This window comes from Neobacillus sp. D3-1R (genome assembly GCF_052180215.1).
Taxonomy (GTDB): domain Bacteria; phylum Bacillota; class Bacilli; order Bacillales; family Cytobacillaceae; genus Pseudoneobacillus.
Genome location: NZ_CP197471.1, coordinates 3,458,609 through 3,689,294, shown reverse-complemented (window position 1 = coordinate 3,689,294; position 230,686 = coordinate 3,458,609). Strand labels below are relative to the sequence as shown.

At 37.3% G+C, this 230,686-nt stretch carries 221 protein-coding genes, 21 tRNA genes, 3 rRNA genes, 3 pseudogenes and 5 riboswitches (2 of these 253 cut by a window edge); of the genes and pseudogenes, 179 read left to right on the top strand and 69 right to left on the bottom strand.

Translation table 11 applies throughout. From position 1 onward, the window contains the following. Window positions 1-758 carry the 5' portion of a substrate-binding domain-containing protein gene (locus tag ACSBPO_RS18975; RefSeq protein ID WP_442596049.1) on the bottom strand. The gene continues 178 nt to the left of window position 1, outside the view, so the window shows 758 of its 936 coding nt (coding positions 1-758); the start codon lies at window positions 756-758; the stop codon falls past the left edge of the window. Window positions 759-966: 208 nt separating this feature from the next. Between ACSBPO_RS18975 and ACSBPO_RS18970 the strand changes: the two genes are divergently transcribed. Together ACSBPO_RS18970 and rodA are read left to right on the top strand one after the other, a co-directional pair. Further along, the gene (locus ACSBPO_RS18970) at window positions 967-1,728 is read left to right on the top strand and encodes a DUF4931 domain-containing protein (RefSeq protein ID WP_442596048.1); all 762 of its coding nucleotides are present in this window, start codon (window positions 967-969) and stop codon (window positions 1,726-1,728) included. A gap of 92 nt (window positions 1,729-1,820) precedes the next feature. After that, a complete protein-coding gene (gene rodA / locus ACSBPO_RS18965; protein WP_442596046.1) occupies window positions 1,821-2,993 on the top strand; it encodes a rod shape-determining protein RodA in 1,173 nt (390 codons plus the stop codon). A gap of 86 nt (window positions 2,994-3,079) precedes the next feature. On the opposite strand, the gene ACSBPO_RS18960 is transcribed toward rodA, so the two are convergent. From ACSBPO_RS18960 to ACSBPO_RS18945, 4 genes are all read right to left on the bottom strand, one after another. Then, complete coding sequence (locus ACSBPO_RS18960; RefSeq protein WP_442596044.1) at window positions 3,080-4,156, bottom strand: Ger(x)C family spore germination protein; 1,077 nt, start codon at window positions 4,154-4,156, stop codon at window positions 3,080-3,082. Continuing rightward, the gene (locus tag ACSBPO_RS18955) at window positions 4,153-5,241 is read right to left on the bottom strand and encodes a GerAB/ArcD/ProY family transporter (protein WP_442596042.1); all 1,089 of its coding nucleotides are present in this window, start codon (window positions 5,239-5,241) and stop codon (window positions 4,153-4,155) included. Before ACSBPO_RS18955 ends, ACSBPO_RS18960 begins: the two co-directional genes overlap by 4 nt. Before the next feature lie 21 nt (window positions 5,242-5,262). After that, window positions 5,263-6,759, bottom strand: coding sequence for a spore germination protein (locus ACSBPO_RS18950; protein WP_442596040.1), 1,497 nt, complete (start codon window positions 6,757-6,759; stop codon window positions 5,263-5,265). A 121-nt stretch (window positions 6,760-6,880) separates the two neighbouring features. Further along, window positions 6,881-7,849 carry an ABC transporter substrate-binding protein gene (locus tag ACSBPO_RS18945; protein WP_442596038.1) on the bottom strand — a complete coding sequence of 323 codons (969 nt, stop codon included), beginning with the start codon at window positions 7,847-7,849 and terminating at the stop codon, window positions 6,881-6,883. 247 nt (window positions 7,850-8,096) lie between these two features. On the opposite strand from ACSBPO_RS18945, the gene ACSBPO_RS18940 reads away from it, so the two are divergent. From ACSBPO_RS18940 to ACSBPO_RS18920, 5 genes are read left to right on the top strand one after another with little or no spacing between them, the layout of a single operon-like run. Next, on the top strand, window positions 8,097-9,101 hold the full coding sequence (locus ACSBPO_RS18940) for a FecCD family ABC transporter permease (RefSeq protein ID WP_442596036.1): 1,005 nt from the start codon (window positions 8,097-8,099) through the stop codon (window positions 9,099-9,101). Continuing rightward, window positions 9,098-10,153, top strand: coding sequence for a FecCD family ABC transporter permease (locus tag ACSBPO_RS18935; protein WP_442596034.1), 1,056 nt, complete (start codon window positions 9,098-9,100; stop codon window positions 10,151-10,153). Before ACSBPO_RS18940 ends, ACSBPO_RS18935 begins: the two co-directional genes overlap by 4 nt. Window positions 10,154-10,207: 54 nt before the next feature. Further along, the gene (locus ACSBPO_RS18930) at window positions 10,208-11,026 is read left to right on the top strand and encodes an ABC transporter ATP-binding protein (protein WP_442600410.1); all 819 of its coding nucleotides are present in this window, start codon (window positions 10,208-10,210) and stop codon (window positions 11,024-11,026) included. After that, the gene (locus ACSBPO_RS18925; protein WP_442596033.1) at window positions 11,019-11,834 is read left to right on the top strand and encodes an IucA/IucC family C-terminal-domain containing protein; all 816 of its coding nucleotides are present in this window, start codon (window positions 11,019-11,021) and stop codon (window positions 11,832-11,834) included. The genes ACSBPO_RS18930 and ACSBPO_RS18925 overlap by 8 nt, the downstream gene beginning before the upstream one ends. Further along, entirely contained in the window at window positions 11,791-12,042 is a 252-nt protein-coding gene (locus ACSBPO_RS18920) for a YusU family protein (RefSeq protein ID WP_442596031.1), read from the top strand. Before ACSBPO_RS18925 ends, ACSBPO_RS18920 begins: the two co-directional genes overlap by 44 nt. Before the next feature lie 49 nt (window positions 12,043-12,091). Here the strand turns inward: ACSBPO_RS18920 and ACSBPO_RS18915 are convergent, their stop codons facing one another. After that, window positions 12,092-12,436: a spore coat protein gene (locus tag ACSBPO_RS18915; RefSeq protein WP_442596029.1), complete on the bottom strand. Its 345-nt coding sequence runs from the start codon at window positions 12,434-12,436 to the stop codon at window positions 12,092-12,094. Window positions 12,437-12,448: 12 nt separating this feature from the next. Continuing rightward, window positions 12,449-12,721: a hypothetical protein gene (locus tag ACSBPO_RS18910; RefSeq protein ID WP_442596027.1), complete on the bottom strand. Its 273-nt coding sequence runs from the start codon at window positions 12,719-12,721 to the stop codon at window positions 12,449-12,451. A 268-nt stretch (window positions 12,722-12,989) separates the two neighbouring features. Between ACSBPO_RS18910 and ACSBPO_RS18905 the strand changes: the two genes are divergently transcribed. Next, window positions 12,990-13,904 (top strand): proline dehydrogenase family protein, encoded by a 915-nt coding sequence (locus ACSBPO_RS18905; RefSeq protein WP_442596025.1) that lies wholly within the window; start codon window positions 12,990-12,992, stop codon window positions 13,902-13,904. A gap of 94 nt (window positions 13,905-13,998) precedes the next feature. Here the strand turns inward: ACSBPO_RS18905 and ACSBPO_RS18900 are convergent, their stop codons facing one another. Continuing rightward, window positions 13,999-14,967: a proline dehydrogenase family protein gene (locus ACSBPO_RS18900; protein WP_442596023.1), complete on the bottom strand. Its 969-nt coding sequence runs from the start codon at window positions 14,965-14,967 to the stop codon at window positions 13,999-14,001. A 185-nt stretch (window positions 14,968-15,152) separates the two neighbouring features. Then, window positions 15,153-15,284, bottom strand: coding sequence for a YuzL family protein (locus ACSBPO_RS18895; protein ID WP_442596021.1), 132 nt, complete (start codon window positions 15,282-15,284; stop codon window positions 15,153-15,155). A gap of 204 nt (window positions 15,285-15,488) precedes the next feature. Between ACSBPO_RS18895 and ACSBPO_RS18890 the strand changes: the two genes are divergently transcribed. From ACSBPO_RS18890 to ACSBPO_RS18755, 28 genes are all read left to right on the top strand, one after another. Beyond that, complete coding sequence (locus ACSBPO_RS18890) at window positions 15,489-17,870, top strand: 3-hydroxyacyl-CoA dehydrogenase NAD-binding domain-containing protein (RefSeq protein WP_442600409.1); 2,382 nt, start codon at window positions 15,489-15,491, stop codon at window positions 17,868-17,870. A 52-nt stretch (window positions 17,871-17,922) separates the two neighbouring features. After that, a complete protein-coding gene (locus ACSBPO_RS18885; RefSeq protein WP_442596019.1) occupies window positions 17,923-19,098 on the top strand; it encodes an acetyl-CoA C-acetyltransferase in 1,176 nt (391 codons plus the stop codon). Between the two features lie 255 nt (window positions 19,099-19,353). Beyond that, window positions 19,354-21,138 (top strand): acyl-CoA dehydrogenase family protein, encoded by a 1,785-nt coding sequence (locus ACSBPO_RS18880; protein WP_442596017.1) that lies wholly within the window; start codon window positions 19,354-19,356, stop codon window positions 21,136-21,138. Between the two features lie 193 nt (window positions 21,139-21,331). Beyond that, window positions 21,332-21,688, top strand: coding sequence for an arsenate reductase family protein (locus ACSBPO_RS18875; RefSeq protein WP_442596015.1), 357 nt, complete (start codon window positions 21,332-21,334; stop codon window positions 21,686-21,688). Between the two features lie 98 nt (window positions 21,689-21,786). Beyond that, window positions 21,787-22,170: a glycine cleavage system protein GcvH gene (gene gcvH / locus ACSBPO_RS18870; RefSeq protein WP_442596013.1), complete on the top strand. Its 384-nt coding sequence runs from the start codon at window positions 21,787-21,789 to the stop codon at window positions 22,168-22,170. Window positions 22,171-22,287: 117 nt separating this feature from the next. Further along, the gene (locus ACSBPO_RS18865) at window positions 22,288-22,533 is read left to right on the top strand and encodes a YusG family protein (protein WP_442596011.1); all 246 of its coding nucleotides are present in this window, start codon (window positions 22,288-22,290) and stop codon (window positions 22,531-22,533) included. A gap of 166 nt (window positions 22,534-22,699) precedes the next feature. Next, window positions 22,700-23,050 (top strand): toprim domain-containing protein, encoded by a 351-nt coding sequence (locus ACSBPO_RS18860; protein WP_442600408.1) that lies wholly within the window; start codon window positions 22,700-22,702, stop codon window positions 23,048-23,050. A gap of 5 nt (window positions 23,051-23,055) precedes the next feature. Continuing rightward, complete coding sequence (locus ACSBPO_RS18855; protein WP_442596009.1) at window positions 23,056-23,367, top strand: thioredoxin family protein; 312 nt, start codon at window positions 23,056-23,058, stop codon at window positions 23,365-23,367. 724 nt (window positions 23,368-24,091) lie between these two features. Then, window positions 24,092-25,345: an MFS transporter gene (locus tag ACSBPO_RS18850; protein ID WP_442596007.1), complete on the top strand. Its 1,254-nt coding sequence runs from the start codon at window positions 24,092-24,094 to the stop codon at window positions 25,343-25,345. 136 nt (window positions 25,346-25,481) lie between these two features. After that, the gene (locus ACSBPO_RS18845) at window positions 25,482-25,847 is read left to right on the top strand and encodes a hypothetical protein (RefSeq protein ID WP_442596005.1); all 366 of its coding nucleotides are present in this window, start codon (window positions 25,482-25,484) and stop codon (window positions 25,845-25,847) included. A 68-nt stretch (window positions 25,848-25,915) separates the two neighbouring features. Then, a riboswitch (SAM riboswitch) is annotated at window positions 25,916-26,015 on the top strand. Between the two features lie 85 nt (window positions 26,016-26,100). Then, on the top strand, window positions 26,101-27,417 hold the full coding sequence (locus tag ACSBPO_RS18840; RefSeq protein WP_442596004.1) for an O-acetylhomoserine aminocarboxypropyltransferase/cysteine synthase family protein: 1,317 nt from the start codon (window positions 26,101-26,103) through the stop codon (window positions 27,415-27,417). A 139-nt stretch (window positions 27,418-27,556) separates the two neighbouring features. Beyond that, a riboswitch (SAM riboswitch) is annotated at window positions 27,557-27,664 on the top strand. A gap of 143 nt (window positions 27,665-27,807) precedes the next feature. Continuing rightward, on the top strand, window positions 27,808-28,833 hold the full coding sequence (locus tag ACSBPO_RS18835; RefSeq protein WP_442596002.1) for a methionine ABC transporter ATP-binding protein: 1,026 nt from the start codon (window positions 27,808-27,810) through the stop codon (window positions 28,831-28,833). Then, window positions 28,826-29,494 (top strand): methionine ABC transporter permease, encoded by a 669-nt coding sequence (locus ACSBPO_RS18830; RefSeq protein ID WP_442596000.1) that lies wholly within the window; start codon window positions 28,826-28,828, stop codon window positions 29,492-29,494. Before ACSBPO_RS18835 ends, ACSBPO_RS18830 begins: the two co-directional genes overlap by 8 nt. A gap of 14 nt (window positions 29,495-29,508) precedes the next feature. Further along, a complete protein-coding gene (locus ACSBPO_RS18825; protein WP_442595998.1) occupies window positions 29,509-30,354 on the top strand; it encodes a MetQ/NlpA family ABC transporter substrate-binding protein in 846 nt (281 codons plus the stop codon). 117 nt (window positions 30,355-30,471) lie between these two features. Next, window positions 30,472-30,843, top strand: coding sequence for a carboxymuconolactone decarboxylase family protein (locus ACSBPO_RS18820; protein WP_442595996.1), 372 nt, complete (start codon window positions 30,472-30,474; stop codon window positions 30,841-30,843). 320 nt (window positions 30,844-31,163) lie between these two features. Beyond that, the gene (gene sufC, locus ACSBPO_RS18815) at window positions 31,164-31,949 is read left to right on the top strand and encodes a Fe-S cluster assembly ATPase SufC (protein ID WP_442595994.1); all 786 of its coding nucleotides are present in this window, start codon (window positions 31,164-31,166) and stop codon (window positions 31,947-31,949) included. Window positions 31,950-31,966: 17 nt separating this feature from the next. Then, entirely contained in the window at window positions 31,967-33,277 is a 1,311-nt protein-coding gene (gene sufD / locus ACSBPO_RS18810) for a Fe-S cluster assembly protein SufD (protein ID WP_442595992.1), read from the top strand. Beyond that, window positions 33,277-34,506, top strand: coding sequence for a cysteine desulfurase (locus ACSBPO_RS18805; protein ID WP_442595990.1), 1,230 nt, complete (start codon window positions 33,277-33,279; stop codon window positions 34,504-34,506). Before sufD ends, ACSBPO_RS18805 begins: the two co-directional genes overlap by 1 nt. Continuing rightward, window positions 34,496-34,936, top strand: a complete 441-nt coding sequence (sufU, locus tag ACSBPO_RS18800; protein WP_442595988.1) for a Fe-S cluster assembly sulfur transfer protein SufU — start codon at window positions 34,496-34,498, stop codon at window positions 34,934-34,936. The genes ACSBPO_RS18805 and sufU overlap by 11 nt, the downstream gene beginning before the upstream one ends. Window positions 34,937-35,098: 162 nt before the next feature. After that, on the top strand, window positions 35,099-36,496 hold the full coding sequence (sufB, locus tag ACSBPO_RS18795) for a Fe-S cluster assembly protein SufB (protein WP_442595986.1): 1,398 nt from the start codon (window positions 35,099-35,101) through the stop codon (window positions 36,494-36,496). 193 nt (window positions 36,497-36,689) lie between these two features. Beyond that, a riboswitch (cyclic di-GMP riboswitch) is annotated at window positions 36,690-36,776 on the top strand. Window positions 36,777-36,824: 48 nt separating this feature from the next. Further along, complete coding sequence (locus ACSBPO_RS18790; RefSeq protein ID WP_442595984.1) at window positions 36,825-37,139, top strand: hypothetical protein; 315 nt, start codon at window positions 36,825-36,827, stop codon at window positions 37,137-37,139. Between the two features lie 133 nt (window positions 37,140-37,272). Further along, a complete protein-coding gene (locus ACSBPO_RS18785; protein WP_442595982.1) occupies window positions 37,273-38,121 on the top strand; it encodes a DUF72 domain-containing protein in 849 nt (282 codons plus the stop codon). Window positions 38,122-38,188: 67 nt separating this feature from the next. Next, entirely contained in the window at window positions 38,189-39,013 is an 825-nt protein-coding gene (locus ACSBPO_RS18780; RefSeq protein WP_442595980.1) for a sulfite exporter TauE/SafE family protein, read from the top strand. Window positions 39,014-39,119: 106 nt separating this feature from the next. Further along, window positions 39,120-39,422, top strand: coding sequence for a YunC family protein (locus tag ACSBPO_RS18775; RefSeq protein WP_442595978.1), 303 nt, complete (start codon window positions 39,120-39,122; stop codon window positions 39,420-39,422). A 208-nt stretch (window positions 39,423-39,630) separates the two neighbouring features. Further along, entirely contained in the window at window positions 39,631-40,728 is a 1,098-nt protein-coding gene (locus ACSBPO_RS18770) for an HD-GYP domain-containing protein (RefSeq protein WP_442595976.1), read from the top strand. A 449-nt stretch (window positions 40,729-41,177) separates the two neighbouring features. After that, window positions 41,178-41,942, top strand: a complete 765-nt coding sequence (yunB, locus tag ACSBPO_RS18765; protein WP_442595974.1) for a sporulation protein YunB — start codon at window positions 41,178-41,180, stop codon at window positions 41,940-41,942. Between the two features lie 285 nt (window positions 41,943-42,227). Then, window positions 42,228-43,742: a sodium-dependent transporter gene (locus ACSBPO_RS18760; RefSeq protein WP_442595972.1), complete on the top strand. Its 1,515-nt coding sequence runs from the start codon at window positions 42,228-42,230 to the stop codon at window positions 43,740-43,742. A gap of 1 nt (window position 43,743) precedes the next feature. Beyond that, window positions 43,744-43,845, top strand: a complete 102-nt coding sequence (locus ACSBPO_RS18755; protein WP_442595970.1) for a methionine/alanine import family NSS transporter small subunit — start codon at window positions 43,744-43,746, stop codon at window positions 43,843-43,845. A 184-nt stretch (window positions 43,846-44,029) separates the two neighbouring features. Here the strand turns inward: ACSBPO_RS18755 and ACSBPO_RS18750 are convergent, their stop codons facing one another. Further along, window positions 44,030-45,025: a M23 family metallopeptidase gene (locus tag ACSBPO_RS18750; RefSeq protein ID WP_442595968.1), complete on the bottom strand. Its 996-nt coding sequence runs from the start codon at window positions 45,023-45,025 to the stop codon at window positions 44,030-44,032. Between the two features lie 165 nt (window positions 45,026-45,190). Here ACSBPO_RS18750 and lipA point away from each other — a divergent pair, with 165 nt between their 5' ends. After that, window positions 45,191-46,111 carry a lipoyl synthase gene (gene lipA / locus ACSBPO_RS18745; protein WP_442595966.1) on the top strand — a complete coding sequence of 307 codons (921 nt, stop codon included), beginning with the start codon at window positions 45,191-45,193 and terminating at the stop codon, window positions 46,109-46,111. A gap of 51 nt (window positions 46,112-46,162) precedes the next feature. Here lipA and ACSBPO_RS18740 read toward each other — a convergent pair whose 3' ends face one another. Next, window positions 46,163-46,828: a YhcN/YlaJ family sporulation lipoprotein gene (locus ACSBPO_RS18740; protein WP_442595964.1), complete on the bottom strand. Its 666-nt coding sequence runs from the start codon at window positions 46,826-46,828 to the stop codon at window positions 46,163-46,165. Between the two features lie 135 nt (window positions 46,829-46,963). Here ACSBPO_RS18740 and ACSBPO_RS18735 point away from each other — a divergent pair, with 135 nt between their 5' ends. Beyond that, complete coding sequence (locus ACSBPO_RS18735) at window positions 46,964-47,239, top strand: YutD family protein (protein WP_442595962.1); 276 nt, start codon at window positions 46,964-46,966, stop codon at window positions 47,237-47,239. Window positions 47,240-47,613: 374 nt separating this feature from the next. Here ACSBPO_RS18735 and ACSBPO_RS18730 read toward each other — a convergent pair whose 3' ends face one another. Both ACSBPO_RS18730 and ACSBPO_RS18725 read right to left on the bottom strand, forming a co-directional pair. Beyond that, complete coding sequence (locus tag ACSBPO_RS18730) at window positions 47,614-47,910, bottom strand: cytosolic protein (RefSeq protein WP_442595960.1); 297 nt, start codon at window positions 47,908-47,910, stop codon at window positions 47,614-47,616. A gap of 85 nt (window positions 47,911-47,995) precedes the next feature. After that, window positions 47,996-48,262, bottom strand: coding sequence for a DUF3055 domain-containing protein (locus tag ACSBPO_RS18725; RefSeq protein ID WP_442595958.1), 267 nt, complete (start codon window positions 48,260-48,262; stop codon window positions 47,996-47,998). A gap of 246 nt (window positions 48,263-48,508) precedes the next feature. On the opposite strand from ACSBPO_RS18725, the gene ACSBPO_RS18720 reads away from it, so the two are divergent. Both ACSBPO_RS18720 and hepT read left to right on the top strand, forming a co-directional pair. Further along, on the top strand, window positions 48,509-49,813 hold the full coding sequence (locus ACSBPO_RS18720; RefSeq protein ID WP_442595956.1) for an EAL domain-containing protein: 1,305 nt from the start codon (window positions 48,509-48,511) through the stop codon (window positions 49,811-49,813). 62 nt (window positions 49,814-49,875) lie between these two features. Further along, window positions 49,876-50,316 carry a type VII toxin-antitoxin system HepT family RNase toxin gene (hepT, locus tag ACSBPO_RS18715; RefSeq protein ID WP_442595954.1) on the top strand — a complete coding sequence of 147 codons (441 nt, stop codon included), beginning with the start codon at window positions 49,876-49,878 and terminating at the stop codon, window positions 50,314-50,316. Between the two features lie 365 nt (window positions 50,317-50,681). Here hepT and istB read toward each other — a convergent pair whose 3' ends face one another. Further along, window positions 50,682-51,440, bottom strand: a complete 759-nt coding sequence (gene istB, locus ACSBPO_RS18710) for an IS21-like element helper ATPase IstB (protein WP_442594255.1) — start codon at window positions 51,438-51,440, stop codon at window positions 50,682-50,684. Next, window positions 51,440-52,723: an IS21 family transposase gene (gene istA / locus ACSBPO_RS18705; RefSeq protein WP_442594257.1), complete on the bottom strand. Its 1,284-nt coding sequence runs from the start codon at window positions 52,721-52,723 to the stop codon at window positions 51,440-51,442. Before istA ends, istB begins: the two co-directional genes overlap by 1 nt. Before the next feature lie 451 nt (window positions 52,724-53,174). Here istA and ACSBPO_RS18700 point away from each other — a divergent pair, with 451 nt between their 5' ends. Together ACSBPO_RS18700 and ACSBPO_RS18695 are read left to right on the top strand one after the other, a co-directional pair. Beyond that, window positions 53,175-53,819, top strand: coding sequence for a helix-turn-helix transcriptional regulator (locus ACSBPO_RS18700; protein ID WP_442600407.1), 645 nt, complete (start codon window positions 53,175-53,177; stop codon window positions 53,817-53,819). An 11-nt stretch (window positions 53,820-53,830) separates the two neighbouring features. After that, window positions 53,831-54,595, top strand: coding sequence for a TIGR01457 family HAD-type hydrolase (locus tag ACSBPO_RS18695; RefSeq protein WP_442595952.1), 765 nt, complete (start codon window positions 53,831-53,833; stop codon window positions 54,593-54,595). 227 nt (window positions 54,596-54,822) lie between these two features. Here ACSBPO_RS18695 and ACSBPO_RS18690 read toward each other — a convergent pair whose 3' ends face one another. Beyond that, a complete protein-coding gene (locus ACSBPO_RS18690; RefSeq protein ID WP_442595950.1) occupies window positions 54,823-55,323 on the bottom strand; it encodes a phosphatidylglycerophosphatase A family protein in 501 nt (166 codons plus the stop codon). Between the two features lie 196 nt (window positions 55,324-55,519). On the opposite strand from ACSBPO_RS18690, the gene yutH reads away from it, so the two are divergent. The 5 genes from yutH to thrB all read left to right on the top strand — a co-directional run bounded on the left by yutH (window position 55,520) and on the right by thrB (window position 61,058). After that, window positions 55,520-56,524, top strand: a complete 1,005-nt coding sequence (gene yutH, locus ACSBPO_RS18685; protein WP_442595948.1) for a spore coat putative kinase YutH — start codon at window positions 55,520-55,522, stop codon at window positions 56,522-56,524. 88 nt (window positions 56,525-56,612) lie between these two features. Next, window positions 56,613-57,599 carry a 2-hydroxyacid dehydrogenase gene (locus ACSBPO_RS18680; RefSeq protein WP_442595946.1) on the top strand — a complete coding sequence of 329 codons (987 nt, stop codon included), beginning with the start codon at window positions 56,613-56,615 and terminating at the stop codon, window positions 57,597-57,599. Between the two features lie 216 nt (window positions 57,600-57,815). Continuing rightward, entirely contained in the window at window positions 57,816-59,114 is a 1,299-nt protein-coding gene (locus ACSBPO_RS18675) for a homoserine dehydrogenase (protein WP_442595944.1), read from the top strand. After that, window positions 59,111-60,175 (top strand): threonine synthase, encoded by a 1,065-nt coding sequence (thrC, locus tag ACSBPO_RS18670; RefSeq protein WP_442595942.1) that lies wholly within the window; start codon window positions 59,111-59,113, stop codon window positions 60,173-60,175. The genes ACSBPO_RS18675 and thrC overlap by 4 nt, the downstream gene beginning before the upstream one ends. Continuing rightward, a complete protein-coding gene (gene thrB, locus ACSBPO_RS18665) occupies window positions 60,168-61,058 on the top strand; it encodes a homoserine kinase (protein ID WP_442595940.1) in 891 nt (296 codons plus the stop codon). Before thrC ends, thrB begins: the two co-directional genes overlap by 8 nt. A 67-nt stretch (window positions 61,059-61,125) precedes the next feature. Here thrB and ACSBPO_RS18660 read toward each other — a convergent pair whose 3' ends face one another. Further along, window positions 61,126-61,362, bottom strand: coding sequence for a NifU family protein (locus tag ACSBPO_RS18660; protein ID WP_442595938.1), 237 nt, complete (start codon window positions 61,360-61,362; stop codon window positions 61,126-61,128). Between the two features lie 585 nt (window positions 61,363-61,947). On the opposite strand from ACSBPO_RS18660, the gene ACSBPO_RS18655 reads away from it, so the two are divergent. Beyond that, window positions 61,948-62,277 carry a YuzD family protein gene (locus tag ACSBPO_RS18655; protein WP_442595936.1) on the top strand — a complete coding sequence of 110 codons (330 nt, stop codon included), beginning with the start codon at window positions 61,948-61,950 and terminating at the stop codon, window positions 62,275-62,277. Between the two features lie 82 nt (window positions 62,278-62,359). Here ACSBPO_RS18655 and ACSBPO_RS18650 read toward each other — a convergent pair whose 3' ends face one another. Next, window positions 62,360-63,421 (bottom strand): NAD(P)/FAD-dependent oxidoreductase, encoded by a 1,062-nt coding sequence (locus tag ACSBPO_RS18650; protein WP_442595934.1) that lies wholly within the window; start codon window positions 63,419-63,421, stop codon window positions 62,360-62,362. 297 nt (window positions 63,422-63,718) lie between these two features. On the opposite strand from ACSBPO_RS18650, the gene ACSBPO_RS18645 reads away from it, so the two are divergent. After that, a complete protein-coding gene (locus ACSBPO_RS18645; protein WP_442595932.1) occupies window positions 63,719-63,958 on the top strand; it encodes a YuzB family protein in 240 nt (79 codons plus the stop codon). A gap of 57 nt (window positions 63,959-64,015) precedes the next feature. Here ACSBPO_RS18645 and ACSBPO_RS18640 read toward each other — a convergent pair whose 3' ends face one another. Then, window positions 64,016-64,705: a DUF2225 domain-containing protein gene (locus ACSBPO_RS18640; RefSeq protein WP_442595930.1), complete on the bottom strand. Its 690-nt coding sequence runs from the start codon at window positions 64,703-64,705 to the stop codon at window positions 64,016-64,018. Between the two features lie 228 nt (window positions 64,706-64,933). Here ACSBPO_RS18640 and ACSBPO_RS18635 point away from each other — a divergent pair, with 228 nt between their 5' ends. The 6 genes from ACSBPO_RS18635 to ACSBPO_RS18610 all read left to right on the top strand — a co-directional run bounded on the left by ACSBPO_RS18635 (window position 64,934) and on the right by ACSBPO_RS18610 (window position 69,334). Beyond that, window positions 64,934-65,296, top strand: coding sequence for a HesB/IscA family protein (locus tag ACSBPO_RS18635; RefSeq protein WP_442595928.1), 363 nt, complete (start codon window positions 64,934-64,936; stop codon window positions 65,294-65,296). A gap of 384 nt (window positions 65,297-65,680) precedes the next feature. Continuing rightward, the gene (locus ACSBPO_RS18630; RefSeq protein ID WP_442595926.1) at window positions 65,681-66,907 is read left to right on the top strand and encodes an NAD(P)/FAD-dependent oxidoreductase; all 1,227 of its coding nucleotides are present in this window, start codon (window positions 65,681-65,683) and stop codon (window positions 66,905-66,907) included. An 83-nt stretch (window positions 66,908-66,990) separates the two neighbouring features. After that, a complete protein-coding gene (locus ACSBPO_RS18625) occupies window positions 66,991-67,479 on the top strand; it encodes an NUDIX domain-containing protein (RefSeq protein ID WP_442595924.1) in 489 nt (162 codons plus the stop codon). A 161-nt stretch (window positions 67,480-67,640) separates the two neighbouring features. Further along, complete coding sequence (locus ACSBPO_RS18620; protein ID WP_442595922.1) at window positions 67,641-67,766, top strand: YuiA family protein; 126 nt, start codon at window positions 67,641-67,643, stop codon at window positions 67,764-67,766. A 289-nt stretch (window positions 67,767-68,055) separates the two neighbouring features. Next, the gene (locus tag ACSBPO_RS18615; protein ID WP_442595920.1) at window positions 68,056-68,373 is read left to right on the top strand and encodes a YuiB family protein; all 318 of its coding nucleotides are present in this window, start codon (window positions 68,056-68,058) and stop codon (window positions 68,371-68,373) included. Between the two features lie 244 nt (window positions 68,374-68,617). Further along, a complete protein-coding gene (locus ACSBPO_RS18610; RefSeq protein WP_442595918.1) occupies window positions 68,618-69,334 on the top strand; it encodes a 3D domain-containing protein in 717 nt (238 codons plus the stop codon). A 35-nt stretch (window positions 69,335-69,369) separates the two neighbouring features. On the opposite strand, the gene ACSBPO_RS18605 is transcribed toward ACSBPO_RS18610, so the two are convergent. Further along, window positions 69,370-69,846 carry a divergent PAP2 family protein gene (locus ACSBPO_RS18605; RefSeq protein WP_442595916.1) on the bottom strand — a complete coding sequence of 159 codons (477 nt, stop codon included), beginning with the start codon at window positions 69,844-69,846 and terminating at the stop codon, window positions 69,370-69,372. Window positions 69,847-70,047: 201 nt separating this feature from the next. On the opposite strand from ACSBPO_RS18605, the gene ACSBPO_RS18600 reads away from it, so the two are divergent. From ACSBPO_RS18600 to ACSBPO_RS18535, 14 genes are all read left to right on the top strand, one after another. Further along, window positions 70,048-70,425, top strand: coding sequence for a DUF309 domain-containing protein (locus ACSBPO_RS18600; protein ID WP_442595914.1), 378 nt, complete (start codon window positions 70,048-70,050; stop codon window positions 70,423-70,425). Between the two features lie 69 nt (window positions 70,426-70,494). Continuing rightward, window positions 70,495-71,997: a leucyl aminopeptidase gene (locus tag ACSBPO_RS18595; RefSeq protein WP_442595912.1), complete on the top strand. Its 1,503-nt coding sequence runs from the start codon at window positions 70,495-70,497 to the stop codon at window positions 71,995-71,997. A gap of 235 nt (window positions 71,998-72,232) precedes the next feature. After that, window positions 72,233-73,270, top strand: coding sequence for a LacI family DNA-binding transcriptional regulator (locus ACSBPO_RS18590; RefSeq protein ID WP_442595910.1), 1,038 nt, complete (start codon window positions 72,233-72,235; stop codon window positions 73,268-73,270). 68 nt (window positions 73,271-73,338) lie between these two features. Continuing rightward, entirely contained in the window at window positions 73,339-74,385 is a 1,047-nt protein-coding gene (locus ACSBPO_RS18585; RefSeq protein ID WP_442595908.1) for a TRAP transporter substrate-binding protein, read from the top strand. A 131-nt stretch (window positions 74,386-74,516) separates the two neighbouring features. Further along, the gene (locus ACSBPO_RS18580) at window positions 74,517-75,032 is read left to right on the top strand and encodes a TRAP transporter small permease (RefSeq protein ID WP_442595906.1); all 516 of its coding nucleotides are present in this window, start codon (window positions 74,517-74,519) and stop codon (window positions 75,030-75,032) included. A 4-nt stretch (window positions 75,033-75,036) separates the two neighbouring features. After that, window positions 75,037-76,320 carry a TRAP transporter large permease gene (locus tag ACSBPO_RS18575; protein WP_442595904.1) on the top strand — a complete coding sequence of 428 codons (1,284 nt, stop codon included), beginning with the start codon at window positions 75,037-75,039 and terminating at the stop codon, window positions 76,318-76,320. A 57-nt stretch (window positions 76,321-76,377) separates the two neighbouring features. Then, on the top strand, window positions 76,378-77,343 hold the full coding sequence (locus ACSBPO_RS18570; RefSeq protein WP_442595902.1) for a sugar kinase: 966 nt from the start codon (window positions 76,378-76,380) through the stop codon (window positions 77,341-77,343). Between the two features lie 14 nt (window positions 77,344-77,357). Beyond that, window positions 77,358-77,999 carry a bifunctional 4-hydroxy-2-oxoglutarate aldolase/2-dehydro-3-deoxy-phosphogluconate aldolase gene (locus ACSBPO_RS18565; RefSeq protein WP_442595900.1) on the top strand — a complete coding sequence of 214 codons (642 nt, stop codon included), beginning with the start codon at window positions 77,358-77,360 and terminating at the stop codon, window positions 77,997-77,999. 14 nt (window positions 78,000-78,013) lie between these two features. Next, the gene (gene dgoD / locus ACSBPO_RS18560) at window positions 78,014-79,162 is read left to right on the top strand and encodes a galactonate dehydratase (protein WP_442595898.1); all 1,149 of its coding nucleotides are present in this window, start codon (window positions 78,014-78,016) and stop codon (window positions 79,160-79,162) included. Window positions 79,163-79,168: 6 nt separating this feature from the next. Further along, window positions 79,169-80,065, top strand: a complete 897-nt coding sequence (locus ACSBPO_RS18555; RefSeq protein ID WP_442595896.1) for an AEC family transporter — start codon at window positions 79,169-79,171, stop codon at window positions 80,063-80,065. Between the two features lie 43 nt (window positions 80,066-80,108). Further along, window positions 80,109-81,014: a dihydrodipicolinate synthase family protein gene (locus ACSBPO_RS18550; protein ID WP_442595894.1), complete on the top strand. Its 906-nt coding sequence runs from the start codon at window positions 80,109-80,111 to the stop codon at window positions 81,012-81,014. Window positions 81,015-81,149: 135 nt separating this feature from the next. Continuing rightward, a complete protein-coding gene (locus ACSBPO_RS18545; RefSeq protein ID WP_442595892.1) occupies window positions 81,150-81,341 on the top strand; it encodes a hypothetical protein in 192 nt (63 codons plus the stop codon). Window positions 81,342-81,646: 305 nt separating this feature from the next. After that, entirely contained in the window at window positions 81,647-82,264 is a 618-nt protein-coding gene (locus ACSBPO_RS18540) for a DedA family protein (protein WP_442595890.1), read from the top strand. Between the two features lie 184 nt (window positions 82,265-82,448). Continuing rightward, window positions 82,449-83,612 (top strand): cation:proton antiporter, encoded by a 1,164-nt coding sequence (locus ACSBPO_RS18535; protein WP_442595888.1) that lies wholly within the window; start codon window positions 82,449-82,451, stop codon window positions 83,610-83,612. Window positions 83,613-83,672: 60 nt separating this feature from the next. Here ACSBPO_RS18535 and ACSBPO_RS18530 read toward each other — a convergent pair whose 3' ends face one another. Beyond that, the gene (locus tag ACSBPO_RS18530; RefSeq protein ID WP_442595886.1) at window positions 83,673-83,852 is read right to left on the bottom strand and encodes an asparagine synthase; all 180 of its coding nucleotides are present in this window, start codon (window positions 83,850-83,852) and stop codon (window positions 83,673-83,675) included. A gap of 142 nt (window positions 83,853-83,994) precedes the next feature. Between ACSBPO_RS18530 and ACSBPO_RS18525 the strand changes: the two genes are divergently transcribed. The 5 genes from ACSBPO_RS18525 to ACSBPO_RS18505 all read left to right on the top strand — a co-directional run bounded on the left by ACSBPO_RS18525 (window position 83,995) and on the right by ACSBPO_RS18505 (window position 87,736). Next, a complete protein-coding gene (locus ACSBPO_RS18525) occupies window positions 83,995-84,381 on the top strand; it encodes a hotdog fold thioesterase (protein WP_442595884.1) in 387 nt (128 codons plus the stop codon). Window positions 84,382-84,428: 47 nt separating this feature from the next. Next, on the top strand, window positions 84,429-85,484 hold the full coding sequence (locus tag ACSBPO_RS18520; RefSeq protein ID WP_442595882.1) for a zf-HC2 domain-containing protein: 1,056 nt from the start codon (window positions 84,429-84,431) through the stop codon (window positions 85,482-85,484). A gap of 110 nt (window positions 85,485-85,594) precedes the next feature. Next, entirely contained in the window at window positions 85,595-86,167 is a 573-nt protein-coding gene (locus ACSBPO_RS18515; RefSeq protein WP_442595880.1) for an RNA polymerase sigma factor, read from the top strand. Beyond that, window positions 86,151-86,558, top strand: a complete 408-nt coding sequence (locus tag ACSBPO_RS18510; RefSeq protein ID WP_442595878.1) for a zf-HC2 domain-containing protein — start codon at window positions 86,151-86,153, stop codon at window positions 86,556-86,558. Before ACSBPO_RS18515 ends, ACSBPO_RS18510 begins: the two co-directional genes overlap by 17 nt. Next, window positions 86,558-87,736, top strand: a complete 1,179-nt coding sequence (locus ACSBPO_RS18505; RefSeq protein WP_442595876.1) for a cation:proton antiporter — start codon at window positions 86,558-86,560, stop codon at window positions 87,734-87,736. The genes ACSBPO_RS18510 and ACSBPO_RS18505 overlap by 1 nt, the downstream gene beginning before the upstream one ends. A 73-nt stretch (window positions 87,737-87,809) precedes the next feature. Here ACSBPO_RS18505 and ACSBPO_RS18500 read toward each other — a convergent pair whose 3' ends face one another. Together ACSBPO_RS18500 and ACSBPO_RS18495 are read right to left on the bottom strand one after the other, a co-directional pair. Continuing rightward, entirely contained in the window at window positions 87,810-89,135 is a 1,326-nt protein-coding gene (locus ACSBPO_RS18500) for an ArsB/NhaD family transporter (protein ID WP_442595874.1), read from the bottom strand. 149 nt (window positions 89,136-89,284) lie between these two features. Then, window positions 89,285-89,710, bottom strand: a complete 426-nt coding sequence (locus tag ACSBPO_RS18495; protein ID WP_442595872.1) for a hypothetical protein — start codon at window positions 89,708-89,710, stop codon at window positions 89,285-89,287. Window positions 89,711-89,907: 197 nt separating this feature from the next. Here ACSBPO_RS18495 and ACSBPO_RS18490 point away from each other — a divergent pair, with 197 nt between their 5' ends. Both ACSBPO_RS18490 and ACSBPO_RS18485 read left to right on the top strand, forming a co-directional pair. Continuing rightward, complete coding sequence (locus tag ACSBPO_RS18490) at window positions 89,908-90,474, top strand: DUF5366 family protein (RefSeq protein ID WP_442595870.1); 567 nt, start codon at window positions 89,908-89,910, stop codon at window positions 90,472-90,474. Between the two features lie 119 nt (window positions 90,475-90,593). Then, a riboswitch (FMN riboswitch) is annotated at window positions 90,594-90,757 on the top strand. A 158-nt stretch (window positions 90,758-90,915) separates the two neighbouring features. Continuing rightward, window positions 90,916-91,500, top strand: a complete 585-nt coding sequence (locus ACSBPO_RS18485) for an ECF transporter S component (RefSeq protein WP_442595868.1) — start codon at window positions 90,916-90,918, stop codon at window positions 91,498-91,500. 237 nt (window positions 91,501-91,737) lie between these two features. Here the strand turns inward: ACSBPO_RS18485 and ACSBPO_RS18480 are convergent, their stop codons facing one another. Further along, window positions 91,738-93,588, bottom strand: coding sequence for a transglycosylase domain-containing protein (locus tag ACSBPO_RS18480; RefSeq protein ID WP_442595866.1), 1,851 nt, complete (start codon window positions 93,586-93,588; stop codon window positions 91,738-91,740). A 207-nt stretch (window positions 93,589-93,795) separates the two neighbouring features. Here ACSBPO_RS18480 and kapD point away from each other — a divergent pair, with 207 nt between their 5' ends. After that, window positions 93,796-94,416, top strand: a complete 621-nt coding sequence (kapD, locus tag ACSBPO_RS18475) for a 3'-5' exonuclease KapD (RefSeq protein WP_442595864.1) — start codon at window positions 93,796-93,798, stop codon at window positions 94,414-94,416. A 42-nt stretch (window positions 94,417-94,458) separates the two neighbouring features. On the opposite strand, the gene ACSBPO_RS18470 is transcribed toward kapD, so the two are convergent. Beyond that, window positions 94,459-94,845, bottom strand: coding sequence for a kinase-associated lipoprotein B (locus ACSBPO_RS18470; RefSeq protein WP_442595862.1), 387 nt, complete (start codon window positions 94,843-94,845; stop codon window positions 94,459-94,461). 288 nt (window positions 94,846-95,133) lie between these two features. On the opposite strand from ACSBPO_RS18470, the gene ACSBPO_RS18465 reads away from it, so the two are divergent. The 5 genes from ACSBPO_RS18465 (at window position 95,134) to pgmB (ending at window position 100,246) form a co-directional block, all read left to right on the top strand. Beyond that, window positions 95,134-95,880: a peptidylprolyl isomerase gene (locus ACSBPO_RS18465; RefSeq protein WP_442595860.1), complete on the top strand. Its 747-nt coding sequence runs from the start codon at window positions 95,134-95,136 to the stop codon at window positions 95,878-95,880. Between the two features lie 106 nt (window positions 95,881-95,986). Beyond that, entirely contained in the window at window positions 95,987-96,202 is a 216-nt protein-coding gene (locus ACSBPO_RS18460; protein WP_442595858.1) for a hypothetical protein, read from the top strand. An 87-nt stretch (window positions 96,203-96,289) separates the two neighbouring features. Beyond that, entirely contained in the window at window positions 96,290-96,814 is a 525-nt protein-coding gene (locus ACSBPO_RS18455; protein WP_442595856.1) for a superoxide dismutase family protein, read from the top strand. A 447-nt stretch (window positions 96,815-97,261) separates the two neighbouring features. Beyond that, the gene (locus ACSBPO_RS18450) at window positions 97,262-99,556 is read left to right on the top strand and encodes a glycoside hydrolase family 65 protein (RefSeq protein WP_442595854.1); all 2,295 of its coding nucleotides are present in this window, start codon (window positions 97,262-97,264) and stop codon (window positions 99,554-99,556) included. 18 nt (window positions 99,557-99,574) lie between these two features. Then, window positions 99,575-100,246, top strand: a complete 672-nt coding sequence (gene pgmB, locus ACSBPO_RS18445) for a beta-phosphoglucomutase (protein ID WP_442595852.1) — start codon at window positions 99,575-99,577, stop codon at window positions 100,244-100,246. A gap of 399 nt (window positions 100,247-100,645) precedes the next feature. Here pgmB and ACSBPO_RS18440 read toward each other — a convergent pair whose 3' ends face one another. Next, window positions 100,646-102,919, bottom strand: coding sequence for a glycoside hydrolase family 65 protein (locus tag ACSBPO_RS18440; protein WP_442595850.1), 2,274 nt, complete (start codon window positions 102,917-102,919; stop codon window positions 100,646-100,648). Between the two features lie 153 nt (window positions 102,920-103,072). Here ACSBPO_RS18440 and ACSBPO_RS18435 point away from each other — a divergent pair, with 153 nt between their 5' ends. Further along, the gene (locus tag ACSBPO_RS18435; RefSeq protein ID WP_442595848.1) at window positions 103,073-103,825 is read left to right on the top strand and encodes a helix-turn-helix domain-containing protein; all 753 of its coding nucleotides are present in this window, start codon (window positions 103,073-103,075) and stop codon (window positions 103,823-103,825) included. 225 nt (window positions 103,826-104,050) lie between these two features. Here ACSBPO_RS18435 and ACSBPO_RS18430 read toward each other — a convergent pair whose 3' ends face one another. Together ACSBPO_RS18430 and ACSBPO_RS18425 are read right to left on the bottom strand one after the other, a co-directional pair. Further along, window positions 104,051-105,583, bottom strand: a complete 1,533-nt coding sequence (locus ACSBPO_RS18430; RefSeq protein WP_442595846.1) for a gluconokinase — start codon at window positions 105,581-105,583, stop codon at window positions 104,051-104,053. Between the two features lie 15 nt (window positions 105,584-105,598). Next, on the bottom strand, window positions 105,599-106,456 hold the full coding sequence (locus tag ACSBPO_RS18425) for a MurR/RpiR family transcriptional regulator (protein WP_442595844.1): 858 nt from the start codon (window positions 106,454-106,456) through the stop codon (window positions 105,599-105,601). A 171-nt stretch (window positions 106,457-106,627) separates the two neighbouring features. Between ACSBPO_RS18425 and gndA the strand changes: the two genes are divergently transcribed. Both gndA and ACSBPO_RS18415 read left to right on the top strand, forming a co-directional pair. Continuing rightward, entirely contained in the window at window positions 106,628-108,040 is a 1,413-nt protein-coding gene (gene gndA, locus ACSBPO_RS18420) for an NADP-dependent phosphogluconate dehydrogenase (protein ID WP_442595842.1), read from the top strand. Window positions 108,041-108,136: 96 nt separating this feature from the next. Then, on the top strand, window positions 108,137-108,397 hold the full coding sequence (locus ACSBPO_RS18415) for a DUF1871 family protein (protein ID WP_442595840.1): 261 nt from the start codon (window positions 108,137-108,139) through the stop codon (window positions 108,395-108,397). 35 nt (window positions 108,398-108,432) lie between these two features. Here the strand turns inward: ACSBPO_RS18415 and ACSBPO_RS18410 are convergent, their stop codons facing one another. Beyond that, window positions 108,433-109,287, bottom strand: coding sequence for an alpha/beta fold hydrolase (locus ACSBPO_RS18410; RefSeq protein ID WP_442595838.1), 855 nt, complete (start codon window positions 109,285-109,287; stop codon window positions 108,433-108,435). 160 nt (window positions 109,288-109,447) lie between these two features. Here ACSBPO_RS18410 and ACSBPO_RS18405 point away from each other — a divergent pair, with 160 nt between their 5' ends. Further along, entirely contained in the window at window positions 109,448-109,948 is a 501-nt protein-coding gene (locus ACSBPO_RS18405) for an Lrp/AsnC family transcriptional regulator (protein ID WP_442595836.1), read from the top strand. An 8-nt stretch (window positions 109,949-109,956) separates the two neighbouring features. Beyond that, window positions 109,957-111,120, top strand: a complete 1,164-nt coding sequence (locus tag ACSBPO_RS18400) for an aminotransferase (RefSeq protein WP_442600406.1) — start codon at window positions 109,957-109,959, stop codon at window positions 111,118-111,120. Between the two features lie 168 nt (window positions 111,121-111,288). Here the strand turns inward: ACSBPO_RS18400 and ACSBPO_RS18395 are convergent. Beyond that, window positions 111,289-111,480 (bottom strand): annotated as a pseudogene (locus ACSBPO_RS18395) (helix-turn-helix transcriptional regulator); the annotation flags it as partial. A 124-nt stretch (window positions 111,481-111,604) separates the two neighbouring features. Continuing rightward, entirely contained in the window at window positions 111,605-112,948 is a 1,344-nt protein-coding gene (locus ACSBPO_RS18390; protein WP_442595834.1) for a sodium-dependent transporter, read from the bottom strand. A gap of 184 nt (window positions 112,949-113,132) precedes the next feature. On the opposite strand from ACSBPO_RS18390, the gene yugI reads away from it, so the two are divergent. Next, entirely contained in the window at window positions 113,133-113,534 is a 402-nt protein-coding gene (gene yugI, locus ACSBPO_RS18385) for a S1 domain-containing post-transcriptional regulator GSP13 (RefSeq protein WP_442595832.1), read from the top strand. Window positions 113,535-113,587: 53 nt separating this feature from the next. On the opposite strand, the gene ACSBPO_RS18380 is transcribed toward yugI, so the two are convergent. After that, window positions 113,588-115,003 (bottom strand): sigma-54 interaction domain-containing protein, encoded by a 1,416-nt coding sequence (locus ACSBPO_RS18380; protein WP_442595830.1) that lies wholly within the window; start codon window positions 115,001-115,003, stop codon window positions 113,588-113,590. Between the two features lie 221 nt (window positions 115,004-115,224). Between ACSBPO_RS18380 and pruA the strand changes: the two genes are divergently transcribed. The 3 genes from pruA (at window position 115,225) to ACSBPO_RS18365 (ending at window position 119,453) form a co-directional block, all read left to right on the top strand. Then, window positions 115,225-116,772 carry an L-glutamate gamma-semialdehyde dehydrogenase gene (gene pruA / locus ACSBPO_RS18375; protein ID WP_442595828.1) on the top strand — a complete coding sequence of 516 codons (1,548 nt, stop codon included), beginning with the start codon at window positions 115,225-115,227 and terminating at the stop codon, window positions 116,770-116,772. A gap of 118 nt (window positions 116,773-116,890) precedes the next feature. Beyond that, a complete protein-coding gene (locus ACSBPO_RS18370; protein ID WP_442595826.1) occupies window positions 116,891-118,093 on the top strand; it encodes an ornithine--oxo-acid transaminase in 1,203 nt (400 codons plus the stop codon). Window positions 118,094-118,169: 76 nt separating this feature from the next. Beyond that, window positions 118,170-119,453: a Glu/Leu/Phe/Val family dehydrogenase gene (locus ACSBPO_RS18365; RefSeq protein ID WP_442600405.1), complete on the top strand. Its 1,284-nt coding sequence runs from the start codon at window positions 118,170-118,172 to the stop codon at window positions 119,451-119,453. A gap of 61 nt (window positions 119,454-119,514) precedes the next feature. Here the strand turns inward: ACSBPO_RS18365 and ACSBPO_RS18360 are convergent, their stop codons facing one another. Then, complete coding sequence (locus ACSBPO_RS18360; protein WP_442595824.1) at window positions 119,515-119,739, bottom strand: DUF378 domain-containing protein; 225 nt, start codon at window positions 119,737-119,739, stop codon at window positions 119,515-119,517. Window positions 119,740-119,893: 154 nt separating this feature from the next. Here ACSBPO_RS18360 and ACSBPO_RS18355 point away from each other — a divergent pair, with 154 nt between their 5' ends. The 3 genes from ACSBPO_RS18355 to ACSBPO_RS18345 all read left to right on the top strand — a co-directional run bounded on the left by ACSBPO_RS18355 (window position 119,894) and on the right by ACSBPO_RS18345 (window position 123,139). Further along, window positions 119,894-121,057: an iron-containing alcohol dehydrogenase gene (locus ACSBPO_RS18355; protein WP_442600404.1), complete on the top strand. Its 1,164-nt coding sequence runs from the start codon at window positions 119,894-119,896 to the stop codon at window positions 121,055-121,057. 223 nt (window positions 121,058-121,280) lie between these two features. Beyond that, window positions 121,281-122,630, top strand: coding sequence for a glucose-6-phosphate isomerase (locus ACSBPO_RS18350; protein WP_442595822.1), 1,350 nt, complete (start codon window positions 121,281-121,283; stop codon window positions 122,628-122,630). A gap of 110 nt (window positions 122,631-122,740) precedes the next feature. Then, entirely contained in the window at window positions 122,741-123,139 is a 399-nt protein-coding gene (locus ACSBPO_RS18345; RefSeq protein WP_442595820.1) for a YugN-like family protein, read from the top strand. 26 nt (window positions 123,140-123,165) lie between these two features. On the opposite strand, the gene ACSBPO_RS18340 is transcribed toward ACSBPO_RS18345, so the two are convergent. Next, the gene (locus ACSBPO_RS18340; RefSeq protein WP_442595818.1) at window positions 123,166-123,945 is read right to left on the bottom strand and encodes an ion channel; all 780 of its coding nucleotides are present in this window, start codon (window positions 123,943-123,945) and stop codon (window positions 123,166-123,168) included. A 379-nt stretch (window positions 123,946-124,324) separates the two neighbouring features. On the opposite strand from ACSBPO_RS18340, the gene ACSBPO_RS18335 reads away from it, so the two are divergent. From ACSBPO_RS18335 to ACSBPO_RS18325, 3 genes and pseudogenes are all read left to right on the top strand, one after another. After that, window positions 124,325-124,480: a Spo0E family sporulation regulatory protein-aspartic acid phosphatase gene (locus ACSBPO_RS18335; RefSeq protein ID WP_442595817.1), complete on the top strand. Its 156-nt coding sequence runs from the start codon at window positions 124,325-124,327 to the stop codon at window positions 124,478-124,480. A gap of 182 nt (window positions 124,481-124,662) precedes the next feature. Then, window positions 124,663-124,740 (top strand): annotated as a pseudogene (locus ACSBPO_RS18330) (YjcZ family sporulation protein); the annotation flags it as partial. A gap of 139 nt (window positions 124,741-124,879) precedes the next feature. After that, window positions 124,880-125,086 carry a zinc ribbon domain-containing protein gene (locus ACSBPO_RS18325; protein WP_442595815.1) on the top strand — a complete coding sequence of 69 codons (207 nt, stop codon included), beginning with the start codon at window positions 124,880-124,882 and terminating at the stop codon, window positions 125,084-125,086. A gap of 103 nt (window positions 125,087-125,189) precedes the next feature. Here the strand turns inward: ACSBPO_RS18325 and ACSBPO_RS18320 are convergent, their stop codons facing one another. Next, on the bottom strand, window positions 125,190-125,354 hold the full coding sequence (locus ACSBPO_RS18320) for a hypothetical protein (protein WP_442595813.1): 165 nt from the start codon (window positions 125,352-125,354) through the stop codon (window positions 125,190-125,192). A 156-nt stretch (window positions 125,355-125,510) separates the two neighbouring features. Between ACSBPO_RS18320 and ACSBPO_RS18315 the strand changes: the two genes are divergently transcribed. Next, window positions 125,511-126,269, top strand: a complete 759-nt coding sequence (locus tag ACSBPO_RS18315; RefSeq protein ID WP_442595811.1) for a TraR/DksA C4-type zinc finger protein — start codon at window positions 125,511-125,513, stop codon at window positions 126,267-126,269. A 44-nt stretch (window positions 126,270-126,313) separates the two neighbouring features. On the opposite strand, the gene ACSBPO_RS18310 is transcribed toward ACSBPO_RS18315, so the two are convergent. Together ACSBPO_RS18310 and ACSBPO_RS18305 are read right to left on the bottom strand one after the other, a co-directional pair. Continuing rightward, on the bottom strand, window positions 126,314-126,532 hold the full coding sequence (locus tag ACSBPO_RS18310; RefSeq protein WP_442595809.1) for a DUF4025 domain-containing protein: 219 nt from the start codon (window positions 126,530-126,532) through the stop codon (window positions 126,314-126,316). 55 nt (window positions 126,533-126,587) lie between these two features. Beyond that, window positions 126,588-126,839 carry a sigma-G-dependent sporulation-specific acid-soluble spore protein CsgA gene (locus tag ACSBPO_RS18305; RefSeq protein WP_442595807.1) on the bottom strand — a complete coding sequence of 84 codons (252 nt, stop codon included), beginning with the start codon at window positions 126,837-126,839 and terminating at the stop codon, window positions 126,588-126,590. A 217-nt stretch (window positions 126,840-127,056) separates the two neighbouring features. Between ACSBPO_RS18305 and ACSBPO_RS18300 the strand changes: the two genes are divergently transcribed. Next, entirely contained in the window at window positions 127,057-127,341 is a 285-nt protein-coding gene (locus tag ACSBPO_RS18300; protein WP_442595805.1) for a late competence development ComFB family protein, read from the top strand. A 106-nt stretch (window positions 127,342-127,447) separates the two neighbouring features. On the opposite strand, the gene ACSBPO_RS18295 is transcribed toward ACSBPO_RS18300, so the two are convergent. The 4 genes from ACSBPO_RS18295 to ACSBPO_RS18280 form a co-directional block, all read right to left on the bottom strand. Next, the gene (locus ACSBPO_RS18295; protein WP_442595804.1) at window positions 127,448-128,299 is read right to left on the bottom strand and encodes an STAS domain-containing protein; all 852 of its coding nucleotides are present in this window, start codon (window positions 128,297-128,299) and stop codon (window positions 127,448-127,450) included. A 153-nt stretch (window positions 128,300-128,452) separates the two neighbouring features. Continuing rightward, a complete protein-coding gene (locus tag ACSBPO_RS18290; protein WP_442595802.1) occupies window positions 128,453-129,559 on the bottom strand; it encodes a GerAB/ArcD/ProY family transporter in 1,107 nt (368 codons plus the stop codon). Window positions 129,560-129,596: 37 nt separating this feature from the next. After that, a complete protein-coding gene (locus ACSBPO_RS18285) occupies window positions 129,597-130,787 on the bottom strand; it encodes a Ger(x)C family spore germination protein (RefSeq protein WP_442595800.1) in 1,191 nt (396 codons plus the stop codon). Continuing rightward, window positions 130,784-132,436, bottom strand: a complete 1,653-nt coding sequence (locus tag ACSBPO_RS18280) for a spore germination protein (protein ID WP_442595798.1) — start codon at window positions 132,434-132,436, stop codon at window positions 130,784-130,786. Before ACSBPO_RS18280 ends, ACSBPO_RS18285 begins: the two co-directional genes overlap by 4 nt. A 482-nt stretch (window positions 132,437-132,918) precedes the next feature. Between ACSBPO_RS18280 and ACSBPO_RS18275 the strand changes: the two genes are divergently transcribed. Beyond that, the gene (locus ACSBPO_RS18275) at window positions 132,919-133,476 is read left to right on the top strand and encodes a hypothetical protein (RefSeq protein WP_442595796.1); all 558 of its coding nucleotides are present in this window, start codon (window positions 132,919-132,921) and stop codon (window positions 133,474-133,476) included. 47 nt (window positions 133,477-133,523) lie between these two features. Here the strand turns inward: ACSBPO_RS18275 and ACSBPO_RS18270 are convergent, their stop codons facing one another. After that, window positions 133,524-134,054 (bottom strand): YceI family protein, encoded by a 531-nt coding sequence (locus ACSBPO_RS18270; protein ID WP_442595794.1) that lies wholly within the window; start codon window positions 134,052-134,054, stop codon window positions 133,524-133,526. 236 nt (window positions 134,055-134,290) lie between these two features. On the opposite strand from ACSBPO_RS18270, the gene ACSBPO_RS18265 reads away from it, so the two are divergent. Then, window positions 134,291-134,569: a hypothetical protein gene (locus tag ACSBPO_RS18265; protein WP_442595792.1), complete on the top strand. Its 279-nt coding sequence runs from the start codon at window positions 134,291-134,293 to the stop codon at window positions 134,567-134,569. Between the two features lie 196 nt (window positions 134,570-134,765). Here ACSBPO_RS18265 and ACSBPO_RS18260 read toward each other — a convergent pair whose 3' ends face one another. Continuing rightward, window positions 134,766-135,947 (bottom strand): chromate transporter, encoded by a 1,182-nt coding sequence (locus ACSBPO_RS18260; RefSeq protein ID WP_442595791.1) that lies wholly within the window; start codon window positions 135,945-135,947, stop codon window positions 134,766-134,768. 237 nt (window positions 135,948-136,184) lie between these two features. On the opposite strand from ACSBPO_RS18260, the gene ACSBPO_RS18255 reads away from it, so the two are divergent. The 5 genes from ACSBPO_RS18255 (at window position 136,185) to ACSBPO_RS18235 (ending at window position 141,735) form a co-directional block, all read left to right on the top strand. Next, the gene (locus ACSBPO_RS18255) at window positions 136,185-136,892 is read left to right on the top strand and encodes a winged helix-turn-helix domain-containing protein (protein ID WP_442595789.1); all 708 of its coding nucleotides are present in this window, start codon (window positions 136,185-136,187) and stop codon (window positions 136,890-136,892) included. Next, complete coding sequence (locus ACSBPO_RS18250; RefSeq protein ID WP_442600403.1) at window positions 136,888-138,291, top strand: sensor histidine kinase; 1,404 nt, start codon at window positions 136,888-136,890, stop codon at window positions 138,289-138,291. Before ACSBPO_RS18255 ends, ACSBPO_RS18250 begins: the two co-directional genes overlap by 5 nt. Window positions 138,292-138,464: 173 nt before the next feature. Beyond that, on the top strand, window positions 138,465-139,742 hold the full coding sequence (locus ACSBPO_RS18245; RefSeq protein WP_442595787.1) for a S1C family serine protease: 1,278 nt from the start codon (window positions 138,465-138,467) through the stop codon (window positions 139,740-139,742). A gap of 103 nt (window positions 139,743-139,845) precedes the next feature. Continuing rightward, the gene (locus ACSBPO_RS18240; RefSeq protein WP_442595785.1) at window positions 139,846-140,724 is read left to right on the top strand and encodes a foldase protein PrsA; all 879 of its coding nucleotides are present in this window, start codon (window positions 139,846-139,848) and stop codon (window positions 140,722-140,724) included. 105 nt (window positions 140,725-140,829) lie between these two features. Beyond that, on the top strand, window positions 140,830-141,735 hold the full coding sequence (locus tag ACSBPO_RS18235; RefSeq protein WP_442595783.1) for a hypothetical protein: 906 nt from the start codon (window positions 140,830-140,832) through the stop codon (window positions 141,733-141,735). Window positions 141,736-141,791: 56 nt separating this feature from the next. On the opposite strand, the gene ACSBPO_RS18230 is transcribed toward ACSBPO_RS18235, so the two are convergent. Continuing rightward, a complete protein-coding gene (locus ACSBPO_RS18230) occupies window positions 141,792-142,115 on the bottom strand; it encodes a winged helix-turn-helix transcriptional regulator (protein WP_442595781.1) in 324 nt (107 codons plus the stop codon). Window positions 142,116-142,276: 161 nt separating this feature from the next. Here ACSBPO_RS18230 and ACSBPO_RS18225 point away from each other — a divergent pair, with 161 nt between their 5' ends. Then, the gene (locus ACSBPO_RS18225; protein ID WP_442595779.1) at window positions 142,277-143,041 is read left to right on the top strand and encodes a DODA-type extradiol aromatic ring-opening family dioxygenase; all 765 of its coding nucleotides are present in this window, start codon (window positions 142,277-142,279) and stop codon (window positions 143,039-143,041) included. Between the two features lie 43 nt (window positions 143,042-143,084). Here ACSBPO_RS18225 and metH read toward each other — a convergent pair whose 3' ends face one another. From metH to ACSBPO_RS18205, 4 genes are all read right to left on the bottom strand, one after another. Beyond that, entirely contained in the window at window positions 143,085-146,534 is a 3,450-nt protein-coding gene (gene metH / locus ACSBPO_RS18220; protein ID WP_442595777.1) for a methionine synthase, read from the bottom strand. Beyond that, window positions 146,512-148,374, bottom strand: a complete 1,863-nt coding sequence (locus ACSBPO_RS18215; protein ID WP_442595776.1) for a bifunctional homocysteine S-methyltransferase/methylenetetrahydrofolate reductase — start codon at window positions 148,372-148,374, stop codon at window positions 146,512-146,514. Before ACSBPO_RS18215 ends, metH begins: the two co-directional genes overlap by 23 nt. Before the next feature lie 258 nt (window positions 148,375-148,632). Further along, window positions 148,633-148,746, bottom strand: a riboswitch (SAM riboswitch). Window positions 148,747-148,845: 99 nt separating this feature from the next. After that, a complete protein-coding gene (locus tag ACSBPO_RS18210; RefSeq protein ID WP_442595774.1) occupies window positions 148,846-150,042 on the bottom strand; it encodes an MFS transporter in 1,197 nt (398 codons plus the stop codon). Window positions 150,043-150,058: 16 nt separating this feature from the next. After that, window positions 150,059-150,475, bottom strand: a complete 417-nt coding sequence (locus ACSBPO_RS18205; protein WP_442595772.1) for a MarR family winged helix-turn-helix transcriptional regulator — start codon at window positions 150,473-150,475, stop codon at window positions 150,059-150,061. 198 nt (window positions 150,476-150,673) lie between these two features. On the opposite strand from ACSBPO_RS18205, the gene ACSBPO_RS18200 reads away from it, so the two are divergent. Then, complete coding sequence (locus ACSBPO_RS18200; protein ID WP_442595770.1) at window positions 150,674-151,984, top strand: uracil/xanthine transporter; 1,311 nt, start codon at window positions 150,674-150,676, stop codon at window positions 151,982-151,984. Window positions 151,985-152,049: 65 nt separating this feature from the next. On the opposite strand, the gene ACSBPO_RS18195 is transcribed toward ACSBPO_RS18200, so the two are convergent. From ACSBPO_RS18195 to ACSBPO_RS18170, 6 genes are all read right to left on the bottom strand, one after another. Next, window positions 152,050-153,666 (bottom strand): M20/M25/M40 family metallo-hydrolase, encoded by a 1,617-nt coding sequence (locus ACSBPO_RS18195; RefSeq protein ID WP_442595768.1) that lies wholly within the window; start codon window positions 153,664-153,666, stop codon window positions 152,050-152,052. Window positions 153,667-153,668: 2 nt separating this feature from the next. Beyond that, window positions 153,669-154,841 (bottom strand): aminotransferase class I/II-fold pyridoxal phosphate-dependent enzyme, encoded by a 1,173-nt coding sequence (locus ACSBPO_RS18190; RefSeq protein ID WP_442595766.1) that lies wholly within the window; start codon window positions 154,839-154,841, stop codon window positions 153,669-153,671. A 31-nt stretch (window positions 154,842-154,872) separates the two neighbouring features. Then, window positions 154,873-156,156, bottom strand: coding sequence for a TRAP transporter large permease (locus tag ACSBPO_RS18185; RefSeq protein ID WP_442595764.1), 1,284 nt, complete (start codon window positions 156,154-156,156; stop codon window positions 154,873-154,875). Continuing rightward, window positions 156,153-156,647, bottom strand: a complete 495-nt coding sequence (locus ACSBPO_RS18180; RefSeq protein WP_442595762.1) for a TRAP transporter small permease — start codon at window positions 156,645-156,647, stop codon at window positions 156,153-156,155. Before ACSBPO_RS18180 ends, ACSBPO_RS18185 begins: the two co-directional genes overlap by 4 nt. 105 nt (window positions 156,648-156,752) lie before the next feature. Next, window positions 156,753-157,787, bottom strand: coding sequence for a TRAP transporter substrate-binding protein (locus ACSBPO_RS18175; RefSeq protein WP_442595761.1), 1,035 nt, complete (start codon window positions 157,785-157,787; stop codon window positions 156,753-156,755). After that, window positions 157,784-158,452, bottom strand: a complete 669-nt coding sequence (locus ACSBPO_RS18170) for a GntR family transcriptional regulator (protein ID WP_442595759.1) — start codon at window positions 158,450-158,452, stop codon at window positions 157,784-157,786. The genes ACSBPO_RS18175 and ACSBPO_RS18170 overlap by 4 nt, the downstream gene beginning before the upstream one ends. Before the next feature lie 154 nt (window positions 158,453-158,606). Here ACSBPO_RS18170 and ACSBPO_RS18165 point away from each other — a divergent pair, with 154 nt between their 5' ends. The 10 genes and pseudogenes from ACSBPO_RS18165 (at window position 158,607) to ACSBPO_RS18120 (ending at window position 169,497) form a co-directional block, all read left to right on the top strand. After that, window positions 158,607-159,974 (top strand): FAD-binding oxidoreductase, encoded by a 1,368-nt coding sequence (locus tag ACSBPO_RS18165; RefSeq protein WP_442595757.1) that lies wholly within the window; start codon window positions 158,607-158,609, stop codon window positions 159,972-159,974. A 150-nt stretch (window positions 159,975-160,124) separates the two neighbouring features. Then, the gene (locus ACSBPO_RS18160; RefSeq protein WP_442595755.1) at window positions 160,125-161,570 is read left to right on the top strand and encodes an HD-GYP domain-containing protein; all 1,446 of its coding nucleotides are present in this window, start codon (window positions 160,125-160,127) and stop codon (window positions 161,568-161,570) included. A 253-nt stretch (window positions 161,571-161,823) separates the two neighbouring features. After that, on the top strand, window positions 161,824-163,122 hold the full coding sequence (locus ACSBPO_RS18155) for an arsenic transporter (RefSeq protein WP_442595753.1): 1,299 nt from the start codon (window positions 161,824-161,826) through the stop codon (window positions 163,120-163,122). Window positions 163,123-163,322: 200 nt separating this feature from the next. After that, on the top strand, window positions 163,323-163,484 hold the full coding sequence (locus tag ACSBPO_RS18150; protein WP_442595751.1) for a hypothetical protein: 162 nt from the start codon (window positions 163,323-163,325) through the stop codon (window positions 163,482-163,484). A gap of 83 nt (window positions 163,485-163,567) precedes the next feature. Next, window positions 163,568-164,565 (top strand): annotated as a pseudogene (locus ACSBPO_RS18145) (cation diffusion facilitator family transporter). A 284-nt stretch (window positions 164,566-164,849) separates the two neighbouring features. Continuing rightward, a complete protein-coding gene (locus ACSBPO_RS18140) occupies window positions 164,850-165,197 on the top strand; it encodes a metal-sensitive transcriptional regulator (RefSeq protein WP_442595749.1) in 348 nt (115 codons plus the stop codon). Window positions 165,198-165,211: 14 nt separating this feature from the next. Continuing rightward, window positions 165,212-165,418, top strand: coding sequence for a copper chaperone CopZ (copZ, locus tag ACSBPO_RS18135; protein WP_442595747.1), 207 nt, complete (start codon window positions 165,212-165,214; stop codon window positions 165,416-165,418). A gap of 82 nt (window positions 165,419-165,500) precedes the next feature. Beyond that, the gene (locus ACSBPO_RS18130; RefSeq protein ID WP_442595745.1) at window positions 165,501-167,915 is read left to right on the top strand and encodes a heavy metal translocating P-type ATPase; all 2,415 of its coding nucleotides are present in this window, start codon (window positions 165,501-165,503) and stop codon (window positions 167,913-167,915) included. Between the two features lie 13 nt (window positions 167,916-167,928). Then, window positions 167,929-168,783, top strand: a complete 855-nt coding sequence (locus tag ACSBPO_RS18125; RefSeq protein ID WP_442595743.1) for a hypothetical protein — start codon at window positions 167,929-167,931, stop codon at window positions 168,781-168,783. A 90-nt stretch (window positions 168,784-168,873) separates the two neighbouring features. Further along, entirely contained in the window at window positions 168,874-169,497 is a 624-nt protein-coding gene (locus ACSBPO_RS18120) for a nitrite reductase (protein ID WP_442595741.1), read from the top strand. A 37-nt stretch (window positions 169,498-169,534) separates the two neighbouring features. On the opposite strand, the gene ACSBPO_RS18115 is transcribed toward ACSBPO_RS18120, so the two are convergent. The 3 genes from ACSBPO_RS18115 to ACSBPO_RS18105 form a co-directional block, all read right to left on the bottom strand. Continuing rightward, a complete protein-coding gene (locus ACSBPO_RS18115; RefSeq protein ID WP_442595739.1) occupies window positions 169,535-170,281 on the bottom strand; it encodes an amino acid ABC transporter ATP-binding protein in 747 nt (248 codons plus the stop codon). Window positions 170,282-170,295: 14 nt separating this feature from the next. Further along, window positions 170,296-170,955, bottom strand: coding sequence for an amino acid ABC transporter permease (locus ACSBPO_RS18110; protein WP_442595737.1), 660 nt, complete (start codon window positions 170,953-170,955; stop codon window positions 170,296-170,298). A 72-nt stretch (window positions 170,956-171,027) separates the two neighbouring features. Continuing rightward, window positions 171,028-171,804 (bottom strand): amino acid ABC transporter substrate-binding protein, encoded by a 777-nt coding sequence (locus tag ACSBPO_RS18105; protein ID WP_442595735.1) that lies wholly within the window; start codon window positions 171,802-171,804, stop codon window positions 171,028-171,030. Window positions 171,805-172,065: 261 nt separating this feature from the next. Here ACSBPO_RS18105 and ACSBPO_RS18100 point away from each other — a divergent pair, with 261 nt between their 5' ends. From ACSBPO_RS18100 to ACSBPO_RS18090, 3 genes are all read left to right on the top strand, one after another. Further along, entirely contained in the window at window positions 172,066-172,911 is an 846-nt protein-coding gene (locus ACSBPO_RS18100; RefSeq protein WP_442595733.1) for an SDR family oxidoreductase, read from the top strand. A 76-nt stretch (window positions 172,912-172,987) separates the two neighbouring features. Then, window positions 172,988-173,872, top strand: coding sequence for an alpha/beta fold hydrolase (locus ACSBPO_RS18095; protein ID WP_442595731.1), 885 nt, complete (start codon window positions 172,988-172,990; stop codon window positions 173,870-173,872). A gap of 389 nt (window positions 173,873-174,261) precedes the next feature. Then, window positions 174,262-174,480 carry a hypothetical protein gene (locus ACSBPO_RS18090; RefSeq protein ID WP_442595729.1) on the top strand — a complete coding sequence of 73 codons (219 nt, stop codon included), beginning with the start codon at window positions 174,262-174,264 and terminating at the stop codon, window positions 174,478-174,480. A 67-nt stretch (window positions 174,481-174,547) separates the two neighbouring features. Here ACSBPO_RS18090 and ACSBPO_RS18085 read toward each other — a convergent pair whose 3' ends face one another. The 3 genes from ACSBPO_RS18085 to ACSBPO_RS18075 all read right to left on the bottom strand — a co-directional run bounded on the left by ACSBPO_RS18085 (window position 174,548) and on the right by ACSBPO_RS18075 (window position 175,747). Further along, window positions 174,548-175,054, bottom strand: a complete 507-nt coding sequence (locus tag ACSBPO_RS18085) for a DoxX family membrane protein (protein ID WP_442595727.1) — start codon at window positions 175,052-175,054, stop codon at window positions 174,548-174,550. Between the two features lie 190 nt (window positions 175,055-175,244). Next, complete coding sequence (locus tag ACSBPO_RS18080) at window positions 175,245-175,544, bottom strand: spore coat protein (RefSeq protein ID WP_442595726.1); 300 nt, start codon at window positions 175,542-175,544, stop codon at window positions 175,245-175,247. Further along, entirely contained in the window at window positions 175,541-175,747 is a 207-nt protein-coding gene (locus ACSBPO_RS18075; protein ID WP_442595724.1) for a hypothetical protein, read from the bottom strand. Before ACSBPO_RS18075 ends, ACSBPO_RS18080 begins: the two co-directional genes overlap by 4 nt. 160 nt (window positions 175,748-175,907) lie before the next feature. Between ACSBPO_RS18075 and ACSBPO_RS18070 the strand changes: the two genes are divergently transcribed. The 8 genes from ACSBPO_RS18070 to ACSBPO_RS18035 all read left to right on the top strand — a co-directional run bounded on the left by ACSBPO_RS18070 (window position 175,908) and on the right by ACSBPO_RS18035 (window position 183,685). Then, the gene (locus ACSBPO_RS18070) at window positions 175,908-176,117 is read left to right on the top strand and encodes a spore coat protein (protein WP_442595722.1); all 210 of its coding nucleotides are present in this window, start codon (window positions 175,908-175,910) and stop codon (window positions 176,115-176,117) included. Between the two features lie 17 nt (window positions 176,118-176,134). After that, entirely contained in the window at window positions 176,135-176,494 is a 360-nt protein-coding gene (locus tag ACSBPO_RS18065; protein WP_442595720.1) for a spore coat protein, read from the top strand. A 12-nt stretch (window positions 176,495-176,506) separates the two neighbouring features. Beyond that, on the top strand, window positions 176,507-177,646 hold the full coding sequence (locus ACSBPO_RS18060; RefSeq protein ID WP_442595718.1) for a zinc-dependent alcohol dehydrogenase: 1,140 nt from the start codon (window positions 176,507-176,509) through the stop codon (window positions 177,644-177,646). 556 nt (window positions 177,647-178,202) lie between these two features. Further along, window positions 178,203-179,231 (top strand): Bug family tripartite tricarboxylate transporter substrate binding protein, encoded by a 1,029-nt coding sequence (locus tag ACSBPO_RS18055; protein WP_442595716.1) that lies wholly within the window; start codon window positions 178,203-178,205, stop codon window positions 179,229-179,231. Between the two features lie 56 nt (window positions 179,232-179,287). Further along, window positions 179,288-179,740, top strand: coding sequence for a tripartite tricarboxylate transporter TctB family protein (locus ACSBPO_RS18050; protein ID WP_442595715.1), 453 nt, complete (start codon window positions 179,288-179,290; stop codon window positions 179,738-179,740). A gap of 42 nt (window positions 179,741-179,782) precedes the next feature. Beyond that, window positions 179,783-181,309, top strand: a complete 1,527-nt coding sequence (locus ACSBPO_RS18045; protein WP_442595713.1) for a tripartite tricarboxylate transporter permease — start codon at window positions 179,783-179,785, stop codon at window positions 181,307-181,309. Window positions 181,310-181,359: 50 nt separating this feature from the next. Further along, complete coding sequence (locus ACSBPO_RS18040; protein ID WP_442595711.1) at window positions 181,360-182,991, top strand: ATP-binding protein; 1,632 nt, start codon at window positions 181,360-181,362, stop codon at window positions 182,989-182,991. Further along, window positions 182,975-183,685, top strand: a complete 711-nt coding sequence (locus tag ACSBPO_RS18035) for a response regulator (RefSeq protein WP_442595710.1) — start codon at window positions 182,975-182,977, stop codon at window positions 183,683-183,685. Before ACSBPO_RS18040 ends, ACSBPO_RS18035 begins: the two co-directional genes overlap by 17 nt. Window positions 183,686-183,695: 10 nt before the next feature. Here ACSBPO_RS18035 and ACSBPO_RS18030 read toward each other — a convergent pair whose 3' ends face one another. Next, window positions 183,696-183,857, bottom strand: coding sequence for a hypothetical protein (locus ACSBPO_RS18030; protein WP_442595708.1), 162 nt, complete (start codon window positions 183,855-183,857; stop codon window positions 183,696-183,698). A gap of 97 nt (window positions 183,858-183,954) precedes the next feature. Further along, window positions 183,955-184,473, bottom strand: coding sequence for a YfiT family bacillithiol transferase (locus ACSBPO_RS18025; protein ID WP_442595706.1), 519 nt, complete (start codon window positions 184,471-184,473; stop codon window positions 183,955-183,957). Between the two features lie 204 nt (window positions 184,474-184,677). Here ACSBPO_RS18025 and ACSBPO_RS18020 point away from each other — a divergent pair, with 204 nt between their 5' ends. The 13 genes from ACSBPO_RS18020 (at window position 184,678) to ACSBPO_RS17960 (ending at window position 199,575) form a co-directional block, all read left to right on the top strand. Further along, window positions 184,678-185,817 (top strand): metallophosphoesterase, encoded by a 1,140-nt coding sequence (locus tag ACSBPO_RS18020; RefSeq protein WP_442595704.1) that lies wholly within the window; start codon window positions 184,678-184,680, stop codon window positions 185,815-185,817. 772 nt (window positions 185,818-186,589) lie between these two features. Then, on the top strand, window positions 186,590-187,420 hold the full coding sequence (locus tag ACSBPO_RS18015; protein ID WP_442595702.1) for a GNAT family N-acetyltransferase: 831 nt from the start codon (window positions 186,590-186,592) through the stop codon (window positions 187,418-187,420). 1 nt (window position 187,421) lies between these two features. Then, window positions 187,422-188,567 carry a M20 peptidase aminoacylase family protein gene (locus tag ACSBPO_RS18010; protein ID WP_442595700.1) on the top strand — a complete coding sequence of 382 codons (1,146 nt, stop codon included), beginning with the start codon at window positions 187,422-187,424 and terminating at the stop codon, window positions 188,565-188,567. A gap of 61 nt (window positions 188,568-188,628) precedes the next feature. Beyond that, window positions 188,629-189,495 carry a MurR/RpiR family transcriptional regulator gene (locus ACSBPO_RS18005; protein ID WP_442595698.1) on the top strand — a complete coding sequence of 289 codons (867 nt, stop codon included), beginning with the start codon at window positions 188,629-188,631 and terminating at the stop codon, window positions 189,493-189,495. A gap of 37 nt (window positions 189,496-189,532) precedes the next feature. After that, the gene (locus tag ACSBPO_RS18000) at window positions 189,533-190,543 is read left to right on the top strand and encodes a dipeptidase (RefSeq protein ID WP_442595696.1); all 1,011 of its coding nucleotides are present in this window, start codon (window positions 189,533-189,535) and stop codon (window positions 190,541-190,543) included. Window positions 190,544-190,588: 45 nt separating this feature from the next. Continuing rightward, window positions 190,589-191,728, top strand: a complete 1,140-nt coding sequence (gene menC / locus ACSBPO_RS17995; protein ID WP_442595694.1) for an o-succinylbenzoate synthase — start codon at window positions 190,589-190,591, stop codon at window positions 191,726-191,728. Window positions 191,729-191,746: 18 nt separating this feature from the next. Continuing rightward, window positions 191,747-192,583, top strand: coding sequence for a M55 family metallopeptidase (locus ACSBPO_RS17990; RefSeq protein ID WP_442595692.1), 837 nt, complete (start codon window positions 191,747-191,749; stop codon window positions 192,581-192,583). Between the two features lie 77 nt (window positions 192,584-192,660). Next, window positions 192,661-194,106, top strand: coding sequence for a serine hydrolase domain-containing protein (locus ACSBPO_RS17985; RefSeq protein ID WP_442595690.1), 1,446 nt, complete (start codon window positions 192,661-192,663; stop codon window positions 194,104-194,106). Window positions 194,107-194,119: 13 nt separating this feature from the next. Then, window positions 194,120-195,784, top strand: a complete 1,665-nt coding sequence (locus ACSBPO_RS17980; protein ID WP_442595688.1) for an ABC transporter substrate-binding protein — start codon at window positions 194,120-194,122, stop codon at window positions 195,782-195,784. After that, a complete protein-coding gene (nikB, locus tag ACSBPO_RS17975) occupies window positions 195,784-196,716 on the top strand; it encodes a nickel ABC transporter permease (RefSeq protein ID WP_442595686.1) in 933 nt (310 codons plus the stop codon). Before ACSBPO_RS17980 ends, nikB begins: the two co-directional genes overlap by 1 nt. A gap of 3 nt (window positions 196,717-196,719) precedes the next feature. Next, window positions 196,720-197,613, top strand: coding sequence for an ABC transporter permease (locus ACSBPO_RS17970; RefSeq protein ID WP_442595684.1), 894 nt, complete (start codon window positions 196,720-196,722; stop codon window positions 197,611-197,613). 25 nt (window positions 197,614-197,638) lie between these two features. After that, on the top strand, window positions 197,639-198,622 hold the full coding sequence (locus ACSBPO_RS17965; protein ID WP_442595683.1) for an ABC transporter ATP-binding protein: 984 nt from the start codon (window positions 197,639-197,641) through the stop codon (window positions 198,620-198,622). Then, window positions 198,619-199,575 (top strand): ABC transporter ATP-binding protein, encoded by a 957-nt coding sequence (locus ACSBPO_RS17960; RefSeq protein ID WP_442595681.1) that lies wholly within the window; start codon window positions 198,619-198,621, stop codon window positions 199,573-199,575. The genes ACSBPO_RS17965 and ACSBPO_RS17960 overlap by 4 nt, the downstream gene beginning before the upstream one ends. 517 nt (window positions 199,576-200,092) lie before the next feature. Here ACSBPO_RS17960 and ACSBPO_RS17955 read toward each other — a convergent pair. Together ACSBPO_RS17955 and ACSBPO_RS17950 are read right to left on the bottom strand one after the other, a co-directional pair. Continuing rightward, a tRNA-Ala gene (locus ACSBPO_RS17955) sits at window positions 200,093-200,165 on the bottom strand. 80 nt (window positions 200,166-200,245) lie between these two features. Continuing rightward, entirely contained in the window at window positions 200,246-200,941 is a 696-nt protein-coding gene (locus ACSBPO_RS17950) for an MgtC/SapB family protein (protein ID WP_442595680.1), read from the bottom strand. Between the two features lie 128 nt (window positions 200,942-201,069). On the opposite strand from ACSBPO_RS17950, the gene ACSBPO_RS17945 reads away from it, so the two are divergent. The 26 genes from ACSBPO_RS17945 to ACSBPO_RS17820 all read left to right on the top strand — a co-directional run bounded on the left by ACSBPO_RS17945 (window position 201,070) and on the right by ACSBPO_RS17820 (window position 211,013). Further along, window positions 201,070-201,990: a DMT family transporter gene (locus ACSBPO_RS17945; RefSeq protein ID WP_442595678.1), complete on the top strand. Its 921-nt coding sequence runs from the start codon at window positions 201,070-201,072 to the stop codon at window positions 201,988-201,990. Beyond that, the gene (locus tag ACSBPO_RS17940; protein WP_442595676.1) at window positions 201,987-202,493 is read left to right on the top strand and encodes a GNAT family N-acetyltransferase; all 507 of its coding nucleotides are present in this window, start codon (window positions 201,987-201,989) and stop codon (window positions 202,491-202,493) included. Before ACSBPO_RS17945 ends, ACSBPO_RS17940 begins: the two co-directional genes overlap by 4 nt. 774 nt (window positions 202,494-203,267) lie before the next feature. Beyond that, window positions 203,268-204,817, top strand: a 16S ribosomal RNA gene (locus ACSBPO_RS17935). A gap of 339 nt (window positions 204,818-205,156) precedes the next feature. Then, window positions 205,157-208,093 (top strand): 23S ribosomal RNA (locus ACSBPO_RS17930). A 142-nt stretch (window positions 208,094-208,235) separates the two neighbouring features. Then, window positions 208,236-208,351: ribosomal RNA gene (gene rrf / locus ACSBPO_RS17925) — 5S ribosomal RNA — on the top strand. Together the 16S, 23S and 5S rRNA genes with 20 tRNA genes alongside form the textbook arrangement of a ribosomal RNA operon. Before the next feature lie 11 nt (window positions 208,352-208,362). Beyond that, window positions 208,363-208,438 (top strand) — tRNA-Val (locus ACSBPO_RS17920). Between the two features lie 101 nt (window positions 208,439-208,539). Continuing rightward, a tRNA-Thr gene (locus tag ACSBPO_RS17915) sits at window positions 208,540-208,615 on the top strand. Window positions 208,616-208,653: 38 nt separating this feature from the next. Continuing rightward, window positions 208,654-208,729: transfer RNA gene (locus tag ACSBPO_RS17910), tRNA-Lys, on the top strand. Window positions 208,730-208,763: 34 nt separating this feature from the next. Then, window positions 208,764-208,845 (top strand) — tRNA-Leu (locus tag ACSBPO_RS17905). Between the two features lie 43 nt (window positions 208,846-208,888). Continuing rightward, window positions 208,889-208,963 (top strand) — tRNA-Gly (locus ACSBPO_RS17900). Between the two features lie 7 nt (window positions 208,964-208,970). Continuing rightward, window positions 208,971-209,059, top strand: a tRNA-Leu gene (locus ACSBPO_RS17895). Window positions 209,060-209,130: 71 nt separating this feature from the next. Continuing rightward, window positions 209,131-209,207 (top strand) — tRNA-Arg (locus ACSBPO_RS17890). A gap of 6 nt (window positions 209,208-209,213) precedes the next feature. Beyond that, window positions 209,214-209,290 (top strand) — tRNA-Pro (locus tag ACSBPO_RS17885). A gap of 22 nt (window positions 209,291-209,312) precedes the next feature. Next, a tRNA-Ala gene (locus ACSBPO_RS17880) sits at window positions 209,313-209,388 on the top strand. Between the two features lie 38 nt (window positions 209,389-209,426). Then, a tRNA-Met gene (locus ACSBPO_RS17875) sits at window positions 209,427-209,503 on the top strand. A gap of 7 nt (window positions 209,504-209,510) precedes the next feature. After that, window positions 209,511-209,587 (top strand) — tRNA-Ile (locus ACSBPO_RS17870). A gap of 14 nt (window positions 209,588-209,601) precedes the next feature. Further along, window positions 209,602-209,694: transfer RNA gene (locus ACSBPO_RS17865), tRNA-Ser, on the top strand. Between the two features lie 33 nt (window positions 209,695-209,727). After that, window positions 209,728-209,801: transfer RNA gene (locus ACSBPO_RS17860), tRNA-Met, on the top strand. Between the two features lie 10 nt (window positions 209,802-209,811). After that, window positions 209,812-209,887, top strand: a tRNA-Asp gene (locus ACSBPO_RS17855). 11 nt (window positions 209,888-209,898) lie between these two features. After that, window positions 209,899-209,974: transfer RNA gene (locus tag ACSBPO_RS17850), tRNA-Phe, on the top strand. Window positions 209,975-210,013: 39 nt separating this feature from the next. Then, a tRNA-Gly gene (locus ACSBPO_RS17845) sits at window positions 210,014-210,087 on the top strand. Window positions 210,088-210,091: 4 nt separating this feature from the next. Beyond that, window positions 210,092-210,168: transfer RNA gene (locus ACSBPO_RS17840), tRNA-Ile, on the top strand. Between the two features lie 50 nt (window positions 210,169-210,218). Beyond that, window positions 210,219-210,293, top strand: a tRNA-Asn gene (locus tag ACSBPO_RS17835). A 7-nt stretch (window positions 210,294-210,300) separates the two neighbouring features. Further along, window positions 210,301-210,391, top strand: a tRNA-Ser gene (locus ACSBPO_RS17830). 4 nt (window positions 210,392-210,395) lie between these two features. Then, window positions 210,396-210,467, top strand: a tRNA-Glu gene (locus ACSBPO_RS17825). Between the two features lie 162 nt (window positions 210,468-210,629). Further along, window positions 210,630-211,013 carry a hypothetical protein gene (locus ACSBPO_RS17820; RefSeq protein WP_442595675.1) on the top strand — a complete coding sequence of 128 codons (384 nt, stop codon included), beginning with the start codon at window positions 210,630-210,632 and terminating at the stop codon, window positions 211,011-211,013. Between the two features lie 55 nt (window positions 211,014-211,068). Here ACSBPO_RS17820 and ACSBPO_RS17815 read toward each other — a convergent pair whose 3' ends face one another. Then, entirely contained in the window at window positions 211,069-211,263 is a 195-nt protein-coding gene (locus ACSBPO_RS17815) for a hypothetical protein (RefSeq protein WP_442595673.1), read from the bottom strand. A 341-nt stretch (window positions 211,264-211,604) separates the two neighbouring features. Between ACSBPO_RS17815 and glgB the strand changes: the two genes are divergently transcribed. The 5 genes from glgB to ACSBPO_RS17790 are packed head-to-tail and all read left to right on the top strand — an operon-like array spanning window position 211,605 to window position 219,546. Beyond that, the gene (gene glgB, locus ACSBPO_RS17810) at window positions 211,605-213,545 is read left to right on the top strand and encodes a 1,4-alpha-glucan branching enzyme (RefSeq protein WP_442595671.1); all 1,941 of its coding nucleotides are present in this window, start codon (window positions 211,605-211,607) and stop codon (window positions 213,543-213,545) included. Further along, window positions 213,493-214,644, top strand: coding sequence for a glucose-1-phosphate adenylyltransferase (locus ACSBPO_RS17805; protein ID WP_442595669.1), 1,152 nt, complete (start codon window positions 213,493-213,495; stop codon window positions 214,642-214,644). The genes glgB and ACSBPO_RS17805 overlap by 53 nt, the downstream gene beginning before the upstream one ends. Before the next feature lie 30 nt (window positions 214,645-214,674). After that, complete coding sequence (locus tag ACSBPO_RS17800) at window positions 214,675-215,703, top strand: sugar phosphate nucleotidyltransferase (protein WP_442595667.1); 1,029 nt, start codon at window positions 214,675-214,677, stop codon at window positions 215,701-215,703. Next, window positions 215,700-217,151, top strand: a complete 1,452-nt coding sequence (gene glgA, locus ACSBPO_RS17795; protein ID WP_442595665.1) for a glycogen synthase GlgA — start codon at window positions 215,700-215,702, stop codon at window positions 217,149-217,151. Before ACSBPO_RS17800 ends, glgA begins: the two co-directional genes overlap by 4 nt. Then, the gene (locus ACSBPO_RS17790) at window positions 217,141-219,546 is read left to right on the top strand and encodes a glycogen/starch/alpha-glucan phosphorylase (RefSeq protein ID WP_442595663.1); all 2,406 of its coding nucleotides are present in this window, start codon (window positions 217,141-217,143) and stop codon (window positions 219,544-219,546) included. The genes glgA and ACSBPO_RS17790 overlap by 11 nt, the downstream gene beginning before the upstream one ends. A gap of 108 nt (window positions 219,547-219,654) precedes the next feature. On the opposite strand, the gene ACSBPO_RS17785 is transcribed toward ACSBPO_RS17790, so the two are convergent. After that, on the bottom strand, window positions 219,655-220,593 hold the full coding sequence (locus ACSBPO_RS17785; RefSeq protein WP_442595661.1) for a 1,4-dihydroxy-2-naphthoate polyprenyltransferase: 939 nt from the start codon (window positions 220,591-220,593) through the stop codon (window positions 219,655-219,657). 270 nt (window positions 220,594-220,863) lie between these two features. Between ACSBPO_RS17785 and ACSBPO_RS17780 the strand changes: the two genes are divergently transcribed. The 6 genes from ACSBPO_RS17780 to menC (ACSBPO_RS17755) all read left to right on the top strand — a co-directional run bounded on the left by ACSBPO_RS17780 (window position 220,864) and on the right by menC (ACSBPO_RS17755) (window position 228,356). Further along, a complete protein-coding gene (locus ACSBPO_RS17780; RefSeq protein ID WP_442595659.1) occupies window positions 220,864-222,273 on the top strand; it encodes an isochorismate synthase in 1,410 nt (469 codons plus the stop codon). Continuing rightward, window positions 222,270-224,024, top strand: coding sequence for a 2-succinyl-5-enolpyruvyl-6-hydroxy-3-cyclohexene-1-carboxylic-acid synthase (gene menD, locus ACSBPO_RS17775; protein ID WP_442595657.1), 1,755 nt, complete (start codon window positions 222,270-222,272; stop codon window positions 224,022-224,024). Before ACSBPO_RS17780 ends, menD begins: the two co-directional genes overlap by 4 nt. Next, window positions 224,021-224,830 (top strand): 2-succinyl-6-hydroxy-2,4-cyclohexadiene-1-carboxylate synthase, encoded by an 810-nt coding sequence (menH, locus tag ACSBPO_RS17770; protein ID WP_442595655.1) that lies wholly within the window; start codon window positions 224,021-224,023, stop codon window positions 224,828-224,830. Before menD ends, menH begins: the two co-directional genes overlap by 4 nt. Before the next feature lie 16 nt (window positions 224,831-224,846). Beyond that, window positions 224,847-225,668 carry a 1,4-dihydroxy-2-naphthoyl-CoA synthase gene (gene menB, locus ACSBPO_RS17765; RefSeq protein ID WP_442595653.1) on the top strand — a complete coding sequence of 274 codons (822 nt, stop codon included), beginning with the start codon at window positions 224,847-224,849 and terminating at the stop codon, window positions 225,666-225,668. An 86-nt stretch (window positions 225,669-225,754) separates the two neighbouring features. Continuing rightward, a complete protein-coding gene (locus tag ACSBPO_RS17760; protein ID WP_442595651.1) occupies window positions 225,755-227,251 on the top strand; it encodes an o-succinylbenzoate--CoA ligase in 1,497 nt (498 codons plus the stop codon). Continuing rightward, window positions 227,241-228,356, top strand: a complete 1,116-nt coding sequence (gene menC, locus ACSBPO_RS17755) for an o-succinylbenzoate synthase (protein WP_442595650.1) — start codon at window positions 227,241-227,243, stop codon at window positions 228,354-228,356. Before ACSBPO_RS17760 ends, menC (ACSBPO_RS17755) begins: the two co-directional genes overlap by 11 nt. Before the next feature lie 34 nt (window positions 228,357-228,390). Here the strand turns inward: menC (ACSBPO_RS17755) and ACSBPO_RS17750 are convergent, their stop codons facing one another. The 3 genes from ACSBPO_RS17750 to ACSBPO_RS17740 all read right to left on the bottom strand — a co-directional run. Continuing rightward, window positions 228,391-228,546 carry a DUF1540 domain-containing protein gene (locus tag ACSBPO_RS17750; RefSeq protein ID WP_442595648.1) on the bottom strand — a complete coding sequence of 52 codons (156 nt, stop codon included), beginning with the start codon at window positions 228,544-228,546 and terminating at the stop codon, window positions 228,391-228,393. A gap of 117 nt (window positions 228,547-228,663) precedes the next feature. Next, the gene (locus tag ACSBPO_RS17745) at window positions 228,664-229,710 is read right to left on the bottom strand and encodes a cytochrome d ubiquinol oxidase subunit II (RefSeq protein WP_442595646.1); all 1,047 of its coding nucleotides are present in this window, start codon (window positions 229,708-229,710) and stop codon (window positions 228,664-228,666) included. A 12-nt stretch (window positions 229,711-229,722) separates the two neighbouring features. Further along, on the bottom strand, window positions 229,723-230,686 hold the 3' portion of the coding sequence (locus tag ACSBPO_RS17740) for a cytochrome ubiquinol oxidase subunit I (RefSeq protein WP_442600402.1). It continues 398 nt past the right edge of the window; the window shows 964 of its 1,362 coding nt (coding positions 399-1,362); the start codon falls outside the window, past its right edge; it ends in the stop codon at window positions 229,723-229,725.

Here is a 230,686-nt window from a genome sequence, read left to right as displayed (position 1 = left end):
ATGGGGATAAAATCAAGTCCTAGCTGATCTGCTGCTGATTGAATTCCAAATGTGACATCTGCCGTCCCTTTACTGATATAGGAAGCAGTTGAAAGATGATTCCATTCTTCTTTTTCATAGCCTATGACCTCTTGGGGGGCAATTTCGAATTTAGCAAGAAAGGAATCAAATAAAAATCTAGTTCCTGAACCCTTTTGACGATTGACAAACCGGATATCTTTTCTGGTTAAATCATGGAAAGTATTGATCTTTTTAGGATTGCCTTTTCCTACAATAAAGCCTTGTTCCCTGGAAGCTAGTCTGATTAATGAGATGTCTTCATGAACAAAAAGCTGATGAATAAAAGGTAAATTATATTCCTGTGAAGAGGGGTCTAATAGGTGTATAGCGGCAATATCACACTGGCCCCGATAAAGCATCATTAATCCTTCTAAACTTCCTATATAGGTAGGTTGAATACGGACCGAGTTAGATTCTTGTGTAACCATTTTAATAAGCTGCTCAACTAGTAAATCATGACTTCCAGCAAGTCTTAGGGGATTAGATGGACCTTCCGCTTCATTCTGAATGGAAGATTGTTTCGTGACAGGGGCTTTCTGTTGCTCTTTAAAGCGATCAAGTTCCTGCTGTTCAATTCGCATTTTATTGCCAATCTTAAAGGCTATCAGTTCCCCGCGTTTAATTAATTCATAAACGGTGTGTTTGGAAATTTGGAAAATTTGTGCCACTTCATCTGGGGTATATACTTTCTCTTCCACGTTTACTCCACCTCCTTTTATATAGAAATCGTTAAGTTTCGTTAAGTTTTGTTTAGTTTCATTAAGGTTTATTCGACAAAATGATGATCATTTCCTTTATCCGCCAAAAATATTTAAAAAGAAAGATAGGAAATAAACAAAATATTTCTCAATTTAGTACTTTTTTTCTAAAATAGAAGAAATGACATAAGAATAGGGGAGACAGCGAATGGGAAATAGCCACCTTCATTTTAATACGAACATCGGGCGTGAAAAACCAAACAGCATTCGAAATAAACAGCAGGCATGCCCGTTTTGTGCAAGGGAAGAATTAACCGATATCATTGCGACAGAAGGGCCAATGATCCTATTAAAAAATAAATTTCCTGTTCTAGAAAATACCTTTCAGACCGTATTAATTGAAACAGATGATTGCCAAGGTGAAATCTCATTATATGAGGATGAATTTGTAGAGAAACTGATTGCCTTTGGGGTAAAGCTCTGGATGGAGATGGAAGAGAGTGGCCGGTATAAATCAGTCATGTTTTTTAAAAATCATGGCCCATTATCAGGAGGAACGATTGCCCATCCGCATATGCAAATCATTGGCTTGAATGATATCGACTATAAAGAGAAAATGAATAAAGAATGGTTTCATGGGATTTTGATTGACCAACAGGATGGAGTAGAATTTTCTCTCTCTACCCATCCGAAAATTGGCTTTTACGAGTTAAATGTCCGAATGACAGAGAAGGAGCAAATAAAAACATTTTCAAGTTACATAAAAAAAGCTGTAACGTATCTAATGCATCATTTTCCTTTTCAATGTTCGAGCTATAATTTATTTTTCTATCATATTGATGGGGAGATTTTGGTGAAAATCGTCCCGCGTTTCGTGACAACACCTATCTATATTGGCTATAGTATTCCGCAAGTTCCGAATAACTTATCTTGGATGGCAAAGGATATAAGAGAGCGTTTTTTTTTATGAAAAAGTATCCATTTTTACTCTTTGAGTTGTAGTTTAGGATAAATAAAAATATAATTAAGTTTTGAGGCTTTTGTTTTAAAAGGAGAATTAGGATGACAACAAATAAAGCATCTACAACTAAACTTGATTATAATCTTGTATTAATATTATTCTTACTATTTCTTGCAAGCTGCATTTCCATATATAGTGCTCAAAAAACAGGGCAATATAAAGAAAATTTCCTTATCAAACAATTGGTTTGGTATTTGGTAGGCTCTGGTATCATTGCAGCCGTTATTACTTTAGACTCGGACCAACTCAAGAAACTTTCCTGGTATGCCTATGGATTTGGACTCTTTTTACTAGGATTCCTTCTTATTGCACCAGAAAGTATCGCCCCAGTAATCAATGGGGCGAAAAGTTGGTTTAAGGTGCCAGGACTAGGATCACTTCAGCCTTCTGAATTTGTTAAAGTTTTTATTATCCTGGCATTAGCAAGGGCGATCGTGGAGCATCATCAAAAGTATCGGGTGAAAACCGTCCAAACGGATTTATGGTTAATGGCGAAATTAGGTCTGATTACGATGTTTCCATTGCTCCTTGTTATGCAGCAACCAGATTTAGGTACATCGCTTGTTTTTATTGCCATCCTTTTAGGGATGTTATTTATCTCTGGGGTATCATGGAAAATTCTCGTTCCTATTTTTAGTGTTGGCTCCGTTATCATTACGACTATTTTTTACTTTGTACTTTGGAAGCCAGAGGTACTAGAAAAGTATTTAGGTGTAAAAGAGTATCAATTTGGCCGTATATACTCTTGGATTGACCCTTACAACTATCAAAGTACAACAGGATTCCAATTAACAAGATCTTTACTTGCTATTGGTTCAGGAGAAACTACGGGTAAAGGATATGGACAAAGGGAAGTGTATCTCCCAGAAAGTCATACAGACTTTATTTTCAGTGTGGTGGGGGAAGAATTTGGATTTATCGGTTCTAGTATCTTAATTAGTTTATTTTTCTTATTAATTTACCAAATCACCAAGATAGGAATGGAAACGAAAAACGACTTTTATACCTATGTTTGTGTCGGTGTAATCAGTATGGTAACCTTCCACGTTTTCCAAAATATTGGGATGACGATTGGGATCCTCCCGATTACGGGTATTCCGCTCCCTTTTATCAGTTATGGCGGTAGCTCATTAATGGGAAATATGCTAGCACTAAGCCTTATCTTTTCCATTCGTTACCATTATAAAAAATATATGTTTTCAACTACTGAATAAAAAGAAGCGAGGGAAACAATCTCCCTCGCTTTTTCTATAGGATAAGAAAACTTTTTGGGACTTCGAAAATTGTCCAGCTCTAGATTTTATTCAATAACCCCAGATTCAACGATATCTACATAGGCTTTTACATGTACTTTAAGTGATTGATAACGTTCGCTATCTTCCCAATTGTTAAGATCAAAGCCCCTTTTCTTTGTTTTAATAAAGAATCCAAAGCCAACAGGGTCAATCTTTTTTTCTTGAAACCTTTTTACCAGTCCTTCACATTCTTTTGTTACTTTTTCGGACAATATCTTTTCCATTTCTTTTATTTCCATTGGAGTTAATCTTTGTCCAGTATATTCTTTTAATACCCCAGTTATTTTTATTTGAATATTAATGACAAAAGGGTTTTGACTAGCTATTTTCATCTTATTTTTAGATTTGATGCTTCTTAATACACCCTCATCATTCCCCATTTTAATTTTGTGTGCGCCTTCACTAAATTTGTCGGTTAATAGTTTAAAGAAAAACATTTTATCCACTTCAATGGTATCGACGATTCTCATTTCTTTTCCTTTAAACAGGCTAAGACCACTGACCTCCATCACTTTATCATTTATTTTCTTTAATTCAGGAAGGAAAGGTGTTTTTCCAAGTTGATAGTAATCATGAAAAAAAAGCTGCATATTTGTTTTGGGGATTTCTTCATGTTCCATGTTATGTTCGAGTAGAGTAGATATATAGATCGCATTCCCTCGTCTTCCGAAGTTGCCTTTTAATAATTCTTTAGCCTTACCATTAACGGTTGCAAAGTATAAACGCTCTCCGATGCTGGCATTCCTTTGAGGGGCATCAAGATAATCAGATATTCCATTCAAGGCTAGTTCTTTACTAAATAAGAATGCTTCAATACTACCTTCAGCCAAAGGATCAGGCGACTGTCTTTGCAATTTATTAAATAAATCGCGGCTTGTTGTTGCTTCTGCTGAAAAGGTAGTATTTTCAACGGATTTATCAGGCTGAACATTATATACTAAGCTTGTACCTTCTATAGTATCTTCATCAACCCAGTCATAAGCACGAGCCATTTCAATTCCAATATCATCTAATATTTCTTTTTCCACACAGCCTGAAAGGAAAAAGAGACAGGAGACTGTAACAATCATTCTATTTTTCATTTCTTTTTCACCTTCTTTGCAATTAAAACAGCAAAAAAAAGTATTGGAATGTAAATATAATGGAAGTAAAAGCCGATTTTACCCGTCATATCATTCAGGGTATTAATTTGATCACGATTATCAAATAGACTTACACCTACAAGACAAATAAGGCAAATAAGGATAACACCTTTTTTTTGCTGAAGCTTGACCGTTCGCTTTAATATCCGACTTGCACACCAAATTGAGATACAAATATTTGGTAAAATGATTAAACTCCAGTTTGCAATCCCTAAGTATTCAAAGCGTTCTACAAAGGGGAGCTCTACAATTTTCCACATAGTTAAGGTCGCCCAGACGGTCTTTTCTAACTGTTTATCGGAAAAATAAGAGAATGTTACAATAGTTAAAACAGTATAAAGTAACGTAGTGGAGATAATCGCTAAATGAGCAAACTTCTTTGATTTTTTCGGATTTTTTAGATATGGATAGTAAATCAAAAAGGTTTCATATCCTAAATATGTTAGTGACATATCTCGTGAAGCCTGCAAAAATTCACTAAATTTATGATTAAAAACTGGAAACAAGTTATGATAATCATCATAGGGAATGGTGTAGCCGAATGTAAGGATTAAGTAGCTCGGTAAAACTGTTCCGAAAAATGCGATTCCAGCAACGGTTCGAAATCCACCAAGAATAATATAGATAACCAAACCAAGGTAGGCCAATGAATACCAAAAGGTACTGAATTCTGGAAACATCCATACTTGAACCACTTCTATATAAGTTCTCAATACGGCAATCGCCAAAAGGATAAAATAAAATTGAAAGAAGAAACTCAGCAATCTCCCAAGCTTCTCTCCAAGTAAATAAGTATGGACACTTATAAAATCCCCATCAACAGTCTCTACGATCTTATACATCATAAAGATACTTACATGGATAGCAAGTCCGGCGACAATGACAGAAATCCATCCATCATAGCCAACAGACTTGGCAATAATTCTTTGAAAACCTAGAACCCCGATTCCAATCTGCATGGAGCTGATTAAATAGAAAACAAGGAAAGGTGATATTTTGGCTTTTTCAGGAATGGATACTGACATCAGAGTTCCCTCCCAGAAACATTATTCGTCGATGTCTTTCTTTTCGTTCGCTTTGGCTTTACTAAATTTAACAGGTTGCTCTGTTCTTAAATATTCGGGACGTTTTGAATTAAAATTAAATGGTAATCGAATCAAGGCATCCTTAAAATCCGTAAGTCTTGGTGGATAGAGCGGTTCTAAAAATGGCCTTCCCAATGAAGTCAATTTTAATAAATGGGTCATTAGGAGGCAAAAACAATAAACGATTCCTAATAGTCCCCATAACTCAGCAAAAACTAAGAATGGAAACCTCAATAAACGAATCGTATTACCCATTTTATAAACGGGTGTGGTAAAGGACGCAAGAGCTGACAAGGCCACGATAATGAGTAGGACATTACTAGTTAAGCCTGCTTCAACAGAGGCAGTCCCAATAACAATCCCGCCCACGATACCGATTGTTTGACCTACCTTTGTAGGTAGTCGAGCCCCAGCCTCTCTTAGTAATTCGATGGTTAACTCTAAAAATAACGCTTCTAATATAGGGGGTAGCGGGATTTCTCTCCTGGATGTAATCAATGTTGCCAGCAGATCTTTCGGAATAAGTTCATAATGATAGCTTAATGTTGCAACATATATCGGTGTAATTAAAATGGAGAATGCTACCGCAAATAAACGAATCAAACGGAAGAAAGAAGATAGCATCCAGTTTAAAAAATAATCCTCAAAAGAACCAAAGAACTCGACAAGCGTTGTTGGCGCAATCAAAGCATGGGGAGACCCATCCACTAAAACGGAAATTTTACCTTCAGCTAAAATCGCGGCTACACGGTCAGGTCTTTCCGTATCCAAAAGCAATGGAAAAGGTGAGTTATGATTATCTGATATCATTTGCACAATATAAGAACTATCTGTAATAGCATCAATCTCAATCTCTTTAATCCGTTGAATGACGGTTTGTAAATTATCCTGATTGGCAACGCCTTCAATGTGCATAATTGCAACTCTTGTTTTGGAAAGCTTTCCTACAGTAACTTCTTCAATAATCAGCTCTTTAACTGGAAGCCTTTTACGAATCATATTTAAATTTTGCCCAAGAGATTCGACGAATGCTTCTTTTGGTCCAATAACGCTGAACTCTACTTCTGGTTGTGTAACCGAGCGGACAACTTCTTTCTGTGTAGCGACAAAGGCAAACCTTTTTTCTTCAGTGTCAATATTAAGCAGGACATAGCCATTAAATATTTTCTGTTCAATTTGTGAGGCATCGTCACTTATTTGAACGTCGGCTATAGGCACAATGAGTTTTATATCCTCTAATTCACGAAAATCCTTTTCTAATAAATAAGGTAGAAGGCTTTCCTGGATGATCGTTTCATCGGTAAGGGTTGACATAAAAGAGAGGGAAAAACGCACATTCGTTTTTTGATTAAAATAAAAGATCTTTTGAAAATCATTCGAACGAATCGCATACTTTTCCCAATCCTTTTTATCCATATCAACCTTAGGTTTGCTTTTTTGGAAAAACCAATTCTTCATTCCTGTCACCATTCCTTAAAGGATTAAACATATTGTTTACCTAAAAAGGAAAGTTTATGAATCATGATATTTAATGTATAAAAAAAGAGCCTACTCATTTGAGTAGGCTCTCACTATATATTTATTTCACTAAGATTTTTTCTAAATCATCTAACATTAAATTAGCAGCTAGAACACCGCCGGCAGTGTTCCAGATTGTATCAGAAACTTTATGAATATTTCCTGCTTTTGCTACTTCTAAGTTTTGGAATAAAGGATCTTCAATCCATTCCTTTTCGACACCTGATGCTTTTCCGTCGCCTTCTTCATAAGTGAAATAGAAGAGGACATCTCCGTCCATTGCTGGAATACGCTCTTTTGTTACACCTTTTTCAGCAAAGTCATCGACATTTTGACTTTCAGGACGAGCAAAACCAAGTTGTTCTAAGATAACTCCGGAGAACGTATCCTTATGGTAAATACGAACATCACCAGCCATGAAACGAACCATAGATACTTCCATGCTCGTTTTATCACCTAATTTTTCTTTTAAGTCTGCAATATGATTCGAATAGTTATCTAATACTTCTTGACCTTTTTCTTCTTGATTTACTGCTTTTGCGTAAAGTTTAAAATTCTCTTGCCAGTCACCGCGTAATGTTTCTGCAAAAATAGTTGGAGCAATCGCTTTTAGTTGATCATAAATTTCTTCCTGGCGCATTTTATTACCGATAATTAAATCCGGCTTTAATGCTGCAATAGCTTCTACATTTACCTGGCTCTCTGTACCAACAACCTGTACATCTTTCATTTGGTCTGCAATATGCTCATACCAAGGGTTTCCAGTCCATGACTGAACAGCTCCAACTGGTGTGATTCCCATTGCTAATAATGCTTCTGTTCCTTCATTTGTAAGAATGACAATTCGCTCTGGATTTTTAGTCAATGTTTCAGTTCCCATAGCGTGTTCAACAGTATAGTTCACTGCTTCATCTTTTGTTTCTGTTCCTTTTTTCTCATCTGTTGTTTCTTTTCCAGTTCCACCGCAAGCAGCGAGGAGCAGAACTAACATAATGGTAAGTAAGCTTACAAGGGATTTAAATGATTTCATATTTATTTTTTCCTCCTATGTACTTGTTAATGATAATCATTTTCAATGACCACTTTATCATAATGGGGAGGGAGAGGGATTGTCAATAACTAATTGAAAATGATTTTCATAATCAATGACAGAAGTGTGAACAAAAAATAATTCACAAATGAAAATGATTTTCAAACTCATTGACACTTATTCTCAATTCCACTAGACTGATATTGTAAAATATATGGATATCTATTAAGAATAGAAGGGTTATACCATGTTGCTTAAAAACACAAGGGCCAAGTGGTTTGGACTTATGGCCAGCATTCTTTTGTTACTATTTATCATGTGCATCAGTATTGTCTATGGTTATACAGATACTTCTTGGAAAACGGCTTTTGAAGCCTTTAGAGATTATGATGCATCAAATGAACATATTGTTATACAATCTATTCGACTTCCGCGTGCTCTTATTGCAGCATCTGTAGGTGCAAGTATTGCCATTGCAGGAGCATTAATGCAAACGTTGACTAAAAATCCTTTAGCTGATCCAGGAATCTTTGGTATTAATGCCGGGGCTGGGTTTGCAGTAGTGGTGGCAGTTAGTATTTTTTCTGTTGCCAATCTTCAAGCATTTACATGGCTAGCTTTTTTAGGTGCCACAATTGCGGCTGTGGGGGTTTATTCAATTGGTTCGCTTGGTCGAGAAGGATTAACACCGATGAAGCTTACTCTTGCTGGAGCAGCAATGGCCGCCATGTTTTCTTCCTTTACACAAGGGTTACTTGTATTAGATGAAGCGGCTTTAGAACAAGTTTTATTTTGGTTAGCCGGGTCTGTACAGGGGAGAAAGTTAGAAGGACTTATAGCGGTTTTACCTTATTTAGGAATCGGTTGGATTGGCTCCTTACTTTTAGCTTCCAAAATGAATGTCTTAGCTATGGGCGAAGATGTTGCAAAAGGATTAGGACTAAAAACAGGGCTTGTTAAATTAGGGATCGGATTTATTGTAGTATTGCTTGCAGGTGGAGCGGTTGCGATATCTGGGCCAATAGGATTTATTGGGATCGTTATTCCTCATATTACAAGGTCAATCGTTGGTATTGATCACCGCTGGGTCATTCCCTTTTCAGGATTACTTGGTGCGATGCTGCTACTAGCAGCCGATATTACTGCTAGATATTTAATTATGCCAGAAGAAGTTCCTGTTGGTGTAATGACCGCCATCATTGGTACCCCGTTTTTCATTTACATAGCAAGAAGGGGGTTCAATGGTCGATGAATCAATATAAAGGTTTAAGACTACTTAAAGGGAAAATTTCCTTTTTAATTGATAAAAAAGCACTTATTACTTCTATAGTATTATTGATCATAGCCTTCTCTGTTTTTGTCATAAGTACAGGGATGGGAGATATGAAAATAAGTCCTTTTCATGTATTAAAGGTTTTTTTTGGTGGTGGGGATGACATGGAACGGCTTGTTATTCAATCCTTCCGACTCCCGCGAATCATCGTTGCTTTAATGGTGGGGATTTCACTTGCCGTTGCTGGAGGAATATTGCAAGGCATGATTCGAAATCCTTTAGCTTCACCAGACATACTAGGAATCACGGGTGGTGCAGCTGTAGCCGTTGTTGGATTTTTAGCCATATTTAGTGATGAAAATAATTCATTAACTGTTAGTATAAGTTGGATGCCTGTCTTTGCATTCATCGGAGCAGCCGTTATTGCTTTCTTAGTCTATTTTTTAGCTTGGAAAAATGGTGTTTCACCCATTCGCCTGGTATTGATTGGTATTGGAATATCTGCCTTGATGCAGGCGTTAACCACTTTAATGATGATTATGGGACCTATTTATCGTGCAAGCCAGGCGAATATTTGGCTTACTGGAACGGTCTATGGTTCAAACTGGAGTAATGTAGCCATCATAGTGCCTTGTACGTTAATTCTTTTTGCGATTATTATGATGCTGGCTAGAAATGTAAATGTACAAGAACTCGGTGATGAAATAGCTACAGGGGTCGGAAGTCACGTCCAAAAACATAGATTTTGGTTATTAATGTTAGCTACTGCTTTAATTGGTACCGCTGTCGCTTTTGCTGGGGGAATTGGATTTGTTGGATTAATGGCCCCCCATATGGCCAGACGATTAGTAGGATCAACTTTTGGAGCATTACTCCCTGTAGCTGCACTAATTGGAGGGATCCTGGTTATGGTAGCGGACCTAATTGGCAGAACAATGTTTTCACCATTGGAAGTTCCCGCGGGAGTATTTACAGCAAGTATCGGAGCCCCATACTTTATTTACTTACTATATAAAACGCGTAATTCTTAATAACCATAAAAATTAAACAACCAGATAAGAAAAGCAAAAGGAGTGAATGGTGTGATGCAAGCAATTGAGACGAAAAGCCTAACTTTATCATACGGGGATACATTAATAATAGATGAGCTTGATTTAAAAATACCCAAAGGCGAGATTACGGTTTTTATTGGTGGGAACGGTTGCGGAAAATCCACATTACTTCGCTCCATAGCAAGATTATTAAAGCCAGTTTCTGGTTCTATTGTATTAGAGGGGAAAGAGATTGCTAAGCAGTCAACGAAAGAAATCGCCAAAAAAATGGCGATTCTTCCACAATCTCCTTCAGCACCAGAAGGCCTTACTGTGTTACAGCTTGTCAAACAAGGCAGATACCCTTATCAATCTTGGCTAAAGCAATGGAGCGAAGAGGATGAGCAAAAGGTTAAGAATGCACTAAGGGCAACAGGTTTGGAGGACTTACAGGAAAGAACGGTAGACTCTTTATCGGGTGGACAACGCCAACGAGCATGGATTGCGATGACACTAGCACAAGATACCGACATTATCCTCTTGGATGAACCTACTACTTATTTAGACATGACCCACCAAATTGAAATTTTAGATCTGCTTTTTGAATTAAATGAAACAGAAAAAAGAACGATTGTTATGGTTCTTCACGATTTAAATTTAGCATGCCGCTACGCACACAATATTGTGGCTATCAAGGATAAAAAGATTTTTGCTCAAGGAAAACCAGAATACGTCATTAATTGTCATCTAGTAAAAGAAGTATTTGGTATGGATTGCCAAGTAACGGTGGATCCTTTGTTTGGTACCCCTCTTTGTATTCCTTATGGTAAGGGAAGATGTGTATTACAAAAGGCGGTTGTAGCCAATGGTTAATATTGATACCAATGATAAAAAAGATATCACCACACTTTTATGGTTTCGTTTAAGTGAAGACTTAAATAGCGAACCACTTACTATTGAAATAGATACCTTATTAAAGGGTGATATGAATAGCTATCTTCAAAAGGTAAAGAATGGAATATGTGCTCCTAATGAGAAAGTAGCAGCCTCTATGATCATAAAAAGATATGCCTTTTTTGCAGCTATGTCTTTTTTTACCATGTCACATTCGGACCGTGCGTTAAATGTAAAAACGAGCAATATTACACTTGTATCTCATTATGAGGACGGAAATTGGCTGCCAAAGTTTTATTTTAAGGATTTGTCTTTTCATCCGATGCAAGGTGATCGAAAGAAGTGGCGAGAGCAATATGTAAAAGACGTTTTTGCTCATCATATTTTCTTATTGATAGAAAAAATTTCAAAGACAGCCAAAATTTCAAAATTAATTCTTTGGGAAAATATAGCCGTCTATCTCTTTTGGTTATATGAAAACGTTCTTGAGAGCAACGCAGAACGGAAAGAAATCGTACGTGAAGATTTTAACTATTTGTTTTTTGAAGCACCAGGTCATCTGTTTGGTGCCTACAATCATAATCCACTATCTAAATATGATTCTAAAAAAATCTACCATCAGCAGACAGAAAAGTATATTCGGATACGGAAAACGTGTTGCTTTTCCTATAAATTAGAAGGTAGTAACAAAAGATGCAGCATATGTCCATGCTATCAACTAAGTGAAGAGGGTAGGTGTCAAAATGAACAAAGCTTTTGTTCAACAATTCGAAGCATTGATGAGTAAATATAGTGAATTGCTTGTGGGTGAATCAAGTGATGAAATCAAAGAAAAGGTTACCATGTGGGCCTTGTATTCCCATGTTGCTAAGTCTATGCCAGCCTTAGCTAAGCACTGGAATGAGCTATATCCTGAGGCAAAAGATGAAATGAAAAAAGTCATGGAAGAAATCAAGGAATTGAATGAAAAGCATCGTGCAGCAAATCGTAAATAAAAGGGTTTGGCCATTATGTGCCAAACCCTTATTTTTTGCCAATAATGAACTATTGCAGTGATTGACCGTTTCCATACGGGAATTGGTTTGTATAGCCTTGGAATTGCTGATAGGATTGCTGAAGCTTTTGTTGCTCCGCAGCTTCTAATTTGTACCAGCCTTTTTTGAACATCATGTTATAAAGATCACGCTGCATATTTTGTGTTTCTGTACAGATAGCCAATATATCTTGGTAAAGCCCATCATGGCTAGCTTCATTCATCGCAACACTATAAGCATCTGTAAAATACTTTTCCGTTTGTAAAATATCGTTAATAAAATCACGGTCGTTCATTTGTGGTGTTTTTTGTATAGGTGTTTCTGGGTTTTGAACTTTTTGTTGGTTTTGATTCATCTTTCTTACCTCCTATTGCATTCCCAAGGTTTGGTTTTGTAGATGACTATTCATGTGATTTAGGATTTGTTGATAATGGCGTTGGTGCATTTGTCCACATTGGTCAATAAGCGCTTTAATTTCTGGATCCTGACATTGTGCGGCAAAAAAATGCGCCTTCTTCGTTGCTAATAGATTCCACGATAGCATATCAACGATATAGTTGGAATCCTTACCAGTAATAACTGCAGGGGGGGTCTGCATTAAACCCTGTTGATTTTGCATGTTCATATTTTGTTGCTGCATTCTCAAATTCCTCCTTTGGAATAGTTTTTAGTAAAAGCAAAAAACCATTTTGTTTTTTTTATCTAAGAATGGAAGTTTACGAAAATAGGTTTCCTCAGTGAATAAATAACTATTCCAAAATCTTGATATTGTTGAAAACATTTCACAAAAAATTATTTTAGAAAACATATTCAAAAATGTATAAAAATGATAAAATGGGTACGGCATATATAATCATTTATTATTGAAGGAATAGTTTTTTGAAATCGTTTTCAAGGGGGAAGCGGGAATGGAACAATTAATGAAAGATTTCTTTCTATTTTTGTCACAAAATAAGACCTTGACGAAAGCTGCTAAAAAATGGGGTCTTCGTTTTGGGGCACAACGTTTCGTTGCTGGAGAATTGACAGATGATGCAGTTCGAGTAATTAGAGAATTGAATAAACAAGGATTAGTTGTAACAATTGATTATTTAGGGGAATTTGTTGAAACGGAACAAGAAGCAAATGAAAAAACGGAGCATTCGATTGCTACACTGGAAGCTATTGGCCGTGAAAAATTAAATTCTCAGCTATCCCTTAAAATGACTTCAATGGGTATGGATATTTCTGATGAAGTGATTATGCGCAACATGAGAAGAATTTTAGATACAGCTAAAAAATATAATATTTTTGTTACCATAGATATGGAAGACTATAGTCGTTATCATAAAACGCTAGAAATCTTCAAAAAGCTAAAGTCAGAATATGATAACGTGGGTACAGTACTACAAGCCTATTTATATAGCGTTGCCGACGATATTCAAGAATTAAATGCATACTCTCCAAATCTCCGTTTAGTAAAAGGGGCTTACAAAGAATCACCTGAAGTGGCTTTCCCTGAAAAGAAAGACGTAGATGAAAACTATAAGAAAATCATTAAAATTCATTTGTTAAATGGTAATTACACAGCCATTGCTTCACATGACGAAGCTATAATCGAATACACAAAGAAATTAGCTGAAGAACACAATATTCCTAAAAGCCAATTTGAGTTCCAAATGCTTTACGGAATTCGAAGCGACAGACATCTTGAACTAGTAAAAGAAGGCTATACCTTCCGTGTTTACGTACCTTATGGAAACGACTGGTACGGTTATTTCATGCGTCGTTTAGCAGAACGTCCTGCAAACGTTTGGTTTGTTTTAAAAGGAATGTTTAAATAGAATGATAGAAAAAAAGACAGATTAGGATAAAATCCTGAGCTGTCTTTTTTATATTCTAAAAAAACTCCCTCATTTGGAGGGAGTTGGGTATTTGTTATTTCTTTTTCGTTAATCTTCCTAATAGAAAGGCTCCGGCAGCTAAACCAATTACGGTGTTGGTTTTTGTATTAAAAACTTGTTTCGCTACTAGATTTAAATTTTGTGGTCTTTCAGCGAGACGTCTCATAAAATAACCGTACCAATCATGGCCAAATGGAACATACGTACAGAATTGATAGCCTTCTTTTGCTAATTTTAATTGAAGTTCTTTTCTAAAACCGTAAAGCATTTGGAACTCAAATTTATCATTAGGGATATTATTCTTTTTCACAAATGCTTTTACATGGTTAATGACAAGGTGGTCATGTGTAGCAATAGAAGTGAATTTTCCATTTAATAAATGCCATTCGATTAATTTAATGTAATTGGCATCGATTTCTGCTTTATTTTGGTACGCATACTGTTCTGGCTCTTTGTATGCACCTTTAACGATTCGAAGGCGATAATTTTTATATTTTTGGATGTTTTCTTCTGACTGATAGAAATAAGCTTGTATAACCGTTCCAACATTATCATATTCTTTGGAAAGCTCGTCCAAAATATCGAAGGACGGCTGTAAACGTTTATGATCTTCCATATCAATATTGATAAAAATATCGTATTGGTTAGCGCGTTCAACGATTTCCCTTAGATTGTCCAAACAAAATGAGTAATCGATATCCAATCCTAATTGTGAAGGTTTTAAAGAGATATGTGCATCGACTTTATGAGCATGGATAGCCTCAATCACTTCAATAATTTGTTCCTTAGCATCGGTCGCTTCTTCCTTTTTAAAGACGAATTCTCCTAAATTATCGACCGTACAGGAGATACCTTGAGCATTCAGTTCTTTGATGCTTTTAATTGCTTCATCTAAATTTGTTCCCGCTACGACACTTTGTGCGCCCATTTTTAAACCGTACTTTTTTGCGGTACTATTTAAAAATTGATTTTGGGATAGGCTCATAAATAGGTCTTTTAACATTTCGATTTACCCCTTAATGCTAATATTTTTTCGGGATAATTATAACATAATTTCATAATCTAATAGAAAGCAAATTATTGGATGGCATCATAGATTTTTCCCTACATTATATCCTGATAAGGGAAGTAATATAAAAAGCCCGGACATGAAGTTGTCCGGACCAGGTGCTTTCACAATACTTTTCATTATTTTTTATACTGATTGTTTTGGCTATTTACTTTCTTCTTTCCTTCACGCTCTTGGTTTGGACCAGCATCACCTTGGACACTTGCCGCACTTACACCAGCTTTAGAAGGATCTTTTTTCTGCTTTGCCATCAAATATCACCTCATGTTTTATCATGTCCATTTATAAAGATTTTTGTCTTAAAACTTTTCATAAAATTAGCAGTTTAGCATTGCAGAAATTTTCGAAATATTTTATAGTTAAGATAGTAACACTCATTCAAGGGCGAATATTTTTTTTAACAATAAAATGAATGAGTATTCATTCAAAAAGCATAAAAGGGGGAAATAAAGTTGATCCAAAGTATAAAAAAGGCTGCTGTTTTAGGCTCTGGTGTCATGGGTTCAGGGATTGCTGCCCATTTAGCGAACATTGGAATCCCTACTTTATTATTAGATATCGTACCTCGTGAGTTAACAGAGGCAGAAATAGCAAAAGGATTAACATTAGAAAACAAGCAGGTACGGAATAGAATTAGTTCTACTGCAATTCAAAAACTTCTTAAACAGAAGCCAGCACCGTTAACATCAAAAAGTAATTTGGCTTTAATTGAAGCGGGGAACTTAGAAGATGATATGCAGCGACTTGCAGAAGTAGACTGGATAATTGAAGTGGTTGTAGAAAATTTAGCTGTAAAAAAACAAATCTTTGATAAAGTAGATCAATTCCGCAAATTAGGAAGCATTGTAAGCTCTAATACTTCTGGTATAAGTGTGGAAGCGATGGTTGAGGGCCGTTCAGAAGATTTTCAAAAGCATTTCTTAGGAACACACTTTTTCAACCCACCTAGTTATTTAAAATTACTAGAGGTTATTCCAACAAAACAAACATCACCAGAAGTTCTTGCTTTTATTAAGGAATTTGGCGAAGACGTATTAGGTAAAGGTGTAGTAGAAGCAAAGGATACACCAAACTTTATTGCCAATCGTATCGGAACTTACGGCCTGCTAGTGACTGTTCAAGAAATGTTAAAGGGCGGTTACAGTGTCGGTGAAGTGGACTCTGTTACAGGTCCTCTCATTGGTCGTCCAAAAAGTGCGACCTTCCGTACTTTAGATGTCGTAGGGCTTGATACTTTTGCTCATGTGGCAAAGAACGTCTATGACCAAGTGGAAGGAGCCGAAAAAGAAGTTTTTGAAGTTCCGGCATTTATGAAGCAAATGCTTGAAAAAGGTTGGCTTGGAAGTAAGTCAGGTCAAGGATTCTTCTTAAAGCAAGGAAAAGACATACTTGAATTAGACCCTAATACATTAGAATATGGTCCAAGAAAAAAGCTGAAAACAGCAGCAACGGAATTAAGCAAGCAAGAAAAAGGCTTAGCGAATAAATTGAAAGCGCTTGTATATTCGGATGACCGTGCAGGACAATTATTATGGAATATCTTTAGTCCGGTATTAATCTACTCTGCGCATCTACTTGGAACCATTGCAGATGACATCGTTGCCGTTGATAATGCAATGAAATGGGGATTCGGTTGGGAATTAGGCCCTTTTGAAACTTGGGATGCGATTGGTTTGAAAAAATCGGTATCCAAAATGGAAGAGGGCAACCTACAAGTTCCAACATGGATAAAAGAAATGCTCGATAACGGCCATGAATCTTTTTATAAAGAAGAGAATGGACAGCTTTATTACTATTCAAATGGCGAATATAAACAAGTTTCGCAAAATCCTAAAGTAATAAATCTTAAAACCGTAAAGAAACAAAAAGAAGTAATTAAAAAGAATAGCGGAGCAAGCTTGATTGATCTTGGCGACGGGGTAGCCTTATTGGAGTTTACTTCTCCAAATAACGCCATTGGATTTGATATCATTCAAATGATTAACTTTGCAGTGGACGAAGTAGAAAAAAATTATAAGGGCCTTGTGATTGGAAATCAAGGTAAAAACTTCTGTGTTGGGGCAAACCTTGCCATGATCTTAATGGAAGCACAGGATGATAACTATTACGAAATTGATATGGTTGTTCGTCAATTCCAAAATGCCATGATGAAAATTAAATATAGTAAAAAACCAGTGGTTGCAGCACCGTTCGGTATGACACTGGGGGGCGGATCAGAAGTATGTCTTCCAGCTGCACAAATTCAAGCTTCTTCTGAAACCTATATGGGTCTAGTAGAAGTCGGTGTAGGCTTAATCCCTGGTGGCGGAGGAAACAAAGAGCTTTACATTAAACATTTAAACAATGCTCCAAAAGGTGTCGACTTTGACCTGCAAAAGGTAGCTAATAAGGTGTTCGAAACCATTGCGATGGCAAAAGTTTCTACATCTGCGGATGAAGCATTTGAAAATAACTTCCTAAATAGCAAGGATGGAATTAGTGTAAACGGCGACCACCTTCTATATGATGCAAAACAAGCCGTGCTATCACTTTACGAAAAAGGCTATAAAGCGCCAGTTCGTAAAAAGGTACCAGTTGTTGGTGAAACAGGCTATGCTACCTTACTTTCAGGTGCACATGCCATGTTCTTATCTGGTTATATTTCTGAGCATGATTTGAAAATTGCTAAGAAGCTTGCTTTTGTCATTGCTGGAGGAAAGGTACCATTTGGTACAGAAGTGGATGAACAATATTTACTTGACCTTGAAAGAGAAGCATTCTTAAGCCTAGTAGCGGAACCGAAATCACAGGCAAGAATGCAGCACATGCTCGTTAAGGGGAAACCATTACGCAATTAAATATAAATGTTTGATAGATTCGTAGCTGTAATAAGGGAAGGAGAGGATTCTTGTGAGAGAAGCAGTCATCGTTGCTGGGGCCCGAACACCAGTCGGTAAAGCAAAAAAGGGAACATTAGCAAATGTTAGACCTGACGATTTAGGTGCATTAGTTGTTCAAGAAACACTCAAAAGAGCGGGAAATTATGAGGGGAACATTGATGATTTAATCATTGGTTGTGCGATGCCAGAAGCAGAACAGGGTTTAAATATGGCTCGAAACATAGGGGCATTGGCTGGCTTGCCTTCATCAGTACCAGCCATAACGATTAATCGTTATTGTTCATCTGGCTTACAATCGATCGCTTACGGTGCAGAAAGAATCATGTTGGGTCATTCTGACACCATTATTGCCGGTGGAGCGGAATCAATGAGCTTAGTTCCAATGGTTGGGCATACGCCACGTTTAAATGTAAAAATTGTTGAAAATGTACCAGAATACTACATGGGAATGGGGCATACAGCAGAAGAAGTTGCTAGAAAATATGGCGTTTCTCGTGAGGATCAAGATGCTTTTGCCGTTAGAAGTCATCAAAAGGCTGCAAAAGCGATTCAAAAAGGTAAATTTGTGGATGAAATTGTACCTGTTGAGGTTATCCAGCGTTATGTTGATCAAAATCATAAATTAGTAGAAAAAAAGATCCTATTTTCACAGGATGAAGGTGTAAGACCCGAAACAAACCTTGCATCATTAGGAAAACTGAGACCTGTATTTTCAATAACTGGTTCGGTAACGGCTGGTAATGCATCACAAACAAGTGATGGTGCAGCAGCTGTGATGGTTATGGATAGGGAAAAAGCAGAATCACTAGGTTTAAAACCACTGGCTAAATTCCGCTCTTTTGCAGTAGGAGGAGTACCGCCAGAAGTAATGGGAATTGGTCCAGTTGTAGCCATTCCAAGGGCCTTAAAAATTGCCGGCTTAGAACTATCCGATATTGGGTTGATTGAATTAAATGAAGCCTTTGCTTCTCAAGCTATTCAAGTTATTCGTGAGCTAGGAATCGATGAAGAAAAGGTAAACGTAAATGGCGGCGGAATTGCTTTAGGCCATCCACTAGGCTGTACAGGTGCAAAGTTAACATTAACACTCTTGCATGAAATGAAACGCAGAAATGAACAATTCGGCCTCGTAAGCATGTGCATCGGCGGCGGAATGGGCGCAGCCGGAGTATTTGAACTACTTTAAAAAATAGATTGTTTTCGTAAAGTTTGTTGCTTTTAAATTATTTTTTATTTTGACTACTGAGTTGATTGGAGCGGAAGGCACTTGACTCCTGCGGGAAATAGAGGGAAGTGGGAGACCCCACAGGCGCTTGCGCCGAGGAGGCTCCCATCCCTCCCCGCGGAAAGCAAGTGCCTGGAGCGGAAATCAACGGGCTAAATGATGAAGTAAAACAACAATTTATGCGAAAAGAGCCTAAAAAAAAGGGAGGATATTTAAATGACAAACCAAACAGATCAATTAATTAAAGGCGGAAGCTTTTTAATCGATGATATTTCAAAAGATCGTATTTTCACACCAGAAGATTTCAATGATGAACAATTAATGATTGCTAAAACAACAGAAGATTATGTAGCAAACGAAGTATTACCTCAAGTAGAGCATTTAGAAAATCATGAATTCGATCGTTCTGTGAAGCTATTAAAGCAAGCGGGAGAATTAGGACTTTTGGGAGTAGATGTTCCTGAGGAATACGGCGGTCTTGGCCTAGATAAGGTGAGTTCAGCATTAATTGCTGAAAAAATGTCTCGTGCAGGTGGTTTCTCCATCTCTCATGGCGCCCATGTAGGTATCGGTTCTTTACCTATCGTATTATTTGGAAATGAGGAACAAAAGCAAAAGTACTTACCTGATTTAGCTACTGGTGAGAAGCTTGCTGCATACGCTTTAACTGAACCAGGATCTGGTTCAGATGCTCTTGGGGCTCGTACTACTGCTAAATTAAATGCTGAAGGAACTCACTATGTATTAAATGGTGAAAAGCAATGGATTACGAATGCTGGATTTGCAGATGTATTCGTCGTTTATGCAAAAATCGATGGTGAGCATTTCTCTGCATTTATTGTGGAACGAAATTACCCTGGAGTTTCTACAGGTGCAGAAGAGAAGAAAATGGGTATTAAGAGCTCCTCTACACGTACATTAATCCTAGAAGATGCACAAGTTCCAGTAGAAAACCTATTAGGTGAAGCTGGTAAGGGGCATATTATCGCTTTTAATATTCTAAATATTGGACGTTATAAGCTTGGAGTTGGAGCAGTCGGCGGTTCTAAAGCAGCATTTGAAATTACCGTAAAATATGCAAATCAACGTCAACAATTTAAAACACCAATTTCGCAGTTCAATTTAACAAAAGAAAAATTAGCGACAATGGCTTCTAAACTATACGCAGCGGAAAGTTCTGTATATCGTACAGTCGGTCTTTTTGAAGAGCGTATGAGCAAGCTAACAGATGAAGAAATAAAAAATGGTAAAGAAGTCGCAAAGTCCATTGCTGAATATGCGATCGAATGTTCATTAAATAAAGTGTTTGCTACGGAAACATTAGATTATATTGCGGATGAAGGTGTTCAAATCCATGGTGGATATGGATTTATGGCTGAATACGAAATCGAAAGAGTATACCGTGATTCTCGTATTAACCGAATCTTTGAGGGGACAAATGAGATTAACCGCTTATTAGTTCCGGGAACATTTTTACGTAAAGCCTTAAAAGGTGAACTTCCTTTATTACAAAAAGCGCAAGCTTTACAAGAAGAATTGATGATGTTAATGCCTGAAGAGCCAGGTGATGAGCCATTAGCACAAGAAAAGTATCTTGCAAAAAATGCAAAGAAGATTGGTCTTCTTGCCGCTGGTTTGGCTGCACAAAAATATGGTAAAGCATTAGAAAAAGAACAAGAGGTTTTAGTAAATATTGCTGACATTATTTCCAATGCATACGCAATGGAATCAGCTGTTCTACGCACAGAAAAGGCAATTGAAAAATCTGGCTTAGAAAAAAATAAACAGAAGCTTCTTTACACACAAATTTTCTGTCAGGAAGCATTTAATGAAATTGAACAGCATGCAAAAGAAACATTAGTTGCGACAGAGCAAGGTGATACGCTAAGAATGCTAATGTCAGCATTACGCAAGTTTACTCGCCACACGCCAATTAATGTCATTGTGAAAAAACGTGAAGCTTCCGAAAAATTAATTTCTGCAGAAAAATACGTTCTTTAATAGCCTCTTAAGTTCAAGGGCCCCCTATTTTAGGGGGCTTTAAAAATTTTAAGGAACAGAAGGATTTTTAAAATAAAGATAGAATTTTTAACAATGTATGTCTTTCATCTGACAATTGGGTTCCCAATATTGGAAAAGGAAGTTAAATATGCTAATATTCAATTGATAAGTTGTCGAATGGATGTGAAAGTATATGAGTTTAACCTTTTACTGGTATCCTAAATGCGGAACATGTCGAAATGCCAAAAAGTGGTTAGATGAAAAGGGCTTATCCTATAAGGAAATACATATTGTAGAAGCCCCACCCTCAAAAGAGGAATTGAAGAATCTATATGAAAAAAGTGGTTTAGATCTTAAGAAATTCTTTAATGTTAGTGGTCTAAAGTACCGTGAGCTTGGATTAAAGGAAAAGCTTAAAACAGCAACTAAGGATGAAATGCTTGAACTTTTGGCAAGTGACGGTATGCTAATTAAGCGTCCGATTGTCACAGACGGCAAGAAAGTTACGATTGGTTTCAAAGAAGAAGAATTTGCAAGCAATTGGTTATAAATAACTGGTAAATAAAAGAAATTTTTTAAAGTGCCAGTATGGAATGTGAATATCATGATTGATTATGATATATGAAATATTACATGGAGGGATTAGGGATGAGTATACCAAAGGAATTACGTTATTCAGAAGAACATGAATGGGTAAAAGTTGAAGGAGAACAAGTACGAGTTGGAATTACAGATTTCGCTCAACATGAGCTTGGTGATATCGTATTTGTTGAGCTTCCAGAGGTTGGAGATACTGTAACAGTAAATGAGCCATTCGGAAGTGTAGAATCAGTTAAGACTGTTTCTGAGCTTTATGCACCAGTAAGCGGTAAAGTAGTTGCTGTTAATGAAGAATTAAGCGATAGCCCTGAATTTGTGAATGAATCTCCATATGAAAAAGCATGGATGATCGTTGTTGAACTATCAGATGCTAGCGAAGTTGAAAACCTAATGACAGCTGAAAAATATGAAGCAATGATTAATGAAGACTAATATTTAATGAGCACCTCATTGTTGAGGTGTTTTTTTATATCCATCTTCATTATTTTTCCATACTTGCTTAACAAATTATGGGCATTCTAATCATAAAATACTATCAGAAGGGTGAGAATGATGACTTTACAGCCACAAAGAATGGACATTACTGACCGAGTAGTTGGAAAAATAAAAAATGGGAAGATAGAGCTTTATGTAGAAAATGAACCCATAGGAAAAGTGACCTTACCAGAAGGAAGCCAATTTGAATTAAATCATCACTACGAAATGGATCAACAACAAAGAATTTATCAGCATTACACCTCGACTACACAACCTGAAGCACGATATACCGACTGTGATGAGGGTGGTTGGTGCTAACTGATTCTTGAACAAGTTACAGGGTCTGTGGTGTAATAATCTACATACCCTGTCTAGATTTTTTAGAAGAAATGAGTAAAATCAAAAGATATTGCAAATCAGAAGGCCACACCCTTTTGTCTTACCTTGAATAAAGTATTGTAACCAATATTAACAATTATAGGTGATCATAATGTTAGACAAAGTGATTATTGTAGAGGGAACCTCTGATAAAAAAAAGGTTGAAAATATTGTGAAGGAACCTGTTGAGATCATTTGTACAAATGGTACAATGAGTCTCTCTAAAATGGATGAATTGATTGACTCTTTGTTGGAAAAAGAGGTATATATATTAGTGGATGCTGATGCAGCTGGTGAAAAGCTTCGAAAACAGTTTAAAAGGGAGTTTCCAGAGGCAGGCCATCTGTATATTGATCGCTCCTATCGTGAAGTAGCAACTACACCTAGCTATCATCTAGCAACCGTTTTAATGGCAGCTAATATTGATGTGCATTCGGAGCACCTAGAAAAAGGATGATTGTAATGAAAGAAATGAGCCAGGAAGATATAAGCCATTTTTTAGAATTAAATAGTACTGGCATCATTTATTTGTATACACCGCTATGTGGAACATGCCAAACCGCATCAAAAATGATGAAAGTATTAGAGAACCTCCTGCCCAATATCCCCATTTTGCAAGCTAATCTTAACTATGTCCCCGAAATAGCAAAAAATCTTTCAATAGAAAGTGTACCGTGTTTAATGGTCGTCATAAATGGGCAAATAAATGAAAAAATTTATGCATTTAACTCGGTTCCATATTTATATGAAAAACTACAAAATATGTTGAAATAAAAAAGATGCTTAAAAAGATTCTTTCAGACTGTAGACAAATTCGAAGAAATACGAGTTTGTCTACAGTCTTTTTTCTATTAAAATTAATTTATATACTAGAAAACCCGTTGATTTCCGTTCCGGGCGAACGCTTTCCGCGGGGTGTGACTTGAGCCTCCTCAGTCGCTATGCTCCTTGTGGGGTCTCAAGCTTCACACTATTCCCGCAGGAGTCGTCGCCCTCCACTCCAATCAACTAGTAACCGGATAAAATTTAAGAGTGATGTATAATAGGATGACAAGAAATCAATCAGAACGAGAACAATTAGAAATGTTGACGGTTGATACGTGTATTCGCTGATGCGAAGGAGAATAATGGTATGCGATAAACTAGCTTACTAGTTCTAAAAAAAGTCCAAGCAGGTGATGCTACTTTTGCTGCTATGAACTTAAAAAATTTGCAATTCTGACTTTGCAGCCTGCAAGTTAACATGTTTTTGTAACCAATTAGCTGATTTGAAAGCAAGCACCCGGAACGGAAATCAGCGCTTTTGACCATCCATTCTTTTCAAATAATCACGAACTCTCTCACTAGCTTTTGTCGACACTCTGAAAGATGCATAAAAGCATCTTTTTTGTATATTCTTTTTTTGAATATTTTAAGGATTGTCACATTTGTTATTTACAAAGATAACCAAAACAGATTATGATATTTAGGGTGGCGAAATATAAGGGGAGAAAATTATATGGCATTTTATAAAGAATGGGCGACCCAAATTCGTGGCTACAATCGCAATATTAGGCTAGCTCTGTTAAGCAGTGTGTTTATTCAAATCGGTATGGGTATTTTTATGGTTATTTATAATTTTTACATTAGAGGACTTGGGTTTTCTGAGCATGTGAATGGTCAAATTATATCGATGAATTCATTAGCAACTGCATTAATTTTAATACCAGCAGGCTTACTAAGTGATCGACTTGGAAGAAAAAATGTCATGATATTTGGTGTCGTTTTAACGGGAGCTTTTTTAATTTTTCGAAGCATCATTGAAATTCAGCATTTATTAGTCATGTTTTCATTTTTAACTGGACTAACAATGGCGTTTGTTCAGGTTTCTGGAATTCCATGGCTAGCTGAAAATTCGACACCAGCACAAAGGGTACATCTTTTTAGTATTCATTTTGCCGTCATGACAGGGGCCAATGTGATAGGAAATTTACTAGGTGGAGCATTTACCGACTTTTTCTCGCTTTTTTATACAGAAGTAGAGAGTATCCGTGCAACACTTCTCATTGGTGCACTCGTATTTTTAATTGGAATGACCCCTATTTTAAAATTCAAAGAAGTAGAGAGAAAGAAACAGGAAAAAGAGAAACCATTTAAAGAAAAAGTAAAATTACATAGCGATAGTATAAAGATTGTTTTACTTTTTGCATTTGCTCAGTTATTGATCGGTATTGGTGCAGGATTAGTCATTCCGTATTTAAATTTATATTTTTCGGACCGTTTTTCAGCATCTAATACCACAATCGGACTAATTATTTCTTTAGGTCAGGCAGCAACGGCTATTGCTATTATCATTGGACCGTTAGTGGTAAGAAAGATAGGAGAAGTCAAAGCGGTTGTTACACTTCAATTATTATCACTACCTTTTTTATTGTTAACAGCTTATACAGAACACCTATGGCTCGCTGCAATTGGATTTTTATTTAGGCAAGCATTAATGAATGCTGGGAATCCAATTCAAATGTCCTTAATGATGTCAAAGGTTGACAATTCCATGAAGGGACTTGCGAATTCTGTTAACCAAATGGTTTTCAACCTAGGATGGGCGATGATGGGACCAGTCTCAACCGGTATCGTAGTTAAGTATGGAACGTATTGGGGATATGCAACGGTGTTTTCCATTACAGCATCCTTGTATTTAGTTGGGTCCGTTTATTTTTACATTGTGTTCAAAAAATTAAAGGTGGAAAGATCTCTTAAAGAAGCTGTCTAATATTTGACATATTTCTCGGGAAATGTTTGACAATGCCGAATTAAATATCGGCATTGTTTTTTTTGTCGAGAGAAATAAGAAGGATTTTGTGTTAGGAGTAAGAATATGTTAGGGAGAAACTAGTGAGGTGTTGGCTTTGGAAATACTTTATTCATGGGGATCCTCTATAAAACAAAATTCGGCCGTCCAATTATTTATTGATTCACAAGAATTCATGATTACCTTTGAGATTGGTCATGAAGAAATGACTGTATTATTTCAAAATGGAATGATAGAAATAACCAAAATGGTGAAAGCACAAATACCTCAAATCTATATAAAAGGTAATTTAGAATCAATAGAAAAATTATTAAAAGGGCAGTGTTCATTAAGGGAACTCATTTCTCAACAATTCATTATTGTTGAAGCTACGTTTAGAAAAATCCTTTTCTTAGAAACATTATTTAAACTTGCGCATTCGGATTTTATTTCTGAAATTTCTAAAAATAACTTGACGGTATAAAAATTGGTGTGATAAGATTCAGTTAAATTTTATTTCATTAACATCAGTAATACATGAAAACTTAATATTTCTTATCAAGAGAGGTGGAGGGACTGGCCCTTTGAAACCCGGCAACCGGTAATAACACGGTGCTAAATCCAGCAGAGTTTTAACTCTGGAAGATAAGAAGAGATGACAGCTAACCTCTTCTTCGGAAGTGGTTTTTTTATTTTCTTCTAGACTAAAGACTAATAATTAGAAGGAGAGATTGAGAATGAGTGTAAATCAAAAAAATTATCGATTTGAGACATTAAGTGTTCACGGAGGTTTAACACCTGACCCCGTAACAGGGGCTAGAGCAGTTCCGATTTATCAAAATAATGCCTACCAATTTCAGAATACGGAGCATGCTGCCAATCTATTTGCATTAAAAGAGCCTGGTTACATATACACAAGAATACACAATCCAACGGTTACTGTATTTGAAGAAAGAGTTGCTTTGCTAGAAGGTGGTGTAGGGGCGCTAGCCGTTGCAAGCGGTATGGCTGCTATTACATTGGCGATTTTAAACATTGCTCAAGCTGGGGATGAAATCGTTTCGGCTTCGACGCTTTATGGTGGAACCTATAATTTATTTGCGACAACGTTGCCGAAGTATGGAATCACAGTTAGGTTTGTCGATCCCGAAAAGCCGGAGAATTTTGCAGCAGCTATCTCGGAAAAAACAAAAGCCGTTTTTGCTGAAACAATTGGCAATCCGAGTTTAAGAGTATTAGATATCGAAAAGGTATCTGAAATCGCTCATTCCCATGGGATTCCGTTAATCATTGATAATACCTTTGCAACTCCATACCTTTGCAGACCAATCGAATACGGAGCGGACATTGTGGTACATTCAGCCACAAAATGGTTATTAGGTAATGGAACTACACTTGGAGGAATTATTGTTGATGGTGGGAAGTTTGATTGGAATTCTAGCAAGTTCCCTGGATTTAATGAACCTGATCCAAGCTATCATAACTTAGTCTATAGTGAGGCGTTAGGATCCCAAGCTTATATTATTAAGGCAAGAGTTCAACTTCTCCGCGATCTTGGGCCATCACTAAGTCCGCAAAATGCCTTCCAATTCACACTAGGGTTAGAAACACTACATGTTAGAATGAAGGAGCACATTGCCAATACAAAAGTAATTGTACGTTACCTCGAGGAACACTCAGCAGTTGATTGGGTAGGGTATCCAGGTAATGAACCGCATCCTGATTATCACCTAGTCGAGAAATACTTACCAAAAGGTGCTGGGGCAGTGGTTGTTTTTGGCATAAAAGGTGGTAGAGAAGCAGGAGCAAAGTTAATTAATTCGGCTAAGCTCTGGGCACATGTTGCCAATGTAGGAGATGCCAAAAGCTTAATGATTCATCCTGCAAGCACGACGCATCAACAATTAGACAATGAAGGGTTAATAGCTTCAGGAGTTTCAGAAGATTTAATCAGACTATCTATTGGAATCGAAAATGTAGAAGATTTAATAGAAGACTTAGAACAAGCAATTGAAAATGCGACGGGTATACGTTCTATTTCATTACAGGTATAAATGTAAATTGAAAAAATACCCATAAATTATTCTAGAAAAATAGATTGACACCCTACTTTTTCCGTGATACGATATCAATCGTGATTACGAAATTCACTTAAATACATTAACGTGTTAATTAAATATAGTTTGTGGTTTGCTCTTATCAAGAGAGGTGGAGGGATGTGCCCTATGAAGCCCGGCAACCGTCAATATTCGTATTGAAATGGTGCCAATTCACGCAAAGCGTAGCTTTGGGAGATGAGAGAAAGGAAAATCGATGGATTGTGCCTTTCTGCTCATTTGCAGAAAGGCATTTTTATTTTCTTAGAATGATTTTCCCTTAATAACCCAACCCTATGTTTATATATAATTCGAGAATAATAATCCGGAAGTAAAGAGGGTGAAAAAATGATATCGATCAAAAATGTTCAAAAAGTATATTCGTCCAAAAAAGGTCAGGTTAGAGCAGTAGATGATGTGAATTTAGAAATCACTGAAGGCGAAATTTTTGGGGTCATTGGGTATAGTGGTGCAGGAAAAAGTACATTAATCCGTATGCTTAATGGACTTGAAATCCCATCAGCTGGGACCATTACAGTTGCTGAACGTGTCATTTCAAAAATCAAAGGCAGTGACCTTCGTAAGGCAAGACAAGAAATCAGTATGATATTTCAACATTTTAATCTCCTTTGGTCGAGAACAGTTCGAGAGAATATCTCCTTTCCGCTTGAAATTGCTGGGGTAACAAAAGCAGAAAGAATTCGCCGCGTGGATGAGTTGATTAAGCTAGTTGGTCTAGATGGAAGGGAAGATGCTTATCCATCAGAACTCAGTGGTGGTCAAAAGCAAAGAGTAGGGATTGCACGAGCACTAGCTAATAATCCTAAAGTTTTACTTTGTGATGAAGCGACATCTGCTTTGGACCCACAAACAACGGATTCTATACTAGATTTACTAGTTGATATTAATAATCGCTTAGGATTAACGATTGTCTTGATTACACATGAAATGCATGTAATTCAAAAAATTTGCCATCGGGTAGCTGTGATGGAAGGTGGAAAAATAGTGGAGTTAGGGCCGGTGTTAGAAGTGTTTAAAAATCCTCAGCAGCCCATAACAAAACGTTTTGTCCAACAGGTTACAGAACCGGAGGAAACAAAGGAAACAGCTGAGCATCTCATCGGTCGTTATCCAGAAGGAAAAGTCGTTCAGTTAACATTTGTTGGCGAAGCTACTGAGCAACCTGTGATTACGAATCTTATCCGCCATCATAATGTAACCGTTAATATTCTTCAAGGGAAAATTAATCAGACACAGAATGGCTCTTACGGATCATTATTTATCCATATTGATGGAGAGAGTAAAGAAATCACAAAAGCCATCGATTTTATTCGCTCTCAAGCTGTTGGAGTGGAGGTGGTAACAAATGGTTGAAAAGTTCTTTCCAAATGTAAACTGGGAACGAATGTGGCAGGCGACATATGAAACTTTATACATGACAGGGATCTCTGTGTTGGCAACGTTTGTTCTAGGTATTATCCTTGGCCTACTATTGTTTTTAACATCAAAGGATAATATATGGGAAAACAAAGTGATTAACACGATTATCAGCGCATTGGTAAATATTTTTCGATCTATTCCTTTTATTATTCTGATTGTATTATTAATCCCTTTTACTAAATTCATTGTAGGAACCATGATTGGGGAAGATGCTGCATTACCGGCGCTTATAATAGGGGCAGCACCTTTTTATGCACGAATGGTGGAAATAGGGTTAAGAGAAATCAATAAAGGTGTTATTGAAGCAGCCAAATCTATGGGTGCAAAAACGAGCACCATTATTTTAAAAGTTTTACTTCCAGAATCCATGCCAGCATTAGTATCAGGGATAACAGTTACGGCTATATCCTTAGTTGGTTTTACCGCAATGGCGGGTGTTATTGGAGCAGGGGGATTAGGGAATCTTGCTTATTTAGAAGGTTTCCAAAGAAGTCGATTTGACGTCACCTTAATGGCAACAATCGTCATTTTAGTCATCGTTTTTATTATTCAATTCATTGGTGATATTATCACCGCTAAATTAGATAAAAGATAAAGGAGAAATGGAACATGAAAAAATGGTTAAGTGTACTATTATCATTAGCAATGGCATTAGTTCTTGCAGCTTGCGGAACTTCTGAAGAAAAAACAGAGGGTGGAAATGCAGGTAAAGAAGATGGATTAAAGAAATTAGTGGTTGGAGCGTCTAACGTTCCCCATGCTGAAATTTTAGAAGAAGCAAAACCTCTATTAAAAGATAAGGGGATTGACTTAGAAATCACAACTTTCCAAGATTATGTATTACCAAACCAAGCATTAGAATCTGGTGAATTAGATGCAAACTACTTCCAACATATCCCTTACTTAAATGCTCAAATTAAAGAAAATGGATATGACTTTGTCAATGCAGGCGGAATCCACATCGAGCCAATTGGTGTTTACTCAAAAAAATATAAGAGCCTTGATGAACTTCCTGAAGGTGCACATATCATTGTAAGTAACTCAGTTGCAGACCACGGCCGTATCTTAACGATGTTAGAAAACAAAGGTTTAATTAAGTTAAAAGAAGGCGTTGAAAAGACAGAAGCTACCGTTGATGATATTGTAGAAAATCCTAAAAAGTTAAACTTTGACGCAGAATATGAAGCATCTTTACTTCCTCAAATTTATAACAACGGTGAAGGCGATGCGGTGTTAATTAACTCTAACTATGCAATTGATGCAGGATTAAATCCACTTGAAGATTCTATTGCGATCGAAGAAAGCGATTCACCTTATGTAAACGTCATTGCTGTTCGCAAAGGTGACGAAAATAAAGAAGAAATTAAAACATTAGTAGAAGTTCTACGTTCAAAAGAAATTCAAGATTTCATTCTTGAAAAATATAAAGGTGCAGTTGTACCAGTTTCAGAATAATAAGGTTAAGGTCAGAACTTCATAAAGAGTTCTGACCTTTTTCTTTTACTAAAAATGCATAGCACTCATTTGTTGTTATCATACTAATTTTGATATTGATTAGGATGGAGTGAAAACATGGAACATAACAATGAACTAAGAAATTCTACAGAATTAGCTTTACATGAATATAAAGTAGGGTTAGGTACTTTTACGCAAAAAATGCCTAAGTTGGCTCAACATTATAATGCCTTTACAGAGGCATGTTTTGAAGAAGGAGTATTATCCAAAAAGGATAAACAATTAATCGCCCTGGGAATCAGTTTATATTCTCAAGATGAATACTGTATTATTTATCATGTGAAAGGTTGCCTTGATGAAGGAGCCAGTGAAGAAGAGATTTTAGAAGCGGTAGGTGTGACAGCTGCATTTGGCGGTGGAGCAGCTATGAGCCAAGCTGTTACTCTCGTTCAAGAAGCAATGGAAGAGTTAAATCAGTTAAAACAATAAGTAACTTATATAATAAGGAAGAAAATTGCTAAGGGGCAGACTTTTTCAGTCTGTCCCTTATTCTCATACATGAATAAGGGACAATAGAGGAAAAACTAATATGTAATGTAAAATGCCTAATAAAAAAATAGTTTTTAATAAAAATTGATATAAATCAATGATTTTTTCAACAAAATACATTAACATTATCACGGTAGTGTAAATCGTCTTAAATGGTTGCTATCAGATTCTATTTGTTATAAGATTGTAATGAGAATAAAATGAGAATGAGATTTGATGAATGAACAAGTCATCAAATATTATACTTCGGAGGTATAGATATGGCAGGATCAACTTTAACAATTAAAGACTTACATGTAGCGATTGATGGGAAAGAAATCATTAAAGGTTTAAACCTTGAAATAAAAGGTGGAGAAATCCACGCTATCATGGGTCCAAATGGTACAGGGAAATCTACTCTTTCTTCAGCTATTATGGGTCATCCAAAATATGAAGTAACGAGTGGTAGCATAACACTTGACGGTCAAGACGTTCTTGAAATGGAAGTGGATGAGCGTGCCCGTGCAGGTCTTTTCTTAGCTATGCAATATCCAAGTGAAATCAATGGAGTAACGAACGCAGACTTCTTACGTTCTGCTTTAAATAGCCGTCTTGGTGAAGGAAATGAAATCTCACTAATGAAGTTCATCAGAAAAATGGATTCAAAAATGGAATTCCTTGAAATGGATCCAGATATGGCACAACGTTATTTAAATGAAGGTTTCTCTGGTGGGGAGAAGAAGCGTAACGAAATTCTACAATTAATGATGTTAGAACCAAAATTAGCTATATTAGATGAAATCGACTCTGGATTAGATATCGACGCACTGAAGGTAGTATCGAAAGGTATTAACGAAATGCGTGGAGGAGACTTTGGTTGCTTAATTATCACTCACTACCAACGTTTATTAAACTATATCACTCCTGACACTGTGCATGTGATGATGCAAGGTCGTATCGTAAAATCAGGTGGACCTGAGCTTGCACAACGCTTAGAAGCAGAAGGATATGACTGGATCAAGAAAGAACTAGGAATTGAAGACGAAACAGTTGGGCAAGAAGCTTAAGCGTTAGGGGGATCAACATGACAATTGATACAAAACTACCATTTGATCAGGAGTATATCGCTAATTTTTCAAAAGAAAATGGCGAACCTGCATGGTTAACAGAATTAAGAATAAATGCATTATCAAATGCCGTACAATTACCATTGCCAAAGCCTGATAAAACGAAAATTGATAAGTGGAACTTCACACAGTTTGATACTCATCAAGTGAAAAGCAACGCTTACCAATCTTTATCAGATCTACCTAAAGCGGTAAAGGTATTAGTAGATACGGAATCACAAAATAGAAATTTATATATCCAAAACAATACAACACCAGCTTACTTGGAGGTTTCTTCTGAGCTAAAAGAAAGTGGAGTTATTTTTACAGATATCTTTTCAGCAGCAAGAGAACATGGTGAATTACTTCAAAAGTATTTCATGACAAATGGTGTAAAGATTGATGAACATAAATTAACAGCTCTACATGCCGCATTGGTTAATGGTGGAATTTTCCTCTATATTCCTAAGAATGTAGAATTAAAAGAACCTATTCAGGCTATTTTTGTTCACGACGATGCTTCATTAAATCTTTTTAACCATGTATTAGTGGTTGCTGAGGATAATAGTAAAGTAACATATGTTGAGAATTATGTATCAACAATGGATACAGCTAATGGAATTTTCAATCTTGTTACAGAAGTAGTAGCAAATTCTAATTCTAAAGTACAATACGGTGCAGTTGACAACTTAAACAAAGGTGTAACAACTTATGTGAATCGTCGTGGCGTGGCTGGGAAAGATGCACGTATTGAATGGGCATTAGGGTTAATGAATGATGGAAATACGATTTCTGAAAATATCACAAACTTAATCGGTGATGGTTCTTTCGGTGATTCAAAAACGGTTGTAGTTGGACGTGGAAATCAAATTCAAAACTTTACAACAAGTATTGTGCATTTTGGGAAAAACACAGATGGATTTATTTTAAAGCATGGTGTTATGAAGGATGAAGCTTCTTCCATCTTTAATGGAATTGGTAAAATTGAGCATGGTGCTTCTAAATCTAATGCAGAGCAAGAATCACGTGTTTTAATGCTTAGCGAAAAAGCTCGTGGCGACGCAAACCCAATCCTTTTAATTGATGAAGATGACGTTACAGCAGGTCACGCAGCTTCAGTTGGAAGAGTAGACCCATTACAGCTTTACTATCTAATGAGTAGAGGGATTTCAAAAACTGAAGCAGAACGTCTTGTTATTCACGGTTTCTTAGCTCCAGTTGTAACAGAGCTTCCTATTGAAGCGGTTAAGAAACAATTAACCGAAGTGATTGAAAGGAAAGTAAGATAATGAATATCCAGGATATTCGAAATCAATTTCCGATTCTTAATCAAGAAGTCAATGGCCGACCACTTGTTTACCTAGATAGTGCTGCTACCTCTCAAAAGCCTATTCAAGTAATTGAGGCTGTAGACAACTACTATCGTCAATATAATTCTAACGTTCACCGTGGTGTTCATACGTTAGGAACACGAGCAACGGACGGGTATGAAGGTGCTCGTGAAAAGGTTCGTAAGTTTATTAATGCAAGATCCACGGAAGAGATTATTTTCACACGTGGTACAACAACTTCACTAAACACAGTAGCTGCTAGCTATGGGGCAGCAACACTAAATGAAGGTGATGAGATTGTGATCTCTCATATGGAGCATCATAGTAATATCATCCCATGGCAGCAAGTTGCAAAAAGAACAGGAGCACAACTCAAATATCTACCATTACAAGAAGATGGTTCGATTTCTTTAGAAGATGTTAGAGCAACTGTTAATAATAATACAAAAATCGTTTCCGTTATGCAGGTTTCCAATGTACTTGGGGTAGTCAATCCAATCAAGGAAATAGCGAAAATTGCTCATGAACATGGGGCAATCATGGTTGTCGATGGTGCTCAAAGTACACCTCATATGAAGGTGGATGTTCAAGATTTAGATTGTGATTTCTTCGCTTTTTCTGGACATAAGATGTGCGGACCAACTGGAATCGGAGTACTTTATGGTAAGAAAAAGCTATTGGAAAACATGGAGCCAGTTGAATTTGGCGGTGAAATGATTGATTTTGTTGAGCTATATGATTCAACATGGAAAGAGCTTCCTTGGAAGTTCGAAGGTGGTACGCCAATTATTGCAGGAGCAATTGGTTTAGGAGCTGCTATCGATTTTCTTGAGCAGATTGGATTAGACCAAATTGCTGAACATGAACATAAGCTATCAGCTTATGCGATGGAAAAAATGTCGACAGTTGATGGAATAACCATTTTTGGACCTAAAGATCCATCTAAAAGAGCAGGACTTGTTACTTTTAATTTAGATGATGTACATCCACATGATGTAGCTACTGTTTTAGACGCAGAAGGAATTGCCGTTCGCGCAGGTCATCATTGTGCTCAACCATTGATGAGATGGCTGAAACAATCTGCAACTGCAAGAGCTAGCTTCTACCTATATAACACGGAAGAAGATATTGACAAGCTTGTAGAAGGGCTAGTCAAAACAAAGGAGTACTTTAGCGATGTCTTTTAATAATTTAGATGCCTTATATCGTCAAGTCATAATGGATCATTATAAAAATCCGCGTAATAAGGGTGTTATTGAGGACGGAAGTTTAACGATAAATATGAATAACCCTACTTGTGGTGACCGCATCCAGTTAACCATGAATGTAGAAGATGGTATTGTAACAGACGCGAAATTTGAAGGTGAAGGATGCTCAATATCCATGTCTTCTGCATCCATGATGACTCAAGCTATTAAAGGGAAAAAGATGGACGATGCGTTAAAGATGTCTACTATTTTCTCTAATATGATGCAAGGAAAAGAATATGACGAAGATATCGACCTTGGCGATATTGAGGCTTTACAAGGTGTATCCAAGTTCCCGGCAAGAATCAAATGTGCAACACTAGCCTGGAAGGCAATGGAAAAAGGGCTAAAAGAAGAGGAACAAAAATAATCTTAGAAAATCGGGTAAGCTGTCTAGCTCCAGCGCTTAGCCCCTCGAGGTCATAAGCCAATCCCTGAATGAAGGCAAAGAACGCCTTCTTTCAGTGCTCGTCTTATGCTTGTCGGGGCTGATCAAAGCGCTTCCGCTTTTCTAATAGAGGAGGATTCGACGATGGCAAAAAAAGCGCCTGAAATCGGTGATTATAAATATGGCTTTGCCGACAAAGATGTCTCTATTTTCCGTTCTAAACGCGGATTAACTAAAGAAATCGTAGAAGAAATTTCAAGAATGAAACAAGAGCCACAATGGATGTTAGATTTCCGTCTAAAATCATTAGAGCATTTTTATAGTATGCCAATGCCACAATGGGGCGGCGATATGGCATCATTAAATTTTGAGGAAATCACTTATTATGTAAAACCATCTGAGAAAACAGAGCGTTCTTGGGATGAAGTTCCTGAAGAAATAAAGGCTACTTTTGATAAACTAGGGATTCCTGAAGCAGAACAAAAGTATCTTGCTGGGGTTTCTGCACAGTATGAATCTGAGGTAGTTTACCATAATATGCAGGAAGATCTTGAAGCACTTGGAATTGTATTTAAAGATACAGATTCTGCTCTTAAAGAAAATGAAGATCTTTTCCGTGAGCACTGGGCAAAGGTTATTCCGCCGACAGATAATAAATTTTCTGCATTAAACTCAGCTGTTTGGTCTGGTGGCTCGTTTATCTATGTTCCTAAGGGTGTCAAGGTAGAAACGCCATTACAAGCATACTTCCGTATTAACTCTGAAAATATGGGACAATTTGAACGTACGTTAATTATTGTTGATGAAGGTGCACATGTACATTATGTTGAAGGATGTACAGCGCCCGTTTACACAACGAACTCTCTACACAGTGCAGTAGTTGAAATCATCATTAAGAAAGATGCATATTGCCGTTATACAACCATTCAAAACTGGGCAAACAACGTATATAACCTAGTAACGAAGCGTGCGGTTTGTGAAGCAAACGCAACAATGGAATGGATTGACGGAAACATCGGATCTAAATTAACAATGAAATATCCTGCTGTTATTTTAAAAGGAGAAGGCGCACGTGGTATGACACTTTCCATTGCAATCGCAGGTAAAGGTCAGCATCAGGATGCTGGGGCTAAGATGATTCACTTGGCACCAAATACTTCTTCAACGATTGTTTCAAAATCTATATCAAAACATGGCGGTAAGGTAACATATCGTGGAATTGTTCATTTTGGACGTAAAGCAGAAGGTGCTCGTTCAAACATTGAGTGTGATACGTTAATTATGGATAACCAATCCACGTCAGATACGATTCCGTACAATGAAATTTTAAATGACAATATCTCTTTAGAGCATGAAGCAAAAGTATCAAAGGTGTCAGAGGAACAATTATTCTATCTGATGAGCCGTGGTGTTTCTGAACAAGAAGCAACAGAAATGATTGTAATGGGCTTTATTGAACCATTTACAAAAGAACTTCCAATGGAATACGCCGTTGAAATGAACCGCCTAATCAAGTTCGAAATGGAAGGTTCTATCGGATAAAAGTCAATCCGTCTACTTACAAGTAGGCGGATTTTTTTATGGAGCGGAAATCCATAATCCAAGATAACAAAGTCTCCATTCTTTAAAAAAAATGGTAAAATCTACTGACGAAAAATGAGGAAATGTGTCGAAATACCTATTTTTATCATAAAAATATAATAGTAAAATGTAACTAACATTCATGCTTTGTTGTAATAAAGTTAGGCAAACTTATCGAAAGGTAAGGACGCAAAGCTACGGGTCTAAGGTTCGAATGAACGATGATCGCCGGGTTGCCGCAACCTCATTATGTTGACGTAGCTGTTTGCCTTCGGAAGGAGAAGTAAACTTGAATAATAATAAACACCATATCGAGGGAATGATTGAAAATTTTTTTGAATTGCTAAAGGAATATTCTGATACTCCTGAAAACGCTGAAATTTTTATTAATTATATTCGATTATTTCTACGGACAAAATCGGGAACTCCATTACCTACAGTTGAAATGATGTCCCTCATCAAAAAGAAAAAGCCAGAGATTTTTGCCGTTATTCGACAACGTGGAAAATCAGACCTTCTGCTTGAATTCGTAACAGGAATACATATGGATACTGAAAATGCAGAGGATAGAATGAGACAATATCTTTCGAAAATAGCGATCTAATAATCGATACCGTTAAGGCACAAGTCCTAACGGTTTTATTTTTTGTTCATATACTAATTCTTTTAAAAATTATGTTAATATTATTAGGGAAACGAAACTTTAACATTGAATTCAACAAATGGGGGGGAATGGATTGATCTATATTGGTTTAACAGGATGGGGTGATCATGACCAGCTTTATACAGCTGGAACTTCATCACGTGACAAACTAAAAGCCTATGCTTCTCATTTCCCTACTGTGGAAGTAGACACCTCTTTTTATGCGATTCAACCAAAAAGAAATACGGAAAAATGGGTAATGGAAACACCAAAATCGTTTCAATTTGTCGTTAAAGCTTATCAAGGGATGACAGGACATCAAAGAGGTGACATTCCTTTTGATAGCCCAAAAGATATGTTTATGGCTTTTAAGGAATCCATTAACCCTTATATAGAAGCAAAAAAATTAGCAATGGTATTATTCCAGTTTCCTCCTTGGTTTGATTGTAAACGTGAAAATGTAGAATATATAAGGTTTTGTAAAAATGAAATGGGAGATATTCCATGTGCATTAGAATTTCGTCATCAATCCTGGTTTTATCCTAATTATAGGGATAAGACTTTAGAGTTTATGAGAAAGGAAAAATGGATACATAGTATTTGCGATGAACCACAAGCAGGTCTGGGATCAGTACCTATCATCCTTGAAACGACAGATCCTAAAGAAGTTTTAGTTCGATTTCATGGAAGAAACATTCATGGTTGGCAACAGAGAAAAGGAGTTAATTGGCGCGAGGTTAGGTATTTATATCGGTATAATAAAGAAGAGCTGATGGACTGGGTCTCTAAAATCAGAGAATTAGAAAAGATGACCCAAAACTTGTATGTCCTTTTTAATAATAATTCAGGTGGGGACGCTGCCGATAACGCTAAAGAGTTTATGTACTTATTAAATATAGAGTATACCAATCTTGGTCCAAGGCAGCTCGATTTATTTTCATAGAAAATAGTGCAAGGGAAACCTTATATAAAAAGCAGAAAAGTAATGAAATTAAAGGGGAAAATAAAAAATGGAATGGGTTATATTAGTCATAATTGGGTTAGTGGCAAGTTCTCTCGGATCTCTAATTGGTCTTGGTGGGGGGATTATTATTGTTCCTGCCTTATTATATATTGGAACTTACACAGATTTACTTGGTGACATTCCTCCACAAATTGCAGTAGGAACAACATCAATTATTTTAATCGTAACAGGTTTATCATCAACGCTCTCCTATATGAAGCATAAAACGGTTGATTATAAAAGTGGATTTACCTTTTTTGTTGGAAGTGCTCCTGGTGCCATTATTGGGGCATGGGTAAATAAAGCACTTGATGTGCACTCGTTTAACTTATATTTTGGATTTTTTATGATTTTTGTTGGGATATTACTGATCGTAAAAAATAAACTAAAGCCACTTAAGCTCCGCACGGATAAAGGGATTGTTAGAACCTTTACGGATCCAAGCGGTGAGACCCATCAATATGGATTCCAACCTCTTTTAGGTTTTATCGTTTCTTTTGTTGTGGGATTTAGCTCTGGACTATTTGGAATTGGCGGAGGATCATTGATGGTCCCAGCTATGATTCTTATCTTCTTATTTCCTCCACACGTTGCGGTGGCTACATCTATGCTTTTAGTATTCTTATCAGCCCTTGTTAGTTCTGCCACACATATTAGCTTAGGAAATGTTAATTGGTGGTTTGCTTTAGCCTTAGTTCCAGGAGCATGGTTTGGAGCAAAGATTGGTTCATTTTTGAACACGAAGATTAAAAGTAATACTCTTGTGAATATTTTACGAGCATTCTTTATAATCATGGGACTTCGATTAATCTATCAAGGTATATTTGGATAAGGGGTTATAAACCTAATCATCTTAAAGGATTTTATCTTTTTATCCATAAATTATACACGCTTTTTTCTTTTCCACATAATGTGGTTAGGAAAGGAGCGGATGCAAAATGATGGAACTTTCACCGGTTTTAATTGAAGGACATACTTTCTTGGCTGTAACCGTTAAACTTCCAAAAACGACTCTTTTAGTGGTAACGAATGATAAGGGTTACATTATGTGTGGTGCTCTTGATGTTGGGTTGCTTAATGAAAAATTAAAGGACCGAAAAATAATTGCTGGAAGAGCTGTAGGAGTTAAAACGATTGAGCAGCTATTAGATGCACCATTGGAATCCATAACTTTTGAAGCAGAAAGTTTGGGCATCCACAAAGGTATGATTGGAAAAGAAGCATTATTAAAAATGATATAAGGGCGTTGCTAAAAATGGCAGCCCTTTTTCTTATGGGGAAGAAAGCTGTTTACCAAGGCGCTTGCGCTTTTCTTTTAAAATACACAACTATTGGCATATGAAGAGATACTTGAAAAATTGAATCTTTTGATGGGATAATAGAATGAAAGTCTTTGTCGAATATTGTAAAAATTAGAAGATTAAAGAATGATAATTTTAGGAGAAACCAATGAGATTAGTGGCAACCCAAACAGTAGAGAGTGGAGCAATACTCGGGAAACCTATCTATAATGAAAAGGGACAGGTTCTTTTAAATGAAGGAGTTAGTTTAAGTTCAATCGTTTTAAAACGTTTATTAAATTTAGGCATACATTTTATTTATATAAAGGATCAAAAAACGGAAAATATAACCGTCACTGATTCTATTTCTGAGAAACTCAGAAAGGAAGCGATTCTAACAATAGAATCAACTTTTCAAGAAATTTATCGGGCGCCTCAAAAGGATCTTTCTCTTATTATGGAGAAATCCTCTAAACAATTTAAAGGTTTAATTCGACAACTATTATTGGAACTTAAAAATAACCCTAATTTGATCACACTCTTATCTGATGTTTATACATATGATAATTATATTTTTACCCATTCACTAAATGTAACCATGTACACCATAGCCATAGGTCTTGAACTAAAGCTTTCTTCCAAGGAGCTTGAAATTTTAGGACTTGGTGCGATTTTACATGATGTTGGGAAAATGAAGATTCCCGAAGATATACTCTTCAAACCAGGTCGACTTACAGAAGAAGAGTATGAGAAAGTGAAATTGCATGCAGAGGATGGTTATCAAATTCTTAAAAACGTTCCAAGCCTTCCTTTATTAGTGGCTCATTGTGCATTTCAACATCATGAACGTATAAATGGATCTGGTTATCCTAGAGGGATAAATGGGGAAGACATGCACCTTTATGGAAAAATAATTGCCGTTGCAGATGTTTTCGACGCTGTGACTTCCAATAGAGTGTATCGGAATGCCATGCTTCCTCATGAAGGACTAGAAATTCTTTATGCGGGCTCGGGAAGTCTTTTTGAGCCAAAAGTGATTGAAGCCTTTCGAAAGTCAATTGCCATTTACCCGAATGGATTAACCGTTGAATTAAATGATGGTCGAAAAGGTGTTGTTTCTCAACAAAATGCTGGCTTATGTGATCGGCCAATCATTAGAATATTAGAAGAGGACGGTCAACCAATCCCCCAACCTTATGAATTAGACTTAAAAAAGGAACTTTCATACATGATCACCAAATGTGATACCACAATGAAAAAAGAATAGAGCCATGGCTCTTCCACTTTTTATAATCTAGTTCCAGAGCCTAGCCCCTCGAGTCAAATAACCTCGGTCTCATGAAGTCAAAAAGCGACTTCAGGAGCCCGAGAACATTTGCTTATCGGGGCTGAACGAGGCTCTTCCACTTTTTTAATCTAGTTCCAGAGCCTAGCCCCTCGAGGTCAAATAACCTCGAGCTCATGAAGTCAAAAAAACGACTTCAAGAGCTCGAGAACATTTGCTTGTCGGGGCTGACCAAGGCTCTTCCACTTTTTTAATCTAGTTCCAGAGCCTAGCCCCTCGAGGTCAAATAACCTCGAGCTCATGAAGTCAAAAAAACGACTTCAAGAGCTCGAGAACATTTGCTTGTCGGGGCTGACCAAGGCTCTTCCACTTTTTTGTGTACTTTATCCCCTCTTTACAGCATAGACATAGCTTGTAAGGGGGGATTTGTCTTGGCAAAATTTCGCGGGCCATTGCCCCGTAGAGGCCCATTACCTTTTCGCTATGTTTTTTTATTAACATTTGTTTTTTTTACTTTTTCAACTGCAACAGGGTTATGGGTTATTAATAAAGGGATAGAACCTACATTAATGGCTTATGCAGAAAGTCAGACGAAGAAAATTGCTACGCTGGTTATTAGTAAAGCCATTAATAAAAGAATAGTTAATGGTATGAATATCAATGATATAATCGAAACAACGACAACTGATGAAAATGGAACTATGGTTAAACTAAATACAGAAATCATAAATAGGGTAATGTCAGAAACTCAAACTTTAATTCATATGAATTTAAAAGAGGCAGAACGAGGAAATCTAGAATCATTAGAGTATATCACAGATGTGGAAATTGACTTAGATGAGTCGAGAAAAGAAAAGGGGATTGTTTATGAGGTGCCACTTGGTCAGGCAACAAATAATGCCTTACTTGGTAACTTAGGTCCAAAAATTCCTGTTCGTTTTAATGCTGTAGGTGAAGTGGAAGTAAATCCAAGACCAGAATTAAAACCATTTGGTATTAATAATGCTTGGATTGCTGTTTATATTGAAGTAAAGGTTGATGTTCAAATTATAGTACCATTTGCTACTAAAGTTACCACTGTAACGCAGGATATCCCGGTTGCAATGGGAACCATTCCAGGAAAAGTACCGCAATTTTATAATGGGGCAGGTGGCGATGGTTCCGGCCCTTCTATTGAACTTCCATTAGAGCCATAGTAAAAAAAGCAAGGTATCTTACGTACCTTGCTTTTTCACATTGGTATGGCAAAAAGTATTATTAATTGAATAACTTTATTTAATGAAAGCGATTACTATTTCTATATAAAATCAGAGTAAATAGCTGGTAAAAAAAACTACTGAATTTTTTAAAATAATGTTTTGACTTGTGTCCTAAAAGTGGCTATACTAGTCATAGATTATACTAAATAGTCAGAAAATAATAAAACTTCCAAACTTTCTATTTATTTTAGAAATTTATGGAAGCACAGGGGGAAAAAATTTATGGAAAATCGTCCACAATGGGGAACGAGAGCTGGCTTTATCTTAGCGGCAGTGGGTTCAGCAGTTGGACTAGGAAACATTTGGCGTTTCCCAGCTGTTGCCTATGAAAATGGAGGAGGAGCATTCTTCTTACCGTATTTATTTGCACTACTTACAGCAGGTATTCCACTACTAATTCTTGAATTCACTTTAGGTCACAAATATAAAGGATCTGCTCCACTATCCATAGCTCGCCTTAGCAAAAAGTCTGAATGGCTTGGTTGGTGGCAATTAGCTATATCTTTCGTGATTTCAACGTATTATGCTGTTATTATTGCATGGGCCTTCTCTTATTCTAAATTCTCTTTAAGCCTAGCTTGGGGGAAAGAACCAGGTGATTTCCTTTTTGGAGATTTTTTACACCTTGCTGAAAAGCCAGGACAAATTGGTGGAGTAGTACCTGGAGTATTTATTCCGTTAGTATTAGTTTGGATTGTTACATTAGGTGTTTTATTTAAAGGTGTTAAAAAAGGAATTGAACTAGCGAATAAAGTAATGATTCCTACACTTGTCGTGTTATTCTTAATTATCGTTGTTCGCGCCTTAACTTTAGATGGTGCAGCACAAGGGTTAGATGCTTTCTTTAAACCAGACTGGAGCAAAATTGCTAGTCCAAAAGTTTGGGTTGCTGCTTATGGTCAGATTTTCTTTAGTTTATCGATCGGTTTTGCTATTATGATTACTTATTCTAGTTATTTACCAAAGAAAACAGACCTTACAAACAGTGCTTTTATTACCGGTTTCGCAAATTCTGGTTTTGAATTATTAGCTGGTATTGGTGTTTTCTCAGCTTTAGGATTTATGGCTGCACAGCAAGGTGTACCTGTTAGTGAAGTTGTATCTGCTGGTGTAGGGTTAGCATTCGTTGTATTCCCACAAATAATTAATGAATTCCCAGCATTTAATGAATTTTTCGGAGTAGCATTCTTCTTATGCTTATCTCTAGCTGGGTTAACGTCTTTAATTTCGATTGTAGAAACCTATATCGCTGGGGTTCAAGATAAATTCAAAGTATCCCGTAATAAAGCAGTAGCTTTTGGTGGAGGAATTTCAGCACTTCTTTCGATTTTATTTGCCACAAATGGCGGTCTATATTTCCTAGATGCAGCTGATAATTTCATTAATCAATTTGGTATCGTAGTAGCTGGATTTGTAGAAGTAGTATTAGTAGCTTGGGTTGTGAAAGAACTTAAAAATCTTCAAGCACATGCTAATAGCGTTTCTGACGTAAGACTTGGTTCTTGGTGGAGAATATGCTTAAGTATTATCACACCAATCGTTCTTGGTTATATGATGATTCAAAACTTTATTACAAACATAAAAGAAAATTATGGGGGTTACCCAACAGGCTTTGTTATTAGTTCAGGCTGGTTGGTAGCTGCAGGAGCATTAGTTGTAGGTATCCTATTTATGTTATTCAAATGGGATAAAAATGCATTAACTGTTCCTAGTGAACAAGAAAAGGAGGTCTCTTAATATGTCAGCAAGTGCAATTACAATGATGATTGTTGGGATAGTCATTATATGGGGTGGCCTCGCAGTTAGTGTAACCAATGCAGTAGTAAAGAGTAAAAAATAAATCGAAAAAATAGAGGGAGGACTAAAAGTCCACTCTCTATTTTTTTCTCATCTAGCTCTAGCGCCTAGCCCCTCGATGGAAGAAGAAAAGTCACTTCTTCCTTGGTCAAATAACCTCTAACCCATGAAGTCAAAAAACGACTTCTTGGGTTAGAGAACCTTTGCTTGTCGGGGCTAACAAGGCGCTACCGCTTTTGTCGATTCCGTATTCTTTCTTGTCTTTCCCAAAGTCTTAAATGTGGATACGGATCGTATGACCATTCTGTATAACCATTATCTTTATACATTCCATAATGAAGATGCGGGGGGAATTTTCCAGATGTTCCTGGTGGTCCATAACCGGAGCTGCCAACCCCACCAATCAGCATACCCGGTTCAACTATTTGACCAACTTTTAAGTCCTTCGCAAATCCACTTAGATGGGCAAAATAGTGGTAAGTATTATTAATATCTCTAATACCAATTCTCCATCCACCATAACGGTTCCATCCTTTCATTTCGACGATTCCATAGCTCGTTGCGCGTACAGGAACTCCGTAATCGGCAAAAATATCTGTCCCTTCATGAATTCGTCTGCCACCCCAACCTCTAGCGTCACCCCATGTATTTTTATAACTATGGTTACTTCTTAGTGGGACAGGAAAAGAATGAGCATCTAAGTCTAAACGCCCTAAATGCTTATATATTTGGGCTTTTCCGACAATAATTCCTACTGTTTTATCACGCTTATAATAGTTCCATAATCCAATTTTTATGTTGTCATGGTCAATTCCATAAGAAAGGAGATAATTAGCAAAAGCGTGGAGAACATCCTCATCATTGGATAGACTCGCCTTACCATCTCCATCACCATCAAAGCCAATTCCATCGAAAAATTGAATGGAACTAGGATTTTCATCTCTAGGGTTTGGATTCAATAATCCAGACCATTGTTCAGGCTGAAAATAAATCCCAATTAATCCCGTTGGTTTTGGTAAGTCCCTTCGAACTTGACGTATATTTCGCTCATATTGATCGATTGCGGCAAAATAATACCATGGGATTTGTGTCACAGCTTCTACTTTTTTATATAGCTGTAATCTTTCTGTGTAAATATCCTTTTCTTCCTCTGCTTTTATTTTAGACGGAGAAAGTGAACAGACAAGAAAAAATGAGAGAAATAATACAATAACGTTCTTCATTTTAATCCTCCCTTCCGAAAGTCATGTATAACTATATTCTGCATTTATTTAGTCATAAAATGTTCTTTAAATATTGGAAAATGAAAATTTCTCTAGCTTGTTCATCTATTTTTAGTATGATAAAGTGGCATAAGAAGGAATCACTTTTTATTATTAAGGGGTGGGATGATTTTGAGTAAGAGCGAGCACTTAAGAAAACCTGAATGGTTAAAAATAAAGTTAAATACCAATGAAAATTACACCGGCTTGAAGAAGATGATGAGGGAAAAAAACCTTCATACGGTTTGTGAAGAAGCAAAGTGTCCTAATATCCATGAGTGCTGGGCTGTCCGTAGAACTGCCACCTTTATGATTTTAGGAGATGTTTGTACGCGTGCGTGCCGTTTTTGTGCGGTAAAAACTGGATTACCAACCGAACTGGACTTAAAAGAGCCCGAGCGTGTGGCAGAATCCGTTTTCCACATGAACCTAAAACATGTCGTTATTACAGCAGTAGCAAGGGACGATTTAAAAGATGGAGGAGCTGCTGTTTTTGCGGAAACCGTACGAGCAGTCAGAAGAAAAAATCCATTCACGTCCATCGAGGTTTTACCATCCGATATGGGTGGAGTAGAAGAAAACTTAAGAACCTTAATGGAAGCAAAACCGGATATTTTAAATCATAATATTGAAACGGTAAGAAGACTCACTCCAAGAATTAGAGCGCGCGCTCAATATGACCGTTCCCTTGAATTTTTGCGTCGAGCGAAAGAAATGTTGCCTGAAACTCCAACTAAATCAAGCATTATGATTGGTCTTGGCGAAACAAAGGAAGAAATTATTCAAGCAATGGATGATTTGCGTGCAAATCATGTAGATATCCTAACAATTGGGCAATATCTGCAACCAACCAAAAAACACTTAAAAGTAGAGAAATATTATAGTCCGGATGAATTTAAAGAATTAAGAGATATCGCTATGACAAAAGGCTTTAGTCATTGTGAAGCAGGTCCACTTGTGCGTTCCTCTTACCATGCAGACGAACAAGTGAATGCAGCTGCTAAGAAAAAGCAAGAACTATCAGAGATGGAAGTAAAAGAAGCATAATAAAAAGGCGGAAGCTTAATGGCTTCCGCTTTTTATATATATAGACCTTTTTTAGCGATTTTGCATTTTTGTTGTATGTGGGCTATAGCCTCGATCGGGTTTGTCATCCATTTCATCTTTGGTAACTCCGTTTTCGTTTTCGGAATCACTCATCGGTCGCCCTTGAGGAGACTTAAGCATCTGAACAATAAGTTGATCAACTATGCTATCGATATTTCGACTATTTGAGTCTAATGTAGCGTAGCTCTCAACATTTTTGATTAAATTAGGGTTATCGGTCACATACACATGGTAAAATCTTGGAACAACTGACATAGCTGTACGTTTTACCTGGTCTGCTGTTAAATTGCGGTCTTTACTATCCGTGTTATAGGCAATTAACACTTCTTCGTCTGTTACAAGTGTGGCAACATCATGCACATTCGGAATATCTGTGCTTAATTTACTAATACTATCAGCCACTTTTTCACGGTCAATCGCTAAATAATGATCGCCATTATTTCGGCCATTTATTGGACTCTTTTGATGTCTAACATAACCAAAGTCTCCGCTATTATTTGTGTTTTTTACATTATAAATATCTGCTCTTTCATCATTTACATTTATCGTATTGCCACTCTCTTCGTATATATCATCACGACCAGCCATTTCGTTTGCACCACAACCAGTTAACGCTAATAAACCGCTTAATCCTAAAGTCATGAACATCTTGTTCACTTTTCAACACCCCCTCATTTATAGAATGACCATGATTTTTACTTTTTCTCTTAGTAATTCATGGTGAATGAGTTATAATGAAGAAAAGTATGAACAGATAAATAATGGAATTTGTATATAGTGAGGTGTGTAAAGATGATACAAATTAATAATATAATGTATGAAGTAGTGAAAGAGCATCGAGATGGTTTTAATGAAGAAGCCTTTCGTGCCAGATATAGTGATATTTTAACTCGTTATGATTATATAGTTGGGGATTGGGGTTATGGCCAATTGCGACTAAGAGGCTTTTTTGATGATCAAAATCAAAAAGCTACATTTGATACGAAAATAAGCACCTTAAGCGAATATCTTTACGAATATTGTAATTTTGGCTGTGCTTATTTTGTCCTTAAGCGGGTAAATAAATAATTAACGGATTTATTCAGCTGATAATCCTTACTGGGTTATGAAGGACAAAATTCGTTTAGTTTACCTAGGAAATGTCCTTCATCGGTGTTATGAAGGACAAAAATCATCCGTTTTTCCATGAAATGTCCTTCATCGGGGATATGAAGGACAAAACTCAACCGATTTTCCCATGAAATGTCCTTCATCAGGGTTATGAAGGACAAAACTCAACCGGTTTTTCCATGAAATGTCCTTCATCGGGGTTATGAAGTACAAAAATCATCCTGTTTTCCCCAAAATATATCCTTCATCCCGAGAAGATGAAAGACAAAAATACTATATAAAAAGAGGGTGCCTCTAAAAGTTATACTTTTAGGGCACCCTCTTTTTATAAATTAATGTTCCAGATAATCTTCGTAAGGTGGTTGCTTCCCCGTTTTGGGGTCATCATGTGTAGGGTGTGCCCCCTCCATTTGCCTTGGAAGATTTTCATGGAAAGTTTTGAATTCATAGTTAAAGGCACTATAAAATCTTTGCCCTTCTTTCCACGGAGTTCGTTTGTTTTGGACAGGCTCTGTTTCTCCACCAGGAGCACCATAAGGTCCTTCTGGCATATGGTTCACTGTTAAAAAGTTTCTTTGAGCCTCAACATTAGAAAAATCACTGTAAACTTCTTTGTCCTTATCCTTCATGTTTTCACCTCTGTTAAAAAAGCTTCGACAAAATCAGAAAATAGCTTTTTTATTATTATGAACAGAAGCTCGTGAAAACATTTTATCAAATACATTCGTATAGAAAATCTCTTAACTCTGCGGCTTCTTCTTCAGATAAATCAAAGGCATATTCTAGATAGCCCTCTTCTTTAAGATCGTCTTCTCCAAGAATCGCGTATTTGTTTCCTTGTAAATTTAGGACTAGCTGCTTGCCATAATGTCGCTGTGTTGAGGTAATTGCTAAATCGTATCTTTGATGTTCTCCGACAAAGCTGACAAATCTAGTCTTTGTATCTTCTCTATCATCGTATAAAAAAATTCTTTCACTCATGATATACCTCCGCTTGTTTGTACAGAAATAATGCTACTTGGTTAAATTTATCATAAGTAGCAAGAAAAACCCACTATTCCATGTTATTTTAGGTTATAATACGATAACAATTGTTTAGATTTGTAGAAGAATGGAAAGAGTATCATAATTATGTCATTTTTTCTACAGGAAAAAATACGTAATTCTACAAAATATGATACAATATAGGTAATATTTTAACGTTCACTTCTGAGAGGAATGAAACTAATGGTCCGTCTATACGTTGAAAAATTTAAGCGTTTGCTTAAATGGGCGAAAATTTTTCTCCCACAAACAAGCATGCGCTATTTCCCACCACAGTTTATCTTAAGGGACCCTATTGCTCAAGGGATTAAACATGCCTTTAAAGACGGATTTGAAGTGGCAGTAATCGTATTTAATATTAAAAATTTGCATGACATCCATGAACAATTAGGACCAATTCATTATAAAAATTTCACACAAAGATTAAAAAATTATTTTAGAGTGATTGTGGATCAACATTTTGAGAAAAAAGAAATTATTGCTTTGCATGATTTTTATAGTGATGGGTTATCTCTTTACGTTCGTATCAATCAAAAAAGAGATTGTTTGGCAGAAATCGATACCATCATGAAGAAGATTTCTTTCGAAGTGGAGAAAAACATTAATATTGAATATCCTACTGTACAGACACAATTTGAAACAGGCTATATGTTTGTTGAAAAGAAACATTATTCTGTTCAAGAAGCTATATGTAAAGCCCATCAACAAGCAGTGGCTATGGCTGAAAAAAAAGTACAATCCGAGTTTAATGAAATGTTTTTTAATATTAGTAAAATTGTCTCTCAAAAAGATATTAAATTATTAGCTCAACCCATTATTGATTTGGAAACGAGTGAAATTAAAGCGTGGGAAATGTTAACACGAGGCCCAAGCGGGACTGTATTAGAAAGTCCATTGCAATTATTTTCTGTCGCTAGACAAACAGGTCTGTTATATGAGCTCGAAATGATTGTTCTAGAAAAGACATTAGAGCAAATTAAGGCATCAGGAAGTTATCATGACTTTTTTATTAATTTTACGCCTTTAACATTAGGAAATAGCCGATTTGTTAGAGATGTAAAGAAATTATTAACAAAGTTTAAAAGCATTTCTCCTAGTCAAATCACCATCGAGATTACGGAACGTGATTCCATCGAAGAAATAAAGGATTTTGTTTATAACATTAAAATTCTTCGTACAATGGGTTTCCGAATTGCAGTTGATGATACAGGCTCAGGATATGCTAGTCTTAATACAATCAGTGAAGTCATGCCAGATATTATAAAAATTGACCGTTCGGTTATACAGAATATTGATAAGAATTCTGTTAAAGAATCGATGTTAAAAGGATTATTATTAGTCGCAAAGGAAACAGGGTCACTAGTTGTGGCAGAAGGTATAGAAAATGCTGAAGAGGCTTTAGTCCTTTCAAGGAATAAAGTAGATTTAGCACAAGGTTTTTTCTATGCAAGGCCAAAGGCATTACAAGCAAGTGCTGCATCCTCTTAAAGTGCTAATAATACTTTGAAAAAACAGACAAGCTATGGTGTAATCAAAATGAGGTGAAGAAGATGTATTTCGTCGATCAGCAAAAAATTGAAAATACATTGCAATACCTAGAAGAAAAATTACAATTATTTCAGTCGGTGCAAGAATGGAAATCTCCTATTGAATTATTGGCTCTTGAGAGAATTGTTCATACAGCAGTAGAATCTATTCTTGATGTCGGTAATGCCATGATAGATGGTTTTATCATGCGAGATCCTGGGAGCTATGAAGATATTGTCGATATCTTAATGGATGAAAAGGTTGTGTCAAATGACATGGGGGATAGTCTAAAAAAGATTATCTTATTTAGAAAAAATCTTGTCCAACAATACCTTGAGATTAATCATGAAGAGATAAAAAAAGCATTTGAAGATCATCTGCATGCTTTTACCAGTTTTCCGCAAAGTATCAGGAATTATCTAAAAAGTGAATTAGGGCCAGTATCAGCCTTTAAAAATGATTAATGTGTAAAAGCCTATAGGGATGAAAATCTCTATAGGCTTTTTTTTATGGCGTTGTTAAAGACTTTTGGCATTTTTGGAAAATGTTGATTGGAGCCGGTAGTTGTTTGACATGTGAAAAATAGAACCTGTCTATCGGACAAAGTGGAGTACCAGGAGCCAGCAAATGTCCAATAGAACCCGTCTATCGGACAAAGTGGAGAACCAGGAGCCAGCAAATGTCCAATAGAACCTGTCTATCGGACAAAGTGGAGAACCAGGAGCCAGCAAATGTCCAATAGAACCCGTCTATTGGACAAACTGGAGTTCCAGGGGTATAAATGTCAACACAAATATGTACAATTTCGCTTGTATAAGGATGTACAAAATTACTCGTTTTCTTTAGCTAAATGATCTTTTAAACGATATGAATTGCCTACCATTGTCACCACAGTCGCATGGTGTAAAATTCGATCTAATATCGCATTAGCTAGCTTTGGCTCCTGGAAGACTTCATCCCATGCTTTAAAGTTTATATTCGTTGTAAATATCGTACTGCGCTTTTCATAACGCATATCAATAAGTTGAAAAAACATTTTCGCATCCTCTTGATCAATCGGTAAATATCCAATTTCGTCAATAATCAAAAGCTTATATTTTGCATAGTGTTTCAATCGATTTTCTAAGTGATTTTCCAACCTCGCTCTTTTCAGATTCTGTATCAAATCATGGCACTTGATAAAATACGTACTTGTTCTCTTCTTAGCTGCGTGAATCCCAATTGATGTGGCCAAGTGGGTTTTACCAACACCACTCGGTCCTAAAAAGACGATATTTTCATTTTTCTCAATAAATCGTAACGTTAAAAAATCGAAAATTTGCTGTTGATTGATGGACGGTTGAAAATCAAAGTCAAAATCCTTCACTTCTTTTAAATGTGGAAAAGCTCCAACCTTCACCATAGAATGAATCATATTTTGTTCACGCACATCAATTTCGTAATTTGTTAATTTAATAAGGGTGTCCACAAATGATAATTGGTTTTGTACGCTGAAATCTATAACTTGATTTAGATGCACCATCATTTGTTTGAGTTTTAAATACTCTAAATTATTTAGTAAATGTTGATAATTTGTACCGGGATTCATTATTTATACACCTTTCCAATCGCTGCTAGATTTTGTTTGGCTAATTCATCAATCTCAGGATAATACGGGGCTGAAACAAGTAGACTTTCTCTATAATGTTCTTCCTGATAATTGAGTTTTGCGTTACTGATTGAGTGTTGAGCGATGAGTTTCGTGTTATAATAAATCCATAGTTGTTCATCGTACACTTGTAAGCCTACTTTTTTTCCTCGGTATTCGGCTGGTACCGAATATTGATTGGATTTGTAGGAAATCATGTTAGACGCATTGACTTTTACTTGTGTATGTTTGATGCGATAGGAATCTCTTACTTTTTCAGTTGGTAGCTGGAGTAAGTGATTCCTTTCTTTTTTAAATTCAAAAACCGGTATTTTACCTGTTCCTTGATGCAACTCGTGATTAATTCGATTACATAAATCTTGTATAAACTGATGTAGCTCTTCTAAAGTTAATTGCCCTTGGTAAGCATGAATTTCATCTAATAACTTCATCGTTGATTCTACTTTTCCTTTGGTCCTTGGGCGGCCTGCAATACAAGGTTTTACTTTAAAACCAAAATCCTTCGCAAACTGCTCAAACTTTGAATTTACTTTCCCGCCAGAAAATTCTGTTCTTGCCTCGTCCATTACGGTTTTCATATTATCCGTTACAATTTCAGTGGGTACGCCTCCAAATGCTTCAAATGCCTCCGTTAAAAAAGAGAGCAGTACACTTTGAGACTTAGAGATACTTAAATAGAAAGCACGGAATCTAGAATACGATAGAAGTAACACCGCAACATTGACTTCTACTTTTTCCCCATCTTTTGTTTCAAACTGAATACTTTCCTTCCAATCTAGTTGAGCTTGTTTGCCTGGAGGTGTTTCAAAACGAACCGTCCCCGTAGGGGAAGAAATACGCTTCTCATCCTCAAAATAGGCTTTAAATTCTGGTGTTCGTGCAATATAGGCACGGAATGCAGAATCAGAACAATTTAAACCGTGGTTATCCTTAAGATATTGCCAAAGCACTCGCCGATAATAAAAAACCTGCTTTGAATCTTCGCTAAGAAGGGCTGCAATAACTTCATAGTATTCATCAATTTTAGAAGGCTTTTCTCGTTTGCGTTTCGGGACAAATCCCCCCAGATACTTATCAATCGTTCTTCGATCCACACCTAATTCTTCTGCTAATTTACTTTTATTAATTTTCATTTTTAAATGCTCCATTAGTTGTTTAAATTTTGGCAAGTCTGAAAGACTCTTAATCTCAAAATTAGTTTCAACATTTAGCGTTATATACATACTAATCCCCCCAAGATTAGTATGAAATGAGCAATCGATTTTGTACATTTTTATTCAAGCAAGAATGTACATATTTAAATTAGCATTTCTACAGGGGCAAGCAAATGTCCAATAGAGCCCTTGTATCGGACAAAGTGGAGTACCAGGAGCAGGCAAATGTCCAATAGAGCCTGTCTATCGGACAAAGTGGAGAACCAGGAGCCAGCAAATGTCCAATAGAGCCTGTCTATCGGACAAAGTGGAGAACCAGGAGCCAGCAAATGTCCAATAGAACCCGTCTATCGGACAAAGTGGAGTACCAGGAGCCAGCAAATGTCCAATAGAACCTGTCTATCGGACAAAGTGGAGTTGAGGTAGAATGAACCGAGCTATCTTGACAAGTAAATTTAACATCTTATCCATTGTTTATACATCGTTAATTAGCTAAAATGGGGGCAGGAAGGTGAACGGAATGCTACCAAACTCTACCACAACAAAAGATAAAATTCTTAATCTTATAAAAGAAAATAACCAGATGACAATTATTGAAATATCGCAGCAGATCAATATTACCGAAATGGCTGTGAGAAGACATATTGAAGTGTTAGAAAATGATGGGTTCATTACGACGGTTATGAGAAAGAATCAAAAGGGCAGGCCATCTAAAGCTTTTGAATTAACTGAACAAGGTGAAGAATGCTTCCCGCAAATGTATAAACAGATTGGGATGGAACTTTTACAAGAGATTAATCGAATCGATTCTAGTATAATTGATCATGCTATTGTCATGAGACACAATCGTCTAGTAAATCGTTTTCGCAATCGTATAGAGGGTAAATCCTTTGAAGAGCAAGTCAATGAGATTGCGAAGATACAATCGGAACTAGGGTTTATGGCAGAAGTCACGGAAATTGGTACAAAAGAAAAAAAGGCAACCATTAAACAGCGAAATTGTCCGTATTATGATATCGCTAAGGATTATCCAGATATTTGTACAATGGAACAAAAATTTTACAAAGAACTTTTACAAACAGAGGATGTCCATAAAATATCTAGTATGTCAAAAGGGGATAGTTGCTGCCATTATATGATAGGTACGAATAAAGAAGCTTTATAGGGGTGTATGATTTGAAAAGATATAATGGATATTTGATTGATTTAGATGGAACGATGTATAGAGGGACCGAAAAAATTGAAGAAGCAGTTGATTTTGTAAAAAAATTACACGATAAAGGGATCCCATATTTATTTGTTACAAACAATTCTTCTAGGACTCCAGGGCAAGTAGCGAAAAAACTACTAGAATTTGGTATTCCTGCTACGGAAGAACTCGTTTTTACTACTAGTCAAGCAACCGCGAATTATATTTATTCACAAAAACAGGATGCTAGTGTTTATGTTATAGGTGAAGAAGGGATTCGAACAGCGCTAGAAGAGAAAGGTTTTCGTCTTGCTAATGAGGATGCGGACTTCGTGGTCACTGGAATTGACCGGGGAATAACTTATGAAAAATTAGCTGTTGCCTGTTTAGCTGTAAGAAATGGTGCGACTTTTATTTCAACAAATGGAGATATCGCTATTCCAACGGAAAGAGGATTATTACCCGGAAACGGTTCTCTAACATCTGTCATAACCGTTTCAACTGGGGTTCAGCCAATCTTTATCGGTAAACCTGAATCGATTATTATGGAGCAGGCCTTAAAGGTTTTAGGAACTAATAAAGAAGAAACGATTATGATTGGTGATTATTATGATACCGATATTATGGCTGGAATGAATGCAGGAATTGATACACTCCTTGTTCATACAGGAGTAACAACAAAAGAATTATTAGCAGGATATAAAGAACAGCCGACTTACGTAGTGGATTCATTACGTGAATGGGAAGTCTAACATAAAAAATCCAGGTGGACTCTATGAGTTCACCTGGATTTTTTAAACTAGGTAAGAAAGTATAACATCTCGAAAATTGTCTAGCTCCAGCGCCTAGCCCCTCGATAGAAGAAGAAAGATCACTTCTTCCTTGGTCAAATAACCTCTAGCGTAAGATGTCAAAGTTCAGACTTCTTACGCTAGAGAACATTTGCTTGTCGGGGCTTAACAAGGTGCTTACGCTTTTCTTATTCAGCGTTAGCTGCTCTGTGTGCAAGACGGCTTGACGCCGCAGCTGCAATCGCTCCAACGATATCATCTAAAAAAGTATGACATTCACCAGAAGTTTTATCATTTAATTTTTGCAAAATTCCTGGTTTTTGTTTATCAATGTAACCATAGTTCGTAAACCCGATAGAACCATACACATTTACTATCGAAAAAGCTAAAATTTCGTCAACTCCATATAAACCTTCATCGACCTTAATTATAGTTTGTAGGGGTTCTTCGAGTAACCCTTTTTCGGCAAGAATGTCTAATTGAATTCCTGTTAAGATGGCATTTTGAACTTCACGTTTCGTTAAAACGCGTTCTACATTATGGATACAATCTTCCATTGATAAATTAGGGTGATATTTCTCCTGAAGGTAATATACCAAATCAGCAATATCTTGAATCGTTACTCCTCTATCTAGAATCCACTGCCGTGCCGTATTCTCAGGGCTATTAAGTTTATCAGAATTGCTCATATTATTCACCTTTTCTTTTCATATTCACTATATCTTTATCATACTTAAAATAGGCAAAAAAATGAAGAAAATGACTTCCAAAGTACTTTATCATCATTTCCAGCGTATCAATACTTATACCCTTTCATTTTTAAAAGGAAACATTAAATTAAATTCTTCTTACATATATATGTATATAAGGGAAAGGGGTGTTTGTATGGATTCAAAATCCATTGAGGAACTTTATGGTATCCAATCAGAACGGCAATTTCAATTGGGATCTTATAATGGCTTAATTCATAAAGACAAATTTTATATACTAGCTCCATTGAAGGAATCTCAAGAACATCTTTTGGAATTGAAGGAAATGGCCAATCACCTTGTTCAAGCAGGCGACCGTTATGTGCTCCATCTTATTCAAACAAAGGATGGCAAACTGTTAAGCGAAATGGATGGAAAATCATTTTGCCTGTTATCTGGACGTTTTAATGAAAAACAGAATCATCTTCAATTAGGAAGGAAATTGGCAAAGTTCCATCTGCGTGGGTTAACCATTCCGTTTAAAGTGGAACGTACAAGTAGAATCGGTCAATGGAAACAATTATGGGAAAAAAGATTAGACCAAATGGAGTCCGTTTGGAGAGGCAAGGTCAATCAAGTTCCGGAAAATGATTTTGAACGATTGTTTATTGAATCATTTCCATACTATATGGGATTAACTGAAAATGCTATTCAATATTTAGTCGATACAGAACTTGACGAAAATCCTGCGCAGATGGACAATGGAACGGTTTGTCATGAGAGATTTTCCAAAAATAGTTGGGGGAAAGATTTTGTACTAAAAAATCCAATGGATTGGGTATTCGATCACCGGAGCCGTGACTTAGCTGAATGGACAAGAGAAGAGTATTTTGATAGCAAACATGTGTACCATCAATCCATTCGGAATTTTTATAAAGAATACCAAACAATAGCTCCATTATCTGCTTTTGCATGGAGGCTATTATATGCGCGTCTACTTTTTCCCCTGCATTACTTTGAGTGTATTGAGAATTATTACATTACGAGATCGGAACAAGAAAAAAAATGGTTGGAAGACAGACTGGCAAAACACCTTCAAACGACTGGAGAATACGAAAGGTTTTTAGGTGAATTTTATCAGCTTGCTGATGCCCCGATACGAAAAATGAAAATTCCTTTAGTTGAATGGATTCCAGTATAGTTCGTACATCATACAAATCGTTCAAATATGTGCTAAAATTGGAAATAGGATAGATTCAGTGGCTAATACTTTTGGAAGGGGATATAGCATGAAACCTTATATATTCATAACAAGAAAACTACCAGATGATGTGTTGAGTAAAATCCAAGAAACGTATGAAGTCAGTATGTGGGATAAAGAGGACATTCCTGTTCCAAGAGAAATTTTATTAAAGGAAGCAAGTCAAGCAGATGCTCTATTAACGATGCTTTCCGATTCTATCGATCGAGACTTACTAACCTCAGCTAAAAAGCTTAAAGTAGTTGCTAATTTAGCTGTAGGATTTGATAACATTGATATTCAAACCGCAACTGAATTAGGAATTGCTGTTTGTAATACTCCAGATGTATTAACGGATACTACGGCAGATTTAACGTTTTCTTTATTGTTAGCAACTGCTAGACGTATCGTGGAAGCAGCTGAATTTGTCAAAAATGATCAGTGGAAAAGCTGGAGTCCGCTTTTATTAGCGGGTCATGATGTTCATCATAAGACCATTGGGATTGTTGGAATGGGGAAAATTGGTGAAGCGGTAGCAAAACGGGCAACTGGTTTTGAAATGGATATTCTTTATAATAATCGTACCCGTAAATTGGAGGCAGAGGAACGATTAGGTGTTCAGTATACTCCATTTGAGGACCTCATAAAAAAGTCGGACTTTATCGTTTGTTTAACTCCCCTCACCAAAGAGACAAAAAACTTATTTACCCGTGAAGTATTTCAACAAATGAAACCTTCTGCTATATTTGTGAATGCTGCACGTGGACCTGTCGTAAATGAACAAGACCTTTATGAAGCTCTAGTAAATGGCCAAATTGCCGGTGCAGGATTAGATGTATTTGAAGTAGAACCAATCCGATCATCCCATCCTCTACTCACGCTTAGCAATGTAGTGGCATTGCCGCACATTGGAAGCTCCAGTGTAGAAACACGAATGACCATGATGAAACTTTGTTTAGATAACATAAGTGCTGTTTTAGAAAGAAAGACTCCTAAGACACTCGTAAATAAAGACTGGCAGGCTGCTATTAGATAGAAAAATAGGGTTATCCTCTAAAGGAGGGTAACCTTATTTTTTCGAGAAAATTTAAGTAGAATCGCTGCAGTTACTTGATATTATTATAAAAGTGTTGAAAACGATTACATAAAAAATGTTTAAAATTATCATTGTAAATCGCTAGCACTACCTCTATAATGTCTACTATATAAAAACAAATGTATTTATAGAAAAGACAAAGAAGAGGTGGAAAAAATGGAGGTCATTTCAATTGGATTATTAGGTTTGGGAACAGTGGGTAGCGGGGTTGTAAATATTATTGAGAATCATCAGGATAAGCTCATGCATCAAGTAGGTTGTCCTGTAAAAATAAAAAAAATCCTCGTTCAGGATTTGACTAAAATTCGTCATGTTCAAGTAGAATCTAGTCTGTTAACAAGTGATCCTGATGAGATATTATTAGATAACGATATTGATGTTGTGATTGAAGTAATGGGTGGTATCGAGGAAACAAAGAATTACATCATCAAAGCCTTGCAAGAAGGAAAGCATGTTGTAACAGCGAATAAAGATTTAATGGCTTTACATGGGTCAGAATTGTTAACGGTTGCGTCAAAAAGCGGCTGCGATTTATATTATGAAGCAAGCGTTGCAGGCGGGATTCCTATTATTAGAACACTGGTGGATGGTTTAGCCTCCGATCGTATCGTAAAAATGATGGGAATTGTCAATGGAACAACAAACTTTATTTTAACCAAAATGAGTCAGGAAGGCAGACCATATGAAGAGGTTTTAAAAGAAGCACAGGAATTGGGTTATGCGGAATCAGACCCTACAGCAGATGTAGAAGGTTTAGATGCCGCTAGAAAAATGACCATACTAGCTACATTAGGCTTTTCGATGAAAATTGACTTAGAAGATGTGAAAGTAAGTGGTATCTCACAAATTTCAGATGAGGATTTACTGTACGGAAAGCAGCTCGGCTACACAATGAAACTCATCGGATTAGCACACAGAGACGGTGAAAAAGTGGAGGTCAGTGTCCAGCCAACATTATTATCGAATCGACATCCGTTAGCCTCTGTGCAAAATGAATACAATGCCATCTATGTTTATGGTGAAGCAGTAGGAGAAACGATGTTTTACGGACCGGGAGCTGGAAGTCTTCCAACTGCCACAGCGATTGTATCCGATTTAGTCGCCGTGATGAAAAATATGCGCTTAGGTGTTAATGGGAAAAATGCAGTCACTCCACAATTTGAAAAACGACTAAAAGAAGAGGATGAGAAGTTTTCAAAGTATTTCCTGCGTCTCCATGTAAAAGATGAAGTCGGAGTTTTTGCTGAAATCACTTCCATCTTTGCAAAACATGGGGTTAGTTTTGAAAAAATTCTACAATTGCCAATTAAGAAAAATGAAGTGGCAGAGATTGTCCTAGTTACTCACCAAGCATCATCTAGTGAATTTCAAAATATTTTATCAATCCTACGTGATTTGTCATTTGTGGACGAAATAAAAAGTAGTTACCGTGTTGAAGGGAGTTCAGTTGTATGAGATGGAGAGGTTTGTTAGTTGAATATCGAGAGTTTTTACCAATTGATACAAATACTCCTTTATTAACATTAAATGAAGGAAATACTCCGCTCATTCATCTTGAAAATCTATCAAAAAAATGGGGAGTCCACCTGTATGTAAAGGTTGAAGGAGCAAATCCTACTGGTTCCTTTAAGGACCGTGGAATGGTTATGGCAGTTGCAAAAGCATTGGAGGTCGGAAGTAAAACCATTATTTGTGCTTCAACCGGTAATACATCAGCCTCTGCAGCAGCCTATGCCGCAAGAGCGGGAATAAGATGCATTATTGTTATACCGGAGGGGAAAATTGCGATTGGGAAGCTTGCACAGGCCATGATGTATGGTGCTGAAATTATTTCGATTGAAGGTAATTTTGATGAAGCGTTAAAAATGGTCCGAAATATTAGTGAAAAGGAAGCTATGACGCTCGTCAACTCAGTCAATCCCTACCGATTAGAAGGGCAAAAAACAGCCGCATTTGAGGTCTGTGATCAGCTTGGAGAAGCACCGGATATCCTAGCCATCCCCGTTGGAAATGCGGGAAATATTAGTGCCTATTGGAAAGGTTTTAAAGAATATGCTGAAAAAAGAGGAACTGGCTTGCCAAAGATGTTTGGGTTTGAGGCAGAAGGAGCGGCAGCCATCGTCTATAATCGTGTGATTGAGCATCCTGAGACGATTGCGACAGCCATTCGTATTGGTAATCCAGCAAGCTGGACACTTGCTTCTGCTGCCGTAGAAGAATCAAATGGGTTAATAGACGCCGTAACAGATGACGAAATCCTAGCGGCGTACCGTACCTTGGCAAGAGAAGAGGGAGTATTTGCTGAGCCAGCTTCCTGCGCATCTTTGGCTGGAATTTACAAACAGCTTCAAAAAGGGAGTTTACAAAAAGGTTCTACTATTGTGGCTGTTTTAACTGGGAATGGCTTGAAGGACCCTGATGTAGCGATTAGCAGCAGTGCGGTAAAACCTATTCCACTTCCTAATAATGAGAAAATCGTTGCCGAACATATCCGTGGAGCTGTTAGGGATGAATAAGGTATTTACAATTAAGGTACCGGCTAGTACCGCTAATCTAGGACCTGGATTTGATTCAATTGGAATAGCTCTAGGATTATTTTTAACATTAGAGGTAAGTCCTTCAGATAGATTTGAAATCATTTCCTCATCTCCTGAACTAGACGGACTGCCGAAGGATGAATCGCATTTCATCTTTCAAATAGCTAAACTTGTTAGTCAAAAAAAAGGAGTAGCACTTTCACCCTGTTCCATAAAGATGGAGTCAAGCATTCCATTAGCAAGAGGATTAGGATCCAGTGCAGCCGCCATAGTAGCGGGTATTGAATTGGCAAACCAATTAGGAAAACTTGAACTTTCTCTTCAAGAAAAGTTAGAGATTGCAACCGAAATGGAAGGTCATCCTGATAATGTTGGAGCCTCTCTATATGGAGGTCTGGTGGTGGGGAGCTATTCTAGGCAGGATGTTCAGCTTGTTTCCTTTAAGGATTTAGCATTTGAAGTCGTTGCTTTTATACCTAAGAGTATCCTTCTAACTAAAGAATCTAGACAAGTTTTACCAGAAAACTTATCTTTTCAAAAAGCAGTCGAGGCATCCTCCCTAGGAAATGTGTTAGTTGCCTCATTACTGAGCAAAAACTGGAAGGTTGCTGGTCTGATGATGGAAAGGGATCTATTTCATCAACCTTATCGAAGAGGACTTATACCAGAGTATGAGGAATTTGAACAAGCCGCAAAAGAATATGGGGCATTTGGGATTGCATTAAGTGGTGCTGGACCGAGCATTTTAGCTTTTGCTGAAAAGGGTCATGGAGAATCTCTTCAACAGTCACTAAAGGAATGTTTCCCGAATCATACGATTACCCATCTTCCTATTGATTTGAGAGGAAGCTACGTTTATTAAATTTAATAGTATCTTAAGCGAAAATAAAAACGCGATTCTATTGAAGAATCGCGTTTTTATATTAAAATTAGAAAACTTGTTCTACTTCTACTACACCTGGTACTTCTTCTAATAAAGCACGTTCAATACCTGCTTTTAATGTAATAGTAGAACTTGGACAGCTTCCGCAAGCACCTAATAAACGAAGCTTAACAATACCGTCTTCTACATCTACAAGCTCACAATCTCCTCCGTCACGAAGAAGGAATGGGCGTAATTTATCTAATACTTCTTGAACTTCTGCTTTTATATCTTGACCTGACATTTTTATCGACTCCTTTCTACTTTATTATAATCATTATCAGCTGAAAAATCTATTCTTGAATTTGGCAACTTCTCTTTCAAAAAAAGTTGTTTTCTTAAGAATTATTGCTAATGGAGTAGTGGTTGACTTCCACTCCAGGATGCTCGCTTTCCGCGGGGCGGGCGATGAGCCTCCTCAGCGCCAAGCGCCTGCGGGGTCTCATCTGTCCCGCTGCTCCCGCAGGAGTCTCGCACCTTCCGCTCCAGTCAACCTTTTGCATAAAAAATCTATTACAAAGACAACAAACTTTTAAAATGAATGGTTTCTTAAAGCTAGTTTCTTTTAGTTAAATTTGTATTTTATAATCTGAGTTGATTGGAGTGGAGGGCACTTGACTCCTGCGGGCAATAGAGGGAAGTGGGAGACCCCACAGGCGGTAACGCCGAGGAGGCTCCCATCCCTCCCCGCGGAAAGCAAGTGCCTGGAGCGGAAATCAACGGACGACTAAAGCTTAAATACAATGCTATGTGAAAAGAGCATACATACAAATAACTAGGTTTTTGATATGTTTATATTGTAAAATGAAAATTAGAAAGGGTGGGGGAAATGGAGAAAAAAACGGTAGAGCTTGTTGTATATGGTGCCCAACAGTTATGTCCGAGCTGTGTTAACCTTCCGTCTTCAAAAGAAACATACGAGTGGTTAGAAGCAGCCATTGCGAGAAAATATTCCAATCAGCCTTTTACGATATCGTATGTCGATATTTACAATCCGCCAGAAGATACGGAAAAAAGAGAATTTGCGGAGCGTGTAATTGAAGAGGATATGTTTTACCCAGTGGTATTATTAGAGGGTAAAGTTGTAGGAGAAGGCAATCCAAAATTAAAAACGATTTATGCTGAACTAGAAAAATACGGATATACCGCAAGTGAATAAAAGGAGTTGGCCATTGGCCAACTCCTTTTTTCAATAGACATTTACTTGTCGTGGCTTATAAAGGGGGCTTGTGCTTTTCTTATCACCCTTTATGGTATTTATACATCCACAGGATACCTGATTTAATAAGTCTAGCAACTCGTCCGGTAATAGCACGATCTGCGACTAAACCGAATCCATGTTTTTTACCTAAAGAACCTAGAATCCCTTTTAATTTAATTGGAGGGAAAATTTCCGGTGGTTCTTCACCTTTCCAGCGCTTAAGTAATACTTGAACAACTTGTTCTGCTTGTCCTTCTGCTAGTTGAGCACTTGGAGCGTGCGGTAAACTTGCACAGTCACCAATGACAAACACGTTTTCATCAGTTGGCAGATGATGTCTAGGAGTCAGAGTAACCCTTCCTTGGTTATCTTTTTCCACATCCATGTCACGAACAACCTTACTTGGTTGTATACCCGCAGTCCAAACAATAATATCACATGGAATAGCTGTATCATGGTTAAACAAATGATTAGGCTCTACCTGTGTAATATTCGCTTTATTGATAATTTCAACCCCGTGAGAATCAAACCAGTTTTGTACGTATTCACTTAGACGTTTAGGAAAAGCAGAAAGAATAAATTCTCCACGATCAAATAACTTAATATGGATGTCTGGTCGACTTTCGTTCAATTCACTTGCCAGTTCTACGCCGCTTAGTCCTGCTCCGACAATTCCAACGGTTGAGCCGGGAGCTAAGTTATTTAAAGCTTGGTAGGTTTGACGCGATTTTTCAATCGACTGAATGCTGTAAGTATACTCACTTGCACCAGGAACATCGTGGTACTTGTCTTCACATCCAAGACCAATGATCAATTCATCGTACGCAACGACTCCGTCTTTTAAGAGAACCTTTTTATTCTCTAAATCGATTTCTGTTACTTCCCCATACTTAACCTCTAATTGAGGGTGTTCAGGAAAGGTAACACGAATATGTTGATCGGATATAGTGCCTGCAGCCAATGCATAGTATTCCGTCTTTAAGCAGTGGTAAGGAACTCTATCAATCAGGGTAATGGAGACATCAGATGGTAGATTTTTAAAAAGCTCATCTAAGATGCGCATTCCACCATATCCGCCACCAAGAATGACTAGTTTTTTCATATTGTTTATCTCCTTTATCTCTCAGAAGCTTCATTCTTAGTTCCCGAACAAATTGTAAATAAACAATTTTGAGAATAGATCCGATAAATTTTAACCATTAAAAAGTATAACTAAATTGTGACAAAATCACAACAGTTTCATGAAAGTATTGACAATTCAATTTATTTATTATTCCCTATTAGAACCTAGTTATAAGGAATAAAAATCAAGAAACTCTTGCATGAAATACATCTTGTAAAATATTGACGTTCTTTATAAAACAGGTTAGGATTAATTCAGTATAAAGAGGTGAAATGAATGATTAAACCAATCATTGAATTTTGTATAAGCAATCTTGCAAGTGGTGCGCAAAGAGCAAGAGAACAGTTAGAAAGAGACCCAGATCTTGATGTGATCGAATATGGTTGTCTTGGCTACTGTGGGAAATGTGCCTCTACTTTGTATGCTCTTGTTAATGGTGATGTTGTAACCGGAGAAACACCTGACGAACTCGTCGATCATATATATAAATATTTAGATGAAAACCCAATGTTTTAATATATATATAATAAAAAAGCTGGATGACCTGATCATCCAGCTTTTTTGCTACTCTTTTTATGCATGCTTTTGAATTTCCCTAATTTCATACCAACGTTCCTTCGCCATTTCAATGATGCGAGGTTCGATAGACCGTTTTTGCATCTCAATTACTTTTGAAAAATATTTTACTGCTTGATTGTAGTCATCCGTTCTAATCGAAAGTTCAGCAATTAAATATAATATTTTTACTTCAGACATTTGTGTTCCTTTAAAATCATCTACAGAATAAGATTGAATATATTCATGAAGAGCTAACTTCATAAAACGCTGTTCTTGTTCATTATTTTTTAAAGACCGATACAGCCATGCTATTCTTAAGTACATCCCTGCAAGAACAATATGTTTTTCCTGCTTTAAGGTAGCGGAATAAATAGCCAGTTTATAGCTATTGATCGCATCATCCGTTGTACGGATACCATCATATGGATGTGCTGACCAGTGTTTAGAGATTTTTTCCTTAATCAAATCTAATGAATTTGGTGGGAAATATCTGCTTGTCTCGTCTGAAAAAGAAAATCCGCAGGCAGGACATACATTTATGTGATAATAAATCGGATTGCTTTCCTCGGAATGGTAGGATGGGCAAAAATCTGTGTCGTATTGAAGGATTTTCACAAAACGAGAACGGACTTTTTTGGACGTGAATTTTTCCTTGCACCCTAAGCATTCATAGGATTTATCGTAAAGAGGAGTGAGCAAAGTCATATTATCACCTTCCTTTTGGGAATTTAATAGGATAAATAGATGGAGAATATCGTATCAAACAAGACTTTTATACTATTCATTATACATGAAAACAGGATTAAAGTACTATAATAACAGGGGAAATCTTCAATTTTTGGCAAATATATTTCAGATGAAGAAAAGGCGGTATAGTTGAGTAATAAGTAAGCCATGTATATACTGATAATTAAAAACAATGGAGGAGATTTAATGGAAACAATTGTTGAAATTACAGAAGCAGCCGCTTTGCAGATAAAAGACATGATGAAACAAAATGAAGAAGAAGGTTCTTACCTACGTGTTGGGGTGCAAGGTGGCGGATGTAGCGGTTTGTCCTATGGAATGGGCTTTGATCAAGAAAAAAGCGAAAAGGACGTAGAATTTGAAGTATTTGGAATTAAAGTTCTTGTTGATGAAGAAAGTGCTCCTATTTTAAAAGGGACAAAAATTGATTATAAACAATCCATGATGGGTGGGGGATTCACGATCGACAATCCGAATGCCATTGCATCTTGTGGTTGCGGCTCATCGTTTAGAACGGCTAATGTTGCTGGTACGCCAGAGGAATGCTAATAACACTCTAACACTTTAAAGCACCGGGGGTCAGACCCCCGGTGCTTTAAAGCGTTAATGATTAGCTGGCCCGTTACCGATAATAACGGAATCTGTATGAACACTCTAAATGGGAATAAAATATACTATAATAACGCGAGTAGCTATAAATTTGCAATTTTCTTAGTATTTAAACTCTATATAAATGCCTTGAAAAAGCCAAGGAAAAAGAATAATATGGATGTTAGGAATAAATGTTAAGATTATGTGACATTTTAAGGTCTTTTTTGTGACTAGCTTAGTGAAGGTTATCACAAACTTTTTCTCTAGATAAAAAATAAAAACCTTTAAAGCAGTGGAAGATAATAAAAAGCCCTGTATTAAAAAATCATACAAAAGGTGGAAGTGATCACTTTGAGAAAACCAAGAATAGTGGTATTAGGTGCCGGTTACGGTGGTCTAATGACAACAACCCGTTTACAAAAATTAATTGGAGTTAATGAAGCAGATATAGTCCTCGTAAATAAACATGATTATCATTACGAAACGACTTGGTTACATGAAGCATCAGCTGGTACTTTGCATCATGACCGTGTTCGTTATGATATTCGCGATGTTATTGATCGCAGTAAAGTGAATTTTGTTCAAGATTCTGTAGTTGAAATTAAAATAGAAGAAAAATTAGTTATTTTAGAGAATAGTGAAGTTTCATATGATTACTTAGTGGTAGCTCTTGGTGGAGAGCCTGAAACATTTGGTATTAAAGGCTTAAAAGAACATGCTTTTTCGATTGTGAATGTGAATTCTGCCCGTCAAATTCGTGAACATATTGAATATCAATTTGCTAATTACAATAATGATGAAGAAAAGCGTGATGAGCGTTTAACAATTGTTGTTGGTGGAGCTGGCTTTACAGGTATTGAATTTTTAGGAGAGTTAACAAATCGCATTCCTGAGCTTTGTCATGAATATGATTTAGATTTCCATAAGGTACGTGTGGTTTGTGTAGAAGCAGCCCCAATGGTCCTTCCAGGATTTGACCCAGACTTAGTAACCTACGCAGTGGCTCAATTAGAGCGTAAAGGTGTAGAATTTATGCTAGGAACGGCTATTAAAGAGTGTACTCCTGATGGAATCCTTGTTGCAAAGGGTGAAGAAGAAGTACTAGAAATTAAAGCAGGTACAGTTATTTGGGCAGCAGGTGTGCGCGGAAACTCAGTTATTGAAAAGTCTGGTTTTGAAGCAATGCGCGGCCGTGTAAAAGTTCAGCCAGATTTAAGAGCACCTGGACATGATAATATCTTTATCATCGGTGACAGCTCTCTAGTTATTAATGAAGAAATCAATCGACCATACCCACCAACTGCACAAATTGCGATGCAGCAAGGTGAAGTTTGTGCACGTAATATCGGGGCGCTTATTCGAGAAAAAGGCGAACTTGAGTCTTTCAAACCTGATATTAAAGGTACAGTTTGTTCATTAGGTGAAGACGATGCCATTGGAGTCGTTTATGGTAAAAAATTATTCGGGTCAAAAGCATCATTCATGAAGAAAGTGGTTGATAACCGCGCACTTCTAATGATCGGCGGACCTTCACTTATGCTGAAAAAAGGTAAATTTAATCTCCTATAATATATAAAAACTGGATCGACGAAGTCGATTCAGTTTTTTTGTATAATAAAATAAAACAACATTTTCAAACTGGGGGGAAATAAATGGTGAAGAGTAAACGTGGGGACGTTTGGTTAGGTGTTTCAGGACTTGTGATTAATAAAAATGGGGAATGGCTTGTCGTCAAAAAAAAATACGGCGGACTAAAAGGTATGTGGTCCCTTCCTGCAGGATTTGTGGAGGGGAATGAAACGGCAGATGAAGCCGTTATTCGTGAAGTAAAAGAAGAAACAGGAATAAATTGTGTAAACAAAGGATTAATCGGGTTAAGAACGGGAGTTATAAAAGAAGAAATCAGTGACAATATGCTTATTTTTTTACTTGAACCAAACGGAGAAGGCATAGTGACGACACAAGAATATGAATTGTTTGAAGCGAAATTTGTAAATCCCGAAACATTGATCAATGAGGAGAGCTCTTCGGTCTTGTTAAAATACTTATTGGATGTTCAACCTCAAAAAATATCACCTGTTATTGAAGGGATAAATCCAGGTGATCAGTTCGGATATAGTTCCTATAAATTATTTTTATAATTTTCTAAAAAAATGAGTAACGATTAGAAATATTAAGAAAATAGTACTTGTATGCGTTTACAATAGACTTTTTTAAGCGAAAATGCTCCTTTCCTTTTTTCGAAATCCTTGATATATTATCAGAAAATTCAATTATATTTCTTCTTAAGGAGATGACAGGGATGAAAAGTCAAACAGTTGATAATAAGGAATGCGTTTATTGCTCAGGTAAAGGGTATTTTCAACTAGTACTAGGAGGTTCAGAAACTTGTTCATGCTGTGGAGGATCTGGAAAGCGCAAGGAATAGAAGACTAACTTGACTGCCTTGATTAAGAAAAGGCAGTCTTTTTTTTGTGAAAAATAAAATCCATGTGGATTGACTCCTTTTTCTACATTAAGTACACTTAATTTGTGTTTGTTTAGGAATGAAAAAAACTAAGAAAATTGTTTTTGCAATCTAGCTCCAGGGCCTAGCCCCTCGAGTCAAATAACCTCAAACGCAAGAAGTCAAAAAGCAGACTTCTTGTGTTTGAGAACATTTGCTTGTCGGGGCTGTCAAGGCCCTTGCGCTTTTTTAATGAGGAGGGACTAAAACGATGCCAATATGGGTTGTTATTATTTCAATGCTATTATTTTTTGTTTTATTTTTTGGAATCGGCTTTTTATTAAATATGTTGTTAAGAATGTCTTGGATTATGACATTTATCTATCCTTTAATAACCGTATTTATTGTTGATAAAGTAAGATTCATTGAATACTTCACCAATACTAAACAAGCATTTAGTGATTTAGGTGAAAGAATTCTATCTTTAGCTACCGCAGATTTATTAATTTTATGCAGTGGACTAGCGGGAGCTATTATTGCTGGTGTTACCATTAACCTATTGCGTAAAAATGGATACCAAATGTTTTAAATCGGCTCTTTTCTAAAACTGGATTTTTACGAAAACTCAATCTATACGGAAACAGACGTTAAAAAAACCTACTCCTTTGATGGAATTATTCATCTTGGGAGTAGGTTTTTTTATCGTTTTTATTTTTACACTAATCTCGTAAATTTAAGTAACGATTTGTCCGTAATTTTCTGAAAACTTACCTTGCTGTGTATAATTACCTCCCAAATGGGAAATGAATACTTTGGGAGGAGTGAAAAACTAGATGATAAAATTAAACCATTTAACACGAAGAATGATGATGACCATTCTATTTGTATTTGCGTTATTTACTACATTTCAAACCATTTCTGGTGTAGAGGCTAAATCGCTTATTTCATATGCCTATACCAATTATCAAGAAAAAAGTGACATTGATCATACTGGGTCTTATTTTTTACATACATTTAAAAGTTTAGGTTTAGCATTTAAAAGCTTACAAAAAATCGGATATCAATCTCAAATCTCTTCAACGGAGGCCGTAGCGGGTCCACCTCCAAAGTTAGAAGAGGCTATTAACTGGTCTAAATATCCGTCTAAAACAGTTGTAGCAACAGGATATACAGCTGGATACGAATCAACAGGAAAAAATCCAGATAACCCGAGCTATGGCATTACCTATTCAGGTGTAAAGGTTAAAAGAGATTTATATTCAACAATCGCAGCGGACTTAAATGTATTTCCAATAGGGACTATCCTTTTTATTCCTGGTTATGGCTATGGTGTCGTAGCTGATAAGGGTGGAGCTATAAAGGGTAATAAGTTGGATTTATTTTACGAATCTGTTGATGACGTTTATAACCATTGGGGAAAGAAAACAGTAAATGTGTATATCGTCGAATTAGGTGACGGTCACCTAACAGAAGAAGATCTAATTACCTTAAATGAAAATAAAGCAATGCAGGTATTCCGTCAGCAATATATAACAACCGAAAAAGAATAAAGAAGGGATTCCCGTCTAGGAATCCCTTTTATCATTTATGAAATGATTAAATGAATCATAAGAGTTAAGATGATACCAGTTAATCCTCCAAAGAAAACTTCAATGGGTTTATGGCCTAATAATTCTTTTAACTCTTTTCTTTTTACTTGTTCAGGTTTCTCCTGCCAGCCCTTTGCTTCATTAACAAACTTGGTAAAATCACTTACTAGTTGATTTAATACAATGGCTTGTTCCCCGGCTTGCCTTCTAACACCTGTTGCATCAAACATCGTAATAATCGCAAAAACGGCAGAGACAGCAAAAACAGCTGAATCTAGTCCCGTTTCGAGGGCAACACCTGTTGATAGTGCAGTCACAGCAGCAGAATGAGAGCTGGGCATACCACCAGTACTCGTCAATAAGGACCAGTCAAATTTTCTGGTAGCGATAAATTGAATAGGTACCTTCACGAACTGAGCAAAAAAGATTGCTGCTATTGATGACCAAAGAGGGAAATTTGTTAATAAATCCATTTTAAAAACCACCTTTTTATAAACCAGCCCACCTTCAACAAGATGGTGTGAAAAAAGTATTTTATAAGCGATGAGTAACAAAACTCATCAATACAGAGCAAAAAAAGTACTTTATCCGTATCACATAAGCTAAAAATTTCTTATTAATATCATAAAGGGAATATAATAATAGTGCAAATCATTTCCCAAAGGGTGAAGAGTATGGCGGAATATCCAATTGAATATTACGAATTCTTTGTTCACTTTAATGAGGGGGATTATTATACATGCCATGACCTATTAGAGGAGATGTGGCTAACGGATAGAGGTAACCTGTTTTTAAAAGGACTTCTGCAAATGAGTGTGTCGAACTATCATTATGAATACGGAAACGTGAAGGGAGCAAGGGCGATGATGGAAGTTGCTCATAATTACCTTCAACATTATCGGCCGCATCATTGGGGGCTATCATTAGAACCTGTAATGGCTTTTATTGAGGAATGTCTAAAAATTTTTCCTAAGGACATGGATAGAGTGCCTTATGAAGAGGTCCCTTTTTTGCCGAAGCTGCCAAGATTATTTATGAATCTTGATGATTAGCTACTCGAAATAATCGAAACATTTCGATATAATAAATTGAATACATATAGAAAAAAAGGGGCGGAGTTTATGTTTTCTGTTAAAGTGGAATGGGATTTTTCTACAGAGCAAGAAAGTTTAATAATTGGCTTAGTGGAGAAACCTGTTAAGTTTGAAGGGTATTTAGCTGAACTTGATCAGTTACTAGATGGACATTTAACACAATTAGTTAAAAGCGGTGATATTTCAGCTAAGAAAAAGGCTATTTCAAAAGTACATACCTTTGGAAAAATCGGCCCGAAAAGACTCTTTTTTGTTGGTTTAGGAAAAGAAAATGGCTTTGACTTTGAAACATTAAAAGAAGCTTTTGGTAAAGTGTTTCAAACGATTCAAGATCAAAAATTACAAGAAACTACTGTATTGCTTGATTCTTTTAAATCTGACTTGTTTGAGGAAAATGATGTTGCCCATGCCTTGAGTGAATCTTTTGCTTTATCAACTTACCGTTTTAAAGGCTACAAACAAAGCTCAAATGAACCTGAAAAGAAGATTGAACAACTTACCGTATTAGGTGGAATGGACCAAACTGAGATCGAGGCTGCTTTAACAGTTGGATATACATATGGAAAAGCCACAAACTCAGCTCGTGAATTGGTTAACCTTCCAGGAAATATGCTTACCGCAACAGATCTAGCAAATTATGCGAAGTCTTTAGGAGAAAAATACGATTTTGAAGTAGAAATTTTGGAAAAAGAGGATATGGAAAAACTTGGAATGGGTGCGTTGCTAGCAGTCAACCAAGGATCCGTTGAACCTCCAAAAATGATCGTCTTAAAATACCAAGGTAAAGAAAATTGGGAAGATGTGATTGCCCTTGTTGGAAAGGGGATCACGTTTGATACAGGTGGATACTCTTTAAAACCTAAAGATGGAATTGTAGGCATGAAAACAGATATGGGCGGTGCCGCAGCTGTTTTAGGTGCCATGGAAGTCATTGGTGAATTAAAGCCAGAACAAAACGTGGTTATGGTTATTCCTTCGACTGACAACATGGTCAGCGGAAATGCCTTTAAACCAGATGATGTCATTACTTCCATGAGTGGTAAAACGATTGAAGTACTAAATACGGATGCAGAAGGGCGTTTAGCTTTAGCGGATGCGGTAACGTACGCAAAGCATCATGGAGCTAATTATATTGTGGATGTGGCAACATTAACAGGCGGAGTGATTGTCGCACTAGGAAATGATACAACAGGTGCTTTGACGAACCACGAAGAGTTATTTGAACAGGTGTTAGAATCTGCAGTTGAAGCTGGTGAGCAAATGTGGCGCTTACCTATTTTTGAAAAAGACAAAGAACGTGTGAGAGGCAGTAAAATAGCTGATCTAAATAACTCACCGGGTCGAGACGGTCATGCGATCATGGGTGCAGCATTTATTGGAGAATTCGCAGAGGACACTCCATGGGTTCATCTTGATATTGCTGGAACGGCTACAGCTAAAAAGGATTCTGATCTAGGTCCGTCTGGTGCAACCGGAGTTATGACAAGAACATTAGCATTATTTGTTGAAAGATTTGAACCAATAAAATAATCATATTCAAAGCCAGTTTCTCGTTGCTAGTAAGCATTGGGAAACTGGCATTTTATTTTTAATTTAGAAAGACTATTTGAAATCTGAAACTATCAACAGTAAAAAACTACCAAAATAAAAAAATAAAAAAATAGTAAAAAGCTATTGAAAGGGTTTTCAGATTCTATTATACTATGTTCATAAACCGGTTTAGTAAACCGTTTTAGTAAACCGTTTTAGTATGGTGGAGGAAACAATGAAAAGAATAACCATTTCCGATGTAGCGAAATTTGCAGGGGTTTCAAAAAGTACCGTTTCGCAATACCTAAACAAGCGTTTTGATTATATGGGGGAAGAAACAAAACTGCGAATTGAGCAGGCAATTGAACAATTAGGTTATCAGCCAAATATTGTTGCCAGAAGTTTAAAGCAAAAACGAACTTCTACAATCGGAGTGATTGTTTCAAATATCCTTCATTCTTTTTCAACGCAAGTGATTCGTGCAATTGAGGATACATGCAGAGAAAATGATTTTCATGTCATAGTTTGCAATGCAGATGACAATCCTACAAAAGAAGAAAACTATGTGCACATGCTTTTAGCGAAGCAGGTGGATGGTTTAGTGATTTTTCCTACTGGTGGTAATCTTGATCTTTATCAGTCTATGGTAAAGCAGAATTATCCAGTTGTGTTTGTCGACAGGATCGTCGAAGGTGTGGATATTGATGTTTTTTTACTGGACAATGTAAACGCTTCAAAATTAGCGGTACAACACCTTTTTGACCGTGGTCATACGCGAATTGGAATCGTTACCCCTCCTGTGGAAAGAAGAATCACACCGAGGATTGAAAGAATTGAGGGCTACAAAAAAGCGCTTGAGGATCTGCAGCTACCGGTGAATGAAAATTTTATTAAAAGCATGAATGTGGAATTGCTCAAATATGGACTAAAGGAAATGTTTTCAGAACCTGAGCCGCCTACAGCCATCATTGCAGCGAATGATTTAACATTATTTGAAGTTCTGAAGTTTGCAAAAGAAAACGGGCTAACGATTCCAGATCAACTGGCGGTCGTTGGATTCGATGACATCCCTTTTGTAACGATTTTAGAACCGACACTTACACTGTTTTCCCAGCCAACCTTTGACATGGGAAATAGAGCAGCAGAACTGCTTATTCAAAAGATTCAAGAACAAGATACCGAGATAGAATCACGAATTCACCGGTTTCAGCCTACCTTGCTGGCAGGAAATCTACCAGAAAACAAGGACAAGCATCATCCTAATTTTGGATAGAAGAATTCGCTTTAAATGTAAGCGTATTCCTTCAATAAATTTTAAAAAGTCTAAGGGGGACACAAAACATGTTTAAGAAGTTATTATCAATATTCATGGTGGTAGCATTATTCACTTCAGTTTTAGCTGCTTGTGGTAACACAGAAGATAAAGCTGCAGACAGTGAGAAAAAAGGTTCAGGTAAAGCAAGAGTTATTCGTGCAGGTATCGGTCTTAATGACAAGCATCCTCAATACTTAGCATTATTAAAGTTTAAAGAAATCGTTGAAAAAGAAACAAACGGCTCTATTACAGTTGAAACATACCATAGCAGCCAATTAGGTGACGACCGTGCAATGATGGAAGCATTACAATTAGGAACACAACAAATGACAATTCCATCAACAGCACCAATCGCTAACTTCGTTCCTGAGTTCTCTGTTTATGACATTCCTTTCCTTTTCCCAAGTGAAGAAGTGGCAGACAAAGTATTATTAGAAAGCGATGTAGCAAAAGAATTACTTGAGAAATTACCTGCTCAAGGTATGGTTGGACTTGCTTATTGGGAAAATGGATTCCGTGATTTAACAAACGATAAAGTTGCTGTAGCAACTGCTGCAGATTTCAAAAATCTAAAGATCCGTACAATGGAAAACCAACTTCACCTTGCTGCGTTCAGAGAATTAGGTGCAAACCCAACTCCTATGGCATTTGCTGAAGTATTTACGGCTATGCAACAAGGAACAATTGATGGTCAAGAAAACCCTGTAGCAACCATTTACCTACAAAAATTTAATGAAGTTCAAAAATATTTATCTACAACTCACCATGTATACAGCCCATTCGTAGTGTTATTAAGCAAAATGTTCTGGGATGATTCTTCAAAAGAAGAGCAAGATATTTTAGTGAAAGCAGCTCAAGAAGCTGGTGACTATGAGCGTCAATTAAACCGTGAAGCAAACACAAAATATCTTGAAGATTTAAAAGCAACTGGTATGACTGTAACAGAAGTAACTCCAGAAGCTCGTGCAGAAATGAAAACTATTACTGACAAAGCAGTTGAGCCATTCGTTGATAAGATTGGTAAAGATACAGTAGAAAAAGTTAAAAAAGCTGTTGAAGATGCAAGCAAGTAATAATTGAAGGAAGTGGGGGCTATGAAGAGATATTCTTCAGGTCCCCCCTTTTTACCAAAAAAATATTTTGGGAAACGAAACAACACAACACATAAAAAAGTAATATCCGTTCCTTTTAAGGAGGAAAAAAAATGTCGGTATTAAAAAAGATTGATCGTTATTTTGAAGAGTCAGTAGTAGTCGTTTTATTTGCGTCAATGGTTCTATTAACATTCGCACAAGTGTTATCACGTTTTATTTTTAATCTTTCTCTAGGTTGGTCAGAAGAAATTTCACGATATGTATTCGTTTGGTTAGTTTATTTTTCAGCTGCAATGGCAGCAAAACATCGACGCCATATTCGCGTTGAAGTAATTGATACTCTTTTACCAAGAGCCGTTTCGAAATGGTTTGGCTTACTAGCAGATTTACTTTGGGTTGGTTTCACCCTTTATGTTGCTTTTTATGGATATGAAATGGTTTTAATGGTTACTGAACATGGACAATTATCCCCAGCCGTGCAATTACCAATGGGGTTTGTATATTCAATTATACCAATCGGGTTCGCTCTAATAGCAATTCGTGTTTTACAAGGTATAGTAGCAAGATTCCGTGGTACTGATGAATTAACGGATGAAGAAAAATTACAACGGGCAATAGAGGGGTGATCATATGTTGTCAGCACCATTAGTTTTAGGTATTGTATTAATTCTTTGCTTACTAATAGGAGTTCCAATCGCATTTTCCATTGGAATTGCTACCGTTTCTGCTCTGTTTGTTGGTGGTGTGCCAGCATCTTTTATTGCCCAGCAGTCCTTTACAGCTGTTGACTCTTTTCCATTAATGGCTGTACCATTCTTCATTTTAGCAGGAGCTTTGATGGAGACAGGTGGTCTTTCAAAAAGAATCATTAATGTAGCCCAAGAAATGATGGGGAATATTACAGGTGGATTTGGTATCGTTACGATCTTAGCTAGTGCCATCTTTGCTGCAATTTCAGGGTCAAGCCCAGCGACGGTTGCTGCGATTGGTTCTATTATGATTCCAGCAATGGTTGCCAGAGGATATAGTAAAGACTTTGCTTCAGCAGTAGCAGGTTCTGGTGGCGGTTTAGGAATCGTTATTCCTCCATCCATTCCAATGATTATTTACGGAGTAGTAACAGGTGTTTCGATTGGAGACATGTTCTTAGCAGGATTTGTTCCAGGTATTTTTCTAGCTATTTTAATGGTTATATTAATCTATTTTATGGCTAAAAAACGCGGTTATAAAGGAACTGGGCAAAAATTCAGCTTTAAGAGATTGGCAAAGGCTACAAAAGATGCTTTTTGGGCTTTAATGGCCCCAGTTATTATTCTTGGTGGTATTTATAGTGGAGTTTTCACTCCAACTGAATCAGCTGTTATTGCCGTTGTTTATGGATTTGTCGTAGGGTTGTTTGTATATAAAGAGTTAAAGTGGAAAGACATTCCAAAGACGCTCATTTCATCTGCAATGATTACAGGATCCGTTATGATTATCCTTGGTACAGCAACTGGTTTTGGGAAACTAGTTACAATGTACCAAATTCCTAACAAATTAGCAGAGATCATTTTAGGTGTGTCTGATAATAAGTACATCGTTCTATTATTAATCACTGCACTTATCCTATTTGTCGGAACGTTTATGGAAACACTTTCGATTATTATCATTTTAGCACCATTATTCTTACCAGTTCTTACGCAGTTAGGTGTAAACCCAATCCATTTTGGTATTTTACTAGTTGTTGGAGCTGAAATTGGAATGATGACACCACCATTAGGGGTAAACCTTTTCGTAGCCTCCGGTATATCAGGGTTATCCATTGAAAAGGTTTCGAAAGCTATATTACCTTTCGTTTTAATCCTAATCGTTGGGCTAGTTATTATGTTATTTGTCCCATGGATTGCTCTTGTTATTCCAAACCTATTCTCTTAATGAATAGGTTTTCTCTTTTATTCATACAACATTGACGCTAGCTTGGAGGAAAAACTCTTGGAAAAATTAGATGTAGTCACCTTTGGCGAAACAATGGTTCTATTTAATCCTGAACAAATGCTGCCTTTGGAGTATAACCATAAATTTTTAAAGCAAATAGGTGGAGCAGAATCCAATGTTGCTATAGGGTTACAAAGATTAGGCCACAAGGTTGGCTGGTTTAGTAAACTGGGAAATGACCCATTTGGAAGATACATTCATAAGTTTGTTAGAGGGGAAGGAATAGACACATCACGCTGTAAGTATACGGATGAAGCCCCTACTGGACTGTTTTTTAAAGAAAAAAGATCTTCAACCGATATTCGAGTCTTTTATTATCGGAAAAATTCAGCTGCCAGTTTATTATCAGAGGAAGATTTAGATGAAGAGTATATGGCTAGTGCCAAAATTCTTCATCTAACTGGAATTACCCCGGCATTGAGTGCATCATGTAGAAAAGCCATATTCAAAGCAATTGAAATTGCTAAGAAACACAATGTGAAAATTGTCTTCGACCCCAATATTCGTCTTAAACTCTGGAGTAAAGAAGAGGCTAAGGACATTCTAATTCAAATTGCGAAAGAAGCCGACATAATTCTTCCGGGTATGGATGAAGGGGAATTAATGACTGGTAAGAAAACGCCAGAGGAAATTGCAGAAGCATTATCTTTTGGACAAAATAAAACAGTTATCATCAAGCTTGGAGAAAAAGGAGCTTATTTCGAATCTGGTGACGATAAAGGTTATGTGGAAGGCTTCCAGGTCACACAAATTGTGGATCCAGTAGGCGCTGGTGATGGCTTTGCAGCTGGAGTTATTAGCGGAATTCTACGTAATGAACCTACTTCCCAAGCCGTTAGAAGAGGAAATGCGGTTGGTGCCATTGTTGTAGGTGTAAACGGAGACGTTGAAGGTCTTCCAAGTAGTGAAGAGGTTGAACAAATGCTAAATGGCCAGAAAGATGGCCAGGATGTAAAAAGATAAAGAGGTGTTCCTAAATGGAAAAATTAACAAATATCCAACGATTAACGGATTCTGGATTGGTAGCCGTTATTCGCAGACCAAAAGCAGAAAAGATTGCACAAATAGCAGAAGCTCTTGTTAACGGCGGTGTTGGTGCGCTTGAAATTACAGTAGACACTCCAGGTGTTTTTTCGATGATTGACAAAATTAAACAAGAATTCGGAGCAAGAGTTCTTGTTGGTGCTGGTACGGTTTTAGATGCAGAGACAGCTAAAGCAGCTATCGATGCTGGGTCAGACTTTATTTTCTCTCCGATTGTAGATGAGAAAACGATTGAAATGACTTTAAGATATGGCAAAATTTCTATTCCTGGGGTCATGACACCGACTGAAATCGTCAAAGCCTATCAGGCAGGTGCTGATATTCTGAAAATTTTCCCAGCTAGTTCAGTTGGACCCAATTATATTAGAGAATTAAAAGGGCCACTAGGTCATATCCCAATGATGCCTACAGGTGGTGTTTCTTTAGATAATGTTACCGAATTCATTAAAAACGGAGCAGTAGCAGTCGGAGTCGGAGGAACACTTTTAAATAAACAAGCTATTGAAGAAAACCGATTTGAAATACTAACTGAAACAGCACAAAAATTTGTGTCATTAATTAAAAGCGCACGTTAGGAGAGACATTCGGCATGAAAATAACTAAATTAGAAACGTTTATCGTTCCGCCAAGATGGCTATTTTTAAAAATTGAAACAGATGAAGGAATTACTGGCTGGGGAGAACCAGTCGTTGAAGGAAGAGCCGCTACTGTAGAAGCTGCAGTGAAAGAATTAAGCGATTATATTATTGGAAAAGATCCTCTGAAAATCGAGGATCATTGGCAAGTGATGTACCGTGCAGGCTTTTACCGTGGAGGTCCAATCCTAATGAGTGCGATCTCAGGAATTGACCAAGCTCTTTGGGATATTAAAGGTAAGTATCACAATGCTCCTATTTATGATTTACTTGGTGGCCCCGTTCGTGATGCCATCCGTGTATACAGCTGGATCGGCGGTGATCGACCGAATGATGTTGCAGATGCTGCTAAGAGTGCGAAGGAAGCAGGATTTACTGCAGTCAAAATGAATGCAACAGAGGAGCTTCAATATATTGATTCTTATGAAAAAATTGACCAAGCAGTTGCCCGAATTGCAGCTGTTCGCGAAATAGGTGGGAAGGATTTTGGGATTGGGATAGACTTCCACGGAAGAGTACATAAACCAATGGCCAAAATCCTAGCAAAAGAGTTAGAAGCATTCCGTCCAATGTTTATTGAGGAACCAGTTCTATCAGAAAATAATGAAGCCTTAAGAGAAATTGCGAATCATACCAATATCCCGATTGCGACAGGAGAAAGAATGTTCTCTCGTTGGGATTTCAAAACGTTATTATCAGATGGATATGTGGATATTATTCAGCCAGACCTTTCACATGCAGGCGGTATCACTGAGGTAAGAAAGATTGCTGCCATGGCAGAAGCCTATGACGTAGCGTTAGCTCCACATTGTCCACTTGGACCAATTGCCCTAGCAGCATGCTTGCAGGTTGATGCTGTTTCGCATAATGCCTTTATCCAAGAGCAAAGCCTTGGCATTCATTACAATAAAGGCAATGACTTATTAGACTATATCAAAGACCGTTCTGTATTCGAATACGAAGATGGATTAGTGAAAATGCCGAAAAACCCTGGATTAGGAATCGAAGTAAATGAAGAATATGTTCGTAAAATGGCTGAAGTAGGACATAATTGGAAAAATCCAGTTTGGAGACATAAAGACGGTTCTGTAGCTGAATGGTAAGATAATATGAAAATATTTATTCAAGTTGTATTGCCCGTACTCGTGATCTTTGCATCAGGGTACGGGCTTCAAAAGTGGAAGAAGCTAGATATTCGTTCGATTTCAACTTTATCCTTGTATGTTGCTACTCCTGCAATGGTTTTTCGGACCTTTTATGAAACAGATTTAAATATTCAATATATGAACATGGTGGTTTTCTCTTTTATTCTCTTATTTTTATTAATTTTTATAAATAAGATCTATTCCCGACTGACGAAGCAATCGGAAAGTTTGGAAAGCGGTCTTATTTTATCAACGGTATTTATGAACTCGGGAAATTACGGGGCACCGATTATTTTGTTTGCCTATGGGGAGATGGGATTCCACTACTCTGTTTCCATATTAGTTCTTCATGCCATCATGATGAATTTTTTTGGCGTTTATTATGCAGCAAGAGGGCAAGCAGGAATCAAAACGGCCATAAAATCTGTTCTTGAAATGCCACCAACATATGCGGTTATAGTAGCGCTGCTATTTCAATGGTTTGATATTAAGCTGCCTGAAACAGCTACTTCTGCTATCAGTCTAGTAGCGGATGTGACGATCCCAGTCATTATGATCGTCTTAGGAATGCAGTTAGCTGAAATCAAATTAAAACAATTTAAGTGGGATAAAATTGCTTACGGTGTAGTGGTTCGCTTATTTGTTTCCCCGCTATTAGCTGCAGGTATTGTGTATTTCTTTCAGATGGACCCATTGCTTGAGAAGGTATTAATTGTTTCTGCAGCAATGCCTTCAGCAGCGACGACAACTTTATATGCCTTACAATTTGATGCGGAACCTGAACTTGTTTCCAGCATTACATTTATTACGACAATCTTTAGTATTTTAACCATTACTCCACTTTTATATATTTTAGGTTAATGTAGGGGTGCGAAGGATAAAGGAAAGGGATAGGTGACTTAAAATGGTCAATCAATTTTGTGGTGTTATTCCACCTGTTTCAACGATATTTGATGAATCCTTGCAATTAGATAGAACAGGAATGGGACAATTAATCGACTTTTTAATTGAAGCAGGTGTAAATGGGCTCTTTTTTCTAGGAAGTGGCGGGGAATTTAGTCAAATGTCGGTAGCAGAACGAAAGGAAGTTGCCGAATTTGCTACCCAATACGTCAATAAACGTGTTCCCGTATTAATTGGAACGGGAGGCACAGGTACAAGAGAGATCATTGAATTGAACAAACATGCAAAGGAAATTGGTGCAGACGGTGTTGTTATCATTAACCCTTATTATTGGAATTTGACAGAAAGTAATCTGCTTGATCATTTTGGTGAAATCGCTGAAAACACGGAATTACCAATTTTACTTTATAATTTTCCAAACTTAACGGGACAGGATGTTAGCCCTGAATTTGTTCTTCAATTAGTAGAAAAACATCCAAACATTGTGGGGATTAAAGAAACAGTGGATACGGCTGGTCATATTCGCGAAATGATTTTAAAAGTAAAAGAAAAATATCCTCACTTCTCTGTGTTAGCCGGATTCGATGACCATTTATTTAATACATTAGCGCTAGGTGGAGATGGGGTTATTTCTGCCAGCGGAAACTTCGCACCTGAATTGACGATCGGAATTTACCGTGCGTTCCAGGAAAAAGACTATGATAAGGCCATTGAGCTTCATAGAAGGCTGGCCTATTTGCCTTTAATGTATAAACTCGATTCTCCATTTGTAAATGTAGTAAAAGAGGCTACTCGATTAAGAGGAATGAATATTTCAACGACCGTTCTTCCTCCTGCTCGTGCATTAAGCAGTGAAAAGAAAGAAGTTTTAGCAGAGATTTTAAAGAAAGCTGGTCTTATTGAGTAACTTTTTTAAGCTCCCTTATGGGGGCTTTTTTTTGGTTTGGTGCCATGGTTTAGGACAATGGCCCACTCCAAAAAGGCTCTCCTCGCATAAAAAGTAGAGTAGGCTACTGTTTATATGATAAGGAGGTAAACCTGAATGTATTATAGAAACCCATATGGGAACGAGAGTAGATTCTTTTTTGGAGCTCCATTTCTGGGAGGAGTACTAGGAGGATTATTAGGTGGAGCACTTCTGTATCCTTTTTTTAGACCATACCCATTTTATCCGCCATATCCAGCTTTTCCTGGATATGCACCATTCTATGGTGGAATGCCTTACTACTATTAAAAAACGCGACACCATCAATGGAATTATGTTTAAACGAGTGATTTCGGCTATCTCAGGTGGGATAGCTTTTTCTTTTTTTTGGGGATTAAAAATAGAATCTGGAATAAATGATTCTTTATAGGAATGTAACAACTAGATGTTTTAATAAATATAAAGAATAAAGGAAAATCTTTTCGTTTACCTATAGGATAATAATTGTCAAAATTAGGTAGACGGATTATAGTATTAGAATAAAGAAAGGGTTCAATAAATCATCTTATGGTCAAATTGATTGGACTTTTAACATTCAAAGAGGTGGTCCTCTAATGGAATTGGAACAATTATTACAGTTTATTGAAGCCCATGGATACATTGGTTTATTTTTCTGGGTGTGGCTAGGCATATTTGGTCTGCCCATTCCAAATGAAGTATTAAGTATGACAGTAGGGATGGCAACCTCTCAAAAAGTACTTAATCCTTTGATTGCATTTTTTGTTTTTTATGCAGGAATTCTTGCAGCCTTAACCTCTTGTTACCTTTTGGGAAAATATATAGGCAGACCACTTATTGGTATTTTAGAGAAAAGAAAAAGATACGCTCAACTAATTGATCAATCTTTTCATTTAATTGAAAAGCATCATGCCCTTTCTTTATCCATCAGTTATTTTCTTCCAGGAGTTCGAAATTTTGTCCCCTTTTTATATGGATTTAGTAAGCTTCCTTTTCGTACTTTTGCCTTATTCGCGTACTTTGGCTCATTTATTTGGTTATGTATTACCTTTACATTAGGTTTTTGGTTTGGTGACAACATGGAATTGATCATGCATTACGGAAAGGAATTACTGATTATTTTAGGTCTCATTGTTTTATTTATGATTGTTTTAAAAATCACGATTCGACGAAGAAAGAAGAAAATGGAGATGATGAAAAGTCATGGAATATAAGAAGTTTTTTATAAAAAAATGAAACTTTTTATCATCTCCATCGTAAATAACTATTAAACACAGATATGAAATTATATTTTTTTCTGGAGGAGCCTGTCACCAAGGGAGTAGTATGCCTTGGTGACAGGCTTTTTGTGTTTTTTTTTCATGTTTTACAAAAGATAAATATTAAGGGGTGGAAAATATGTTGATTTTAGAGTTAGCCATTATTTTAGTGGCTGCAAAAATTGCCGGGAGCATAAGTGTTAGATTAGGCCAACCTTCTGTTCTTGGGAAGTTGTTAATAGGAATTGTTTTAGGCCCCTCAGTATTGGGACTAATTGAGGAAACAGAAACATTAGCTGAATTCAGTCAAATTGGTGTCATTTTGCTCATGTTTATTGCAGGTTTGGAAACCGATATTGATGAATTTAAAAAAACGGGGAAAGCCTCTACTCTTGTTGGATTAGGTGGTATTGCCGTTCCTTTATTACTTGGTTATGCTACTGGTTTGATGCTAGGTCTAACTGGTATTCAATCGATGTTTCTAGGTTTATTGCTTTCCGCAACAAGTGTAAGTATATCTGTTCAAGCACTGAAAGAAATGAATCAATTACAGTCACGAGAAGGGGCAACTATTTTAGGAGCAGCAGTTATTGATGATGTTGTTGTTATTATTGCTTTAGCATTCCTCATGAGCTTTGCTGGCGGCGATGTTAATTTAACGATGGTTATCTTGAAGAAAGTATTATTCTTTGCAGGCGCTTTACTTGTAGGGTGGAAAATAGTTCCTATATTTTTAACAAGATTTTCATCTTTAAAAGTGACAGAAACGGTCATATCCTCTGCTTTAATCGTTTGTTTTGTTTTTGCCTACTTGGCAGAATACACTGGAGTGGCGGCCATTATCGGAGCATATATAGCAGGTGTAGCCATCAGTTTAACGAACTTCAAACATGAAGTATTTGAAAAGGTTGAAACCATTAGTTATTCCGTTTTTGTACCTGTCTTTTTTACTTCCATTGGGGTATCTGCTGAGTTTGGTGGTATTTCGGAGCATTTAGGCTTAATTGTGATATTAAGTATTGTTGCCATTTTAACAAAGCTGATTGGAGCATCTGTTGGGGCGAAAATGGCTGGATTTAATTGGAATAGCTCATTAGGAATAGGCTCAGCCATGGTATCAAGGGGAGAAGTAGCACTCATTATAGCGGCCATTGGAATTGAAGCTAATTTGCTTACTCAAGATATGTTTGCCGTGCTTGTGGTGGTCATTTTAGTCACGACCATTGTGACTCCACCTATGATGAAATGGTTTTTTAAGAAACAACAAGATCCAAATGGTAACAAGGTTAAACAAGCGATATAAAAAATAAACGGCAGCAAGTTTTTGCTGCCGTCTACTTTGTAAATGGTTGTGTTGTAAAGATTAATATTGATCTCGATGTTCAAATAAGTCAATTGCACCTAAGACAATGTGAGCTAAACCAAAACCGAAAATGGTATTAGAAATCATCTTATCGACTTTTCGATTTTGTTTTAGAGCATACCCAGTAGCCGTTACGGCTGTTCCAAGTACAGTTGGAATTAAACCTTCACGAATATTCATCATTATTCACCTCAGTATTTATAACGTGTCCACTTTGAAAAGGACATATATAGTTTTTCCCTTTATAATAAGGTTAAAGATGCCATTCTTTAACAGTTTTACCTCACTGTTGAAGCTAAAATGATGATAAGGGGATATGAAAATGAATCTTCAAAAAACATTAATTGAAACACTTGGAATCAAAATCACCACTTTGGAAAAGGGGAAAGTCATAGCTACTATGCCGGTGGATGAACGCACGAGACAGCCATTTGGACTTTTACACGGTGGGGCTTCTGTAGCCTTAGCTGAAACAGTTGCAAGCGTTGGCGCGTATGAACTAGTAGATAAAGAAACAGAGGCTGTAGCAGGTCTTGAAATTAATGCTAATCATGTCCGAGGAAAGCGAGATGGGGTAGTGACAGCGATTGCCACTGTTTTACACCAAGGAAAAACAACTCAGGTTTGGGATATTAAAATAGTGGATGAAGCGGAACAAATGATTTGCATATCTAGATGTACAATGGCTGTATTAAAGTTAAAAAAATAAATCTCCTGTTCCATATGAGCCAGTATATCTAGGGGAGAGTGAAGGAAATGAGCGAAAAAAATCATTTGCTTATTAAGGAACTACTTCCTCTATATATTGATGATGCGGTAGTGGAAGAAGTAAAAAAAATCATTGATGAACACTTACAAACATGTAAGTTGTGTCAAAAAGAATGGATGGAGCTAAAATCTACTGTCAATGCTTCTAGGCAATCTAATCTTTACATAGTAAATAGGGATCAGGTGGAAGGACAGCCATCTTTTATAAAACGACTAAAAAAATTAAGTTTCATCGTTGGTAGTATCATCGCTGGAATGATGATCCTTTTTATGGCCGGAAGCTGGCTAATGGGCCAAGAAAAAGCTGAAGAGGAAAAACTAAAGGAAGACCAGGAATTAGTCCAGCTAGATGAAGAATTTGAATCACTTTCTCCACCGAGAGAAGCCATTATGAAAAAATCTGGAGTAAAGATTGATATTTTGACTAAAGAGTTTAATGAGGATGAGAGTTTATTTAAGTATCGCTATACATGGGATAATCCTAAGATTGATTATGTAAAAGAAGATATTTATTGGCCTAATCATTTGGTAGCCATGGATTTAACCAATAATCATATTTTACATCGGAAAGAAAATATGGGTTCCGCTGCCCATAACATGAATGATGAATCTTGGACCCTGTCAGGCATCGAGAAAAATACAGAAATAGTGGGTATTGAAATGCCTAATTTTGCTGTTTTTTATCAACCGGAGCCATTTGAAATTCAGTTAAATGAACATGGCGAAACATCTATTCAGAAAAAAATAACGGTGAATGGTATTCATTTTTACATTGATAGAGCTGAGATAACAAATGAACGGATTTTTGTCTATTATCAGCAATTAGATGATATTTCAAAAGTTGGTTTATACCAACTCAGCTTTAACCTATTTGATAAAAATGATAAGCATTGGAGTAAAGAGCCAAAGATTGATTTCCAAATAGAAAAGGATAGGATTTATAATTTTCCATTTTTTCAAGGTATGAAAAATCCACTCACACTTCATTTGGAGCATGCCGTATTAATTGTTCAAGGAATGCATTATAAATTTCCTGTTAAATAAAGTCCCTTTTAAGAAGAGTATGAACTTTTCTTAAAAGGTTTTTTCATTTTTAGTGTAACCTTTTACGGATGAATGTTACTACATAGTTAAGGGAAAGGGGGGACGTTCTCTTGAAGTTTTTGGATTTGTTTTGGGGTAAAGAACGGAAGCGGAATTCTTTAATTGATGATTTAACTGATTTTTATAAAAAGAATAAAGGGATTGTCTTTTCCTATTTTCTAAAGGTAACAGGTTCGCCGGAGGAAAGTGAAGAATTGACTCAGGAAACGTTTTATCAAGCTGTAAAATCGATTCATCGTTTTAAGGAACAGTCCTCTTTAAAAACATGGCTATTGCAAATTGCAAGGAATGTATATCGAAATAAAGTACGTTCATGGGTTAGAGATCAAAAATTATATTCTATAACGGAAGACATCGATCTCCACGGAGATGATTCCCAAAATCCCCAACGAATTTCCATCCAAAATCAATCCAGAAACGAAATTCAAGCCGTTTTTCTCAAGCTTCCTGAAGATTACCGTGATGTTCTTGTTTTTAAGGAAATTGAAGGTCTAACTCATCGGGAAATTGCTCAAATCTTAAATAAAACCCCTCAAACGACAAAAGTTCTTTTATATCGGGCAAAACAAAAGTTCAAAGAGTTATATGAAGAAGAGGTGATACGACATGAAGAAACCATGTGATATCGTGCAGGATTTGCTTCCTCTTTATCTGGAGGGCATGTTAAAGAAAGAAACAGCAACGTTTGTTAAAGATCATCTGGATAACTGTGCACATTGTAAATCTGTAAAGATTAGATTGGAGAAAACGAATCCTTGGAAGCTTGATTATCGAATCCCTAAAGAAAGTTTTATGTCCCATGGTGGTGAAAAAGAGTTAATAACAAGAATTAAAAAATGGAAAAGAAGGACTTCCATTGTTGGAATACTATTGCTCCTCATTATTTCTCTCCTGTCATGGTTCATCGGAAAAACATTTAACCCACAGCCCGTCATTAAACCTACCATCGAACAAAAGACAAGCATGATTCGAACAACGGATGAAATACAGGATTTAAGGAGTTGGGGAACATAATGTTTATTTTTCAATTAGCTATTATTTTAATTTCGGCAAAGCTCGCCGGAAATCTAAGTGTAAAGTTAGGTCAACCTTCTGTTTTAGGTCAATTAATTATTGGAATCTTAATAGGTCCTGCCCTTTTAGGTTGGGTAGAAAATACAGAGATGATTCAAGAATTAAGTACACTTGGAGTTATTTTATTAATGTTTCTAGCCGGTTTAGAGACAGATTTAAGAGAGTTCAAGAAAGGTGCTAAAGCTGCCACTTTTGTAGGGGTGGGAGGAATTATCCTTCCTTTTGCAGGTGGATATTTATCTGGAGTTTGGCTCGGATTAGGGATATGGGATTCATTATTTTTTGGTTTAGTTTTAACCGCAACGAGTGTAAGCATTACCGTGCAGGCACTTCGAGAAATGGGGAGGCTTAAATCAAAAGAAGGGATGGCTATTCTAGGAGCAGCTGTATTAGATGACATAGTTGTCATTGTCCTTCTTGCCTTCCTCATGAGCTTAATGGGTGGAGATGTAAGTTTAACAATGGTTATCCTGAAAAAAGTAGTTTTCTTTTCAATCGCTATCCTTATCGCTTGGAAAGGCGTCCCTTGGCTAATGGCAAGGCTTGCTGAAATGAAGGTACCTCAAGCACCAATTGGGGCAGCAATTATTCTATGTTTGGCGTTTGCTTATTTTGCTGAATCTACTGGAGTGGCTGCCATTATCGGAGCTTATTTGGCTGGAATTGCTATAGGACGCACTTCCTATGGACACTCCATTATGGAAAAAACAGAAGTGGTTAGTTACTCCTTCTTTGTTCCTGTGTTTTTTGTCAGCATTGGGTTTAATGCCCAATTGGATGGATTAGGAGATCAAGTTTGGTTGATTATTCCATTAAGTTTATTAGCCATTCTTACGAAGTTAGTGGGAAGTGGTTTGGGGGCAAGGTTAGCTGGATATCAGTGGAAAAGTTCTTTTCGTGTAGGCGCCGGAATGATATCCCGTGGTGAGGTTGCCTTAATTTTAGCCGCATTAGGGCTAGAACAGGGGATCATAGAGTCTTCCTTATTTACTGTTCTTATCATTGTCATTCTAGTAACGACGTTAGTTACCCCACCGCTTTTAAAAATACTCTTTAAAGAAAGTGGCGTAAAAAATGAATTGAAGCAAACGAAAAGTTCAAGTGTGAGTAATCTGTAGAGCAAAAAAAGGATAGATAAGCTATGAATAGCTTATCTATCCTTTTTAACTCAAGTAGCTTGTACAACCAAATTTATAAGTATCGTAAAAAGATATAAAAATGCGAAATAATCAATGATACTAACGTTAATGGGGCACCAACTTTTAGGAACTGCATGTAACTAAATCCATTTCCTTCACGTGAAGCAATTCCTGCAACGATAACATTGGCAGATGCTCCGATTAAAGTTCCGTTACCACCAAGACAGGCGCCAAGAGCTAGTGACCACCAAAGAACATCAATTTGAGGTGCATCAGGTGTTAATCCCATTCCAACAGCCATGTCCTGGATGAGAGGAATCATAGTCGCTACAAAAGGAATATTGTCAATCGTAGCGGAAGCAATTCCAGATATCCATAAGATTAAATAAGAGGCAGTCGTAATATCCCCACCTGTTACTTCAAGAGCCTTTTGTGCAAGGGTCTTAATAAGACCGATATCAACTAACCCACCTACCAAGGTGAATAAACCGGCGAAGAAGAAGATGGTGATCCATTCAACTGAAGCAAATACTTCTTCTAAATCATGTTCTTTTACACCAATTAACATGAGTAAAGTAGCACCAAGCATAGCAATGACTGCTGCATCTACATGAGTAATGGAGTGTGTAATAAAACCTAAAATGGTAAGACCAAGAACGATTAGTGACTTCTTCATTAAAACACGGTCTTTAATATAGTCGTTTTCATTTAAATTCATTAGTTTATCAATAAGCTTCTGATCAGCTACCAGCTGTTTTCTGTAAATGAAATAAAGAATCACTGCAGTAACAATCATGATAACGATAATAACTGGTGCTAAATTGGTTAAAAACATGTTAAATGTTAAGTGTTTATTAGCGGAACCAATCATAATGTTTGGAGGGTCCCCAATTAAGGTAGCTGTTCCTCCGATATTGGAGAATAAAACTTCTGAAATTAGGAAAGGAACAGGATTAACATTTAACATTCTTGTAATCGAAAAGGTAACAGGAACAATTAGTAAAACGGTTGTTACATTATCAAGAAAAGCTGATGCTACTGCAGTTAACAGTGAAAGCATAATTAAAATATTTATAGGCTTCCCTTTTGCTGCTTTCGCTGCTTTAATTGCGAAGTATTGGAAAACCCCCGATTTACTCGTGATTCCTACAAGAATCATCATTCCAATTAAAAGGGTAATGGTTCCCCATTCAATATGATGGGTAAACGCTTTTTCTAAATCTACAATACCTAAGGCTATCATTAAACCAGCGCCTAGTAAGGCAATAATGGCGCGGTTGATTTTTTCTGAAATAATAAAAGCATAAGCAACTAGAAAGACGACAATAGCTGCATAATATTGAAAGTTTGAAACTTCATGAACGGCTGTTTCGTGCACCGATGTTCCCTCCTTGTTTTAGGGAAGAAAAGTAATTTATATTTCTTCCTTCTAGGTAGATGTGAATGCTATGTTCAATTATAGTTGAGATTCCTATAAGTTCCTCGAAGGGCAACTGAACCATTTTTTCTGTCTGTTTTGGTTTCGTATTAATTTACTTTGCTGTCACATTTTGGACAGTTTAATTGTGCGGGGTCTGTCTCTAAATTTTGAACATAGAAAGTAAACCCACAGGAAGAACAATCAATCTTCATAAAACGGTCAATAATTACTTTTTGGGATGGTCCGCCATCTTCTGAAGTATCAATGAGCTCAATATGTACATCTTCTTTTGAATCATCCTCAGCTAATAGTTTTCCTGTTTCATCCTCTTTCGTCCTCCAAACTCCATTAGCTAAATGCTGCTCCAGTTGACTATGTGAAGCGTTTTCAAACATCCTTTTTGCTAGAGAGATCAATTGATCATTTGATAAGGAAGTAAAATCTAAATCCTCTCCAAGCTTTTTCCAATAGCTTTTTAATTGATCCTCGGTGAAAATAAATTTAACAATTTTATGTATGACAACGTTTCTCATCGCAATCCTCCTTATTATTATTTCTACTCCCTAATTATACACGAAATCGACCTTAGTTGCATTAAAGTAGGTTGATTAAACTGAATATTTGGTAAATATTAACTTTATTAATTTGCTTGTGTATAAGAGGAAAATCTTTGATAATGATGTTTGAAACTCAATAGATTAAACCTTATTTTAGTAACGGAGTATTTAAAATGATAAAAAACACCTATTTAACTAGTTATTTTCCTTTAATATCTTTATTATTATTTAGTTTATCCTTTTCCATCAGTTTTGAATTTAAAATGATGATCCCTTTTATAAAGAATATTGGTATATATGCAGGTATGCTTGAATTTTTTACGGATGGCGGAATTAAACTTGCACTTTTGGCGTTATTAACTATTGCATTTTTCATGGTATACTCCGCGTTAAAAATAATAGCAGATACGATTAATGAACTCAGCCTTTTGTTTTTTTCAAAGGAAACCGAAGGGCAAAGCTTAACGAAAATCCGTTCTGGATCGGGAATTTATTTTTTTGCCGGAGCGTTTGCCCTACTCATTAGCTTTTATAGCATATTGGCAGTTTTAGTTGTCTTTTTGATTGCCACCATTAGTTACTTTATTTATTTTGTCCATAAAGTGAGCGGAGAATTAACAATAAGCGGAATTATCGGGGTCATCTTTTTCCAAGTCATTGTATGGGCAACCTTATTAGTTGGGGTTGGCTATATTGCCATCAAAGTATACAACAGTATTTTGGCTAGCTTACCCATTTAATTAAATAGAAATTTAAAAAACTGTACCTGTTTTTGTATCGGTACAGTTTTTTGTTCAATATTTATTCCTTTTCATTTTAGCCCTTTTTTAAGTATAATAGATTGGTATAAAAAAATACGGTCTATCTTCGGGGCAGGGTGAAATTCCCGACCGGCGGTGATGAGTTTTTTCTCTAAGCCCGCGAGCCTGAGTGTAAATGCTCTTTTGGGATTTACATATTTATTGGGCAGGATTTGGTGCGATTCCAAAGCCGACAGTACAGTCTGGATGGGAGAAGATGGAGGTTCTGCGGACGTTCAAAAAATGCAGGTATTGAACGTTTAATTAAGCATGCCTTTGTAATTCTCCCTCAAGTGTCTAGCTTGGGGGTTTTTTATTACAAACTTGCTTTTGCCGAACCTTTCTTCGATAGGAGAGATAGTCCTACAAGGAGAGAGGAACATGAAAAAATTGAATGTCAAAGCTTTAGTATCCATCGGAATGCTTAGCAGTATTTCTTATCTATTAATGCTGCTGAACTTTCCACTGCCGCTATTACCATCATTTTTATTGATTGATTTCAGCGATATTCCTGCATTAATTGCTGCGTTAATCTTTGGACCAGTAGCGGGTATTTTAGTGGAATTAATTAAAAATATCCTTAATTACTTTATGACAGGGAGTGCAACCGGAGTCCCTGTCGGTCATATCGCTAACTTTGTAGCAGGCATTCTTTATATTTTGCCAACTTATTATGTTTATAATAAGCTTAAAACCAAGAAAGGCATGACCTTTGGCTTAATTTTTGGAACAATTGCGATGGCTGTGGTGATGAGTGTGTTGAACTACTTTATCATATTACCAGCTTATACGTATTTCTTACATTTCCCAGCGATGTCTACTCCAGAAATGCGTACGCTGATCGTTACAGGAATTTTGCCATTCAATATATTAAAAGGTTTGTTTATGTCCATCGTATTCTTTCTGATATTTACACGATTAAATACTTGGATAACTAGACAAACATCTTTTAAAAGTGCAGCTTAATTAAATAGATAAGAAAAAGCAACGGTCCTGCTCCGTTGCTTTTTTTTATCTAAGGTAACAAGGTCAACTTTTCAAGCCTTCGAAAATTGTCTAGCTCCAGCGCCTAGCCCCTCGATGGAAGAAGAAAAATCACTTCTTCCTTGGTCAAAATGTTCTCTAGCGTATGAAGTCAAAGTTCAGACTTCATACGCTAGAGAACATTTGCTTGTCGGGGCAAACCAAGGCGCTTGCGCTTTTCTATTTCATAATATCCCGCCATATGAGCAGTTGAGGAGAGGCTTTTTCGATGTTCTCGATATCTTCTGGCTGATCTTTTCCTACCCAAACAGAAGCTGTTAGTCTATCTGTTAGACCAATAAACCAGTAATCTTTATAATCATTCGTTGTTCCTGTTTTCCCGCCTGCATAGCTGTTATCAATATAAGCTTTTCTTGCTGTACCAGAGGTAACCGTTTTTTTGAGAAGTTCACGCACTTTCATAACCGTTTCAGGTTTATAAACCTGAACAGGTGTATCCTTCCATTGATAGATGATATTCCCCTTTAAGTCAGTCACTTTTAGAATGGCATGTGGTTGTTTATAGTTACCTTCATTTGCAAAGGTGGTGTAGGCCCCTGCCAGCTCAAGTGGAGACATTCCGTAAGTAAAGCCGCCAATGGCAGCTGCCAAACGATAGTCTTGCTTGGAAATCTTTTTAAAATGGAACTTTTCCAAGTAGGAAAAGCCTTGCTGAATTCCCATCTGATCGAGTAAACGAACAGCAGGGGTATTATAAGAATGTATAAAGGCATTTTCTATAGAAACCATGCCATATTGCACACCACCATAATTTTCCGGACAATACCCTTGTTTGCAAAACGCAGCACCATTTACGAGTTTCGTAATGGACGTATTGGGTTGATCTAAATAAGGTGCGTATACAAGTAAAGGCTTGATGGATGAACCTGGCTGGCGATAAGCCTGATAGGACCGATTGAAATCGTCGCTTTGATAATTTTTCCCGGCAACTAAACCAATAATAGAGAACTGTTTATTGTCGATAATGGATACAGCACCCTCAATTCCTTTATATGGTAAATGCTTTTGGACAGCTTCCTTTGCTCTTTGTTGAATCTTTGGATCCAGAGCAGTATGAATAATGACTCCTTGGCTTAGGGTATGTTGAACTTTTTCTTCCAATTCGTTTTGAAGTTTTTCCTTTTCTGTTTGAGATGCGTTTGTTATTTTTTCATTAAAACCCTCATTGTCAGCAATAAGCTCGGTTAACTCTGCCTTCACGTAGTTGGTATAGTCAGGATAATCATGCGGTTTTTCCTTTACTTTTAAGTAAATAGATTCCTTTTTGATTTCGTTTGCCTCTGCTACGTTTAATTGATGGTCCACTACAAGTTGATCAATCAACCGTTCTTGTCTTTCTTTTGTAAAATCAAAATGTTTTAGTGGATCATACAAAGTGGGATTGTTAGGAATGGCAGCGAGAAATGCTTGCTCACCGAGAGAAAGCTTTCTTACTGGTTTGTTAAAATAATATCTTGCTGCTGACTCCATTCCGTATACACCATGCTGAAAATAAATAGCGTTTAAATATAATTCCAGTATCTGATCTTTTGATAGTTTGCGTTCCATTTGATAAGCATAAAGCAGCTCGGAAAGCTTACGGTTATATGACTTTTCATGGTTCAAGTAGAGATTTCGTGCCGTTTGTTGAGTGATGGTGCTTGCCCCTTCAGTAATGTCTTTGTCTTTTATATTCATAGATAGTGCCCGGCTTATGGCTTGAAGGTCAAACCCTTTATGTTGATAAAAACGTTTGTCTTCAGATTGAAGAAATAAGTTTTTCGTGAAGGGGGTAAAACCAGAAATAGGTTGGTAAATTCGATTTTCATTTCCAATCCATTCATCTACAATGGTGCCATTTTTATCAACTATATAACTATTTTGTTCGAGACTTTTATCTAACTGAATATGTTTATCTAGAAAGGAATGGAAGCTTTCACTTTCATTTGCTTCCACTGTTGTAAGCTTTATTAACAACAGTAGTATTGGAAAAAGTAGTAAAACGATAAAATATCCGGTAAAATGCCTCAATCTATTGTCACCTCTGGTTAAAACGGATACCTATTATATCGACCTAATCCAACGATTATAAAGAAATTTTAATGTCGATTGTTTTTAGATAATAGGGTTTGAAAAATAAGTTTAAAAAACGCAGAAAAGTTAAAAAATTTAACATTTTTTCGTGTTATAATAGAAGAAAAATGTGAAATGAAATTGAAGCAGAAGGTAGGTGATTAAATGGAAGTACAACTACAACATTTATTTATTGATTTTGAATTTACGATGCCAGAAAAAAATAAAAAGAATCCAGACTTTTACCCTGAAATCATTGAAGCCGGAATTGTAGTCGTACAGGATGGTAGAGTCACTGATCAATTTTCATCTTTTGTTACTCCAATTCGATTCCCCATTTTAACGGAGCGCTGTAAATCTTTTTTAAATATTTCACAACAACAAGTGGATGAAGGGATGCCATTTGTTAGTCTCGTTCAAAAATTGCAAGAGTATCAGAAGAAAGCGAAAACTTCAGTGGTTACTTGGGGAAATATGGATATGAGAGTCCTTAGAATTAACTGTGAGAAAGCCAATCTTACGTTTCCATTCTTGTCGAAAGAAATTGATCTCTCCATGGAATACAAACGGTTTTTCGGAGACCAGAATCAAACAGGCTTATGGAAAGCGGTACAAGAGTATGGAAAAGAAGGGACTGGTAAACATCATCGTGCCCTTGATGATGCCTTAACTACCTATAATATTTTTAAATTGGTAGAAAAGGATAAGCGTTATCTGGAAAAACCGGAACCAACTACGATTGGTGATCGGGTTGATTTTTCAAAGCTATTAAATAAATTTGCATAAAAAGCCAAATCACCTATAAAGTGATTTGGCTTTGTTGTTGTATTAACTATTTTTAAAATACTCTTTTTCTAGTATTTCAATATTCTTTAAGCTTAATTGTGCCCACTCTGAATCATCATTTTCGAGTTCGCCTCTTAATTTTTCAATGGAAACCTTTAGGGATTCTTCATAAGTTGGAATTGGCTCCTCAAAGGCTTTAACCATTTTCTTAGGGATATTGGCTTGTTCCCTAAAGGACAATGCTTTTCGTTCATGAAAAAATCCGAATCCTACTTCTTTTGGATTATGCAGGTCTCCCTGCATCGGATGCTTCAAAACCGCTAATGTTCTAACAAGATAGTGTTCAGGGCGGATATCGGTAATTTCGCCAATATATTTCCCCGTCTTATAAATACCTGTAACATAATCTCCTATATGTAATTCAGTCATTTTTTAGATTCCTCCTTTTAAAAAAAGCTGTTTTCGTATAGATTGTGGTTTTAAGGCACTCTTTATAAGTGCTCAGCTCTTTTCTTCATTTTCATAAGAGTTAGACACCATATGTGGTAAAATGCCTATTTATTAGCTAGAAAAGCAACAAAGTTTCAGAAAGAGCCTAAAAAAATCTTCGTTTGGAAGATTCTAGTTGTATTATCATTATGAGCATTTACTTAACAAAAACCAAGTGCAAAATTGATAAAAATCGGTTAAAGTAAAAAAATGGAGGGATGAAATAATATGAAATTAAAATTAATAACAGTCATTATCGCGGTATTGTTAACATTAACCGCTTGTGGGACAAATTCTGAAAAAGAAAATGCTAGTAAAAATGAGAAAAAATCAAATACTGAACAAACCACTGAGAAAAAAGAAGGGGAGCAAGCCGCTGCAGTTGACGGCTATCCACAGTTAACAACAGAAGTACAAGAGAATGAAAGATTAGTCGAAATGAATACTTCCATGGGAAGCATTAAAATAAAATTATTCCCTGAAATGGCTCCAAAGGCCGTAGAAAATTTTATTAAACATAGTGAAGAAGGTTATTTCGATGGCTTAATTTTTCATCGTGTTATTAAGGATTTTATGATTCAAGGCGGAGACCCTCAAGGTACAGGTATGGGTGGAGAAAGTATTTACGGACAGCCGTTTGAAGATGAATTTTCGGACAAGCTCTTTAATTTGCGAGGAGCCTTATCCATGGCAAATTCAGGTCCAAACACGAATGGAAGCCAATTTTTCATCGTACAAAATACAAAGCTGGGTGAGGGCATGACCGACCAGATGAAGCAGGCAAAATACCCAGAAGATATCATTAAGGCCTATGATGAAAATGGGGGAACACCATGGCTAGATTTCCGTCATACGATTTTTGGTCAAGTCGTTGAAGGAATGGATATTGTCGACAGTATTGCAAATGTAGAAACAGTTGAAAATGATAAACCTGCAAAAGATGTCGTGATTAAATCCGTTAAAGTTTTAAAATAAATCGATTAAGTCATCCGGTTAGTGCTGGGTGGCTTTTTCGATTTATTTTTTATCAAACATTGATATAATAAATGGAGTTAATCCAAGATTGAAAGGAAGCTTTTCGATGATTATGAACTATGTATTATCATTATTTTTATATTTTCCTGAGGACAAATCAGAGTATATACCAGCGGGTATCACAAGTGTTATCTTTTTAATAGGCGCCATCATAACAATGAAACTGATTATTAATCACTCTAAAAAAGAGGCATTAAAGACGAAGGAACTCGAAGAAAAAATCATGCAGCAGGAAAGAACGAAAAATACAAATCAAGAATAGCGGTGTTAAATTAATGAGTGGAATGAGAATATAATCCTATCCAATCGGACATACTAGGCACAAATTGTCTTTTTGGAGGGTATGTAAATGCGGAAAGGATGGATTTTATTCCTATTGCTCGTTTTGGCTGGCTGTACAGAAGAAAATCCTAAACAAATGGATGTGGAAATGTATAATCCAGATGGTGACTCCTTAGGAACCATTAAACTACAGGAGCAATCTAAGGGTGTAGAATTAGATATTAATTTAGAAGGTCTGCCACAAGGCGAACATGCCATCCATATCCATAATAAAGGTGTATGTAAAGCTCCAGATTTTAAATCAGCAGGAGATCATTTAAACCCTGATAGTAAAAAGCATGGACTTTTACATCCAGAAGGTGCCCATGCAGGAGACTTGCCTAATCTAATCGTTGGCGAGGACGGATCGGTTAAAGCAAAGTTGATGGCCCCTCAGGTTACATTAAAAGAGGGAAAGACATCACTATTGCCTAAAAATGGCACATCTATTGTGATTCATGAAGCAAAAGATGATGGGATGACCCAGCCTTCAGGTGAGGCAGGGACCCGCATTGCTTGTGGAGAAATTTCACTTAAAAAGAAAGAAAAGTAAAGCAATAAATGAGGGCAGCACTATATAGGCTGCCTTCATTTAAATGAAAGGCTATGTTTATGATTAGTGTGGATTTTTATTTATTGGACAGAGAATCCGTTATTTCCCTAAAATAGGCGGTTTTTACTGATTTAGCTGACTCAGATGCCGTTATTCACTATATTTCTTCTGCAAAAGGCATATTTTTATGAAATAGCGGATCTCTAGTCCGATAATCCTCTAAAAACAATCATCCGCTAAAATGGTATGTTATCGGACTGTTAAGGAAGCGTTTTAAAAACACTCGGCTTTGGGCTTTTTGAGGCACTTCCGCTTTTCTATGATGTTCATAAACTTTTTAAAATTATTCCTTACAATTTGGAAATTATTCATTATAATAGAGGTACGTACTTATTTTTTTGCCATTTTGCGAAAACGTTTGCACAAATATTAAAAAGGGTGACTAATATGAAAAGATTATTTGAAATCGATCAATGGAAGATAGTTGAAACCCAACTTCATAAGGAAGATTTCCGTCTTGCTGAAAGTATGATGAGCCTTGGTAATGGTCATATGGGGATGCGTGGAAACTTTGAAGAAAATTATTCAGGTGATTTCCATCGTGGTTCCTATATTGCTGGAGTATGGTTTCCAGACAAGACTCGTGTAGGCTGGTGGAAAAACGGATACCCTGAATACTTTGGAAAAGTGATAAACTCCACTAATTATATTGGAATTCGAGTGTTTGTTGAGGAAGAGGAGATTGACCTTTTTCAAAATAATGTAACCGATTTCTATCGCGAGTTAGATATGCAGCTTGGAGTTCTGACACGTCGCTTTACAGTTGAACATGGGGAAAAGGTAACGAAGGTTGAAGTGATTCGTTTCTTGTCTGTGGCCAACAAGGAATTAGCTGTTATTCAATATAAAGTAACACCGGTTAATTATGAAGGTAACATTACCTTTATTCCATATTTGGATGGAGATATCCGCAACGAAGACTCCAATTATGACGAAGATTTTTGGAAGGAAGTTTCCCATGAAGTAAGCGATTATAAAGGTAGTTTAGTCATGAGAACAAAGGATAATCCTTTTGGAACGCCTACTTTCCAAACAGCTGTTCAAATGCAAGTGGTCGTTGAGGGAGAAGTATTATCAATTACTGCTAGCCAAAAAGAAGAATATGTAGACAATACAATCGTTCTTAAAGCAGATAAGGGTCAGGCTGTTAGCCTTGAAAAATATGTGGCTGTCACAACAGACCGTGATTATGAAGCGGCTCAACTTCTTTCAAAGGGACAGGAAGTTTTAGCAAAAGCGGTAGAAGTAGGATTCGAATTGAATTTGGCTGAGCATAAAAATGGTTGGTTAAAGCGTTGGGAAATGGCTGATGTCGAAATTCAAGGTGATGCGGAAGCTCAGCAAGGAATCCGTTTTAACTTATTCCAATTATTTAGTACGTATTATGGTGAGGATGCCCGCTTAAATATTGGTCCTAAAGGCTTTACAGGTGAAAAATATGGTGGAGCAACGTATTGGGATACAGAAGCATATGCCATTCCTCTATATTTATCAACAGCAAGTCCTGAAGTAGCAAGAAATCTTTGTGTATACCGTCATAATCAGTTAGATGGTGCTTACCATAATGCCCGCCAACAAGGATTAAAGGGTTCCCTTTATCCAATGGTAACCTTTACGGGAATCGAATGTCACAATGAATGGGAGATTACCTTTGAAGAGATTCACAGAAACGGGGCCATTGCCTATGCCGTCTATAACTATGTGAACTATACAGGGGATCGCAACTATCTCCATGAATATGGAATTGATGTCTTGACTGGAATTTCTCGCTTCTGGGCAGACCGAGTTCATTACAATAAGAAAAAAGATCAATATATGATACATGGGGTAACAGGACCAAATGAATATGAAAACAATGTGAACAACAACTGGTATACAAATCGTATTGCCGTTTGGACGTTAACCTACACATTAGAGGTTATTGATGATCTTCTGAAAAATGGACACGAAGAAAGAGTTGTTGGTCTGAATCTAACGGAAGATGAGCAAAATAAATGGAAAGAAATCATTGAAAAAATGTATTTCCCTTATGATGAAGAACTAGGCGTCTTCGTTCAACATGATACATTCCTTGATAAGGATTTAATGCCTGCTGTAGATTTGAGTCCTGAGGACCGTCCATTAAATCAAAAATGGTCTTGGGATAAGATTTTAAGAAGCTGCTTTATTAAACAAGCAGATGTGCTTCAAGGTTTATATTTCTTAAATCATGAATACACAATTGAGCAAAAACGCCGTAACTTCGAATTTTATGAGCCGATGACCGTGCATGAATCATCCTTATCGCCATGTATTCACTCTATCTTAGCATCTGAATTAGGGATGGAAGAAAAAGCGTATGAAATGTACAATCGTACAGCTCGTCTAGACTTAGATAATTATAATAACGATACAGAAGATGGACTGCATATCACGAGTATGACAGGTTCTTGGTTAGCTATTGTTCAAGGATTTGCAGGAATGAGAACAGCGAATGAATCATTGTCATTTGCTCCATTTATTCCAAGCACATGGGATCGTTATACCTTTAAAATTGTCTATCGTGAGCATCAATTAAAAATCGATGTTAATAAAGAGAATGTCCTTATTTCTCAAGTGGGTCCGAACCTAACATTAAAATTATATGGGGAAGAAGTTCAGCTTGGAGAAAACGGAGAAATTCAAGTAGCTTTGAAAAAGTAAGATTTGAAGGAGGACAACATGTCTAAACCATTGCAAGCCTTTATTTTTGATTTAGATGGAGTAATTACCGACACAGCAGAATATCATTATCTTGCTTGGAAAAAGCTTGGTGAAGAATTAGGCATTCCTTTTACCCGCGAATTTAATGAAGAATTAAAAGGGGTATCACGAATGGATTCCCTTGAAAAAATTCTTACCTTAGGAAATCGTCAAAATGATTTTTCACAAGACGAAAAGGAAGCGTTGGCGACTAAAAAGAATGAGCACTACGTTCAATTAATTGCTAATATCACGCCAAAAGATATTCTCCCTGGAATCAAGGAGCTTTTAGCAGAGGTGAAGGCTGCGGGCTATAAGCTTGGGTTAGCTTCTGTTAGTAAAAATGCTTTTGCCGTAATGGAGTCATTAGAATTGAAAAGTGAATTTGATGTCATTGTCGATGCTGCAACCATTGTTAGAGGGAAGCCCGATCCGGAAATCTTTTTGACAGCAGCAAAGCTATTAAACGTGGATGCTAATGCGTGTATCGGTATTGAAGATGCAGCAGCTGGCGTTGATTCCATTAAAGATGCTGGAATGTTTGCAGTTGGAGTCGGCAGTGCAGAAACGCTTGCAAAAGCGGATCTCGTTTATCCATCAACAGATAAATTATCGTTTGGTGAGATTGTAAAAATGCATCAAGAGAAATAAGAAAAAGGTGTCCCGAGGTAATTTGCTCGGGACACCTTTTTTAAAGTTTTTTTTATGGAAATAACCATTTATGCTAAAATTTTGATCGAATTTTAGAGAATTTTGCTAGATTTTTACTGCTGAAACCACTTTTTAAAAGATATGATGCTCGAGATACAGGAAATATGCATGACTCATTGAGAGAAATGCTCGAGTTTTAAAAAATATGCTCGACTTCTAGAGAGAAATGCTCGAATTTCAAAAAATATGCTCGACTTCTATAGAGAAATGCTCGAGTTTGAAAAAATATGCTCGACTTTTAGAGAGAAATGCTCGAGTTTTAAAAAATATGCTCGACTTCTAGAGAGAAATGCTCGAATTTCAAAAAATACCCACGACTCAAAAGAGCTCCCACAATTATTATTTTTTCACAACCACAGGTTTCTCTTTGGAAACAAAATACTTCTCTCCGCCTACATAGAGCTCCAACTCGTCCCCTGCCAACAGGCTTATCACTGAACCATCCATCGAAACTTCAACTTGTAATTCTCTGCCTTGGTACTGCAGTCTAAATGTATATCCCTCCCATTGCTTAGGAAGAGCAGGCTGAAGATTTAGACCGTTATCCTTAATACGTAACCCGCCAAATCCAAAAATAATCGCCATCCAGGTGCCACCCATATTAGCCATGTGAAGACCGTCTTTTGTATTGCCATGGGTATTGTCTAGATCCATTCTTGCGGTCTCAATAAAGTAATCATATGCCTTCTCCTCATATCCAAGCTTCGAAGCCATAATACTGAACACGCAGGAAGATAAGGATGAGTCATGTGTGGTTACTTTTTCATAGTAGTCATATGAGTTTCTCATCGTTTCAAAGCTTTGTTCATCTTCTAATAAGAAATGGGCTAAAATCGTGTCTGCTTGTTTACAGACCTGATAACGATAAAGTGTTAATGGATGGTAATGTAGTAATAAAGGATATTTGTCCTCTGGCGTGTTTTCAAAATCCCATACGTCCTTTTCCAAGAATGTATCATCCTGTGGGTTTAGCTTTAATGCCTCATCATATGGAAGATACATTTTATTAGCAGCATCAAGCCACTTGCTGACTTCCGTATCATCAAGCTGAATTTTCTCAACAAGCCCACTCAAAACCTCTGGATCTTCTTTTTTCAATAACTGATAGGTTCTTTCCGCCCATTTCAAGTTATGCTTGGCCATGGCATTGGTATAGTAGTTATTGTTCACGATACAGGTGTACTCATCAGGTCCCGTTACGGCATCAATTCGGAAGGTATCTCCTTTGAAATGTCCCACCTCTAGCCATAAACGAGCCGTTTCAAACAGCACTTCAGCTGCGTATGCTTTTAAAAATTCTCTATCATTTGTGACCATAAAATACTGGATAAAGCTATAGGCAATGTCGGCACTAATATGGTATTGTGCCGTTCCTGCCGGGAAGTATGGGGAACACTCTGTACCCGCTATGGTTCGCCATGGGAATAAGGCACCTTGTTTATGGCCCATCTCTTTGGCACGTTGTCTTGCACCATCTAGAATAGAATAACGGTAAATTAGCAATTGTTTCGTAATTTCTGGGTTTGTCATTAAAAAAACAGGGTTCATGTAAATTTCGGTATCCCAGAAATAATGTCCTTCATATCCTTCACCTGACAAACCTTTCGCCGCAATATTGGAAAATTTATCTTGTCCAGCTGATTGTAAGAGGTGATAAAGATTGAAACGAACGCCTTCTTGTAAGGCGTCATCCCCTTTGATTTGAATATCCGCATTCTTCCAAAAACTACTCAAATAGCCTGTCTGCTTTTCTAATAATGAATCAAAGTTCTCATTTCCCAAACGACTGACCAGCTCTTTAAGTGTTTTCTCTAAATCCGTTCCATGACGTAATGAATCAACAAAATGGCTTCTTTTTTCAAAAGTAATCGGCTCTGTTAATTGAGTGGAAAATTCGCTTGTAATGATTCCCTCTCCTTCAGAATCTTGACGGGTCAGTACAGGTTGAACATCATAAGCTACTCCGCAAGCGGCTTTTAACTTGGAACGGAAGGTTTCTACCTCAATATAAGAAAGACCATCCTTTTGAGATTGATTGATAACGTGTAAGTTTTTGGCGTGCCCTGAAGAAACACGAGGGTCATTTGGATCAACAAAGTTCGTTACATTTCCATTTACGGTCGAAACGATCTTAACTTCGCCATGATAGGTCACGGGCTCAATAACGATTTTTTGAATAAACACTTCTTTTTCTATAAAAGATACAAGTCTTTGAAAATGAAGCTTTACTTCCTTCCCGGATTTGGAACGCCAATGAACGATTCTTTCTGTATAACCTTTTTCAAGGTGAAGGGAGCGTTCATAGGATACTACTTCACCATCAAATAAAGAAAATCTTTCCTCTCCAAAATAAATCTCTATACTTTGTGAATCAATTAAATTAACAAGCTTTTGCTGGGTTTCTGGAAAAGCATAGAGCTTTTCGCCATAACCAATAGAAACGACTTCGTGAAAAGCATTTATGTAGGTACCTCTAATGGAACTGCTTCCTTCGCGTAATCCTTCTTCAAAATTTCCGCGTACTCCTAAGTAGCCATTCCCAGTAAAATATAAACTTTCTTCTGTTAAAAGTTTCTTTTCTTCTAATTCCTTTGAGCTAATTTTCCAAGTCATGTTAACACCTCAACGTTAGTCTTTCACGTAAATGTAAAGTTAATCGATAAATCCTAAAACTTTCTTACTTGAATTGTAGTAATAGGATATTTACAATGATATTAAAAATTTAATCTTTTTGTTAAAAATTTAACTATGAATGAAGTGAGTACAATGAACCAAATAAGCATTAGATCATCCGTCATAAAAAAGTTTTATGAAGAAAGGCGACAAAATCAGGAAAATTTATTTTTCCATCCATCCTATACGTTGGAACAGCAGCTCATGGATTGTATTTTGAAATGTGATGAAGAGGGAGCGAAAAAGGTCTTATTTGAAATCAATCAACTTGATCGCGCTAAACTAGCGGATGATCCCATTCGTTCTTTTAAGAATTCAATGATTTGCTCCTGTACTTTATTTACGAGAGCTGTTATTAAAGGCGGAGTCATACCTGAGGATGCATTTAACTTAAGTGATGTATACATTAGGCAAATTGAAAAGGTAAATCAATGGGAGGAGCTTAGGGCTCTAGAATTTGAAATGCTTTCTTCCTATATAGATCGATTGAAGAATGAGAGTAAACCTACGTATAACTCTGTAGTCAATAAGGCGATTTACTATATCCATAAAGAAATACTACACGAGCTTTCACTAAATAAAATTGCTGAAGAAGTAGGGGTTCATCCAGGTTATCTATCAAAAGTGTTTAAAAGGTCAGTGGGGATTTCGATTACGGAATTTATTACGAGGAAGCGAATAGAAGAATCGAAGTATTTTTTATTACATTCGACTTCAAGCTTAAGCGATATTGCCCATTTATTTGGTTTTTGTAATCAAAGCTACTATACCAATCTTTTTAAAAAATATATGGGGTTGACTCCAAAGCAATTTAGGGAAAAACAAGAGGGCGGACATTATCACTAGTCCGCCCTTTTCAATGAGGGAGTATAAATTTTTTGGACTTCGAAAATTGTCTAGCTCCAGCAGGGAAGAAAGCAATTCATTTCTTCCTGCCTAGCCCCTCGATGGAAGAAGAAAAGTCACTTCTTCCTTGGTCAAAATAACCTCTCGCGTAAGAAGTCAAAGTTCAGACTTCTTACGCGAGAGAACATTTGCTTGTCGGGGCTTACCAAGGCGCTTTCGCTTTTCTTAGTTATTCCTTTGGAACTCTGATATCGCATGAAAACTTGGTTTTAATGATTCATAAAGATTTTTAAATATCGGGTAAAGCTGCTGATACTTTTGATGATGCGCGTCTATTGGTAAATACGTGTCTTGCATAGGAATATAATCCCGTATCGCTTGGAAGGATGGAACTTCATTTAATGCATAAAGCGCGGTCCAGCTGGCACCCCATGCAGAGCTTTGGTGACTTAAAGGAACCTCTACTTTTTTACCAAAAATATCGGCTAAGATTTGCAGCCATAAAGATGAACGGGCGAAGCCGCCGCTAGCTAGGAGACGATTGGATGATCCAGAAAGTCTTTCTAGCGTTTCTCCAATTTGATAAATGTTAAAAATAACTCCTTCAAGCCCCGCGCGAATCAGATGGCTTTTTTCATGGGAAGGAGACAGTCCAATATAAGCCCCTTTTGCATTCGCATCCCAATGCGGTGCGCGTTCACCATTTAAGTATGGTAAAAAGAGCAGGCCATTGGCACCTGGATTGACATGACTAGCCAGTTCTGTCAGTAGGTCATAGGCATCTTTCCCTAAATTCAAGGCTTCGTTTAGTTCTTGTTGTCCTAAAACTTCTCGTAACCAGCGGAAAACAATACCGCCGTTATTTGTCGGTCCCCCGGTTACCCATAAATCATGGTCAAAGGCATAACAAAACACTTCTTGTTTCATATCCGTTTTAGGCTGACCTGCCATTTTGCGAATGGCTCCGCTCGTTCCAATGGTTATGGCGATATCTTCAGAAGAAATCGCCCCAATTCCAAGATTAGCTAAAGGTCCATCACTGCCGCCGATAACAAACGGGGTTGTAGAAGGAATACCCATATCTTCACTGACTCTAGATGATATACCTTCTAAAATGTGAGTAGGACGCACCGGCGTTGGCAGCTGTTCACGAGAGATGCCTGCCATTTGCAAGGCTTGTTCATCCCAGTCTAATGTATGGATATCAAATAATCCGGTAGCAGAGGCAACAGAATAGTCTACGACCAATTCGTTGAACCATCTTGCCAGTAAAAACTCTTTAATAGAAACAAATTTAAACGCTTTTTTATAAGGTTCATAATGGGTTTCCTTCATCCAAAGAAGCTTTACAAATGGTGACATTGGATGGATAGGTGTTCCCGTTTTTAAGTAAATTTCTGTTCCGTTTTCTTTTTTTAATTGTTCTGCTTGCTTATAGCTTCTGCCGTCAGCCCAAGTAATCGAAGGGGATAGGGGCTGTAAATCACGATCTATACAGATAATGGAATGCATCGCAGAAGAAATCCCTACGGCTTGTAGCTCATTAGGATTAATTTTGCCCTTTTGTATGGTAAGCTTAATGGCCCGGGTGGCAGCTGTTTCAATGACTATAGGATCTTGTTCCACCCATCCAGGAAATGGATGTGATAAGGGGTATTCGATCTCATGTTCACTGACAACGCTTCCATTACGGTCAAACAAGACTGACTTTGCGCTTGTTGTCCCGATATCAAGTCCTATTACATACGATTTATTCAATTCAAACAGTCCTCTCTAAATCTTCATAGATGAAATAGCTTCGCGCATTTTTTTGATGGATCTAGCAGAATCTTCTTTTCGTTGCATCATCACATTGACATACAAAGCGTCTACGATCGAGAGTTGCGCAATTCTGGATGCCAATGCTTCAGAACGAAACTCGGTCTCTTCTGACACGGTATAAAGAGGAATATGTACTTTTTTACTTAATGGGCTTTTAGCCAGGTGTGTGATGCCGATGGTTGTGACATGGTTTCTTTGAGCTACTTCTAAAACCTCTAATAAATCTTTATTTGTTCCAGAATGGGAGATTAATACAACCACATCATCTTTGGTTAATTGCGATACAGAAGAAATCTGCATATGAGAATCATTATAGGCTACTGTTTGTAAGCCTGTTCGTAAAAATTTATGATGGGCGTCCATAGCAACAAAGCCGGAACCGCCATTACCGTAGAACTCAATTTTTCTTGCCTTTAATAAAGCTTGCACTGCTTTTTTAAATTTCCCTTCATCTAAAACCTGTAAGGATTCCTCTAGAGTCCGAATATTGGAGCGGAACACCTTTTGTGCCACTTCCTTTTCTGAGTCACCTTCTTGTATCGTCTCATGAATATCTACAATAGGACTAACAAGCTCAGAGGCTAATGAAATTTTCATCGCCTGGTAGCCTTTAAAGCCAATATGTTTACAAAAACGAAAGACGGTTGCATCCGCAATATGAAGATCTTCAGCCACTTGACTAATAGTAGAATGGATGATTTTTTCAGGATTAGAAATAATATAATCGGCGATCCTTTTTTCTTTATCGCTAAAACGTGAATAATAGGAACGAATACGCGGCAAACAATTTTGGGTCAATTCCTCTTGCATGAACTTGTTCCTTTCTATGATTCATTAAAATTATTTTAACCTAAATTTGAAAATAAAAAAATATTTTTTCATAAACAGTTGGTCTTCTGAAGAAACATGATTATAATAAAAGGGAAGATTTTTTCAAAAACTAAATAAAAATATGAAAAAAATTTCGAAGGGATGATTGTTTTGACGAAGCAACAAATAGGCGTTGTTGGTGTTGGAGTAATGGGGAAAAGCTTAGCCCTAAACTTTGAAAGCAAAGGTTTTACGGTTTCCGTTTATGATATTTCACAAGAAAAAGTTGAAGCTGTTACAAATGAACACGCTGGTAAGAACATTGCGGGCTTCTGGAATGTAGAAGAATTTGTTGGCTCTTTAGAGCTGCCTCGAAAAATTTTATTAATGGTAAATGCCGGCCCCATTACGGACAAGGCTATTGAATCCTTACTTCCTTATCTAGAAAAAGGAGATATTTTAATTGAAGGTGGAAACAGCTATTTCGAAGATACCAATCGACGGAATAAGTATCTTTCCGAAAAAGGAATTAATTTTATCGGAGCAGGTGTTTCAGGTGGGGAAGAAGGAGCGTTAAAAGGACCAGCCATCATGCCGAGTGGACAAAAGGATGCTTATGATAAGGTTGCTCCGATGCTTGAAGCGATTTCAGCTAAAGTTAATGGAGAACCGTGTTGTACATATATTGGTCCTGAAGGTTCAGGACATTACGTGAAGATGGTTCACAATGGAATAGAATACGGAGATATGCAGTTAATTTGTGAAGCATATGACCTTATGAAAAATGCTTTGGGCTTAAATGCCGCGGAGCTTCATGAAATTTTTTCGGAGTGGAACAAAGGGGAATTGGATAGCTACTTAATTGAAATCACAGCGGATATTTTCTCTAAAGTGGATGAAGAAACAGGCAAGCCACTTGTCGAAGTGATTTTAGATACAGCAGGCCAAAAAGGGACTGGAAAGTGGACAAGCAAGGATGCTCTTGATTTAGGAGTTCCCTTATCGATTATCACAGAATCAGTATTTTCCCGCTTCTTATCAGCTATGAAAGAGGAACGTGTAGCTGCAAGCCAAGTGTTGAATGGACCTAAAGTACAAACGTTTGATGGAGATAAGAAAGAGTTCATTGAAAAAATCCGTCGTGCGTTGTATTTAAGTAAAATTTGTTCTTACGCTCAAGGTTTTGCCCAATTCCGTTTAGCATCTGAAGAATATGGCTGGGACTTAAAACCAGGTGAAATTGCAATGATTTTTAGAGGCGGCTGTATCATTCGTGCGGCTTATCTGCAAAACATTAAAGATGCGTACGATCGTGATCCACAAATTAAAAATTTATTACTGGATCCTTACTTTAAGGACATTGTAGATAACTATCAGGAGGATGCTCGTGAAGTGGTGGCTACTGCAATGAAGCTAGGTATTCCAACTCCTGGATTAGCTAGTGCACTATTCTATTATGATAGCTACCGTTCAGCGGTGTTGCCGGCAAACTTATTGCAAGCACAAAGGGATTACTTTGGTGCACATACTTACCAACGTGTGGACAAGGAAGGAACCTTCCATACCGAATGGCTTGAAAAATAATAGGTTGGAGAACGCAGAGGTAGCGAATACCTCTGTGTTTTTTTCATCTTCATGGTAAAATGAAAAAGCTTAAGTGAAAATGAAAAGGTGATCAACGTGGAAATTCAAGAAATGCATATAAGACTTGTCATAGTTCTAAATGAGTGGGACCCGTTTGGCTTAGGGTTTGGTCAATATGAAACTGAAATTGCCGATGTCGTACAAGCTGTACATACATCAGATGATGTCATCAACCTCGCAGATAAAATTCAACAAATATACGAATTTTCCTTTGAACAACTAATACCAATAGAAAACTGTAAAAAAATAGCAGCCGAACTACTAAACATCAAAAACCAAGGAAGCTGCTCACTTTAACACATTAAAGCAGTGGGGGTCAGACCCCCACTGCTTTAATGTGTTAAAGGTGTTGTGTTTTTAGGTTGAAGAAATTTTTTGATGTGGTTTAATACCTCTTCTGGTCGTTCTTCAGGTACTAAGTGGCCTGTATCCTTCAATATGATTAGTTCTGAACTTTTTAAATCTCTGTTTAACTTTTTCCCTATTTGAACGGGTACAACTTTATCATGCTCTCCCCAAATTAACAGGCTAGGAGTTTCAATTGTTTGAAGCTGAGCGGAAGATAAATCCCCCTCGCGATCTCGAATCATCTTGGTTAAAGCTTTGAAAATCTCATTATCCTCGATAAAAGGCTGTAAGTACCCATATAACATTTCATCATCAATCATTTTATGATCATAAACGACATTCTGCAGGTTTTTCCTAACGCCTGAACGAGCAAGCCAAAACTTCACATACAGATAAAAAAAGGGGATATAGCTAGACGCTATTAAATAGGGTTTAGACCGTTTTAAATAACCAGAGCTGCACAACAAAATGCATTTCTCAATCAAATCAGGTCTTTGATAACAAATATTTAATGAAATTTGCCCACCCATAGAATGTCCGATAAGGGTAACGTTTTTCTTTCCTAGTTTTTCAACCAGTCGAATAACAGTTAAAGCAAGATTTTGATAGGAGTAAGAATAATACGTTGTTTTTCCACTTTTCCCAAAGGGGGGAAGATCAATGGTAATGACATTAAAATCTTCACAAAGTAAAGGGATTAATCGTCGATAACTAAAAGTCGAAGAAAGAAAACCATGTAGAAGAACTACTGTTTTTTCAGAAGTTGGATGATTAAATAGCTCGTAATAAACATGGATTTGGTCCATCTCAAAATGACTCTTTTCTAAGGTATGCTCCATAGCCTTCCTCCTTCTAAATCAAAATGTATAGCCATAGATTTATTTTTCCCAAAATTTACACCCTCACACATTTTCTAGTAAATTCCTCTTAAATGTCTTTAATTTCGCAAAATAGGAAAAAATAAAATCCTTATCGTACATAGTTAAAGGGGGATTCATCATGAAGCTTTCGAATGAGGAAATGGAAGTATTAGAAATAGTGGAGAAAAATAGCTTATTGAACAAAGAAGATATGGCCAAGATGACCAATCTTTCGGTCGAGAAAATTGGAACAATCATGAAAAAACTAGAAAAAGAAAAGATCATCTTAAGGTATACCTCGATTATTGACTGGACCAAAGTAGATGGCCACGATAGGGTAACGGCCATGATAGATGTAAAGGTAACACCGAAGCGTGGGGTTGGCTTTGATGAGGTGGCCGAAAGAATCTACCGTTTTAAAGAGGTGCAGTCTGTTTATTTAATATCAGGCGCCTACGATCTATCGGTTATTATTGAAGGGCTTACGATGAATGAAGTAGCACGTTTTGTTTCAGAAAAACTATCGACTTTAGAGTCTGTCATTTCGACTACGACTCATTTTATCTTAAAAAAATACAAACACGACGGTACTATTTTTGATCCAAATGATGAAGACAAACGAATCGTGGTGTCACCATAATGAACGTAATGAAATCCTATCTATCAAAAACAGTCGAACAGTTAAAGCCTTCCGGAATCAGACGTTTCTTCGATTTAGCCGCTGGCATGGAAGGAGTTATTTCTTTAGGGGTAGGTGAGCCCGACTTTGTTACTTCATGGTCTGTTAGAGAAGCGGCCATACTTTCACTTGAACAAGGTTATACGTCCTATACAGCAAATGCTGGTTTACACGAATTAAGAAAAGAAATCTCGCGCTATTTAGATCGACATTTTCATATATCTTACTCAGCAGAGAACGACATCATTGTGACAGTTGGAGCTAGCCAGGCTATCGATATTGCCTTAAGGGCCATATTAAATCCTGGTGATGAAGTGATAATCATTGAGCCTAGCTTTGTTTCTTATGGCCCGCTGGTTAGTTTAGCAGGGGGGACTCCGATTGCCATTCAGGCAAGTCATGAAAAAGAATTTAAAATATTGCCTTCACAAATAGAAGAGAATATCTCTTCTCGTACTAAGGCAATCATGCTGTGCTCTCCGAATAATCCCACCGGTACCTTGTTAAATAAAAGTGACCTTGAAGAAATAGCGAAGGTGGTTAAAAAACATGATTTAATTGTTCTTTCCGATGAAATATATGCGGAGCTTGTATATGATGAGGCTTATACAAGTTTTCCTACTATTCAAGGAATGAAAGAACAAACGATCTTAATTTCCGGTTTTTCGAAAGGGTTTGCTATGACGGGTTGGCGCTTAGGATTTGTATGTGCACCAGCTGAAATAACCCAAGCGATGTTAAAAATCCATCAGTATGCCATGATGTGTGCTCCGACTATGGCGCAATTTGCTGCTCTTGAAGCATTAAAAAATGGTCGGGATGATGTAGAAGAAATGAAAAAAAGCTACAGGCAAAGAAGAAACTTTTTTGTTCAATCCTTAAATGAGATTGGATTAACCTGTCATATACCAGGCGGAGCTTTTTATGCCTTCCCATCTGTCAAAAGTACAGGTTTAACTTCAGAAGAATTTGCTGAAAAGCTTCTGTTACAAGAGAAGGTTGCGGTAGTACCTGGTAATGTTTTTGGTGAAAGTGGAGAAGGGTATGTCCGCTGTTCTTATGCATCCTCAATGGAACAGCTTCAGGGAGCACTAAAGAGAATTAGAAAGTTTGTTGAAAGTCTTTCGAAATAAGGAGACAAAAAAAAGAGGACAGACCATAATCGGAAGAAAATCTTCCTCGGTTTGTCCTCTTCAAAAAGGGGGGGAATACTAGAAAGCCTTATGTTCATATCCTATCCAATTTTTTCCCTTTCTAAACCTATAAGGGAGATAATTTTTAGAAATACGCAAATGAGCTTACTCCGATATTTCAGATGCTGGAACATCCAGAACGGTTGAAAGTTTTAAGATGGTATTCATATCTGGGACCTGTTCCCCTGATTCATATCTTTCAATCGTTTTGGTACCTACTCGGATTTTAAGTGCTAAATCCTCTTGATTTAGCTCTCTTCTTTCACGGCACATCTTGATATTTTCACCTACTGAAGCCAAACGAACCACTCCTTTAGACCTTTTTCTTTTATTTTAACTCTTTTGGTCCTAATTTAGAGGCTATTTTTTGAACATTTCATTAAAGCTTCTTCAAGTAGGTATTATTTTTTAAAAACAAAAATGTTTAGAACAGATTAAGAGAATGCAGGAACACAGCTAAAATGGCAACTGGAACGATATACCGTATAGAAAAATACCAAATATCAAAAAGAACTCCTAAGCCAGTGGAGCCAGTATTCAGCTCCTCTTTAACCATTTGTCTTGGCATTTTGTATCCAACAAATAACGATATAAACAAGGCGCCTAAAGGAAGCGCTAGGTTACTGCAAAGATAATCTGCAAGATCAAAAAAAGACTTACCAAAAAATTTTACATCGGATAGAATGCCGAAGGATAGTGCGCTTGGTATACCTACTAGAAAAATGAGAAGCCCTGAATTCCAAGAAATAATGCGGCGTTTTTCCGTTTGCTCTTTGGCAATAGCTGCAACCACAATTTCTAAGATGGAAAAAGCGGAAGTTAATGTGGCAAATAAGAGTAATATTAAGAAAATAACTAAAAAGAATCCTCCAAATGCCATTTCATTAAATACAGCCGGTAAGACAACAAATACTAAACCAGGTCCAGCGCCAGGCTCAAAACCAAGAGCAAATACAGCTGGGAAAATTACAAGCCCTGCAAGGATAGAAATCAATATGTTTAATATGACTACAGAAACAGCTGACTTAGTTAAATTTTCGGATTTGGATAAATAGGAAGCATAGGTGACCATAACGGAAATACCAACACTTAATGCAAAGAAGGATTGTCCTAGTGCAAGCAAAATCGTTTCACCAGTCATTTCAGAAAAATTAGGTTTAAGAAAAAATTCAATCCCCTTCCATGCACCTTCGAGTGTGACAGAACGAATTAATAAAACGATAAATAAAATAAACAACGCTGGCATCATATAGCGGCTTGCCCGCTCAATCCCTTTTTGTACCCCGCCTTGGACGACCCAAATTGTTAAAACCATAAAGATAAATTGGGCGATTACCACTTCGATTGGATTCGAAATAATTTTTTCAAATAATTGGCCGTATTCTTGTTGAGAAAGACCTGAAAGGCTTCCTGTTAAACTGCGATATAAATAAGAAAGAATCCAACCGCCAACCACACTATAAAAAGACAAGAGAACAAATGAAGTAGCAACCCCCATATATCCCAGGAGGTACCATGGAGTTTTCGGAGCTAGCTGTCGATAGGCGCGGACAGCATCCTTTTGTGATCTTCTACCGATAATGAATTCGGCAATTAAGATGGGAGCTCCAATTAAAGTAGTTAAAATTAAGAATAATAGTAAAAATAGTCCACCGCCGTTTGTTCCAGTCATATAAGGGAATTTCCAGATCGCACCTAGACCGATTGCGGAACCGGCAGCAGCAAGTATAAAGCCAATCTTAGATGTCCATTGTTCTTGTTGCTTCATAAATATAAGGTCTCCTTTATAAATATATCTTTCCATCATACATTGATTTTTCTATTATGGGTAGTAGAAATTATAGGTTATATTCTCGTTCAAGACAGTCTCTTTGTAATTAACCTGTTCATATGATATAATTTTTAATTGCGTATATACAGGATAAATAAAAATAGAAATTAGGAGTGTTTGCATGTCAGAAAAAATCGAAGTAGGCAGTGTAGTAACGGGGAAAGTAACAGGTCTTCAACCGTATGGTGCTTTTATTGCATTGGATGAAACAAACCAAGGTTTAGTTCATATCTCAGAAATTACTCATGGTTTTGTAAAGGATATCCATAATCATCTAAAAGTGGGCGATGAAGTAAAAGTTAAGGTTCTCTCCGTAGATGAAGAGGCAGGGAAAATTGGATTATCTATCCGTGCGACAGAAGAACCACCAGTAAATCCAATTGAAAAAGTAAAGAAACAACCTCGTAAACGTCCAGTTCCAATCAAAACGGAATCAGAAATGGAACAAGGCTTTAACACATTAAAAGATAAGCTTCAAGAATGGATCGACCAATCTCAAAGTGATGAATTAATTAAAAAGTAAAAAAAGAAGAGCGGGTACTTTCCCGCTCTTTTCATATGGTCAAGAATATTGGTTTAAGACTTTTTGATATGCCATTTTTTCATTCGGTACTGCAAATTTTGCCTGCTCATCCCAAGCGCTTTTGCCGTTTTAGATATATTAAAATCATGCTGTTGAAGAGCTTTTTTTAAATAAAATGTTTCGGCTTCTTCCATATATTGTTCCAACGGTTTAATTGGCTTCCCTTTTTGTTGGAATAAGTCCTCAAGTTCGATATGTTTAGGTGTTTCCACTTGGAATTGTGGTTTTTTACGAAATTGAATGGGCAGGCAAGAGTAAGAAATAACCTCTTCATGCTCCATTAAATTCATCGAGCCTTCAATAATATGCTCTAGCTCTCGAACATTTCCCGGCCAATCATAATCATGTAGCATTTGAATCACTTCTTCACTAATGGTTTTCACATTCATGGCAAAAAGATGATTATATTTTTCAATGAAAAATTGTGCTAATTCCTTAATATCCTGCTTCCGTTCTTTTAATGGTGGGATAAATAAGGATACAACGCTTAATCGATAATATAAATCCTTTCTTAAGCGTCCCTCGGCTATAGCATCGATCGGGTCTTCATTTATGGTCGCGATGATTCGAACATTTACTTCTCTATCCTTTGTATCTCCGACTCTTCGTACCGATTTTTCTTGCAATACTCTTAGCAGCTTTGCTTGGAGATTTGGATTTAAAGAATTGATTTCATCCAGTAGTAGGGTTCCGCCATCTGCTTGTTCAAAAAGACCAGGGCGTTCGATCGAACCGGTAAATGCTCCCTTTTTCGTTCCAAATAAAATACCTTCAATAAGACTATCAGGCAATGCGGCACAATTTTGAGAAATAAAAGGTTTGGGTGCGCGTAAGCTTCCGTTATGAATACTTTGTGCAAACAGTTCTTTTCCCGTCCCAGTCTCACCAATAATTAATATAGAAGAATTTGTTCGAGTGGCACGTTTACTTGCCTCAATCACTTCTTGAATGTTAGGACTACTTCCAATAATACTTTCAAAGGTATATTTGGTGTCACCTTTTTTTAGCAGGTTTTCTCTTAATAATCGCTCATACTTCGTAACATCTCTTGCAATTTCAACAGCCCCTAACTGAACATCCTGATCAATGATTGGAAAGGTATTATTAATGGTCGTGATTTCTTTGCCTTTATTGTTGTAATACTTTTGCTTCACATTTTGAATGACCTTTCTATGATGCAAGGCTTCTATTAAAGTGCTATAACTATTTTGGTCAAATGAGAAAACGTCTAGTAAATTTTTATTTAGAACATCCTCTATCTCCATGCTCTCAATTTCCATCATTTTTTTATTATAGATAATGGTTTTACCTTCAGTATTTACAACATGAATACCAATATCAATTTCATCTAAAACTTTCTGGTAAATTTTATTTATTAAAAATTCGTTTGATTTAGGTTGAGAATTCATAGAATGTCTCCTTTTAATAGGCTTACTCGTACTATCTTAGAGGAAAAAAAATAAGGGTGCAATATTTTTTTGCATGATGATAGAGGTAATGTTCAAAAGTGCAAATATTTTTTGCTTATTTCTTTTTAAAAATTGGATTGATTAAGGTTCTTTAAATTGGCACGAATCTTGCAATAATAAAGAATGGTGAGCAAAAAGGATCTTTTAGAGGGGGATTTTTAATGGTACAACCGTATAAGCACGAGCCGTTTACTAACTTTGCGGACGAAACAAATCGCCATGATTATGTAAAAGGTTTAGAAACAGTAGAAAGCTATTTAGGTCAAGATTATCCATTGGTAATCGGTGGAGAGTATATTACAACTGAAGAAAAAATTGCTTCATATAATCCAAGTAATAAAGAAGAATTAATTGGCCGTGTTTCAAAAGCAAACCGCGAGCTAGCTGAAAAGGCGATGCAAGCAGCGGTTGAAGCGTTTAAAACATGGAAAAAGGTAAAGCCGGAAACACGTGCTGATGTGTTATTTAAGGCAGCCACGTTAATTCGCCGTCGTAAGCATGAGTTTTCTGCTCTTTTAACAAAAGAAGCAGGTAAGCCTTGGAATGAAGCAGATGCAGATACAGCTGAAGCGATTGACTTCCTAGAATTCTATGGTCGTCAAATGCTTAAAATTAAAGAGGGTGTGCCCGTACAAAGCCGTCCAAATGAATTTAACCGTTATGACTATATCCCATTAGGAGTAGGAATCATCATTTCTCCTTGGAACTTCCCGTTTGCAATCATGGCTGGTACAACTGTAGCAGCGATTGTAACAGGAAACACTGTCCTTCTAAAGCCAGCTTCTACTACTCCAATTGTAGCGGCTAAGTTTGTAGAAGTAATGGAAGAAGCAGGTCTTCCGAAGGGAGTTCTGAACTTCGTTCCTGGTAGCGGTGCAGAAGTTGGTGACTACTTAGTTGATCATAAAGATACACGTTTTATCTCGTTCACAGGTTCTCGTGATGTAGGTCTTCGTATTTTTGAACGTGCGTCTAAATTAAACGAAGGTCAAATCTGGTTGAAGCGTGTGATCGCTGAAATGGGTGGTAAGGATACGATCGTTGTGGATAATGAGGCTGATTTAGAATTAGCGGCTCAATCGATCGTTGCTTCTGCTTTTGGTTTCTCCGGTCAAAAATGTTCTGCATGTTCTCGTGCAGTTATCGTGGAAGATGTGTATGATCAAGTATTAAACCGTGTCGTTGAATTAACTAAGGAAAAAACGTTAGGTAACCCAGAAAAGCAAGAAACCTTCATGGGTCCTGTTATTGACCAAAGTGCTTTCAACAAAATCATGGAATACATTGAAATCGGTAAAGGTGAAGGACGCCTAGTAGCGGGTGGAGAAGGAGATAACTCTAAAGGTTATTTCATCCAACCTACTGTTATTGCGGACCTTGATCCACAAGCTCGCATCATGCAAGAAGAAATCTTCGGACCAGTTGTTGGTATATGTAAAGCTCGTGACTTCGATCATGCGATTGAGATTGCGAATAATACAGAATACGGCTTAACAGGTGCGGTTATTACTCGCAACCGAGCTAAGATCGAGCAAGCACGTGAAGACTTCCATGTTGGTAACCTATACTTCAACCGTGGATGTACAGGTGCAATCGTGGGCTACCAACCATTCGGTGGCTTCAACATGTCTGGTACAGATTCTAAAGCGGGCGGTCCAGACTACCTATTACTACACATGCAAGCAAAAACAACATCAGAAATGTACTAATTAATTTAACACGTTAAAGGACCAGGGGTAAGGCCCCCGTCGCTTTAACGCGTCACTGTACCGGGGGTCTGACCCCCGGTACGTTAATGCACTAAAGGAAATGGAGGAATTAAGTGTTATGACACAATCTATGAAGTCGACATCTATTATTGAACAAACTGACAAGTTTGGAGCTAATAACTATCATCCCCTGCCGATTGTTATTTCTGAGGCGGAAGGTGTATGGGTAATGGATCCAGAAGGTCAAAAATATATGGATATGTTAAGTGCCTATTCAGCTGTTAACCAAGGACACCGTCATCCAAAGATCATTCAAGCTTTAAAAGATCAAGCTGACCGTGTAACGTTAACTTCCCGCGCCTTTCATAATGATCAATTAGGACCATGGTATGAAAAAATCTGTAAACTTACGAATAAGGAAATGGCTCTTCCAATGAACACTGGTGCTGAAGCTGTTGAAACGGCTATCAAAACAGCTCGTCGCTGGGCTTACGATGTAAAAGGAGTAGAAGATAATCAAGCTGAAATTATTGCTTGTATCGGGAACTTCCACGGTCGTACGATGGGGGCGGTTTCTTTATCTTCTGACCCTGAATATAAGCGTGGATTTGGACCATTACTTCCTGGAATTAAGTTAATTCCATATGGTGATTTAGATGCGTTAAAAGCAGCGATCACACCAAATACAGCAGCATTCCTTATCGAACCAATTCAAGGTGAAGCAGGAATCGTCATCCCTCAAGAAGGTTTCTTAAAAGCTGCATCTAATTTATGTAAAGAAAAGAATGTTCTATTTATTGCCGATGAAATCCAAGCAGGTTTAGGACGCTCAGGTAAAATGTTTGCTTGCGAGTGGGAAAATGTAGATCCGGATATGTATATTTTAGGTAAAGCGCTAGGTGGTGGAGTTTTCCCTATTTCTTGTGTAGTAGCCAATAAAGATGTTCTAGGTGTTTTCAACCCAGGGTCACATGGTTCTACATTCGGTGGAAATCCAATGGCTTGTGCTGTATCCATAGCTGCCCTTGACGTTTTAGTTGAAGAAAATTTGGCTGAACGTTCTCTACAGTTAGGAGAATATTTTGTTAATAAGCTAAAAGAAATTCAAAATCCGATGATAAAAGAAGTTCGCGGCCGTGGTCTTTTTATCGGGATCGAACTTCTTGAACCAGCTAGAAAATACTGTGAAGAGTTAAAAGAAGAAGGTTTATTGTGTAAAGAAACACATGATACAGTTATTCGTTTTGCCCCACCATTAGTGATTACACAAGAGGAACTTGACTGGGCAATCGAACGAATTCATAAAGTTCTCTCAAAATAGGTATGTAAATATGAGGAAATATCCTCTATAATAAATATATTAGGATAATATTATTATGGGACAACGAGGTGCCATTATGGGAACAATTGGGGTAACTAATCAGAAAGAACAACAATCAGAAGAATCATTGAATTTATTAACATCTACTCAAGTAGTCATCAATGAAGCATTAAACAAACTTGGTTATACAGATGAGATGTATGAACTGTTGAAGGAACCTTTAAGAATGTTAACAGTCAGAATTCCAGTTCGTATGGATGATGGTTCTGTTAAAATTTTTACAGGTTACCGGGCACAGCATAATGATGCTGTAGGACCAACTAAGGGTGGAGTTCGTTTCCATCCAGAAGTGGATGAAGAAGAAGTGAAGGCTTTATCCATGTGGATGAGTTTGAAATGCGGAATTGTTGATTTACCATATGGAGGAGGAAAAGGCGGAATCATTTGTGATCCTCGCACTATGTCTATGGGTGAACTAGAGCGTCTAAGCCGCGGCTACGTTCGTGCTATTAGCCAAATAGTGGGGCCAACTAAAGACATTCCAGCTCCAGATGTTTATACCAATTCTCAAATTATGGCTTGGATGATGGATGAATATAGTCGTCTACGTGAATACGATTCTCCAGGGTTTATTACAGGCAAACCGCTTGTACTAGGTGGTTCACAAGGTCGTGAAAAAGCAACGGCACAAGGTGTAGTCATCTGTATTGAAGAAGCGGCAAAAAAACGTGGCATTGAAATTAAAGGTGCTCGTGTTGTCGTACAAGGATTTGGAAATGCAGGTAGTTTCCTAGCAAAATTCATGCATGATGCAGGTGCAAAAGTTATTGGTATTTCAGATGCATACGGTGCTTTATACAATGAGGATGGATTAGATATCGATTACTTATTAGACCGCCGTGACAGCTTTGGTACCGTTACGACTCTTTTTGAAAATACCATAACAAATGCTGAGCTTTTAGAGCTTGATTGCGATATTCTAGTACCTGCGGCTATTTCAAGCCAAATTACAGCTAAAAATGCTCATAATATTAAAGCTTCGATTGTAGTTGAAGCAGCGAATGGTCCAACTACATTAGAAGCAACAAAAATTCTTTCTGAACGTGGTATCCTTCTTGTTCCTGATGTTTTGGCAAGCTCTGGCGGTGTAACCGTATCTTATTTTGAATGGGTTCAAAATAACCAAGGTTATTACTGGACTGAAGAAGAAGTGAACGATAAGCTTCGAAAAGTTCTTGTAAAATCGTTTAATAATGTTTATGAAACGGCCGAACAGCGCAATGTAAACATGCGATTAGCTGCTTATATGGTCGGTGTTCGAAAAATGTCAGAAGCTTCTCGTTACAGAGGCTGGGTATAGTGCAAAAAATCCTTGCAGGTCATTCCTGCAAGGATTTTTCTTGTATGATGAGATTTCAATATTAGCGTACTTCTGCTTCAGGAACACGTTCGCGTTCTTCTCTATGAACAAAAAGAAGGCCAATATTGATGAGACCAGCTAGGCCAACAAGCCCATAAATGATTCTAGTTAGTGCGTTGTCACCAAAGATTGCTTCCACTAAATTAAATCCAAAGAATCCGACTAAACCCCAATTTATAGCCCCAATAATGGTTAAAACTAGTGCAATTCGTTGAATTGTACTCACTTATATTCCTCCTTAAAAAATGGATTCATTAATAGAGTGATTCATTTTCTTTTTTTTATGCATGAACGAATAATTTTTTGTAAAAATTATAGTGCAGTCTTTTTGCAAAATAATTTTTTATCTTTCATAATAAAGGTTAAGGAGAGTGATCATGATGCAAAACTTTACATATTGGAATCCCACCAAATTAATTTTTGGTAAAGGGCAATTAGCAGAAATAAAAAATGAAATCCCTCAATATGGGAACAAGGTATTGGTTGTTTATGGTGGAGGTAGTATTAAACGCAGTGGTTTATACGATCAAGTGATGGCTACCTTAAATGAAATGGGTGCAAAAGTTTTTGAACTAGCCGGTGTAGAACCAAATCCACGTATTTCCACAGCTCGAAAAGGTATAGAGATTTGTAAGGAAAACGGCATTGAATTCATTCTTGCGGTAGGTGGAGGCAGTGTTATTGACTGTACGAAACTAATTGCTGCTGGTGCAAAATATGATGGAGATGCTTGGGATTTAGTTATTAAAAAGGCGTTTGCCAAAGAAGCACTGCCATTTGGAACAGTTTTAACTTTAGCTGCTACAGGATCTGAAATGAATTCAGGCTCTGTTATTACTAACTGGGAAACAAAAGAAAAGTACGGTTGGGGAAGCCCTGCTACCTTCCCGAAATTTTCAGTTCTTGACCCAACTAATACTTTTACCGTTCCAAAAAATCAAACGATTTATGGAATGGTTGACATGATGTCCCATGTATTTGAACAATATTTCCATAACGTAGAAAATACACCGTTACAGGACCGTTTATGTGAGTCAACATTAAGAACGGTCATGGAAGCTGCTCCAAAACTTGTGAATGATTTAGAAAACTATGAGCTTCGCGAAACCATTCTTTATAGTGGAACTATTGCCCTTAATGGTATGCTTCAAATGGGTTACCGTGGAGATTGGGCTACACATAATATTGAGCATGCGGTTTCGGCGGTATATGATATCCCTCATGGTGGCGGTTTAGCGATTCTATTCCCAAATTGGATGAAGCATAATCTTAAAGTAAATCCTGGCCGCTTTAAACAGTTAGCTGTAAGAGTGTTTGATGTGGACCCAACAGGTAAATCAGATGAAGAAGTTGGTTTAGAGGGTATCGAAAAACTTCGTCAATTCTGGACCAGCATTGGAGCACCGAGTACTCTAAAGGATTATGATATTGATGATAGCCAAATCGAACTTATGGCCGATAAAGCAATGGTGAATGGTGAATTTGGTAATTTTAATCAATTGAACCGTGAAGATGTTTTAGCTATTTATCGGGCTTCACTTTAAGATGGAGTTGCCCCATTTCCTTGCGAAGTGGGGCATTTATTTTTTATAGGGGCTGTTAAATCTTGGCTGTCAATTTCACGCTAGCCGCTTGCCAAAAGAATCTCGGTGGCAAATGTAGAAAATTGCTCATAATTGGATACGCTTACAGTAGGTATCGACCTTGATTATCATTTCTAGTTTGTATAAAGTGATAAATGAAACTAAAACAAACGGAGGATCATACATGACACACGTTCGCTTCGATTACTCAAAGGCTTTAACTTTCTTTGGAGAACATGAACTTACATACCTACGCGATTTTGTAAAAGTGGCTCACCACTCTTTACATGAAAAAACTGGGGCTGGCAGTGATTTTTTAGGATGGATTGAACTTCCTACTGAATATGACCGTGAAGAGTTTTCACGAATTCAAAAAGCAGCTGAAAAAATAAAGTCTGATTCTGATATTTTATTAGTGATCGGAATTGGTGGTTCTTATTTAGGTGCTCGTGCGGCCATAGAAATGCTTCAGCATAGCTTCTATAATGCACTTCCAAAAGAAAAACGTAAAACACCACAAGTCCTTTTTGTTGGTAATAACATAAGCTCCACTTATATGAAGGATTTAATGGACCTGTTAGATGGAAAGGATTTTTCCATTAATGTAATCTCAAAATCAGGTACAACTACTGAACCTGCTATCGCCTTCCGTATTTTCCGTAAGCTTTTAGAAGAAAAATATGGGGTGGAGGAAGCGCGTAAACGTATTTATGCGACTACAGATAAAGCTAGAGGTGCATTAAAAACTTTGGCTAATGAAGAAGGGTATGAATCATTTGTTATCGCTGATGATGTGGGTGGACGTTACTCGGTTTTAACAGCTGTTGGATTGTTACCGATTGCAGTGAGTGGAGCAAACATTGAAGAAATGATGAATGGAGCAGCGCAAGCCCAAGAGGATTTAAGCGCTTCTGAGCTTGAAGATAATATCGCATACCAATATGCGGCTGTTCGAAATGCTTTATATAACAGAGGTAAAACGATCGAAATGCTGATTAACTATGAACCTGGTCTTCAATATTTCTCCGAGTGGTGGAAGCAATTATTCGGAGAGAGTGAAGGAAAGGATCAAAAAGGTATATTCCCTGCATCAGCTAATTTCTCGACTGACTTACATTCAATGGGACAATATGTTCAAGAAGGACGTCGGGACTTGTTTGAGACAATCATTAAAGTTGAAACCCCTCGTCATGAATTAACTTTAGAAAAAGCCGAAAGTGATTTAGATGGATTAAATTATTTAGCTGGTCAAACTATTGATTTTGTTAATAATAAAGCTTTTGAGGGCACTTTATTAGCTCATACAGATGGTGGCGTTCCAAATTTAATTGTGTCTATTCCAAAAATGGATGAGTACACATTTGGATATCTTGTTTATTTCTTTGAAAAAGCATGTGCAATGAGCGGATATTTATTAGGAGTAAATCCGTTTGATCAACCAGGTGTAGAAGCTTATAAAGTGAATATGTTTGCGCTTCTAGGAAAACCAGGTTTCGAAGAAAAGAAAGCAGAATTAGAAAAACGCTTAAAATAAACATAAAAGGGAGTGCGGAGCATTATTGTTTCCGCACTCTTTTTATATTTTACTCATGAATTATTAAGCTCTGGAGAAACTATATAAAAAAGGGAAATGAGGGAATTCGAATGATTGAAATTGAATCATCCATTGAAGGCAAAAAATATGATTTATTTAAGCTTGAACAAATTTTAAAACCATTAGGGTATACGATTGGCGGAAACTGGGATTACGATCATGGTTCATTTGATTACAAGATAGATGATGAGGTTGGCTATCAATTTTTACGTATTCCATTTAAAGCGATTGATGGGCAGCTTGATGCTAGAAATTGTACCGTTGAATTGGAAAAACCATTTTTGCTATCTCATAAGTATCAAATAGGAATAGATGACCATGCAGAAATTGGTAATGCGTCTGCAACCTTTAACCAGTTTCAGGAGCCTCAGGACAAAGACGCTAGTTTTCCTGATAAATATATCGATTTAGGAAAATCACTCGTAAAAGAATTAGAACAAACACTATAGATTTCACCACTTTAAAGCGCCGGGGGTCAGACCCCCGGCGCTTTAAAGTGGTGAAGTTTTTCGATGATTTCTTTGCTTACGATTTGGTTTGTTTCTATAATGGTATCGGCTCCAGCTCTGATGGCATTTTTTATTTGATCGGTAGTAAGTATTTCGATTATACAAGGTAAATTGGGGCAAAGTCCCTTCACCGAAAGAAGCGTCAAAATACTACTCATATCTGCCTGTATTTCATCCTTATGCTGGTCTGCGGTGATAAGAATATTCTTGGCCAAATGAATATTCGCCTTTAACAATACCTCGTCCAGAGATGCGCGTCCTCTAATAAAATGATTGATTTTACTAGACATAGGATTTTCAGACAGACTTTCATCAATTAATACGATACAGTTTTCATTTTCTCGATCAAAGAGTGTCTCCACAATATGTCTTGTCCTATCATTCCAACCAATAACAATTAAATGATCCTTTCCATGAAAGGCGAGCTTTCCCTCTGAAAATTGATTTTGTTTTGAAATCGCCGTTGAGGCAAGGCTAAAAAAATAGGAAGAAATGAAACCAGCACCAAGAAATATCAGAATAATTCCAACCACTCTTCCTAAGGTAGAGTGGGGAACAAGGTCTCCATATCCTGTCGTTGAAACGGTAATAATAGCCCACCAAATTCCATCAAAAAAAGTAGGGAAGGTTTTGGGTTCTACAAAATGAATAATGCCTCCAAAAAGAAGAATAATGGTAGCTGCTATAAAGAAAATTCTTAATAACTGTGGAAAACGCAAAAAAAAGGAATATAAAGCATGATGCATCTGTACCACCTCGGGTAAAAGTTCTTTACACAGTATGGTCAAACAGCGATATCTTTAAAAGATAAGTAACAAAAAAATATTAGTACTATTGTAATACTTTTTAGTTTCCTCATTTTATTTAAGAGTATATAATTAGAAAAATCAGAAAATAATAGTAAGGAGGATTTATACTTGAAAGGTAAATGGCTCATCTTTACCTTTTTCGTCTTCTTATTGATTTACGCAGAGAGGGAGTATTTCCTTGGTAAACACTATAAATTAAACCGAGAATCTACCAATTATTTTTTTTTACAAAAACTACTTGTATTTCTTATTATTTAACAATAAATTAAAATTAATAAATATTACTGCAGTACTATATGAAATGAGGGCATCCAATTTGCAAACATACGTAGATACTCTTGTAAGGAAGATTGAAGAAATGCGAATAGAAATGATAGAATTGGCTCATCAATATGGATATACAAACCCAAATGTTCTGCAGTGTAGTCAAGCGTTAGATGAATTAATCCATTCATACCAAATAACAAAATAATTTATTTTTGAAGCCCTTTGAGTAGAAGGGTTTTTTTGTTGATAAAAAAATCAAAATGACCCAAACCAATTTTTGTGTGCTTCATATATTAAAGGGAGACGTTTTCCTATATTTTAAAGGAGGTGTACGTTATGTTCGGAGGATTTGGATATGGCTGTGGATATGGTGGCTATGGCTACGGTGGCGGTTACGGCGGTGGATTTGTTCTAATCGTTGTATTATTTATCCTACTTATTATTGTAGGAGCTGCTTGGGTTTAAGATTTTGATAAAAAGGCGGCTAATTGGGTAATACCAGTTAGTCCTTTTTTTATCTTAAGAAGAAATAGTACATAGTTTTCTGAAACCAATTCACTGTCAAATCGTAAATAAGACATAAAGAAAGGTGAGGTGGCTTATAATGAGTGACAAAGGGTGTATAAAATGTGGCAGCAAAGAAGCGGGAACAAAGGAAGTAGCGATGACAGGAACAGGTTTATCGAAAATGTTTGATATACAAAACAATCGCTTTTTAGTGGTTTTTTGTAAAAATTGTGGGTACTCCGAATTTTATAATAAGAACTCCTCCACCGCTAGTAATGTACTTGATTTCTTCTTTGGCGGCTGATCGATTACAAAAATGGCTGATTCAATAAGTGAATCAGCCATTACTTTTTTATGATCTTGCTCGCTAAATCAACCGAAATATTTTTCATCAAATAACGGAAATATTACCCTCTCCATTTACGACCAGTAGCACCTACTGATTTATCTGTATTGTCTTGATTATTGTATTCTTCATCATTTAGGCCCGGCGGTTGGTCCTTGCCACCGATATAGACGCCCTGATGTTTTTTTTGTACTTCGCTGAATTTATCAAAGTTTTCGTTAACCATAGGATTCTCCTTAGTGTAAGGTATTTTTCTTATTTTTTTCAAAATCAAGTTTTCTATGCGAAATTTATTTGTTGAATGGTTCACCGAAGGTAATGGAACAATAATACATATAGCATTTAATGTTGTATAAGATGAAATACCGAAAGGGGTAACGAAATGCTTTCATCAGCGAAACTTTCTGAGCTCAAAGCTTATTTACTGGATGAAAAAACACGTTTAGAAGAAGGTCTAGAACAAAATGATAACTTTGGACTAAATAGAGGGCATTTTCACGAAGCGATGGGTGAATTATCGAGTTATGATAACCATCCAGCCGATGAAGGGACGGCTCTTTATGAACGAGAAAAAGATATTGCCTTAGAGGAACATTATAAGTTAGAGCTCGAGAATATTAATCAAGCATTGTCAGCCATGGACAAAGGCACCTACGGCATTTGTCAGGTATGTAATAAAGAAATATCATCAGAAAGATTGGAAGCACTCCCGACTACAACTTACTGTAAGGAACACAGTCCAGATCAACATATTTCCCATAAAAGACCACTTGAAGAAGGGGTCTTAATGACTCCATTTGGTAAATTTGATATGGACGAAAAAGATGAGGATGTAGCTTATGATGCAGAGGATTCCTGGCAAGAAGTAGCGCAATGGGGTACCTCAGAAACCCCGTCTGATTTTAACATCCCAATCGACCACTATAATGATACAAATATAGAGCCCTTAGAAAATATAGGCTATGTAGAAGACTTTGAAAATTTTATAGGCAATGATATGTATGGAAAAAATGTTACCGTTTATCCTAACTCACAGCATGAAAGATATGAAGAAGCATTAGATGAGGAAGGGATTATGACAACCTTTGGGGATTTACCTGCATACGAGCATGATCCTTATGTTGAAAAGGATGAGGATTAAAAAGAGAAACAGCTTCTAAGTAGGAGCTGTTTCTCTTTTTTTTTCTATTCAGTCTTATACCCATTTTCAGGAATGTTAAGGTCCTTCCCGTTAACATTCTCGATCACAGGCATTATTTCGCCTTCCATATAAGTATCACTTACTTGTTCATGAGTAGTAGCTAATCCAGAGGATAACTCATCATTTTTACTGTAATCCTCCACTTCATAGTATCTTCCAGCAAGATTTAAATTTTCTTTATCAGGTGTATTTTTATTAGCCATGTCTAACTCTCCAATCATTTGTAAATGAATTTTATCTATTCCTGCAATACGATGATTAAAATAATAATTCGTAGACTTCGTTTAGTTCATGGGCTCGTTTTTGATCTCGTTCATCCTTGGCATATTGAATTTCATCCGGAAGAATTTTATTGAGAAAATCAATTTCTTCCGTGGAAAGATTTCGTACAAACTCGCCTTCAGAAGAAAATTTTCCTTTTGTTACTTTTTCATAAATTCGTTGACCAATGGTATACTGTTCAGTATAGTTTGACAACGTCTCCCTAAGAAATCCTAAAGTTTGGTCCATGATTTCACTTCCATTTCCGTTAATTAGGATACAAAGACTATAATACTTTTTGAAAAAACAGCCTAAAATATACTGTTTCAAGATATTTATTGGATTTTGATTGGTAAGTTTTTTATTTAATAAGCCCTATTTAGCCAATAGAATGGAAAGACTATAGGTTGTGGAACATGTATAAGAGTGTTTGTAAGGAAGGAACATAGAAAGTGGTGTGGTGAAATTGGAGAAGGATTATGTAAATGCGATGGAAGAAGTAGTTACTACCTTAGTGAAAGTCCTAATGCTTGGGCCAGAATATCAAACCTTTTGCCAATGTCAAAAATGCCTGAATGATATTGTCGCACTTAGTTTAAATACACTGCCCAGTCATTATGTAACAACAGATGAAGGACGGAAAAGAGTATTTGAGCAATTGAATACCAACGAAAACCGAAAATGGATCAATAAACGAATCATAAGCGCCATCCACCTAGTCGGAAAATACCCTCAACATCAAAAAAAATAACACAAAAATCAAACAAAAAACATACAAAACAAAAGTAAAAAAACTTTACCGCTTTAACGCATCGGGGGTCTGACCCCCGGCGCTTTAAAGCGGTAAAATGTATATGTTATTTACTTGCAGGGGTTAGGCCAAGTGGTGCTAGGGCTTTAGCTAGGTTTGGTTTGATAGTGATATCTCGGAAATCAATACCTAGCTCGTTAGAAATTTTGGCTACTTGAGGGCTCATTCCTGAAAGGGTAGTCTCAATGCCAAGTAATTTTAGAGCATATATTAATTGAAAGAGATGATGGGCAATCATCTTATCTAGAATCGCAACCCCAGAAAAATCAATAAACAAATGACTAATCTTTTTCTCGCTGCACTGAAACAGTGTGTTTTCTCTAAGTAATGTCGCCCGGAAGGAATCAATATCACCAATTAATGGAAGCACTGCAATTTCCTCTGTAATTGGAATAACCGGTATCGTTAATTCCGTTATGGTTGCCTGCTGGGTCTCGAGTTTGTGGCTAGTAAAACGTTGATATTGAGTAATAAAGGCTTGAATGTATTCATCAAAAGCTTGATTAATGACTTTGCTCCACAGCAGGATATCTTGATGACTAATATTTGCTTCATATTCTTTACAGAATTTCTCAATCATCTCCCAATAAAAGGTTCTAAAACGATTGAATTGGGTAATAACCTCGGTAATGGGAGTATTGGATTTCACACGGTCACGTGCTACAGTCACAACCCACTCATGGAAATGAAGAAAAAATGTTTCTTTGTCTTCAATAAATATTTTACTGACACTTTCAATAAAATGGCGATTTTGCTCTTTTAGTTTGGATAAAATATTTATGTCGGAATGTACGGAATAGATGGAAGATGTGTTTGAATTTAAAGAGTTAATCCATATCGTTGTTAATTCCGTTGCATGGCTGATGATGTAATGATATAAGGATTCATTTTTATGCATATGCTTTCTCTCCCTAAAGAAATTTCCGACTATTTAAAATGCCTGAAAGCATTTAAAAAAATTATACTGTAAGCAGAGAAAAATTGGAAATTTTAGTGTTAAAGAGACATACATAAAAATAGCAAAAAGAGGTAACCTGCAATTGGTTACCTCTTATGATTCAGATTGCATATTTTCCTTTTCCTTTCCAAAGAAAAACCCTAATATAAAGAGCAATATGGGAACTAAGATGGATACAGATAATGCCAAATACACCCACAGGTTTTCAGTTATTTTCATGGCTCTATGATGATCATTTACAATCCAGTATCCATAAAGACCAAATAAAAGGGAAACAGGAATGATAATCGTACGATAATCTTTAAGATTGAAAATTCGTTGTACACTTACAGAGGCACAAAACAAAGTCATCATAATTTGAGTTAGAATGGAAATAGCAAAAAAGGCGATCATGATCATTTCATAACGGTGGATGTAAATACCTATTTGTGCACTTCGAGCCATTTGCATACAGGATACAATATATTGTCCTGTTACCTCTGCGGACAAAACCCCTGTTTCTAAAATTGGCCACATAATAATAAAAATGGTTCCGAAAGCGACTCCAGCCAGACTTGACCTAGCCCATTTATCTTGTTGCCGAACTAATGGTAGTATAATTCCAGCCATGATAATAACCATAGACCAATCGGCCAAATGGTGTCTGCTGGAAAGAACAACTGGCCAAAAACCTGACTGGAAAATAGGCAAGAGCTCGTTAATATCAAATCGTCCTACTGACCCTAACAACAGTAAAATATTTAATAATAAAATCGAGAAAACGCCGATTAATGCCATTCGAGCAACGACTTCAATGCCGAAGTATATTCCGTAACTGCCTACAATGATCGCAACTAAAATAAAAATCCAGGTGGGGGCATCTGGTAAAAAATAATCTTTAAGATGGTATACAAATGTTGTCATAACACTACCAAAAGCACCTAAAAAGAAGATGAAAAAAACACACCCCAGCATTCTCCCTGACAGGTTTCCGATTAATCCTTTTCCTTGTGAGAGAAAGTCCTTTTTAGGTAATCTTCTACTCACGATAACCGTTAAATAAAGTAATACCATAGCAAAAATACTAGCTATTAACGTAGAAATCCAATTATCACTTCCGACTTCCCTAGACATGCTCCCTTGAGTCAATCCAATGGATTTGGCATACACCATATTGATAATTAGCGCCATATACATACCATTTGTAATTTGTACCTTCATTTTCTAACCCCACTAGTTCTAGTGTTTGCCAATTGTGTTACTTTCCCGATTTTGTTGGATTGTACAATAACACAGAACTTTTTATTTCAGCGTTTACATCCACCGTAATTTTGGCATCGACAAATTCTTGTTCCCAATGATTTTTCATTTGCTTCCATTCTGCAGGAAATTTGTTATTAAACACTTTTCCTAACTCTAGGAAATCAGCTTTATATTCCTTTTGTGCTTTCTTGATCACGTCATCAATATTGCCTTTTAGTTCCTTTTCCAATTCCTTTTCTAATTCATTCACTTCGTGTTCCTTCTTAAGTGAAAACGGACAACCTGCCTCTACAAGGTTTGTTTCAACATCCATTTTTACTTTAAAAGCCGGCCTTTTATTTTTATAGCTGGGTTTGACCGAAAATGTTTCATTTATTGTTTCTAGAGTAATGGTTTTTTCATCGTCACTAGGACATTTAAGTACGGTTACTCCCGATTCAACTTTTTCAATAAAAGGGAGGAGCCCTTTTGTTTCTTTAGCTGATAGGGTACCAACTAACTTCGAATCTTTAATTACTCCTGCACCTGAAAGTTTTACTTGTTTGTAGGAACCCTCTTGTCCTTCTTTTTTATTCGACACTCCCCGATCAACTAGCTTTATTCTAGCGATTACGGGTTCTGTACTTTGACTAAGGTAGGCCCTTTGGATTTCAAGTAATTCTGTTTTAGGTGCTGAAGAGGTAATCGAACTATATCTAAAAAGTTTATCCAGTGCTTCACCAGGAATGATTTCCAATCCTGTCATGGTCGAGACGATATCCTTCGCTTTGTCAGGTGTAACCGTCACCCACGTTCTCATTCTCAGTTCAGGGTTTCGTGTGAAAAAATCTAAAATATCCTGAATCCCATCTTTTGCTAAGTCTTCATTAATAACGATAATAAAATTATGAGCCCAGAATATGCGTCGGGTTGAAAATTCGCCAAGATTTCGAATGGCTTCAAAAATCGTTTTTCCTTCGGCAGATGCTGACCATATTGGATCGCCTGTATTCCCAGATGGTGCACCTGTTTGTCCTCTTGCATCAGCAGGTCTCGCTATTTGAACCGTAATTTCAACACCGCCATCTTTGCCTTTATCTAATCCTACAGCCATAACTAAAGCTAATTCATTTATCTCTCTTTTACTTGCGCAGCCAGTAAGGATGAGGATAGTGAGGAATAGTAAAATCCATCTTTTAAACATCATTCTTCTTCTCTCCTTCCGATTTTACGGAAAGAAGGTTTCCTCTTCTTTTTAGTCTTTTTATTCTTATTATCATCATTGTCACTTTCTTTTTGTTTCAATCCTTCAATCGAATCTTCCTCCTGATTGGGAGAAGGAAGACTATCATCCGCTACACGTTCTTCTTTACCTTCTGCTAATTGGGGCTGTTTATCCATTTTCCACCAAGGAAAACGAATGATGGAATCCTTTTGATCGGAGGGTTGGAATGGTGTTGCTGGTGCTAAATAAGATTCACCAAATGACCGAATGGATAAAGCGTGAATCGCCAGAATAGAAAAAGCAGCAGCAAAGCCTAATAATCCCAATGTCCCAGAAGCTAGTAGTAAAGGAAAACGTATTAATCGAATCGAAAAACTTGCTGCGTAATTCGGAATCGCAAAAGAGGCAATCCCTGTAACCGCCACAACAATAACCATAAAAGGTGAAACCATTCCCGCCTGAACAGCAGCCTGTCCGATGATCAATGAACCTACGATACTCACAGCTTGTCCCACGGGTTTTGGCATTCGTAAACCTGCTTCTCTCATCAATTCAAAGGCAATCTCCATGATAAGAGCTTCTAGTAAAACAGGAAAAGGTACGACTTCTCGACCAGATGCAATGGTTAAGGCAAGTGGGGTAGGAATCATTTCTTGATGAAAGCTTGCCAGCATGACATAAATAGACGGTAAAGTAAGGCTAATGATAAAAGCAAAATACCGAACCAATCTAAAGAAGGAACCGGTATAAAATTTGGCATAATAGTCATCACTTGCTTGCAAGTATTGCCAAAAGTAAGTTGGGACAACTAAAACGAATGGTGTATTATCAACAAAAATAGCGACTTTCCCTTCAAGAATTTCTGCAGCTACTTTATCTGGTCTCTCCGTACTTTGCACAGTTGTAAAGGGGGAGTAAGGTGCATCCGCTATTAATTCTTCCACATATCCACTTTCTAAAATGGCATCGATTTTTATTTTTTTAAGACGTTCTTTTACCTCTTCAACTAATCCTTCTCTTACAACTCCTTTGATGTAAGCAATGTTGATATCGGTTTGTGTTTTTTTTCCTAAGTTGATCGCTTCTAACCGAAAATTAGGATTTCGAATACGTCGTCTAACTAACGCAGTATTTGAACGAATATTTTCAGTGAAACCGTCCCTAGCCCCTCTGACAACTTGTTCCGTTACTGGCTCTGAAACAGACCTTGTATCCCAGCCGCGCGAAGACAATAACAGTGGTTGATTGGAGCCGTCTAGAAAAATTAATGTATCCCCGGAAAGGACTCCATCAATTCCATCTTCTACTACTTTTACAACCTTAATGGATGGGTTTACAATTAAATGTTTAATCATTTCTTCCGTAAAGTTTGAGTCATGAATCATTTCGTTTCTTCTAGAAGATTCAGCCGTTTTATAAATGAGATATTCAATTAGTCTTTCGACTCCTTGAGTATTAACCAATCCATCCGTATAAAAACAAACTGCTTTTATCTCTTTTTTTCCATGAAAAACAAATTCTCTTTTGACAATATCGACACTATCTCCAAGTAGGTTATGAATCACTTCAATATTATGATCTAAATGGATACTAAAGAGAGCCCGAAGAGCACTTTGGTTGTTTTCCTGCATGATGGCATCCCCCTTTGGTTGTCTACTCCATTTATTTCCTTATTTCTTTTCCTTATTCAAATTTCGTTTGAAAAGACACATTTTATGGGAATAATAACAAAGGAATGAAAGTAGGAAGAAAGAGGTTATGTGATGGACTTTTATCATACCTGGGTGTATATCCATATTTTCAATACCAAATGGTTTATTTGGACTTTTGTTATTTTCATATTTGCATTAAATTTTATTTCTCCGATCCTGGTTTGGTTAGTGATGAATAGTAAAGGGCTTCCCTTTTTAAGAAAAAGAGAAGCGCAAGGGGAAAATAATCAATCAAAGTCATAACCAACTGATAAGCTGTCTTCCTAGTCGTCTTGTTGATGACTATGAAGACAGCTTATTTTTTTTATACCAAAATTGAAAATGAAAAAAATCAAATTTCATATTTTAGTATTAATATAGTGAAAATGTAATAAATTTGTATAAAAGGGAGGGGAAATTCTATGAAACAAGCAGTTTCACTGTTTTTAGTTGTCCTGTTATTTACATTTTCTAGCTTTGTCTTCGCAACCTCAAAGGAATCAGACACATTTTTAAAAGAATTGGAGAAAAAACTCCAAAATGATAATACTTATTACCATGAAAATACCGTTTCACTTGAACAAGTCATCTCATTTAAAGGGGATGTAACGAAGGTTATTAAGCAGGATGATCCTAAAACAGAAGAAAATGAAGAGAAGGTAGAAGTTTATCCTTCCACCATTATCATAGCCCTTGCGGATTATGAAGAAATAAGAGGACATTTGTTTACCTTCGAGAAAAAGGACTTTTATTATTATGATGCAGAAAAGAATGAATTTTTAACTAATCCTAATGTCATCCAAAATAAACAAGCAGAGGAATTTTTTAAGAAGTACGCTGAGTCTGTTGGGAAAGAAAAAACGTTTTTAACCAACTTTCTTATTACTTTTATCCTCTTTATCCTCGTAATGGTTCCTTGGTTAATTGGTTTAATCCACGAAAAACGGATGGGGCCAGCACCAAGATTTTATCATTATTAAGAAAAAGAGCCCTTTTAAGAGGGCTCTTTCTTTAACTTTATACAAAATTATGCTCTTGCAGCCTGAATTTCTAAAGAAATTTTAATTTCGTCTCCAACAAGAACTCCACCTGTTTCAAGCGCTGCATTCCATGTTAAGCCGTATTCACTTCTTTTGATTTTGCCTTCTGCATTGAATCCAACCTTTTCATTACCCCAAGGATCTTTTCCTGTTCCTTCATAAGTTACAGCAAAAGTTTCAGGACGTGTAACTCCATTAAGTGTTAAATCTCCAGTAACATCGTATTCACCTTCACCCGTTTTTACGATATTTGTAGCTTTGAAAGTCATGTTTGGATGATTTTCAACATCAAAGAAATCTGCTGAACGTAAATGGTTATCACGATCTTCGTTACGTGTATCAACGCTTGCTAGGTCAACTGTAAATTCAATAGTAGCAGTTGTTAAGTCTGTTGGATCTGCTTCAATAGTAGCACTGAAGCTATTAAAAGAGCCCTTTACCTTTGCAATCATCATATGTCTTACAGAAAAATCTACACTGCTATGAGCGGTATCTAAAGCCCAAGTTGTTTTTGTCATTTTATATTCCTCCAAAATAGTTTGATATTATTTATCTCAAATTCAAGATATATGAATCTGAAATAAATTATATGATGTTACCAAGCATATTGTCAACATAAAAATAGATGAAAAAGTTTTTTCTTAGTAAAATAATCGGAATACCTATAATAAAAAATATCTTGCCTAAAAAAATAAAGCCCAAACCTAATGACTTTGTTCTGAATAAAGATATAGAAGAAAGAGGAGGTGTTTGAATGTCACAGGAAAAAAGAAGTGGAAACGAGAGAGTTATTCATGTAGATAAGTTAGTTATACATGCAAAAGAGGTTGAAATTATCAATGAAGGTCGAGACCATGGGCGGGACCGAGACCGGGACCGGGACCATAGAGGACCGGACCATAGAGGACCGAGAAGAGATCCATGGGAATTCATGTGGGGAAGACCACGCCATATGGAAGATGAATCATCTTCATCATCCTCTTCATCCAGTGAGGTACTTTCTGAAAACAGAGATGGGATGCACAGAGAATAATAATGTTAGAAAAGAGGGTGAAGTCTTTCACCCTCTTTTGACTTCTTATATGAAAGCTGTTTTCGTATAGATTATGGTTTACAGTCTCTCTTAATAAGTGCTCAGCTCTTTTCTTAAGTTTCATATGAGTTTAACACCCTATATGGTAAATGCCTATTTATTAGTTCCAAAAAGCAACAAAGTTTCAGAAAAGAGCCTATATGAAAGAAATGATATAACCGCCTAAAGCACCAGTTAAAACAATCACCCATGGAGGTAATTTCCAAAATACAAGCATGGTAAAAAGTATCGCAGCCAGTGCAAAATCGATTGAGGTAAAAATGGAACTGGTCCAGATAGGCTGATAGAATGCGGCAATGAGTATTCCTACTACTGCTGCATTGACCCCAACAAGGGCACCGTTAATTTGAGGATTTTTTCTTAATATATTCCAATAAGGTAAAGTTCCAAAAATTAATAAAAATGCCGGCAGAAAAATAGCTATGGTGGCCATTAATCCACCTTTCCACCCATTGATCACAGCACCAATATAAGCTGCAAAGGTAAAAAGAGGACCTGGAACGGCCTGCGCCGCGCCATAGCCAGCTAAAAATACTTCATTGCTTAACCAGCCTTCTGGAACAAATTCTCTTTCTAATAATGGTAGAACGACATGTCCTCCACCAAATACAAGTGCACCAGATCGATAAAAACGGTCAAAAAGAGAAAGCCACTCAAGAGAAGTTGCTTTGACTATAATTGGTAAAAAAATGAGAAGTCCAAAAAATAGGACAAGGCAGACTAAAGCGAAAGCCTTTGAGATAGGAATCGGCTGACTGGCTGCTTCCTCCTTTTCTTGGTTGCGAAAATAGAGATATCCTAGGATGGCAGCTGCAAGAATAATTGCCACTTGTGTAAAAGCAGTTTGCCAAAGCAGCGTCACCACTAAAGCAAATAAAGCAATTGCTTTTTTAGGAAGATCAGGAGTCAATTTTTGTGACATTCCTAAAATAGCATGTGCCACAACTACTACGGCAACAATCTTTAATCCATGAACCCAGCCTGCGTTTACCAGGTCAATGCTTTGTAATAAGGTGGCGAATAAAATAAGAGCCAATACAGAAGGAAAGGTAAAACCGATAAACGCTAGAATACCGCCTAAGACTCCGCCGCGCATGGCCCCAATTCCAATACCTACCTGACTGCTCGCAGGACCGGGCAAAAACTGACATAAGGCGACTAGGTCTGCATAGCTTCGCTCGTCCAGCCACTTTCGTCTTCGAACATACTCCTCATGGAAGTAGCCTAAATGAGCAACCGGACCGCCAAATGAGGTAAGTCCGAGCTTTGTAGAAACAAGCAAAATTTCTAACAATGCTGAAAAAGATATTTTTCTCATCTTTTCCTCCGTAAAAAGAAATGTAATGAAAAGTATAGTATCATTTTAGCATAGGTTGGATTACTTTCATGAGATTAGCATTTTTATGTGAGATGTAACTTGGAGAAAATAGACGGTATATATGAAAAATCTATGACCAAAGGATTAAGAAATCAAGAAATATATGAAAAAGTGTTGATAATATTGGAGAATCGTTTTTAAATTTAAAGAAAGAACCGCTTTGATGAGGTGAAAAAAATGAGAATTTTAATGATAGAGGATAACAAAAGTGTATGCGAGATGGTCGAAATGTTTTTTTCCAAAGAAGGCATCACAGGTGAATTTGTGAATAATGGTTTGGAAGGATACAATCGTTATAAAAGTAGTGACTGGGATCTCCTTATTATAGATTGGATGCTACCAGGTATGGATGGCGTGACTTTATGCCGAAAAATAAGACAAGAAAATAGTTCCATACCCATCATCATGTTAACGGCAAAAGACAGTGAATCTGATCAAGTGTTGGGACTTGAAATGGGAGCGGATGATTATGTAACCAAACCGTTTAGCCCGCTTGCTTTGATGGCCCGAATTAAGGCAGTAGCTAGGAGATATAACAAGACAAATAATGAAAAAGAAGATGGTCATTCATTGGAATCAAAGCATATTAAGATTAATAGGGAAACACGTGAGGTGTTAATTCATAACCAATCGATTCAAAATCTTACACCAAAGGAATTTGACCTATTATCTTATTTTGTCCAACATCCCCGCCAAGTGTTTTCAAGAGAGCAACTGTTAGAAAGGGTTTGGGGCTATCAGTTTTACGGTGATGAGCGCACGGTGGATGTTCATATTAAAAGACTTCGAAAAAAGATTGGTACAGCCGAGCAGCCTTTTTTTCATACAGTGTGGGGAGTAGGCTATAAGTTTGATGAATCCCTGGTAGAGACGAATGAAAATTAAGATTAAGTATATCTATCAACAATTTTTGAGCCATATCAGTATCATTGTTGTGGCTTTTTTAATATTAAGCTTATTGTTTGCTCATTATGTGGAGAATCTGGTGTATCAAAATAAAGTTGAAGAATTAGTCTCCTATGGTCAAAATTTATTAAAAGACTTTCAAGATCCTAGAATGGATCAAGAGGATGTTTTATTACAGTACCATAATGTTTTAGTAGGAAGAAATATCCATTTGAGTATTTTTGATGAAAATGGGATGATACTTTTTCCAAGGGAACAGCTAGGGCCGCGGTTCAAAATAACGGAAGCGGAATGGGATAAAATTACCAAAGGCAAAACTGTTATTGTCAAACAAGATTTAAAGAGATTTGATCAAGATGTATCACTTGTTGCGCTGCCATACTTAGTTGATGACATTCTAGTTGGAGGGATTCTGCTCACCTCACCGATAAGTGGATCGCGTGAAATGATTTCCCAAATCAATCAATTTTTATGGTACACCGTTTTAATTGCATTTGGAGTTTCATTTTTATTAAGCTGGGTACTTTCAAGAATCCATGTGAATCGTATTAAGAGAATTCAAGAGGCAACCTCCTTAGTTTCAGCTGGAGATTATACGGTGAACATTAATTCCTCTAATTTTGATGAAATAGGGGAGTTGGCCCAGGATTTTAACAAGATGGTTGAAAAACTTAATGCTTCCAATGAAGAAATTGAGAGTCTAGAAAATCGAAGACGGCAATTTATGGCAGATGTCTCACATGAGCTTCGTACTCCATTAACTACGATCAGTGGCGTTATCGAAGGTTTTAGAAACAACATGATTGCCGAAGAAGAAAAAGAAAAAGGGATTAATTTAGTAAGTAAAGAAACGAAACGGTTAATCCGTCTTGTAAACGAAAATCTAGACTATGAAAAAATTAGATCCAATCAAGTAAAGCTGATTAAAGAGCATATTGAATTATACGAAGTATTAGAAATCATAAAAGAACAGCTAGATATTTTAGCAGAAGAAAAAAATATTGAGTTGATTATTGATGTCGATAAGGATGTCATGGTACATGCTGATTATGATCGTCTTGTTCAAATTATGATTAATATCACGACCAACAGTATTCAGTTTACTGAGAGCGGGGCAATATGGTTAAGAGGAAAACAGGGGAAAAATGAAACAATTATCGAAATTGAAGATACCGGGATTGGAATGGATCCAGAACAAATAGAAAAAATATGGCGTCGTTTCTACAAAGCGGATATTTCTAGAACCTCTACACCGTATGGGGAATTCGGTCTCGGTCTTTCTATCGTCAAACAACTTGTTCATCTTCATCATGGAGAAATAGAAGTGACAAGTGAACCTAATAAAGGAACAAAATTCACAATAAAAATACCACTTTAAAAAGTCGCCAGAAGGCGTCTTTTTTGTTGGGAAAATCATATTCATTTTCATAATTTTTATCTAATTTTTCCAAGTCTCTTAACCGTTTGTTCATAGTTTGGTCATATTTTCTGGCTAATATAAAAATATCTTAATCAATCAAATCATTCCTTAATGTAGAGGAGGAAATAGTTATGAGTGAATTTAATAATGAACTCCAAACCAATCATCAATCCTTTCAAACACCTGAAAATGAAATTCAGCCCAGTCGATATGAGGAGCCTGTCAATGTAAAAAAAACGGGCCGTTCACCTATAAAAGGATTTATTTCTCTCGTTGCAGCAGGGGTAGTTGGCTCGGCTTTAACTTTGACGGTTGCACCACATACCGATTATTTTCAAAAAATGTATCAAACAGAAGTAAGTAAACCGGTCCAAAACAATGTGCAAAGTACAACCGCATCTATTACTCCAACTCAAACAGCTATGAAAACAACTAATGGTTCCATAGCAGACATTGTTGAAAATGCTTCAAAAGCCATTGTTGGAATTGTTAATATTCAAAACCAAAATAACTTCTTTTCAGGAAGTTCTGAAAGTGTTCAAACCGGTTCGGGCTCAGGAGTTATTTTTAAGAAAACGAATGATGCTGCCTATATTGTGACGAATAATCACGTTATTGAAGGAGCCAATGAAGTTGAAATCTCCTTTTTCGATGGTGAAAAAACAAAAGCAAAGTTAGTTGGTGCTGATGCATTAACAGACCTAGCTGTTTTAAAAATAGATCCTAAATATGCGAAAACGATTCTTGATTTTGGGGATTCCTCTGTTCTACGTCCTGGTGACCAAGTATTAGCGATTGGAAACCCTCTGGGCTTAGATTTATCACGTACCGTGACCCAAGGAATTGTCAGTGCGGTTGACCGAAGTGTCCCAGTCTCTACATCTGCTGGTGAATGGGAATTAAATGTTATCCAAACAGATGCAGCAATAAATCCTGGAAATAGCGGTGGTGCTCTTATTAACACACAAGGGCAAGTCATTGGAATTAACAGCATGAAAATCTCTAATAGTGGAGTAGAAGGACTGGGATTTGCCATTCCAAGTAATGATTTAGTGCCAATCGTTAACCAAATGATTGAAAACGGTAAAGTGGTACGTCCATATATGGGAGTTAGTTTAGTAAGTTTAGAAGAGGTACCTCAAGAGTATGTCCCAACTCTTCCTGAAAAAGTAAAACAAGGAGCCATGATCACCTTTATTGATCCTAACTCAGCAGCAGATAAAGCTGGTTTGTTAAAACAAGACGTCATTGTCTCCATCAATGATAAAGAAGTGAAAGCATCAGGAGATATACGAAAATACTTATACGCCCATTCAAAAGTTGGCGACCAAGTAACATTAAAGCTATATCGTCAAGGAAAACTAATGACGGTTCAAATGAATTTAACAAGTAATCAAAATACGAATTAATATAGGCAAAACCTGAAAAAAGGAAGCCTCAACACGGTTTCCTTTTTTTCGTTTTGTAGATATATTTTAAAAAAAAATGGTTGTATTTAGAGGAGGAAATGAGATGAAGAAATTAAATAAGATGATTCTGCCTATATTAGGTGTTGTATTAATTGTCCTTGTTGTAATTTTTAGTAAGGGATTTTCTAAAAATGAAGTAGTGGCAAAGGTTGGAAAAGAAGAAATTAGCAAAGATGAATTATATACAAGATTAGTGGAACAATATGGAACGGATACACTTGATACTATGATTTCGCAAAAAATAGTGAAATTAGAAGCGGAAAAAGGAAAGGTTAAGGTAACAGAAAAAGAAAAAGATGCTAAGCTTCAATCTTTAATAGAATCATATGGAGGTGAAGAAGCCTTTAACTCTGCCCTTAAACAAAATGGAGCAAAAATTGAAGACCTAAAAAAAGACCTTGAAGATTACTTACTAACAAAAAAACTATTAGAACCTAGAATTAAAGTGACCGATGATGAAATGAAGACTTATTTTACAGATAATAAAGATAAATATGATCAAAAGGAACAAGTAAAAGCAAGACATATTCTTGTTAAGGATGAAAAGACGGCAAAGGAAGTGGCGGACAAGCTCAAAGCTGGTAAGGATTTTGCAGCATTGGCAAAGGAATATTCAACTGACACCTCTAATGCCAATAGTGGTGGAGATTTAGGATATTTTGGAAAAGGAAAAATGGTACCTGAATTTGAAAAAATAGCCTTTTCTTTAAAGAAAGATGAAATTAGTGAACCAGTAAAAACGGAATTCGGCTATCATATCATCCAAGTGTTAGATAAAAAAGAAGCGAAAGAAGCAAAATTTGAAGATCATAAAGAGGAAATTAAACAAGCGTTGATAGAAGAAAAAATGCAAACAGAATATACTACTTGGTTAGACGAAAAAAAGAAGGAATATAAAATTGAAAATGTATTAAATAAATAAATTTTTCCTTTTTTTTAAAACATAGGAAACAATATGGAAATAATTTGTTCATATTTGATGGATAAGCTACAAGTGTAAGAAAAAATATTAAATAGGAGGATGACCATGTTAAAGAAAAAGACGTTAGCGTATGTAGTAGCAGGTGCACTGACTTTAGGAGTTGTCGGGTCGATTCCAGCATTTGCAGCAAATAAAGACCAAGTAAAATCAGAAATGAAGATGGAAACTTTTCAAAAGCATGGGTTTAAACAAGGACATTTTGCGGATAGTGAATTTTTAAAAAAACAAGCTGAAAAACTAGGAATTAAAACGGAAGGTAAAGATGATGCTACTTTAGCAAAAGAAATTCGTGAAGCCCATCTAAAACAACATGCCGAAAAGCTTGGGATTTCAACAAAGGGTAAAGATATAGACACGTTGCGAGAAGAAGTCATTCTAGCTCATTTAACGAAAAAGGCAAAAGAATTAGGAATCGCAACAGATGGAAAAAATGCTGAAACTTTAAAGCAGGAGATATTTGAAACTAGGGTTAAAAATAAAGCAAAAGAGTTAGGTATCTCTACTGAAGGTAAAGATATTAGAGATTTGGCACAAGAAGTTGGAGAAGCGCAATTAAAGAAGGAAGCAAAAGAGCTAGGTATTTCAACAGAGGGCAAAGAACTTCGTGAATTACATAAAGAAGTCCTAGTAGCTCAAATCACAAAGAAAGCAAAGGAATTAGGTATTTCAACAGAAGGTAAGGATATCCGTGATGTGGCTCAAGAAGTAAGAGAAAAACAAATCTTACAAGCAGCCAAAAAGCTAGGAATTGACACGAAAGACAAGAGTACAGAGGAGATTTTCCATGAAATCTTACTTGACCATTCTGATAAAATAAAGGAATTAGATTTATTCCCTTTCAAAATTCAGCATCATTTCTTCTTTGGTAAAGAAAAGGAAAGAAACGGGCATCATAAGGGAATGCATGGAAAGACATTTGACGAAGATAGCTTTATGGAAGATACTTTTTAATATTTGGAACAAAGAAAGGGCAGAGAAACTTCTGCCCTTTTGTTATGAAAAAATATTTATTCTTTATTTATTTCAACCCAATTTTGTGACCATTTTTCGATCTCACGAATAATCGGTTCAAGGGCCATTCCTTTTTCTGTTAAAGAATATTCAATTCTTACAGGTGTTTCTGGGAATACTTCACGCTTCACAATTCCCTCCTGTTCTAAATCCTTTAATCTTTCAGAAAGGAGTCTTCCGCTAATAGGGAGGGATGACTCTATTGAACAAAAACGTTGTGGTCCTGTTAATAATTGATAAATAACTAAACCTGTCCAACGTTGGCTCATGATTTTCATTGCCTTTTCGAATCGTGGACATAAAGTAGAAGATTGATCCATTTTATATCACCTCTCAAAGAATATTATAACCGATAATTATTTTTAATAATATATTTATGTTTCAGTAAATACTTACTTGACGTTTATTTATTATGATAATACACTAACTTACATAAAGTAACTACTTTTAACTACTTTATTGTCGTTTGGAGGAAAATAAAATGCAAGCTTTATTTTTAGCTCATGGATCACCAATGAATGCAATCGAAGATAAAGAATATACAAGGTTTTTAGAAAGTTTTGGCCACACACTAAATCCAAAGGCTATTGTGATTTTTACAGCGCATTGGGAAAGTGAAGTACTAACCATTTCCTCTTCGGATCAAGAGTACAATACTATTTACGATTTCTATGGTTTCCCGGAAGAACTCTATCAAATAAAATATCTAGCAAAAGGGTCATCCCAATTAGCAAATAGAATAGCTGAAAGTTTAGACAGGAAAGGTATCCCAGTAAAAAAAGATACAAGCAGGGGACTTGATCATGGGTCTTGGACTTTATTACAACGATTATTTCCAAATGCTGATATTCCTGTCGTCCAAGTTTCGGTAAATCCTTTTTTACATCCTGAAAAACAATATGAGATTGGAAGTGCACTTCAAGGATTAGGAGAAGAAGGGATTTTGGTCATTGGTAGTGGGGTTACCGTTCATAATCTAAGAATGGTTAATTGGGGTCAAACAACACCAGAAGCTTGGGCTGTTGAATTTGATGATTGGTTAATTGAAAAGATAGAAAAAGACGATTTGTCATCACTATTTGAATATGAAAAATTGGCACCGCATGCAAAAGCAGCAGTGCCAAGACCAGAGCACTTTGTCCCACTATTTATCTCAATGGGAAGTGCAAAGTCACTTACCCAAGCCAAAGTGATCTTTCGTAACTACGAATTTGGTACATTAAGTAATTTATGTCTGCAGTTTTAAAATATAAAAAAGGTTGCTCTCAAAAAGCAACCTTTTTTCAAATCTATCTTAACACATTAAAATATCTAGCTTCTGGGTGTGAAAATACCATGGCGGTTACGGAGGCTTCTGGTTCCATCATAAACCCTTCTGTTAAGTTGATACCAATGTCTTCAGGTCGTAATAATTCAAAAAGTTTTGTTTGATCATCTAACTCTGGACAAGCAGGATAGCCAAAAGAAAAACGTTGCCCCTGATAACGAGTAGCAAAACGGTCCTGCATGGTTAATTCAACCGGATCTGGGAATCCCCAACGGTCGCGCATCTGTCGGTGGATTAGCTCAGCAAATCCTTCAGCTGTTTCTAATGCTAAGGCAGACAAAGCATGACTTTCAAGGAAACGACCTTCCTTCTTCAATTCCTCCGCTTTTTCACGAATTCCTTTACCAGCAGTCACAGCAAAAAATCCTACATAATCCATGATCCCACTGTCGACTTTTTTGATAAAATCAGCCAAACATAATTGTGGTTCAGACTCCTGACGAGGGAAGTCAAATTCAGTTAAAATTTCTGAATGATTCTCAGGGTTATAGATGAGAATTTTATTCCCCTCTGCTTGTGCAGGGAAAAATTGATAGACAGCAGCAGGGATAATCCAATTTTTCTCTCTCGCTTCGTCCAATAAATGATCAATTAGTTCTTTTACCTGAGTAGCCTTTTCATCCTTTTCTGCTAACAGTTTTGAGATTTTTCCTTTCACACCAAGATGATGGCCAAGCAGCATTTGCATATTAATATATGGTTCTATATGTGTTACATGATAAGACTTTAATAAATGTCGTTTCGTATCTTTAGGAACGAAAACAGGTGCCTCTGAAATAACGGTTGTTTTTGGTTTTACAAGTGTTGCAATAGCGGATGCTGAGTTTGATGATACCTCGATCAACTCCTGTGAAGCTTTTTCTTTTTTACTTTCTAGAAGCTTTTCATATTCTTCAGGAGTTTGTACTTGATTTGCTAAAGATAAGCCTGTCATGGCATCCTTTGCATATAGAACTAAGCCATCATATTCCTTAGCGATTTTTGTTTCAGTAAACTTCCTTGAGAGAGCAGCGCCACCCACTAGGATTGGAACAGAAATGCCTGCTTCCTTCATATCTTGGGCTGTTAATACCATTTGTTGTGCCGATTTTACAAGTAACCCCGAAAGACCCACCATATCCGGTTTTTCGTCTTTAATAACTTTTACAAGTTCAGCAGGAGGGACCTTAATTCCTAAATCGATTACTTGATAACCATTATTGCTAAAAATAATATCGACTAAATTTTTACCAATGTCATGTACATCACCTTTAACAGTAGCTAACACGACTTTTCCTTTTGTAGTGGTAGAAGTACCCTTTTCCATATATGGCTCGAGGAAGCTTACAGACGCTTTCATGACTTCAGCACTTTGAAGCACTTCAGCTACAATTAGTTGGTTATCATTAAAGAGTCTGCCAACTTCCTTCATTCCATCCATTAAGGGACCATTAATGATATCAAGGGGATTGTCATAGCTTTCAAGAGCAATGGTTAGATCAGCGATTAATCCTTCTTTTGTTCCTTCTACTACATAGCTTCCTAATCGTTCCTCTAACGTCATATCAGAGACAATTTTGTTATTTTCCTTCTTTTTATCTCGATAAAATTCTGTAAATATGGAAAGGGATGCTTCTGTTGTATCAAATAGTAGTTTTTCAGCCATTTCTACCTCTTTTTTTGAAATGGAGGCGAAACGCTCGAGCTTTTCCGTATTCACAATCGCGTAATCTAATCCAGCCTGAGTACAGTGGTATAAGAATACTGAGTTTAATACTTCACGTCCAACAGGTGGAAGTCCGAAAGAAACATTACTAATCCCCAAAATAGTTTGAGTTTCAGGCAAGCGTTCTTTAATGGCGCGGATTCCTTCAACCGTTGCTTTGGCTGAACCGATATATTGTTCATCACCTGTTCCGACAGGAAAAACGAGTGGATCAAAAATGATATCTTGTGGTTTTAAATGATATTTATTGACTAATAGGTTATAGGAACGAGTCGCAATTTCAAGCTTTCGTTCAACCGTTACACCCATACCTTCTTCATCGATGGTACCAACCACAACCGCAGCACCATAGCGATGAACCAATGGTAAAATAGCTTCAAATCGTTCTTCACCATCTTCAAGATTGATAGAATTAATGATAGCTTTCCCTTGTGAAAAAGTTAGTGCTTTTTCAATTACCTTTTCATCGGTAGAATCAATGACTAATGGGGCTTTAATTTTTTTGACTGCTTCTTTAAGGAAATTTTCCATATCAATCAGTTCTTCCCGGTCAGGGTCAGCAAGGCAGATGTCAATCACATGAGCTCCGCCTTTGACTTGAGCTCTGGCAATTTCAGCTGCTTCTTCAAATTTACCTTCCGATATTAATCGTTTAAACTTTCGAGAACCAATCACATTGGTTCGTTCTCCAACCATAATAGGGCGTAAGGTTGGATCATCATAAACAAATGGTTCAATACCAGAGACCATATGAACGGAAGAGAAGTCAGCGGTTCGTGGTTTAAATTCTTTCATTTCTTCACCAATGGCTTTAATATGTTCAGGAGTCGTTCCGCAGCAGCCACCAACAATGTTTAGCCATCCTTGCTTAGCGAAACCGGCTAATTTTTTCGATAGAGTTTCAGGTGTTTCGTGATAATGTCCTTCCTCATCTGGCAGCCCTGCATTTGGATAGCAGCTTACGGCTGTTGAAGCCATATTAGATAAAGAACGAATATGATCTTGCATAAACTCAGGACCAGTAGCACAATTTAGTCCCACAGCAACAGGCTTCATATGTTCTACCGAGATATAAAAGGCTTCAATAGACTGTCCGGCAAGGGTTGTACCCATCGGTTCAATCGTACCAGACACCATTAATGGTAAAATTTTACCCGTTTTCTCAAAAGCTTTTTGAATACCTACATATCCAGATTTAACGTTTAACAAATCTTGGCTTGTTTCAAGAAGAAGCAAATCTACTCCGCCATCGATAAGCCCTATTGCCTGCTCTTCATAGGTTTTGGCAAGGTCTTCAAAGGTTGTTCCACCCGTGACACTTAGCGATTTTGTAGTGGGACCCATTGAGCCGGCAACAAACCGTGGCCATTCTGCTGTAGAAAAGGATTGTGCTGCCTTTACAGCAATTTGTGCAGCTATTTTATTTATCTCATAGGCTTTGTGCCCTAATTGATATTCATCTAGTACAAGGCTAGTCGCACCAAATGTATTTGTCTCAATAATATCTGCTCCTGCCTTTAAATACTCTTCATGAATGTATTGAATAACATGAGGGGCAGTTAAATTTAAATTTTCATTACAGCCATCGAAAGCTTCTCCCCCAAAATCATCTGGAGAAAGATTTGCTCTTTGAAGCATGGTGCCCATTGCGCCGTCCATAATAAGGATTTTTTTGTTTAACTGATCAGTAAATGATGCTTTGGACATGGTTGTTCCTCCTAATCGCATTTGCACGCTCACGGGCGTATTTTGCCAACTCTACCGTTAACTCATAACGAAGAAATGGGGTAATTAAATAAATTCCATTAAAAAGTTCCATTGCAGCATCGATTAATGATTTAGCAATTTGGATTCCCTCGATGCTTGCTTGGTTAGGTTGGTCTTTAAATAGGGCCATTCGATTTCGAATGTCTTCAGAAATTTTAATACCAGGTACCTCGTTATGAAGGAACTCCGTATTTTTATGGCTAGTAAGCGGCATAATCCCAATGTAAATGGGAGTATCTAAATGTTTAGTAGCTTCATAGATTTCGATTATTTTTTCTTCTGAAAAAACAGGCTGTGTAATAAAATAATCTGCTCCAAAGTGGATTTTCTTTTCTAATCGTTTAACCGCTTTTTCGATTGAACGAACATTAGGGTTAAAAGCAGCAGCAATACTAAAAGCCGTTTTTTGCCCAAGGTCCTTACCAGAAATAGAAAGTCCGTTGTTAAGTTGTTTGATCATTTGAATCAATTCAAATGATGACATATCATACACGGACGAAGCACCAGGGAAATCACCAACCCTAGCTGGGTCACCGGTTATAGCAAGAATGTCATTCATACCTAATACATGAAGGCCCATCAAGTGGGATTGTAGACCTATAATATTACGATCTCTACAGGCTATATGAATTAAAGATCGTATCCCTAGCTGTGTTTTAGCCAAGTACCCTAAAGATTCATTGGAAATGCGTGGGGAGGCTAGGGAATTATCGGCTAATGTTAACGCATCAATACCAGCTTCTTTTAACGCTTTTGCCCCATCAAAGAATTTCTTTGTATCTAGTTTTCTAGGAGGATCCAATTCTACTATAACCGATGTTCGTTCACGAACAATATCCTGGAGCGGAGGATACTCCCGTTTGGCTTCGGTAGAGGGTACCACCACTATATTTTCTCTGATTTTCACTTGTTTTTCTTGAACAGGGATTTTACCTTTTAATTCATCTGCAAATGCCCGTATATGCTCGGGTGTTGTTCCGCAGCAGCCACCCAGTAATCTGACTCCTTGGTCTCGAAATAACTTAGCTGATTTGCGGAAATAATCTGAATCACTATCGTATTGGAATTTCCCATCAATATAAGTAGGAAGACTTGCATTGGGATAGGCTGATAAATAGGAATGTACTGGAATAGGAACCTCCTCAAGCGTCGTAAGCATATGATGTGGACCTAGTCGACAGTTGAGTCCAATTACATCAGCACCGTGTGTTTCTAATCTTTTAAAGGCTTCAATAATTGGAGTACGATCTTGCAAAAATCCAGGTTCCTGCAAGGAAACTTGTGCAATAATGGGTAATTCTGTTTCTCTTCTTGCAATCGTTAAGACTGTTTCTAGCTCTTGAAGATCATAATATGTCTCAAGAAGAATTCCATCTACCCCTTCAAGCAATAGACAATATAATTGCTCTCGAAAGCTTCTTTTTATTTCCTCAATGGAGATGGATTGGGGCTTAATTCCTCGATTGCCGCCAACTGTTCCTAGTATATAAGTGTCTGGATTGGCTGCCTTTTTTGCCATTCGAACGGCAGCACTATTTATTTCTTTGACAGAGTCCTCTAATCCATATCGTTGAAGTTTGAGATAATTAGCCGCATATGTATTTGTTTGAATCACATCTGCTCCAGCTTCAACATAGGCACGGTGAATGCTCTTAATTTGGTTTGGTTGGGATAGATTTAATTCCTCAAAGCACATATCCGTTCCATACGAGTACAATAAAGTCCCCATGGCACCATCTGCAATTAAAATTTGTTTTTCTAATTTCTCTAAGAAGTTCATATTCTTTCTCCTCTTTTTAAAAGGCTGTTTTCGTATAGAATGTGGTTCTGGTAAAAATCCCAAAAGCCGGATTTTTACGGATTCTCTTAATAAGTGAGCAGCTCTTTTCTTGATTTTTAAAAGGATTTTACCACCCTATATTGTGAAATCTCTCTTTATTAGTTAAAAAAGCAACAAGTTTAGAAAAGAGCCTTTTAAAAAATAAAAAAAGCCCTCTTTAAGAAGAAGACTTTTGAATGGAAAGAATCTGAGTCATTCTTCTTATCTCTCAAGTTTTCCAACTTGAAGGATTTAGCACCTTTTCAATGAGTGAAAACATTGAAGGTTGCTGAGGTGTCATAGGGCCATTCCCTCGACCTCTCTCGATAAGAGTGTCAATTATTCGATTATTTTTAAAATTTACTACTTTAAAGCGATCATGTCAATTCTTTTTTATTAGTTATGATGGTAGACCAAGGCGCTTGCTCTTTTCTATCTCACATGTCTTTCTACTAGTTTTTCTTTTAAAGGTTCCTTACGGGTATGAAGTAAATAATAAACAAGTATTCCAACTAACACATAAATAGAACCATTAATATAGAAAGAACGGAATCCAACTTCAGCGACAACCATTCCTACAATAAAGGAGCCAAAGCCGATACCTGTATCAAAAATGGATAAGAAGGTTGCAGTTGCAGTGGCTCTTTTATTCGGTGCCGCTTTCTGGATGGCAATCGTCTGTAAGCTTGGAAAAATCGTACCCCAGCCAATACCAATAAACGCTGCAGAAAGTAAGAAGCCTAATGCCGTATGACTGCTACCTAAAATGAATAAGCCAATTGCAAAAAGAACAATAGATGGAAAAATAATGACGTTAGGACCAAATTGGTCAAACCATTTTCCTGTAAACGGTCTTGAAGCTAATAAAATAGCAGCGTAAACGACAAAAAATAAACTTGATACTTCTATTAAACCAATCTCTTTTGCGTAAACGGAAACGAAAGAAAGGACAGACGAATAAACAATGGCAAAAAATGCACCAACCACTGAAATCGGAACAGCAGAAGCCTCAAAGAAATTTTGAAATTGGAATGAGATATGAATTTTTTTCTTATTTTCTTTAATAGGAATACGTATAATCCATCCAGCAATAAGGGAAAAGAGAGCACAAATAACACTGATGGCGAATAATACAGATGCATCCCACATTTGAATGGCTGTTAAACCAATAAAAGGTCCCATAACCATTGCCAGGTTAGAGGACATAATAAAATACCCCATTCCTTCTCCTCTTCGAGAATCTGGAATAATATTTGCTACCAGTCCCCCGGCGGCAGTCGTAGCCATACCAAATCCAATCCCGTGTAAAAAGCGAACTAAGAATAAAGCCATAATGGAGGTAGCAAAAAAGTATAGGATTGAGGCAATAAAGAAAATGATAAGCGAAGTTAATAGAATTTTTCGCATGCCTATTTTTTCAATACCGTAACCTGCTATTGGCCTAATAAGTATGGCTGATATTAAAAATACAGTTGTAATTAAACCTGCTTCTGTTTTCGTACTTTCGTATTGCTGTATAACCATTACTGGTAAACTTACTAATAAAAAATAAAAGGTCATAAATAAGAAGAAATTGCTTAAGGAAATACTAATAAAATCTTTTGTCCATAATCTAGGTTGTTCTTTCATATATTGAAACTCCTGTCTAAGATAGTTTTAGAAACCATTCCTTTAATAGCTTGGATAATTCTTGTTGTGACGATTCAGGAAATCCAGTTAATAAGGAATGATTGAACTGTGTGATGGCATCCTCCCACTGAGGATAATTTTGTAACGCCTCATCCGTTAACTGGATATGTTTCTCACGTTTGTCTGTACCTTGAACCTGTTTAACGTATCCTTGTTTAACAAGTCTTTGAATAGTCCTTGTCATAGGCGGTGCTTCGACAGATAAATACTGACATAATTCTTTTTGGGTAAGGGAGCCTTTTGTTTTTAAAACGTAAATGACAGTCCATTGAGCACTATATAGACCAAAGGGCTTTAGTGCTTCATTCAACTTGTTCGTTAAATGTCTGGATAATTGGTTTAACGTGTGGAATAGTTCATGGTTAGGAAACAAATAGATCCCTCCGTGGAAAAAGTATCTTGCCTTTTTTTAAAAACGGTTTAAAATAGTTACCTAGGTAACTATATCACATAAATTTGTGACGAGCAATGAAAGGTCTTCTCTCTATTTGAAAGATAAAATACAGGAATAATAAAAAAATATATACTATAATCATTAGTTGAATGATGGTTAGAAAGTGGTGTTTCAACAATGAATAAATGGTTTTCTTCAATCACAATGTTTTCAGCTGTTCAATGGCTCTTTTTTATTTTTGCCAATACCGTTGTCGTCCCTGTTTCAGTAGCGACAGTGTTTCATTTATCTCCAGATATTATGGCGATGATGTTAAGGAGTTCTCTTATCTTTACAGGACTTGCCTGCGTTTTTCAGGGAACCGTAGGACATCGATTTCCACTTATGGAAGGTCATTCTGGTTTACTTTGGGGAGTTATTCTAAATTTAGGAATATCAGCTTCTACTTTAGGAATAAGTCTTACATCCATTGGTGGTGGTATTGCTTCAGGTATTATATTAGCTTGTCTAGTCACCCTTATTCTTGCAGCCTTTAATGGAGTATCTCTCCTACAATGGATTTTTGGCCCAATGGTTATGACAGTCTATCTTTTCTTATTAACCTTTCAATTAATTTTTATTTTCTTTAAAGGAATGTTCCCGTTAACGGAGCAAGGGGCAATTAGCATTCCAGGTAGTTTATTCTCGATCGGAATTGTTATTTTAGTTAGTATTTTAAAGCTAAACGGTAAAACAATCATAAGTAATTTTTCCATCTTAATTGGTTTAATTGTTGGATGGGTATGTTACGATTTCTTATTTTCGGATTCCATTCAGCATGTTACCCAGTCATCAGATTTTTCATTCGCTTTGTTTCCGCTCGGAAAGCCAAATCTTGAAATAGGTATTATAGGAGTTACTTTTTTTGCTGTTATGATGAACTTAAGCAACACGATTGCTTCCATCGGTGCTGGTGCCTCTCTGTTTAAATTGCAACCAACTGAAAATCAATATCGAAATTCGATTATTGTTACGGCGATGTCCACTCTAATCGGATCAGGCTTTGGACTTATTCCATATACACCATTTACTTCTTCTATTGGTTTCTTACAAAGTACAAGAATTTATCAGCGTGAACCCTTTTTATTAGGTGGAGCGTTGCTTACCTTGATGGGTCTTATTCCTGCATTAGGTACATTTTTAGCCACCATGCCAATAACAGTTGGTAATGCTGTTTTATTTGTTGCTTATTTGCAGTTATTTGGAACAGCATTTGCCAGCTTAAATGGCCAAACATTTAACTCTAATACGATTTTTCGTTTGGCTACTCCTGTTCTATTCGGGGTATGTCTAATGAATACTCCCGCAACTTTGTTTTCGAGTTTACCAGTATTGATTCAACCATTTATAGCAAATGGGCTCATCATGGGGGTTGTGATTTCCATTTTCTTAGAAAAACTGGTGAAGTGGAACTTACTAGAGTCTAATCAATTAGAGAGTAAATCTTAATGTTAAAAAAAGGTAATTTCCTACTATGGGAAAATTACCTTTTTGTATTCATAACTAAGTTTAAACTATTGTTTTTGATGTTCTAATAAAAGGTGTTCCAAAATTTTAGGCAGTTGTTCAAATGCAAATGTTAAATAAAGCCGCTCTGTTTTTTTATGAGCATCTCTTCCAATTGGTCCTACATTAATTACAGGAGTTGTTAATTTTGACATCTCATTAAATGGTATGGAATATAGTTCACTGTTACCCGGCAAATTACTATGATAAGCATTCATATCTGACAATGGGGATTGAAGCCCTACATAGCTTAAGTCTGATATACCATTAAAGTATTTTACGGGTGTAAACTTATAGCCAAAATGTTCATAGGTATTATCGATGAGCGATTCAGCAAGCTCCTTTATAACTGGGTGTTCATGTGAATGAACGGCTGGATAATAGGGAGGAGCATAAAACAACACAATCATAGGTGCAAGCTCCTGACAAAGCATAGCCATTTGATCAATAACTTGTATGCATTTGTCACGACTATCTCCTTTCGTTTCACTAGCAGCCACTTGCTCGATATTTGCAATAAACTGTTGGCTTGTTTTTTGGCAAGCATAATCTTTTAACTCTTCATACGATAGAACACGAATCTTGGATATTCGAGTTGGATCAAGGTCAAATGCTCGATATTTTTCCTCCATTAGAAATTCCATTTTCAAAGCTGCAGTTTTAGCTATATCCTTCATAGCCACCATCACTTCTGCAGGACTTTTTTTCATTAGAAACAGATTGTATAAGCTTACGGAACGATGGGGGATTTGAGTTGAATATTCTTTTTTTAAATCCCTTTGAAGCAATAATGTCGGTGGAGGACTTTTTTGCTCACTAACCGTTTCACAAAGATCTTCATTCCATTCTATCTCTTGAGATAAAATAGAAGACATCCAGGCAGCATTAATACCTGATAGTGGTTCACCCACATGTGTTTCCTTCCCAAAACACAATGCACCGGGCATGATTTTCCCTATAGACCCTGTGTAAAAATAATAATCCTCGTCTCCAGGTATTTGTGAAAACATAGGTTCAGAATTAAGAAAAAGGGTATACGTTAATTGATGTTGTTCGGCAATATCTAATAACTTTGGAATAGCTTCTCGCATACCAACAGAATTAACTTCTTCGTCAGGAACAGTTAATAAAAGTAAATTTATTTTCCAGTTTTCCGTTGAGGCTTTTTCAAGTAATGACATATGTTGAACTAATCCACACTTCATATCCATTGTTCCTCTTCCGAACAGCCAATTATTGGTTAGTAAATCATTTCTTGCTTCCACTGGAAGTTCACTAGTTCGGTCATGAAGAGCTTTCGTTAATTCAATGGGATTGAACGCTAAATGTTTTAAATCTCCGTAATCCTCAACATTGACTACGTCAAAATGACTAATTAAGACAACCGTTTTAGTTGCCTCTTCATGTTTATATAACGCAGTTAAAAAAGATCTTTCATCACTTGTTTGATGAATATTTATAAAAGATGGGTTGTCTTGGAAATAGATTAATTTATTTAAATGATGTTTAACTTTTAAAGGGAATTGTTTTTCCGCTTCTGAAAGAGTAATACTCCCGATCGAGACTAAGTCATTTAATAGATTTAACAATTGATCAGAGGATTGCATCATCAAGGTTTTCATCATACTTACTTCTCCTTATTATTGATTGATTCTAGCAAGAATCTTTCTAAACGATTTAATCCTTCTTCTAATATTTCTAAAGAATAAGCATACGAAATTCTAATAAATCCTTCACCATATGCTGTAAAAGCAGACCCAGGGACAACAGCAACACCGCCTTCATGAAGAAGTTTGGTGGCAAAGGTATGGGAATCCTGAAAGTGGGCTGGTATTTTTGGAAATATATAAAATGCACCTTCTGGTTTCCTTGTTTGTAATCCCATTGATAACAAACGATCGTATACAAAGTCACGTCTTTTTATATATTCTTGGTTCATAGGAATTGAATCATTCCTACCATTACGCAATGCCTCAATCGCAGCATATTGACTTGTAATAGGAGCACAAACCACGTTATATAAATGTACCTTTAACATTTGTTCTGATAGATATTTAGGGGCTAATGTAAATCCTATTCTCCAGCCTGTCATCGAATGGGATTTAGATAGTCCATGTATTAAAATGGTACGGTCGTACATTCCATCCATTGATGCAAGGGAAATATGTTTTCCTTCAAACGTATTCTCACTATAAATTTCATCTGAAATTACGTATAAATCTTGAGTTATTAACCAATTTGTTAGCGGTTGTAAATCTTCTTTAGTTAATATAGCTCCTGTTGGATTGGATGGATAGTTGAACAAAATCGCCTTTGTTTTGGTAGTAACAGCATTTTTTAATTGATTAAGAGTTGGTTTGAAGCCATTTGCAGTAGTATCTATAATAATAGGTTTTGCACCACATAATTCGATAAGTGGCTCATAACCAGGGTAAGCAGGTGCAAATAAAATAACTTCATCACCTTCTTCAAGAATCGTTCTGAATGTGATATCAAGGGCTTCACTAGCTCCGTTTGTAATAATAATTTCATCTTCAGCTCTGTAGGATAAATGATAGCAGTCCTCGAAAAATGATTGAACCTCTTGACGAAGGGAAAGGAGACCTGCGTTAAGTGAGTAGCTGGTTAAATCTGAATAAATTGATGAGATAGCAGCTTCTTTTATATGTTTAGGCGTTGGAAAATCGGGTTGACCAATTGTAAGATTGATAGCATCAGGAAAATTAACAAGTTGATTTGAAAACTTTCTAATTCCTGGTGTTTCTAATTTTAAGACACGTGAATTCAACGTAAGTCCCATTTGTACATCTACCTTTCATCCGCTTATCTTGTTACTCTAAGAAGTTTGGTAACCACATAGACAATGCGGGAATATATGTGATAAGGAGTAAAGTAATAATCATTGACAGTAAGAATGGCATAATAGCCACAACAATTTTTTCTAATTTAATACCGCTACTACTAGATGCAACAAATAAATTAACCCCGAGTGGTGGAGTAATAAAACCAATCGCTAAATTGGCTACTAAGATGACACCGAAATGAATTGGTTCAACTCCAACAGCCGTTACAATCGGTAATAGAATCGGCGTTAATACAACTAATGCAGAAATGGTGTCTATGAACATTCCCACAACTAGCAACAATATATTAATAACAAGCAATATCACAAGAGGATTGCTTGATAAATCTGTAATATATGCTGCAATACTATTAGGGATTTGCTCAAGAGTCATGATATAAGCGAAAGAAATGGACAATCCAACAATAATCATGGTTGTTGCATTAATAACAATAGCTTCTCGAATACATACATAAATATCTTTTATCGTCATTTCTTTATGAACGAATAGCCCAATTATAATTCCATAGACACAAGCAACGACAGCTGCTTCTGTTGGAGAAAAAACTCCACCGTATATTCCTCCTAAAATAATTACGGGGATCATTAAAGCCCATTTTGCATCCCATAAAGCCTTTATAACCTCTTTAAACGAATAATTGACTGTTGTCTCTGGTTTGTAATTGTTTTTCTTTGCAATAAAATAAGAAACAGCCATAAGTCCAAGGCCAATTATAATTCCAGGGATAACACCTGCTAAAAACATACCACCAACAGAAACACCACCGATTACTCCATACATAACAAATGGAATACTAGGGGGAATAATAACACCAATTGAACCTGCTGCAGCCGTTACAGCGGCAGCAAATCCCTCATTGTAGTTCTTTTCCCTCATCGAAGGAATCATAAAGGAGCCAATCGCTGCAACTGTTGCAGGACCTGAGCCAGAAATGGCTGCAAAAAACATACAGGTTACCACTGTTACCATTGCTAAACCTCCAACCATCCATCCTACAAGCATAGTGGCTAAAGTTAATAGTCTTTTAGAAACCCCACCTTTTCCCATTAATATGCCCGCTAGCATAAAAAAAGGTATGGCTAATAGAGGGAATGAATCAAGTGCAGTAAATGCCTTTTGAGTCATAATTGTAAGAGGCAACGTAGTAGTAAAATAGATTGTCACCAATGCAGAGGCACCCAACGCGATTGCAACTGGTACCCCTATTAAAAGGAAAACAAAAAGGGAAATAAAAAGTAGTGCAATTGTCAAATCATATTCCCTCCTTTATTAGAATTAGATGGGGAAGTTCTCCAAATGGTCCAAAGTTGCTGGATGAGTCGGAGTGCCATTCCAGCACCGCCTAACGGTATCGCTACAAAAGGAATCCACATTGGTATTTGCATAGCTGGTGTGATTTGTCCATTTTTTAAGCTGCTTAGAACGAGTTGAGTTCCAAGAACAGCTAAAAATAAGGCAAGTATGAACCAAACAATAATAGATAATGTTTCAAATATTTTTTGAATGAATGGAGAAAATAAGTTTGTAAAGGCTTCAATACGAATATGTTGTCTAAGCCGAATAGCATAGCTGGCGCCGATCCAAACTTGCCATATATGAATATAGCGAGCTAGTTCTTCTGTCCAACTAGGGGCGGCATTAAAAACGTACCGTCCAACTACTTGTGTAAAAATCAAGATAACCATTGCTACCATGGTGAAAACCAAGAAAATTTCCTCGATATATTTGTCCTTCATTTTCATAGAAAAACCCTTTCTCAAAAAACTGGTAATAAAGATTGAGTAAGAAAAAAAGCCCACCCTAAATCATATTAAATACGATACATGATGGGTTTTTATATTTTTCTCTTATTTGTTAGCTTCGAGGGCTTTATTTACTAAGTCCTCACCAATTTTAGGAATATATTTTTCGTAAACTGATTTTGAAGCCTCTCTAAAGGCATTCTTTTGTTCAGCAGTTAATTCGTTTACCTTCATACCGTTTTCTTTAAGTTTTTCAAGAAATTCAATATCTTGTTGTTGAGCTAGCTTACGTTGTTCAGTTCGGTACTCCTTAGATGCATCCGTAATTATTTTTTGAAGATCTTCCGGTAATTCATTGTAAAAATTGTTATTCATAAGAAGGATGGTAGCTGCATAGACATGACCACTTAAAGTCAAGTAATCCTGAACTTCATAGAATTTATTTGTGTAGTATAGAGAAATCGGACATTCCATTGCATCATATGTTCCTTGCTGTAGGGCAGTATACAACTCTCCAAAAGCGAATGGCGATGCATTTGCACCAAAGGATTTAAAAGTATCCGTGTGTACCGGGTTTTCAAGGGTACGCATTTTAACTCCTTTTAAATCTTCAGGGCTTTCGATAGGACCCTTGTTATTTGACATATTACGGAATCCATTTTCAGCAAAAACTAATCCTTTTAAATCATTTTTTTCCAGATCCTTTAACAATGTTTCTCCTAATTCGCCATCAAGTGCTTTATAGGCAGCCTCATTAGAGTTAAAAAGGAAAGGTAAGTCAAAAACCATAAACTTTTCATTAAATGAAGCAAGGGGTGCTACTGCTGGAATGGTCATTTCGATATTTCCTAGTTGAACAGCTTCGATTGCTTCACGGTCTGATCCATAAAGTGAACCATTCGGATATATTTGCACTTCAATTCGGCCGTTAGAACGTTCTTCTACATTTTTCTTAAACGTTACCGCTGCAAGATGACTAGATTGTTCTTCGGGAACAAGATGAGCGATTCTAATCGTATATTTTTGTTCATCCGATTTGCCTCCTTCTTTATTGGATACGCTTTCATTTGTAGGACGTCCACAAGCACTTACTAACAGTACGGCAATCAACAACATGACACTAAAAAACCTTTTTTTCATTTTGTTTCCCCCTTGTTTAAATAAGTTTGAATACGGATGCCAATCTTCTGCATGTGATACTCCATTTTTTCCTTTGCTAATGAAATATCTTTATTTTTTAAAGCATTGACAATGAGTTTATGTTCTTCCACCGCATCTTTTGCGCTTATTGGAAGAGTTTTTGATAAGAGCAAGAATGCACGATTAACTCCGTTATTAACATGTTTAATCATTTCAACGAGAGTTTTATTTTTATTTTTACTAGCAAGAAGTAGATGAAAGGAAAGGTCAAGATCGATAAAAAATTGATAATTCTGTTCCACGACAGTTTGTTCTTGTTGGGTAATGTTTTGTTCAAGTAAGCTTATAAAGGCATCATCTAAATAAGGCTCAATCATAGTAATGTTATGTGCTTCTAAAATACTTCTTACTTCTAAAAAATCGAATGCTTCACTGGGTGTATAAGAAGCAACTACTGCAGGTTTTCCTTTTTCCAGTAAAACAAGTCCTTCTGTTGCTAGAAGTTTAATTGCTTCACGTAAAGGTGTCCGACTAATACCTAAATCATTAGCCACTCTTTCCTCTGGAAGTGAATCCCCAGGACTTAAATCCCCGGAGATAATAGCTTGTTTAATAATGTTATAGGCTTGTGTGGCTAAAGAATCTTCTTTGGCTATTTTTTTCATGGTAATCCTCCAAAACACAAATCTGTATACTGTATACAGGTAATTCCTCTAAAATACATCCCAGTATACTGTATACAGTAATAGTAATATTAGTTAAAATAAAAGTAAATATATTTTTCTAAAAATTTAAAATTATCAGAAGGGTGATATAACGATGTACCAACAATTGGTTGATATTCTCGGGCAGGAAAAAGTTAGTCAAAGTGAAACACAAATCTATCATCATAGTAAAGATGAATCGTACCATTCTCCAGTTGAACCTGATATTGTTGTTTTCCCAAGTTGTAAAGAAGATATAGTGGAAATTATTCGATATGCAGATACAAATTCAATTCCAATTGTTCCTTTTGGTGCAGGGTCAGGTTTAGAAGGGCAAGCTATTCCGATAAAAAAGGGGATTAGTATTAGCTTTCAAAACATGAATAAAGTAATTTCGTTTTCTCCAGAGGATATGATTGTTACTGTTCAACCAGGAGTTACCCGTTTACAGTTAAATGACATGATAAACCGCCATGGTCTGTTTTTTTCAGTAGATCCTGGGGCAGATGCTTCCATAGGAGGTATGGTTGCGACCAATGCTAGTGGTACATCTGCAGTTAGATATGGAACGATGCGGGATCAAGTGCTGGATTTAGAGGTAATCCTACCTAATGGTAAAATCATTCACACAGGAAGTTTAGCAAAAAAATCATCGTCTGGTTATCATTTAAACGGTTTATTCGTCGGTTCAGAAGGGACTCTTGGAATTTTTACGGAAATCACATTAAAGCTACATGGAATTCCAGAAGCTATTTTAGCTGCTAGATGCTCATTTTCAACTGTTGATGATTGTATTCAAGCAGCCCATTCCATTCTCTTGGCAGGAATTCCAATAGCCCGAATGGAACTTGTTGATCATATTAGCATTCAAAAAGTGAATGAATATAGTCAAACAAGTTACCCTGTTGCGCCTTCCTTATTTTTTGAATTCCATGGTAGTCAATTGGGTGTCCAAGAGGAAGCATCAATAGTGGAAGGTATTGTTTCGGATTTGGGAAGCGAAGACTGGGTCACTGAAACCAATTCAAAGAAACGAGCGTTATTGTGGAAAGCTAGACACGAGCTGGCATATGCTTTTCGACATCAGAATCCAAATTTAAAAGCTGGTGGAGCCGATGTCTGTGTGCCAATATCTAAATTAGCAGAAGTAGTTGTTTTTGCTCGAAGTTTGATTGATCAATCTGGAATGGAGGGCGGAGTATTAGGCCATGTTGGTGACGGAAACTTCCATACCATACTTTTATATGACCAGAATAAACCTAAGCAAATTAAGGAAATTGAAAATATAAACGACCAAATTGTTAATCTTTCTCTTTCGCTTGGAGGAACATGTACAGGGGAGCATGGTGTGGGGTTAGGCAAAATTAAATATCAACAAAAAGAACATGGAGATGCCCTTGAACTGATGCTGAGTATTAAGAAAATGATTGACCCTCGAAATATTATGAATCCTGGTAAGGTATTACCTCATAAAATTGACTAAAATAAAATAAAACAGAATAATAAAATAAATATTTACGTGAAAACCCAAAGTTAATCTTATAATGTTAACAAATTTACACAAATGGTGTCGAAATATGGTAATATTATAGCAGTACAAAAGTCATAGATAGTGGAATGTCGGAGGGTACCCATGAGGAAATACAGCTATATAGGTCCGATTTTTGCGATAATATTACCATTTCTTTTTTTTGAATTATTGAAACAAGGTTTGCTGCCAGACCCTGTTTTTGAAATGCCAAGAGGACATTTCTATATTGTTAGTTTAGTAGCTATTCTTTCTATTATTATTGCCATATCAGTAGGGATTGTTGGTAATCGGTTAAGAAATATTAAAATTACCTTTCTATCATTATCCTTTATTTCATTAGCACTATTGTTTTCAGTTCATGGTTTATCAACTCCCGATTTCCTATTAGGTGATACTCATTTACCAGGTGTAGCTGCGCAACTAAGTATAATCTTAGCAACTTTTTGGCTTTGGTTATCCTCTTTACCAACTGATAAAAAAATAGTTAAATTTCTTTCGAGATATAATAGATTACTGCTTCCAGTTTGGATATGCGGATTAGGTGTTTTTGCCGTTTCAAGTTTGTTATCACCACATATGGTGGATATCATTCCTTTAACGGTAAATCCGTTGAATTGGATTTTAATGGGCTTCACTATACTTTTTAATTTAGTTACCATGTTTCAATACAGCCAATCTTACCGTTATTCCCGATTTCCATTACAGGTCTCCATCATTTATAGTTCAGGATGGTTACTCGTATCACAGCTTATTATGGTTTTAGGAGAAAAGTGGAAATTAAGCTGGTGGACGTATCACTTCGTTTTACTTGCCTCCATGATTGTGGTATTAGTTGGGCTCATTAAACAGTATGCAGCAAAGGGATCTTTGGTTGGTGCTTTACGTGCCTTGTTTACTAATGATCCATTTGAAAGGGTTACGGGAAGCATTTCACCTAGTGTAAGAGATTTGGTCATTATAACGGAAAAAAAGGATACATATACGGCAGGTCATACCTTTAGGGTGACTCTGTATGCATTGAAAATAGCAGAGGAACTGCATTTAAAGCCTGAGTATCTAAGGGCAATTGCACAAGGAACCTTATTGCATGATGTTGGAAAAGTAAATATCCCTGACCATGTCTTAAATAAGCCAGGAAAATTAACTTTAGAAGAAAGAATGATTATCGAGAAACATCCAGCGAGTGGTTATGAGATGTGTCGAGATCTTGGTTTTATGTCAGAGGAATTGAATATTATCAGACATCATCATGAGAAATGGGATGGAAGTGGATATCCAGATCAGCTTAAAGGTGAAGAAATTCCATTTTTAGCTAGAATCGTTGCGGTTGCGGATGTATATGACGCCTTAACTTCTGAACGTTCCTATCGAAAAGCATGGACACACGAAGAAGCAATGAATTTGATTATAAACCAAAAAGAAAGCCATTTTGACCCTGTATGTGTGGATGCTTGGGAAAGACTTTGTGAACGAAATCCATCAGTTTACCAATATCCATCTGCAGCAATCAATAATCAAACAACCGGTTCCTTAATTTCATCATTTTAAAATGATTAATTTAATAATAAAAGTCCAGATATTTAGCGGAATTCCATTGTGGAGTTAGCAAAAAATAGCGTGAAATCTCAAACGATTTCACGCTTATTTTTTTAAAATGATAATGTTTTTTAGAATCTAATACTATTAACCAATTTTGCAGTGATATCCTTCATATAAAGATACATGACCATTGATATCTAAAGGATAAATCTATATAATGTTTTAGAATTCGACAAAAATAGAGACAAAAGGGGTACAGATTTTGGTATCAATCATTTTAGCATCGGTTATTTTTTTAGCCACTTTGGTACTAGTGATATGGCAGCCTAGGGGACTTGGTATAGGGTGGTCAGCTTGTGGAGGAGCGCTAACGGCCCTTTCTTTAAAAATTGTATCATGGCAAGATGTACAGGATGTAACTGGCATTGTATGGAATGCCACATTAACCTTTGTTGCTCTCATTATTATTTCATTAATATTAGATGAAATCGGCTTTTTCGAATGGTCCGCTTTACATATGGCACGGTACGCTAAAGGTAATGGAAAAAGAATGTTTCTCCTTGTTACTTTATTAGGTGCGATTGTGGCAGCATTTTTTGCAAATGATGGAGCTGCTCTTATCCTTACACCCATTGTCTTAGCTATGATTAAGGCATTAAAGTTTAAAGATAGCATGATTCTTCCGTTTATAATGGCCAGTGGTTTTATTGCAGATACAACCTCATTACCATTTACCATAAGTAATTTAGTTAATATTGTTTCTGCCGATTATTTTAAAATTGGGTTTGCCGAGTATGCTTCAAAAATGGTTATTCCCAACCTTTTTAGCTTACTAGCTAGTATTATAGTACTGTATCTCTTTTTTAAAAGAAATATTCCCGAAAACTATGAGGTGTCAGATCTAAAGGAACCTCGCGAAGCTATAAAGGATTCGAGAATGTTTAGATTCTCTTGGCTGGTGTTATTTATATTATTAATAGGATACTTTTTAAGTGAAGCCTTACATATTCCAGTGTCCTTCATTGCTGGTGTTATTGCCTGTATTTTTCTGTTACTTGGAAAACGAAGTCCAGCCGTTCATGTATCTCATGTCGTAAAAGGAGCACCATGGGCCATCGTATTTTTTTCAATTGGGATGTATGTAGTGGTGTATGGTTTACGAAATGCAGGACTTACAGGGATATTGGCTAATGTTCTTCAAAATGCGGCAGAACAAGGGTTATTCGCTTCAACCATGGCGATGGGATTTATGGCAGCATTTCTTTCCTCCATCATGAATAATTTGCCAACGGTCATGATTGATGCATTGGCCATATCTGAAACTCATACATCGTCGATTATTCGTGAATCTTTCATCTTTTCCAATGTGATTGGTTCCGACTTAGGTCCAAAAATTACGCCAATTGGATCTTTAGCTACCTTATTATGGTTACATGTTCTAAGAACAAAAGGGGTAAAAATTAGCTGGGGATATTATTTTAGAGTAGGTATTTTATTAACCATTCCAACCCTATTCATTACATTGTTGGGTTTATATTTATGGTTATTATTGATTTGTTAAATATCGATGTGCATATGATTTGACTGCTATATCTCTTATGGTACCATGTGTAACGAGAGTTTTAACAAATGAATCTAGAGAGGATATTTAAAATGAGAATTACGGATGAGGCACGCGATGTCTTAAAAAAGGTGTTTTCTGAACGAAATACCAACCATATTCGCCTCTATTTTGCGGGTTATGGCTGAGGCGGACCACAAATGGGACTTGCTCTGGAGGAGCCAAGCGAAGATGATTTATTTATAACAGAAAACGGTATACTTGTAGCGATTGAACCTGAATTAGAACCATTTATAGCGGACTTAACTCTGGACTATATAAATGGTGGAATTGCGCTAGTAGGAAATGAAAGTGATTGTTAAACCTTTGCTAATAGGCAAAGGTTTTTTCTTAATAGAAAGTTCTTTATAAGGAAAACTATAAAAAAATAAATGGGGGATTTCATATGGAAACGGAAGCAAATCAAGATGGATTCTTGAATCTTTTAAAAAAAGGGAATAAATCATCCGCTATCGCTATGATTGGGAATGCTATTATTGCTGCCGCAAAAGGAATCGCAGCAGCTATGAGCGGCAGTGGAGCTATGTTTGCATCGGCTATGCATTCCTTGGCAGATGCTGTGAACCAAGGATTTGTTTTTGTCGGAAGCATTTTATCTGAAAAGAAACCTACACGACAATTCCCAACCGGATTTGGAAGAGTCATTAATATTTTCTGTATGATAGCAGTTATTGTCGTTACCATTATGGCATATGAAACTATTCGTGAAGGATGGCATTTACTTCAACATCCTATAGAATCAGGCAATGGGTTTTGGCTTAATGTTGGAGTTTTACTGCTTAACCTCATCATTGACGGGGGTATTTTAATAAAAGCGATGAAGGAAATAAATTTAGAAACAAGAGCCTCAGCAAAAGGTATTGGAATCATAACGGGTGCTTTCAAGAATGTAGGAAGGGCAGCTCCGCCAACACGGCTCGTTTTTTACGAAGACTTGTGGCTGTAACAGGTGCCATATTAGCAGCTATTGCCGTTATAATTACATCCTTTACAGCACTTGATTTTTTAGATGGTGTGATGACCATCCTAATTGGTTTATTAATGTTAGGAGTAGCATTCCGAGTTGGCTATGATAATATGGTTGGATTGATTGGAGTTGCAGCACCTCGAGAAATAGAGGAAAGAGTAGCAAAAATCATTTTATCCGATGATGATGTGACAGATATAAATTTAATTCGTATTACTCAAGAAGGACGTTATTATCATGTGGAAGGTCAAATTGAACTAAGAAAAGGTTTATCTTTAGCTGTTGCAGACGATATCAAATTCAGAGTACAAGATCGTTTAATTTCGGACCCTGATATTACTGATGTGACGTTAGGAATTATTGAAGATAATGGCATAAAGGATTGGAAGCCTGAAAAGTTGGAAGAATTGGTTTAACATTAAGGCTCTTTTCTGAAACTTGGTTGCTATTTTGAAACTAATAAAAAGACCTTCGAAATATAGGGTGTTAAACTTATATGAAAATCAAGAAAAGAGCTAAGCACTTATTAAGAGAGCCTGTAAAAATCCGGCTTTAGGGATTTTTACATCTATACTATAACAGTTAACATTAGGAAGCTGTCAATGGTGGCAGCTTCACTATTTTGTCATATTTTTTTCATATTTGGCACTTTACATACTGTACGGGGGTATAATATAATAAATCACGAGGAGGGAAATCAATGGAAAATGAATTTGAAAATGATTTGCTCCAGACAGAAGATGAAGGTTGTTGTACTGTTTCAAGCGATCGTAAAAGCCATCATTCCGATAAGGTAAAAAAGAATTTAATCACCCGATTAAATCGGATTGAAGGTCAGATACGTGGAATTAAAGGTTTAATTGAAAGAGACACTTATTGTGATGATGTCATCACACAAATATCAGCGACTCAATCAGCACTGAATAGTGTGGCAAAGCTTTTACTTGAGGGGCATTTAAAAAGTTGTGTTGTTGAAAGAATCCAAGAAGGTGACATGGAAGTATTAGATGAAGTATTAGTAACCGTACAAAGATTAATGAAAAAATAAAGGAGACGATTATAATGGAAAAAGTTACATTACAAGTAGAAGGAATGTCATGTGGCCATTGTGTAAAAGCAGTAGAAGGCAGTGTTGGAGAACTAAAAGGAGTTTCTAGTGTAAAAGTTAATCTAGAAAATAAATCGGTAGATGTTGAGTTCAATTCAAATGAAGTAACACTTGATGCAATTAAAGAAACGATTGATGACCAGGGCTATGATGTAAAATAAAACAACCCGAGACCGTGCTAGTTAATAGCACGCTCTCTTTTTCAAAAATATATACCCTATATAGGTATAAAGGAGAAGGCTTATGAGTGAGAAAGTCCAAGAAAGTCAATTTCAAATAACCGGTATGACTTGTGCAGCTTGTGCCATTCGAATTGAAAAAGGACTTAAGAAAATGGATGGTGTCGAAGAGGCAAATGTTAATCTTGCCTTAGAAAAGGCAACGATTAAATTCGATGCTGCGACCATGAGTCCAGCTGATATACAGAAAAAAATTAGAGACTTAGGTTACGATGTGGTAACAGAAAAAGTTGAATTTGATATTACAGGAATGACTTGTGCAGCTTGTTCAGCCAGAATTGAAAAAGGATTAAATAAAATGGAAGGTATTCTCAATGCTAACGTGAATCTTGCTTTAGAAAAAGCTTCTATTGAATATAATCCATCTATCCTTAACCCAAAAGATATGATCCAAAAAGTCGAAAAGCTAGGGTATGGAGCAAGTGTAAAAAGTGATGAAAATGAACAGGAAACCGTAGATTACCGATTAAGAGAAATTGAAACACAACAAGGTAAATTTATCTTTTCCCTCATTTTAGCACTGCCTCTACTATGGGCAATGGCTGGTCATTTTAGTTTCACAAGTTTCTTATTTGTACCTGATGCATTCATGAATCCTTGGGTACAGATGGCATTGGCTACACCCGTTCAATTTTATATTGGAAAACAATTTTATATTGGCGGATATAAGGCTCTTAGAAATAAAAGTGCAAACATGGATGTATTAGTGGCTTTAGGAACATCTGCCGCTTATTTTTACAGTGTGTATTTATCAATACAAACCATCATTCAAAATACTCATCCTACAGGTTTATATTTTGAAACAAGTGCGATTCTGATCACTTTAATCATTCTAGGTAAATTATTTGAGGCTAGGGCAAAGGGAAGATCTTCAGAAGCAATAAAGAAATTAATGGGATTACAAGCCAAAACAGCTACTGTTCTTCGAGATGGAGAGGAAAGAGAGATTCCATTAGAAGAGGTTATATCCGGGGATGTTTTACTAGTTAAACCAGGTGAGAAAATCCCTGTGGATGGAGAAATTTTGGAAGGGCGTACAGCTCTAGATGAATCCATGATAACTGGAGAAAGTGTCCCTGTTGATAAAACAGTAGGTGACTTGGTAATCGGTGCTACCATTAATAAAAATGGCTTTATCAAAATCAAAGCAACAAGGGTCGGAAAAGATACAGCTTTAGCACAAATTATTAGAGTAGTAGAAGAAGCCCAGGGATCTAAAGCACCTATCCAACGCCTTGCAGATATGATTTCGGGGATATTTGTCCCAATTGTTGTTGGGATTGCAGTTATTACCTTCTTAATTTGGTTTTTTGTTGTGGATCCAGGAAATTTCCCAGAGGCATTAGAGAAGCTTATTGCTGTTTTAGTGATTGCTTGTCCTTGTGCACTCGGTTTAGCAACACCAACATCTATCATGGCCGGATCTGGTCGTGCAGCTGAATACGGAATCTTGTTTAAGGGTGGAGAGCATTTAGAAATGACACACCGTATCGATACCGTCATTCTTGATAAAACGGGTACGATTACAAATGGAGAACCTGTATTAACTGATGTAATTACTGACTACGATGAACATGAATTTTTAGCATTAGTTGGTTCTGCAGAAAAGCAATCAGAACATCCACTTGCTGAGGCCATTGTGGAGGGAATTAAAGAAAAAGGCATTACCTTTAAAGAGGTAATTAACTTTGAAGCAATACCAGGATACGGTATTAAAGCGAATGTAGAAAATAAAGAAGTTCTAATTGGTACTAGACGCCTAATGAAGAAATCTGATATCGAAATTGACCAAGTCCAAAGCAAAATGGTCGAGCTTGAAAAACAAGGAAAAACAGCTATGTTGGCGGCTATTAATGGCCAGTACGCTGGAATGGTAGCAGTAGCGGATACCATTAAAGATACCTCAACTGCGGCTATTAAGCGCTTAAGGGATATGGGACTTCAAGTAATCATGATTACTGGTGATAATCAGCAAACGGCTCAAGCCATAGCAGCACAAGCAGGTGTAGATCAAGTTATTGCTGAGGTGTTACCTGAAGGAAAAGCAGAAGAAGTGAAAAAGCTTCAAGAGCAAGGCAAAAAGGTAGCGATGGTTGGAGATGGTATCAATGATGCCCCAGCTTTGGCAATTGCTGATATTGGTATGGCAATTGGAACAGGAACCGATGTTGCCATGGAAGCGGCTGATATTACGTTAATTCGTGGAGACCTAAATAGTATTGCGGATGCAATTTTTATGAGTAAAAAAACGATTCGAAATATCAAACAAAATTTATTCTGGGCGTTTGCCTATAATGCACTTGGAATACCAGTTGCGGCATTAGGTTTATTGGCGCCTTGGTTAGCGGGAGCAGCAATGGCATTTAGCTCTGTCTCAGTGGTCCTAAATGCATTGCGTCTACAACGTGTAAAATTATAGAGGTGAAAACAATATGAAAAAATGGGCAATTTCAGCAATTGTATATTTACTCGTGGTAGTAGGAGCGTATTATACGTATGCTTCCTTTTCTGGGAAACCAGAAGATGCTGGCCATGCTGCAACCGAGTCTAACCATGGCACAAATACAGAACATTCCACAGATGTAGAAGAGGTAGAAAACGAAGAAGGTCACGCTCACACAAATGAAACGGTTCCAAGCTTACAAAGTCAAGTTTTACCAATGGTTCACGAAGAAAATGGAGACTTGGTCATTACGTTAAAAAATAGCAAAGGGGAACCCGTATCTGAGGCAGACCTAGAAGTTAATCATGAAAAAAAGATGCATCTTATAGTGGTTAGTACCGATCTAAAAGAATATAAACACTTACATCCAGAGTCTAGCGAACCAGGGATTTTTAAGGTGGCTCATTCATTAACAGATGGAGAATACAGAATTTTTGTTGATATCAAACCGAAAGAACTTCCTTATGAAGTAGAGCCAATCGAATTTATTCTTGGAAGTCCACAAGAAGAACATGAACATCACGCTTTAGAACCAGATACAAACTTAGTTAAACAAATCGGTGATCACCAGGTAGAATTAAAGCCTTCATCATTAAAGGTAAATGAAGAAATTCAGTTGAAATTTGATTTGAATGGTGAAACCCCTGAACAGCATCTAGGCGCATTGGGGCATGTCGTCATCCTTGATGAAAAAGCCGAGAATTATATTCACGTCCATCCCTTACATGGAGATGAACCAATTTTTGAAACCCAATTTACAAAGCTAGGCATTTATAAAATATGGGCTGAATTCAAATTCAATGGTGAAGTTTTTGTGTTTCCGTATGTTGTAGAAATTAATTAGAAAAATATGAGACGGTATTTGTCGTGGCTGACTTATACCGTTCTTACTACATCTATTACATACAAAATTTTCGTGAGGGAGAGAAAATATATGAAATTATTTGCCGTTACACCTGGCTTTGAAGTAGGCGGCAGTATTTTTAAACCGGAACAGTTATCTGTACTAGGTAATGTTTTAGGTGATAAAGCTAGGATTGAACTGACAAATTTTCAACAACTATATGTGGAACTGGATGAAGATAGTGATGTGGAAATGGTCAAAGAAAAGTTAAAATCGGTTGGATTACAAATCTACCCGGTAGGATCTTATGTAAAAAGCCTTAAAACCTGTAGCTTTTGTCAGGGTGCAGAAGTGGAAGGACTTCCAACGGCTTTAGCTTTAAACGATGCTGTAGCAGGTCAGGAAGTTCCTGCTCCTATGCATATTGCTTATACTGGTTGTACGAATGCTTGTGGAGAACCTTTATTACAGGATATAGGCATTGTCAAGAACAAGGAAGTTTTTGATGTGTACGTTGGGGGGAATCCTAAAACATTAAAAGCTCAAGTAGGTGAACTCTTAATAGCGGGTGTACCTGAAAACAAACTGAATGATGTGGTTCAACAACTGATTAACCTATACAAGGAAAATGGAAAAAAACGAGAAAAATTCAGTAAGTTTGTTGGACGCATTACGATTGATAAAGTTAGAGAAAATGCCCAAATAGTATTATAAAATGAAAAACGATAGCTGGTATGAGCTATCGTTTTTGCTATTTATAAGCCTTATTTAAGAATGTTTTGGTCCGGTCAAATTGCGGGTTGTTAAATAGTTGCTCTGGACTTCCCGACTCTATTACTTCCCCGTTGTCCATAAACATGATTTTATTTGCTACTTCTTTAGCAAAGCCCATTTCATGTGTAACGACAATCATCGTCATATGCTCTTCTGCAAGCATTTTAATGACTTTAAGAACCTCACCTGTCAATTCAGGATCAAGAGCGGAGGTAGGTTCATCAAACAATAAAATATCAGGGTTCATCATTAATGCCCTTGCAATAGCTACTCTTTGTTTTTGACCACCTGAGAGATTAGCAGGATAAACATGACCTTTATCAGACAATCCTACTTTTTCCAACAGTTCTGTGCTTTTTTTGGAAATCGATTCAACCGATTCACCATTTATCGTTCTTGGTGCAATCTCAAGATTTTGTTTGACCGTTAGATGAGGAAAGAGATTAAAATGTTGAAATACCATTCCCATTTTGGTGGTCGTACGCTTTATTTCTTGATTAGAGGGGTATATACCATCTTTTACAAGATATTCATCTCGAATACGGATACTGCCGCTATCCACCTGTTCTAAGTGAACAAGACTTCTTAGCATGGTGCTTTTTCCTGAACCAGAAGGTCCAATTACAGCGACAACATCGTTTTTATTCACTTCAAATGTGACATTTTTCAACACATCTAAATCGCCAAACGATTTTCGTAGATTTGAAACTTGAATGATCGTCACTTTTCTCCAGTCCCTTATTCAAATTTGAATTTTCTTTCAATCCATTTAAAAAATGCGGTTAATAAGAGGGTCATCATTAAAAATATAACACCTGCTATGAAAAAAGGAATGATGGTAAAATCACGGTTTACAGCTGTCTGAGCAAAGTGTAAAAGCTCAGGTACTGCAACTGCATATAATAGTGCAGTATCTTTAATTAGTGTAATGGACTCATTAGAAACCGCTGGCAAGGCAACTCGAAACATTTGCGGAAGGATGATTTTGGTCGTTGTTTGCCATTTATTGAAGCCTAAAACCTGTGCTGCTTCATATTGACCTTTATCAATGGCTAATAATCCCCCTCTAAAAATTTCAGCAAAGTAAGCAGCATAGTTTAAAATAAAACCAATTGAAGCTGCAACAAACCTGTCCATAACCAAGTACTCTCCTATATAAGGAATCATAGGCAGCCCAAAAACAATAAATAGAAGCTGTAACAATAAAGGGGTCCCTCTCATGATGTATATATAGCTTTTAGCAAACCATGAGAGCACTCTATTGTGGCTATTGGACATTAATGTAAACACAAAACCTAACGGAATCGAAAAAACAATAGCGATGAAAAATAATAAAACGGTCATCTGTGCCCCTTCGAGCATTGGTTTTGTAATATTAATTAGATAATCTATACTCATCAACGTTTGCTCCTAAAAAAAGCTTCCCCCTTTGAAGGAGGAATTATTTTTTATTCATTTTAATCAGTTCTCTTACTTTAATACTCTATCTTCCCCGAACCATTTTTCTGAAATTTTGGCTGCTGTGCCATTTTGATTTATCTTATCTAGAGCTTTTTGTAACTCATTTAGTAATTTTTCATTGCCTTTTTTTACACCAATTCCATACTCTTCTGGAGCAAGGGATTCGTCTAAAAGCTTATAAGTATCCGCTTCTTTTGTCATATAATAGTCAGCAACAATTTGATCTATAACAACAGCATCAATTCGGCCAATTTTCAAATCACTTAAAGCTAATACATTATCCTTGAATTCTGTAACTTCTTTAATTTTTGATTTAATGTCATTGGCATTTAAAGCATCTGAAGCAGAAGATAATGATTGAACACCGACTACTTTACCCGTTAAATCATCCATCTTTGAAATTTCAGAGTCTGCTTTTGTTACAATGACTTGGGCATTTTTTAAATAAGGCTTCGTGAATAAAACCTTCTCTTTTCGTTCGTCCGTAATGGTATATCCATTCCAGATGAGGTCAATACGTCCACTGCTTAATTCAGACTCTTTAGTACTCCAGTCAATTGGTTGGAAAACAACTTCTTTTTCCATTTCTTTAGCAGCAGCCTTCGCTAAATCAATATCAAATCCAACAATCTCATTATTTTCATCTCTAAAACCCATTGGGGCAAATTTATCGTCAATACCGATAACTAGTTTATTAGAATTACCAGTAGATGAGGTGCTAGAACATCCAGCTACTAAAATAGTAAAAAAAGCAAAAATAAATGTTAGTGACAAGACCCTTTTCATGAAAAATCCTCCTAATATATCTTTATCTTGTTAAAGTGGTAACGTGCTAATATGGTAATATAATACCACGATAATAAAAAATAGTCGAGTGTAATCTTTTGGTTATTAATTAGTAGGAATAGGATGTATTTTAAAAATATTCTGAAATAAATTTTAGAGAGTCAAATAAGAGACAAACAAATATATGTAGTCACTATTAGAGGAATATGAAGCCTTTAAGTGGAAAGAAAAAAGATATCACTTTTTGAAGGAGAGAAATCATTGAATAAACCAGTTGCAATTGTTACAGGAGCTTCAAGTGGGATTGGTTGGGTGACCTGTCAAGAGTTAGCGAGAAGTGGGTTTCAAGTAAAAGCTATGGTACGTAATTTAGCAAAGGTTCCTGATTTAAAAGATTTCTTAGATAAAATAGGCTTACAAAATGATATAGAATTTTTTCCATTAGATGTGACTTCGAAAGAGTCGATTTCTCATTTCCAACAACTATTAGTAGAAGAGCTATCAAATATAGATGTTTTAGTTAATAATGCTGGCTTTGCGTCTGCAGGTTTTAGTGAAGAAATCCCGATTGAAGAATATCAAAAGCAATTTGACACGAATTTTTTTGGGCTAATTGCCGTTACTCAAGCCGTTTTACCTAAAATGCGTAAACAAGGTTATGGAAAGATTTTTAATATGAGCAGTATTAGTGGAAAAATCGGTTATCCATCACTTTCTCCTTATGTTTCGTCCAAATTTGCTGTAGAAGGTTACAGTGAGAGTTTAAGATTAGAAGTGAAACCTTTTGGAATTGATGTGGTCCTTATTGAGCCAGGTTCATTTCAAACCAATATTTGGTCTACGGGAAACCATGTCACACAAAGATCAAGAGAACAGACTTCCCCTTATTATTCCTATATGAAAAATATTGAAGGTGTAATGGAAAAGGGTCGAGAGCGTTTTGGAAATCCTGAGGATATAGCTAAGCTTATTACTAGATTAGCTTTACAAAAGGGAGTAAAGAAATTGCGTTATTGTGTAGGAAAAAGTGTTAGAACTACCATCATTCTCAAATCGATTATTCCTTGGTTTTTATGGGAGAAGCTTTTTTTTAAGAAACTTTTATAGTGTTTATAGAAAAAAATGGTAGAAATGAAGTAGGATTGGTAGAATTAGTACAAAACAATGCAAATGTGAGGTTACTATGGCCAAACAACATACCATTTACAAAAGTAAGGAAGGGAAACAGAAACTCCTTAGTTATTATGACAACTACTTGAAAACATTAGAGGTAGATTTTGAAAAAGTGTTTGTTGAAACACGATTTGGGAAAACACATGTATTAGTCACTGGTCCTAAAGAAGGTAAACCGCTTTTTATTCTTCAAGGAGGTAACTGTATTAACCCTATGACTTTATCATGGTTCTCTTCTTTATTAAAGGAATATCGAGTATATTCCCCAGATACAATAGGTCATCCGGGTTATAGTTCAGAAAAGCGCTTGTCAGCTTCAGATGATAGCTACGCCATGTGGATTGTTGATTTAATGAATCATTTTCAAGTGGAGAAGGCAGCTTTTGCTGGGCCTTCATATGGCGGAGGTATTATTTTGCGACTTGCTACTTATTTTCCAGATAGGATTTCCTGCTCTATACTTTATGCTCCTGCAGGAATCATTCTAGGTTCAAAGGTAGAAATGATAAAAAAAATACTAGTTCCATTACTCTTATATAGAGGAAGCGGATCAAATAAACATTTGCAAAACATTGCAGATTGTATGTCTGATTACACTATGAAAGACATTGATGCAGAAATCATTGGTGAGATTTTTCAAAGTACAAAATTGGAGCAGGAAATGCCGAAATTAACAACCATTCAGGAATTGCATGATTACAAGGCACCAACAATGGTGATAGGTGGAAAAAAAGATATTTTCTTTCCTGGTGAAAAGTTAATTCAAACGGCAGGTAAATTAATACCTACTCTAGCCGCATGCCATCTCTACGATATGGGACATTTTACATCTGAAGAAACATTAAAGATGATAAATGATCAAATGAAGTCCTTCCTTCAAACCTATTACAACTAAAATATAGAGAAAATAAATCCTTGGTATAGTGCCAAGGATTTATTTTTTAAATTGTTAAGGAGAGTATAAATTTTAAACTTGTGGTAACTTTAGACAAAGTTTTTCGTAATCCAGCTCCAGCGCCTAGCCCCTCGAGGTCAAATAACCTGTTTTGTAAGAAGTCAAAGTGCAGACTTCTTACAAAACAGAACATTTGCTTGTCGGGGCTGTTCGAGGCGCTTGCGCTTTTTGTTCTTTATGTAAATTCTGTGACAAAACCATCACTTTTTTGTTTTGTTTTTTCCTTTTTTAAAATATAATTAAGTTATGATAGTTCACAATTTTGTCAAAAAAACATTTATATAAATTAATAGCATGGAGAGCCTAATAAGTATTGGAGGTTGGGAAAGATGATTAGAGCAGCTGTGGCTGGGGTAGTGGGTTTTATTCTCATTTTTATTGAATCAATGATTGTGATGAAATTAAAAGGTTATTCAACGATTGAATTTGGAGGAATGGCTCCATTTGTCAATGTTTGGGCAATGAATTTCTTTTTTGTATTTGCAATCCTAACCCAATTAACTGGTTGGTACGAAAATAAAGTGGGATTTGGAAGTGCAGAAGAATAAATAAAGAACCCTTCAAGAAGTAACACGGATTGTGTCCTTCCTGAAGGGTTTTTTTATTGTTAAAAAATTAGTTTTGTCCAAGAGCTTTCTCTTTTTTGAAAGCAGTTTTGCGGATAAAAGGAATGACCCAATAATCTAAACCATATTTACCAGCATTGAATCCAGCAAATAGGATAATAGAACCGATGAATAGGTCTGTTGGAATATGAGAAACTGTTCCTGCCATGAAGAAAGAGAAGTTCATGACTAGTCCGAAAAACATGGCAGCTGTTGTTAAGCAGCCGAGAATTAAACCTAAACCAACTAGAAATTCACCTAGAGGTACAATCGTATTAAATAAGTCCACGTTAGGAATCGCAAAGCTTTTTAAGAAAGATACATACCATCCATAAACCAAACTTCCATCTGGGCCTTTTACAGGATTAGCAGCAGCGTTTGCTAAGTATCCGGAAGCATCAAATCCGCCTGATAGTTTATGAAACCCAGCTGTTAACCATGAATAACCAAGGTATAAACGCATTAAAGTTAAAATTCCTGCAGCAACCGTATTTTCCCTTAACCATTTTACGACCATTTGAAACACTCCTTTTTATTAGAAAATTCATATTAGTGAGTACACTCAAAATATATCAAACTTAACAGAAAAAAAGAGGTATTAAATGACTAATTCACTAATCTGTAAAAACATTTTGTACAAATTATGAATGAGTAGTTGAACCGAAACAAAAATAAACAGAGGAAGAAGCCTAAGCTCCTTCCTCTGTTTATTTTTGTGCTAAATCGGATGCCGTTTGTGCAGCTGTCAAATCAACTTGTAATTGTTCAGCAAGGCTATGCGGATGGTAATAGCCCTTATCAATCATAAAGTTAGAAACTGCTTCATGTGTTTCAATAGCTGCTCTTAGTTGTTCTCTTAATGCCGCTCTTACCTCTGGTGTGGCAACCTCTGTTAAAGCAAAAGCATAGTTTCTTACTCCACTTTTAGCAGAAATCAATAAATCTGTTGCTATTACTTGCTCTGTCATGCCACCCATGCCCATTATATTTTGCAGAAATTGGTTCATATTATATCCTCCCGCTTCGTTAAAAATTTCTGCAATTGAGAAATATGCTCTGAACCTGATTGAGCATCATTGGCAAGAAGGTTTTTTAATGTTTCATCTTGTACTAACGCACTCATGGTAGCTGCTTTTGTTACACATAAATTCTTAAAAGTTAATAATTCATGTAGTTCAAGTGCTTCGTGAATTCCTAGATATTTTGTCATAATGGGCCACTCCTTCAAACGTTTCATTACTTTATATTTTGATAAAAATGTTGGTTTATTCATGAATATGTTTGTTCTTGGGGTATTCGTTTATTTTTACATAAAGAAATTGGATTATGGAAAAATAATGTTGGTGAACCTACAGGAGGTGAAATGTCCTATGGATAAAGAGACATTAGCATTACATGAAACAATGGATACACATGAGATTTTGAACTTTAAGACCGTGTGTTTATTACGTTCCAAATTGATGCAAGGAATTTGTTTTGATAACGATCTTAAGGCTCTGATGGAAAAGGATGTTCAACAAGGAATTAAAGATATAAATGAGTTGCTGCGTTTTTATAAAAAGCCCCCAACCACCCAATAAAGGAGTTGAAAATAAAAATGGAAGATTATTTGGACCCGCGTAATGCTGAAGGGATGCCTAACCTCGCGGACTCGTCTTTTGCAATGGATTTTTTATTAAGTGTGAAAAATGGAATAAGAAATTATTCTGTTGCCATTACGGAAACAGCCAATACAGATTTAAGAAGTGTATTAATCAAGCAAATGGAAGCAGCCCTTGATTTACATGCAGAAATTTCAGATTTAATGATAAGTAAAGGATGGCTTCATCCATACGATATAAATGAACAATATCCCCTTGATATAAAAGCCGCTGAAACAGCCGTTCAAATTGCCCAGCTAAAGCTGTTTCCAAACGACACAGATAGACTTGGGATGTTTGCAACACCAAATAAATAAGGGGGAGAAAGAATGAAAGCAGTCACCTATCAAGGAATAAAAAATGTGCAAGTCAAGGAAGTAAAAGACCCAACTATCAAAAATGCTGACGATATTATTGTCAAAGTGACCACCTCGGCAATTTGCGGCTCCGATTTACACTTACTTCATGCTATGATTCCTAATCTTCCTACTGACTATGTTATAGGGCATGAACCAATGGGAATAGTAGAAGAAGTTGGCCCAGAAGTAACAAAGCTTAAAAAAGGCGATCGAGTGATAATCCCGTTTAATGTAAGCTGCGGTCATTGCTGGTATTGTACCCATGATCTAACAAGTCAATGTGATAACTCCAATCCTCATGGAGAAATGGGTGGATTTTTTGGTTATTCTGAAACAACTGGAGGTTATGCGGGGGGACAAGCTGAATATATGCGTGTTCCTTTTGGTAACTTTACACCATTTAAAATTCCTGAGAACTCAGAAGTGGACGATGAGAAGTTGGTATTACTTGCAGATGTTACAGGCACGGCCTACTGGAGTGTAGATAATGCTGGGGTAAAACCAGGTGATACCGTCATCGTGCTTGGATGTGGTCCAGTAGGCTTAACCGCCCAAAAATTTGCCTGGTATAACGGGGCAAAAAGAGTCATTGCCGTAGACTATTTAGATTACCGTTTAGAGCATGCTAAAAAAACAAATAAAGTAGAAATTGTTAATTTCGAAAAGCATGAAAACACTGGAGAGTATCTGAAGGAAATCACACAAGGTGGAGCAGATATTGTCATAGATGCTGTTGGTATGGATGGAAAAATGACACCTTTAGAATTTTTAGCAACAGGAATGAAACTCCATGGCGGAACGATTAGTGGTTTAGTGATTGCTTCTCAAGCTGTCCGTAAAGGCGGTACGATTCAAGTTACAGGCGTATATGGAGGCAGATATAATGCCTTTCCTCTAGGTGACTTATTTGAACGAAATATTAATTTGAAAATGGGCCAAGCTCCTGTGATACCTTACATGCCATTCCTTTATGACCTAATAGCAAAAGGAGAGGTGGACCCTAGTGATATCGTCACTCACGTACTTCCACTAGATCAAGCAAAGCATGGTTACGAGGTTTTTGACACAAGAACAGATGGTTGCATTAAAGTTGTGTTAAAACCACATTGATGGAAATACCTTATGATGGACATTTTTAGTGCGAGCAAGAAGGGTTTTGTCCATCATCGCTATAATGATGGACATTTTTTAATGAGAGTATGAAGGATTTTGTCCATCATCGCTATTATGACGGACATTTTTAATGAGAGTATGAAGGATTTTGTCCATCATCGCTATAATGATGGACATTTTTAGTGAGAGGATAAAGGGTTTTGTCCATCATCGCTATAATGATGGACATTTTTACTGCGAGCAAAGAAGGGTTTTGTCCATCATTGCTATTATGACGGACAATTTTAATGCGAGCATGAAGAGTTTTGTCCATCATCAACCTTATAATTAATTGTAATTAGTCATATTAATGTTTACTCACTTTTTAAAGATAAGATATAAAATGACTCTTGCGTAGCAAGGGTTTTTTTGTGTTTCATTTCACATGTGAACTTTATGAACAAAAAGGTATTTAAGTTTTTTATGCTCTTTAGGTTTATAAACTATGAAAATTTTAAAATTTCTATAAAATTAAGAAAACGCTTACAGAAGGCGCTTACAAAGGGGGATTTACATGTTTTCTTTTAAAAAAATGACGGCTGTTCTAGCCGCAGGTGCTTTAGCATTAAGCTTAGGAGCTTGTAGTAGTGGTCAAACGTCTAGTGATGGTAAAAAGGAAGAAGGTAAGGGGTATCCACAAAAAGCCATCTCGATTATCGCTCCATCTGGTGCTGGTGGTGGATGGGATTTAACGGCACGATCTCTTACAAAAGTATTAAGTGAAACAAAGTTAGTGGAACAACCATTGACAGTCGAAAACAAGCCAGGTGGTGGCGGAGCTGTATTCATGGCTGAGTATGCGACACAACATGTAGAAAATAATGAAATGTTATTTGTAAGTTCACCGCCAATTATCATTAACAACCTGAAAAAAGAAGGAAATAGCCCTTACGGTTATAAAAATACAACTCCATTAGCGCAGCTTACAAAGGATTTTGGAGCTATTGTAGTAAAAGCTGATTCTAAATTTACAGATTTAAAATCAGTATTAGAAGAAGTTAAAAAGGATCCTACTAAGCTAACATTTGCTGGTGGTTCTGCACCGGGCTCAATGGATCATTTGATTTCTATCCTACCAGCCTATAAATACGGAGTAGATCCTACAAAAGTTAAATATGTTTCCTATGATGGTGGGGGAGAAGCGATTACAGCTCTTCTTGGCGGAAATGCAGATGTTATTGGAACAGATGTATCCAGTGTAAAAGAGTTTTTAAAAGCTGGTAAGGTAAGAGTATTAGCCGTTACATCTTCTGATCGTTTAGGTGGAGACTTTGCTGATGTTCCTACTGCGATTGAACAAGGTGTAGACGCTGAATTTACCATTTGGCGCGGTTTATTTGGTCCAGAAAAAATGTCTAAAGATGCAAAAGATTTCTGGGTGAAAACACTTGATAAACTAGTGGCATCACCTGAATGGCAAAAAGAAGTAGAAACACAAGGATGGGAAATGGAATACAAAAATAGTGATGATTTCAAGAAATTCTTAGAAGACCAAGAAACTCAAGTAACTCAATTACTTGAAGCTTTGGGAATGCAGAAGTAATAGAGGCGGGAAGGAGTTTTCTCTCCTTCCCGATTATTTTTAAGGGGGATGAACTGATGAGTGTTAGATTTGACCGAATAGCAGCTGTGATGTTTCTTGCTGTTGGGGTTCTTTTCATCATGGGAAGCAGCCATATTTCAAGCTCATCCTATGGAAGTCAAGTGGGACCCAATATTTTTCCGCTATTTCTTGGGATTATTCTTTCCATATTAAGCGTGCGATTGTTTTATGAAACTTTTCAAAAGGGAAAACAGGAAGGGGAAAAGGAAAAGTTACAATATAAGCCTTTTCTCATTATTTTTATTGCTACTCTCCTTTATATTTTAACGCTCGAAACGATTGGCTATGTCATAACCACTTTCGTCTTTTTATTTGTTTGCTTTCAAACGATGGAACGTTCAAAATGGTTAACCTCTCTAGTCATATCAGCTTGTTTTTCTGGCTTAGTCTATTATTTATATGTTTACCTTTTAAAAGGAACGCTAACAGGCTGGCCAATTTGGTTTTAGGACGCAAGAGTATGAAAGTAACTTCTAGGAAGGGGGATAGTCATGGGCACAATTGATTATTTATTACATGGATTTGGAACTGCACTAATTTGGTATAACTTATTATTTGCTTTTGTGGGGGTACTTATCGGAACAGCGGTTGGCGTTTTGCCTGGAATTGGCCCGATGAGTGGGGTAGCATTATTGATCCCAGTCACGGCATCATTAACGGGAGGTCTTCCTCCAGAGCAGGCTGCGACAAGTGCAATCATTTTGTTAGCGGGAGTTTATTATGGAGCTATGTATGGTGGGTCAACCACTTCTATTCTTTTAAATACACCAGGAGAATCATCCTCCGTAGTAACCACTTTAGATGGCTATCAGATGGCTAAAAACGGGAGAGCAGGAAGTGCTCTGTCAATAGCGGCTATTGGTTCTTTTGTTGCAGGAATCGTGACGCTCATCGCGTTAATTTTATTAGCCAAACCGCTTTCAGACGTAGCTTTAAAATTTGGTCCAGCGGAATATTTTTCACTTATGCTGTTAGGACTTGCTGCGGTGAGTGGATTAGCTGGAAAATCGGTTACAAAAGCGTTAATTATGACTGTGTTAGGGTTATTGCTGGCTACCATTGGAATTGACAATGTTTCGGGGATTGCACGTTTTACATTTGATATTCCATGGCTTTATCAAGGGATCGAATTTTTAACGATTGCCGTCGGATTATTCGCACTTGGAGAAGTGTTTAAAACGATTTTAGAAAAAGATGAAGAAAACACAGAAGTAGCTAGAATTAATAACTTATACCCTTCTAAAAAAGAATTAAAGGAATCTGCTGGACCTATAGCTCGAGGGTCTATTCTTGGATTTTTTGTTGGGATTTTGCCTGGGGCAGGAGCAACTTTAGCTTCTTTCTTCTCTTACATTCTTGAGAAAAAGATTTCTAAAAATCCTTCCAAATTTGGTACAGGTGCCATTGAGGGAGTTGCAGCACCTGAATCTGCTAATAATGCAGCCTCGGGAGGAGCCATGATTCCACTATTAACTTTAGGAATTCCGGGGTCTGGTACGACTGCGATTTTAATGGGTGCTCTTATGATGTACAATGTTCAGCCTGGTCCATTATTGTTTGAAGATCATCCACAAGTGGCATGGGGTTTGATTGCTAGTATGTTTATTGGAAATCTCATGTTATTAGTTTTAAACCTTCCGCTTGTCAAAGTATTTGCCAAAATTATCAGTACACCGAAGAAATATTTAATTCCTATTATTATCGCTATCTCAATTTTTGGTGTTTATGCGGTACAAGTGTCCACAAATGATTTGCTACTCTTACTTGGATGCGGATTAGTAGGCTATTTCTTTAGTAAATATGATTATCCAATTGCTCCACTTGTTTTAGGACTTGTATTAGGGCCGATGATTGAAAATAACCTTCGCAGGGCACTAACTATTTCCAACGGCGATTATAGTGTATTTTTAACTCGTCCTATATCTCTAGTTTTTTTACTGATTACTGTTTTATGGTTACTAGTTCCAATACTGTTAAAATCTAAGGGTAAGCAAGTTGTCATTAATGTCGAAGGTTAAAATTCTGACTTTTTAGAAGAAACTCCTTTTTTTAAGGAGTTTTTTTTTATATGATGGGAGTAGAGGTGTTTGTCCGAATGCGCTTACATACAAAGTTAATGCTGGGTATAGTTGTCTTGATTATTTTTATGGGTATTATTTTCGAATTCACCTTTAAAAATATTTTGGAAACGAATCTAAAATATGAAAAAGGAACAAAGGCCTTAGCAGTTGCACAAAGTATATCCAACATGCCTTCGATTATAGATGCTTTTTATACAGAAGATCCCGCGGCAATCATTCAACCTATTGCGGAAAAAATTCGTAAACAGGTGGGTGCCGAGTTTATTGTTATTGGTAATCGAGATGAAGTCAGATATTCACATCCTAATCCCAAAAGACTAGGGCAAAAAATGGTCGGAGGGGATAATGGACGTGCTTTTAAAGGGGAAGCTGTTATTTCAGAATCAACCGGGACATTGGGACCTTCTCTTCGAGGCAAGGCTCCGATTTTTCATGATGGAAAAGTAATTGGGGTTGTCTCAGTTGGATATCTTCAAACGGATATTGAAAAAGAAGTATCAAAGATTCAGAGGAAAATATTTATTACAACGTTGTTTATCTTGTTAGGAGGTTTGATTGCTGCCCTCTTAATCTCCTTAAATATTAAAAGAGCCATTTTTGGGCTCGAACCAAAAGAAATCGCCTGGATGTATCAAGAAAAACATGCCATATTAGAATCGATTCATGAAGGGATTATTGCGATTGATACAGAAGGTAGAATAACAGTGGTTAATGAAACCGCCCATAAGATTCTCAAGGTTCCAAACAGTATTTTACTTCGAGGCAAAAGAATTGAAGAAGTGATTGAAAATACTCAACTTTTAAATGTCGTAAATACAGGAAAAGCAGAGTACGATCGTGAATTTATGATAAATGGAGATATTTTCTTGACCAATCGGATTCCCATTTTAAATAACCGTGGGGAAGTTATTGGAGCAGTAGCCAGTTTGCGAAATAAATCTGAGCTATCTAATCTTCTTCAGGAACTTTCACATGTAAAATCTTATGCGGAAGGGTTGCGTGCCCAAACACACGAATACTCGAACCGTCTTTATACCCTTCTTGGTTTAATTCAGTTAGGTTCATATAAGGAAGCAATCGATTTTATTTCTAAAGAAGTAGACGTAGCACAAGGTTTTATTCAATTTTTGATGCGGGAAATTCCTGATCCTATTATTGCTGGATTTATTTTAGGAAAGGTTAGTTTAGCAAGTGAGTTAAAAATTGATTTTATTGTCGACCGAGATAGTAGTTTTAAGGATGTTCCCGAATCTATTAGTAGAGATCGATTAGTCACGATTATTGGCAATCTCGTAAATAATGCTTTTGAAGCCGTAAGGGAAAACGGTAAAGAGGAGAAAAGAGTTACCTTATTTTTAACAGACCTTGGAAAAGAACTGATTATTGAAGTTGAAGATAATGGAAAAGGAATCGATTCTGGAAATACGAATCTTATTTATCAATCTGGTTTTACAACTAAAACGAGTACGAACAACGCTGGGATTGGGCTAAGTTTAGTTCAGGAAGCAATTTGCGACTTTGCTGGAACCGTTACTTTTTCATCTACAGTAGGTGAAGGAACTATTTTTACAGTTGCGATACCAAAAAGCAAGGGGGGCATGAATGATGGACAACCGTAATATCGAAGTCTTAATTGTTGAAGATGATTTACGGGTTGCTGAGATACAGAAACGATTTATTGAACAACTATCTGGGTTTCAAACCATAGGAATAGCAACTAATTATGTGGAAGCAAAAAGTTATCTGGAGATTCTTCAACCAGACCTTATTTTATTGGATGTGTATTTTCCAGATATGAACGGACTTGATTTGCTAAAAGAAACGAAACAACAAAGTAAACAAATGGATGTTATTATGGTTACGGCCACCAAAGAAATACATAAAGTACAAGAAGCAGTGACACTAGGTGTTTTTGATTACATTATTAAACCGGTCGTCTTCGAAAGATTTAAACAATCGTTAATTCGTTATAAGGAATATCGAACAAAGTTAGAAGAATTGTCAAAAGAAAATATTCATGTGACCCAGCAACAAGTAGATCGATTGTTAAGTAAAGATATGAGCGAAGCAACGAATGAAAAGACGTATTTGCCGAAAGGAATTGATCCCCTTACCCTTGTGAAGGTATTAGACGTGTTAGGCAAAGTCGAATCAGGATTAACAGCCGAGTTTGTGGCGAACGAAATTGGAGTAAGCAGAACTACGGCAAGGCGATATTTAGAGCATTTAATTTCGGAAGAAAAAATTGAAGCAGATTTAGCATATGGAACTGTTGGACGCCCTGAAAGAGTATACTTGGTGGTGAAAGGGTAAATTTGTTACATTATTTACTTTCTTCATTGTAATGTTCATTTAAATAAGGATTCTCAGTAGTTGCATAATTCACCGATAAAAGACTTGTTTCAGGATCAAGGCCGTATAGTCCTTTTAAATCCTTATCAACATTTTCTCCACTTTGAAATTGAGGTTCCTTCTCTTTACTCACATGATCACCATCCTTTTTTAGGTAGCATTTCCTATATTGAATCTTTTTACTACAAAAGATTTAAACCCTCTTACTGTGTAAGAGGGTTTTTGAAATTTTACCAGTTATTTCGTTCCCTTAATGAAGTAATGTGTGCGATATGGTGTCGTCCATGCCAGGCGTATAGTCCTATATTTAGGCCTAATGGAATTACACCTGATTCTGGATGGATATATGTTTTTTCTAAATCATTTGGAGAAAGGCTTCTTAATAAATAGACCCATCTTTTATGGAGATGTTCCAATAAAGAAAGGGATACTTCAATAGGGAGCTCTGAATCGGAAAGCTCTGCCCATTTATCCTCTTTATATGGCTTAATGACAGGCTGTTCCTCAGTAAGAGCTAATTTAAAGCGGCAATAACTATTGATATGACTATCAACGATATGATGGACTACTTGGCGTACTGTCCATCCACCTTCTCGATAAGGTGTATCTAATTGATTTTCCTCTAAGCCTTTTACGGCTTCCCTTAAAGAAAATGGTGCACGCTCGATTTCATTGATCCACGCGGTTATAACATCTTGTGAAACTTCACCTTCATGCTTAAAAGTGCCAACAGGATATCTTAAATCCATATTCCTTCCCCCTATTAAAAATTTCTATCTATTTCCATTTTAAGAACCTTTTTTAAAATAGGCAACGTTTCAATTTGTACTTAGTAGCAGCGCGTTTCTATTCCAAATTCCATACCTATAAATTAATCCCATTTACCCGTTTATTTTTCTGATAAAAACAGAGACTAAAATAACCAACAGAATAGGAAAAATTGAGGTGATGGGGTGAGTACAGGAAAAAAGGTAATCCTAATAATTTTGCTTACAACAATCTCCTTTTTGGTCATCAGTAACGATTCGCAGGCACAAGATAAGTTGGAACCAACTATCACAGTTAGAATATTAGAAACCACCGATTTACACGCAAATATGCTCGCATATGATTACAAAAATAGAAAGGGAACCGTAGAATTTGGGCTAGCTAGAACGGCTTCACTTATTAAGGATGCTAGAAGAGAACAGCCTAATACTCTTTTATTTGATGTTGGGGATGCATTAGTCGGTAATGCTCTAGGGGAATATGTGTCAAAAAGTCCTATGATGATCATGGATACCCACCCTGTTTATTCAGTCATGAATACCTTACATTATGATGCAGCAACGTTAGGTAACCATGAATTTAATTATGGGTTAAATTTTTTGATAAGAAGTTTAAGGGGAGCAGACTTCCCTTATGTAAATGCTAATATTTATGTTGATGATCACAATAAATATGATGCTGATGATCTAAATTATTTTAACCCCTACACCATAGTTGAAAAGGAATTCCTTGATTCTACTGGGAAGAAGCATCAAATTAAGGTGGGAGTAATAGGGTTTATTACACCTATTGCCGCCGAATGGGACAAAGAAGCTTTTTATGGAAAATTAAAAATAAAAAATATTAAAGAGACGGCTGAATATTTCGTTCCTATTATGAAGAGTAAAGGAGCAGATATCATTGTGGCTTTAGCCCATACTGGAATGGAATCAGATATGGGTCTAAAACAGAAGAAGGGCAATTCAGTATACGCTCTAAGTAAAGTTAAGGGAATTGATGCCATACTCTATGGACACACCCATTCTTTATTTCCGTCAAAGGACCGATTCACAAATAAAGAAGGAATGAATCTAGAAGCGGGAACAATTCATGGTACTGCAACGGTTCAAGCTGGATACTGGGGCAACCATCTAGGAATCATTGATTTAAAACTTGTTCGAGAAAATAAGGGGTGGGATGTTGTTAACAGTCATTCCTACGTTAAGTCGATTTTTCGGACAGTGAATGATAAGAAAATCCCAGTTGTTCCATCCGATCGTTTGATTGAAAAAATGATGGAGGGCTACCATCGAGAAGTGTTGGGTTATATGAAAAGAAAAAATTAGTACAAAAAAGACATTTTCCATTTGGAAAGTGTCTTTTACTGTATAAATGGATTACCTTTCTTTATATTGTAAACGTGTACTAAAAACTAGGGTAAGTAGCGAGTCAGAAGCATAGGGACAAGCAAAAGGCAATCACTTCGGATAATGCCTTTTGTCTTACATACATAACAATTTTGAAATTTTGGATAAGAGCTTTTAGATAAAGGCTATGTATTAGATTAGTGTTGATTTTTATTTATAGGACACACAATCCGTTATTTCCCTAAAATAGGCGGTCTTTACTGATTTAGCGGACTCAGATGCCGTTAATCACTCTATTTCATCAGCAAAAGGCATATTTTTATGAAATAACGGAACTCTAGTCCGATAATCCTCTAAAAACAATCATTTTCGTAAAATAACGGAACGTGTGTCCGATAAAATGGTATGTTATCGGACTGATGAGGATTCGTTTTAAAAACACTACTATTTTAGACATTTGTCTTAAATCAACGAGATATTTAACTTAGCCTAGATAAAAAGTTATTAAAGCGTATATTCTTGCGTCCTCTTTAGTGGATAAAGAATTGTTTTAATTATTAATTTAAAAATTATGAATTTTAAAAATATTTTGTATTGTTATTGGAAATAAATACATATATAATATAAAAAAAGCATAGACTTCAGAAAGAGCAAAAATATAAAGCATAGACTTCAAATTTAATATTATTATCTTTTTCTTCATAAGAATCCCTTTAATTTAAACAAATAGAAGTGAAATGGGGGAGAAAATATGAGTTTTCAACATACCATTACCTATAAAAAAATAGAAGATTTAAAGGATATTGAACAAGTCGTCAAGCTCCAAGCTGAAGTCTGGGGTACGGATGTTGTTTCTCCACTGCCACAACTAGTAGCTTCTATTCATCATGGTGGGGTTGTGATTGGTGCCTTTTCTGATAACCAGTTAGTCGGTTTTTGCTATGGATTTGCTGGATTTAAGGATAAAGAGGTTTATTTAATCTCTCATATGGCTGGAATATTGCAAGACTATCAGAATGCTGGCATTGGTTATCAGCTTAAAATTCAGCAGAGAGCATGGGCCATTGATTACGGGTACAAAAAAATGGTTTGGACCTTTGATCCACTAGAAATAAGAAATGGTTATTTTAATGTTTGTAAGCTAGGTGCTTTTTCGAAGCACTATATTCCCTCATATTACGGTTTGATGAACGACAAATTGAATAAAGGAATTCCTTCGGACCGCTTGTTAATCGAATGGGATCTTTGTTCAAAGCGTGTGGAAGCTGCCATTAATGGCACTTTCAAAACTGGACCTAAAGTAAACTACGAATCTCTTCTCAGTATAGATCCATCCAATAATTATCCTACACCATTATCACAAGAGTTACAGCTCAACGAAAATCATAACGGATACCTTGTTCCCGTTCCTTCCAATATACAATTCATCAAGAAGCAAAACCTGGATGTAGGTCATAAATGGAGATATGCCGTCCGACATGCGTTAAGTGAGGCATTTTCAAAAGGCTATATGATTACAGGAGTTCATAGAGAACTAGATTCAAAGATTCATTTTTACGTACTAGAGAAAGTAGGAGGATGAAATGATAAACAAAATAAACAGTTGGGTTACCGAGCATGAAGAAACGATAAAATCCACTTATCATCATTTACATACAAACCCTGAAGTGAGCTGGAAGGAAGTTGAGACAACAAAATATCTGTGCTCGAAGCTAGAAGAACTCGACATTCCTTATGAAACTTTTGAACACCATACCGGGGTGGTAGGGTACTGGGGAAATAAAGAGGCTGGACCAGTTGTCGGAATCAGAGCAGATATGGATGCATTATGGCAGCTAGTAGATGGGAAATGGCAGGCTAACCACTCGTGTGGCCACGATGGACATATGACAACGGTTCTTCATGTGATTACGTGTCTAAAGGAAATTGGCTATCAGCCGAAGGGCTTAATCAAAATCATTTTCCAGCCTGCTGAGGAGTCTGGGCAAGGTGCAAATGCCATCATCGAAACAGGTGTCATAGCGGATCTCGATTACTTACTAGGACTTCATGTTCGACCCATTCAAGAAATGCCATTTGGAGTGGCGTCACCGGCTATCTATCACGGTGCAACGACTTTACTTAAGGGGGAAGTAAAAGGTGTTCAGGCTCATGGATCTAGGCCAAATCTTGGCATAAATGTTGTGGATTCGCTAGGGGCCATTATTCAAGCCGTTAATTCTATCAAAATGGATCCAACGATTTCAGCATCTGTAAAAATCACCATGGTTAGAGCGGGTGGAGACAATCTCAATATCATTCCAGATTTTGCAGAGTTTGGGATTGATGTAAGGGCAGAACGTAATGAAGTGATGGCGAAATTGCTTGAAGACATTTCACATGCAGCAATCACCGCTGGTTCATTCAATTTTGCAGAGGTGAAGCTTGAACCGCAAGCCTCGATGGTGGCAGCTGAAGCTAGCCCAGAGCTAGAGGAAATTGTCAAAGAGGCGATTGTCGAAGCACTGGGAGAGAATGGATTTGTTACAGCCCCTGTGACACCAGGAGGAGAGGATTTCCATTTTTATAAAAATACCTATCCAAACCTGCAAGCAACGATGGTTGGCCTTGGAACCGGATTATCACCAGGCTTACACCATCCTAATATGAGTTTTAACCTTGATGCACTGTTAAACGGTGTCAAAATCTTGAGCATAGCGCTAGTGAAGTTGTTGGAGTATAAGGCTTAGTCTATTCGAAGTTCTCTAACGATTCCCCACTTAAGCAGGTAAGAAGAAAGGGTTCACGTATATGGAAAAATACACAGAAAATATTAGAAAAAACTACAACAACATGACCAAAAGGCAAAAAATGATCGCCAAGTATTTAATGGATTTTCCAAAGGAAGTGGCGTTTCAAACAGCAAAACAAATCGGGCAAGCGTGTGGAGCGAGTGAGACCACCGTCATCCGGTTATGCTACATTCTTGGATATTCAGGATTCAGTGAGCTGCAAAGAGAGATTCAAACGAGTTTACTAGAAGACACTTCTAGTACAACGAACCCCATCGATAATTTTCGAGAGATTTCCAATACATTAAAAAATGCAAACTTAATTCAACATGTGATGGAACAAGATGGCGCTTATGTGAAAGCCACTTTAGAGGATATTGATGCCAATCAATATCAAAAAGCCATTGAAAAACTGATTGAAGCAGACAACCGAATTGTACTTGGTTTCCGTTCTTCTTATGGTCCAGCAAGCTGGCTTATGTTTGCTCTGAATATCGTCATAGGAAATACAATTCAATACCATGGTGAAATAGAGGATGCCAATTATTTATTATCCAAGGTAAATGAAAACACTGTGATGGTGGCCATCTCCTTCCCAAGATATGTTCAAGAAACCCTTTCATTTGTAAAGGCGGCAAAGAAAAAAGGGGCATGTATTATTGCCATCACAGATGATCGACTATCTCCAATTGGTCAGTATGCTGACTTTTTATTTAGAGTCATTGCACCAGCACCCATCCCATTAAAAGGTATAACATCCACGTTTTCACTCTTAAATTTGCTCGTAACTAGTATTGCCGCATCAGATAACCCCAAAGTACAAAACCATATGGTTGGATACGGCCAAAATAGTAGTGAATTTTATCCATTTACCCAAAGAGAATAAGGTCGTGTAAGTCAATCTTAGTAAGGAGAGAAGACTATTGAACGATTTCCTAAATAACACATTAGTGTTAGATGGCCATTTTGATTTATTAATGGATGTTCAAATCCAACGCGAAAAAGGGAGAACAAAGGTCATTAAAACAGACTACTACCCGCGATTCATTGAGGGTGGGGTAAATATCATTGTTGCCTCTCTATTTGTAGATAGTGGTTTCTTACCAGAGATGGGACTTCGAAAAGCATTAAGTCAAATTAGTGCTTTATATGAAGAGGTAAAAGAATCACCTGATGAGCTCATGATTTGTTTAAATGGTGAGGACATGAATTTAGCGAAGCAAAATAAAAAGATTGGCTTTCTTCTATCACTTGAAGGGGCTGAACCCATTGGGACAGACCTTAGCTTGTTACGTGTCTTTTACGAGCTAGGTGTTCGGAATTTAGGATTGGTTTGGAGTCGCCGCAATGCTGTAGGGGATGGAAGTTTCTTTCAACCAAGGAAGGAAGGGAGAAAAGGCGGGATTAGTAGCTTTGGCGTGAAGGTGATAGAGGAAGCGGAGCGACTAGGTATGATCATTGATGTATCTCATTTAAATGATGAAGGATTTTGGGATGTCATTGAACTCGCTACGAAGCCCGTGATTGCTTCACACTCGAATGCTCGCACGCTTTGCTCTACTATGCGAAATTTAACCGATGAGCAAATCATAGCAATTGCGAAAACCAATGGGGTGATAGGTGTCAATGCGGCTAGTATGCTCGTTGGAGATGATGACGCAAGTTCAACATTGGACCAATTTCTGAACCATATTGATCATCTCGTCAAGGTAGCTGGAATTGAGCATGTAGGACTTGGACTTGATCTTTGCGAGGACTTTATGAAATATGTCTCTCCTGATGATTTAGCTAGTTTACCGAGAAGACCCTTTGATGTTGTGTCAGGTCATTCCACCATTCCTCAGTTAGTGGAGGGATTAATGAGAAGAGGCTATTCGAAAGCTCAGCTCCAAGCATTGTTGGGTGAAAATTTTCAACGCATCTTCTTAAGGTAGGTAAAGAGGTTAAGAAGAACTCGAACGAGTTAAGGAGGAAGTACCATGACCAGTAAACCAATTTCCATACGAGAAGTGACTCTTCACCGTCTTGTGATGAGATTAATTAATCCATTCACAACTAGCTTTGGAACCTTCCAGGAAAAAGAATTTTTCGTGGTAGAAATGGAGGATGAAACGGGAGCTAGTGGTTTCGGAGAGTCTGTAGCATTTACAAGCCCTTGGTATAGTGAGGAAACGGTTGAAACGAACAAACACATGATGGAACAATTTTTAATCCCACTATTACTACAATCGGCCATTAATCATCCAGATGATGTATCAAAACGGTTTGAATCGATTCGTAGAAACAATATGGCAAAGTCCGCATTAGAGGTGGCAGTTTGGGATTTATATGCAAAACGAAACCAGAACCCTTTATATAAGGAACTTGGTGGAACGAAGCAGCAAATCGATGTCGGCATTAGTATTGGAATTCAACCGACAGCCAAAGAGCTTGTGCAAGTGGTCGAAGGCTTTGTGAATGAAGGCTACAAGCGAATGAAAATTAAAATAAAACCAGGTTCTGACTACGAGATGCTGAAGGAAGTGAGAAGACATTTTCCTGATATTTTACTGATGGCGGATGCTAATTCGGCTTATACGTTAGATGATTTGGATCTGCTAAAAAAACTAGATGAACTGGACCTTATGATGATTGAACAGCCGTTGGCACATGATGATATTGTTGATCACGCCACCTTACAATCGGAGCTTTCAACCCCCATTTGTTTAGATGAAAGTATTCATTCCTTTGAGGATGCAAGAAAAGCTGTAGAGTTAGAAAGCTGTAAAATCATTAATATCAAGATTGGTCGAGTAGGAGGGCTCACAGAATCAAAGAAGATCCATGATTATTGTGCGCAGCAAGGAATCGCTGTCTGGTGCGGGGGAATGCTGGAAGCTGGTATTGGTCGGGCTCATAATGTTGCCTTAACCACGCTACCTCAGTTTATATTACCTGGTGACACGGCTGCCTCTTCAAGGTATTGGGAGAAGGATATTATAGTGCCAGAAGTCATTGTGGAAAATGGAGTGATTCATGTCCCAAATAGACCAGGAATTGGCTATGAGGTTAACCGCCAAGTACTAGAGTCCTATCGCGTGGACAAAACGGTATTTTCGAATAAAAATATTTTGGCATGATGCTGGGGAGGTGAGGGAGTGAAGGTTTTCATTTCAGCCGATATGGAAGGAGTTTCTGGGGTTACCGATTGGGAGGATACGATTCCAGGTAAACGGACTTATGAGTATTCTCGAAGGCTATTCACCCAGGAAGTCAATGCGGCAATTGAAGGAGCGATTGAAGCGGGTGCAACCGAAATTGTCGTCAATGAATCACATGGCCCAATGAGAAATTTAATTCCAGATGAACTTCATCCAAAAGCAGAATTAATAAGAGGTTTTTACAAACCGTTACTCATGATGCAAGGAGTAGATGAAACATTTGATGCAATCTTTTTCATTGGATTTCATGGAAAAGCTGGAGAAAAGGATAGTATGTTAAACCACACCTTTTTAGGAAGCTGTATTCAACGACTTTTTATAAATGGAGAGGAAGCAAGTGAAGCTGATTTTAACGCGGCTGTTGCAAGTAGTTTTCACGTTCCGGTTACCTTACTCACAGGCGACCAACAAATATGTGAGGATGCCAAAAAGAAAATCCCAGGCATTCATACTGTAGCGGTAAAAAAAGGGATTGGTTCTTTTACAGCTCAATCTCTTCATCCTACAGTAGCGCAAGAGAAAATTAGGGCAACTGCCAAACTAGCAGTAGAAGCGGCTAAAAGCATTCAGCCGTTAAAAAAAGAACCGTCCTATACAATTGATATTGAATTCAAGCACACCAACATGGCGACGGTTGTCGGTTATATGCCAACCATTGAATTACTAGATGGTCGAACAATTCGGTATGTCACCGATGACTTAATTGAAGGATCGAAGGTGTTAATGGCTATTTTGCTACTAGCTATTCAAGGATCAAATTCTATTAATTTTTAAAACAATCACTGGTTGTGGAATGTACATTTTGTACATTTTTATAATAAAAAAATGAATGGAAAAGGGAGAGGTTATGTATGACTCAACAAACAGTTACTCGTGAATTCGAACAGTATTGCCAAGAGCTAGTAGAAAAATATGAGGTTCCAGGCTTTTCTATTGGATTAGCAAAGGATGGACAGTTATTCTATGAAAATGGTTTTGGATACCGCGATGTTGAAAACAATCTCCCATTGTCATCTGATACGGTTTTTGGAATTGGTTCAGTGACAAAATCCTTTACATGTATAGCCATTATGCAACTACAAGAAGCAGGAAAGCTGAATGTACACGACCAAGTGGTAAAATATTTACCAGAATTTAAGTCGCCAAATGAAGAATATACGAAACAAATGACCATTCACCACTTTATGACTCATTCAGCGGGACTACCACCATTACCAACACTATTTAAGGCGTTAAGTAAGAGTGTGGCCAATGATCCAACCTTTGATGATGGTGAGAAACCAGAAGGCGATATTGGGCTGGTACAGGAAGAAGCGAACAAGAAACAATCAAGTGTAGACACGTATGAAGAGTTAATAGCAGATATTGCAGAGCAAGAATTCACCTTACTTGGAGAACCTGGAACCCAATTTAGTTACTCCAATGATAGCTACGCACTGTTAGGAACCATTATAGAACGAGTAAGTGGAGTGACGTACGAACAGTATATAAAGGATTACATCTTAGTTCCAGCTGGAATGAAGAACAGTGTGTTCCATCTAGAAGAATTAGACGGTCATGACGATATTTCTTGTCTCTATAATTCTCGCAAAAAGGATGATAAAACGATCGTTTTCGAATCTAATAACCCATGGGATGCACCATCCATGCGTGCCGCAGGTTTCTTAAAATCTACGGTGAACGATATGCTGAAATATGCTGAAATCTACCGTAATCAAGGTAGAGTAGGAGATGCTCAAATTTTATCACCAGAGAGTGTGGAGGCGATTACAACGCCATATATTGAATGTGATAAAGATCGTTATTATGGGTACGGTGTGATGGTGACACCTGACTATTATGGATACAAGCTGATAGACCATGGGGGAGCGATTAAAGGAGTTGCAGCTCAATTACACATTCTACCTGAAGTAGGACTGACAGGAGTGGCTTTTGCTAATTTAGCAGGTGTTCCTTCTACGAAATTACTATATAGTGCTTTTGCAAACTATTTAGGAAAGTCCATTAAAGACTCCCATACCTCTTATGAGGAAGTAGAGCTTTCTGAAGAGGAATTAAACCAATATGTAGGGGATTACGCTTCAGGGGAAGGATCGAAATATACAGTAGCGGTTGAAGAAGGTAAACTCGCGGTTAAAGCAGAAGGGGTTACGATAGCGGATATTAAACCAATTGGAAACGATACATTTATAGTTGCGTTCAGAGAATCAGAGCTTGGTCTTCGTTTTGTGAGAGATGAAAACAACACGGTAATACGTGCGGCATTTGGATTTAGACAAATACCAAAAGTTGAATAGGGAGGACTCTATCATGCCTACGAAGCGTCCAATTAAAACATTTTTGTTTGTAACCATGCTCGTTCTTTCCATGCTTCTACTGTTTGGATGTAGTTCTGATTCTACCTCCACAACAGATAAAGGGAATAATGACAATTCATCAAATACAGATACGAATCAGGCTGCTTCAGAACCTCAATCAGGTGGTACGATTACCATTGCTTCTATGCAAGAGCCTGATACACTAGATGTTCATAAAACAGCGATGAGTATTGCCAGTAATGTTACTAGTCATTTAGGTGGAACATTACTAGCGATTAATCCGGAGACGAATGAACTAGAACCGAACCTTGCTGAAGACTACAGTGTATCAGAGGATGGAAAAACGATTACCTTTAAAATCCGTCAAGGAGTGACATTCACAGATGGAACGCCATTAACCGCACAGGTGTTTAAGGATACGTTTGATCGTATTTTAAATCCTGATACTGGAGCAACGGTTGCTGCTAGTCTTATTGGAGGAATTCAGTCCACTTCCGCTCCTGATGATTACACATTTGTCATCGAGCTGGTAGCTCCATCAGCACCATTTTTACGTAACCTAACAAGTCAAGGCTATTTACAGCCATTATCCATGTCAGCTATTGAAAAGTTTGGTGATGATTATGGTCGAAATCCAGTTGGAGCAGGTCCGTTTATCTTTAAAGAATGGACCACAGGACAATCCATCACATTAGTGAGAAATGAAGACTTTAATTGGCCGCAAAGAAATGCTCAAAACCAAGGTAAGGCTTATCCAGAACAAATTGTTTATAAATTTATTACAGATGCCCAAACGATGCTCGCTGCACTTGATAGTGGTTCCATTGATGTTGCGATGGGTGTAGCCCCTAAGGATGTTCAAAAATATCGCAATAATCCTGATTTCTATGTGTTAGAAGCTGATCGTCAAGGTTTAGGTTTATTTTTAGAAATGAATGTAGAGGATGAATTACTTGCCGATCTTAATGTCAGAAAAGCGATAAATATGGCGATTAATAAAGAAGCGATCATCAAAGCCGTTTTAAACGGTGAAGGATCACCTGCCTATGGTCCGATTCCATCTACGATTTTTGGATATGACCCAAATGTTGAAAATTATGGTCATAAACTTAATCAAGAGGAAGCAGTTTCTCTATTAGAAGATGCAGGATTTACAAAGAACTCTAAAGGAATCATGGAGAAGGATGGGAAGGAGCTTTCCTTTGAGCTAACCACTATGGGCCAATATAACCAAGCAGCACAAATGGTTCAAGCGATGCTGAAGGATGTTGGTATTAATCTCAATATTCAATCGATGGAAGCAGGAACATTAATTGAGAAGGTATCACAGGGAGAATATGATTTATCCTTCCTTGCATATTCATACTCAGATCCCGATATTCTATACTTGTTATTCCACTCTAGTCAGATAGGCGGATTAAACCATTCTCGAGTGAAAAACGCTGAGCTAGATGAACTGTTAGAAAAAGGTAGAATAACGATTGATCCAGAAGAAAGAAAACAAGTATATGCCCGTGTACAAGAGATTGTCGTTGAAAACGCCTATTGGGCTCCAATCTATGCAGAGAAAATTTTTTATGTCGTAAATAGTAGAGTGCAAGACGTGAAATTATCAAATGTCTCTATTGAATACCAAGATGCATGGGTGAAGCAGTAATGAAACAGTTCATTATTAATAGGATATTATCTGGTATTTTAGTCATCTTTGGAATTTCCATCTTTTCCTTCTTATTGATTCACTTTATTCCAGGTGATCCGGTTAAAATCATGCTAGGAATTAATGCATCACCAGAACAAGTTCAAAAACTAACACACCATTTGGGGCTTGATAAGCCCCTTTTGGTTCAATACGGGCAATATATGATGAATGTATTTCAAGGTGATTTTGGGACATCCTTAAAAACAGGTAGACCAGTATTGATCGAAATTCTCGATCGTTTTCCAGAAACAGTGAAGCTAGCGGTGTTTGGGCTGTTCATTGCGGTTGTTATTGGAATCTCGTTAGGAATTCTAGCTGCTAGATTTAAAGATTCCTGGATTGACAAACTATGTACCGTTCTTGCCACATTAGGGGTATCCATTCCAAGCTTTTGGTTAGCCATTCTATTAGTCATGATTTTCTCCGTACAGCTCAAGCTTTTTCCGATTGCTAACGGTACAGGTTTCCGTGATCTTATTCTTCCAGCGGTCACCCTTGGTGTTGTTGCCTCGACGATGGTTATGAGATTAACGAGAAATGGAATGGTCGAGGTACTGGCTAATGATTACATTCGGACGGCGAGGGCAAAGGGACTTGAGGACGGTCTCATTTTATTTCGTCATGCTCTTCGTAATGTATTAATCCCTGTAGTGACGGTCATCGGCTTACAATTGGCTGCTTTACTAGGTGGAACGGTCATTATAGAACAAGTTTTTAATTGGCCAGGTCTTGGTACGCTAGCACTTGGAGCCATCATGTCAAGAGATTTCCCAATTATTCAAGGGACAGTTTTATTTATGGGAGTTGTGTATGTAACAATAAATATTTTTGTAGATGTTTTATATAGTTTCATTGATCCTCGGGTGGAAATGGGCACAAAGGAGGCGTAATACATGGCAAAACTTCAAACGTATAAACCCATCCAAGCACGCGTTACACATAAGTCTCCATTAAAGATCAAGTCAGAAGCACTACGGAAATTATCTCAGGATAAACGAGCAGTGGTTTGCCTCCTTTTTCTTATTATCGTTGCCATAATCGGAGCATTCGCGCCGTTGCTTGCACCGCATGACCCGAATGAACTATTTTATGAGTCCATTTTAGAAGCACCTAGCAAGGAACATTTATTAGGAACAGATGCAATAGGAAGGGATTTACTTTCAAGACTCATCTACGGGGTACGTGTAACCATATCTGTTTCCATGTTGGCGGTGGCGATTACATTTTTTCTTGGAACATTCATTGGGTTACTATGTGCCTATGTAGGCGGGTGGGTCGATAATGTGTTAATGCGAATTATGGATATTTTATTAGCGCTACCAAGCATTATCCTAGCTCTTGCAATCGTGGCGATTTTAGGACCTAGCTTAACGAATGCGATGATTGCCGTTGGAGTCGCTTCGATACCAGGCTTTTCGAGATTAATAAGAGGAGCTGCTTTGACTATTAAATCATCTGGGTTCGTTGAAGCGAGCCGATCCATTGGAAGTTCACACCACTGGATTATACTTAGACAGTTTTTACCGAATGTAACAGGTGTATTGCTAGTTTTCACCACACTTTTTATCGGTGTTGCGATTTTAGATACTGCAGCTCTAAGTTTTATTGGCCTAGGAGCACAGCCACCAACCCCTGAATGGGGAACAATGCTAAGTGAAGGGAAAAATTATATGAGCGATGCGTGGTGGTTGGCAACGTTTCCCGGATTAGCGATCACCATGGTTGTATTTGCCGTCAACCTGTTAGGTGATGCCTTACGAGATATTTTTGATCCGAAATCATCATAGTAGAACAAGGAGGTGAGAGGCGCAAATGTCAAACTTGTTAGAAGTAACTGGATTAACCACTCAATTTGCAGGGAAAAATGGCCCGTTAACTGTCGTTGATCAGGTGAATTTTACTGTGAAAAAAGGTGAGGTCCTGGGATTAGTAGGGGAGTCAGGCTGTGGAAAAAGTGTCACATCACTTTCTATTCTTCAGTTACTTGATAAAAACGGGAAAATTTCGTGTGGCAACGTCTATTATAAAAATATCGATCTCGTTAAAAAATCTGAAAAAGAAATGAAAAAAATCAGAGGAAAAGAGATTTCAATGATTTTCCAAGACCCTATGACCTCCCTGAATCCGGTCTTAACAATTGGAAAACAAATTGGTGAAGTGATCGAAAAACATGAAAAGATAAAAGGGGCAGCGGTTAAGAAAAAGGTGATAGAGCTTCTAAGGCTAGTGGGGATTCCACGGGCAGAAGATATTTACCATGAGTATCCACATCGCCTATCGGGTGGGATGAAGCAGCGTGTCATGATAGCAATGGCTATTTCTTGTCATCCGACCATGTTGATTGCGGATGAGCCCACCACAGCGTTAGATGTCACGATTCAGGCGCAAATATTAGATTTGCTACGGTCACTTAAAGATGAACTCGATATGTCGATTTTGTTGATCACTCATGATTTAGGTGTGGTTGCGGAAATGTGTGATCGGGTTGTTGTCATGTACGCTGGTCAGGTTGTGGAATCATCGAATACAAGAACGTTACTTCGGAATCCAAGACATCCTTATACAGTTGGCTTAATCCAATCAACTCCCCACCAATCAAAAGGGGAAAAGCGTCTTAAATCGATTATCGGACAGGTGCCTGCTCCTGACCAATATTCACAGGGCTGCCGATTTGCCAACCGTTGCCCAAAAGCGATGGCGATTTGTGAGACGACTGTACCTCCATTATTTGAAGTAGACGGACAAACATCCTGTCGTTGTTGGATATATGATGAGAAAAAGGTTGGTGTTTTATGACGACAACTTTGCTCGAAGTAAAAAATTTAGAGAAAAAATTCGTGGCTAAATCGATGTGGTTTCAGCCAAATGAATATGTTCATGCCGTAAATGGTGTAAGTCTGGAGTTGAATGAGAAAGAAACAATCGGGATTGTTGGGGAATCAGGTTGTGGTAAATCAACTACGGGCAGATGCGTGCTTAGATTGATTGAGCCAACGAGTGGTGAGGTTATTTTTCAAGGAAAGGATATCACGAAGTTAAGTAAACGAGAGATGAATGAGATTCGGAAGGATTTTCAAATGGTCTTCCAGGATCCAATGGCATCCATGAATCCAAAGCTAAAGATCAGGGAAATCTTATCGGAGCCGTTAATTGCCCATAAGATTCCAAGGCTTGAACACGAACAACTATTGAGTGAAGCGATGAGGCTAGTAGGTCTATCGGAAGGTCATTTGTCACGCTTCCCACATGAACTTTCGGGAGGACAAAGGCAACGAATTGGGATTGCGAGAGCGATTATTTTGAGACCAAAAATTGTGGTGTTAGATGAGCCCGTATCTGCACTTGATGTATCGGTGCAGTCTCAAATTTTGAACCTTTTACAGGACCTGCAAGATGAGCTCGGTCTCTCTTATATTTTCATTTCGCATGATTTAGGGGTAGTTGAGCATATTGCCCATAAAGTTGGTGTGATGTATTTAGGGGAACTGGTCGAAATAGCTAGCAAAGAGCAGCTATTTGAAGAACCCCTTCACCCTTATACAAAAGCATTACTTTCAGCCATTCCTAAAACAGATCCAGACGAGGTAAAGGAACGAATTATCCTAAAAGGAGAGCTCCCCTCACCATCCACTCCACCTTCAGGATGCAAATTCCATCCTCGATGTATCTTCGCTCAGGACATCTGCCGAACCGCCAAAGCAGAATTACGACAAGTGCAAGGAAGAAGAGTGGCCTGCCATTTGGTGTAAGGTGAGTGATCAGCTTTGGAAGCAGAAGAAGAAGAACAAAATGACTAACGAAATGTCTTTTTATAAGCGCAAAATAATTGTATTTTTTAAAAAAAGTATGCCCTTTATGTAAGATTGTCTAAGTGCAAAACAATCAATTCATAGAAGGACATACTTTTTTCTGTGAAGATAAAAAGTGCGAGAGCAAGATTAGTGATTAGCATTCCTATGAAATTCTGAACGGAATCTAACACAACTAAAGAATCTAGGGGAGAAAATAGTAGATAATGATTCAGTATAGTAGCATCTAGAACATAAAAATGTAGGATTCAATGGATGCTAGATTTACACTTTTAATACTTTGCTCATGGATAAATATCGATTAAGAAGCGTTCAGCTTGAAAAAACGGTACAAACATAAAAGCCGTGAAAATGCTGAAAATCAAATGTGGAAATTTGTGAACTTGGTTCATTTTAAGGACAAGGGGGATTTCTGACAAAAAGAAAAAACCCTTTGCTACGCAAGGGTTTTCGTTGATGGAGCATAGGGGGCTCGAACCCCTGACCTCTACGCTGCCAGCGTAGCGCTCTCCCAGCTGAGCTAATGCCCCGTATTTATAATCATAATTATACTTTTTTTTTCAGACTTGGCAATACTTTTTCATCATAAAAAAAGAGTAAGCTCAAGAGCTTACTCCATACTTTCTACTTCAACCCTCTGAATTCCTTGAAATTCAGAAACAGTGTAGTAAACATCTGTTGCATTTTTTTTGAAATCTACTCCTATAACCAATTGGACAAGGTGATTTTGATCCGATAAATCTTTAATTCGAATTCTTTTAATCGAAAATTTTTCTTTTTTGATTAAGAATATAATATCCGTAATGTTCTCTTTATTAGCTAAGTATAGTTGAAGAGCAATTTCTTTTTCGCGTAATCGTTTAGGACCTATTAATCCAATTAAATATGGTACTAATTCAACACTTATAATAATTAAACCTACTCCAGCAGCTGCTTCAATAAAAAATCCAGCCCCAACTGCAACCCCAATCCCAGCTGCCCCCCATATCATAGCGGCAGTGGTTAATCCAGAGATGCTATCATTGCCTCTCCTTAAAATAACTCCTGCCCCCAGAAAACCGATTCCAGAGACAATTTGGGCAGCTAAGCGTAGTGGATCCATGGTAATATTGATTAAATCATTATGTGGGAAAGAATAGGCTGATTCAATCGATACAATAGTAAGTAAACAACTAACAATGGAGATAACCAAACTTGTTTTTAAACCAACTGGTTTCCTTTTTAATTCCCGTTCCAATCCAATGACTAATCCTAAAATAGCTGATATTCCTAATTTTAATAACATTTCCATTTCAACATGATCCATATAAAAAACCGCCTATTTGTTTATAATTGTTAAATTAATTAAGTAAAAAACATTAGTAAATCAGATAATGACGAGTGTAAAATAAACTACATAGATTTTAGGTAGTTTTTGCACAGAAGGAGATACATATGGAAAATACAAAATTGAATCCTTACCTTGCTTTACTAATTGGAGTAATCTCAGTTTCGACCTCTGCTATTTTAGTGAAGTTTTCTGAATCACCATCGGGGGTTATTGCCTTTTATCGTTTATTTCTATCTGTTTTATTATTACTTCCCTTGTTTCTTACAAGGTATGTTTCCGAACTTCGTCTTATTACGAAACGTGACTGGATTTACTCCATGATTGCCGGTATTTTTCTTGCATTACATTTTATCCTCTGGTTTGAATCATTAAACTATACTTCTGTTGCAAGTTCAACTGTTTTAGTTACATTACAACCTTTATTTGCGTTTATTGGTACTTATTTTTTCTTTAATGAAAAAATATCGCTTGTAACGATTTTAAGTGGACTAATTGCAATCGCCGGAAGTGCCATTATAAGTTGGGGAGATTTTAGGATTAGTGGCTCAGCGTTATTTGGGGATATACTTGCTTTAATTGCCTGTGCTTTAGTTACGGTGTATTTAATGTTTGGGCAAAATGTTAGGAAAAGATTATCTCTCATTACATATACTTTTATCGTTTATTCTTTTAGCAGTATAACTCTTTTCTTTTATGTACTCTTCAGAAACGAATCTTTTATTCCTAAGCAATCTTCTGATTGGATTTACTTCTTTCTATTAGCTCTTGTTCCAACCCTTTTAGGTCACTCATTATTTAACTGGACCTTAAAATGGTTAAGCGCTTCAACGATCTCTATGGCGATTCTATTTGAACCAGTTGGAGCAATCATTCTAGCTTATTATTTATTAGATGAAGGACTCATTTGGTCTCAAATCATCGGGGGAATTATTGTTATTGGAGGAATCAGCCTGTTTGTCATAGATGAAAGAAAAGCTAGACTAACAAAAAATAAACTAGCGATGTCAGGAGGGGGAAACGAATGAAAATAAGGATAGCAAATTTAGAGGATGCATTTGATATTGCAACTGTTCATGTAGAAAGTTGGAAGGAAACCTATAAGGGGATCATGAACGAAGAATTCTTAAATAATTTGAAAGTAGAAGACAGGTTACATCTATGGAAAGAGACTCTTGCAAATCCTAAAGAAGAAGCTCCAGTATTAGTGGCTGAAGATTCACAAGGGAAAATTGTCGGTTTTGCTTCTTTTGGTCCAGAAAGATCAGAAGCTGATATAGATGGAGAATTATATGCCATTTATATTTTAAAAAGTAACACGGGTCAAGGAATAGGGTCTCTACTATTTAATGAAGGTGTAAAACTAATGAAATCTCAAGGTTTTTCTTCATTATTAGTATGGGTATTAGCTGAAAATCCAAGTAAGTATTTTTATGAATCAATGGGTGGAAAGAAATTCGAAGAAAAGGAATTTATACTCGCTGGGCAAAATCACATAGAATTATCTTATATATGGAAAGAACTTTCCTGAATATATGAAAAAGGGCTAAACCATAGCTGATGGTTTAGCCTTTATTATATTTAATATAATATGTAGGTAAATGAAGAAAAAAGGAAAGCCATTGAAGTGCTAAAAATAAAAGTACCACCGGATACTTTGCCCTCTGCCTCAGAAATTCTTATTCCTTCTATAAAAGAATAAATAAATAAGTAAATAGCCATGATTAGTGATAGATATAAAGCAAGAATTTGTAGCATTTAAACACCTCGTATACTAGATTGTCCACAATTATATATGTATCAGTTTATGAATTTTGAATGATAATAGTACCTTTTTATAAAAAAATTGTTAAGTAGAAAAATAATAGAAATGTGTGGATAAAAAAATCTGAGTTATCAACAACTTGTGCGTAAGTCAGTGGATACCTTCATTTAATTGCTATTACATATATACAATTTGTGTATAAGCTTGTTAATAAGTTGAGGATAGTTTTATTAGTTTATGTACTACAAGAAAATCCGATTAAAAAATATCATAAATTATATTGCAAACATTTTTTTATCATGTTATATTAAATCTCGTCCTTGAGACACACGATATTTATCACAACTTAGTGAGAAAATAAAATTAAAAAAGTTATTGACTTTACTTGAGTGATTATGATAAATTAGAGAAGTCGCTTTTGAGACAAGCTTTATAATTGTTCTTTGAAAACTAAACAACCAAACATTAACAAAGGTAAGGCTTCTATTATAGAAGTTTTTAAAAAAGCCAGAGTAAACTTTATGAGCTATATCAAACACTTTATTGGAGAGTTTGATCCTGGCTCAGGACGAACGCTGGCGGCGTGCCTAATACATGCAAGTCGAGCGAATCTTTAGGAGCTTGCTCCTGAAGGTTAGCGGCGGACGGGTGAGTAACACGTGGGCAACCTGCCTGTAAGACTGGGATAACTTCGGGAAACCGGAGCTAATACCGGATAATCCTTTTCCTCACATGAGGGGAAGCTGAAAGACGGTTTCGGCTGTCACTTGCAGATGGGCCCGCGGCGCATTAGCTAGTTGGTGAGGTAACGGCTCACCAAGGCGACGATGCGTAGCCGACCTGAGAGGGTGATCGGCCACACTGGGACTGAGACACGGCCCAGACTCCTACGGGAGGCAGCAGTAGGGAATCTTCCGCAATGGACGAAAGTCTGACGGAGCAACGCCGCGTGAGCGATGAAGGCCTTCGGGTCGTAAAGCTCTGTTGTTAGGGAAGAACAAGTACCGGAGTAACTGCCGGTACCTTGACGGTACCTAACCAGAAAGCCACGGCTAACTACGTGCCAGCAGCCGCGGTAATACGTAGGTGGCAAGCGTTGTCCGGAATTATTGGGCGTAAAGCGCGCGCAGGCGGTCCTTTAAGTCTGATGTGAAAGCCCACGGCTCAACCGTGGAGGGTCATTGGAAACTGGGGGACTTGAGTACAGAAGAGGAAAGTGGAATTCCACGTGTAGCGGTGAAATGCGTAGAGATGTGGAGGAACACCAGTGGCGAAGGCGACTTTCTGGTCTGTAACTGACGCTGAGGCGCGAAAGCGTGGGGAGCAAACAGGATTAGATACCCTGGTAGTCCACGCCGTAAACGATGAGTGCTAAGTGTTAGAGGGTTTCCGCCCTTTAGTGCTGCAGCTAACGCATTAAGCACTCCGCCTGGGGAGTACGGTCGCAAGACTGAAACTCAAAGGAATTGACGGGGGCCCGCACAAGCGGTGGAGCATGTGGTTTAATTCGAAGCAACGCGAAGAACCTTACCAGGTCTTGACATCCTCTGACAACCCTAGAGATAGGGCTTTCCCCTTCGGGGGACAGAGTGACAGGTGGTGCATGGTTGTCGTCAGCTCGTGTCGTGAGATGTTGGGTTAAGTCCCGCAACGAGCGCAACCCTTGATCTTAGTTGCCAGCATTCAGTTGGGCACTCTAAGGTGACTGCCGGTGACAAACCGGAGGAAGGTGGGGATGACGTCAAATCATCATGCCCCTTATGACCTGGGCTACACACGTGCTACAATGGATGGTACAAAGGGCTGCAAGACCGCGAGGTTAAGCGAATCCCATAAAACCATTCTCAGTTCGGATTGCAGGCTGCAACTCGCCTGCATGAAGCTGGAATCGCTAGTAATCGCGGATCAGCATGCCGCGGTGAATACGTTCCCGGGCCTTGTACACACCGCCCGTCACACCACGAGAGTTTGTAACACCCGAAGTCGGTGGGGTAACCGTAAGGAGCCAGCCGCCTAAGGTGGGACAGATGATTGGGGTGAAGTCGTAACAAGGTAGCCGTATCGGAAGGTGCGGCTGGATCACCTCCTTTCTAAGGAATATAAGTGACCATTGGTCACAAAAAAACATTTAAATCTTTGGTGTTAATTGTTTGGTGTTTAGTTTTGAGAGAGCAATCTCTCGGTAGCAATCGAAAATTTTTGCTACTAATTAATTTTGCTCCTGCGGCACAGCGTATTCGATGGTGTTAAGTTCACCTCGTCGCAAGGCTGCATGAAGTTAAGCTAGGAAGATCATCACGATGTGATTGAAATTCGTAGCCTTGTTCCTTGAAAACTAGATAATCGTATAGAAGAAACCAAGTAAAAACCGAGTAAAATCGCCATTTTAGTTTTTCTCTCTTATTTTTTAGTAAGAGAATTAACCTTTAGGTTAAGTTAATAAGGGCGCACGGTGGATGCCTTGGCACTAGGAGCCGATGAAGGACGGGACTAACGCCGATATGCTCCGGGGAGCTGTAAGTAAGCTTTGATCCGGAGATTTCCGAATGGGGGAACCCACTGCTCGTAATGGAGTAGTATCTTTACCTGAATACATAGGGTACTGATGGCATACCCGGGGAACTGAAACATCTAAGTACCCGGAGGAAGAGAAAGCAAACGCGATTCCCTGAGTAGCGGCGAGCGAAACGGGACATAGCCCAAACCAAGAGGCTTGCCTCTTGGGGTTGTAGGACACTCAACATGGAGTTACAAAGGAACGGGGTAGATGAACAGATCTGGAAAGATCGGTCAGAGAAGGTAAAAACCCTGTAGTCGAAACTTCGTTCCCTCCTGAGTGGATCCTGAGTACGGCCGGACACGAGAAATCCGGTCGGAAGCAGGGAGGACCATCTCCCAAGGCTAAATACTCCCTAGTGACCGATAGTGAACCAGTACCGTGAGGGAAAGGTGAAAAGCACCCCGGAAGGGGAGTGAAAAAGATCCTGAAACCGTGTGCCTACAAGTAGTTAGAGCCCGTTAATGGGTGATAGCGTGCCTTTTGTAGAATGAACCGGCGAGTTACGATTACATGCAAGGTTAAGTTGATAAGACGGAGCCGCAGCGAAAGCGAGTCTGAATAGGGCGAATGAGTATGTGGTCGTAGACCCGAAACCAGGTGATCTACCCATGTCCAGGGTGAAGTCCAGGTAACACTGGATGGAGGCCCGAACCCACGCACGTTGAAAAGTGCGGGGATGAGGTGTGGGTAGCGGAGAAATTCCAATCGAACTTGGAGATAGCTGGTTCTCTCCGAAATAGCTTTAGGGCTAGCCTCACGTAGTAAGAGTCTTGGAGGTAGAGCACTGTTTGGACTAGGGGCCCTCATCGGGTTACCGAATTCAGACAAACTCCGAATGCCAAAGACTTATCCGTGGGAGTCAGACTGCGAGTGATAAGATCCGTAGTCAAAAGGGAAACAGCCCAGACCACCAGCTAAGGTCCCAAAGTTTACGTTAAGTGGAAAAGGATGTGGAGTTGCTTAGACAACCAGGATGTTGGCTTAGAAGCAGCCACCATTTAAAGAGTGCGTAATAGCTCACTGGTCGAGTGACTCTGCGCCGAAAATGTACCGGGGCTAAACGTAACACCGAAGCTGTGGATTGACACCGTATGGTGTCAGTGGTAGGAGAGCGTTCTAAGGGCGTTGAAGCTAGACCGTAAGGACTGGTGGAGCGCTTAGAAGTGAGAATGCCGGTATGAGTAGCGAAAGATGGGTGAGAATCCCATCCACCGTATGCCTAAGGTTTCCTGAGGAAGGCTCGTCCGCTCAGGGTTAGTCGGGACCTAAGCCGAGGCCGAAAGGCGTAGGCGATGGATAACAGGTTGATATTCCTGTACCACCTCTTTATCGTTTGAGCAATGGGGGGACGCAGAAGGATAGGGTAAGCGCACTGTTGGATATGTGCGTCTAAGCAGTTAGGCTGGTAACGAGGCAAATCCCGTTACCGTGAAGGCTGAGCTGTGATAGCGAGGGAAATATAGTACCGAAGTTCCTGATTCCACGCTGCCAAGAAAAGCCTCTAGCGAGATAAAAGGTGCCCGTACCGCAAACCGACACAGGTAGGCGAGGAGAGAATCCTAAGGTGTGCGAGAGAACTCTCGTTAAGGAACTCGGCAAAATGACCCCGTAACTTCGGGAGAAGGGGTGCTTTTTGGGGTGAATAGCCTCGAAAAGCCGCAGTGAATAGGCCCAGGCGACTGTTTAGCAAAAACACAGGTCTCTGCGAAGCCGTAAGGCGAAGTATAGGGGCTGACGCCTGCCCGGTGCTGGAAGGTTAAGAGGAGGGGTTAGCGCAAGCGAAGCTCTGAATCGAAGCCCCAGTAAACGGCGGCCGTAACTATAACGGTCCTAAGGTAGCGAAATTCCTTGTCGGGTAAGTTCCGACCCGCACGAAAGGCGTAACGATCTGGGCACTGTCTCAACGAGAGACTCGGTGAAATTATAGTACCTGTGAAGATGCAGGTTACCCGCGACAGGACGGAAAGACCCCGTGGAGCTTTACTGTAGCCTGATATTGAATTTTGGTACAGCTTGTACAGGATAGGTAGGAGCCTGAGAAGCCGGAGCGCCAGCTTCGGTGGAGGCGTCGGTGGGATACTACCCTGGCTGTATTGAAATTCTAACCCGCACCCCTCTATCGGGGTGGGAGACAGTGTCAGGTGGGCAGTTTGACTGGGGCGGTCGCCTCCTAAAGAGTAACGGAGGCGCCCAAAGGTTCCCTCAGAATGGTTGGAAATCATTCGTAGAGTGTAAAGGCACAAGGGAGCTTGACTGCGAGACCTACAAGTCGAGCAGGGACGAAAGTCGGGCTTAGTGATCCGGTGGTTCCGCATGGAAGGGCCATCGCTCAACGGATAAAAGCTACCCCGGGGATAACAGGCTTATCTCCCCCAAGAGTCCACATCGACGGGGAGGTTTGGCACCTCGATGTCGGCTCATCGCATCCTGGGGCTGTAGTCGGTCCCAAGGGTTGGGCTGTTCGCCCATTAAAGCGGTACGCGAGCTGGGTTCAGAACGTCGTGAGACAGTTCGGTCCCTATCCGTCGTGGGCGTAGGAAATTTGAGAGGAGCTGTCCTTAGTACGAGAGGACCGGGATGGACGCACCGCTGGTGTACCAGTTGTCTTGCCAAAGGCATCGCTGGGTAGCTATGTGCGGACGGGATAAGTGCTGAAAGCATCTAAGCATGAAGCCCCCCTCAAGATGAGATTTCCCATAGCGTAAGCTAGTAAGAACCCTGAAAGATGATCAGGTTGATAGGTCAGAGGTGGAAGCGCGGTGACGTGTGGAGCTGACTGATACTAATCGTTCGAGGACTTAACCAAAACATTTGGATATCCAAATAAGGCAACTCGTTTTTACTTCTTCTAATACATTATCTAGTTTTGAGGGAACAAAAAGTTTTAAATTTCCTCTTGAAATATTTTTAAAAGATATTATAATAAACTATGTCGCTAATAATACAAGTCTGGTGGCGATGGCGAGAAGGTCACACCCGTTCCCATACCGAACACGGAAGTTAAGCTTCTCAGCGCCGATGGTAGTTGGAGGATTCCTCCTGTGAGAGTAGGACGTCGCCAGGCATTATAAATATGGAGGATTAGCTCAGCTGGGAGAGCATCTGCCTTACAAGCAGAGGGTCGGCGGTTCGATCCCGTCATCCTCCACCATAGATTTTTTACGATAGTAAAAAGATCTATTTTTAATTTCGCAATAGCGAAAAGAACTTTCTTTAATCTTTTACGATAGTAAAAATATCTTTCATTATTATGCCGGTTTAGCTCAATTGGTAGAGCAACTGACTTGTAATCAGTAGGTTGGGGGTTCAAGTCCTCTAGCCGGCACCAGAGTTTTTTCGCGTTAGCGTAAATAACTTTCCTTTTACGAGCCATTAGCTCAGTCGGTAGAGCATCTGACTTTTAATCAGAGGGTCGAAGGTTCGAGTCCTTCATGGCTCACCAAGTTTTTTTACGACAGTAAAATAAACTACCATATGCGGGTGTGGCGGAATTGGCAGACGCACCAGACTTAGGATCTGGCGCCGCAAGGCGTGGGGGTTCGACTCCCTTCACCCGCACTTATGATTTTTTTCGATTTCAAAAGATTTTAAATTATATATTGCGGAAGTAGTTCAGTGGTAGAACACCACCTTGCCAAGGTGGGGGTCGCGGGTTCGAATCCCGTCTTCCGCTCCAAAGTAGTGCCGGGGTGGCGGAACTGGCAGACGCACAGGACTTAAAATCCTGCGGTAGGTGACTACCGTACCGGTTCGATTCCGGTCCTCGGCACCAAAGTTTTTTCGCGATAGCGAAAAGAACTTTCCTTAAATCTTTTAATAGATAAGAAAAGATGAGAATGAAATGCGCCCGTAGCTCAATTGGATAGAGCGTCTGACTACGGATCAGAAGGTTATGGGTTCGACTCCTTTCGGGCGCGCCATATTTACGGGAAGTAGCTCAGCTTGGTAGAGCACTTGGTTTGGGACCAAGGGGTCGCAGGTTCGAATCCTGTCTTCCCGACCATTAATTTAATCATAACTATCCTGGGGTCTTAGCTCAGCTGGGAGAGCGCCTGCCTTGCACGCAGGAGGTCAGGGGTTCGATCCCCCTAGACTCCACCAAATTATTTTATGACAATAAAATAAATATTCCATAACATGGCGGTGTAGCTCAGCTGGCTAGAGCGTACGGTTCATACCCGTAAGGTCGGGGGTTCGATCCCCTCCGCCGCTACCATGATTTTGGACCTTTAGCTCAGCTGGTTAGAGCAGACGGCTCATAACCGTCCGGTCGTAGGTTCGAGTCCTACAAGGTCCACCATAGTTTCTTTACGCGGAGGAATACCCAAGTCCGGCTGAAGGGATCGGTCTTGAAAACCGACAGGCGGGTTAAACCGCGCGGGGGTTCGAATCCCTCTTCCTCCGCCATATTTTTTAAATTAAATGGATTAATATTATCGTCGCGGGGTGGAGCAGTCTGGTAGCTCGTCGGGCTCATAACCCGAAGGTCGCAGGTTCAAATCCTGCCTCCGCAATAATCCATCTGGTCCCGTGGTGTAGCGGTTAACATGCCTGCCTGTCACGCAGGAGATCGCGGGTTCGATTCCCGTCGGGACCGCCATTTTTATTTGTGGCTCAGTAGCTCAGTCGGTAGAGCAAAGGACTGAAAATCCTTGTGTCGGCGGTTCGATTCCGTCCTGAGCCACCAGAATTTTTTTGCGATAGCAAAAATAATTCACCTTAACATGCGGGTGTAGTTTAATGGTAAAACCTCAGCCTTCCAAGCTGATGTCGTGAGTTCGATTCTCATCACCCGCTCCAAATTGGGCCTATAGCTCAGCTGGTTAGAGCGCACGCCTGATAAGCGTGAGGTCGATGGTTCGAGTCCATTTAGGCCCACCAGAGTTTTTTGTGAAGAGTTTTTTTGCAATAGCAAATTAACTTACCATTGTTCCGCAGTAGCTCAGTGGTAGAGCATTCGGCTGTTAACCGAACGGTCGTAGGTTCGAGTCCTACCTGCGGAGCCATTTTTATGGGGAAGTACTCAAGAGGCTGAAGAGGCGCCCCTGCTAAGGGTGTAGGTCGGGTAACCGGCGCGAGGGTTCAAATCCCTCCTTCTCCGCCATAACGGCCCATTGGTCAAGCGGTTAAGACACCGCCCTTTCACGGCGGTAACACGGGTTCGAATCCCGTATGGGTCATATAAAAAGAGCTGTAGACATTTTGTCACAGCTCTTTTTATCTTGTAAATTATCATTTTTTTATCCTATTTAGTAAGTATAAACCCAATTCTTCAAAAAAATACTTAGCTTGTTTGCGATTATACTTCACTTCGCCGATGTATATTGGACTTTCCGAGGGATATGCTCGACTTTCCGAGGGATATGCTCGACTTTCCGAGGGATATGCTCGACTTTCCGAGGGATATGCTCGACTTTCCGAGGGATATGCTCGACTTTCCGAGGGATATGCTCGACTTTCCGAGGGATATGCTCGACTTTCCGAGGGATATGCTCGACTTTCCGAGGGATATGCTCGACTTTCCGAGGGATATGCTCGACTTTCCGAGGGATATGCTCGACTTTCCGAGGGATATGCTCGACTTTCCGAGGGATATGCTCGACCTTTCGAAGGATATGCTCAACTTCCCAGAAATGTGCTCCACTTTCCAGATATATCCCCAAAGGAAATCCCTTCTTTTCAAATCTCTCCCGATTCCTTCATGGAATATCGTTGTTGTTACATAGCCCAACCTTTAATAAATATAAGCCCCCTTACGTGTTACAGTAAGGGGGCTTATTCTCAATCATACTTCTCTACTTTTTCCGCTAGTTTGTTTCCAGGATTATTTAAATCGAATTCTGAAGAGACCCCAGTATACGGTCCACGGAACATGTCTCCGGTTGCTAGGATTTTTCCATCTGGGGCATCAAACAAAGGTACACGTTCTTCCGATCCTGCTTGTTTTAATAAAAACTCTTCCTCTTTATTAGCCATTCTTACACCACCTATAAAATTCTTTTTAGGTTTATTTGTTTTATTTTGTCTAATTTTCTCTCCATTTATGTCGGAATGGATAGAATTTGCTCATTTCTCCTCATAATAACTATTTTTACCCCGTTTATTGTCTGAAAGTATTACAAGGAATTCTCTGTGAAAACAAGAATAATACAAGAAAGCAGCAGAATACTTTCAAATGAATAATATTTTTCATAGCAAAAAAATAAATTCGATTATTCTCAATTTAGACAGTCTTTATGGCATCTCTGTCAGCACCAACTTGATATGGCTTTTTGTCATATTAGAAGCTAGGAATTTTTATAGGGATGGGGAGAAAAATGGTTTTGAGCACATTGTATCCAACCGATTTCCAAATGCACTTATTTCATGAAGGAACTTTTTATCAGAGCTACCAGTTATTTGGAGCACATGTTTTACATGATTCAGATCGAATTGTAACTCGTTTTTGTGTTTGGGCACCAAATGCCCGAATAGTCAGACTTATCGGTGATTTTAATAATTGGAATGGAACAGAACACACCTTACATAGAGTTAATAAAGAAGGCATTTGGATGTTAGTGGTTCCTGAAAATTTAGAAGGGTGTTTATATAAATTTGAGATTATTACTTCAAATGGAAAAATAGTGCAAAAATCGGATCCATATGCATTTTACTCAGAAATAAGGCCTAACACTGCTTCGATTGTTTATCCCCTGAAAGAGTACCGTTGGAATGATGAAAAATGGCAGCAAAAAAAACAAAAGACTCAGGGTCTTTCACAACCTGTTCTAATTTATGAGTTACATCTTGGTTCGTGGAAGAAAAAGGATAATGGTGATTTTTTAACCTATACAGAACTTGCAAATGAGTTAATTCCCTATGTGAACGAGCATGGATTTACTCATATTGAACTATTGCCTCTTGTCGAGCACCCGCTCGACGCCTCATGGGGATACCAAGGTACAGGTTACTTTTCTCCTACTAGCCGATACGGGACACCTCAGGAATTAAAGTATTTCATCGATCAGTGTCATCAAAATGGGATTGGAGTTATTTTAGATTGGGTTCCAGGTCATTTTTGCAAAGATGCACATGGATTATATCAATTTGATGGCACCCATCTTTATAGTTATGAGCACCAAGCTGATCGTGAAAATGTTGTTTGGGGAACAGCCAATTTTGATTTAGGAAAACCAGAAGTAAATAGCTTTTTAATCTCAAATGCTATTTATTGGATGGAACACTTTCATGTAGATGGTTTCCGTTTAGATGCAGTAGCAAATATTATTTATTGGCCCAATTCTTATGAAAGTAAACCCAATCCGTTTGGAATAGAGTTTTTAAAGAAACTGAATCAAGTGGTTAAAGAGTATGATGAAACGGTCATGATGATAGCAGAGGATTCAACGGAATGGCCGCAGGTAACAGCACCCACCCTATATGATGGGCTAGGATTCCAATTTAAGTGGAATATGGGCTGGATGAATGACATGTTGGAGTATATGAAAACACCGTCGGATTTAAGGAATCAGTCTCATGGGAAGGTAACATTTTCCTTGTTGTATGCTTTTAGTGAAAATTTTGTCCTTCCTTTTTCACATGATGAGGTCGTTCATGGAAAACGTTCATTGCTTAACAAAATGCCAGGTGATTATTGGCAGAAATTTGCCCAGCTTAGATTGCTTTTGGGGTATATGATCACACACCCAGGAAAAAAGCTTTTATTCATGGGGTTTGAGCTCGCTCAATTTGATGAATGGAAGGATAAAGACCAATTAGACTGGAAACTAATGGAATTTGACATGCACAGGAATTTAAATGCATATGTTAAAGAATTAATTAAGATATATAAACGTTCAAAGCCGCTTTATGAATTGGATTTTTTACAAAGTGGCTTTGAATGGATTGATGTTCATAATCGTGACCAATCTATTTTTTCCTTTATACGTAGAGGAAAGAAGGAAGATGACTTTTATATTATTATTTGTAACTTTACTGAAAAAACGTATACCAACTTTAAAGTTGGAGTACCGTCTGATTGTCAGTATCGAGAAGTATTGAATAGCGACCACCACGAGTTTGGTGGTAGTGGGCATATGAATAAGAGTGTTTTAGCAGGAAAAAATGGTGAGTTTCATGGTAGGCCTTATCATATTCAAATGAACATTCCACCATTCGGGATTTCTATTTTACGTCCTGTTAAAACGAGGAAGGAGAGAAAAGGCAGTGGGAAAGAAAAAGTGCGTAGCCATGCTTCTAGCAGGGGGAAAAGGGAGTAGACTTAACTCCCTAACAAAAACGTTAGCAAAGCCAGCAGTACCATTTGGAGGGAAATATCGAATTATCGATTTTACTTTAAGTAATTGTACAAATTCAGGGATCGATACTGTAGGAGTACTAACTCAATATCAGCCACTTCTTTTAAACTCTTATATCGGAATCGGAAGTGCGTGGGATTTAGATCGAATGGATGGCGGCGTAACGGTTTTACCGCCATACAGTGAATCTTCCGATGTGAAATGGTATACAGGTACCGCAAGTGCCATTTTTCAAAATATGAATTATCTACAGCAGTATGAACCAGAGTATGTGTTGATTTTATCAGGTGACCATATCTACAAAATGAATTATGAATTTATGTTAGATTACCATATTGAAAAGGAAGCCGATGTAACCATCTCGGTGATAGAAGTTCCTTGGGTAGAAGCAAACAGATTTGGCATTATGAATACAGATGAGGCATTGAGAATCACAGAATTTGAAGAGAAGCCAGATGAACCAAAAAGCAATCTTGCTTCAATGGGAATATATATATTTCGTTGGGAAGTATTAAAAGAGTATTTAGAAAGAGATGATCAAAACCCTGTCTCTAGTCACGACTTTGGAAAAGATGTTATTCCTCTCTTACTGAAAGAACAAAAGAAAATGTTTGCCTATCCTTTTAAAGGATATTGGAAAGACGTAGGTACCGTTCAGAGTTTATGGGAAGCCAATATGGATTTATTAGATGAGGATTGTGAATTAAATTTATTCGATTATACTTGGCGAATTTATTCCGTAAACCCTAACCAGCCGCCACAATACATTGCACCTGAAGCAGAAGTGATGGATTCTCTTATTAATGAGGGCTGTATCATTGAGGGGGATATTGAAAGGTCTGTTTTATTTCAAGGCGTAAAAGTAGAAAAGGGTGCTGTCATTCGGGAAGCTGTCATTATGTCAGATGCTGTAATTGGCAAAAATGCCTATATCGAAAAAGCGATTGTTCCCGCAGATATAAAGATACCTGAAGGGGCTATTATTTGTGGTGATTCGAAAAGTGGAGAGATTTTACTAGTAACAGAAGAGCTTATTTCCGAGTTGTTAGCCAATAAATAGATAATAATGAGGTAGGGTGGGGGATAGCAGATGAATAAACAATTACTGGGAGTTGTAGATGCAACAGCATTTCATGAGGGGCTTGAAGACTTAATGATTCATCGATCTCTAGCAGCAGTACCTTTTGCTGGAAGGTATCGATTAATAGATTTTGTATTATCTAGCATGGTCAATTCGGGTATTCGAAGCGTAGCCATTTTTCCTAAATTTCAATACCGTTCTCTAATGGACCATCTTGGTTCTGGTAAGAATTGGGATTTAAACCGAAAGCGCGATGGGTTATTCTTTTTTCCATCCCCAAATATCGAAGGAAATAGCCAAGGATTTGGCTGTTTTGAGCATTTTTCTGCCAATATGGATTTTTTTAATCGAAGTCTACAAAAATATTCTTTGATTACCAACTGTTATACGGTATCCAATATGAATTACACAGAAATTCTTAATAAGCACATCGCTTCTGGTTGTGACATTACCGAAATATCGAAAAAGGGTAAATCACTCGGAATGTTTATTGTAAAGACCTCACTTCTTGTTGAATTAATTAAAACAAGGGAAGAAACCGGTTATAAAACGATGAAGGATGTAGTACTAGATATAAATCATTCTTATAAAATTTGCAGCTATGAATATGATGGATATGCTGAAATGATCGATTCTATACAAAAATATTTTTCTACTAGTTTAAATATATTAAACCCTAATATCTGGAAACAAGTTTTTTTAAAGAATCGTCCCATCTATACAAAAGTTAAGGATGAACCGCCTACTAGATATTTAAAAGAGTCACTGGTTCAAAATGCAATGATCGCAAATGGATGCCAAATCGAAGGTAGAGTAGAAAATAGTATCATTGCACGAGGTGTTAAGATTGGCAAAGGAACGACCATTAAAAATTGTATAATTTTACAAAAGTGCTCCATTGGTGAAAATTGTATGTTAGATTCTGTTATTTTAGACAAAGATGTAAGAATAGAAGATGGTACTGTTATGGTTGGATTACCTACTAAACCCCATGTTATACGTAAAGGGACTGTACAAGGAGCGTTGATTAAATCGTGAAGGTATTATTTACTGTTTCGGAATGCGTTCCGTTTATTAAATCAGGAGGTCTAGCCGATGTAGCAGGGTCTTTACCAAAAGAGCTACTCAGTTTAGGAACAGATGTAAGAGTCATCCTTCCGAAGTACGGAGATATTCCAGCAAGTTATCGAAACCAAATGAAGAAAGTTTGTGAGTTTACGGTTCATGTTGGCTGGAGAAATCAATACTGTGGAATTGAAGAGCTAAACTGGAATGGTGTAACTTTTTATTTCATTGATAACGAATACTATTTTAATCGAAAAGGGCTATATGGATATGATGATGATGGAGAGCGCTTTTCATTTTTTAACAAGGCAGTGTTGGAAAGTCTTGTCCATTTAGATTATTTTCCTGATGTGATTCATTGCCATGATTGGCATACAGCTATGATTCCATTTCTACTTAGAGTCCATTACTATCATAAAGAACGGTACGGCTTTATTAGAACCGTCTTTACGATTCATAATTTACAATTTCAAGGGATTTTCCCACGGGAGACGTTAACAGATTTATTGGGAATCGAAGAACGTTATTTTCACCCAGACCAGTTAGAGTTTTTTGGAAATGTGAACTTTATGAAGGGTGGAATTGTAGCAGCGGACAAAATTACCACAGTAAGTCCTACTTACCGCACAGAAATCCAAACTGCCTTTTATGGTGAGAAATTAGAGGGTCTCTTAAAAATGCGGGATGAGGATCTAATGGGTATTCTGAACGGAATTGATGAGGACTTTTATAATACACAAAAGGATGCACTTCTCCATTATCCATACAGCGTAAATGATTTAAAAAATAAGTATAAGAATAAATTAGAAATTCAAAGGCACTATCGTTTAGCAGAAAAAAAGGATGTACCTTTATTAGTCATGATTACAAGACTAACGAAGCAAAAAGGAATCGATTTAGTAAAATGTGTGTTAGATGATATTTTACATGAAGAAGTACAAATGATTGTTTTAGGTACGGGTGATTGGGATTTTGAACAGTTTTTTCAACAAAAAGCAGCACAATACCCAGATAAATTAAAGGTTCATATTGGCTTTGATGAGGCGTTAGCACATAAGATTTATGCGGGAGCAGATTTATTTTTAATGCCATCATTATTTGAGCCATGTGGCCTTGGCCAATTGATTGCAATGAAATATGGGGCAATCCCTATTGTTCGGGAAACGGGCGGATTAAATGACACCGTTCATTCTTTAAACGAAATAACAGGCGAAGGAAATGGCTTCTCTTTTCAGCATTTTAATGCACATGACATGCTGTATACCATCAGAAGAGCGTTTCATTTTTATCATCAAAAACCAGTTTGGGAAAAGTTGGTTCATTCAGCCATGTCAAAGGACTATAGCTGGGCACAATCCGCATTTAAATATAATCAGCTATATGCAGAGCTCATCACGAGGAGTGAAAGCCATGTTTTCTAGCAAAGATCAATTTAAAAAAGTGTTTATCAACCGTGTTGAAGCCATGACTGGAAAAAGCTTTGAAGAAAGTACGGAACGAGATCAATATCAAACCTTAGGGAATATGATACGTGAATTTGTGAGTCGTGATTGGATACAAACCAATCAACAATATCTATCCAATAAAACAAAACAAGTCTATTATTTATCGATTGAATTTCTATTAGGTCGATTGCTCAAGCATAATTTAATCAATTTAGGGATCGACAAAATGGTAGAAGAAAGCTTTCAAGAACTTGGACTCTCTCTAAAAAATATAGAAGAGCTTGAGGCAGATGCAGCATTAGGGAATGGCGGCCTGGGACGGCTGGCCGCTTGTTTTCTTGATTCTCTAGCATCTCTTCAATTACCGGGCCATGGATGTGGCATTCGATATAAGCACGGGTTGTTCGAGCAAAAAATTGTCGAAGGCTATCAAGTGGAGCTTCCTGAGCATTGGCTTAGAAATGGTCATGTATGGGAAGTAAGAAAAATGGATCATGCTGTGGAGGTTCCATTTTGGGGGTATGTAGAAAGTAGCTATGAGAATGGTCGACTTGTTTTTCACCATGTTCATACAGAAAATATTACAGCAGTTCCTTATGATATGCCTGTTGTTGGCTATCAAAATCAAACAGTTAACACACTTCGTTTGTGGAATGCAGAGCCATCCTCCTATCCTATTCATAAAGACATCCTTAAATATAAACGTGAAACAGAGTCTGTATCTGAATTTTTATACCCTGATGATACTCATGATGAAGGAAAAATACTTCGTTTAAAGCAACAATATTTTTTAGTTGCAGCCAGTATTCGCTCCATCATTCGCACTTATCGAAAACAACATCATTCCCTTCTTCATCTTCATGAATATGTTAGTATTCATATCAACGATACCCATCCCGTTCTAGCCATCCCAGAATTAATGAGATTTTTGATTGATGAGGAAGGCTTTCATTGGGATGAGGCTTGGCATATCACTACCAAAACGATTTCATATACCAACCACACAACATTATCTGAAGCTCTTGAACGCTGGCCTGTTCGAATTTTTCAGCCCTTACTGCCAAGAATCTACATGATTGTGGAAGAAATTAACGAGCGGTTTTGCAAATCTTTATGGGAGAAGTATCCTGGAGATTGGAAGAGAATTGAACAGATGGCGATTATTGCCCATCAAGAAGTGAAAATGGCCCATCTTGCTCTTGTAGGCTCTCATAGTGTAAATGGGGTAGCTGAAATTCATACCAATATTCTTAAAGAGCGGGAAATGAAACCATTTTATGAAGTATTTCCAACTAAATTTAATAACAAAACCAATGGCATTACACATCGCCGCTGGTTATTAAAATCAAATCCAGGATTATCTCGATTAATTACGGATGCTCTTAGTGAAGGTTGGATTAAAAAGCCTGAGTTACTTGGGAATTTGATAGATTACAAGGAGGATTCCTTGTTTTTAGAAGAGCTATCAAAGGTAAAAGAAAACAATAAAAAAAAATTAGCTGATACGATTTTAAAAAAGAACGGGATTGTAGTAGATCCTACATCGATTTTTGATATTCAGGTCAAAAGACTCCATGCTTATAAACGTCAGTTATTAAACATTTTGCACATCATGTATTTATATAATCGATTCAAGGAGGATTCAAGCTTTGAGATTCCCCCAAGAACATTTATATTTGGCGCTAAGGCATCACCAGGCTATTATTATGCGAAGAAAGTGATTAAATTAATCAATACTGTGGCCAAAAAGGTTAATGAAGATCCTGCTGTATCAAAATATATAAAGGTTATCTTTCTAGAAAATTATCGTGTTTCTTTAGCCGAAGAGATTTTTCCGGCAGCTGATGTAAGTGAACAAATCTCTACTGCCAGTAAAGAGGCTTCTGGAACGGGTAATATGAAATTTATGATGAACGGAGCCATTACCGTGGGTACGATGGATGGTGCCAATATTGAAATCTTTGAGAGGGTAGGAAGAGAAAATATCTTTACTTTTGGTTTAAGTGCAGAAGATGTTTTACGTTTTCAAAAGCTAGGAGGATATCGTTCGGTAGACTACTATCATCATGATAAACGAGTTCGGAAAGTGCTTGATCAATTGGTTAATGGCTTTTTATTTGATGAAAGAGATGAATTTGAAGTCATATTTGATTCATTAATTACTCAAAATGACCAATATTTTGTTTTGCGGGACTTTTCGTCGTATGTAGATATCCAAGCGGAAGTCGGTGAAGCATACTTGAATAAAAGGGAATGGAATAAGAAGTGTTTAGTCAATATTGCTCAATCTGGCCATTTTTCAAGTGACCGCACCATCCAGGAATACGCCAATGAAATCTGGCGAATAACGGCCAACCAACCAGTCATCTAACAGTTTAACAAATAGTTTAACACTTTAAAGCGCCGGGGGTCTGACCCCCGGCGCTTTAAAGTGAAAAAGCCCTTGTCTTCCGATAGAAGACAAGGGCTTTTATATTTTTTATAAAAGATATCCTAAAAATAATCCAATGGATAGTAGGAAACCAAAGATGGTGTTTGTTTGAGCGGTTGCTTTCATGGCTGGCATCATTTCAATAGGCATGCTTTTTCCGATAAATCCTTTTGTTGCCTTAAATGCCTTTGGTGCACTCAATAAAACGATAGCTAACCAAGGGGATGTAAGCTGTAACGCCATTAAAACAAATACCCAAGTAAATGAAACGATGAACATAGCTGCTAATAATTGAATAGCCTTTTTTCTGCCAAGCAAAATGGCTAATGTTTTACGTCCGAATTCTTTGTCGCCATCTAAATCACGAATATTATTGGAAAGAAGAATCGCCCCAACAAGAATGAAGATAGGAATGGAAACGAGAATACTAATCGTATCCACTGTCCCAGTTTGGATATAAAAAGATATAAGAATAATGAGCATTCCCATGAAAAATCCTGCAAAAATTTCACCAAATGGAGTATAAGCAATCGGTTTAGGTCCACCTGTATATAAATAGCCTACTGCCATAGAAACTAAACCAACTACTGCAAGCCACCAGCTTGATTGGCTACAGATGTAAACACCCAGTAATAAGGCAACTCCGTAAAAACTAAAAGCTAAACGCATAACCGCTTGAGGTGTGATGCCATCACGTACAATGGCACCGCCGATACCAACAGAGTCTTCATTATCTAAACCGCGCTTGTAATCATAATACTCATTAAACATGTTGGTCGCAGCTTGGATTAATAAACTAGCTATTAACATAGCAAGAAAAAGTCCAATGTGAATGGTATGCTCTTGGATCGCAAGTGCCGTCCCAAGTAATACTGGAACAAAAGCTGCAGTTAATGTATGTGGTCGGGTTAATTGCCACCATTTTCGAAAGCCTTGGTTGGATTCAACAACAGGACTAGAGCTTTTCTGCTTTAATTGTGGTTGCATAATCTTCTCTCCCTTTTGAAATTCTTTATATTAAAGTAGTATTTTAAAATTAAACACACAACCCTTAGTTTAGGAAAAGTTCACGATAGTGTCAATGATTTATTACCGTCTATTCTGGTAAGGTATTCCAACAGTAAATCTTATATATAAAGGAAAATAAGTGGTATGATGTGATATGTTTTATTGACATCCTATAAGAATGAGTAGTATGTTAAAGTAGACTTAAAAGGTATGGATTGCAGTCTTTTTGACTGTTTTGGAGGGATTTTTTTGGTTACCATCCAAGAAACGGAGCTTAAAGATGGAATACAATTAGCGATTACTCGGTCTAGAAATCTTAAAAGACCAGTATTAGTTAGTGAAGTCCACAAAATTGACAAGATAAACCCAGAAGAATTTTTTTATGCTGGAAGGGAATTATTTCTAGGAGAACGTTTCTTTTGGAAAGACCCATTAGATAAAACAATCTTTGTAGGATTGGGAAATGCAGGACAAATACAGTCGGATCAGTCAACTGACCGCTTTTTTCTTGTGGAAGAAGAATGGAAACAAGTGTTACAGGATGCTATCATATATAAGCCAATCTCATTACAAGGGATAGGTCCTACCCTTTTTGGAGGCTTCTCCTTCGATCCTTTAAAAATGAAAACGCCATTATGGTCCAAATATCCGAATTCATTATTCCGATTACCAAGGTACATGCTTTCCATTATCGATGGAGTGGCCTATTTAACGACCAATATTTTGTGTACGGGAAATGATGAAGTAACTCTTTCAAAAAAAATAGATAAAGAAAGAAGTTCCTTATTAAATCAATTAGAAAAATTAAACTTTGAAGTAGAAAATAACCCTTTTTCCATAGAAGAAGTAAAACCACACGAATGGAAGGAATCTGTAAAAAAATTAGTAGCGGACCTCCAAAAAAATAAGGTGCTTAAAAAAGTGGTTCTTGCAAGAGAGCTGCGCCTTTATTTTAAACAGTCCATTCAAGTAGAAGGAGTTTTACAGCAATTATTAGAGGCTCAAAAGGAAAGCTTTGTCTTTGCGTTTGAATCGAATGGTGATTGTTTTATTGGCGCTTCTCCCGAAAGATTAGTGAAGAAAGACGGAAAAACCTTGTTTTCAACTTGCTTAGCAGGTTCCACTCCCCGAGGGAAGACAAAAGAAGAAGATGAGCTACTAGGCAGTGCTTTACTTTCCGACCAAAAGAACTTAAATGAACACCAGTTCGTGGTAGATATGATTAAAGAAGCAATGGAAGAATATTGTGTAGATCTTGAAATACCTAATCGACCAAAGCTGATGAAAATGAAATACATTCAGCATTTATATACTCCTGTATCCGGAGTAAGTAAAGAAGATGCTTCTTTACTTGATTTGGTGAAACGTTTGCACCCAACACCTGCTCTTGGTGGAATGCCAAAGTTTGAAGCAATAGAAAAAATAAGAGAAATAGAAGAATTAGATCGGGGATTTTATGCAGCTCCTCTTGGTTGGCTTGATTTGAATGGGAATGGAGAATTTGCAGTGGCTATTCGTTCAGGTCTTATTCAAGGAAAAGAAGCGTCATTATTTGCTGGATGTGGCATTGTCCAGGATTCTGACGCAGAAAGCGAATATATGGAGACAAGAATAAAGTTCCGACCGATGTTAAACGCACTTGGAGGAAATGAAAAATGAATCATCAAGAAGCTTTAACAGCCTATACTGCAGCATTTGTAAGTGAGCTTGTAGAGGTAGGTGTTTACGATGTTGTCGTTAGTCCTGGATCAAGATCAACACCTATGGCCATGATGATGGCTGAGCATCCAACATTAAAAATTCATATTCAAGTTGATGAGCGTTCAGCAGGTTTCTTTGCATTAGGAATGGCCAAGTCTACAAAGAAACCAGTTGCGCTTCTTTGTACTTCTGGTACCGCTGCTGCTAATTATTATCCAGCTATTATTGAAGCAAGTTACTCACGAATACCGCTAATTGTATTAACAGCAGATCGTCCTCATGAATTAAGAGAAGTTGGAGCACCACAAGCTATTGATCAAATCCATCTTTATGGAAAGCATGTTAAAGCTTTTTTTGAGATGCCACTACCTGAAAAAGATCCATCTATGATTCGATATGTACGGATGACCTGTGCACGTGCTGTTAGTACAGCTAGTTGCCATCCAACTGGTCCTGTCCATTTGAATTTTCCATTTCGTGAGCCGCTTATTCCAAATCTTGAGCAAGAAGATTTATTTACAATGGATGAACGGACCGGTCGTTATGTTCATATTGATAACAGTAGTTGGACATTAAGCCAAGAGAAGTTTGTTCAATTAGCCGATCTCTTCTCGGAGCACCGAAATGGAGTTATTGTTTGCGGTCCTATGGATCAAGACCAATTTAACAGTAAGATAGTTCAACTTGCTGAGAAATTAGGTTTCCCTATTTTAGCGGATCCACTTTCCCAGTTGCGAAGTGGTTCACATGATGAGCAGTTCATTGTGGATGGGTATGATAATTTTTTACGGAATGAACAGGTGAAAAAGAGTTTAAAGCCTGATATTATTCTTCGTTTTGGAGCAATGCCGGTTTCGAAAGCACTCACTATTTTTCTAAAAGAAAATTACTCAGCCATACATATTGTTGTAGATGGTGGAAGCGGTTGGCGAGATCCATCAGGATTATCAACAGAAATGGTTTTCTGTGATGAAACCCTATTTTGTGAAAAAATAACCTCACTTCTCCCAGATGCGATGGAGAATGACAATTTGTCTAAATGGCAGACCATTAATAAGCTAACAAGAGAACAGATGCTATCTGTCAGAGATGTGGCTAATATGGATGAAGGAAAGCTATTTGCCCTTTTAGCTGATCTTTTACCTGAAGAATCTACTTTATTTGTAGGAAATAGTATGCCGATTCGCGATCTAGATTCTTTCTTCTTTTTTAATCAAAAGTCGATAAGAATTATGGCGAATCGCGGCGCGAATGGAATTGACGGTACCATTTCATCTGCAATGGGAGCGGCTGTTTATTCAAAAAAAATGTTTTTAGTTTTAGGTGATTTAACCTTCTACCATGATTTAAATGGATTATTATCTTCAAAATTATTAAATATTGATATAACGATCATTATTATTAATAACAATGGCGGGGGTATTTTTTCTTTTCTCCCACAAGCAAACCATCCTAAACATTTTGAATTGCTCTTTGGGACACCGTTAGATTTAAATTTTGAGCATGTTGTAAAAATGTATAACGGTTCTTATACAAAAACGGAGAACTGGGATGATTTCCAAACAGCTTTATCTAATGCGTCAAAAGAGAAAGGTTTAAAAGTCGTAGAGGTTCCAACTAACAGAGAAAGAAATGTTATTCAACATCGAGAATTGTGGAATTCTGTTTCCCGGGAAATAGAAAGTTTCTTGGAGGGTAGCAATCGATGAAGTATTTCGTCGAGGGAGTATCGTATCATGTCGAGGTATGCGGTGAGGGGTACCCACTACTATTATTACACGGTTTTACTGGAAGGGGTTCTAATTGGAGCCCCTATTGTTCCATTTTAGGTAAAAACGCACACATGATTATGCCAGATATTATCGGTCATGGACTTACTGATTCTCCAGAGGACATCCAAAGATTTGAAATCGAAACTGTTGCTAAGGATATTTTTTCAATCATAAATCAATTAGGGTTTGAAAAAATAGATATTCATGGTTATTCCATGGGTGGGAGACTTGCCCTCTCAATGGCTTTACTTTTTCCAGAACGAGTGAGAAAATTAATTTTGGAAAGTGCTTCTCCTGGTTTAAATTCGGCTGTTGCTAGAGAAGAACGCAGAGCTTCTGATTTGAGCCTAGCCCAATCTATTAAAGATAACGGTATAGTAGAATTTGTGAACTATTGGGAAAATATCCCCCTTTTTCATTCACAGAAGAAATTATCAGCACAAGTTCAATCTACTATACGTAAACAAAGGCTAACAAATAGTCCGGAAGGTTTAGCGAATAGTTTGATTGGAATGGGGACGGGTAGCCAACCATCCTATTGGGACAGGTTACACATGATTGAGGCAAAAGTTTTAATGATCGTAGGAGAATACGATGAAAAATTTTGCCGTATTGCATTTGAAATGCAAAAAAGCTTTAAATATGGGAAAATATATAAGGTACCAAATTGCGGACATGCAATTCATGTGGAACTACCAGAAAAATTTGGTACAATAGTAAATGAGTTTTTGTTAAATACATAAAAAGGAGGAATCTATTATGGCAGTTGTAGAATGGATTGCTGAACATCAGTATGAAGATATCATTTATGAAACATATAATGGTATTGCAAAAATTACGATTAATAGACCACAGGTACATAATGCTTTCCGTCCAAAAACAGTAATGGAATTAATTGATGCGTTTGCTATTGCTCGTGACGACGAAAAAGTTGGAGTTATCATTCTAACAGGTGCAGGAGATAAAGCCTTCTGTTCTGGTGGAGACCAATCTGTAAGAGGACACGGTGGATATGTAGGAGAGGATAAAATTCCTCGCTTAAATGTTCTAGACCTTCAACGTTTAATTCGCGTTATTCCTAAACCAGTAATCGCGATGGTAAAAGGTTATGCAATTGGTGGAGGACATGTTCTTCATGTAGTGTGTGATTTAACGATTGCTGCTGACAATGCTCGATTTGGACAAACCGGTCCTAAAGTAGGAAGCTTTGATGCAGGTTATGGTTCTGGCTATTTAGCTAGAATTATTGGTCACAAAAAGGCACGTGAAATTTGGTACTTATGCCGCCAATATAATGCTCAAGAAGCTCTTGATATGGGATTAGTAAACACAGTTGTTCCTTTAGAGCAGGTAGAAGAAGAAACGATTAAATGGTGTGAAGAAATTCTTGAAAAGAGTCCAACAGCCCTTCGTTTCTTAAAAGCTGCTATGAATGCTGATACAGATGGTTTAGCGGGACTTCAACAATTTGCAGGAGATGCAACCCTTCTATACTACACAACTGATGAGGCTAAAGAAGGAAGAGACGCATTCAAAGAGAAGCGTAAGCCTAACTTTGGACAATTCCCACGTTTCCCTTGATTTCTAAGATATCAACTATTTTTTAACAGCTTGATGGATTCCCATCAGGCTGTTTTCGTATGAAAAAACTGAGAGGAGTAATCAACATGGCTAATGAGACCATTCCTAATTTACTTACAAAGCGAGCGTACCTTACTCCTAATCGTATAGCTTTTATCTTTAAAGAACAGGAAATCACTTTTTGGCAGCTCTATCAGGAATCTTTAGCAGTAGCTGAAAAAATGACAACATTGGGTGTTAAAAGAAATGATCATGTTAGCGTATTATTAAAAAATCATATTGATATGGTTTATATTCTCTTTGCTTTACAATTACTCGGATGTAAAGCCGTCCTGCTGAATAATCGCTTAACTCCAACGGAAATTAGCTGGCAGCTGAATGACTCAAACTCGATCCTTTTATTAACAGATGAAAGTTTTGAGCCTATTGTAACAGCGTTAGGTAAAGAAGAATGCTTTCAATCAATGTTCCTCAGTGAATTGTTTACGAAGGAAAGAACTCTTTTTCAAATGGCTGAAGAGACCAACTTGGCTGATATTTGTACCATTATGTACACCTCAGGAACAACAGGAAACCCTAAAGGAGTCCTTCAGTCATACGGAAACCATTGGTGGAGTGCAACAGGATCAGCTTTAAATTTAGGAATAAATGATGATGATTGTTGGATTTGTACAGTTCCTCTTTTTCATATTAGTGGTTATTCCATTTTAATGAGAGGTATTATCTATGGAATGAAGGTAATTCTTCATGAAGGATTTGATGAGGAAAAAGTTATTTCTGATATCATCGATCGTGGTGCCACCATTATTTCAGTTGTAACCACTATGGTATCAAGATTACTAAACCAGTTAAGTGACCGAACCTTACCTGAAACTTTTCGTTGTATGCTTGTAGGTGGAGGACCTGTTCCAAAATCTCTGTTAGAAACTTGTGTGGATAAAAATATACCGGTTTATCAAACGTATGGAATGACCGAAACAGCTTCACAAGTTGTTACCTTATCACCGGAAGATAGTTTAAGAAAGCTAGGTTCAGCAGGTAAGCCTTTATTTCCCGTACAACTTAAAGTAGTAAATACAGATGGAGTGGAAGCATTACCAAATGAAACAGGGGAAATTAGGGTGAAAGGTCCAAATATTACATCTGGTTATTTGAATAGACCTTCGGTAACAGCTGAAAAAATCCAAAATGGATGGCTTCAAACTGGAGATATTGGCTATCTTGATGAAGAAGGTTTTTTATATGTGTTGGACCGAAGATCAGATTTAATTATATCAGGTGGCGAGAATATCTATCCTGCCGAAATAGAAGGAGTTTTATTATCCCATTCAGGTGTTGAAGATGCTGGAGTTATTGGGAAAAGTGATTTGAAATGGGGACAAGTTCCGATAGCCATAGTTGTAAAAAAAGGGGATACCCGTTTATCACCCGAACAGTTAATAGAATTCTGTCAACAAAAGCTAGCTAAGTTTAAAGTTCCAAAAGTAATTGTTTTCGTGGAGGAACTTCCACGAAATGCTGCTCGAAAATTAATGAGACATAAACTTAAAGCATGGTGGGAGGAAAATAACGGTGAAGATTAAGGAAATTGTCCTTTATGTCATATCCATGCCATTAAAAGATCCCTTTTACACCCATCTTCAAACTGTCTCCAATCGTGAGGGCATCATTGTAGAGGTCATTGATGAAGAGGGTTATAAAGGGTATGGTGAAGCCGTTGCCTTTTCAACACCTTGGTACACAGAGGAAACCGTTCAGACTTGTCTGCATATGTTAACAGATATTCTTATTCCGATTATAAAAAAGACAAAAATATCTCATCCAGAAGAAGTATCTCATTTATTTGCACCCATCAGGCGTAATCAAATGGCCAAAGCTTCAATCGAAACAGCCATTTGGGATTTATATGGTAAGCAACAAGGGAAATCACTAGCTTCATTACTCGGTGACCATAATAGTACGATACCAGCAGGGGCAGTCGTAGCCAGTTCCTCTATTTCGGGAGCCATAAACCAAATCGAACATTTCATTGAGCTAGGATATGAACGAATTAAAATAAAAATCAATCCACCTACAGATATTGAATGGATCTCAGAAATACGAAAGCATTTTCCAGAGCTCCCATTAATGGCTGATGCAAATTCTGCTTATACTTTGCAAGATATGGATCGATTAAAAGCATTAGATGAGTTTCAATTATTGATGATTGAGCAGCCGTTTGCTCATGATGATTTTTTAGAGCATGCAAAGCTTCAAAGCGAATTAAAAACCCCACTTTGTTTAGATGAAAGTATCCATTCTATTAGCGATGTTAGAAAAGCGATTGAATTAAATAGCTGTGGAGTCATTAATATAAAAATAGGACGAGTTGGCGGTTTACAAAATGCAAAAGAAATTTATGAACTATGTTTAAAACATCATATTAAAGTTTGGGTAGGCGGGATGATTGAGTTTGGCGTGTCAAAGGCACATAATATCGCGTTAGCTTCACTTCCAGGATTTCAAATTCCAGGGGACATCGCTTCATCGTCCCGATATTGGGAAGAAGATATCATTACACCTGAAATCCAAATTGAAAATGGAAAGATTATTGTACCAAATGGTCCTGGGATTGGATATCAAATGAATGAAAAGCGATTGAATAAGGTTTTAATTGATAAAAGAAGCTTCCCAATGGGGAAAATATAAAAGGGACTGAAAATGAATCAGTCCCTTTATCTATTTATTCTGTAGGTTCAAATGTTTTACAATCAGTTTCATGTACAGTATCTGCTTGCTTCCCGTTATGACTTACCACATAAATTTGCTCAGCAGAGCATCTATTTCCTTTTGCCCAATAAGAACAATTGTTTACTTCGCATAGAACGTCTTGTGCCATCTACCTATCACTCCTTAAGAGTACTGTTTCTAGCCATTAACTAGTAGTTAATAAACTTGATACAAGAATAGCATCCGACATTTAGACAGCTTTCATTCATCTCTCCCATTAACAATATCAGGAGGGGTCTTGCGGTTTTTGCCGTAAATATTTCTTATCGTTCATAAATAAACTCCAGAAATAAATAAAACCGGGAAACAAAATAGCAAATCCGACAATATAGGTGATAAAAACAGCTCTAAAAGAATTAGGGTCCGTGAAAGCCGATTGTATCGTTATATCTGGGTAGATGATATAAGGCAAATGCGCTTTTCCATAAACATAACTTGCTACTAAATATTGTGCGGTAACGGCAATTACAGATAATCTCGGCATCCCTAATACCCCTTTTTTCCAAAAGGAAGGGAAAAATAGACCGACTCCTCCTAATACAAATAATCCAATCGAAATAAGCAAAAGTGGAAGGTCCTCCATCATTTGATTATAGAGCCAAGGAGCTTCCTTTTTTAAGGTGATCATAATGAGAAACGCCATTAATAACGTAACAGGGCCTAAAATCATGCCATCACGGCGATAGACAGCATAAGCATCCATTTCCTCAGATGTTTTGGAATAATCCGCTAATAACAGCGAGGATAAAAACAATGTACTACTGATAGCAAAGCCAATAAAGGCATATTCATTGGGGCTCGTAAAAAGTCTTAATAAATTTAAATTAGCCGTTCCATTCGTATAGTCAACAAATTGCCCGTGTGTAATAGGCAAAACACTTATTAAAAGACCAGGAATGATGATACCCGTAATTCCTGAAATATAGGTTAGCGGCTTTTTATATTCAGTAGCAATATTTGAAAAAACTAAAAAGGCACTTCTTAAGGCTAATAATAGCAAAATCATACTTCCTGGGATCAGAAGAATGGTCCCAAGAGTGTAAGCTGCATTAGGAAAAAGACTGTAAATCGCGACTACTAAGGCAACAATGAAGGTATTCGTTACTTCCCAAGTGGGTGATAGGTATCTATTGGCAATATTAGTTGCCTTCGTTTTTTCTCTATTTATATAGATCATGGACCAAAAACCTGCTCCGAAATCCATTGTTGCCATTACAGCATAAATAAAAACAAATCCCCATAAAACCGTTACAGCAAGAAGAGCATCAGTCATTTGTGGTTCCCCCTAAGAATTAGAGCTAAAAAGTGGTACTGACTTTTTTTCAGCCCGATGGAGATCGTCGAGTTCCGTATTTTTTCTAAAATAATATAAAAGCACAAATACGACAGCTATGGCTAAGATAATATAGACAATTATAAATAAGATAAATAATATCCCTAGATTTGTGGCAGTTGTAGCGGATTCAGCCGTTGATAATATGCGGTAAATGACCCAAGGCTGTCTTCCAGTACAAGCAAAAATCCAACCAAATTCAATCGCAGCAACGGCCAAAGGACCTGACACCACCATTACCCAGAGGAATACTCGCGGATAATGTTCCTTTTTCAAAAACCTCTTCCAAACAATCCCAACTAATGAAATTAGAATTAATAAGGAACCTATGCCTACCATTGCATTAAAGAGAGTGTGTATAAATAAAGGCGGCCAAAGCTCTTCCGGAAAATCATTTAAGCCGACCACAACCGTATCAAAGCTGTTACCGGAAAGAAAGCTTAATGCCCAAGGAACTTCAATCGCCCATTTCACTTCTTGTGATTCCCGGTCAGTATAACCTCCAATGGCTAATGGTGCATGGGATTGTGTCTCAAATAATCCTTCCGCAGCAGCTAGTTTCTCCGGTTGGTATTCATGTAGATACTGTGCAGACTCATGACCATTTAACGCTGTAAGTAAAGCAAAAACACCACCTACTACAAGGCTAATCATGAGAGCTTTTTGATGAAAAAGATATACTCTCGAACCAATCTCATTTTTCATCATTTTAAAGGCAGCGACAGAGCCGACAACAAAAGCACCGACTACATAAGCGGATAAAGCAACATGTCCAGCTGTAACGAGAAAGCTTGGATTAAAAAATGCTTTCCATGGATCAATATCGACAAATTTTCCGTCTACATAATTGAAACCTGCAGGTGTTCCCTGAAAGGCATGGACATTGGTGATTAAAACAGCAGATGCTAAGGCACCG

Coding starts and splice junctions, on each gene's coding strand:
- ACSBPO_RS18970 (WP_442596048.1), top strand. CDS start 967: ATGGGAAATAGCCACCTTCATTTTAATACGAACATCGGGCGTGAAAAA.
- rodA (WP_442596046.1), top strand. CDS start 1,821: ATGACAACAAATAAAGCATCTACAACTAAACTTGATTATAATCTTGTA.
- ACSBPO_RS18960 (WP_442596044.1), bottom strand. CDS start 4,156: ATGAAAAATAGAATGATTGTTACAGTCTCCTGTCTCTTTTTCCTTTCA.
- ACSBPO_RS18955 (WP_442596042.1), bottom strand. CDS start 5,241: ATGTCAGTATCCATTCCTGAAAAAGCCAAAATATCACCTTTCCTTGTT.
- ACSBPO_RS18950 (WP_442596040.1), bottom strand. CDS start 6,759: ATGAAGAATTGGTTTTTCCAAAAAAGCAAACCTAAGGTTGATATGGAT.
- ACSBPO_RS18945 (WP_442596038.1), bottom strand. CDS start 7,849: ATGAAATCATTTAAATCCCTTGTAAGCTTACTTACCATTATGTTAGTT.
- ACSBPO_RS18940 (WP_442596036.1), top strand. CDS start 8,097: ATGTTGCTTAAAAACACAAGGGCCAAGTGGTTTGGACTTATGGCCAGC.
- ACSBPO_RS18935 (WP_442596034.1), top strand. CDS start 9,098: ATGAATCAATATAAAGGTTTAAGACTACTTAAAGGGAAAATTTCCTTT.
- ACSBPO_RS18930 (WP_442600410.1), top strand. CDS start 10,208: ATGCAAGCAATTGAGACGAAAAGCCTAACTTTATCATACGGGGATACA.
- ACSBPO_RS18925 (WP_442596033.1), top strand. CDS start 11,019: ATGGTTAATATTGATACCAATGATAAAAAAGATATCACCACACTTTTA.
- ACSBPO_RS18920 (WP_442596031.1), top strand. CDS start 11,791: ATGAACAAAGCTTTTGTTCAACAATTCGAAGCATTGATGAGTAAATAT.
- ACSBPO_RS18915 (WP_442596029.1), bottom strand. CDS start 12,436: ATGAATCAAAACCAACAAAAAGTTCAAAACCCAGAAACACCTATACAA.
- ACSBPO_RS18910 (WP_442596027.1), bottom strand. CDS start 12,721: ATGCAGCAACAAAATATGAACATGCAAAATCAACAGGGTTTAATGCAG.
- ACSBPO_RS18905 (WP_442596025.1), top strand. CDS start 12,990: ATGGAACAATTAATGAAAGATTTCTTTCTATTTTTGTCACAAAATAAG.
- ACSBPO_RS18900 (WP_442596023.1), bottom strand. CDS start 14,967: ATGTTAAAAGACCTATTTATGAGCCTATCCCAAAATCAATTTTTAAAT.
- ACSBPO_RS18895 (WP_442596021.1), bottom strand. CDS start 15,284: ATGGCAAAGCAGAAAAAAGATCCTTCTAAAGCTGGTGTAAGTGCGGCA.
- ACSBPO_RS18880 (WP_442596017.1), top strand. CDS start 19,354: ATGACAAACCAAACAGATCAATTAATTAAAGGCGGAAGCTTTTTAATC.
- ACSBPO_RS18875 (WP_442596015.1), top strand. CDS start 21,332: ATGAGTTTAACCTTTTACTGGTATCCTAAATGCGGAACATGTCGAAAT.
- gcvH (WP_442596013.1), top strand. CDS start 21,787: ATGAGTATACCAAAGGAATTACGTTATTCAGAAGAACATGAATGGGTA.
- ACSBPO_RS18865 (WP_442596011.1), top strand. CDS start 22,288: ATGATGACTTTACAGCCACAAAGAATGGACATTACTGACCGAGTAGTT.
- ACSBPO_RS18855 (WP_442596009.1), top strand. CDS start 23,056: ATGAAAGAAATGAGCCAGGAAGATATAAGCCATTTTTTAGAATTAAAT.
- ACSBPO_RS18850 (WP_442596007.1), top strand. CDS start 24,092: ATGGCATTTTATAAAGAATGGGCGACCCAAATTCGTGGCTACAATCGC.
- ACSBPO_RS18840 (WP_442596004.1), top strand. CDS start 26,101: ATGAGTGTAAATCAAAAAAATTATCGATTTGAGACATTAAGTGTTCAC.
- ACSBPO_RS18835 (WP_442596002.1), top strand. CDS start 27,808: ATGATATCGATCAAAAATGTTCAAAAAGTATATTCGTCCAAAAAAGGT.
- ACSBPO_RS18830 (WP_442596000.1), top strand. CDS start 28,826: ATGGTTGAAAAGTTCTTTCCAAATGTAAACTGGGAACGAATGTGGCAG.
- ACSBPO_RS18825 (WP_442595998.1), top strand. CDS start 29,509: ATGAAAAAATGGTTAAGTGTACTATTATCATTAGCAATGGCATTAGTT.
- ACSBPO_RS18820 (WP_442595996.1), top strand. CDS start 30,472: ATGGAACATAACAATGAACTAAGAAATTCTACAGAATTAGCTTTACAT.
- sufC (WP_442595994.1), top strand. CDS start 31,164: ATGGCAGGATCAACTTTAACAATTAAAGACTTACATGTAGCGATTGAT.
- sufD (WP_442595992.1), top strand. CDS start 31,967: ATGACAATTGATACAAAACTACCATTTGATCAGGAGTATATCGCTAAT.
- ACSBPO_RS18805 (WP_442595990.1), top strand. CDS start 33,277: ATGAATATCCAGGATATTCGAAATCAATTTCCGATTCTTAATCAAGAA.
- sufU (WP_442595988.1), top strand. CDS start 34,496: ATGTCTTTTAATAATTTAGATGCCTTATATCGTCAAGTCATAATGGAT.
- sufB (WP_442595986.1), top strand. CDS start 35,099: ATGGCAAAAAAAGCGCCTGAAATCGGTGATTATAAATATGGCTTTGCC.
- ACSBPO_RS18780 (WP_442595980.1), top strand. CDS start 38,189: ATGGAATGGGTTATATTAGTCATAATTGGGTTAGTGGCAAGTTCTCTC.
- ACSBPO_RS18775 (WP_442595978.1), top strand. CDS start 39,120: ATGATGGAACTTTCACCGGTTTTAATTGAAGGACATACTTTCTTGGCT.
- ACSBPO_RS18770 (WP_442595976.1), top strand. CDS start 39,631: ATGAGATTAGTGGCAACCCAAACAGTAGAGAGTGGAGCAATACTCGGG.
- ACSBPO_RS18760 (WP_442595972.1), top strand. CDS start 42,228: ATGGAAAATCGTCCACAATGGGGAACGAGAGCTGGCTTTATCTTAGCG.
- ACSBPO_RS18755 (WP_442595970.1), top strand. CDS start 43,744: ATGTCAGCAAGTGCAATTACAATGATGATTGTTGGGATAGTCATTATA.
- ACSBPO_RS18750 (WP_442595968.1), bottom strand. CDS start 45,025: ATGAAGAACGTTATTGTATTATTTCTCTCATTTTTTCTTGTCTGTTCA.
- lipA (WP_442595966.1), top strand. CDS start 45,191: ATGATTTTGAGTAAGAGCGAGCACTTAAGAAAACCTGAATGGTTAAAA.
- ACSBPO_RS18735 (WP_442595962.1), top strand. CDS start 46,964: ATGATACAAATTAATAATATAATGTATGAAGTAGTGAAAGAGCATCGA.
- ACSBPO_RS18730 (WP_442595960.1), bottom strand. CDS start 47,910: ATGAAGGATAAGGACAAAGAAGTTTACAGTGATTTTTCTAATGTTGAG.
- ACSBPO_RS18725 (WP_442595958.1), bottom strand. CDS start 48,262: ATGAGTGAAAGAATTTTTTTATACGATGATAGAGAAGATACAAAGACT.
- ACSBPO_RS18720 (WP_442595956.1), top strand. CDS start 48,509: ATGGTCCGTCTATACGTTGAAAAATTTAAGCGTTTGCTTAAATGGGCG.
- hepT (WP_442595954.1), top strand. CDS start 49,876: ATGTATTTCGTCGATCAGCAAAAAATTGAAAATACATTGCAATACCTA.
- istB (WP_442594255.1), bottom strand. CDS start 51,440: ATGAATCCCGGTACAAATTATCAACATTTACTAAATAATTTAGAGTAT.
- istA (WP_442594257.1), bottom strand. CDS start 52,723: ATGTATATAACGCTAAATGTTGAAACTAATTTTGAGATTAAGAGTCTT.
- ACSBPO_RS18700 (WP_442600407.1), top strand. CDS start 53,175: ATGCTACCAAACTCTACCACAACAAAAGATAAAATTCTTAATCTTATA.
- ACSBPO_RS18690 (WP_442595950.1), bottom strand. CDS start 55,323: ATGAGCAATTCTGATAAACTTAATAGCCCTGAGAATACGGCACGGCAG.
- yutH (WP_442595948.1), top strand. CDS start 55,520: ATGGATTCAAAATCCATTGAGGAACTTTATGGTATCCAATCAGAACGG.
- ACSBPO_RS18680 (WP_442595946.1), top strand. CDS start 56,613: ATGAAACCTTATATATTCATAACAAGAAAACTACCAGATGATGTGTTG.
- ACSBPO_RS18675 (WP_442595944.1), top strand. CDS start 57,816: ATGGAGGTCATTTCAATTGGATTATTAGGTTTGGGAACAGTGGGTAGC.
- thrC (WP_442595942.1), top strand. CDS start 59,111: ATGAGATGGAGAGGTTTGTTAGTTGAATATCGAGAGTTTTTACCAATT.
- thrB (WP_442595940.1), top strand. CDS start 60,168: ATGAATAAGGTATTTACAATTAAGGTACCGGCTAGTACCGCTAATCTA.
- ACSBPO_RS18660 (WP_442595938.1), bottom strand. CDS start 61,362: ATGTCAGGTCAAGATATAAAAGCAGAAGTTCAAGAAGTATTAGATAAA.
- ACSBPO_RS18655 (WP_442595936.1), top strand. CDS start 61,948: ATGGAGAAAAAAACGGTAGAGCTTGTTGTATATGGTGCCCAACAGTTA.
- ACSBPO_RS18650 (WP_442595934.1), bottom strand. CDS start 63,421: ATGAAAAAACTAGTCATTCTTGGTGGCGGATATGGTGGAATGCGCATC.
- ACSBPO_RS18645 (WP_442595932.1), top strand. CDS start 63,719: ATGATTAAACCAATCATTGAATTTTGTATAAGCAATCTTGCAAGTGGT.
- ACSBPO_RS18640 (WP_442595930.1), bottom strand. CDS start 64,705: ATGACTTTGCTCACTCCTCTTTACGATAAATCCTATGAATGCTTAGGG.
- ACSBPO_RS18635 (WP_442595928.1), top strand. CDS start 64,934: ATGGAAACAATTGTTGAAATTACAGAAGCAGCCGCTTTGCAGATAAAA.
- ACSBPO_RS18625 (WP_442595924.1), top strand. CDS start 66,991: ATGGTGAAGAGTAAACGTGGGGACGTTTGGTTAGGTGTTTCAGGACTT.
- ACSBPO_RS18620 (WP_442595922.1), top strand. CDS start 67,641: ATGAAAAGTCAAACAGTTGATAATAAGGAATGCGTTTATTGCTCAGGT.
- ACSBPO_RS18615 (WP_442595920.1), top strand. CDS start 68,056: ATGCCAATATGGGTTGTTATTATTTCAATGCTATTATTTTTTGTTTTA.
- ACSBPO_RS18610 (WP_442595918.1), top strand. CDS start 68,618: ATGATAAAATTAAACCATTTAACACGAAGAATGATGATGACCATTCTA.
- ACSBPO_RS18605 (WP_442595916.1), bottom strand. CDS start 69,846: ATGGATTTATTAACAAATTTCCCTCTTTGGTCATCAATAGCAGCAATC.
- ACSBPO_RS18600 (WP_442595914.1), top strand. CDS start 70,048: ATGGCGGAATATCCAATTGAATATTACGAATTCTTTGTTCACTTTAAT.
- ACSBPO_RS18595 (WP_442595912.1), top strand. CDS start 70,495: ATGTTTTCTGTTAAAGTGGAATGGGATTTTTCTACAGAGCAAGAAAGT.
- ACSBPO_RS18590 (WP_442595910.1), top strand. CDS start 72,233: ATGAAAAGAATAACCATTTCCGATGTAGCGAAATTTGCAGGGGTTTCA.
- ACSBPO_RS18585 (WP_442595908.1), top strand. CDS start 73,339: ATGTTTAAGAAGTTATTATCAATATTCATGGTGGTAGCATTATTCACT.
- ACSBPO_RS18580 (WP_442595906.1), top strand. CDS start 74,517: ATGTCGGTATTAAAAAAGATTGATCGTTATTTTGAAGAGTCAGTAGTA.
- ACSBPO_RS18575 (WP_442595904.1), top strand. CDS start 75,037: ATGTTGTCAGCACCATTAGTTTTAGGTATTGTATTAATTCTTTGCTTA.
- ACSBPO_RS18565 (WP_442595900.1), top strand. CDS start 77,358: ATGGAAAAATTAACAAATATCCAACGATTAACGGATTCTGGATTGGTA.
- dgoD (WP_442595898.1), top strand. CDS start 78,014: ATGAAAATAACTAAATTAGAAACGTTTATCGTTCCGCCAAGATGGCTA.
- ACSBPO_RS18555 (WP_442595896.1), top strand. CDS start 79,169: ATGAAAATATTTATTCAAGTTGTATTGCCCGTACTCGTGATCTTTGCA.
- ACSBPO_RS18550 (WP_442595894.1), top strand. CDS start 80,109: ATGGTCAATCAATTTTGTGGTGTTATTCCACCTGTTTCAACGATATTT.
- ACSBPO_RS18545 (WP_442595892.1), top strand. CDS start 81,150: ATGTATTATAGAAACCCATATGGGAACGAGAGTAGATTCTTTTTTGGA.
- ACSBPO_RS18540 (WP_442595890.1), top strand. CDS start 81,647: ATGGAATTGGAACAATTATTACAGTTTATTGAAGCCCATGGATACATT.
- ACSBPO_RS18535 (WP_442595888.1), top strand. CDS start 82,449: ATGTTGATTTTAGAGTTAGCCATTATTTTAGTGGCTGCAAAAATTGCC.
- ACSBPO_RS18530 (WP_442595886.1), bottom strand. CDS start 83,852: ATGAATATTCGTGAAGGTTTAATTCCAACTGTACTTGGAACAGCCGTA.
- ACSBPO_RS18525 (WP_442595884.1), top strand. CDS start 83,995: ATGAATCTTCAAAAAACATTAATTGAAACACTTGGAATCAAAATCACC.
- ACSBPO_RS18520 (WP_442595882.1), top strand. CDS start 84,429: ATGAGCGAAAAAAATCATTTGCTTATTAAGGAACTACTTCCTCTATAT.
- ACSBPO_RS18510 (WP_442595878.1), top strand. CDS start 86,151: ATGAAGAAACCATGTGATATCGTGCAGGATTTGCTTCCTCTTTATCTG.
- ACSBPO_RS18505 (WP_442595876.1), top strand. CDS start 86,558: ATGTTTATTTTTCAATTAGCTATTATTTTAATTTCGGCAAAGCTCGCC.
- ACSBPO_RS18495 (WP_442595872.1), bottom strand. CDS start 89,710: ATGAGAAACGTTGTCATACATAAAATTGTTAAATTTATTTTCACCGAG.
- ACSBPO_RS18490 (WP_442595870.1), top strand. CDS start 89,908: ATGATAAAAAACACCTATTTAACTAGTTATTTTCCTTTAATATCTTTA.
- ACSBPO_RS18485 (WP_442595868.1), top strand. CDS start 90,916: ATGAAAAAATTGAATGTCAAAGCTTTAGTATCCATCGGAATGCTTAGC.
- kapD (WP_442595864.1), top strand. CDS start 93,796: ATGGAAGTACAACTACAACATTTATTTATTGATTTTGAATTTACGATG.
- ACSBPO_RS18470 (WP_442595862.1), bottom strand. CDS start 94,845: ATGACTGAATTACATATAGGAGATTATGTTACAGGTATTTATAAGACG.
- ACSBPO_RS18465 (WP_442595860.1), top strand. CDS start 95,134: ATGAAATTAAAATTAATAACAGTCATTATCGCGGTATTGTTAACATTA.
- ACSBPO_RS18460 (WP_442595858.1), top strand. CDS start 95,987: ATGATTATGAACTATGTATTATCATTATTTTTATATTTTCCTGAGGAC.
- ACSBPO_RS18455 (WP_442595856.1), top strand. CDS start 96,290: ATGCGGAAAGGATGGATTTTATTCCTATTGCTCGTTTTGGCTGGCTGT.
- ACSBPO_RS18450 (WP_442595854.1), top strand. CDS start 97,262: ATGAAAAGATTATTTGAAATCGATCAATGGAAGATAGTTGAAACCCAA.
- pgmB (WP_442595852.1), top strand. CDS start 99,575: ATGTCTAAACCATTGCAAGCCTTTATTTTTGATTTAGATGGAGTAATT.
- ACSBPO_RS18440 (WP_442595850.1), bottom strand. CDS start 102,919: ATGACTTGGAAAATTAGCTCAAAGGAATTAGAAGAAAAGAAACTTTTA.
- ACSBPO_RS18435 (WP_442595848.1), top strand. CDS start 103,073: ATGAACCAAATAAGCATTAGATCATCCGTCATAAAAAAGTTTTATGAA.
- ACSBPO_RS18425 (WP_442595844.1), bottom strand. CDS start 106,456: ATGCAAGAGGAATTGACCCAAAATTGTTTGCCGCGTATTCGTTCCTAT.
- ACSBPO_RS18410 (WP_442595838.1), bottom strand. CDS start 109,287: ATGGAGCATACCTTAGAAAAGAGTCATTTTGAGATGGACCAAATCCAT.
- ACSBPO_RS18405 (WP_442595836.1), top strand. CDS start 109,448: ATGAAGCTTTCGAATGAGGAAATGGAAGTATTAGAAATAGTGGAGAAA.
- ACSBPO_RS18400 (WP_442600406.1), top strand. CDS start 109,957: ATGAAATCCTATCTATCAAAAACAGTCGAACAGTTAAAGCCTTCCGGA.
- ACSBPO_RS18390 (WP_442595834.1), bottom strand. CDS start 112,948: ATGAAGCAACAAGAACAATGGACATCTAAGATTGGCTTTATACTTGCT.
- yugI (WP_442595832.1), top strand. CDS start 113,133: ATGTCAGAAAAAATCGAAGTAGGCAGTGTAGTAACGGGGAAAGTAACA.
- ACSBPO_RS18380 (WP_442595830.1), bottom strand. CDS start 115,003: ATGAATTCTCAACCTAAATCAAACGAATTTTTAATAAATAAAATTTAC.
- pruA (WP_442595828.1), top strand. CDS start 115,225: ATGGTACAACCGTATAAGCACGAGCCGTTTACTAACTTTGCGGACGAA.
- ACSBPO_RS18370 (WP_442595826.1), top strand. CDS start 116,891: ATGACACAATCTATGAAGTCGACATCTATTATTGAACAAACTGACAAG.
- ACSBPO_RS18365 (WP_442600405.1), top strand. CDS start 118,170: ATGGGAACAATTGGGGTAACTAATCAGAAAGAACAACAATCAGAAGAA.
- ACSBPO_RS18355 (WP_442600404.1), top strand. CDS start 119,894: ATGCAAAACTTTACATATTGGAATCCCACCAAATTAATTTTTGGTAAA.
- ACSBPO_RS18350 (WP_442595822.1), top strand. CDS start 121,281: ATGACACACGTTCGCTTCGATTACTCAAAGGCTTTAACTTTCTTTGGA.
- ACSBPO_RS18345 (WP_442595820.1), top strand. CDS start 122,741: ATGATTGAAATTGAATCATCCATTGAAGGCAAAAAATATGATTTATTT.
- ACSBPO_RS18340 (WP_442595818.1), bottom strand. CDS start 123,945: ATGCATCATGCTTTATATTCCTTTTTTTTGCGTTTTCCACAGTTATTA.
- ACSBPO_RS18325 (WP_442595815.1), top strand. CDS start 124,880: ATGAGTGACAAAGGGTGTATAAAATGTGGCAGCAAAGAAGCGGGAACA.
- ACSBPO_RS18320 (WP_442595813.1), bottom strand. CDS start 125,354: ATGGTTAACGAAAACTTTGATAAATTCAGCGAAGTACAAAAAAAACAT.
- ACSBPO_RS18315 (WP_442595811.1), top strand. CDS start 125,511: ATGCTTTCATCAGCGAAACTTTCTGAGCTCAAAGCTTATTTACTGGAT.
- ACSBPO_RS18310 (WP_442595809.1), bottom strand. CDS start 126,532: ATGGCTAATAAAAATACACCTGATAAAGAAAATTTAAATCTTGCTGGA.
- ACSBPO_RS18305 (WP_442595807.1), bottom strand. CDS start 126,839: ATGGACCAAACTTTAGGATTTCTTAGGGAGACGTTGTCAAACTATACT.
- ACSBPO_RS18295 (WP_442595804.1), bottom strand. CDS start 128,299: ATGCATAAAAATGAATCCTTATATCATTACATCATCAGCCATGCAACG.
- ACSBPO_RS18290 (WP_442595802.1), bottom strand. CDS start 129,559: ATGAAGGTACAAATTACAAATGGTATGTATATGGCGCTAATTATCAAT.
- ACSBPO_RS18285 (WP_442595800.1), bottom strand. CDS start 130,787: ATGATGTTTAAAAGATGGATTTTACTATTCCTCACTATCCTCATCCTT.
- ACSBPO_RS18280 (WP_442595798.1), bottom strand. CDS start 132,436: ATGCAGGAAAACAACCAAAGTGCTCTTCGGGCTCTCTTTAGTATCCAT.
- ACSBPO_RS18275 (WP_442595796.1), top strand. CDS start 132,919: ATGAAACAAGCAGTTTCACTGTTTTTAGTTGTCCTGTTATTTACATTT.
- ACSBPO_RS18270 (WP_442595794.1), bottom strand. CDS start 134,054: ATGACAAAAACAACTTGGGCTTTAGATACCGCTCATAGCAGTGTAGAT.
- ACSBPO_RS18265 (WP_442595792.1), top strand. CDS start 134,291: ATGTCACAGGAAAAAAGAAGTGGAAACGAGAGAGTTATTCATGTAGAT.
- ACSBPO_RS18260 (WP_442595791.1), bottom strand. CDS start 135,947: ATGAGAAAAATATCTTTTTCAGCATTGTTAGAAATTTTGCTTGTTTCT.
- ACSBPO_RS18255 (WP_442595789.1), top strand. CDS start 136,185: ATGAGAATTTTAATGATAGAGGATAACAAAAGTGTATGCGAGATGGTC.
- ACSBPO_RS18245 (WP_442595787.1), top strand. CDS start 138,465: ATGAGTGAATTTAATAATGAACTCCAAACCAATCATCAATCCTTTCAA.
- ACSBPO_RS18240 (WP_442595785.1), top strand. CDS start 139,846: ATGAAGAAATTAAATAAGATGATTCTGCCTATATTAGGTGTTGTATTA.
- ACSBPO_RS18235 (WP_442595783.1), top strand. CDS start 140,830: ATGTTAAAGAAAAAGACGTTAGCGTATGTAGTAGCAGGTGCACTGACT.
- ACSBPO_RS18230 (WP_442595781.1), bottom strand. CDS start 142,115: ATGGATCAATCTTCTACTTTATGTCCACGATTCGAAAAGGCAATGAAA.
- ACSBPO_RS18225 (WP_442595779.1), top strand. CDS start 142,277: ATGCAAGCTTTATTTTTAGCTCATGGATCACCAATGAATGCAATCGAA.
- metH (WP_442595777.1), bottom strand. CDS start 146,534: ATGTCCAAAGCATCATTTACTGATCAGTTAAACAAAAAAATCCTTATT.
- ACSBPO_RS18215 (WP_442595776.1), bottom strand. CDS start 148,374: ATGAACTTCTTAGAGAAATTAGAAAAACAAATTTTAATTGCAGATGGT.
- ACSBPO_RS18210 (WP_442595774.1), bottom strand. CDS start 150,042: ATGAAAGAACAACCTAGATTATGGACAAAAGATTTTATTAGTATTTCC.
- ACSBPO_RS18200 (WP_442595770.1), top strand. CDS start 150,674: ATGAATAAATGGTTTTCTTCAATCACAATGTTTTCAGCTGTTCAATGG.
- ACSBPO_RS18195 (WP_442595768.1), bottom strand. CDS start 153,666: ATGATGAAAACCTTGATGATGCAATCCTCTGATCAATTGTTAAATCTA.
- ACSBPO_RS18190 (WP_442595766.1), bottom strand. CDS start 154,841: ATGGGACTTACGTTGAATTCACGTGTCTTAAAATTAGAAACACCAGGA.
- ACSBPO_RS18180 (WP_442595762.1), bottom strand. CDS start 156,647: ATGAAAATGAAGGACAAATATATCGAGGAAATTTTCTTGGTTTTCACC.
- ACSBPO_RS18175 (WP_442595761.1), bottom strand. CDS start 157,787: ATGAAAAAAAGGTTTTTTAGTGTCATGTTGTTGATTGCCGTACTGTTA.
- ACSBPO_RS18170 (WP_442595759.1), bottom strand. CDS start 158,452: ATGAAAAAAATAGCCAAAGAAGATTCTTTAGCCACACAAGCCTATAAC.
- ACSBPO_RS18165 (WP_442595757.1), top strand. CDS start 158,607: ATGTACCAACAATTGGTTGATATTCTCGGGCAGGAAAAAGTTAGTCAA.
- ACSBPO_RS18160 (WP_442595755.1), top strand. CDS start 160,125: ATGAGGAAATACAGCTATATAGGTCCGATTTTTGCGATAATATTACCA.
- ACSBPO_RS18150 (WP_442595751.1), top strand. CDS start 163,323: ATGGGACTTGCTCTGGAGGAGCCAAGCGAAGATGATTTATTTATAACA.
- ACSBPO_RS18140 (WP_442595749.1), top strand. CDS start 164,850: ATGGAAAATGAATTTGAAAATGATTTGCTCCAGACAGAAGATGAAGGT.
- copZ (WP_442595747.1), top strand. CDS start 165,212: ATGGAAAAAGTTACATTACAAGTAGAAGGAATGTCATGTGGCCATTGT.
- ACSBPO_RS18130 (WP_442595745.1), top strand. CDS start 165,501: ATGAGTGAGAAAGTCCAAGAAAGTCAATTTCAAATAACCGGTATGACT.
- ACSBPO_RS18125 (WP_442595743.1), top strand. CDS start 167,929: ATGAAAAAATGGGCAATTTCAGCAATTGTATATTTACTCGTGGTAGTA.
- ACSBPO_RS18120 (WP_442595741.1), top strand. CDS start 168,874: ATGAAATTATTTGCCGTTACACCTGGCTTTGAAGTAGGCGGCAGTATT.
- ACSBPO_RS18110 (WP_442595737.1), bottom strand. CDS start 170,955: ATGAGTATAGATTATCTAATTAATATTACAAAACCAATGCTCGAAGGG.
- ACSBPO_RS18105 (WP_442595735.1), bottom strand. CDS start 171,804: ATGAAAAGGGTCTTGTCACTAACATTTATTTTTGCTTTTTTTACTATT.
- ACSBPO_RS18095 (WP_442595731.1), top strand. CDS start 172,988: ATGGCCAAACAACATACCATTTACAAAAGTAAGGAAGGGAAACAGAAA.
- ACSBPO_RS18090 (WP_442595729.1), top strand. CDS start 174,262: ATGATTAGAGCAGCTGTGGCTGGGGTAGTGGGTTTTATTCTCATTTTT.
- ACSBPO_RS18085 (WP_442595727.1), bottom strand. CDS start 175,054: ATGGTCGTAAAATGGTTAAGGGAAAATACGGTTGCTGCAGGAATTTTA.
- ACSBPO_RS18080 (WP_442595726.1), bottom strand. CDS start 175,544: ATGAACCAATTTCTGCAAAATATAATGGGCATGGGTGGCATGACAGAG.
- ACSBPO_RS18075 (WP_442595724.1), bottom strand. CDS start 175,747: ATGACAAAATATCTAGGAATTCACGAAGCACTTGAACTACATGAATTA.
- ACSBPO_RS18070 (WP_442595722.1), top strand. CDS start 175,908: ATGGATAAAGAGACATTAGCATTACATGAAACAATGGATACACATGAG.
- ACSBPO_RS18065 (WP_442595720.1), top strand. CDS start 176,135: ATGGAAGATTATTTGGACCCGCGTAATGCTGAAGGGATGCCTAACCTC.
- ACSBPO_RS18060 (WP_442595718.1), top strand. CDS start 176,507: ATGAAAGCAGTCACCTATCAAGGAATAAAAAATGTGCAAGTCAAGGAA.
- ACSBPO_RS18055 (WP_442595716.1), top strand. CDS start 178,203: ATGTTTTCTTTTAAAAAAATGACGGCTGTTCTAGCCGCAGGTGCTTTA.
- ACSBPO_RS18050 (WP_442595715.1), top strand. CDS start 179,288: ATGAGTGTTAGATTTGACCGAATAGCAGCTGTGATGTTTCTTGCTGTT.
- ACSBPO_RS18045 (WP_442595713.1), top strand. CDS start 179,783: ATGGGCACAATTGATTATTTATTACATGGATTTGGAACTGCACTAATT.
- ACSBPO_RS18040 (WP_442595711.1), top strand. CDS start 181,360: ATGATGGGAGTAGAGGTGTTTGTCCGAATGCGCTTACATACAAAGTTA.
- ACSBPO_RS18035 (WP_442595710.1), top strand. CDS start 182,975: ATGATGGACAACCGTAATATCGAAGTCTTAATTGTTGAAGATGATTTA.
- ACSBPO_RS18025 (WP_442595706.1), bottom strand. CDS start 184,473: ATGGATTTAAGATATCCTGTTGGCACTTTTAAGCATGAAGGTGAAGTT.
- ACSBPO_RS18015 (WP_442595702.1), top strand. CDS start 186,590: ATGAGTTTTCAACATACCATTACCTATAAAAAAATAGAAGATTTAAAG.
- ACSBPO_RS18010 (WP_442595700.1), top strand. CDS start 187,422: ATGATAAACAAAATAAACAGTTGGGTTACCGAGCATGAAGAAACGATA.
- ACSBPO_RS18005 (WP_442595698.1), top strand. CDS start 188,629: ATGGAAAAATACACAGAAAATATTAGAAAAAACTACAACAACATGACC.
- menC (WP_442595694.1), top strand. CDS start 190,589: ATGACCAGTAAACCAATTTCCATACGAGAAGTGACTCTTCACCGTCTT.
- ACSBPO_RS17985 (WP_442595690.1), top strand. CDS start 192,661: ATGACTCAACAAACAGTTACTCGTGAATTCGAACAGTATTGCCAAGAG.
- ACSBPO_RS17980 (WP_442595688.1), top strand. CDS start 194,120: ATGCCTACGAAGCGTCCAATTAAAACATTTTTGTTTGTAACCATGCTC.
- nikB (WP_442595686.1), top strand. CDS start 195,784: ATGAAACAGTTCATTATTAATAGGATATTATCTGGTATTTTAGTCATC.
- ACSBPO_RS17970 (WP_442595684.1), top strand. CDS start 196,720: ATGGCAAAACTTCAAACGTATAAACCCATCCAAGCACGCGTTACACAT.
- ACSBPO_RS17965 (WP_442595683.1), top strand. CDS start 197,639: ATGTCAAACTTGTTAGAAGTAACTGGATTAACCACTCAATTTGCAGGG.
- ACSBPO_RS17960 (WP_442595681.1), top strand. CDS start 198,619: ATGACGACAACTTTGCTCGAAGTAAAAAATTTAGAGAAAAAATTCGTG.
- ACSBPO_RS17950 (WP_442595680.1), bottom strand. CDS start 200,941: ATGGATCATGTTGAAATGGAAATGTTATTAAAATTAGGAATATCAGCT.
- ACSBPO_RS17945 (WP_442595678.1), top strand. CDS start 201,070: ATGGAAAATACAAAATTGAATCCTTACCTTGCTTTACTAATTGGAGTA.
- ACSBPO_RS17940 (WP_442595676.1), top strand. CDS start 201,987: ATGAAAATAAGGATAGCAAATTTAGAGGATGCATTTGATATTGCAACT.
- ACSBPO_RS17820 (WP_442595675.1), top strand. CDS start 210,630: ATGCTCGACTTTCCGAGGGATATGCTCGACTTTCCGAGGGATATGCTC.
- ACSBPO_RS17815 (WP_442595673.1), bottom strand. CDS start 211,263: ATGGCTAATAAAGAGGAAGAGTTTTTATTAAAACAAGCAGGATCGGAA.
- glgB (WP_442595671.1), top strand. CDS start 211,605: ATGGTTTTGAGCACATTGTATCCAACCGATTTCCAAATGCACTTATTT.
- ACSBPO_RS17800 (WP_442595667.1), top strand. CDS start 214,675: ATGAATAAACAATTACTGGGAGTTGTAGATGCAACAGCATTTCATGAG.
- ACSBPO_RS17790 (WP_442595663.1), top strand. CDS start 217,141: ATGTTTTCTAGCAAAGATCAATTTAAAAAAGTGTTTATCAACCGTGTT.
- ACSBPO_RS17785 (WP_442595661.1), bottom strand. CDS start 220,593: ATGCAACCACAATTAAAGCAGAAAAGCTCTAGTCCTGTTGTTGAATCC.
- menD (WP_442595657.1), top strand. CDS start 222,270: ATGAATCATCAAGAAGCTTTAACAGCCTATACTGCAGCATTTGTAAGT.
- menH (WP_442595655.1), top strand. CDS start 224,021: ATGAAGTATTTCGTCGAGGGAGTATCGTATCATGTCGAGGTATGCGGT.
- menB (WP_442595653.1), top strand. CDS start 224,847: ATGGCAGTTGTAGAATGGATTGCTGAACATCAGTATGAAGATATCATT.
- ACSBPO_RS17760 (WP_442595651.1), top strand. CDS start 225,755: ATGGCTAATGAGACCATTCCTAATTTACTTACAAAGCGAGCGTACCTT.
- ACSBPO_RS17750 (WP_442595648.1), bottom strand. CDS start 228,546: ATGGCACAAGACGTTCTATGCGAAGTAAACAATTGTTCTTATTGGGCA.
- ACSBPO_RS17745 (WP_442595646.1), bottom strand. CDS start 229,710: ATGACTGATGCTCTTCTTGCTGTAACGGTTTTATGGGGATTTGTTTTT.